This window comes from Dactylosporangium cerinum (assembly GCF_042653625.1).
In the GTDB taxonomy this organism is placed as follows: domain Bacteria; phylum Actinomycetota; class Actinomycetes; order Mycobacteriales; family Micromonosporaceae; genus Dactylosporangium; species Dactylosporangium cerinum.
The window spans coordinates 338,726-512,892 of record NZ_JBHSIU010000004.1 but is presented as its reverse complement, the minus strand read 5'-3'; the positions used below and the strand labels follow the sequence as shown (position 1 = coordinate 512,892).

Here is a 174,167-nt window from a genome sequence, read left to right as displayed (position 1 = left end):
CGGCCCGCCGCCGCCCGGCCTCGTCGTCGCCGCGCCCCGGGCCGGCTGAGCTGGCCGAGCTGGCTGAGCTGGCCGAGCTGTCCGGGCCGTCCTGGCCGCTGGTCGGGTGCTGCACTCCCGGTGCATCGACCGGGGCCGCGCCGGCCGACGCCGGCCAGGCGGGCCCGTCGACCGGCGTCCCGAGCCGGCCGGTCGGGAGGCCCGGCGCGTCGGACGGCGCCCCGGCCCGCGCCGGCCGGCCGGTCGGGGTGGCCGACGGTGGGTCGGTGTGCAGGGTCACCGCGGGTGGGGGCGTGGCGCGGTCACTGGCCGCCAGCTCCGCGCGGATCCGCTGCCACACGTGCTCCGGTGGCGGCGGCAGCTCGCGCAGCCGCTGCGTCTGCCGGCCCAGGCCGGCCACGCCGCGCAGCTCGTCCATCTCGGTGCGGCACTGCCCGCACGTGTCGAGGTGGCCGGTCTCGTGCTGGTCGAGGGTCCCCTCACCGAGCGCCAGAAGCACCAGCCGCTCGGGCTCCAAATGTGACACCGTCCACCTCCCATCGACTGCGTAGTCTCGCCATCCCGCGCCGCAGGTGACTCTTCACCGTGCCGAGGGGCAGGCCCGTCACCGCCGCGATCTGCGGATGGGTCAGGTCGTCGTAGAACGCCAGCTCCAGCACCCGCCGCTGCTCGCCGGGCAGCTGGGCCATCTCGTCGGCGACGACGAGCCGGTCGACCACCCGGTCCGGTGGCGCCTCGACCTCGCCCACGGGGGCGAGCCGCCGCACCGAGTCGGCGATCCGGTCGTCGCGGGCCGTGGCGCGGATCTGGTCGACGACCTTGCGCCGGGCGATCCCGAGCAGCCAGCCGAGCATCGACCCGCGGGCGGGGTCGAAGCCCTCCCGGCCGAGCCAGGCCGCGACGAAGGTGGCCTGGGTGACGTCCTCGGCGTCGGTCGTGCTCGCCAGGCCCCGGGCGGCGAGGTGGAACACGGCCGGCCCGTAGCGCTCGTACGCCTGCCGCAGCGCACGCTCGTCACCGGCCCGGAACAGGCTCGTGAAGCCGTCGTCGCCGTCGGTGGTGTCATCGACGCTCGCCGAGCTCACCGTGGTTGCCGCCATCGCACAGGCACGTCCTGAAGCTATCGCATCTCAAGGGGGGACTTCCGCATACGTGTTCGGCGCGGACGGGTCCGCTGGATGCACTTCGTGGCCATTTCCACTCGCCGCATCCGGCCCGCCGGCGGGCCGCGAAACCCTGGCCGTCACTCCATCCAGACAAGGAGCACCCCAGATGCGCATTCGCAGGACGCTCGCCGGGCTCGCCGTCGTGGCCGCCGCCACGGTCGGCGCCGGTGCCCTGGCCACGGCCCCCGCGCACGCGGCCGGGCCCTCGAAGGTCTCGGTCGTGCACGGCATCCCCGGCCAGCCCGTCGACGTCTACGTCAACGGCGCCAAGACGCTGAACAACTTCCAGCCCTCCACCGTCGCCGGACCGCTGGACCTGCCGGCCGGCAAGTACGACATCGTGATCGTGAAGCCGGGTGACCCGGTGAGCAGCCCGATCATCAAGGTCGACCAGGCCGCGGTCCCGGCGGACGCGAACATCACGCTGGTCGCCCACCTGACGGCCGACGGGAAACCGACCCTCACCCCGTTCGTCAACGACGTGAGCAAGGTCGCCGCCGGCAAGGCCCGCCTGGTCGTCCGGCACACCGCGGCGGCGCCCGCGGTCGACGTGCGGGCCGGCGGACAGCCCGTGTTCAAGAACCTCACCAACCCGAACGAGGCGAAGGCCGACATCGCCGCGGGCACCGTCAGCGCCGACGTCGTCCTGGCCGGCACCACCACCGTGGCGATCCCCGCGGCAAGCCTGGCCCTCGCCGAGGGCACCTCGACCATCGTCTACGCGGTCGGCTCGGCCGAGGGCAAGACGCTGGGGGTCGTGGCACAGAAGATCGAAGGACTGCACTCGACGCCGGGTGGCGTGCCCAGTGGCACCGGAGGGCTGCTCGAGCAGCGCACTCCGTGGGGTTGGTACGCCCTGGCGACGGCCGCACTGATCGCCGCCGGCGGGGCCGGCGTGGTCCTCCGGCGCAGGGTCCGCGCCTGATGCACCGTCCGACCGGGGAAGGCGCGCTCCGCACCGGGGCGCGCCTGGCCCAGGCCGTACCGATGGCGGCCCTTCTGCTTCTTGCACTTGCGGGGTGCTCCGGTGAGCCGGCGCCGAGCGTCGGTGGTGCGGCCGCGTCGGCGCTTGCGAGCCCTGCCGCACCGGCGAGCGACGGGGTGCCGGTGCAGGCCGGGGCGTTGCCGAGCGGGTCCACCGCCATCGCGCCGGCGCGGCTGGAGATCGGCAGGCTGAAGCTGGCCGCACGGGTCGACGCGGTCGGCATCGACGCCGCGACGGGCGACTTCGCGGTCCCGCCGAGCATCGACAAGGTCGGTTGGTACCGGTTCGGCCCCGGACTGGAGGCGACCGCGGGCTCGATCGTGATCGCCGGGCATGTCGACAGTGCGGAGCAGGGCAAGGGGGCATTTTTCAGACTGCGCGAATTGGCGCCCGGGGATGTGCTGAATGTGACGGGCAGTGACGGTTCGCTGCGGGTGTTCACCGTCGTGGCCAGGGAGGTCTTCGCCAAAACCGCTGTTCCGCTGGAGCGGTACTTCGCCCGGGACGGCGCGGTGCGGCTGACGCTGATCACGTGCGGTGGCCCATTCGACGCACGCACCCGCCACTACCGTGACAACGTGGTGATCACCGCGCAACCGGCAGCGCGGTAAGGAGTGGGCGGCCGTTAGGCTTGGGCCCGATGTCGTACCTCGACCATGCCGCCACCACGCCGATGCTCCCGGAGGCGCTCGACGCCTTCGTCGCCGCGGCCCGTGCAGTCGGCAACGCCTCGTCGCTGCACGCTCCCGGCCGCCAGGCCCGCCGCCGGGTGGAGGAGTCGCGCGAGCAGATCGCCGACGCGCTCACCGCCCGACCGTCCGAGGTCATCTTCACCGGCGGTGGCACCGAGAGCGACAACCTCGCCACCAAGGGCATCTTCTGGGCCCGGCGGGCCGCCGACCCGCGGCGCAACCGGATCGTGGCCAGCTCCGTCGAGCACCACGCGGTGCTCGACGCGGTCACCTGGCTGGAGCGGCACGAGGGCGCGGCGGTGACGTGGCTGCCCGTCTCCTCCTCGGGCCGGGTCTCCGCCGCCGACTTCGCGGAGGCCGTGTCCGGAGACGATGTGGCGGTGGCCACCGTGATGTGGGCCAACAACGAGGTCGGCACCCTGCAACCGGTGTCCGAACTGGCGGCGCTCGCGGCCTCGGCGGGGGTGCCGTTCCACACCGACGCGGTGCAGGCCGTCGGGCAGATCCCGGTCGACTTCGCGGCCAGCGGCGCCGCCGCGCTCACCGTCAGCGGGCACAAGCTCGGCGGCCCGATCGGCGTCGGCGCCCTCCTGCTCGGCCGGGAGGTCGAGTGCACCCCGCTGCTGCACGGCGGCGGGCAGGAGCGCGACGTGCGGTCCGGCACCCTCGACGTGCCCGGCATCGTGGCCCTCGCCGTGGCGGTCGAGCTGTCGGTCAAGACCCAGCGCGAGACCGCCGAGCGGATCGGCCTGCTGCGCGACGACCTGGTCGCCCGGGTCCGCGCCGCGGTGCCCGGCGCGATCCTCAACGGCGATCCCACGGACCGGCTGCCCGGCAACGCGCACTTCTCGTTCCCCGGCTGCGAGGGTGACGCGCTGCTGCTCCTGCTCGACGCCCAGGGCATCGCCTGCTCGACCGGTTCGGCCTGCTCGGCGGGGGTGGCGCAGCCCTCGCACGTCCTGATCGCGATGGGTGCCGGTGAGGCCGAGGCGCGCTCGTCGCTGCGCTTCACGCTCGGGCACACGTCGACCGTCTCCGATGTCGACGCGCTCGTGGCGGCGCTGCCCGGTGCCGTGGAGCGGGCGCGGAGGGCGGGCGCGGTCAAATCGCGTTGACGCTTGGCTAGGCTTCTGGTGTGAGAGTGCTGGCGGCGATGTCCGGAGGGGTCGACTCGGCGGTCGCGGCCGCCCGGGCGGCCGAGGCCGGTCATGACGTGACCGGGGTCCACCTCGCCCTGGCCCGCAACCCGCAGACGTATCGCAGTGGCGCCCGGGGCTGCTGCACCCTGGAGGACGCCCGCGACGCGCGGCGCGCCGCCGACGTGATCGGCATCCCGTTCTACGTGTGGGACATGGCCGAGCAGTTCCACGAGTCGGTGGTCGACGACTTCGTCGCCGAGTACGCGGCCGGCCGCACGCCGAACCCGTGCCTGCGCTGCAACGAGAAGATCAAGTTCGAGGCGGTGCTGGACCGCGCCGTCGCCCTCGGCTTCGACGCCGTCGTCACCGGCCACCACGCCCGGCTCGGCGCCGACGGGCTGCTGCGCCGCAGCGTCGACTACGGCAAGGACCAGTCCTACGTCCTGGCGGTCCTGACCGCCGCGCAGCTGTCCCGGGCGATGTTCCCGCTGGGCGACTCGACCAAGGCCCTGGTTCGCGCGGAGGCCGCGGAGCGCGGGCTGGCGGTGGCGGACAAGCCGGACAGTCACGACATCTGCTTCATCGCCGACGGCGACACCCGCAAGTTCCTGGCCGACCGGCTGGGCTCCCAGCCCGGCGACATCGTCGAGGCGACCACGGGGGCGGTCATCGGGCAGCATGCGGGGGCATATGCCTACACCGTGGGCCAGCGACGAGGCCTGGACCTGCGGATCTCGGCGCCGGACCGCAACCCTCGCTACGTGCTGTCGATCACTCCTTCGACGAACACGGTGACGGTCGGGCCTTCCTCGGCGCTGGAGGTGTCCACGGTCGTCGGGACGCGGCCTATCTGGCATTTTTCGGACTTTTCGGTCGAGTGTTCCGTCCAACTGCGGGCCCACGGCTCCGTGTTTCCGGCGTCGGTGTCGTTCGATGGCTCGTCGCTCGTTGCCTCGCTGGCCTCGCCGGCGCGCGGGGTCGCCACCGGGCAGGCCATGGTCTGCTATCAGCCCTCACCTGACGGGGACATCGTGCTCGGTTCAGCCACAATTTCGGAAACTTCATGACATTTCCCTGGCCGGCGGGGTCCGCCACCGGGATCGGGTCCATGCCCGGCACCGACATCGCCGAAGCGCAGCGGATCGTGCTCGGCGAGCTGCCCGACCTGCCGCACCTGCCGGAGCTGCCGGCCCGCGGACCCGGCGCCGACATGATCGGCCGGGGTGGCGCGCTGCTGACCGAGCTGCCCGTCGAGCTGTATGCGGGCCGCTGGCGCGTCGCCTCCCGCCCCGGCCACGACCTGCGGGTCGCGCTCGACTACCTGGAGCGCGACCTCGACACGATGACGGCGCAGGCGTCGGAGTTCGGCGGCCTGTTCAAGATCCAGGTGCCGGGGCCGTGGACCCTCGCCGCGTCGCTGCAGCTGCCGATCGGCGGGGCCGTTCTGCGCGATCCGGGGGCAACCCGCGATCTTGCCGCTTCGCTGGCCGATGGGGTGGCATTGCACGTCGCGTCGGTGCGGGCGCGGCTGCCGCAGGCGACGATCCTGCTCCAGATCGACGAGCCGTCGCTGCCCGCGGTGCTGGCGGGGCGGGTGCCGTCGGAGAGTGGGTACGCCACCCTGCGTTCCGTGGATCCTTCGTTGGCCCGCTCTTCGCTGGCGTCGGTGATCTCGGCGGCTGATGTGCCGGTGGTGGTGCACTGCTGCGCCGCTGACGTGCCGCTTTCGCTGCTGCGCACCGCCGGGGCCGCGGCGGTGGCGCTGGATCTGTCGCTCATTTCGGACCTGGACGCCTTGGGCGAGTTCCTCGATGAGGGTGCGGGCCTGTTCGCCGGCGTGTCCGGGCCTGCTCCGGCGGACGCCGTGCGGGGTCTGTGGCGCAAGCTGGGGTTCCCGCTCAGCTCGCTGCCGGTCCAGGTGGTCGTCACGCCGCCGTGCGGCATCTCGGTGCCGCCGATCCCTGTTCTGCGTGCCGTGCGCGATGCCGGGCGGCGGCTCACGGACCATCTGTAGCGATTTTTTGTCGTACCCGGGCGGTAAGTTCGTGGCATGAACGACGCAGGGACCGAGCCCACCCTCGAAGCGCGTGAGCGGCACGCCGAGCTGTCCCGCGAGCTGGACGAGCATCAGTATCGGTATTACATCCTGCAGTCGCCCGCCGTCGACGACTCGGTCTACGACCGGCTGATGCGCGAGCTGGAGGCGATCGAGGCCGAGTTCCCGGCCCTCGTCACCCCGGACTCGCCGAGCCAGCGCGTGGGCGGCACGTTCTCCACCGACTTCGCCGCCGTCCAGCACGCCGAGCGCATGCAGAGCCTCGACAACGCCCTCGACGAGCCCGAGCTCGACGCCTGGGTCCAGCGCACCGAGCGCGACGCCGGCAGCCAGCCGCGCTACCTGTGCGAGCTGAAGATCGACGGTCTCGCCATCAACCTCACCTATGAGCACGGCCACCTGGTGCGCGCGGCCACCCGCGGCGACGGCCGCACCGGCGAGGACGTCACGCTCAACGTGCGCACCATCGCCGACATCCCGAACCGCCTCGCCGGCACCGACGTGCCGGACCTGCTCGAGGTCCGCGGCGAGGTGTTCTTCACCCTCGCGGGCTTCGCCGAGGTCAACGCCGCCCAGGTCGCCGCCGGCGAAAGCCCGTTCGCCAACCCGCGCAACGCGGCCAGCGGCAGCCTGCGCCAGAAGGACCCGCGGGTCACCGCGTCCCGACCGATGCGCATGCTCGTGCACGGCTTCGGCGCCCGCGAGGGGTTCAACCCCGCGAGCCAGTCCGAGGCCTATGAGCTGATGCACGCCTGGGGGCTGCCGACCTCGCCCCGCTGGAAGGTCTTCGACGACATCGCCGGCGTGCGCTCCTACATCGCCGACTACGGCAAGCGCCGCCACACCATCGAGCACGAGATCGACGGCGTGGTCGTCAAGGTCGACCAGATGTCCATCCAGCGCCGCCTCGGCTCCACCAGCAAGGCACCCCGCTGGGCGATCGCCTTCAAATACCCGCCCGAGGAGGCGATGACCAAGCTCATCGGCATCGAGGTCAACGTGGGCCGCACCGGCCGCGTCACCCCGTTCGCCGTGATGGAGCCGGTCTTCGTCGGCGGCGTCAGCGTCGCGAACGCCACCCTCCACAACGCGCACGAGGTGGTTCGCAAGGGCGTCCTCATCGGCGACACCGTCGTCATCCGCCGCGCCGGCGACGTCATCCCCGAGGTGCTCGGCCCGGTCGCGGACCGCCGCGACGGCACCGAGGTCGCCTTCGTCATGCCGACGCACTGCCCGTCCTGCGGCACGCTGCTCGCCCCGGAGAAGGAGAGCGACAAGGACATCCGCTGCCCCAATGCCCGCGCCTGCCCGGCCCAACTCCGCGAGCGGCTGTTCGCCCTCGCCAGCCGCAACGCTCTGGACATCGAGGCCCTCGGCTGGAAGTCCGCCGCCGCCCTGCTCGAGTCCGTCATCGTCAACGAGGCCGACCTCTTCGACATCGACGCCGACAAGCTCGCCAAGGCCCCCTTCTTCGTCAACAAGGACGGCTCGCTCAGCAGCACCGCCCACCAGCTGCTCGCCAACCTCCAGGAGGTCAAGGAGCGCCCCCTCTGGCGGGTCATCGTCGCCCTCTCCATCCGCCACGTCGGGCCGACCGCTGCTCAGGCCCTGGCCAACTCCATCGGCTCGATGGCCACCATCTCCACCGCCACCCCCGAGGAGCTCGCCGCCGTCGAGGGCGTCGGCCCCACCATCGCCCGCGCCGCCCACGACTGGTTCACCGTCGACTGGCACCGCGAGATCGTCGAGCGCTGGACCGCCGCCGGCGTCCGCATGGTCGAGGACCAGATCGCCTCCGGCCCCCGCCTCCTCGACGGCATCACCGTCGTGGTCACCGGCTCCCTCGACCGCTTCTCCCGCGACGAGGCCACCGAGGCCGTCACCTCCCGCGGCGGCAAGGTCTCCGGCTCCGTGTCGAAGAAGACCCACTTCGTGGTCGTCGGCGAGTCCCCGGGCTCCAAGGCCGACAAGGCCGCCACCCTGAAGGTCCCGATCCTCGACGAGGCCGCCTTCGAGGTGCTGCTCACCGAGGGACCGGACGCGGCCCGTGCCGTCGCCCAACCCACAGACGAGCCGACCGACCAGCCGACCGCCCCGGCCTCCGACGCCGAGCTGCCCGCGTAGCCGTTTCCTGGTTGGCGGGGTCGTCAGGGTCTCGGGGGTCGCGGGGGTTGTCTGTGCCGGGGTGGCTTGCCCGGTTCCGATGGGTGATGCCGTTTGCTTCGGACCGGCTTGTGCGGTGCTGCCTGCTTCGAGGTGCTGTTCGCCGTTGGGTGGGCGTGGTCTGTGCTCCTGCGCGATCTACCGACGATCCGTGCGCGGAGCTCCTTCCTGGTCGGCGGGGTTGTCAGGCCTGGTGGAGGGTTGCGGGCCTGGGGAGTCGCGGTTGCCCTTGGGTCGCGTTCGCTGGCGTGACAAGCCGAATGATTTCAGGGGGGCAGGGAGCCTGTTGCGTTTGGCGGAAAACCGTATCGTCGACGGTCGCCGCGACCCTCGATGGCCGCCGATCGGCCCGCACAGCCGTGTTTCTCTCAGCACGGAACGTGAGCCGGCCATTTCGCAACGGGCTCCAGATGCCCGGAGATCGTTCGGCCTGTCGCGCCAGCGCACGCTTGACAAGACCTTCACGGATCGAAGGACCTGTCTGGTCGCCCGCACGACCAAAGCCGTCCTTCGATCACGCCCGGTCGCGTCCGCTCGCGTGGTGTCCGACGCGCCGGGCTGTGGCCAGTTCACGAGCGAGCCGCCGCGCACTGGTGTGGCGCGGTGCACGGCTGGCCTGCGGAGTTGACGTTCCCGGGCTGCCGGCCGAGCGGCGTAGCGGAAGCAGATCGAGATCTTGAGGCCCCGCCACACGGTTCGGAGTCCGCCGGAGCGGCGTTTCATCCTCTTTGTCTGACCTGTTCCAACGCCAGCGCCGCCAGGTCGATCATCAGGAAGATCCGCTGGTGCGACCGTCGTGGCGAGCGGTAGGAGGGCGCACGCCTTTCGTAAAGGAAAGGTTGCGCTAAGTGACTGAAGTGGTGTGACGGAACGTCCTGGAATCGCTACGGAGATGGCGGGCGGGGAGATCAGATTCGCCCGGTCGGACGAATGGCGGGCGTTTTGTGCATCGATTCAGCATCCTTTCCGGTTTCGGCGCCGGTTCAGGGTGCAGGCTCGCAGAGCGTCACGACGGAGTGGTCGGCGGCACCCGAAGCGGGGGAGTGGATGGAGCAGAGCGCGCTGCGCAACGTCGCGCCGCCTCGGCACGCTCGTCGGTTCTTCGCGTACGTGGCGGTGGTGGTCGCAGCCGGGGCGGTGCTGCTGGCCGTGCACCTGCCCGGTGGGTTCCCGCAGAGCCTGCCTGCGGCGTTCTGGGTGCTCGCCGGATGCGCCGTGATCGCCGACACCAGGCCGTTCGTGCAGGTGGGCCGGGATGACGTGCTGCTTGCGTTCCCGTCGGTGTGCTTCACGTTCGCGATCCAGCTGGCGTTCGGGTTCGCGCCGGCGGTGCTGGTGCAACTGGCGGCGGTGGCGATCGCCGCTGGTTGGCTGCGGCACACGGCATGGCGGGCCGGGTTCAACGCCGCGCAGTACCTCGTCTCGTTCGCGGTGGCGGACCTGATCGTCAGGCGGTCGCATCACGTCGGCTGGATTCTGGTGGCGGCGGTGGCCTGGTTCGTGGTCAACAACCTGCTCGTCTCGACCGCGGTGTGGCTGCGGTTCGGGAAGGGGTGGCGGGCCCGGTTCGCGCGGGCGGTCAGGGTGGACGCGCTGGCCACCGGCGCGCTGCTGCTGTCGGCGCCGGGGCTGGTCGCGGCGGCCCGGGTCGACGTGCTGCTGATCCCGTTGGCGTTGGTGACGTTGTACGCCGTGCGCCGGATGACCGTGCTCTCCGCCGAGCGGGCGCTGGAGGCGCGCCGGGATCCGTTGACGGGCCTGGCCAACCGGAAGGGGCTCGAGCTGGCCGTCGCCAACCGGCTGCAGGAGCACGCCGAGCGGGCGGCGAACCAGGAGGCCACCCGGCGGCTGGCGCTGCTGCTGCTGGACCTCGACGGGTTCAAGCAGGTCAACGACTCGCTCGGGCACCGGGTCGGCGACCGGCTGCTGGTCGAGGTGGCGCGGCGGCTCACGGACCGGGCCGACGCGGAGGTCGGGCGGCTCGGCGGCGACGAGTTCGCGATCGTCGTGCCGCACCTGCGGGACGTCGAGGAGGCCAGGGCGCCCGCGGAGCGGATCATGGATGTGTTGCGGGAGCCGGTGCTGCTGGACGGGCTGCCGATCGACGTGGGCGGGTCGGTGGGTGTCGCGGTGTACCCGGAGCACGGCACCGACTTCGAGGAGCTGATGCAGCACGCCGACGTCGCCATGTACGACGCGAAGGGCCGCGGCGACAACCTCGCGGTGTACGCGCCCGAGGCGGACCACAACTCCCCGGAGCGGCTGAGCCTGCTGGCCGACCTGCGCAGGGCGCTGGAGAGTCCCGACGACACGGGCATCGCGCTGTACTATCAGCCGCAGGTGGAACTGGCGACCGGTGAGGTCGTCGGGCTGGAGGCCCTGCTGCGGTGGCAGCACCCGGAGCGCGGCCTCGTCGACCCCGAGGAGCTCATCAAGGTCGCCGAGCACAGCTCGGTGATGCGGCTGCTGACGTTCCGGGTGATCGACGACGCGATCGACCAGCTGGCGGCGTGGACAGCGGCAGCGAACGGTGCGGCGGCGGCGCGGGTCCGGGTCGCGGTCAACGTGAGCGTCCGGGACCTGCACACGGGCGAGATCGCCGACCGGATCGCGGCGAAGCTGCGGCAGACGGGGATCGAGCCGGACCGGCTGGAGCTGGAGATCACGGAGAGCGCACTGATGGCCGATCCGCGGCGAGTGCTCGCCACCCTCGCGCGGTTGGATCGGCTCGGGATCGCGATCGCGCTGGACGACTTCGGCACCGGGTACTCCTCGATGCTGCACCTGCGCCGGCTGCCGCTCAAAGAGGTGAAGATCGACCGGTCGTTCGTGCTGGGGGTGGCCACGGACCCCGACGACGCCGCGATCGTGCGGTCCATGATCGACCTGGCGCGGGCGCTCGGGCTGCGGATCGTGGCCGAGGGCGTCGAGGACGAGCGCACCTGGCGGATGCTGGTCGAGGCGGGTTGTGACCTGGCCCAGGGCTGGTATTTCGCCCGGCCGATGCCGCCGGAGCGCCTCCTCGACTGGCTGACCCGGCACCGCCGCTCAACGGTCGCGCACAGCAACTGAGCTCGCCGCGCACAGCGAGTGACGCCGTGCACGGCGGCTGACGGGGACGAAATAGACTGCGTCGAGCCGACTGTTGAAGGAGCATTGCGCCCATGGCCACCATTTCCCGCGAAGAGGTGGCGCATCTCGCGCGCCTCGCGCGGCTTGCAGTCACCGATGACGAGCTCGACACCTTCGCCGGGCAACTCGACGTGATCCTGCAGGCCGTTGCCCAGGTGGGCGAGGTCGCCGCGGTTGACGTGCCGCCGACGTCGCACTCCGTTCCGCTGACCAACGTGTTCCGCGACGACGTCGTCGTGCCGGGGCTGACGCGCGACGAGGCGCTCTCCGGTGCACCCGACGCCGAGGAAAACCGCTTCCGCGTCCCGCGGATCCTGGACGAGGAGGCCTGAGCCATGACTGACGTCACCAAGCTGACCGCGGCCGAGCTCGCCCGCAAGCTCGCTGCGAAGGAGCTCTCCGCGGTCGAGGTCGCCACCGCCCACCTGGACCGCATCGACGCGGTCGAGGGCAAGGTCCACGCGTTCCTGCACGTCGACCGTGACGGCGCCTTGAAGGCGGCCAAGGACGTCGATGACGCCCGCGCCAAGGGTGAAACCAAAGGCCCGCTCGCCGGGGTGCCGATCGCGGTCAAGGACGTGATCACCACCAAGGGGGTGCCGACCACCGCGGGGTCGAAGATCCTGGAGGGCTGGCGGCCGCCCTACGACGCGACGATCATGACGCGGATGCGCGAGGCCGGGCTGGTCATGCTCGGCAAGACCAACATGGACGAGTTCGCGATGGGATCGTCCACCGAGTACTCGGCCTACGGCCCCACGTACAACCCGTGGGACACCACCCGCATCCCCGGCGGCTCGGGCGGTGGCTCGGCCGCGGCCGTCGCCGCCTACGAGGCGCCGCTGGCCATCGGCACCGACACCGGCGGCTCGATCCGCCAGCCGGCCGCGGTCACCGGCACCGTCGGCGCGAAGCCGACCTACGGCGGCACGTCGCGCTACGGCCTCGTGGCGTTCTCGTCCTCGCTGGACACCCCGGGACCGTGCGCGCGGACCGTCGAGGACGCGGCGCTGCTGCACGCGATCATCGGCGGCCACGACCCGCGGGACTCGACGTCGATCCCGCAGCCGGTGCCCGACGTCGTCGCCGCGGCCCGGCTGGGCGCGACCGGTGACCTCAGCGGGGTCAGGCTCGGTCTGGTCAAGGAGTTCGCCGGCGACGGCGCCGAGCCGGGCGTCGCCGCCGCCTACCGCGAGTCGGTCGACGCGCTGGTCAAGCTGGGCGCCGAGGTCGTCGAGGTGTCGTGCCCGAGCTTCAAGTTCGCGCTGCCGGCCTACTACCTGATCGCGCCGAGCGAGTGCTCGTCCAACCTGGCCCGCTTCGACGGGGTCCGGTTCGGGCTGCGCAGCGGCGACGACGGCAAGCACAGCCTCGAAGAGGTCATGCAGCTCACCCGTGAGGAGGGGTTCGGCGCGGAAGTTAAGCGCCGGATCATCCTGGGCACCTACGCGCTGTCCGCCGGCTACTACGACGCCTACTACGGGCAGGCGCAGAAGGTGCGGACGCTGATCAGCCGCGACTTCGCGCAGGCCTTCGAGAAGGCGGACGTCCTGGTCGCGCCGACCACGCCGTTCGTGGCGTTCCCGCTCGGGTCGCGCACGTCGGACCCGTACCAGATGTATCTCGCGGACCTGTACACGATCCCGTCGAACCTCTACGGCGGGCCCGCGATCTCGGTGCCGGCCGGACTGTCCGAGGGGCTGCCGGTGGGGCTGCAGATCATGGCACCGACGATGGCCGACGACCGGATGTACCGGGTCGCCGCCGCCCTCGAGTCGGCGCTGCCGCCGTTGACCCCGCCCGCGCTGTGAACGCCGAAGGGGCGGCCCTCAACGGGCCGCCCCTTCGAAAGCGTCAGCCGCGGCTGCCCTGCCGCCACGAGAACGGGCCGGGCAGGTCGACACGGTTCTTCTTGCTCCGCGAGTTCCACGACCAGGGGCCCAGCTTGAAGCTCCAGGAAGAGAACCCTTCCTGGGTGAAGTGGAAAATGAACGGGCCGAACTTCTTGCTCTTCCGAAACTGCACCGGCATGGCGTTCTCCTCTCCAGGTGAACTGTTGATACCCAATGCCGGGCGTGGATACACCAGAGGCTGAAAGTAGGCGTTAGATGAGCACCGTGACCCAGCTGTCGTATGACGAGGCGGTGGCCCGCTTCGAGCCGGTCATCGGCCTGGAGACGCACGTCGAGCTCGGCACCAACACCAAGATGTTCTGCGGCTGCCCGACCGAGTTCGGCGCCGAGCCCAACACCCAGGTCTGCCCGGTCTGCCTCGGCCTGCCCGGCGCGCTGCCGGTCGCCAACCGCGCCGCGATCGAGGCGACGATCCGGATCGGGCTCGCGCTCAACTGCTCGATCGCGCCGTGGGGCCGCTTCGCCCGCAAGAACTACTTCTACCCGGACATGCCGAAGAACTTCCAGATCAGCCAGTACGACGAGCCGCTGTGCGTCGACGGGTACCTCGACGTCGACGTCGACGGCGAGCTCGTCCGCATCGGCATCGAGCGGGTGCACCTGGAGGAGGACACGGGCAAGTCGCTGCACGTCGGCGGCTCCACCGGCCGCATCCACGGCGCCACCGAGTCCCTGGTGGACTACAACCGGGCCGGCATCCCGCTCGTCGAGATCGTGACCAAGCCCGTGCCGGGCACCGGAGCCCGAGCCCCGCAGATCGCGAAGGCCTATGTCACGGAGCTGCGCGACGTCATCCGGTCGTTGGGGGTGTCGGATGTGCGGATGGAGCAGGGCTCGATGCGCTGCGACGTCAACACGTCCCTGAACCGGCCCGGCGCGGAGTGGGGCACGCGGACCGAGACGAAGAACGTCAACTCGCTGCGCAGCGTCGAGCGGGCCGTCCGCTCCGAGATCATCCGGCAGTCCGGGGTCCTGGAGAGCGGCGGCACGATCACCCAGGAGACGCGGCACTTCCACGAGACCACCGGCGACACCACGTCGGGGCGCAGCAAGGAGACCGCGACCGACTACCGGTACTTCCCGGAGCCGGACCTCGTGCCGCTCGCCCCGGCGGCGGAGTGGATCGCCGAGCTCAAGGCCGCCCTGCCCGAGCTGCCCCGGGTCCGCCGGCAGCGCCAGCAGGCCGAGTGGGGCTTCTCGGACCTCGACATGCAGTCCGTACTGAACGCCGGAGCCTGGGAGTTGATCGAGGCGACAGTCGCCGCCGGTACCAACGCCGCAGCCGCCCGCAAATGGTGGCTGGGGGAGCTGGCCCGGCACGCGAACGAGACGGACACCGAGCTCGACGCGCTCGGCGTCAGCCCGCAGGCGGTCGCCGAGCTGCAGGGCCTCGTGGACGCCGGCAAGATCAACGACAAGCTGGCCCGGGTCGTGCTCGAGGGCGTCATCGCCGGCGAGGGCACGCCCGCCGAGGTCGTCACCGCGCGCGGCCTGGAGGTCGTGTCGGACGAGGGCGCGCTGACCAAGGCGGTCGACGAGGCGATCGCGGCCAACCCCGACATCGCGGCGAAGGTGCGCGACGGCAAGGTCGCCGCGGCGGGTGCGCTGGTCGGCGCGGTCATGAAGGCCACCGGCGGCAAGGCCGACGCGAAGACGGTCCGCGAGCTCGTCATCGCCCGCTTGTCGTAACCGAGGGGCTCAACGACGACGACGGCGTCGGCACCGCGGAGATCGACGGTGCCGGCGCCGCCTTCGTGTCCGGGGCCACGATGTGCCGCTGCAGCGACACCTCGGTCAGGCCGGTCCCGCCGACCTGGATGTCGTCGTACGCGGTGAGGTGCCGGTCCTCGTCGAAGTACAGGATCGACAGCGCGAGCGGCAGCGGCTTGGCGCTCTCCAGGCCGCGCAGCCCGGCGCCGCCCGTCGAACCCTCGACCATCAGCAGCGTGCGCTCCGGCTGCGTGGCGATCGGCGACGCGGCGTCCGACGGCAGCACGATCGGGATGTTCGGGTCGAGCCGGGTGATCGAGCGGGCGTGCCGGTGCCCGGCCAGCACGAGGGGGCAGATCCCGGCCAAGGGCTGCGCGGCGACGGGGTCGTGCACCATGGCGACGTCGACCGGTTTCGGGCTGGACAGGATCTTCTGGGCGAGCCGCTCGCCGGACGCGACGACGGCGGCGTGCTGCTCGGCGTCGGTGGCGTCGGTCGACTTGTCCGGGGTGAACCGCGGGTCGCCGATCCCGGCGAACGTCAGCCCCTTGACCGTGGTGATCGAGTTGTCGAGCACGGTCGCGTTGGGCTGCTTCGCGACGGCGGCGGCCGTCACCGCCGAGTCGTGGTTGCCACGGACGTAGAGGTACGGCACCCGCAGTTTGCTGATCTCCCCGACGTAGGAGGACTCGGGCTCGCTGCCCCAGTCGTTGATGTCGCCGGTGTCCACGACGACGTCGACGCTGAACTGGTCCGCGACGGTCCGCACCACGCCCCACGCCGCCGGGTTCAGGTGCATGTCGGAGATGTGCAGCACCTTCGTGGCGCTGGTGTTCGGCTCGTACACGGGCAGCGCGGAGATCGTGCCGTACAACTTGGAAACGTTGAGCACGATCTTCTGCAGCTGTGCCCGGTACTCCTCGTAGCGGTCCGTGATCCGGCGGGCGTCGCCGATGATCGCGGGCGCGTTGACCAGCAGGCCGCGGTAGGTCGGCTCCTGGATCGCCGCGGGCTTGAACGTCAGCGCGGTCGCGCCGCCGACCGAGGCGAGCACCGCGACGACCACCAGGCCGGCGATCGCCGTCTCGCGCCGGGCCCGGAACGCCAGCCCGACGAGGATCATCGCGCCGAGCAGGCCGGAGCCGGCGGTCTGCATTGCCAGCCGGCGCACGCCCAGGTTGAGCTGGTCGACCGCGTCGTGGCTGACCTGCTCCAGGTTGCCGCTGTCGGCGACGACGGCCCGGGTCCGGGCCTCGTCCAGGGACTCGAGGCGGATCTGCAGGTGGGCCGGTCCGTCGTGGCTGTCCAGTTCGAGCGAGCCCAGCGGCGGGATCTCCACCGAGGTGTCACCGTGCAGCGACGGCGTCAGCGACAGCTGCGCCTGGAACGGGCCGATGTCCTGGGTCGTGTGCCCGCCGAGCTGGACACCGATGAGCATGCCGATGATCGCGACGACACCCAGCAGGACGCCGCGCAGCACGCGCCTGGTGCGGCGCCAGCGCGCGCTGGGGGCCGGGCGGAACGGATGGTGCCGCCGCTCGGCGGCCATCACGATCGCCCGGCGCTGCATCCGGCGCGCGGCCACGGCGGCCCGCCGGCGGAAGGGCGAGTTCAACTCTTGCCGGCTCCGCCCACGTTGCTGATCACGATCCGCAGCAGTTTGTCATCCTCGGGCTTCGGTGTCCCGCGGCCGTCCTTGTTGGACGTGGAGACCCAGATGCTGTTGTCGGGCGCGGCCACCGCTGCCCGCAGCCGGCCGTGCGCGTCCTTCAGCAGCGGGCTCGGTGCCCCGAGGATGCCGCCCTGGTCAGTGAGCTGCATCACGTACAGCCTGGCGCCCTTGAGACACGACGTGATGAGGAACCCGTCGACGTACGCCAGGCCGGAGCACGACGCCTCGGACGTCTTCCACACCTGGATCGGGTCGACGAACTTCGCGTCGCCGCCCTTGCCCTCGTAGGTCGGCCAGCCGTAGTTCTTGCCCGCCTGGATCACGTTGATCTCGTCCCATTCGCCCGAACCGAACTCCACGGCGTACATCCGCTGGTTCTTGTCCCAGGCGAACCCTTGCACGTTGCGATGTCCGTAGCTGTACACCGCCGTTCCGAACGGGTTACCGGGGGCCGGCTTGCCGTCGGGCTGGACGCGCAGGATCTTGCCGCCGAGGCTGTTGAGGTCCGGCGCGTTCTCCGGCTTGGCCGCGTCGCCGGTCGACACGTACAGCATGCCGTCCGGACCGAAGTGGATCTGGCCGCCGTTGTGGATCGACGACTTCGGGATGCCGGTCAGGATCGGGGTCGGCGGCGAGCCGAGCGTGAGCTTCGCGACGCGGTTGTCGTCCTTGGCGGTGTAGTAGATGAAGACCGTCTGATCGGTGTCGTATGTCGGCGACACCGCGATGCCCATCAGGCCGCCCTCGCCGCCCGGCACGACCTCGTTGATCGTCTGCACGGTGGTGACCGCCCGGCCGTCGGAGGTGGACTCCTTGCCGACCTTCAGGATCTTCTTGCTGTCGCGCTCGGTGACCAGCGCGGAGCCGTCCGGCAGGAACGCGATGCCCCACGGCACGGTGAGGCCCTTGACCAGCACGCTGGTGGCGACCTGGGTCTGGCCGTCGTCCTCCGCGCTGCCCGAGGTCGACGCGCTCGGATACGGCGACATCTTCGGCGGCGAGCCCAGTTCGTCCGGGGGCGGCGGGCCGAACGAGCAGCCTGCGAGGGCCAGCATTGCCGCGGCGGCCGCCGTCAGGCTCTTTGCGTACGTCCGGGCGTTCACCCGGCCAAGACTAGCGTTGCCCGACATCATCTTCCTTTCAACCTTTGCGAGCGGGGTGGCGTCTGCCCGGGTGACGGACATTCATCTTTGAAGGAGCCACACGGCGGGCGGGGAGTTCCAGGAATTCGTCGAGGTGCGGTACGGCGACCTCCTGCGCACGGCGTACCTGCTGACCGGCAGCCAGCACGCCGCCGAGGACCTGCCGCAGGGCAGCCTGCTGCGGGTCATGCGGCACTGGAACCGGGTCGACGAGCCGGCGGTCCCGGGGTGGTTCGACGAATAGCTACTGTGCTCCGGTGAAGGTTTGCATCCCGCACGAGGCCGGACTGCCGCTGCTCGGACCGCTGCCCGCTGATGTCTCCGTCTCCGTGGACACCGCGCCCGTCGACGTCGACTTCTGGGTGCCGCCGTTCCTCGCCCCGCCGGACGTGGTCGAGCTGGCCGGGGCGATGCCTCACCTGAAGGTCGTGCAGCTCATGAGCGCCGGCGCCGACCGGTGGGCCGGCCGGCTGCGCGACGGCGTCCAGCTGTGCGACGCCCGCGGCGTGCACGACTCCTCCACGTCGGAGTGGGTCCTCACCGCGATCCTGTCCTACCTGCGGGACTTCCCGTACTTCGTGCGCACGGGACGGCAGTGGGCGTATCGGCAGACCGACGAGCTCGCCGGCAAGCGGGTGCTGATCGTCGGTGCCGGCTCGATCGGCGCCGCGGTCGAGGCCAGGCTCGCGCCCTTCGAGGTGTCCGTCACATCCGTGGCCCGCCGGGCCCGCGACGGCGTGCACGGCGTGGACGAGCTGCCGTCGCTGCTGCCGTCCGCGGACGTGGTGGTCGTGCTGGTGCCGCTCACCCCGGCGACGACCGGTCTCGTCTCGGCGGAGTTCCTGGCCGCGATGCCGGACGGGGCGCTGCTGGTGAACGCCGCCCGGGGACCCGTCGTGGACACCGACGCGGTGCTGGCCGAGACGGCATCCGGCAGGATCGGCTATGCGACAGATGTCACCGAGCCCGAGCCGCTGCCGGCGTCCCATCCACTATGGGATCTGCCGAACGTGCTGATCACTCCGCATGTCGCGGGTTCGGTACGAGGGCTGTTCCGCCGCGCCTATGAGTTGGCTGGTGCCCAGGTGCGCCGCTTCGCGGCGGGGGAGCCGCTGATCAACGTGGTGGTCGACGGCTACTGATCCGGGCTCGTCAGCGCCGTCATGCGTTCGACTGATCCCGGGCCTGTCAGCGCCGTCATGCGTTCGACTGATCCGGGCCCGTCAGCGCCGTGATGCGTTCGACGTCGGCCGGTCGGACCGCGTCGAGCTTGACGAAGTGACCGTTGGCCAGGCGGGCCTGGACCGTGCCGTCCTGGCTGACCAGGCCGTCGACCGCGGCCCACGGCACGCGCCGGCTGCCGAGCAGGGCCCGCACCGTGAAACCGGCCGCGTCGACGTCGGTGCCGGCCCGCCACGCCCACACCGCGATCGCGATCGGCACCAGGAGGACAGGCAGGAACCAGAGGCCGCCGGCCAGCAGCGGGATCGCGCCGATGGTGGCGATGCCGGCCGCCACGGCGAGCGACGCGCTGCGCCGGAACCTCACGGTGGGGCGCGTGGTACGGGTGGTCACCGGACAAGTCTCGCACCTTTCGTGGAACTGCTTCTTGTCGGTGGGTCGGGGCATACTGACGCGGTGGGGGATCACGATGGGGGCGGACGCCTCTCGCTCGGCGCGGCGCCCGGGGTTACGCTCGGTGCCGTGTTCGACGTGATCGCGACAAGTCGGCGTGCCGGTGATCGCGGCTGCTTGGAGGCCCGGACTTGACCGGCAACTCGTGGAACTCCGGCATCAAGAGCAGCCGACGGGTCGGCGTGCGCCCGACCGGCGTGCTCGCGGGAGCTCTCATCGTCGCCGCCGCCCTGCTCGCCCTGGCCGTCGCCGGCTGGGGTGTCAAGGAGCTCAGCCCCCTCTGGGGCGCCGCGGCGATCCTGTCGCTCGTCGGTGTGCTCGTGCTCACACTGCGTGGCTTCCCGATCTTCGCCATCCTCGCCACCGTCGCCGGCGCTGTCGTCTGGGGTGCCGCCACCCGCACCTGGCTCCCCGACGGCTGGACGGACTTCGCCGGCCTGCTCAAGTTCATCGGTGTCAATCTCGGCTTCGACGTGCCGCTCATCGGCGCGTTCCTGTCCGCGCTGATGCTCGACGCCCGCCGACTGTCCCGCGCCGCCATCGAGGAGGCCGTCAGCGGCCGGCGCTGGTGGGGCAAGCCCGACGATCACCTGCCCCGGCTCAAGGAGCTCGAGGCGCTGCCCTCGGCCCGCTTCTTCGCCCTCGGCGAGGGTGGCTGCACCCATCTCGTCGTCGCCGGGCGACGCGTCGCCCTGTTCCTGCCGACCGTCTGGCCGCACGGCGAGTTCTCCATGGACGTCTCCGGTCAGGTCCTGCGTGGCGGCCGCCTCTTCGTCCCCGGCTCCGAGGACGTCGACGGCCTCGCCGCCGAGGTGCACACCTGGCGCGAGCAGCTCGGCAAGGTCGGCGGCTCGGTCCGCGGCTATCTCGTCGTCGCCCCCTCCCGCGGCGACGTCAGCGAGGACCTCGTCATCTCCGTCGCCCCCGGCGAGCACCTCCACCTCGTGCACGCGCACGAGATGGTCGAGGCCGCGGGCCGCTGGCTCGCCGCCGAGCCCTACCGGGTCGAGCTCTCCGTCATGGAGCGCCTGCTCGTGATCGCCTCGGGCAACAAGCTGCCCGAGCCGTCGCCCCTGGCCCGCTCCTTCGCCCGCACTGGTGCGTTCCCCACCATCGGCGCCTCCCCGACCGCCGCCGACGCGGCCTTCGCGGCGGCGGCCGGCACCGACGGCCCCGCCGGTGCCGAGCCCGGCTCGCTCCGCGACCGCCTCACCCGCGGCCGCTTCGCCCGCTCCACCGGCGGCACCGACGCGTCCCGCGCCGAGGGCCGCCCCCTGGAGGACCGCTCAGTGGACCGTTCCGAAGACCGCTACGGCGACCGCTCCGAGGGACGCTGGGACGACGACCTCTCCGCGGGCCGCGGTGACTTCGACGACGACGGTTCGGTCCGCGACCGGTTCGGGCGCAACCGGCGCACCCCTGACCCGGTCGAGCCCGCCAACGACTCGTGGGAGTCCCGGGCCACCCGTGAGCTGGTCGGCTCCTGGGACAGCGAGTCGGCCAACAAGCTGGCGGCCTGGGCCGCCGACTCGGACCCCGACCCCACCGCAACCACCGACCGCCCCTCCTCCCGGGACGACCGGCTGACGCTGGAGGACTTCGGCAGCCAATCCGCCACCGGCTCCGCTCCGGACGCCTGGGACGACGACCGCTCCGACGACCGCTCCGACGACCGCTCCGACGACCGCTCCGAGGCCGGTTCACGGCGCCCGTGGTCGTCGGGCCGCGACGAGGAGTCCTCCCGGGTCGGCCGGCGCCGCGCCGACCCCGACGACGGCCCCGCCACGGACTGGCGTGCCGAGCCGTTCGCGGCTCCGTCCGGCGGTCACCCGCCGGTGTCCCCGCCGCCTGCGTGGCCGTCCCCTTCCTCGTCTTCGTCCTCGTTCGCGGGTTCGCCGTCGGGCTTGTCGGATTCGGGCCCCGCGCCGGAGTCGCCGCCGGACCGGTTCGCGTCCCTTATGTCGGAGTTCGACCGTCTCGCCAGCGACCCGGACCAGTTCCGGTTCGCCCTGGACGGCCCGGAGGCCTTCAACCCGGCCCCCAGTGATCCGCCGGCTTCGTCCGACCGCTTGCCCGGCTCCGCCCCCGGCCGCTCCACCTCGGGTTGGACGTCGGACCCGGGCAGCAGGTCGTCGGACCGCGAGCCGTCCTTCGGGGCGGGCAGTTCACCGGCCCGCGCCGGGGCATCAGGATCGGACGGCGCGCCGTCCGATCGGGACGCCGCCCCGGATCGCGACAGGGCCGGCCGGGCGCCGGCCGACCCAGGGCGCTTCGGCACCGGCGCGGGGGAGCGCCCCGCGCGCCGCCCGGCTGAGCGCCCCGCCTGGACCGGCAGCCTGTTCGACGGCGACAAGCCCGAGCTCGTGGCCGAACCCCTCGAGCTGCGCCGCTCCTGGGAGGCCGACCCGACCGCCCGCAACCTCCGCCGCCGCGATCGCCAGCAGCTCGGACCTTCCGGCCAGCCCTCCGCGGACACCCCGGTCTCCGGCGCGCCCACGTCCGGCGTCCCGACGTCCTCGATCCCCACCTCGGGCAGCCCGACCTCAGGCGGTCCCCGCCTCGACGCCGCTACCTCCTCCGGGTCCTGGTCCGGCTCTTCCACGGCGTCGTCCCTCAACGGCCCGTCGGCCGCCTGGCCGGTGTCGGCCGAGCCCAGCTTCGGCGGCCCCGCGACCGGCTCCCCGTTGGGAGCGGATGCGGAGCCCGCTGCGAGCCGGTCGAGGTTCGAGCCGGAGCCGCCGGCCCACCCGGCGACCTCATGGGACCCGCCGGCAGCCGATCCGTCGCGCACCGACCCGCCGCCGTCGACGTCCTCGTGGTCGCCGCGGTCGGACCGGTCGTGGTCCGGCGCGCCGTGGTCGGATCCGTCACCGGCCGACGAGCCCTCGCCGACGTCCTCGTGGTCAAGTCCCGCACGATCGGAGCAGACCCGGTCAGCGCCGTCGCCGGCCGAAGCGCCGTCCACGGTCTCCTCATGGTCGGCGCAATCCCGTGCCGATTCCTCGTGGCCGGCCCAGGCCGACGCTGACCAGCCCCGCACCGAGTCCTCGTGGTCGGACCGTTCCCGGTCGGGTGGCCCCCAGGCGGAGCCGTCGCCAACCGAAGCGCCGCCTCCGGTGTCCTCGTGGTCGGCCACCCCGCTCGTGGATCCGTCCCGCCTCGATCAGCCCGGCGCGGAGTCTTCGTGGTCGGATCGGTCCCGGTCGGAGTCGTTGCCGGTGGACCCGCCGCCTGCGGTGCGGTCGTGGTCCGCCACCCCGCGCCTGAGCCAGTCCCGCACGGACCTGCCCCGCGCTGAGCCGTCGTGGTCGGATCGGTCCCGCGAGGACCGGTCCCACGAGGACCGGTCCCACGAGGACCGGTCCCACGAGGACCGGTCCCGCGAGGACCAGTTCGACGCGGGTCAGTCGCGTGCGGGGTCTTCGTGGTCGGATCGGACGGGGTCGGACACGTCACGGCTGGACGGGGCGGAGGCTGGGCGGGCCGACGGGCGGCGTGGAGCTGAATCCGAGGCGCGACCGGCGGCCTGGGGTGCGGCGCCCGCCGATGACGGCCCCGCATGGTGGGACGCCGAGGCGGCGCAGAGCGCTCGCGCCACGGTTGACGAGGCGCCGGCGGAGGAGCCGGCGGGCGGCAAGCGTTCCCGGTGGGGGCGGTCCAAGGCGGGCAAGGGACGGAAGGGCGAGCCGGCCGAGGCAGCACCGTCCCCGCCCGGCCGCCCCGCCGCGGCAGACGTCGACGACTGGGCCTCCGAGGTGGCCACGGGACCGGGCCGGGACAGCGGGCGTCGGTCAGAGCCTTCGGAGCGATCGGACACCTCCGCCCGGCCGGGCGCATCCGAACGTGCCGGCACGTCCGGCCGCCCCACGTGGGCGACCGACCCCACGTCCGGATACGAGAGCGACCCGAGCGGCGAGTTCACCTCGGACAGCCGGTCCCGCATCTCGTCCCGCACTCCGGCGGGCGGTGGTGGCGGCGGTGGCGGCGAGCAGGAGCGGGCCGGCTCCGCAGTGCCCGGGCAGCGGCAACGGGCCCGCGACATGATGTTCGACGACGACGTGGCGCCGCTGGAGCTCAACCTCGACGAGGAGCCCAAGAACCCGGACCAGCGCTCCCGCCGCTTCCTGCGCCGCAAGTAGCACCCGGCGCCAACCCGTCCGCCCGGACACCGCAGGAAGGACCGGACCGACACGCCCGGTCCTCCGGGCTCCCGTTCGGCGGCGCCAACGTGCAGAAGTCGCCTGTCGACTGTTGCCCGGTTTCGTGCTTTTCGCGAGCTTCTTCTGCCGGTCGTGTCCGGCCTGCTGGTGATCGAAGGACGGTTCTGGTCGTGTGGATGGCCAGTTTCGTCCGTTGATCGTGGCGGCAGGATCGAACTGGGTCGGGTCGGTGGTTGGTGCGTGCCAGTGGCGGGGTCGGCGGGATCGGGTGCGCTGGCGCGCCTCGGGTGGTCGCGCTGCGTCGTCAGGGCGACGTGCCGAGTCGCCTCTCCAGGTGCCCGGGATCCTTCGGGTCCGTGGGAATCCAGCAACAACCCCGCGGGCCCGGCGCCCGATCCGGCACCGCCGAGGTCTGGATCAGCTTCGTCGCCTGCTTGCTTCTGCGCCGGGAGCGGATCTCCCCGGTGATCGAAGTCGCTAGCCGGCTGTCCGCACAACCCGTGCACGACTGCGATCACCACCACGCGGTGCTGGTGCGCGTCGCGGGGCCGGCGTCCACACACCCGGCGCCCCGCGCGGCGGCTCGCTGGTGCTCGAAGGACGGATCTGGTCAGGTTCGCGGCCGGATCCGTCCTTCGAGCAGGAGGGGTCAGTGCCAGCCGGGCATGGGGTACGCGGACAGCAGCTCGCGGACCTCGGCGGCGATCGTGTCCAGGGCCTGGTCGTCGTCCTTCACGGCGGCGTCGACGGCACGGGAGATCCAGTCGGCGACCTGGGGCATCTGCGCCTCGGTGAGGCCGCGGGTGGTGAGGGCGGGGGTGCCGATGCGCACGCCGGACGGGTCGAAGGGCTTGCGGGTGTCATACGGGACGGTGTTGTAGTTCGTCTCGATGCCGGCGCGGTCGAGGGCGCGGGCGGCGGGCTTGCCGCCGATGTTCTTGCCGGTGAGGTCGAGCAGGATGAGGTGGTTGTCGGTGCCGCCGGAGACCAGGTCGAAGCCGCGCTCCAGCAACGAGGACGCCAGCGCGCGGGCGTTGGCCACGATCTGGTGGGCGTAGACGCTGAAGGACGGCTGTGCGGCCTCCCGCAGCGCGACGGCGATGCCCGCGGTGGTGTGGTTGTGCGGGCCGCCCTGCAGGCCGGGGAACACGGCCTTGTCGATGGCCTTCGAGAAGTCAGAGGAGCAGAGCAGCATCGCGCCGCGCGGGCCGCGGAGCGTCTTGTGGGTGGTGGTCGTGATGACCGGGGCGTGGCCGACCGGGGAGGGGTGCGCACCGCCCGCGACGAGGCCGGCGATGTGCGCGATGTCCGCCACGAGCACCGCGTCCACCTCGCGGGCGATCTCGGCGAAGCGCGGGAAGTCGATGGTGCGGGGCAGGGCCGTGCCGCCGCAGAAGATGAGCTTCGGGCGCTCGCGGAGGGCGATGTCGCGGACCTCGTCGAAGTCGACGAGGCCGTCGGACCTGCCGACGGTGTACTGCACGGGCCGGAACCAGGCGCCGGTGGCCGACACGGGCCAGCCGTGGGTGAGGTGGCCGCCCATGGGGAGGGCCATGCCCATGACGGTGTCGCCGGGGGCGGCCAGGGCCATGTAGACGGCGAGGTTCGCGGGGGAGCCGGAGTACGGCTGCACGTTGGCGTGCTCGACGCCGAAGACCGACTTGGCGCGGGCGATCGCCAGCTCCTCGATCGGGTCGATGAAGCGCTGGCCCTCGTAGTAACGCTTGCCCGGGTAGCCCTCGGAGTACTTGTTGGTGAGGACGGTGCCGGTGGCCTCGAGGACGGCCTGGGAGACGTAGTTCTCCGAGGCGATCATCCGCAGCGTGTCGTGCTGGCGGGAGGCCTCGCGCTGGATGAGGTCCGCGAGGTCCGGGTCGGACGAGGTGATGGAGGGCAGGGCAGGCACATGCATGGGTGCTCCCAAGGCAAAGCCGACCGCGGCACCCAGGCGCGCGGTGCCAGCGATGCAGGAAGCTCCCCGGTGGTCGGTTCCACCTTGATGCGCCAGTCGCGGGTTCAACAGCGATGCTAGCCCACCAGCTCATGGAAAACCCGGGCCACTTCGGTTGAAGTGGCCCGGGTGATACATCACGGCACCTTGCGGTAGGCGCCGTCGCTGGCCGCGGTGGCCATCGAGGCGTACGCACGCAGCGCGGCCGAGACCGGCCGGGTGCGGTCCAGCGGCGTGTACGGCCGCTCGCGCTTCTCCTGGGCGACGCGGCGCGCGGTCAGCACGTCCTCGTCGACCACGAGGTCGATCGAGCGGTGCGGGATGTCGATCTCGATCCGGTCGCCGTCCTCGACGAGGGCGATCAGCCCGCCGCCGGCCGCCTCCGGGGAGATGTGTCCGATGGACAGGCCGGAGGTGCCGCCGGAGAACCGGCCGTCGGTGATGAGCGCGCAGGCCCGGCCGAGGCCACGGCCCTTCAGGAACGACGTCGGGTAGAGCATCTCCTGCATGCCCGGCCCGCCCTTCGGTCCTTCGTACCGGATGACCACCACGTCACCGGCGACGACCTGCTTGGCGAGGATGCCGTCGACGGCGGACTCCTGCGACTCGAAGACCCGGGCCGTGCCGTGGAAGACGAGGTTCTCGTCCGGCACGCCGGCGGTCTTCACGACGCAGCCGTCGGGGGCGATGTTGCCGAAGAGGATCGCCAGGCCGCCGTCGGCCGTGTACGCGTGCTCCTTGGAACGGATGCAGCCCTCGGCCGCGTCGGTGTCCAGGGTCGCCCAGCGGTTGGACGTGGAGAACGGCTCCACGGTGCGGACCCCGCCCGGCGCGGCGTGGAACAGCTCGAGCGCCGTCTCGCTGGCAGCACCCGAGCGGATGTCCCAGGACGCGAGCCAGCTGGACAGATCCGGAGAATGCACGCTGCGCACGCCGGTGTTCAGGAGACCCGCGCGGTTGAGCTCGCCCAGGATCGCGGGGATGCCGCCGGCCCGGTGGACGTCCTCCATGTGGTACTTCGGGCTGTTCGGCGCGACCTTCGACAGGCACGGCACCTTGCGGGAGATACCGTCGATGTCGGAGACGCTGAACTCGACCTCGGCCTCGCGGGCGGCGGCCAGCAGGTGCAGGACGGTGTTGGTCGAGCCGCCCATGGCCACGTCGAGGGCGACCGCGTTCTCGAACGCCTCCCGGGTGGCGATCGCGCGCGGCAGCACCGAGGCGTCATCACCCTCGTAGTACTGCTTGCACAGCTCGACGATCAGCGAGCCGGCCCGCTCGAACAGGGCCTTGCGGGCGCTGTGCGTGGCGAGGGTGGAGCCGTTGCCGGGCAGGGCCAGGCCGATCGCCTCGGTGAGGCAGTTCATCGAGTTGGCGGTGAACATGCCGGAGCACGAGCCGCAGGTCGGGCAGGCGGAGCGCTCGATCTCGCCGAGCTGCTCGTCGGTGACGGCCTCGTTGGCGGAGGCGATCATCGCGTCGATGAGGTCGAGCTTGGCGTGCACGACGCCCTCGATCGCGATGGTCTTGCCGGCTTCCATAGGGCCGCCGGAGACGAAGACGGTGGGGATGTTGAGGCGGAGGGCAGCGAGCAGCATGCCGGGCGTGATCTTGTCGCAGTTGGAGATGCACACGAGGGCGTCGGCGCAGTGCGCCTGCACCATGTACTCGACGGCGTCGGCGATGAGCTCGCGGCTGGGCAGCGAGTACAGCATCCCGCCGTGCCCCATCGCGATGCCGTCGTCGACGGCGATGGTGTTGAACTCCTTGGCGACCCCACCGGCCTCGGCGACCGCGTCGGCGACGATGATCCCGAGGTTGCGCAGGTGGACATGGCCCGGCACGAACTGCGTGAAACTGTTGGCGATGGCGACGATTGGCTTACCGAAATCTGCGTCGGTCATGCCGGTGGCGCGCCAGAGGGCGCGTGCGCCGGCCATGTTGCGACCAGAAGTGGAGGTTTTGGACCGCAGCTCGGGCATACTTGTGAGTCTGACACGTTCCAGATCGTGGGACCGGTTGACTCGGGGCGTGAGATGCGCGAGAGTGGGCACATGTCGTCGAGGTCGCTGCGAGTACTTATCATCTAGCGCGCCGACGCCTGCCGTCAGCGCGCTAGCCCCTCGTGCATCGCACGGAGGGGTTTTTTCATGTCCGAGCGAGTCTGAACCGTGACCTGGACACCTTCGAGCGAAAGTGCGAAATGCGATGACGAGACCCACGCCTGAAGTCCTCGCCCACCGAGCGCACCCGACCGCACCCGCGACGGGGTCGACGCCGGCCGACAAGACCGACAAGTCGGAGAAGGCCGTAGACAAGAAGCCGGAGCTTCTGACCGGTGCCCAGGTGCTGGTGCGTTCGCTCGAGGAGCTCGGCGCGGACGTCGTCTTCGGCATCCCCGGCGGCGCGATCCTGCCCGCGTACGACCCGCTGTTCGACTCCGAGCGCGTCCGGCACATCCTGGTCCGCCACGAGCAGGGGGCCGGCCACGCCGCCACCGGCTACGCGCAGGCCACCGGCAAGGTCGGCGTCTGCATGGCCACGTCGGGGCCGGGTGCGACCAACCTGGTCACGCCGATCGCCGACGCGTACATGGACTCCGTCGCCATGGTCGCGATCACCGGTCAGGTCGCGTCGGCCTCGATCGGCACCGACGCGTTCCAGGAAGCCGACATCGCCGGCATCACGCTGCCGATCACCAAGCACAACTACCTGGTGAAGTCGGGTGAGGAGCTGCCGCGGGTCCTCGCCGAGGCGTTCCACCTCGCCTCGACCGGCCGGCCCGGCCCGGTCCTCGTCGACATCCCCAAGGACGTGCTGCAGAAGCAGACGACGTTCAAGTGGCCGCCGACGCTGGACCTGCCCGGCTACCACCCGACGCTGCACCCGCACGGCAAGCAGATCCGTGAGGCGGCCCGCCTCATCGCCGCCTCGAAGCGCCCCGTGCTGTACGTCGGCGGCGGCGTCATCAAGGCCCAGGCCTCCGAGGTGCTGCGCAAGCTGGCCGAGCTGACCGGCGCGCCCGTCGTCACGACGCTGATGGCCCGCGGCGCGTTCCCCGACTCGCACCCGCAGCACATGGGCATGCCCGGCATGCACGGCACGGTCGGTGCCGTCTACGCGCTGCAGAAGTCGGACCTGCTGATCACCCTCGGCGCCCGCTTCGACGACCGGGTCACCGGCGATCTGAGCACGTTCGCGCCGAACGCCCAGATCATCCACGCCGACATCGACCCGGCCGAGATCGGCAAGAACAGGGTCGCGGACGTGCCGATCGTCGGCGACGCCAAGCACGTCATCGAGGAGCTGATCGGCGCCGTCACCACCGAGTACGCGGCCGGCCACAAGGCCTCGATCACCGACTGGTGGGCCACCCTCGACGACATCCGCGGCCGGTACCCCCTCGGCTACGAGGAGCCGTCCGACGGCACCCTGGCGCCCCAGTACGTGATCGAGCGCATCGGCAAACTCGTCGGTCCCGACGCGATCTACACCGCTGGGGTCGGCCAGCACCAGATGTGGGCGGCGCAGTTCGTCCAGTACGAGCACCCTGCCACCTGGCTCAACTCCGGCGGTCTCGGCACCATGGGCTACGCGGTCCCGGCCGCGATGGGCGCCAAGGTCGGCCGGCCCGACAAGGTGGTCTGGGCGATCGACGGCGACGGCTGCTTCCAGATGACCAACCAGGAGCTCGCCACCTGCGCGCTGGAGGGCATCCCGATCAAGGTCGCCGTCATCAACAACGGCAACCTCGGCATGGTCCGGCAGTGGCAGACGCTGTTCTACGACCAGCGGTACTCCAACACCGAGCTGGGCACCCACAAGCACCGCATCCCGGACTTCGTGAAGCTCGCCGACGCGCTGGGCTGCGTCGGCCTGCGGTGCGAGACCAAGCAGGACGTCGACGCCACGATCGAGGCCGCCATGAAGGTCACCGACCAGCCCGTCGTCATCGACTTCGTGGTCGGCAAGGACGCCATGGTGTGGCCGATGGTCGCCGCCGGCACCAGCAACGACGAGATCATGTTCGCCCGCGGGGTCGCGCCCAAGTTCGATAAGGACGACGTCTGAGATGACCACCCACACCCTGTCAGTCCTGGTGGAGAACAAGCCGGGCATCCTCGCGAGGGTCGCCGGCCTGTTCGCCCGCCGTGGCTTCAACATCGACTCCCTCGCGGTCGGTGAGACCGAGCACCCCGAGGTCTCCCGGATGACGATCGTGGTCAACGCCGAGGACAGCCCGCTCGAACAGGTCACCAAGCAGCTCAACAAGCTGGTGCAGGTGCTGAAGATCGTCGAGCTCGACAGCACCGCCAGCGTCCAGCGTGAGCTGCTGCTGGTGAAGGTGCGCGCCGAGCGGCCGGTCCGCTCGCAGGTCCTGGAGACGGTGAACCTGTTCCGGGCCCGCGTGGTCGACGTCTCGCCGGACGCCCTCACGATCGAGGCCACCGGAACGTCGGAAAAACTGGACGCGTTGCTCCGGGACCTGGAGCCGTTCGGTATCAAGGAAATGGTCCAGTCCGGCGTCGTGGCCATCGGCCGTGGCTCCCGCTCCATCACCACGGGCCCGGCGCTTCGCGCCGCGTCCTGACTTAAAAACCCGAAAGGAAAGACAATGTCCGCCGAGGTGTTCTACGACGACGACGCCGACCTGTCGTTGATCCAGGGCCGCAAGGTTGCGGTCCTCGGTTACGGCAGCCAGGGCCACGCCCACGCGCTGTCCCTGCGTGACTCCGGTGTCGACGTCCGCGTCGGCCTGCCGGAGGGTTCCAAGAGCCGCGCGAAGGCCGAGGAGCAGGGCCTGCGGGTCCTCTCGCCGGCCGAGGCCTCCGCCGAGGCGGACGTCATCATGATCCTGGCGCCCGACACCGCGCAGCGCAGCCTCTACACCGAGTCGGTCGAGCCGCACCTCACCGCCGGCAAGGCGCTGTTCTTCGGTCACGGCCTCAACATCCGGTACGGGTTCATCACGCCCCCGGCCGACGTCGACGTCGCCATGGTCGCCCCGAAGGGCCCGGGCCACCTGGTCCGCCGCCAGTTCGTGGACGGCAAGGGCGTGCCGTGTCTGGTCGCGGTCGAGCAGGACGCGACCGGTAACGCGTTCGCCCTCGCCCTCGCGTACGCCGCGGGCATCGGCGGCACCCGCGCCGGCGTGATCAAGACCACGTTCAAGGAAGAGACCGAGACCGACCTGTTCGGCGAGCAGGCGGTCCTCTGCGGCGGCGCCTCCGCGCTCGTGCAGACCGGCTTCGAGGTGCTCACCGAGGCGGGCTACGCCCCGGAGATCGCCTACTTCGAGTGCCTCCACGAGCTCAAGCTCATCGTGGATCTCATGTACGAGGGCGGCATCGCCCGGATGCGCTACAGCGTGTCCGACACGGCCGAGTACGGCGACTACTCCCGTGGCCCGCGCGTCGTCGACGCCCGGACCAAGGAGGAGATGAAGCGGATCCTCGCCGAGATCCAGTCCGGCGAGTTCGCCCGCGAGTGGATCGCCGAGGACGACGCCGGCCGCCCCAACTTCACTAAGCTCCGCGAGCAGGGTGCCGCGCACCCGATCGAGGAGACCGGCCAGAAGCTGCGCTCGATGATGAGCTGGGTCGACCGGCCCATCACCGAGACGGCCTGACTTTTCGCGGAAGGGGGGCTCCACGGAGCCCCCCTTTTGCTTATCGGGCCGCGTTCGCGTGGATCGCGTCCCGGATGAACTGCGCCAGGCCCGGGTGGTCCGTGTCGTAGTTCGCGGTGAACCGCGGGTCGTCGACGTACATGTCGCCGAGGCCGCGGTGGATCTCGCTCGAGCAGTCGTAGAACCACCGGCTGATGTGCTCCCGGTGCGCCTCGGCGAGGTCCATCGCCCGCTCACCCTGGGCCGGCTCGCCGTCGACGAACGCCCGCGTGAACGCCGCCGTGTTCTCGGCCGCCTCCGCCTTGATGCGTTCCCAGTCGCGCGGCGTGTACTTCGCGGTCCGCTCGGCGGACTGCCGGTACGCCTCGGTCTGCCCCCACCGCTGCTCGGCCTCGGCCGCATACGGGTTCTCCATGGCTCCTCCTCAGTCGTTCCTGCTTCGGTGGAACCAGCCTCCGGTCTCCAGCCACGGGAGAGTCAAGACGGCCCCGGCGTGGAGCTCCACGCCGGGGCCGTCCCGGTTCCCTGACCGCTGCGATCAGGAGCGTGCGTAGGGCGAGTAGCCCTTGTACTCATCAGCCTTGTGGTCATCGGCCTGATAGCTGTCGGCCTTGTACTCGTCCGAGGCGTAGGCGTCGTGCTGCGCCGGCTGGTCGTACGCCTCGTCGATGTTGTGCTCGATGCCGTCGATCTTCTCGCCGATCAGCTCGATCACGTGGTGCACCTGCGCCTGGACGTCCGCGTACTGGTCGCCGTGCTCCTCGCCCTGGTAGGCGTCGTGACCCTCGTAGGTCGCGTGGTCGGCGCCGCCGTCGTAGTACTCGCTCATCGTGGTGTCTCCTATGCCGTCGGTGGGAGGGGCGTGGTGATGCCAGCCGACACGGACGGGCGGGCCCCAAGGGTTCAGAAAGGGCCAGGTCGGGTGTCTGACAGCCGGTCACTCGAACGGGCTGCTGTGATCGCGCTCACGTCCGAGCGGGGACGGGCGGTCGCGGCGGCGGGCCTACCATCGGCGGAAGAGGCCGTCCGCCCGGCCCCGTCGCCGACCTGCGCCTGGCGTGCAGTGCCGCGCGCCGCGCATCGACGCCAGCCGAAGCCCGAGAGCCGAGGACCGTATGACCCTCCCTCCTGACCGCCCGGTGGTGCTGATCGCCGAGGAGCTCGCTCCTTCCGCCCTGGAAGTTCTCGCCGACGACTACGAGGTCCGCCACATCGACGGCACGGATCGTCCGGCACTGCTCGAATCGCTTGCCGACGCCAGCGCGATCATCGTGCGCAGCGCCACCCAGGTCGACGCCGAAGCGGTCGCGGCCGCGCCCCGGCTGAAGGTCGTCGCCCGTGCCGGCGTCGGCCTCGACAACGTCGACGTCTCCGCCGCGACCGCTCGCGGCGTCATGGTCGTCAACGCACCGACGTCCAACATCGTCTCCGCCGCCGAGCAGGCCGTCGCGCTGCTGCTCGCCGTCGCCCGCAACACCGCCGCGGCCTCGGCCGCGTTGAAGGCGGGGGAGTGGAAGCGGTCCAAGTACACCGGCGTCGAGCTGTCCGGCAAGGTCATCGGCGTGGTCGGTCTGGGCCGCATCGGGGTGCTGTTCGCACAGCGGATGGCGGCGTTCGGGGTCCGGCTCGTCGCATACGACCCCTACATCCAACCGGCCAGGGCGGCCGCGCTCGGCGTGCGCCTGCTGGGCCTGGACGAGCTGCTGCGCGAGAGCGACTTCATCTCGATCCACCTGCCGAAGACCCCCGAGACCGTCGGCCTGATCGGCGCCCGCGAGCTGGGCATCGTCAAGCCGGGCGTGCGGATCATCAACGCGGCCCGGGGCGGTCTCGTCGACGAGCAGGCCCTCGCCGACGCGATCGCCGACGGGCGGGTCGCCGGCGCCGGCATCGACGTGTTCAGCAAGGAGCCGTGCGTCGCATCGCCGCTGTTCGCGTTCGACAACGTGGTCGCGACCCCGCACCTGGGCGCGTCGACGGTCGAGGCGCAGGACAAGGCCGGCCTGGCCGTCGCCCGCAGCGTGAAGCTGGCCCTCGACGGCGAGTTCGTCCCGGACGCGGTCAACGTCCAGGTCGGTGGCGTCGTCGCCGAGGAGGTGCGGCCGCTGCTGCCCCTGGCCGAGAAGCTCGGCCGGGTCTTCACCGCCGTCGCGGGCGGCATCGCCTCGGCCGTCACGGTCGAGGTGCACGGCGAGGTCGCCACCCACGATGTGTCCGTGCTCAAGCTCGCCGCGACGAAAGGCCTGTTCAGCAGCGTCGTTGCAGAGCAGGTCACCTATGTGAACGCACCGCATCTGGCGGCCGATCGGGGGGTCGAGGTCGCCCTCGCGGTGTTCACCGAATCGGCCGATCAGACCAACCTGGTGACCGTGCGCGGTGCGCTGCCCGACGGCAGGGTAGCCTCCGTGTCCGGCACGTATGTCGCGGGACCGCGAGAGGCCCTGAAGCTGACGGAGATCGACGGCTTCAGCCTCGAGCTCGCCGCGGACGGCGTGCTGCTGTTCTTCCGATATGCCGACCGCCCCGGCGTGGTCGGACTGGTGGGGTCGATACTGGGCACTGCGGGGGTCAACATCGCGGCGATGCAGGTCGCCCGGCGGGAAGCCGGCGGCGAGGCGCTGATGACGCTGACCGTCGACACGTCCGTGCATGCGGACCTGCTCAACGAGGCCCAGCAGGCCATCGGCGCCACCGCGGCGAGCACGGTCGACCTGTCGGGCGAGTAAGACGTTCCTCCTAGGGGGCGGGGAGAGTGGCGGCTCTCCCTGCCCCCGTCTTATTTCCAGAGCGTGGAACTCGGCCTTTCCAGTGACTGGGATGAGCGTCCACTCAGTAGGACGAGCGCGTACCGTGGGCTGGTCCGACGAAAGGGGCACAGTGGTGGCGAAGATCGCGGTCGTGGCCGGGGACGGTATCGGGACCGAAGTGGTGGCCCAGGCACTCAAGGTGCTGCGGGTCATCCTTCCGGACGTCGAGACGACCGACTACGACCTGGGCGCCGCCCGCTACCACCGCACCGGCGAGGTGCTGCCCGACAGCGTGCTCGAGGAGCTGCGCGGCCACGACGCGATCCTGCTCGGCGCCGTCGGTGACCCGAGCGTCCCGCCGGGCGTGCTCGAGCGGGGCCTGCTGCTGAAGCTGCGGTTCGACTTCGACCAGTACGTGAACCTCCGCCCGTCGCGGCTGTGGCCCGGCACGACCAGCCCCCTCGCCGGCGTCAAGCCGGGCGAGATCGACCTCGTCGTCGTCCGCGAGGGCACCGAGGGTCTCTACGTCGGCGCCGGCGGCAACCTGCACCCCGGCACGCCCGCCGAGGTCGCGACCGAGGAGAGCCTCAACACCCGCCACGGCGTCGAGCGGGTCATCCGCGACGCGTTCGCCCGGGCCGCGAAGCGCGAGCGGCGCAAGGTGACCCTGGTCCACAAGACCAACGTGCTCACCCACGCCGGTGGCCTGTGGGCCCGCACGTTCAACGCGGTCAAGGCCGAGTTCCCGGACATCGAGACCGAATACCAGCACGTCGACGCCGCGGCCATGTTCCTCGTGAGCAACCCGCAGCGCTACGACGTCGTGGTCACCGACAACCTCTTCGGCGACATCCTCACCGACATCGCGGCCGCGGTCACCGGCGGCATCGGCCTGGCGGCCAGCGGCTCGATCAACCCCGAGCGGGCCTTCCCGTCCATGTTCGAGCCGGTGCACGGCTCGGCCCCGGACATCGCCGGCAAGGGCATCGCCGACCCGTCCGCCGCGGTGCTGTCCACCGCGCTGCTGCTGGACCACCTCGGCCACCCCGAGGCGGCGGCGAAGGTCACCTCCGCCGTGGGCGCCGAGGTAGCCGCCCGCACGCCGGGCTCGGCGCTGTCGACGGAGGCGATCGGCGACCGGCTCGCCGAAGCCGTCGCCTGAGTGCGCTTGAACGACCGTTCGGGGTAAGTTGCAGACACGACCCGCAACTGGAGGCACGCCATGAACGGCGGTGAAACGCTCGACTTCGAGGTCCGGCCCAATCCGGCCCCGGTCAGCGCCGCGGAGCGGTCCGCGCAGCTCGCCAACCCCGGCTTCGGACGGATCTTCACCGACCACATGGTCACCGTCCGCTACGCCGAGGGCAAGGGCTGGTATGACGCCCGCGTCGAGGCCCGCGCGCCGATCCCGATGGACCCGGCGACCGCCGTCCTGCACTACGCCCAGGAGATCTTCGAGGGCCTGAAGGCCTACCGCGCGGCCGACGGTGGCGTCACCCTGTTCCGCCCCGACGCCAACGCCGCCCGCTTCCGGCAGTCCGCGGCCCGCATGGCCATGGCACCGGTGCCGGAGCAGCTGTTCCTCGACGCGCTCAGCGAGCTCATCCGGATCGACCGCGACTGGGTCCCGTCCGACCCCGAGGGCAGCCTCTACCTGCGCCCGTTCCAGTACGCCAGCGAGGTCTTCCTCGGCGTCAAACCCTCCTCGGAGTACCTCTTCCTGATCATCGCCTCCCCGGTCGGCAGCTACTTCAAGGGCGGCGTCAAACCGGTCAGCGTCTGGGTCTCCCGCGACTACACCCGCGCCGCCCCCGGCGGCACCGGCGCCGCGAAGTGCGGCGGCAACTACGCCGCCAGCCTCGTCGCCCAGGCCGAGGCCATCGAGCACGGCTGCGACCAGGTCGTCTTCCTCGACGCCGTCGAGCAGCGCTACGTCGACGAGCTCGGCGGCATGAACGTGTTCTTCGCCTTCGACGACGGCACCCTGCTCACCCCGCCGCTGACCGGCACGATCCTGCCCGGCATCACCCGCGAGTCGGTCCTGCGCCTCGCCGCCGACCAGGGCCTCACGGTCCGCGAGGAGCTGTATTCCTACGAGCAGTGGCAGGCCGACGCCCGCAGCGGCCGGCTCCGCGAGGCCTTCGCCTGCGGCACCGCCGCGGTGATCACCCCGATCGGCGTGGTCCGCGACCGCTCCGGCGAGTTCACCATCGGCGACGGCACCGCCGGCAAGGTCACCATGGACCTCCGCGAGCGCCTCGTCGGCATCCAGCGGGGCACGTCCCCCGACCCGCACGGCTGGGTCCACCGCGTCCTGTAGATCGTCGTTGCGGGCTCCGGTCCGCCGGGGGCGCGGTCCGTTGCTCCCGTCAGCCACCGGTCGGCCGTGAACGGCCTCCCTGCCAGGTCCGCGGACAGTTGCGCAGCCGCGACCTGCCGGCCGCGACAAGCCCACGGCCGTGGCCGGCCGCGACAAGCCCACGGCCGTGGCCGGCCGCGACAAGTACTGCGGCGCTGGTTCGCACCGTTCGTCATGGCTCGTCGTGCGCCGCTTCCAGAAGCGGTCGGGATCACGGCTGACTGACCCGGGTCGTTCCAACGGCCAGGGCTGTCCTTTGATCGCGGAGGCAGGCGTGCGGCGGGCGGGAATCCGGCGGCGGCCTCGGCCCTGGCGGGTGCGATTGATCGAAGGGCGCGAGCGCCCCAGGGCGTCAGGGCCCCAGGGCGTCAGCGCCCCAGGGCGTCAGCGCCCCAGGGCGTCAGGGCCCCAGGGCGTCAGGCGGACCAGCGGCCGAGGTTCGAGGTGCGGCCGTAGCTGGGGCGGACGCCGCGCGGGGTCGGGCGTTCATACGCCAGTAGCAAGGCTTCCTCGGCAAGCTGCGCGTCCGGGCACGGCCAGAACGCCTTGCACTCGCAGAAGTTGTCGGTGCGGGGCTTGTGCGCGTCGTGCAGGGCGCGGGCGACCCGCCACAGCATCGGATCAGCGCAGCCGAACGGTGGCTCCAGCGGCGGCTCACCCCCCGCGTCGGCGTCGGATCCGGGCGGAACACCGTCGTCGATCATCGTCCGTTTGCCCCCAGGATCCCGAGTCCCACCCGCCGCGGCCCGCGCTCGACGGCTGCTGCCGGAAACGGTAACCGCCGATCCCACCCTCGCGCAGACACGCTGTGCGCAACTTGCACGACCGAGCGACACCGGCACCGGCTGTCACCCGTCTGAGCAGCGAGAACGCCCGATGAACCAGGCGAAACCCCACCCGAACAGACAAATGGAATCATCCGAAAAGGCGGGAGAGATGCGTACGGGTGCCGGAGCCGCCACTCCGACACCCGTACAAGAGGAAAGCTCCTAGACGGAAGCTGCCTCTGCATCGAGGGTCACGGCCAACGCGTGAACTACCGCGGCGACGCGTAGACCCTCGTCGACCACTTCGCGGGACACCCCTGCACCACGAAGTGATCTTTCGTGCGATTCCAGGCACACCCCGCACCCGGTGATCGCGGATACTGCTGTGGACCACAGCTCGACGTCGACGGTGCCGACGCCGGGCCAGGTGGTCACCTGGCGGCGCAGCCGCGCCGGCAGGTGGTTGTACGCCTCGTCACCGATGAGGTGCTTGGCGCGGAAATAAACGTTGTGGATCGCCATGCGGGAGGCAACCGCCTTGGCTGCTTCAACAGCTTCGGGCTTCAGGTGATTCCCGGCCTCGGTGAGGATCGAACGGAACACGAAGGCGCTGCGTGTGGTCATCGCGCAGGAGAGCGCGGTGCCCCACAGCTGCTGCTCGGTGAGCAACGTGCCGGCGAGCGCGGCGTCGAGGTTGAGCTCGACGTCCTTTGCATACGACGGCAGCGCGGCCTTCAGTGCCTCGATCGACATCAGACCGAAGACCCGCCCAGCCGGAGCGGTGAATGGATCTCACCAACGGTGAGCACGGGGACCTCCTGGTTGCTTTCGCCTGACTGGTTCCAACCTTGACGGACGTGCGTTACAGGTACGTGACGAACAGGGTGAATCGTGAAGCAGATCACCCGGTTTCTCAGAATTCGGAATCACATGCCACAGGCGACACGGGCATGGCAAGCTACCCAACGTGACTCGGCTCATTATTGGCCCCTAGCGCGACCAGCATCCCCTAGCTGGCCGCGCAGACCTCTCGCATTCGCGAGGGGTCTTTTTGTTGGCCCAGGCCCGCCGGCCGGAAGCAGTCAGAAGCCACAAAAATCCCAAAGCCAGGAGAAGACCATGCAGGTGTACGACACCACGCTGCGCGACGGGGCCCAGCGAGAGGCGATCAGCTACTCAGTCGTCGACAAGCTGGCGGTGGCCCGGCTGCTCGACGAGTTCGGCGTCGGCTTCATCGAGGGCGGCTGGCCGGGTGCGATGCCGAAGGACACCGAGTTCTTCCGAAGGGCGCGCACCGAGCTGGACCTGAAACACGCGGTGTTCGTCGCGTTCGGCGCGACCCGCAAGGCCGGCGTGCGCGTGCAGGACGACCAGCAGGTCCGGGCGCTGCTCGACGCGGAGACCCCGGCCGTGACCCTGGTCGCCAAGTCGGACCTGCGGCACGTGGAGCGGGCGCTGCGCACCACGGCCGAGGAGAACCTGGCGATGGTCCACGACACCGTGGCCTACCTGGTGTCCGAGGGTCGACGGGTGTTCCTGGACCTGGAGCACTTCTTCGACGGATACGCGTTCGACCCGGACTACACCGCGAAGGTCGCCGCGACCGCGCTCGCCGCCGGCGCGGAGAAGGCCGTCATGTGCGACACCAACGGCGGCATGCTGCCGTCCCTGATCACCAGGACGATCGGCGAGGTCAAGGGCAGACTCGCGGTCGTGCTCGGCGTCACCGAGGACGAGGCCGTGGCCCGGCTCGGCATCCACTGCCAGAACGACACCTCCTGCGCGGTGGCCAACACGGTCGCCGCCGTCGAGGCGGGCGTCCCGCACTTCCAGTGCACCGCGAACGGTTACGGCGAGCGGCCCGGCAACGCCGACCTCTTCGCCGTCGTCGCGAACCTCCAGCTGAAGCTCGGTATGCCGGTCCTACCGGACGGGTGCATCGAGCAGATGGTGCGCGTCTCGCACGCCATCGCAGAGATCGCCAACATCGCACCCGACACCCACCAGGCCTATGTCGGGTCGTCAGCGTTCGCTCACAAGGCGGGCCTGCACGCGAGCGCGATCAAAGTGGATCCCGTGCTCTACAACCACATCGACCCTGTCGTCGTGGGCAATGACATGCGGATCCTGGTCACCGAGATGGCCGGCCGGGCCAGCATCGAGCTCAAGGCACGCGAGCTCGGTGTCGACCTGGCCGGCCATCCGGAGGCGCTGTCGCGGGTCACCACCCGGGTCAAGGAACTGGAGGCGCGGGGCTGGTCGTTCGAGGCCGCCGACGCGTCGTTCGAGCTGCTCGCCCGCGCCGAGCTGAGGGCCGAGCAGCAGGACGGCGCGCTGCCGAAGCCGTTCACGCTCGAGTCGTACCGCGTCCTCGTCGAGCACCGGGAGGACGGCGCGGTGGTGTCCGAGGCGACGGTCAAGGTCCGGGTCAAGGGCGAACGGATCATCGCCACGGCGGAGGGCAACGGCCCGGTCAACGCGCTCGACGAGGCGCTGCGGGTGGCGTTGACGAAGCACTACCCGGAGCTGTCGCGCTTCGAGCTGGCCGACTACAAGGTCCGCATCCTCGAAGGCAGCCACGGCACGGGTGCCGTCACGCGCGTGCTGGTGGAGACCCGGTCGACGGGGGAGGACTGGACCACGGTCGGCGTCCACGAGAACGTGGTGGAGGCGAGCTGGACCGCGCTCGTCGACGCGCTCAGCTACGGCCTGTCCCGCCAGGTCCGGGTGTAGCCGACGCTGAACGGTGGGGCCGCGAGGCCCCACCGTTCACGCTACGGGCACTTGTTCTGCCGGAAGGCGGCCAGCGACGTCGCGTCCGGCTCGAACCTCCACTGGCCCTTCTGGTACTTGATGGTGTTGGCGCCGCTCGCCGCGCTGCCGCTGGCCGGCGTCCGGGTCCACTTGACGGTCGCGGTCGAGTCGTCGACCGGTGTCACCCCCGTCACGACGTAGTCGCCCTGCAACGCGGTGCAGGTCGAGACCAGGTCGACGTAGGCGTCCTTGGCGATGGCGGACTGCGCGGTGTCGGTCCAGAGCTCCCAGGCCCCGGCCCAGTCGCCGTCGGACAGGTTGTCGAACACCTGCTCCGCCGTGACCTGCGCGGTCTGCGTGTCCTGCGGTTGCGCGGTCACCTCGACCGTCGGCCGGTCAGCGGACGGTGACTCGCCGGCGTCGTCCTTCTTGTCCGAGCACCCGGCCAGGACGCCTGCGAGCACAACCGGCGCGATGACGGCGAGCGCGATGCCGCGGAAGGTTCGTGTCACCCATCTGCTCCAACGTGGTTCTGTCGGGGCGTTCCGCCCGATCCGTACGTGAAGGTACTCCCGGCCAACGAACCGCGTACAGGCGGAGGTACGCGTGAGTGATCTTTCGGTCGGTATTCGGCATGATCGGACAGGTCAGCCGTCGGCCTTCGGGAGCACCAACTCCGCGAACACGGCCTTGTGGTCTGTCCCCGCGATGCGGTGGACCACGACGTTGCGCACGCCGACGCGCTCATCGGTCAGCACGTGGTCGAGCGTCACGCCTGGGATGAACCACCGATCGTCGTAGGGCCACGACGTGTCGAGCCCGGCGCCGGCGACGTCCGCGGCGTCGTGGTAGCCCTTGGCGAGCACCTGGCGGAACGCCTCGTGGTCGAGGGTCGCGTTGAAGTCGCCGATGAGCAGACTGACCGCTCCGTCCGGGGTCGCCGCCGGCTGGGCCGCGAGATCCGCGACCCAGCAGGAGTCGCGCCCCCGGTCCGACGGGGCACACGGGTGCACCGACTCGACGTTCACGTCCAGGGCACCCGGGACCCGTACCGCGGCCCGCGCCTGACCGAAGTCGGAGGGGAACCGCCGGTAGCCCTGGTCGGTGAGCGGGAACCGGCTGTAGACGGCCGATCCGCTCACCCCGGGACGCGGGTACGCCACCACGTTGGGCAGCGTCTCGTCGAGCCCGGCCCGGCGCAGGGCGGTCCGGCCCTCGTCGGTGTACTCCTGCACCGCGAGCAGGTCGACGGCGCCGGAGCGCACGAGGTCCACGATCCGGTCGGGGTCGGCGCGGCCCATGAGCATGTTGACGCTCATCACCCGCAGCGTCGGCCCGGCCGGTACCCCGGCGTCGGGGTCGGAGATCCAGCGCGGCAGGACGCACGCGGCGAACGCGACGGTCACCACCGCCGCCGCGACCGCCGGCCAGATCCGTTTCGTCAGCACCGCGAGCACCAGCGGCGCCAGGGAGACCAGCGCGACGTACGGCGTGAAGGCGATCAGCTGGACGGTCGGAAAGCCGCTCTCCAGGCCGAACACCCGCGCCGCCGCCCACATCGCGAACGGCACGATGAGCAGCCACAGCAGGACGGTCAGCCACCGGCGCCGCCCGGGCGTCGCGGCAGACGGCGCGAGCGGCAGGGTTTCCTCGGTGCTGACCATCCCGCCAGGGTAGGGGAGCGGCGCCAGCCGACCCCGCCCCTGCTGTGAATCTTCACAGAACCCGCTCAGTCGGCCCTGGGGAGCACCAGCTCGGCGAACACGGCCCGGTGGTCGGTCCCCGTGATGCGGTGGATCACGACCTTGCGCACCCCGACGCGCGCATCGGCGAGGACGTGGTCGAGCGTCACGCCCGGGAAGTACCACCGGTTGTCGTAGGGCCACGACGTGGACAGCCCGGCCCCGGCGACATCGGCGGCGTCGTGGTACCCCTTCGCCACCACCTGGCGGAACGCCTCGTGGTCGAGGGTCGCGTTGAAGTCGCCCATGAGCAGGTTGACCGGCCCGCCCGGGGTCGCCGCCGGCTGCGCCGCGAGGTCGGCCAGCCAGCAGGCATCCGACGCACGGCCCATCGGGGCGCACGGGTGCGCCGACTCGACGCGCACCGCCGGAGCGCCGGGCACCCGCACGGCGGCGTGCGCCTGCACGAAGCCACCGGCGAGCTGCCGGTATCCCTGGTCGGCGAGCGGGAAGCGGCTGTAGACGGCCGAGCCGCCCGCGTCGTCCCGCGGATAGGTGGCCGAGTTGGGCAGGGTCTCCTCCAGCCCGGCCGCGCGCAGCGCGGTGCGCCCCTCGTCGGTGTACTCCTGCACGGCGAGCACGTCGACGGCGCCGTCGCGGACCAGGCGCACGATGTGGCCGGGGTCGGCCTGGCCGTAGAGCATGTTGACGCTCATCACCCGCAGTGTCGGCCCGGCCGGGACCCCGGCGTCGGGGTCGGGGATCCAGCGCGGCAGGACGCACGCGGCGAACGCGATCGCCACCACCGCCGCCGCGACCGCCGGCCAGATCCGTTTCGTCAGCAGCGCGAGCGCCAGCGGCACCAACGAAGCCAGCGCGACATACGGGGTGAAGGCGATGAGCTGGATGGTCGGGTAGCCGCTCTCCAGGCCGAACACCCGCGCCGCCGACCACCCCGCGAACGGCGCGATGAACAGCCACAGCAGCACCGTCAGCCACCGCCGCGGCCGGGACACCACGAGCGGCAGAGTCTCCTCGGTGCTGACCATCCCGCCAAGGGTAGGGGACCGGGGCCGGCCGGCCCGCCCCGTGCTGTGAATCTTCACAGAACCCTGCGGCGCACCACTAAGCTGCGCAATCGTGCACCCGGTCATCGCGAGGTTCGGTCCGGTGGCGATCCTGACCCACGACGTGTGCGTCGCGCTCGGCATCGGGGTCGCCGCCCTGGTGTTCCTGTGGGAGGTCCGCCGCCGCCGGGCGCAGGACGACCGGCTCTGGTACGTGCTGGCCGGCGCCCTCGTCGGCGGCGCCCTCTTCGCCCGGCTGGGCACCTGGGCGCAGCACCTCGACCCGCGGGACAACGCGACGCTGCTGGAGCAGTGGGCGTACGGCAACCGAAGCATCCTGTCCGGCCTCGTCGGCGCCTACGTGGGCGCGATCGTGGCGAAGAAGGTGTCCGGCTACCCGTGGCGGACCGGCGACCTCTTCGCGCCCGCGGTCGCCGCCGGGATGGCGATCGGCCGGCTCGGCTGCCTCCTCGCCGAACCGCCCGGCACCCCGACGGACCTGCCGTGGGGCGTCACGCTGAACGCGGCGCAGGCCGAGGCGATGCACACCGTCGCCGGCGTGCCGCTGCATCCGTCCTTCGGCTACGAGATCCTGTTCCACGTGCTCGCGTTCGGGGCGCTGCTGGCGCTCCGCAAGAAGATCACCGCGCCGGGCGCGCTGTTCAAAATCTATCTTGCCGCTTACGCCGCGTTCCGTTTCGTGGTGGAGTTCGTGCGGGGCAACGAGGTGGTGTGGCACGGGCTGACCCGGCCGCAGCTGTTCCTCCTCGCGTGCCTGCCGCTCATCGTGGCGGGCCTGGTGCGTGATCTGGTGAGACGGAAGGAAGCAGTGGCCGCATGACGATGCCACCCAACTCGGGCTGGACCGTGCCGTCCCCGCCGCCCCCGAACGGGGAGGAGCGCCCGATCCGCGGCCGCAAGGTCGCCGCCGGCCTGGGCATCGCCGCCGGCGCCCAGGTCCTCGCGATCGGCATCGGCGTGCTGGTGACGATCGCGCTCGCCTCCACGGACAACAGCGAGAACGCGCTGCTGGGCGTCTACCTTGAGCTGCTGCTGCAACTGGTGCTGTTCGTCGCCTGCCTGGTGATCGGCATCGTCTGGATCGCCCGCCGGGACCGGGGTCTCGGCCTCGGCATCCTCATCGGCTGGGCGGTCAGCGTCATCGTCTTCCCGGTCGCCGGGATCGGTGTCTGCATCGCGATCGTCAACGCCAACACGGGGTCATTTTGAGCAACGGCATGCAGTTGAGAGGCGACCGGATCCACCGGTACGTCAACGCCTTCTGCCCGCACTGCCACGACGAGCAGCCGGACCGTCCACTGGAGACGGTGCAGCGGCTGTCGGGCTGGCTCGCCGAACGCGACGGCCGGATCTGGCTGGAACGCGGCTGCCCCGCGCACGGCCTCGTCCGCACGCTCTACGACGAGTCGCCGGAGATCCTGCGGTACCTGGAGCAGTGGACCGCCCCGACGAAGACCCACGTGCCGGACCTCGCCGGAAACTTCGCGCCCGTGCCGTCGGCGTACCTGGCCGGCCTGCCGGAGATGCAGACCCAGCACACCTGCATCCTGCTCGCCGACCTCACCGACAGCTGCAACCTGCGCTGCCCCACGTGCTTCACCGACTCGTCCCCGGCTCTTACGGACCTCGTTGCGCTTACCGATGTCCTCGCGAGCATCGACACCAAGCTGTCCCGCGAGAACGGCCGCATCGACGTGCTCATGCTGTCCGGCGGCGAGCCCACCCTGTATCCGCACCTGCCGGAACTGCTGCGGGAGGTTTCCGCCCGCAACGTGGTGCGCGTCCTGGTCAACTCCAACGGGGTGAAGATCGCCCGCGACGACGCGCTGCTGGACCTGCTGACCGAGCACCGCGAGCGGGTCGAGGTCTACCTGCAGTACGACGGCGTCACCGAACGCGCCGCCCGCCACCACCGCGGCGCCGACCTGCGCCGCCTCAAGGACCAGGCGATCGACCGCCTCTCCTCCCGCGGCATCTTCACCACCCTCACGATGACCTGCGCCCTCGGCGTCAACGACGACGAGATCGGCGCCGTCGTGAAGCGGGCCCTCGACACCCCGTACGTCGGCGGCGTGTCGCTGCAACCGCAGTTCGGCTCGGGCCGTTCGGGTGCGATCGACCCGCTGAACCGGCTGACCCACACCGGCGTCCTGGCCCGCCTCGGCCCGCAGACCGCCGACCAGGTCACCTGGCGCGACCTGACCGCGCTGCCCTGCTCGCACCCGCACTGCTGCTCCGTGGGGTACCTGCTGCGCGACGACGCCGGCGAGTGGCAGTCGATGACCAAACTCATCGGCCACGACCGCCTGCTCACGTTCCTGGACCTCGAACCCGACCTGGTCGCCAACCGCATCGCCGACGTGCAGTTGCCCCTCGCCCTGCGGACCGCCGTCAAGGACTCCCTGCTCGGCCTGCTGTCGGAGCAGTCGTCGCTGTCGCACCCCGACGTCGGCTCACTGTGGCGCGACATCTGCGAGAACTGCGACCTGGGCATCTCGACCCTGACCACGCTGGTCTCCTCGTCCCTGCCCGGCGGCCGCAACCGGCTGCGCAAGATGCTCGGCGAACGCGTCAAACGCATCACGGTCAAGCCGTTCATGGACATGGCCACGATGATCGAGGAACGCCTCCTGCAGTGCTGCGTCCACGTCGCCACCGTCTCCTCCGAGTCGGCCCACCAGTGCGCCCCCTTCTGCGCCGTCCAGGCCTGGCCTGCGCTGTCCGCCCAACGCCTCCCCAGAGCGCTGCCGTGACATCCACCCCGCAGCCGTACGACCCGCTGCGCCTGTGCGTGTATGCGACGATCGCCGCCCTCGCGTGGCTGCTGGGCCCGGTCGCGCTGCTGGGCTTCGCCGTGCTGGGCTTCGCCGGCTACGTGCGGGCCCGCCGGCAGGGCCTGACCCACTCCAAGTGCGTCCTGCGCGACACCCGCCTCGTCCTGACCTACCTGGGCGCCCTCGCCCTGGCCGCGGTGGCGGGCATCACCTGGAACGTCTACACCTGGCTCACCTGAGCCCGTTGCCCGCGCGACCGGTTGGTCCGGCGACGGTCAGGGCGTCACGGTCGAAGTGAGGGCGGTGTCGCAGACGGCGATCAGGGCGGCGCGCAGTGGGGCGGCGCGGTCGGACAGGTCGCGTTGGCGGCGGGTGTACTCGGCGCGGCCGTCGGCGGTCTCGATCTGGACGGGTGGGTAGCCGAGGGCGGCCAGGTCGTACGGGCTGGCCTGCATGTCGAGGGTGCGGATGGCGACGGCCAGCTCGAAGCAGTCGGCGATCAGCTCGCTCGGAGTGAGCGGGCTCAGCTTGTAGGACCACTTGTAGAGATCCATGTTGGCGTGCAGGCAGCCGGGTTGCTCGTTGGCCGTCTGGGTCTCGCGGGTCGGTTGCAGCAGGTTCAGCGAGCGGGCCGGAGCGGTGTAGAAGCGGAAGGCGTCGAAGTGGCTGCAGCGGATGCGGCTCGCCTCGACGACCGCGTCGGTGCCGGTCGGGCCGAGGCGCAGCGGCCAGGCGTTGTGCCGCAGCTCGTCCTGGGTCTGCCGGTAGACCATCGCCCACTCGTGCAGGCCGAAGCAGCGCAGGTGCGGCGGGCGGGCGGCGGTTGCCGCGAGGAGATCGCGGACCCAGGTGACAGTCGATGGGCGCTTGTGCGGGTCGCCGCCCGGGCGCCACTGCCGCAGCTGTGCGGGGCGGAACGAGTAGTACGTGAACAGGAAGTCGAGCACCGGGTGTTTCTCGCCGCGGCGGCGGCGCTGCAGGTGCGGCACGATCCACTCGTCGACCCGTGCCTCGTGCGCAGCCCGGCGGGCCTGCCACGATGACTGGTCTGTGAGCATCCGCCAAGTTTAGGTTGTACCGTCTCACGCATGCGCAAGCTCGGTGCAGTGCTCGTGGCCGCCACAGCCTGCTCGCTGGCACTTGCCGGCTGTGGCGGGGAGTCGCCCGAAGCGGCCAGGCCAGGGGCGTCGGGCGCCACGGGAACGGTGTCGCAGCCGTCGACGGCGCTGGTGCTGGGGGCGCCGGCGAGCGTGAAGGTCACCGCCGGTGCCGGGCTGAACGCCGCGCCGTTCGACGTGGCGCGGAGCGTGACGCTGCCGGCGGGGTGGACCGCGGCGGTGCACGCGCGGGTCGACAAGGCCCGGTTCATGACGTTCACGCCGAGCGGCGACCTGCTGGTGTCGCAGCCGAGCCAGGGCCGGATCCGGGTGGTGCGGGCCGGGAAGGTGACCGAGTTCGCGTCCGGGCTCAACCGGCCGCACGACCTGGTGTTCGCCGAGGCCGGCGGGGCCACCTGGCTGTTCGTGGCGGAGGCCGACAAGGTCGTGCGCTACCCGTACAAGTCCGGTGATCTCAAGGCACACGACGGGCAGGTCGTCGTGGACGGGTTGCCGGACACCAGCACGCCGGAGCTGCGGGGCAACTACGCGCACGTGCTGAAGAACATCGCGGTGAAGGACGGCAAGCTCTACCTGTCGATCGCCTCCACCTGCAACGCCTGCGTCGAGGACACGGTGAGCGAGCCGCGGCGCGCGGCGATCTACACGTACGACGCGGCCGGGAAGAACGCGGGCAAGCACCTGCTGGCGACCGGGATCCGCAACGCGGAGGGGCTGGCGTTCCGGCCGGGCAGCGACGAGCTGTGGGTCGTGGTGAACAACCGCGACAACACCCTCGTCCCCGACGACCGCGACGTCGACGGCGACGGCAAGTCCGACAAGGGCAAGAAGATGAGCCAGTTCGTCGACCAGTACCCGGTGGAGGAGCTCATCAAGGTGCGCGACGGCGGCTTCTACGGCTGGCCGTTCTGCAACCCGGACAGCGACAACGGCACGCACAACCTCGGCTTCCACCGCGACTACGAGCTCAACCGCGACGGGAGCAGGGCCGACTGTGCCAAGGCGGACCCGATCGACCTCGGCCTGCCGGCGCACACCGCGCCGCTGGGGCTGACGTTCTCCCCGGCGCTCGGCGGGGCGATCATCCCGATGCACGGCTCGTGGAACAGCACCAAGCCCGTCGGCTACAAGGTGGTGTTCGTGCCGTGGACGGCGAACGGGCCGGGCGACCCGGTGGACCTGCTGTCCGGGCTCGTCGACGTGAAGGCCGCCAAGCCGTGGCTGCGGCCGGTCGACGCGGCGCTGGACGCTGACGGCTCGATCCTCGTCAGCGACGACTACGGCGGCTCCATCATCCGGCTGACGCCGCCGAAATAGGCGCCGGGCGACCGTCCGCGAGCAGGAACCTGATGTCAACCGGTCCATTGTGGACCGTCACGGCGCCGGAGGCGTCGACGGTCACGTCCAGCTCGCCCCCGGCCACCTTCAGCCCCCGCACCCGGAACGCCCCCACCGGCGACGGCGCGATCGGGTCGAACGTGATCCGCCCGGCGGGCACGTCGACGTCCAGCCCCAGCAGCGCGGTGAGCAGCGCCGGCCCCACCGCCGCCGCCCACGCCTGCGGCCGGCACGCCGCCGGGTACGGCGTCGCGTCGTCGTCGCCGCCGTACAGCTCCGGCAGCCGGAAGTCGAACCGCTCGGCCGCCGCCAGCAGCGCCCCGACGAGCGAGGCGGCCTCCTCCCGGTGCCCGTCGCGGGCCAGCCCCAGCAGGGCGATCACGGTGTCGTGCGGCCACACGGACCCGGCGTGATACGAGCCCGCGTCGTAACCGGCCGACGTGACCGCGAGGGTCCGCAGCCCGAACGGCGACCGCAGCGCCGCGAGGAGATGGCCCGCCACCGAGGCGCTCTCGGCCGCGGACAGCAGGCCGGTGCCGAGCAGGTGCCCCATGTTGGACGCCACGCCGTCTACCCGTTCTCCGTCGCCGGTCACCGCGACCGCCGGATAGCCGCCGGGGCACCAGAACGCGGCCCGGAACCGCTCGGCCAGATCCGCGGCCCAGTCCCGCCACCGCTGCCCGCCGGCCCGGCCGAACGCGTCCAGCAGGTCGGCACCGCGCACGGCGGCCTCGTAGGCGTACCCCTGGACCTCGCACAACGCCAAGGTCCCGGTGGCGATGCGGCCGTCGGCGAACTGGACCCCGTCGCCGGAGTCCTTCCAGCCCTGGTTGGTCAGGCCCGTGCCGGTCGAGCGGTAGGCGACGAATCCCTCGTGCCCGGCCAGCCACTCCAGCGCAGCCTCCACATTGGGCAGCAGCGCCTCCACGGCGTCCGGGCGCATGCCCCAGCGGTACGCGTCCGCGAGGGTGCACACGAACAGGGCGGTCGCGTCGACCGTGCCGTAGTAGACCGGCGGCAGGCGGTGCGCGGCGTCGGGCGGCCTCAGCTCGTGCAGGATGCGGCCGGGTTCCTCCTCGGTGTCGCCGTGGTGCGCGGTGCCCTGCCGCGCGCCGAGCGCCCGCACCGTGCCGGCGGCGACGTCGACCCCGAGCGGCAGCCCCAGCCGCGCCGACCACAACGCGTCGCGGCCGAAGAGGGTGAGGTACCAGGGGCTGCCGGCGCAGTAGTACACGTCGGCGCCGTCGGTGCGCCGCAGCGCGTCGAGGTCCTGGACACCGGTGCGCACCAGCACGTCGAGCCGCGGGTCGGCCGCAGCCACCCGAAGCGTGCTGAACCGCTTGGCGCGTTGGATGGTTGCGACGTCGGTACGGGTGAAGCGCAGCTCCACGGAGAACCGCTCGCCGGGCTCGAGCGTCACCGCCCAGCGCAACGGCCCGTCGGGCGGCGGGGTGACGTCGAGCCGGACCGCCATGCCGTCCGCGGACCGCGCCCACCAGGTGCCGCCGTCAGCGGGCTCGAAGTCCACTGTGGATCCGGGGTTGCCGTCGCGGATCGCGCCGGTGGTGGCGAAGTCCGTCGCCGCCGTTATCGCCAGCACCGCGCTGCGGGGCTCGCCGGCGTCGTTGGACAGCGTGACGGTCTCGGTGCCGCCGAGCGGTTCGGCCAGCCGGCTGCGGGTGTCCTGTACCCCTGCGAACACCGCCGAAGCGGCACCCGTGCGCTGGGCGGTCATCGCCGGCGCCGCGCCGTCGATCGTGACCTCCAGGTGGGCCACGGCCCGCCGGTCCTCGACGTAGAGCCCGTCCGCCTTCCCTGTCATCCGGCCGTCCGGACCTGACAGCCAGGTCGCGGGCGCGGCCACGCAGGTGACGCGGTCGTGGAGTTGGTGCTGTGCCATGCCGTCCGACGGTACAAGGGCTAGTGCTGTGACCACGAACGTTCACCGGGTTGGTGGTGTTGTGGTTCCTCGCCGCGGGGTGCGGTCGAGCGACTCCCCACCGGGTTGCTGCTGGTGGTGGGGCGGGCCTCAGCCGGCCAACTGACCCCTACCGCCGCCGGTGCCGCACCGGCCGCCACCGCTGCTGCTGGTGGTGGTCGGTGTGGTGGGGGTCGGCGTGGGTCACGCCGGGACAGTCCGGCACCGGGGAGGTGCCGTCCCGCTCGACGGTGCGTGAGCGTCCGCGGCAGCACAACGGCTGTCGTGACACTGGAACCACCACCCGCCTCCGTGGCCGGTGTCCGGCCGGGGGTGCGGGTGGCGATGGTGGCGGCCGCGAACAGGTCACGGTGCCCGGTGAGCTGACAGTGCCGGCAGGTCATCGTCCTGCCGGCCGGTTTGCTGATCCTCTTGCGGCAGGTGGGGCAGGTGGAGGAGGTGGAGGAGGTGCCGCGTTCGTCGACGAGGTGCACGACAATCCCGGCGAGTTCGGCCTTGCCCCGCAACATGCTGATGGCGCGGCCGATCTGCCACTGCCGCAGCCGCAGGTTGTGCCGGCGCCCAGCCGGCCGGTCCAGGACGCCGCGGGGGTCGCCGACGGTCAACGTCCCGACCCTGTGCTGCACGGCCCAGCCGATGACGGTCTTCGCCGCCTCATGCTGCGCCTGCCGGACCCGCCGCCGATGCCGGCCCTCCACCAGCCGCGCCCGGCGCCGCGCCTGCCGCCACCGCCTCGACCCGCGCTGGCCGGGTTTCGGGGCACGGCCCGCGGTCGCCCGCCTGCGGTGTTTGGTGTCGGCGAGGTGCATGCGATGTTCGGCGCGGACCGCCCGGCCGGACACGAGCAGGCCGTGCCCGTCGGGGCCGGCGACCGCGTAGGGGTGGATCACACCGAGGTCGACCCCGGCCACCCGCCCCGGATCCGGCGCCGCACCGTGCGGGTAGGCGGTGACGGGGACCTCGGCGGTCACCTCGACCCACAACCGGCCACCCTCAGCCAGGAGCGTCACCGAACGGACCTGCTCCATCGGGTACGGCACCTCCCGGTCCAGGCGCAGCCACAACGCCGGGCAACCAGCGGCGGTCGGTAGTCGCACCCTGCGCCGGTCCAGGGTGAACGTGCCGTGGTAGTAGCGCACCGGCAACAGCCCACGCCGACGCCGCGGGAACCGAGCAGTCACGTCGCCGGCGTTGCGGCGTTTCGCCGCGGTGAACCATGCGTCGGAGTACCGGCGCAGCACCGACCTGGCCCCGGTCGTGTCGAGTTCGCCGAACGTGCCCGGCCCGGCCGCCGACAACTCCCGGCACAACGCCTGATACGCGACCACCGGCGGCGCGTCGTGCCGCCACCGCCAGTGATTGACCTCCAGCACGCACGCCCAGACATCACCCGCCGACCGCAACAGGCCGTAACACCGGTTGCGTTGCGCTCGGGTCAGGCGCAACCCGACCCGGGCGGTGCGGTGCACCACCCGGACCGCGTCAGAATCCCGGCGCCGAGGCATACCGACACCCAAGCACAGGGGTACGACAAAACCCGGCCAACGTTCATTGACCAAGCACTAGCGTTAACGTCGTGAGTGACGTGCCCCCCGCGTCCGCCCAGCCGCCCGGCTGGCTGCGCCGCACCGAGGCCGAGCAGCGCTGGCCGGCCGCCCTGGCGATCGCCGTCGCCGTCGGCATCCACCTGCTCCTGCCCGCCGACCTGGCGCCCCGGCCGCGCTGGCTGCTGCCCGGCCTGGAGGCGGCCCTGCTGCTCAGCGTGGTCGTGGTCAACCCGTTGCGGATCAACCGGGAGACGCGGATCCTGCGCCCACTGAGCATCGGCCTGGCCGCGCTGCTCGGGGTGGCGACCGCGCTGTCCGCGATCCGGCTCGTGCGCGCCCTCTTCGGTGAGGGTCACATCGCCTCGCACCTGCTGCTGTGGGGCGCCGCGATCTGGCTGACGAACGTCATCGTGTTCGCCCTGTGGTTCTGGGAGGGCGACCGGGGCGGCCCGGCGTCCCGTGCCGACGGGCTGCGCCCCCATCCCGACTTCCTCTTCCCCCAGATGAGCTCGCCGGAGCTCGCCCCGCGGGACTGGGAGCCGGGGTTCTTCGACTACTTCTACCTCTCGTTCACCAACGCCACCGCCTTCAGCCCCACCGACACCCTGCCGATGTCCACCTGGGCCAAGCTCGGCATGCTCGCCGAGTCCGCCGTCTCCCTCGTCACCGTCCTGCTCGTGGTGGCCCGCGCCGTCAACGTGATCGGCTGAAACCTGTGCGGTGGCTCAGGTCTTCTTAGGCTCGCCACAGCAACGGTTGGCTACCTTCCCGCTGCGACCATTGGATGCAGCGGGAGGAACGTCATGATCGAGGCTGTCGGCCTCACCAAACGGTACGGCGACCGCGTCGCCGTGGACCAGCTCTCCTTCACGGTCCGCCCAGGACAGGTGACGGGCTTCCTCGGCCCGAACGGCGCCGGGAAGTCCACCACGATGCGGATGATCCTCGGCCTGGACGCCCCCACCAGCGGCCGCGTCACGGTCAACGGCCGTCCCTTCGCCCGCCTCGACAACCCGATGCTCGCGGTCGGGGCGCTGCTGGACGCGAAGGCGATCCACGGCGGCCGCAGCGCGTACCACCACCTGCTGTGCCTCGCGCAGACCAACAACCTGCCCCGCCGCCGGGTCGACGAGGTGCTCGACGTCGTCGGCCTCACCGCGGTCGCCCGCAAGCGGTCGAAGGGTTTCTCGCTCGGCATGGGGCAGCGCCTCGGCATCGCCACGGCCCTGCTCGGCGACCCGCAGATCCTCATGTTCGACGAGCCGGTCAACGGCCTCGACCCCGAGGGCATCCTGTGGATCCGCAACCTGATGAAGTCCCTCGCCGCCGAGGGCCGCACGGTCTTCGTCTCCAGCCACCTCATGTCCGAGATGGAGCACACCGCCGACCACCTGCTCGTCATCGGCCGCGGCAAGATGATCGCCGACTGCACGGTGCAGGAGTTCATCCAGAGCAACTCCGTGCTGGCCACCCGGGTCCGCACCCCTGATGCCCCAGCGCTGGCGTCGCTGGTCCGTTCCGCAGGCGGCACGGTCACCTCCGAGCCCGACGGCTCCCTGCTGGTGACCGAGCTGCCCATGCACCGCGTCGGCGACCTCGCGTTCGACAACGGCCTCCGGCTGCACGAGCTCGCCCCGCTGCAGGCATCGCTGGAGCAGGCGTTCATGGAACTCACCAAGGACAGCGTCGAATACCACGGCTCTCTGGGGGCACAATGACCACGCTCACCGCCACCCGCCGCGCCGGCTTCGACGGCCTGCTGCGCTCCGAGTGGACGAAACTGCGGACCGTCCGCTCCACCACCTGGTCCCTGGCCGCCATGGCGGCGATCTCCGTCGGCCTGATGTCCTTCATCGCCTGGGTCATCATGCGCCAGTGGGACCAGTTCGCCCCCGACGAGCAGGCCATGATGGCCGCCGAACCCCTCCAGATCATCATCGACCAGCCGGTCTTCATCTCCCAGCTCATCGTCGCGGTCCTCGGCGTCATGGTCGTCTCCGCCGAGTACACGACCGGCATGATCCGCTCCACCCTCCAGGCCCAGCCCCGCCGCCTGCCGGTCCTGGGCGCGAAGGTCGTGGTCTTCGCGGTCCTGATGTTCGTCGTGGGCGAGCTGCTGAGCTTCGCCGCCTTCTTCGCCGGCCGCTGGGTCATGTCCGACCACATCACGGTCAACCTCGGCGACCCCGGCATCGCCCGCTCCGTCTTCGGCGCCGGCCTGTTCCTCACCGTCCTGGGCCTGTTCTCCCTGGCCTTCGGCGCGATCGTCCGCCACACCGCGGGCGCCATCACCGGCGTCCTGGGCCTGATCCTCATCGTCTCCAACCTGACGGTCCTCCTCCCCGGCAACTGGGGCGACCACGTCCACGCCTGGATGCCCACCAACGCCGGCCAGCTCGTCTTCAAGCCGTCGCTGCCGCCGGACTCCCTCCTGACCCAATGGCAGGGCCTGGCCGTCTTCACCGGCTGGACGGCCGTGCTCCTGGTCGTGGCCGCCTACCTGTTCCGCACCCGCGACGCCTGACCCCTCCGCCCAAGCCCGCGTGACCAAGCCGGCGCCCTGACGGCAAGTTTGGTCGCGCAGCCCGACAACACTGCCGGCCACCGCGCTGACGGCAGTGTTGTCGGGCTGGTCGAAGCTTTGTCAGGCCGCGCAGCGACTCCCGCGAGCAGGCCCCGGCGCCGATGCGAAGCGCGGCGCGGCGCGCGTGCCGATGTGAAGCGAGGCATGGGGGTGCGGGGTGGGAACCCCCCGCTGGGGAGCGGCGGCGAAGCCGCTGCGCGAAGATCAGTCGGCCTGCTCCAGAGGGAAGTCATCGGCGAAGGCAGCGTCGACGGCTGCCGCCGGCATGCAGTCGTGCTCATGGGCCCAAGTGCCTGCAGCGTGCAGCACGGGATCGGGTCCGTCGTCAGTGACGAAGGTGAAGTCGACGCGTTGAGGCAGGGTGCGCAGCCCGCACTGTCCCTCGATCGGCTTGAGCTGTTCCCACTGGCAGTCTGCGGCGGCCAGGCTGTCGGCCACCTGAGCGAAGGTCAGTCGTGCGGGCAGGGTGGTGACCTCGCCGGGCTGTGCCTGGCTCGGCAGCTCGACTGTCCCTCGCCAGGTCTGGATCGTCACTGAACTGATGATCCGGCAGCGGCATACGACGAACTCAACGTCACCGTAGGAGTACAGGTGCGGCCACCGGTGGTGTTTGTCGATCCGCCCGATGTCCCATGGCATGCCGTAGGCGGCGGCGACCTCCCGTAGGCGGGCGCCGGGATGAAGAAGGCCGACCCGGCCAGTTGAGCCGAACGCCGCCAGGACGTCGAGCGCCTCCATGTCCTCAACCTCCCCGCGGTAACCGTCTTCACGGCTCAGCAAGCCACCCAACCAACCGGCATGGATCACGCCAAGCATCTCGCGTGACGGGACATTCCCCTAGACGTGGCTCGACGACGAGACCCATCAACCGCCCGCCAGGTTTGAAGCACGAAGCTCGTACGTGGCGCCACGGCCATCGCCGACGCCATCCAACAGTCCCGCCACCCCACCCACGGCTGAGCAAGTCCGCCCACCCTCGCCATCCAGGCCAACGGCACGCTCCCCGGCCGGCCGCCGATCGCGGCGCGCAGCGCCGTCCTGCCGATGCGAAGCGAGCAGTGCGAGCGAAGCGAAGCATGGGGGGTGCGGGGTGGGAACCCCCCGCTGGGGAGCGGCGGCGAAGCCGCTGCGCGAAGAACGCGGAAGTCCACCAACGGGAACAGGCTCAACCTGTGAACAGGTTGAGCCCATTGGACTGTAGCCCCGACCGGATTCGAACCGGCGCTACCGCCTTGAGAGGGCGGCGTCCTGGGCCGCTAGACGACGGGGCCCCAGGTCTTGCTCTGTCTTGCGGTGGAACAATACAGCACCGCGATCTTGCTGCGGTGCTGGGGTACCAGGACTCGAACCTAGACTAACTGAACCAGAATCAGTTGGGCTGCCAATTACCCCATACCCCATCGGCGCTGTTAGCGCCGGTTGGAAACTTTACCGGAGCGAACGCACCAGGCCAAATCGGTTGTCGCAAACACGCCTATTCCAAGGTCAGGACCCTGTTGCTGAGCGCGCCGACGCCCTCGATCGTGACGGTGACCTCGTCGCCGGGGTTGAGCTTGGAGACGCCGGCGGGGGTGCCGGTGAGGATGACGTCGCCGGGGAGGAGGGTCATGACGTGTGAGACATACGACACGAGCGTGGGGACGTCGAACACCATGTCCTTGGTGCGGCCGAGCTGGCGGACCTCGTCGTTGACCTCGCAGCGGACCTCGACGTCGCTGACGTCCAGGCCGGTGACGATCCAGGGGCCGATGGGGCAGAACGAGTCGAAGCTCTTGCCCCGGGTGAACTGGACGTCCTTGCGCTGCAGGTCACGGGCGGTGACGTCGTTGGCGGCGGTGTAGCCGAAGATGGCCGTGGCGGCGCCGGCCCGGTCGACGCGGCGGGCACCGGTGACGCCGATCACGACGGCGAGCTCGGCCTCGTGCTCGACCTGCTGCGACTGCGGGGGGATCCGGATCGCGTCGTTGGGGCCGATGATCGACGTGGACGGCTTGAGAAAGAGCAGGGGCTCCTTCGGCACGTCGTTGCCGAGTTCGGCGGCGTGGTCGGCGTAGTTGCGCCCGACGCACACCACCTTGCTGGGCAGCATCGGGGAGAGCAGCCGCACGTCGGCGACGGCCCAGCGCTGGCCGGTGAACCGCAGCTCCCCGAACGGGTGACCGTCGATCTCGGCGACGGTGAGTCCGGTGAGTCCGGCCGAGGGCTCGCCCTCGACGACTCCGAACGACATCCCACTGCTGTGGGCGAAACGAGCGATACGCACGCCTGGAATCTACTCCGCCGCCAGGTGCCGCTCCACGAACGCGTTGCCGAACTTGCGGTCCGGGTCGAGCCGGTCACGCAACGCGAGGAAGTCGGTGAGCCGCTCGGGCCGCGCGGCGTGGTGGAACACCTTGCCCCAGTGCGGCCGCGCCGCCAGTGGCGCCAGCGCCTCCTCGAGCGCGGCGACGACCGGCGAGACCCGTTCAACATCCCGGATCCAGGTGAAGTGCAGGGCCACGCTGTCCCGCCGGTACATCGGACTCAGCCACAACTCGTCCGCCGCAACGACCCTGATCTCGGAGATCTGCAACACGGGCGTCACGAGGTGCCGCAGCCTCTCGACCGCGGCGAACGCCTCCACCGCGTCGTCGCGCGCCACGAAGAACTCGGTCTGCAGCTCCTCGCCGCTGCTCGGGGTGAACTCCAGCTTGAAGTGCGGCAGCCGCCGGTGCCACGGCCCGGGCACTCCGCCCTGCTCGGTGCAGCTCTCCGGGGACATCGCCGCGATCGGGTGCATCGTCCGTCGCGCCGGCGCCGCCCCGAACCCGTCGGGCTCCTCACCGTCGGCGAGCTTGAGCCACAACTGGTCGACGGTGTCCCCGGCCCAGCCGGTGAACAGGCTGACCGAGTAGCCGGCGGTCGCGATGTCCTCCCACCGCGCGTCCAGGACGCTCCTCGGCAGGTGCTCGAAGACGAACTGGCGGATGGCGTAGGCCGGCAGCACGTCCAACGTCACACCCACCACGACCCCGAGCGCGCCGAGCGACACGACCGCGCCGGGGAAGTCGGCGTCCCCGCGGGCCAGCCGGACCAGGTCCCCGCCCGCGGTCACGAGCTCGACCCCGGCGACGGCCGTCGCAAGGTTGCCCAGTGCCGCGCCGGATCCGTGGGTGCCGGTGGCAACCGCCCCCGCGATCGAGATGTGCGGCAACGACCCGAGGTTGTGCAACGCATACCCCTGGGCGTCCAGGAATGCCGCCAGCTCCCCGTATCGCACCCCGCCGGCCACGGTGACTGTCCCCGCCGCCGCGTCGATCCGCGGCTCCACCGGCAACCCGGCGACGCTGACGAGATCCGCGGGCGTGACGGAGATGTCGTTGAACGAGTGCCCGGATCCGAGGACCCGCACCCGCTCCGCCCCGGCCACCACCTCCCGGACCTGGTCCACGGTGGACGGTCGGTGCACCCGGGCCGCGTCGAACGCGATGTTTCCCGCCCAGTTGGTGAGGGTCATGCGACCGAGTCTATGCACGCCACACCGTTCGTGGCGGCGAGCCGACGCCGGTATCACCGAACGCATCCGTTCGGCTACTGGCCTCCCGGGGCCGGCTTGACCAGACTTCGCCGGGTGACGTATCCGCCGCTCAATCAGCCGAACCCGCGCTCCGGCCGGGGCTGGTTCATCGTGCTCGGCGCCGTGGTCCTCGGCGTCTTCATCTTCTGCGGCATCGTCGTGGCAGCGGCCGGAAGCAAACAGCCGGACGACACCCGCGACGTGTCCCGCACCGGCGCGCTCGCGATCCCGCAAACGCCGGTGCCGGCCACCGAAACGGCGAACGCGACACCGACGAGCGAGCCGCCGGCAACGGCACCGCCCGCCACGACCGCACCGGCGACGACGGCACCGGCGACCCAGCCGCCGACCACCAAGGCGCCGACCACCAAAGCCCCGACCACCAAACCCCCGACGAAACAGCCGACCACGAAGCCGGCCGGCAACTGCAACCCGAACTACTCCCCGTGCGTGCCGAACGACCCGGTCGACGTGGACTGCAAGGGCGGCAGCGGCAACGGCCCGTCATACGTGCAGGGCCCGGTCACGGTCATCGGCACCGACGTCTACGGCCTCGACACCGACCACGACGGGATCGGTTGCGAGTAGCGGGTTCAGACCTTCCCGAGGTACCCGAGCATCTGCTGGATCTCGGCGGTGCGGGAGTCGGTGATGCGCCGGGCGAGGTCCAGGGCGCCGGGGTTGACCCCGGAGCCGGTCTCCATGCGGGCGATCTCGACCGCGTTGTGCTGGTGGGCGACGAGCATGTTGAGGAACCGCTGCTCGAACTCGGCACCGTCGTAGGTCGCGAGGGCGGCGAGGTCGTCGGCGTTCGTGCCGTGGGCGCCGCCGTGGCCCTCGTGGGCGTCCGCGGCCGCGGTGGGTGGGCGGTTCCAGGACTGCAGCCAGACCTGCATGGTCTTGGTCTCGTCGGCCTCGGTGACGTCGATGGCCGCGGCGAGGGTGCGCACGTCCTCGCGGACGGCCTTGGTGCGGGCCAGGCGGACCATCTCCAGGGCCTGGCCGTGGTGGGCGACCATCATCTGGGCGAACATGACGTCGGTGTCGTTGAAGACGGCCGAGGTCGCCGCGGGGGCCGGCTGCGCCGGGGCGGCGGCGCAGCCGGCGAGGAGCGCCGCCGCGATGAGCGACAGCAAGGCAGAGACGCGCAACCGCACTCGGAACCCCTCTGGGAAGTGGGTGCCCGGCGGACCGGGCACCCGGGACGTCAGACGCGCAGCCAGAGCGCCGGGACGTTGGGCGGTTCCCAACCGGCGATGGCGGTGTGAGCCTGGCGGCACTGGTACGTGGCGCCGCCGTACGTGACCCGGTCACCGACCTTGTACGCGGTGCCCGCCTGCCACGTGCCGCCGGCCGGAGGCGTGGTGGTCGTGGGCGTCGGGGTCGGCGTGGGGTTGGTGGTGGGCGTCGGGGTGGGCTGGGTCGGGGTCGGCGTCGGGTTGCCGCCGCCACCGACCTGCAGGTCGACGCAGGAGTAGAAGGCGTTGCCGGTGTCGGCGACGTTCCACCGGGCCAGGACCAGGATCCGGCCGGTGCGCCCGCCGAGGCTCACCGTGTGGGAGACGGTCGCGCCGGGCTGCCGGCCGCCGTCGTCGATGACCGCGATGCGGGTGCTGCCGACGAAGTACTCCCACGTGCTGGTGGCGTGCCGGGCCGTGAGCACCCAGTTGAACGTGACGGAGTTGCCGACCGACGTCGCCGGCCAGCCCTTGTTCGGGTCGTCGAGCTGGGCGAACCGGCTGTTGCCGCCGCTGCAGCTCATGAGGCCCTTGGGACCTTCGACGCTCTGTGGCTCGTAGACGATCTCGCCGCAGTTGGCGACCCGCCCCTGGGCGCACATCGCCTGACGGCTCGCGGGAGAGGAGATGTAGCCGTGCGCTGCCGCCGGCTGGGCCGAGACGAGCAGTGATGTTGCGATGGCGGCGAGCGCCAGAGGTACCAGCGCGACCGTTCTTCGCATCGATCGCTCCCTTCGTGCAGTGGGGGTGATGCTCGCCAATGTAAAGGAAGGATTGTTAACAGTAAATAACCTTTATGGAACTCGGTCGATAGAGCGCTCTCACTTAAGGTAGGTTCCAGCCGCCTTTAACCCAGGACATCCAGCAGGCTGCGCACGACCGGGTTCAGGTGCCGCGGCGCCCAGGCGAGCCCGATGTCGACCGTCGGCGGCACCCCGGTGAACCGGCGCAGCAGCACCCCGGGCACCCGCAGCGCCCTCGCCCGGCCCTCCGGCACCGCCGCGATCACGCCACCGGCCGCCACCGCCCGCAGCAGCTGCTCGTCGTCGGGCTCGTGCCGGACGAGCGTGAAGCCGCCGCCGGGCCAGACCTGCGCGACGATCCGGTCGTACATGCCGGGACCGTTGTCCCGCGGCCACATCACCGCCGGTTCGCCGCGCAGCAGCTCCCGCGGCACCCGCCGGCGCGCCGCCAGGGGATGCCCGGCGGGCAGGGCGAGCAGCAGCTCCTCGGTGCCGACCAGCCGCCACCGGATCCCCTCGTCGTCGACCGGTGGCCGCACGAACGCCGCGTCGTAGCGCCCGGCGAGCAGCCCGGCCACGTTGGGCGCGGTCCAGCCGGTCTCCGGCACCACTTCGACCAGGGGGTGCGCGGCGCGGAACCGCTCGACCAGGTCGTCGACCGCGCCGCCGCGGGCCGATCGGGTGTACGCCAGCCGCAGCCGCCCGCCCTGCCCCCGCACCGCCGCCGCGATCCGCTGCTCGGCGCCGGCCACCTGGGCGAGCAGCGCCGCCGCCTCCGCCGCCACCACCGTCCCGACCGGGGTGAGGACGCAGCCGCCGCGTCCCCGCTCGACCAGCCGCGCGCCGACCTCCCGCTCGAGGGCCTTCACCTGCTGGCTGAGCGCCGGCTGGGCGATGCGCAGCCGGGCCGCGGCCCGGGTGAAGTGCAGCTCCTCGGCGAGGACAGCGAAGTAGCGCAACCGCCGCAGTTCCATAAGCCAGGCTTATCATGGCCCCGCCAACCGGTCTTGGACACCGCCGGCCGGTCCTGGTTCCGTAGGCCTATGAGCAGGAAGATCGCCGTTCTCGGCGCGGGCATCAGCGGACTCGCCTGCGCCGTGCGTCTGCAGGAACATGGGCACGCGGTGACGGTCGTGACCGCGGACGAGCCGGCCGGCACCGTGTCCCGGCTCGCCGCCGCGGTCTGGTACCCCACCCGCACCGCCGCTGACCCGCGCGTGCTGACCTGGGCCCACCGCACCTACGACGAGCTGTCCGCGCAGGCGGCCGCGGGCGTGCCCGGAGTGGTCCCGCGGCCGACCCGCATGATCCTGCGCGGGCCGCACGCCACGCCATGGTGGGCCGCCGCGGTCCCGGACTTCACCGCGGCGCCCGGCGAATGGCGGTTCACTGTGCCGTCCGTCGAGATGGAGGTGTACCTCCAGTGGCTGCTGGACCGGTTCGAGGCCGCAGGCGGCCGGGTGGTCCGGCACAAGGTCGGGCGACTGTCCGACGTGCCCCGGGTGGCCGGCGGCGCGGACGTCGTGGTCAACGCGAGCGGCCTCGCGGCGCGGGACCTCGCCGCGGACCCCGCCGTGCACCCGGCCCGCGGCCAGATCGTCGGCGTCGCCAACCCGGGGCTCGTCACCTCGGTGCGTGACGAAGAGCACCCTGCCGGAATGACATACGTCCACCCCCGCAGCCGCGACGTGGTGCTCGGCGGCACGTTCCAGCCCGGCGTCTGGGACACCACGGTCGATCCGGCCACCACCGCGGCGATCCTCGCCCGCTGCCTGGAGCTGGTCCCGGAGCTGGCCGGGGCCGCTGTGCTGTGGCAGGCGGCCGGGCTACGCCCGGCCCGGCACGGCGGCGCCCGGGTCGAGCTCGACCCCGTCGAACTGCCCGGCGGCGCGCGCGTCGTGCACGACTACGGCCACGGCGGCGCCGGGGTCACCCTCGCCTGGGGCTGCGCCGACGAGGTCGTCACCCTCATCAGTGGCGCGGCAGGCGCATGATCGAAGCATGATTCGCTTCATCCTGAACGTGCTGTGGCTGATTTTTGGTGGCGGCTTCCTGCTGTTCATCGGCTACGCCGTCGCCGCAGCGATCTGTTTCGTGCTGATCATCACGATCCCGTTCGCGGTGGCGTCGTGGCGGCTGGCCATCTATTCCCTGTGGCCGTTCGGCCGCACGCTGCAGGCCAAGCCCGACGCCGGCGTGGCGACCGGGGTGGCCAACGTCCTGTGGCTCGTGCTCGCCGGGTGGTGGCTGGCGCTGAGCCACATCACCGCCGGCATCGCGCTGTGCATCACGATCATCGGGATCCCGTTCGGCATCGCCAACTTCAAGCTCGTCCCGGCCGCGCTCTGGCCGCTGGGCCGCGAGGTGGTCGACCTGTAAGGCCGCGGTGACCCCGGCCTGCGCGGCGCCGCGCAGGCCGGGGGAACGCGTCAACCGACCAGGATCCTCGCCATCACCACGGTGTCGGCGCCGTCGCGGCCGACGGTGACGCCGACAGCGCCAGTCGCCCCGCTGCCGCCCGGTTCGCCGCCGATGTAGATCGCGGTGGTGGCCCCGGGGACGCCGCCGGAGGTCGCGGCGCGGAAACGCGGGTCGTCGGCGAGCTTGCCGCTGCCAGCCTTGTAGGCCTTCGTCCGCAGGATCACGTGCTCCCCACTCACCTCGCAGACGGTCCCGCCGGCCTTCAGCAGCTCGGCCAGGTCGGCCTGCAGCTGCTTGGCCGCGGCGGCGTCGGCGAGCCGGAGGTCGAGCTGCAGCCCCACGTCCGGTCCATCGCCCGTCGCGGTCTGCGCGCCGGTTCCCGGCGGGCCGGCGACGGTGAACGACACCGACGTCGCGGTGGAGACGGCCTTCGTCAGGGCCTCCGTGCTCTTCTGCATCCCGACGAAGTTGCCGCCGCCGGTGAGCAGCTCGGGGTGCTCCCGGACGTACTTCTCGACCGCCGCAGGGTCGGACGGGTCCACGCCGGGCGGCAGGGTCAGCCCGGTGTCGGGGTCGGCGCCCGGCGGCAGTTCGTCCGGATCGAACCCGCCCTCGCCGGCGGCGAAGCCGAACATCGCCATCGGGAACAGGAACGTGGACAGCAGGCTGCCGGCGCCGCCGAAGAACGAGGAGGTGTCGCCGAACGGCCCGCCGGCGACGCCGGCCGCGGTGACACCGGCCGGAAGGGCACCGAGGAGCGCGAGGGCGTCGGTGCCGCCCGCCGCGCCGGTCAGCGGCAGGCCGCCGCCGGACACCCGGGCGCGGACCTCGAAACCGTCGTCACCGGCCTGGACGCCGGCGACGAGAATGCCCTTGACCGTCGGCGGGAGGGCCGGCGCGATGTCGAACGCCTCCCCCTCGTCGAAGTCCTCCTCGTCGATCGCCGCTTCCAGGAACGACTGCTGCAGCTCGGTCACGCGGGCCAGGTCGGCCCACGCCAGGCCGGGCTGGTCCGCGGGGAGCTTGGCGACGGCCGAGGTGAACGCGGGCGCCTTCGACAGCGGGGCCTTCTTCGCGGCGTCCGCCGCTGAGGTGGCGAGCCGCTGGAGATCCTTGCCGCCGAACGCGAGCAGGGCCCGCCCGTCGCCGGCGACGAAGCCGAGCTTGTCCGTGCCGACCTTCTGCTGCGCCGCGGCGAGTGCCGTGCGGGCCTTGCCGTCGTCGCGCGAGGACAGGACGACGAGCACAACGGGCGTGGCGGTGCCCTCCGGTCCGGCCCACACGGCGACGCCGGCCCGGTCGTCGAACCAGGAGGCGACGTCGTTGTAGCCGATCGGCGCGCCGGCGTCGGCGAGGATGTCGCGCTTCGCGTCGTCGAACGACTTGGGCGCGCCGCCACCGGCCTTGCGCAGCAGGGCCTCGACCTTGATCCGCTGGCCGATGCCGGGGGAGAGGTCGATGCGGGCGAACGCGGCGACCGAAGCCGGCACGAGCTCCTCCGGCAGCGTGCCGACCGGGCCGTTCCACAGCCGGGCCAGGGCGAACGCGCCACCGCCGAGCAGGACCACCAGGACGACCGCGGCGGAGGTCAGCGCGAGGACGACCGGCCGGCGGGTCCGCGGCGGCGGCGACTCGATCACGTCTGCGTGCACGTCGACCGGCGTCACACCGGCCAGGAACGCCGGCAGGTCTCCATAAGCGGAGACCGGAGCCGGGCTTTCCACGAATGCCAGGGGCGCAGGGTCGCCGGTTGGAGCGGGATGCGGTAACGGTGCCGGGTCGTCCGGCTGCTCGGCGTCGGCGGGCGGTGCCGCGGCCTCCGGAGCCGGTTCGGCGGTGCCTGAGCCGTCCGGCGGCTCGGTGTGTTCGGACATGGTGATGCCCCTCCCCGTGTGATGTCGGCCGCATCGTAACGGGACACCACGCCCGCGCGGGGCCCTCCGGACGGTCCGGAGAACCCCGCGACAGGTCAGAACTGGCCGGCGATGCCCAGCACTGCGGCGACGAGCAGGAGCATGCCGAGCACCATGCTCAGGCAGCCGCCCCGGCCACCGCCGGCCGGCGCCGGTTCGGCCGGAACGGTCGGTGCCGTGGGCGGGGTGGGCCGCTGCGGGCCGTCCGGGCTGGGGGAGCCGGGTGCGCCGGTCGGCTTGTCGGGGGCACCCGAGGGTGCCTGACCGACGCCGGACGCCTCACCCTCGGGGGTCTCGGGTGCCTCGGAGATGCCTGCGTCGATCGGTTCCGGAGCGGCAGGGGTGGATTCAGGCACTGGCGTTCCTCCAGTCAAGCGTGCTCGATGAGCGGCACGCTACAGGCCGGAGAGGCGTTGTCCAGCCCGGACCACGGCCATCGCGTGACGGTCGCCGGGGCGCCGCCCGAGCCGCTCGATCGGGCCCGAGACACTGATCGCCGCGATGACCCGGCCGGTGCGGTCGCGGATCGGGGCGGAGACGCTGGCCACGCCCGCCTCGCGCTCGGCCACGCTCTGCGCCCAGCCGCGGCGGCGGACCTCGGCGAGGGTGCGGCCGGTGAACTTGCACCGGGGCAGGAGCGGCATCACCGCCTCCGGCGGCTCCCACGCGAGCAGCACCTGTGCGGCGGAGCCGGCGGTCATCGGCAGCACCGACCCGATCGGCACCGTGTCGCGCAGCCCGCTGGCGCGCTCGGCGGCGGCCACGCAGAGCCGCTCGTCGGCGCGGCGGAGATAGAGCTGCGCGCTTTCGCCGGTCGCGTCGCGCAGTGCGGTGAGCATCGGCTCGGCCGCGGTCAGAAGAACGTCGGGTGCCGCGTTGGCGAGTTCGCCCAGACGCGGGCCCGGCCGCCAGCGTCCTTGCGCGTCCCGAACGAGCAATCGGTGGATTTCCAGGGCCTGTGCGAGCCGGTGCGCCGTTGCCCGGGGAAGCTTGGTCCGGTCCACCAGTTCGGCCAGGCTGGCGCCGTCGACACAGGCGGCCAGGATGACCACCGCCTTGTCGAGCACGCCAACACCGCTCATACTGTGTCCCACAGACCGAAACATACCTCCCAAACTTTAGGATGTCCAGATGGTGGGAGAAGCACGACCGCGGACGCTCGCAGAGAAGGTGTGGAACGCGCACGTCGTCCGTTCCGCCGACGGCGAGCCGGATCTGCTGTACATCGACCTGCACCTGGTCCACGAGGTCACCAGCCCGCAGGCGTTCGACGGCCTGCGTCTGAGCGGCCGCACGGTGCGCCGTCCCGAGCTGACGATCGCGACCGAGGACCACAACACGCCGACCGACAACCTGCTGACGATCAGCGACCCCGTGTCCCGCACCCAGATCGAGACGCTGCGGCGCAACTGCGACGAGTTCGGCGTGCGCCGCCACTCGCTCGGCGACTCGCAGCAGGGCGTGGTCCACGTGATGGGACCGCAGCTGGGCCTGACCCAGCCGGGTATGACGATCGTGTGCGGCGACTCGCACACCTCCACGCACGGCGCGTTCGGCGCGCTCGCGTTCGGCATCGGCACCAGCGAGGTCGAGCACGTCCTGGCGACCCAGACGCTGCCCCAGCCGCCGCTGAAGACGATGGCGGTCAACGTCGTCGGCGACCTCGCCCCGGGCGTCACGGCCAAGGACCTGGTGCTGGCGCTCATCACCCAGGTCGGCACCGGCGGCGGGCGCGGCCACGTGGTGGAGTACCGCGGCCCCGCCATCGAGCAGATGTCGATGGAGGGCCGGATGACGGTCTCCAACATGTCGATCGAGTGGGGCGCCAAGGCCGGCATGATCGCGCCGGACGAGACCACGTTCGCGTATGTCGAGGGCCGCGAGTACGCGCCGAAGGGCGAGGCCTGGGACCGCGCGAAGGAGTACTGGACCTCGCTGCGCACCGACGAGGGCGCGAAGTTCGACACCGAGGTCACCCTCGACATCACCCACCTCACCCCGTTCGTCACCTGGGGCACCAACCCGGGCCAGGGTGCGCCGCTGGGCGCGAGCGTGCCGGACCCGGCCGACTTCGCCGAGGACGCCGACCGCGTCGCGGCGCAGAAGGCGCTCGAATACATGGCGCTGACGCCGGGCACGCCGCTGCGCGACGTCGCGGTGGACGTGGTCTTCCTCGGCTCGTGCACGAACGGCCGGCTCGAGGACCTGCGGGCCGCGGCCGAGGTGCTGCGCGGGCGCAAGGTCGCCGAGTCGGTGCGCATGCTCGTCGTGCCCGGATCCGCGTCGGTGCGCGCCGCGGCGGAGGAGGAGGGCCTCAACGAGGTCTTCACCGCCGCCGGTGCCGAGTGGCGCTTCGCGGGCTGCTCGATGTGTCTGGGCATGAACCCGGACACGCTGAAGCCGGGCGAGCGCTCCGCCTCGACGTCCAACCGCAACTTCGAGGGCCGGCAGGGCCGTGGTGGCCGCACCCACCTGGTGTCGCCGCAGGTCGCCGCAGCCACCGCCGTCGTCGGCCGCCTCGCGGCCCCCGCGGACCTGAACTAGTCGAAGCCCGAAGCGAAGACAGGCAGAATCTGACATGGAGAAGTTCACCGTCCACACCGGCACGGCCGTCCCGCTGCGCCGGTCCAACGTGGACACCGACCAGATCATCCCCGCCGTATATCTGAAGCGCGTCACCCGCACCGGGTTCGAGGACGGGTTGTTCAACGCGTGGCGTTCGGATCCCGCATTCGTGCTCAACAATCCCGCCTACACCGGCGCCTCGGTCCTCGTCGCCGGACCCGACTTCGGCACCGGATCGTCGCGCGAGCACGCCGTGTGGGCGTTGCAGAACTACGGCTTCAAGGCGGTCGTCGCGCCGCGTTTCGGCGACATCTTCCGGGGAAACGCGCTCAAGGCCGGGCTCCTGCCCATCGAGTTGGACCTGAAAGTGGTCGAGGAACTCTGGGCCGCGATCGAAGCGGATCCGCAGTTGTCGGTAACGGTCGATCTGCAGGATCGCCAGTTGCGTGCGGGGGGCCACGAATGGGCCTTCCCGATCGACGATTTCAGCCGTTGGCGCCTGCTGGAGGGCCTGGACGACATCGGCCTGACACTGCGCCACGAGGAGTCCATCACGGCCTTCGAACAAGGCCGTCCGGAGTGGACACCCGTCGTTCACTAGGCCCTAGCTGGACGTCTCGATGAGCCTCCGGCCGGATCCGTTGCTCCACAACGATTTCTTTTCCGTCATATGTTTGTATCCTGTGTGCGTTGGGATACCTTGCCCACAGGGACTTCATTTCTGGTACGGGAGGAAACAACGTGAACAAGGCCGAGCTCATCGAGGCGCTCAGCGCTCGCCTGGGCGACAAGAAGTCGGCAAACGCGGCGCTGGACGCGGTGCTGGCCGAGATCCAGGCTGCCGTGACCAAGGGCGACAAGGTCGCCATCACCGGTTTCGGTGTCTTCGAGAAGCGCGTCCGTGGTGCGAGAACCGCGCGCAACCCGCGCACCGGTGAGGCCGTCAAGGTGAAGAAGACGTCGGTGCCCGCGTTCCGGGCCGGCGCCAGCTTCCGCGAGATGGTCGCCGCCGGCAAGGTGCCGAAGGTCGCGCCGGCCAAGAAGGCCGCCGCCACCAAGACCGCCGCCGCGAAGGCCACGACCGCCAAGGCCACGACCGCCAAGGCCGCTCCGGCCAAGGCCGCCACGAAGACCGCTGCCGCCAAGGCCACGACGGCGAAGGCCGCTCCGGCCAAGGCCGCCACCAAGGCGACCGCCACCAAGGCAGCCGCGAAGGCCGCTCCGGCGAAGGCCGCCGCCACCAAGGCCGCCCCCGCCAAGAAGGCCACCACGAAGGCCACGAAGGCCGCCGTGTCGACGACCGCGCGCAAGACCACCACGGCGTCGACCACCACGGCCGCCGCCAAGAAGGCGCCCGCCAAGAAGGCCGCCACCGCCAAGTGACCCGGCCGCAACGCCGGTGAGGCAACGTGAGGGCGGCGCCGCGAATCATTCGCGGCGCCGCCCCTTTCGTTGCCTCAGACCGTCAGCGGGCGCAGCGGATCCCAGGCGAGGATCCGGTCACCGCTGAAGGTGAGGATCCACCCGCTGCCCTTGCGGGTGTGGAAGTCCACATTGGTGCGGCCGGTCAATGCCGTCAGCAGCGCCGGCATCAGCTTGCCCTGGCTGCACACGACGCTCACGCCGCCACGCGCCGCCACGCCCCGCAGGGCCCCGGCCGCCGCCCCGGGTGACTGCCCCTCGTCGAACGCGGCGTCCAGGTCGAACGGCAGGCCCAGCGGCTCCACCGTCTGCGTGCAGCGCAAGGGGGTGGCCGACACCACCCGATCCGGCCGCAGGAGCCGCAGGAGGCCGCTCAGCGCCTCCGCGTCGCGTGCTCCGGTCGGGTCCAGCGGCCGGGCCGCGTCCGGTCCGGTCCATTCCTTGCGCTTGCCGGCCTTCGCGTGACGCACCAGCGCCACCACCGCGGTCACCGGCGGCAGGTCCAGGAACGCCTTCACCACGCCCCGGTCGTGGGCGTAGCTCAGCAGCGCCGGGGCGTGCCCGGCCGGCACCCAGCGCGCCTCCTCGATCTCGTCGTCGGCCGGCCGGTCCTGCCACACCAGGGCCCGCATCGACCAGAACTCGACGGTCTTCTCCACGCCCGGCGCGCCGGTCAGGTACCGGATCGAGGGCAGCCGCGCCTGCGGGACGCCGTGCACGAGGGTCTCCTCGTGCACCTCGCGCACCGCGGCCGCCAGCTCGTGCTCGCCGGGGTCGACCTTGCCCTTGGGCAGGGACCAGTCGTCATACCGGGGCCGGTGCACCAGCACGATCTCCACGCCGTCCCGCGCCGGGCGCCACACCACCCCGCCCGCCGCGCGGACGACCGTGCTCACTTCAACCATGCTGTGGTGTTCTCCTCGCAGACCGCGGCCCACACCGCCGGGAACGCGGCCCGCGCCCGGGTGACCGCCGCCCGCTCCCGCTCGAACAGTCTGCCCGCGGTGACGGCGAGCCGGTGGTCGCCACGGTCGAGGAATCTCGCGACGAACAACCACGTGTCTGCGGCGGTCGCGGCGTCCTGGTGCTCGCCGAGGACCTTCTGCACCTTCGCGATCCGCTTGGCGAGCAGCGCCGCCTCGGGGCCGGGGACCCAGGAGAACGCGTAGCGGGCCCGCTTGGCCAGCTTCCGCACCTCGTGCCAGTCGTCGTCGGGCAGGAGCGGGGTCAGCGCGTCCGCGTCGGCCACGAGCCGCCGCCACGGCTTGCGCGCCAGGCCCGGCAGCACCCGGCTCGCCGGGGCGGTGTGCCGGCCGGCCAGCCGGGGCGGCCGCACCAGCGCCTCCAGGAGCGGGACGTACCGCCCGGAGCGCAACGCCTCGTCCAGCGCCGACAGCGCCGTTTCCTGCCGGCCGGCGAGCGCGGCGTCGATGCGGGCCACGGCGTCGGGATCCACCGGCGCCAGGGGATCGGCCGCGGCGGTGACGTGCAGCCGGGTCCGCAGCACCTCGATGTCCCTGGCCCCGCCGAGCGCGCCGGCCAGCCGGCCCAGCTCGGCCCGCAGCGGCCGGCTCCAGGCCGGGTCGAGCAGCGCCTGGAACGTCTGCAGGTCGCTGCGCAGCCGCCGGGTGCCGACCCGCATCTGGTGCACCGGGGTGTCGCCGTTGGGCATCGTCTCGCGCAGCCGCGCGAACGCGTCGTGCCGCAGGATCCGTGCCACGCCGGACCGCAGCGCACCGGCGATCACCGCGCCGGCGCTGTCGTCGTCAGCCCGGTCGTCAGCCCGGTCGGGGACGGCGGTGGCCGGGTCGGGCACGGCACCGGCAGCAACCAGTCGCTCGGCGATGCGGGCGAGGTCTCCGGGGGTGCCGTCGATCAGCGACACCTCGACGCTGCGGGGGCGTCGGCCGGTCCCGCGCGCGGACAGCACGCGGGCCTCCGCCAGCACACCACCCGAAGCGGAAAGCACGTGGACGGCGGCGCGGACCGTCCGCACCGCGGCCAGGCCGGCCCCGCGGCGGAACGCGGTCACGGCGTCCAGCAGGTCCGGCGGGACGACCCCGGCGCCGGCGGCCGGCCGGCGCAGCCCGCCCCCGCGGCCCGGCAGCAGCAGCGTCCACGTGCCGTCGGGGTGCTGGTGCAGCGACACCCCGGCGTGCGCGAGCGCCGCGTCCGGGGTGTCGTGGAAGGTCGCGTCCACGGTGACGGTGCTGCCCGGCCCGGCGAGATCCGGCAGCGTGAAACCGTCGCGGACGTGGAACCGGACGTAGGAGCTCACGTGCTCGGCTCCGCCCGGTCGACCATCCGGCGCAGCAGCGCCTCCTGCGGGTTCTTGCCCGGCCGGCGGTGCCAGGTGCCGTCGCCGGACAGCTCGAACGCGCCGGTCTCGTCGCTCATCATCAGCTTCAGCATCCGGTCGAGCTCGCCGGCCGCGGCCGGGTCGGTGACCTTGACCAGGGCCTCGACCCGGCGGTCGAGGTTGCGGTGCATGAGGTCCGCCGAGCCGATCCAGTACTCCGCGGCGGCGTCCCGGCCGAACCGGAACACCCTGGAGTGCTCCAGGAACCGTCCCAGCACCGAGCGGACCCGGATGTTGTCCGACAGGTCCGGCACGCCGGGGCGCAGCGCGCAGATGCCGCGCACGATCAGGTCGACGCTCACCCCGGCCTGGCCGGCCCGGTAGAGCGAGTCGATGATCTCCTCGTCGACCAGCGAATTGACCTTCAGCTGGATCAGGCCGCGCCCGCCGAGGGTGATCTCGTGGTCGATCCGGTCGATGATGCCGCGGCGCACCCCGTGCGGCGCGACCAGCAGGCGCCGGTAGGAGGTCTGCCGGCTGTAGCCGGTGAGCACGTTGAACAGGTCGGTGAGGTCCGCGCCGACCTCCGGGTCCGCGGTCAGCAGGCCGTAGTCCTCATACAGCCTGGCTGTCTTCGGGTGGTAGTTGCCGGTGCCCACGTGGCAGTACCGCCGGATGTGGTTGCCCTCCTGGCGCACGACCAGCGCGGTCTTCGTGTGGGTCTTGAGCCCGACGAGCCCGTAGACGACGTGGCAGCCGGCCCGCTCCAGCGTCCTGGCCCAGCCGATGTTGGCCTTCTCGTCGAACCGCGCCTTCACCTCGACCAGCACCACGACCTGCTTGCCGGCCTCGGCCGCGTCGACCAGGGCGTCCACGATCGGCGAGTCGCCGCTGGTCCGGTACAGCGTCAGCTTGATCGCCAGCACGTTGGGGTCGGCGGCGGCCTGCTCCACGAACCGCTGCACGCTGGTGGAGAACGAGTGATACGGGTGATGCACCAGGATGTCGTGGTCCCGCAGCCGGGCGAAGACGCTGCGCGGGGTCTCGCCCTCGGCGAAGTGCGGGTGGGTCGCCGGCACGAACGGCTTGTCCTTCAGCGCCGGCCGGTCCACCCCGTTGTAGATCTCCCACAGCGCGGTCAGGTCCAGCAGGCCCGGCACCCGCAGCACGTCGTGGGAGTCCATGTCCAGCTCGCGGACCAGCAGTTCGAGCACGTGGTCGGAGATCGAGGCGGCGACCTCCAGCCGCACCGGCGGGCCGAAGCGGCGCCGGGCCAGCTCCCGCTCCAGGGCCTGCAGCAGGTCCTCGTCGCGGTCCTCGTCCAGCTCGACCTCGGCGTTGCGGGTCACCCGGAACAGGTGGTGCTCGACCACCTGCATGCCGGAGAACAGCTGCCCGAGGTGCGCCGCGATCAGCTCCTCCACCGGCAGGAACCGCACCGTGCGCACACCGTCCCGGGTGGTGCGGTCCAGCGCGTAGAAGCGCGGCACGTTGTTGGGCACCTTGATCCGGGCGAACAGCTCCGGGCCGCCGTCGCGCTCACGGACCACGACCGCCAGGTTGAGCGACAGGCCGGAGATGTAGGGGAACGGGTGCGCCGGGTCGACCGCGAGGGGGGTCAGCACCGGGAAGATCTGCTCGCGGAACGCGGTGCGCATCCGCTCGCGCTCGGCCGGGTCGAGCTCGCTCCAGCGCACGATGTGGATGTGCTCCTCGGCCATCGCCGGGGCGATCTCCTCGGCGAACACCCGCGACTGGCGCGCGACGAGCGCGGTGGTGCGCTCGGCGATCTGCTCCAGCTGCTCCGTCGGCGGCAGGAACCCGGGGCGGCGCACCGGGATGCCGGTCTGCAGCCGCCGCTTCAGGCCCGCGACGCGGACCATGTAGAACTCGTCGAGGTTGCTGGCGAAGATGGCGAGGAACTTGGCCCGCTCCAGCAGCGGCGTGGCGGGGTCCTCGGCGAGGGTCAGGACCCGTGCGTTGAAGTCGAGCCACGACAGCTCACGGTTGAGATACCGGTCCTCAGGCAGCGGTTTTTCGCTGGGTACGACCAGCGCATCGTGCTCCGCGGACGGCTCGTCGGGGGTCTTCTGGCTGGGGACCACCGTGGTCTGCTCCGCCACCGTCTCGCTCATGGTGACCTCCTCGGGCTCGGCCTGGCTCGCCTGGGCGTCTTCACCGGTTGCAGGTGCCGCGGCCTTCGTCGCCCGCCGGACCCGTGGCGTCGCGCCCGCTGCCGGGGCCGCCCGTCGCGGTGCCGCCTTGCGCGGGGCGGCCTTGGGGGGCGCGCTCTGCGGGTCGGGGCGTTGTGCGGCGTTGCGAGGGCGGCTGCGACCGGTAGGCGTTTCGTCCACCGGATCATCATGGCCCGTTTGTGCCGGTCTGAACATGAACTTCCCGCTGCTTGGCGGCTACGGGAGGGTCGGCAGTGTGACCTTGATGACGCCCCCGGCGGCATCATGATCGATGCGGACCCGCTGCCCCAGCCGGAGGTGCCGCAGGCCGGACGCGTCGAACGCGGCGGCCGGGAACTGCAGCTGGGCACCGTCGTCCAGCAGCACCGTCCCGGTGCGGGTGTCCTCGTCGAACGTCGCCACGGTCCCCTGCATCAGTCCACGCTACCGCGCGTCGATGCCCAGCCGTGTTTCGCGTGACTGCGTCCGTGCGACATGTCTGTTACGCGCGGGCGCACAGGACTACGCGCGGGTGCACAGGACCTCGCCGGTGTGGGGGCCGAGGCCGAGGTCGGCGGCGGCGTCGAGGTCCGCGGCGGTGTCCACGTCGCGGCGCAGGCTCGGCCAGTCGCCGTCCAGCCGGACCGCCCCGGAGCGCAGGTGGGCGGCCGCGGACCCGGGCCCGAAGTGCGGGTCGAGGGCCACCCCGGCGGGGCTGGCGAGCAGGACGGTGCCGCTGCCCTCCAGGTCGGGCACGAACGCGCGGCGGCCGAGGCGGGCCGCCTCGGCCAGGACGACGGCCAGGTCGGCGGGGCGCATCGCCGGCAGGTCGGCGGTCAGCGCGACCACCGGCGCGCCGGCCGCGGCCCGGGCGCCGAAGGTGAGAGCAGCGTTCAGGCCGGCCGCCGGGGTGTCGGGCAGCCAGGTGGCGCCGGCGGCCGTGACGGCGGCCCGCACCAGCGGGTCGTCACAGACCGCGACGACCCGGGCGACCGCTGGGCAGGCGAGCGCCGCCGCGACCGTGTCACGGGCCATGGCCAGCACCAACCCCGGGTGCGACGGCCGCGGGACGGCGCCGCGCAGCCGGGTCTTCGCCGCACCGAGCGGCTTGACCGGCACCACGGCCACCCAGGTGCTGAGCATGACCCATCCTGACACGGCGCCCGTGACGTCACAGCGCCCGGCAGTGGCATGATTCGCAGCAGAACCGTGAGGGGAGGGTGAGATGACGCGCCGGAGGCTCGGCTTTTGGCGGCGTTTCGCCGTCGCGACCGTGAAGCCCGCGATGCAGGCGCTGACCCGCCGCACGTGGACGGGTATGGAACACATCCCAGCCGAGGGTGGGGTGATCATCGTGGTCAACCACATCTCCCACGCCGACCCGCTCGCCGTCGCCCACTACATCTACGACGCGGGCCGCTGGCCGTCGTTCCTGGCCAAGGCCAGCCTGTTCAGCGTGCCGGTGCTCGGCTCGCTGCTGCGCGCGGTGCACCAGATCCCGGTCCGCCGCGGCACCACCGACGCGGTGCGGGCCCTGGAGGCGGCCCGGGTCGGTGTCCGCGACGGCGAGGCCGTGGTCATCTACCCGGAGGGCACCACCACCCGGGAGCCCGATCTGTGGCCGATGCGCGGCAAGACCGGCGCCGCGCGCCTCTGGCTCGACACCCGCGCGCCGATGATCCCGATCGTCATGTGGGGCCCCGAGCGGATCTACGATCCGCGCACCAGCAAGCTGCGGCTGCTGCCGCGCGCCGACGTGACGGTCGTCGCGGGCGACCCGATCGACCTGTCCGCCTGGGACGACGCGCAGCCGACCGCCCAGACGCTCAACGAGATCACCGACCACATCATGCTGCACCTCCGCGACATGCTCGTGGAGATCCGAGGCGGGACCCCGCCACCGTTGTGGACACCGCGCAAGTCGCTCGCATGATGACGACGGAGGGCAGATGAGCATTCGACGCGCCGCCGTGCTCGGGGCCGGTTCGTGGGGCACGGTCTTCGCGAAGCTGCTCGCCGACGCGGGCACGCCCGAGGTCACCGTGTGGGCCCGCCGCCCCGACGTGGCCGAGGCGATCCGCGAGCGGCACGTGAACCCGGACTATCTGCCCAACACGTGGCTGCCGCCGGCGGTGACCGCGACCGGTGACGCCGCCGAGGCGATCGACGGTGCCGACCTGGTCGTGCTCGCCGTGCCGTCGCAGACGCTGCGCGACAACCTGGGCGCCTGGGCCGGCACGATCGGCTCCGACGCGACGCTCGTCAGCCTGATGAAGGGCATCGAGCTGGGCACGCTCAAGCGGATGAGCGAGGTGATCGTGGACTCCGCCGGCGTCGAGCCCGACCGCATCGCCGTCGTCACCGGCCCCAACCTCGCCCCGGAGATCGCCGCGGAGCAGCCCGCCGCGACCGTCGTGGCCTGCACCGACATCCGCCGGGCCGAGCTGGTCCAGCGGGCGATCAGCACGCGCTACCTGCGGCCGTACACCAACGACGACGTCATCGGATGCGAGCTCGGCGGCGCGGTCAAGAACGCGATCGCCCTCGCCTACGGGATGGCCTCGGCGCTCGGGTTCGGCGACAACACGCGGGCGACGCTGATCACCCGCGGCCTCGCGGAGACCACCCGCCTCGGCGGGGCGCTCGGCGCCAACCTGATGACGTTCGCCGGGCTGGCCGGCCTCGGCGACCTCGTCGCGACCTGCTCCTCACCGCTGTCGCGCAACCGCACGTTCGGCGAGCACCTCGGCCGCGGCGAGACCCTGGAGCAGGCCCAGGCCGCGACCAGACAGACCGCCGAAGGGGTCAAGAGCTGCCTGTCGATCCGCGACCTGGCCCACAGCGTCGGCGTGGAGATGCCGATCACCGAGCAGGTCGAGCTCGTCTGCCACGAGGGCGTCGACCCGCTCAAGGCCCTGGCCGCGCTGATGGCCCGCGAGACGAAGCCCGAGCGGCCCGGCGTGCCGTCGACGGGGGAGCATCAGTAGGGTTTTCGGCATGACTGGTGACGGCACGCGGGTCGTGCACGCCGGCGTGCCTTCGGCTGTGCCGGGCCGCTCGTTCCTGCCCGGTCCGGCCTTCGGCGCGCCGTACCATCTCGATCCGGTCCTCGGCCCGCAGCCCGGCGTCGATGGCTACGGCCGCACCGACAACCCGACGTGGCGCGCGCTGGAGTCGGCGATCGGCGAGCTCGAGGGCGGCGAGTGTGTGACGTTCGCCTCCGGCATGGCCGCCGTCAGCGCCGTGCTGCTCAGCGTCCTGCGGCCCGGCGACACCGTCGTCGTCCCCGGCGACGGCTACTACAAGACCAGGGCGTTCGCGTCCTCGCACCTGGCCGAGCGCGGCGTCACGGTGCTCGAGGTGCCGACCGCCGGGCCCTACCCGGCGCTGGAGACCGTCCGGCTGCTGCTGATCGAGACCCCCGCCAACCCCGGCCTCGACGTGTGCGACATCGCCGACCTGGCCGCGCGCGTGCACGCCGGCGGCGGCCTCGTCGCGGTCGACAACACCACCGCGACCCCGCTCGGGCAGCGCCCCCTCGACCTGGGCGCCGACATCTCCGTCGCCTCCGGCACCAAGGCCCTGACCGGCCACTCCGACATCCTGCTCGGCTACGCGTGCACCCGCGACCCGGAGCTCGCCGCGTCCCTCACCGGGTGGCGCGGCGCCACCGGCGCGGTGGCCGGCCCGTTCGAGGCCTGGCTCGCACACCGCTCGATCGGCACCCTCGACCTGCGCCTGGCCCGGCAGAGCACCAACGCCGCCGCCGTCGCGGCGCTGCTCGCGGCGCACCCGGCGGTCACCACCGTGCGCTGGCCCGGCCGGCCCGAGGACCCGGCGTATGCGGTGGCGTCCCGGCAGATGCGTCGCATCCCCGGCGTGGTGACGTTCACGCTCGCCGACAAGGCGGCCGTCGACCGGTTCCTGGAGGCCGCCTCGCTGGTGTTCGCGGCCACGTCCTTCGGCGGCCTGCACACCTCCGCCGACCGGCGGGCCCAGTGGGGCGACGACACCCCCGACGGCCTGATCCGGTTCTCGTGCGGCATCGAGGACACCGACGACCTGGTCGCCGACGTGCGACGGGCACTCGACGCGGTCATCGCCTGACGCAGCGTGGGATGCTGACCAGCTGACAGCGCCCGGTTGACCGGGCGGTTAGGGTCGGCGCGTGGAAACGCCAGAGAAGACCCGGGTCGCCGTCGTGTTCGGCGGCGGCAGCACCGAGCACGCCGTGTCCAGCGTCGGCGCCGCTGACCTCCTCGACGCCCTCGACGGCGACGAGTTCGAGATCGTGCCGATCGGGGTGACCCAGGAGGGTCGCTGGGTGCTCAGCGCTGCCGCACAGTCCGGCGGGCCGTCCACGGAGCTCGTCCCGGCCGGCGCCGCGGTCACGGTCGTCGACGCCGGCGACGGGGTCGCCCGCCTCGGCGGCATCGACGTGGTCTTCCCCGTCCTGCAGGGCGCCTTCGGCGACGAGGGCACCATCCAGGGGCTGCTGGAGATGGCCGACCTGCCGTATGTCGGGTCGGGCGTCCTCGCCTCGTCCGTCGCCGTGGACCAGGACTTCTCCCGCAAACTCGCCGCCGCCGCCGGCCTGCCCGTGGCGGCCTACGTCGTGCTCAGGGGCACTTCGGACCTCGTCGAGGCCGACCGGGCGCGGCTCGGCCTGCCCGTGGTGGTCCGCCCCGCTCGCGGCGGCGGTGCCGGGACCGAGGTCACCGACTGGGCGGCGCTGCCGGACGCGGTCGCCGCGGCCCGCGCCGTCGACGCGAAGGTCGTCGTCGCCGCCGCACCCGCCGGCCGGAAGATCACCGTCGGGGTCCTGGACACCGGCGCCGGCGACCGGCCCGAGGCCAGCGTGGCCGGCGAGGTCCTCGGCGACCGGGTCGTCGCGCCCGCCGAGCTCGACCACGCCGTCGAGCGCCGGGTCCGCGACCTGGCCGTCGAGGCGTTCGTCACGCTCGACTGCGCCGGACTGGCCGTGGTCGAGTGCACGGTCACCCCCGACGACCAGGTCTTCTTCGACCGGATCGACACGATGCCCGGCTTCGACCCCGGCGCGCCGTTCCCCGTGGTGTGGCAGGCGAGCGGCGTGGCGTACCAGACGCTGATCTCGAGACTGGTCAAGGCCGCCGTGCGGCGAGGGACCGGACTGCACTAGCCGCTGTGCAGCTGCCCGCGCAACGCGCCGTCGGGGTAGGCCGACGAGTGCACGTTGACGTAGTAGCGGTCCGGGTCGTCGCGGAGGCGCCGGGCGAGCTTGCCGCTGAGCTGCGTGCACGTGGCGACCGACCCGGACCAGGTCGGCGCCGTCAGCGCCACGCTGACCGGCCCGTTCCTACCCGGCCGGGCGGCGTGGATGTGCGCGGCGTCGATGTCGCCGTCCACGTTGCGGACGCGGATCACGTAGCAGAGCCGGTTGTCGCGGTGCAGCTGGAGCAGGGCGATGCCGGTGGCGTCCGGGTCGCCCTTGCCCTTGGGGACTTCCTGCTTCCCGGTCAGGTGCGCACCCAGGGACAGCGTCCGGGGCGCTGGCGCGGCGGTTGCCGGGGTGGCGAACGTCGTGGCGCCGATGACCAGGGCCGCCGTGGCGGCCAGCACTGTGCGCATGGATCTTCTCCTCGTTCGGTCCTACTGCACCTCGTTCGGGTGCCTTACCGAGGGGAGATCGGTGTTCAGCAGTGGGTGGTGCCCGGATCGGTGTACGGCACGGTCGCGACGATCGGTGCCGAGAGGTTGACCAGCCATGCGCCGTCGGCCTTCGCCGGCACCACGACCCGCAGCGGGATCTGGCGGTCCACCGTCGTCCAGACGGTCTCGTCGCCCCGCTCCTCCGGATACCAACATACGTCCGACAGGCCCAGCAGCTGGGCGTCTTGCGGAATCGCCCGCTTACCGACGGTGCCGCAGGACAGCACGATCGCCGGGTCGCCGAACGCCGCGTTCTGCTCGGGGCCGGCGCTGACGGGGCGCCGGTGCAGCCCGCCGAGCGACTCGGGCAGGCGCGCCACCAGCGCGCGGCAGGTCGCCGCCGTGGCCTCGTCCATCGCTGCCGCGTCGGTGCGCACGGTGCCGGTCGCGGCCGCCGTGGGGAAGCCTCCGAGCAGCCAGAACGCCAGGACCCCCACCACCAGTGCGACGGGGACCGCGGCGATGGTGGCGATCCTGGCGGGGCTGGTCGCCGTCATTTATAAGTGCACCACCGAGCAGGTCAGGGTGCGGGTGATGCCGGGCACCAGCTGCACGTTGCTGACGATCAACTTGCCCAGCTCGTCGACGCTACGCGCCTCGGTGAGCACCACCACGTCATACGGCCCGGTGACCGCGTCCACCCGGACAACTCCGGTGAGCTCCTGGATGGCGGTCGCCACATCGCGTGCCTTGCCCACCTCTGTTTGGATCAGGATGTATGCCTGTACCACGACACGACTCCTTCCTGCGCCGCGCGAGCGCTGATCAGCGCTGAACCTACCGCACCATGGGAGGCAGCGAACCAGCAGCCGTGCGTGATCGTGTCACAACACGCTGCGTCATCCGCAACATCGCGCATTCGGTGTTCATGTTTTTGTTGAAATTGGAGGACGGGTGACCGTTGCAACCGCCGGGGAGTTCGGGCTCATCTCACGGGTGACGGCCCGGCTCGGGGCGGCGTCGCCCCTGGTCCTGCTGGGACCCGGCGACGACGCGGCCCTGGTCGCGGCGCCTGACGGCCGGGTCGTGGCCAGCACCGACGTGCTCGTGGACGGCCGGCACTTCCGCCGCGACTGGTCCACCGCCCGCGACATCGGCCACCGGGCCGCCGCCGCCAACCTCGCCGACATCGCCGCCATGGGCGCCCGCCCGACGGCGCTGCTCGTCGCGCTCTGTACCCCCGCCAACCTTGAGATCACCTGGGCGGAGGAACTTGCGGACGGTCTTGCGGCGGAGGCGGGCAAGGTCGGCGCGATCGTCGTCGGCGGCGACATGTCCGCCAGCCCCACACTGACCATCGCGGTGACCGCCCTGGGCAACCTGGAGGGACGGGCGCCGCTGGTCCGCACCGGGGCCCGCCCGGGTGATGTGGTGGCCGTCTGCGGGCGGCTCGGGTACGCGGCGGCCGGGTACACCATCCTGTCGCGCGGCTTCCGCTCGCCGAAACTGCTGGTGGAGGCCCATCGCCGGCCTCAGGTGCCCTATGCCGCGGGACCATCCGGCGCGCGGCTCGGTGCCACCTCCATGATCGACGTTTCGGACGGGCTGCTCGCCGACCTGGGTCACATCGCGACCGCCAGCGGCGTCGGGATCGACCTGCACCGGTCCGCATTCGTGGTGCCCGAGCAGATGCGGGACGCGGCGACGGCGCTGGGCGTCGACCCGTACGGCTGGATCCTCGCCGGCGGCGACGACCACGCGCTGGCGGCCACCTTCCCGCCCTCGATCGAACTGCCGGACGACTGGCGGGTCGTCGGGGAGGTCCTGCCCGCCAGCCTGCCCGCCGGTGACGGGGTGACCGTGGACGGTCGCCGGTACACCGGCGGAGCCCCCGGGTGGGACCACTTCCGGTAACGAGCGATCGGCTCGATACCCTTTACGGGTGACCGAGCTCGACATCCGACTGACCCGCTACGGCTCGCGGGTCGCCACCGAACTGATCAGCGCCACGCTCGCCGACCTGAGCAAGCGCTACGGCGGGGACGGGGACACCACCCCGATCCAGCCCGGGGAGTTCGACCCGCCGCTGGGCGGCTTCTTCGTCGCGTACGTCGACCATGCGCCGGCGGGGTGCTGCGGCTGGCGGACCTTCGCCGAGGACGAGACCACGGCGGAGCTGAAGCGGCTCTACGTCGATCCCGCGTTCCGTGGGCTGGGGGTGGCGCAGCAGCTGCTCACGGCGGTGGAGGGGGCGGCGCGGGAGGCTGGGCGGGAGCGGATCTGGCTGGAGACGGGGACGGCGCAGCCGGAGGCGATCGCGCTGTACCAGAAGGCCGGTTACTCGTTGATCCCTGACTTCGGTCACTACAAGGGGTATCCGAGCGTGCGGTCGTTCGGCCGGGAGCTGTAGGGGCTGGTTCTTCCCCGGGGCGCGCTGCGGCTGGTTCTTCCCCGGGGCGCGCTGCGGCTGGTTGTTCCCCGGGGAGCGTGCTGCGACCGGTTGTTCACTGGGCGCTCTGCGGCTGGCTGGTTCGCGGGGGGACACTCTGCGACCGGTTGTTCACAGGGCGCTGCGGCTTGTTTAACTGATGCGTTAGATGCCGAGAAGCCCCGCGACGGTGCGTCGCGGGGCTTTCTCGATGCTGGGTCGTGCTGTGTTGCGCTTTGCTGCAGGCGATCAGCCGCGAACGACCTTGCCGGCCTTGAGGCAGGAGGTGCATGCCTGCACCTTCCGCGTGGTGCCGCCACCGGCAGGGGTGCGCACCGTCTGAATGTTGGGGTTCCAACGGCGGTTGGTCCGCCGGTGCGAGTGGGACACGTTGTGGCCGAAGCCCGGTCCCTTGCCGCAGACGTCGCACACGCTAGCCACGGGGATCTCCTGGGATTGATTGCGTCTCGGGCTGGACCCCTCCACCGGACTGGCCGGCGGCGGATTCCAGGTGTCACCGGCCAGCGAACCGGCGGGCAACCCCGCAAGGTTACCTGATGGGACCCGTCTGCTCCCAATCGGCCCTTGTCGCGCTCCTGCGGCCTCCTCGCGCGGTGGCGCGCGAGGAAAATGTCGGTGGTCGCCGATAGGCTCTGGCGCGTGCCAGAGAGTGGGGACGGTGCCGTCGTTCGCCGGTGGTGTGCCGCCGGTCTCGACGCGCTGCGTCGGCACCGGTCAGAGATCGACGCCCTCAACGTCTATCCCGTGCCCGACGGCGACACCGGGACCAACCTGGCGTTGACGATGTCGGCCGCGGTCGCCGCCGTCGACGCCGCGCCGGACACCGTGGGCGCCGCGGAGCTGCTGGCGGTCGCCGCGAGGGGCGCGCTGCTCGGTGCCCGGGGCAATTCGGGCATCATCCTGGCGCAGCTGCTCAAGGGGCTGGCCTCGTCGCTGGCATCGGCGCCGGTCGTGGGCGGGTCGGAGCTTGCGGCGGCGCTGGACAGCGCGGCCCGGTCGGCCTATGCGGCGGTGGCCGCCCCCGTGGAGGGCACCGTGCTGTCGGTCGCCACCGCCGCAGCCCGTGCCGCAGCCTCCGCAGCCGCTGCCCCTGTCTCGTCCTCCTCGGCCGATGCTTCCGTGCTTTCCTCTGCAGTCCGGGCCGCCTCCGCCGCCGCCTCTGTCTCGTCCTCCTCGGCCGATGCTCCCGTGCTTTCCGCTGCGGCCGATGCCTCTGTCTCGTCCGCCGTGGCGGACGCTTCCGCCTTTTCCTCATCGGCAGATGCCCCCTCCGCTGCTTCTCCCGCGGCCGCCGCTCCCGCGGACGGTTCCGCCGCGTTGTCTTCAGCCGGCGGCTCCGCCTCCTCCTCAACAGGCGCCTCTTCCTCTCCCGGCCGTGCTTCCTCGGCCGCCGGTGGTTCGTCGGCCGGAGGTGGGCTGGGCATTGGAGGCGGGTCGGCGGGTGTCGTGGCGGTGGCGCGGGCGGCGGCCGAGGGTGCCCGGGTCGCGCTCGCCCGCACGCCGGAGCAGCTGCCTGCGCTGGCGCGGGCGGGGGTCGTCGACGCCGGCGGGCGTGGTCTGGTCGTGCTGCTGGAGGCGTTCGTGACGTCGCTGACCGGGGAGGCGCCACCGGCGGCCGGGCCCGCGCACGTCGGTGCCGTCGCCGCGCCCGGTGGGGTCATGGATCGCGAGGCGGGGTCGGTTGAGTTCGGCTATGAGGTGCAGTTCCTGCTCGACGCTCCGGCGGCGGCGATCGGTCCGCTGCGGGAGGCGCTCGGGGCGCTCGGCGACTCGCTCGTCGTCGTCGGCGACGACCCGACCTGGCACGTCCACGTGCACGTCAACGACGTCGGTGCGGCGATCGAGGCAGGCATCGCGGCCGGGCGGCCCAGCAGGATCGCCGTGACGAGGTTCGCCGAGCAGATCGCGGAGCAGCGCTCGGCACGGACGCCCGACCCGGAACAGACCTCGCCCGACCTGTTCGGTGGCGGGTCGCCGATCCCGGTCGAGGTCGCCGGCTCGGGCGTCGTGGTCGTGTGCAGCGGCCGGGGGATGAGCGAGCTGCTCGCCGCCGAGGGCGCCACGGTGCTGACAGGCACGCCGTCGACGGGCGAGGTGCTGGCCGCGATCCAGGCGACAGGTGCGTCCCGGGTGGTGGTCCTGCCCAACGACGCCAACGTCCTGGCCGTCGCCAACACGGCCGCCGCGGAGGCCCGGGCGGCCGGGATCCGGGCCGGTGTCGTGCCGACGCGATCGCCGGTGCAGGCCCTCGCCGCAATGGCCGTGCGGGACACGGGCCGGCGGTTCGAGGACGACGTGATCGCGATGGCGGAGGCGGCGGCCCGGTGCCGCTCGGCCGAGCTGACCGTCGCGGCCCGCGAGGCGCTCACCGTCGCCGGGCGATGCCAGCGGGGTGACGTGCTGGCGATCGTCGACGGGGAGGTCAACCTGATCGGGCAGGATCTGGAGCAGACCGCCTGCCTGCTGCTGGACCGGATGTTGCTGGCCGGCGGGGAGCTGGTGACCCTCATCGCGGGGCAGGGCGCGCCCGCGGGCCTGGGGGAGACGCTGCGCGGGCACGTCGCTGCGGCGTGGCCGTTCGTCGAAGTCCAGTGCTACGAGGGAGGCCAGCCGCACTATCCGCTGCTGGTCGGGGTGGAGTGAGCCGGTGACCGAGATCGACCTGACCACGCCGCTGCAGAAGGTGATCGGCAACGGCGCGAAGCTGCTCGCCGACAGCCTCAACCTGCACACCGTCGGTGACCTGGTCTACCACTTCCCCCGCCGCTACGAGGAGCGGGGCGAGCACACCGACATCCGATCCCTGGAGATGGACACCGAGGTCACGGTGTTCGGGCAGGTCAAGCGGGTCTCGTCGCGGACGTTCATGCAGCAGCGGGGCAAGACGGCGGGCAAGCGCGGCTCGCTGCTCGAGGTGGTCGTCGGCGACGACAGCGGCGGCGAGCTGAGCGTCACCTTCTTCAACCAGGCGTGGCGGGAGTCGCAGCTGCGTCCCGGCCGGTGGGGCCTGTTCTCCGGCAAGGTCGGCCGGTTCCAGAGCAAGCTGCAGCTCAACCAGCCCGACTACGTCCTGCTCGACGGCGCTGAGGGAGAGGAGAGCGTCGAGGAGTTCGCCGGTGCGATCATCCCCGTCTACCCGGCGACCGCGAAGGTCCCGACGTGGCGGATCGCCGCCGCCGTGCGCACCGTCCTGGACGTCCTGCCACCGACGCCCGATCCGGTGCCGGCATCCGTTCGTGCCAAGCAGAAGCTGTCCGCGCTCGACAAGGCCCTGCGCGAGATCCACCGACCCGAGTCCCGTGAGTCCCTGTTCTTCGCGAAGCGCCGGCTGAAATGGGACGAGGCGTTCGCGCTCCAGCTGACCCTGGTGCAGCGCAAGCACCGCGCCGCTGACTGGCCCGCCCGGGCCCGGCCGCTGCGCGACGACGGGCTGCTGGCGAGCTTCGACGCCGGGCTGCCGTATGAGCTGACCCGGGGCCAGCGCGACGTCGGCGACGAGATCGCGGCCGATCTGGCCCGGCCACATCCGATGCACCGCCTCCTGCAAGGCGAGGTCGGCTCGGGCAAGACCGTGTGCGCTCTGCGGGCCATGCTGCAGGTGGTCGACGCCGGTGGGCAGGCCGCGATGCTCGCCCCGACCGAGGTCCTCGCCGCCCAGCACCACCGCAACGTGATCGACCTGCTCGGCGGCATGGCCCGGGCCGGCGAGCTCGACGGCGCGCCCGACGCGACCCGGGTGGCGCTGCTGACCGGCTCGCTGGGCGCCGCGGCCAAGCGCAAGGTCCTCGAGGAGATCGGCTCGGGCGCCGCCGGCATCATCGTCGGCACCCACGCCCTGCTGTATGAGGGCGTCGCGTTCAAGGACCTGGGCCTCATCGTCGTCGACGAGCAGCACCGCTTCGGCGTCGAGCAGCGCGACGCGCTGCGCGCCAAGGCCGACCAGCCGCCGCACGTGCTCGTCATGACCGCGACCCCGATCCCCCGGACGGTCGCGATGACGGTCTTCGGCGACCTGGAGACGTCGGTGCTCAGCCAGCTGCCCAACGGGCGCTCACCGATCGCGTCCCACGTCGTGCCCGCCACGGACAAGCCCGCGTTCCTCGACCGGGCCTGGCGCCGCATCCGCGAGGAGGTCGCCGCCGGCCATCAAGTCTACATCGTCTGCCCCCGCATCGGCGACGCCAAGTCCGACGGCGAGGACCTGCCCGCCGGCGACGACGAGCGCCGCGCCCCACTCGCCGTCCTCGACGTCGCGCCCCAGCTGGAGGAGGGCCCGCTGCACGGGCTGCGGATCGGCATCCTGCACGGCCGGCTGCCCGCCGACGAGAAGGACGCGGTCATGCGCACGTTCTCCGCCGGCAACCTCGACGTCCTGATCGCCACCACCGTCATCGAGGTCGGCGTCGACGTGCCCAACTCCACGATGATGGTGATCCTCGACGCGGACCGCTTCGGCGTCTCGCAACTGCACCAGCTCCGCGGCCGCGTCGGCCGGGGCAGCGCACCGGGCCTGTGCCTGCTCGTCACCGAATCCGGCGAGGGCACCGCCGCCAGGACCCGCCTCGACGCGGTCGCCTCGACCACCGACGGCTTCAAGCTCGCCGAGCTCGACCTCGAGCAACGCCGCGAGGGCGACGTCCTCGGCGCCACCCAGTCCGGCCGCCGCTCCCACCTGAAGCTGCTGTCCCTGCTCCGCGACGCCGATCTGATCGGCGACGCCCGCGCCGAGGCGATCGAGCTGCTGGAGGACGACCGCGAGCTGACCCGGCACCCGGGCCTCGCCGCCACCGTGTCCCAGCTCGTCGACGAGGAACGCGCCGAATACCTCGAGAAGGGCTGACCACCGAACCCCGCGTGCTGCGAGGCGCTGCGTGCTGCGAGGCGCTGCGTGCCGCGAGGCGCTGCGTGCCGCGAGGCGCTGCGGAACCTCCGTGGTCTGCGAAGCGCTGCGTGGCTGCGAAGCACCGCGTGACTGCGAAGCGCTGCGTGACTGCGAAGCGCTGCGTGCGGCGAAGCGCCGTGGGCTAACGGTCGCGCCGGTGGTCACGCTGCTTCGCGTGGGCGATGGGCGATGCCAAATTTTGTGGCTTTTGCGCGGTTGGCAGAGCGCGATCTGCCTGCGATGCCATGGGATGGACGGGGGTTGATCGCACGATGTCGACTGCGGCTGGCCGGGCGGTCCGGTTTGTTGCTTTCGATCCGCCTCGTTGATCATGGACAGTTGATCGAAGTCGTTCCGTGGCTACCCCGACGGCCAGTCCGCGGCTTTGATCATGAGCAGTGTGGCGCGGGCCGGTCGGAGGGCGATCGGACCGTGGCAGCTACCGCATGTTTGGCGGCGAAGCGGGCACGAGCGCGGCGTTCCCCGGACGGTCGGCGAGCTTTTCGTCGGTGGGCGACCGGGGTGGTCGGGTGCGTGATCTTGCGAACGTGACGAAGGACGGACCCGGTCGTGGGGGTGACCGGATCCGTCCTTCGCTCTTTGGAGCTGGATGGCGAGTGCGGGACTCAGGCGGCGTGGCGACCGCGGCGGGGGCGGCGGCTGAGCAGGAGCAGGCCGCCACCGAAGGCGATCATGAACAGGGCGGCGCCGCCGAGGACGGTGGCGTTCGCGCCGGTGACCGGGAGGCTGGCCGAGGTGGTGGGGGAGACGTCGATCGTGGTGGGGACGACGACGGTGCCGTTGCCGTTGCCATCGCCGGGGGTGATCTCGGTGACCGTCTCGACCGGGTTGTTCGTCCATGACGCCGAGGCGGAGGGCGAAACCGGGGTCGACGGCGACGACGAGGCGGAAGCAGAGGGCGACGCCGGCGCGGCAGGCGCAGACGAGGAAGCAGACGCAGACGGGGAAGCGGACTCAAAGGGGGAAGCGGACTCAGCGGGGGAAGCGGACTCGGAAGGCGAAGCAGACGCCGAAGGCGAGTCGGAAGCCGACGGCGAGTCGGATGCCGAAGGCGAGTCGGAAGCCGACGGCGAGTCGGATGCCGACGGAGATGCGGAAGCCGACGGCGAGTCGGAAGCCGACGGCGAGTCGGATGCCGACGGAGATGCGGAAGCCGACGGCGAGTCGGATGCCGAAGGCGAGTCGGAAGCCGACGGCGAGTCGGATGCCGACGGAGATGCGGAAGCCGACGGGGAGACGGACGCGGACGGGGAGGCCGACGGCGAGCCGCTGTCGCACGACGACGACTCGGTCCAGGCGCCCGTCACGGTCTTGAACGTGTTGTCCTGCACCGTGACCTGCTTGGTGGTGACCGGAACGTCGACCGCCCCGCCCGGCTCGACCCGGACGATGCGGCCGGCGACGGAGAACACAGCGTCGACGTTCGCCCCGGTGGCGTTGGTGAGGTGGGCGGTCAGGGTGCCGTCGCAGGCGCTGGTGAAGGTGGCCGCGGGGCGCGGGGCGCAGGTGGTGGTGCCGCCGTTGTGCCAGGCTCGCACGCCCGCCGAGCGGCTGCCGGGAGCGGCCGTCTCGCCGACCTTGGTGGCGCCGTAGCGGGGGCCGCCGTCGACGATGGGGTTGATCACGCCGGTGCCGAAGATCGTGTCGACCTGGGTGTAGCAGGCGGGGACGTCGACACGCAGCGTGACCGATGGCTTCGAGGTCGTGACGCTGGCGGTGTGGGTGGCGTAGACGAACTGGGGGTTGCCGAAGGACTTCGCGGGGGCGGTGTACGACACCAGCGTGAACGCCTGCTGCTCGCCGTCGCACAGTGCCGCGGTCGAGGTGATCGTCGCGGTGCCGGCCGGGCCGTCGAAGGTGTGCCGGTAGGTCGCGGCCGATGCGGTCACGCAGTTCTGGGAGGTGGTGGCCGACGCGTACGCGGTGCCGATGAAGGCGCCGCCGAACAGCATCGTGCTACCGAGAATGAGCAGGGTCTTCCGCAATACGTGCCCCCAAAGGCGTCTCGGCTGGGGGCGGTCTCACCACTGACTCCCCGGGCCGCAAAGCGGTGACCGATTGATGCTCGGCCCGGTTCAACGTCTCCCCATTTTCTGGGTAATCGTGACGTTTTGTCGCGACTGCAATCAGCGTAAAACCAACTACGGAGCGGGAAAAGCCCTGCTCAGACGCCAGCCACTCTCCGTAGCCAGACACGCAGAGTAGTCATGCCTGAATGAAAGCCAGTACAACATGAAAAATCGGAAATGTCCGAAGCTGGAGTGGTGCAGGTCACTCGCTGGGCATGCCTAGGCTGGGGACGTGACACGCATCGTGGCCGGCACCCTGGGCGGCCGGCGCCTCACGGTCCCCGCGGGCCAGGGCACCCGACCAACCTCCGACCGGGTCCGGGAGGCCCTGTTCAGCAGCCTGGAGGCCATGGTCGACCTGGACGGATCCCGGTTCGCCGACCTGTACGCCGGCTCGGGCGCGGTCGGATTCGAGGCCTGCTCGCGGGGGGCGGCGCACGTCCTGCTCGCCGAGTCCGACGCGAAGGCCGCCAGGATCGTCCGGGCCAACATCGCCACGCTCGGTGTCGGCGGCACCGTCAAACTGGTCGCGGACAAGGTCGAGCGGCTCCTCCAGCAGGAGCCGGAGGAACGGTTCGACGTGGTGTTCGTCGACCCGCCGTATGCGATGACCGACGAGCGGGTCGGCGCGGTCCTGGAGGCCCTCACCGCCCGGTGGCTCGCCGGCGGCGCGGTCGTCGTGGTCGAGCGCAGCAGCCGCGGCGCCCCGATGCGCTGGCCCGAGGGCCTCGTCCAGCGCGCGGAGCGGCGCTACGGCGAGACGACGCTGTGGTATGCCGAACGCGACGAGGGCGTGTGACGCTGTTGGCAGAAACCTCTTTGGTACGGTCCCCGCTCATGAGGCTTGGGCTGGTGCAATGAGGCGCGCGGTGTGTCCGGGTTCGTTCGATCCGGTGACCAACGGACACCTGGACATCGTGGGACGCGCGTCGAAGATGTTCGATGAAGTCGTCGTCGCGGTGCTGATCAACACGAGCAAGGCCGGGCTGTTCACGGTCGAGGAGCGGCAGGAGATGCTCGCGGAGGTGACGGCGCCGTACGCCAACGTGCGGGTCGACGCCTTCCAGGGCCTGCTGGTCGACTTCTGCCGGGCCAACGACATCGGCGCGATCGTCAAGGGCGTCCGGGTCGCCGGCGACTTCGACTACGAGCTGCAGATGGCGCAGATGAACTACGGGCTCAGCGCGATCGAGACGCTCTTCATGCCGACCAACCCGAAGTACTCCTTCGTCTCGTCGAGCCTCATCAAAGAGGTCGCCAAATGGGGCGGCGACGTTTCGCCGCATGTGCCCGACCTTGTGGCAAACCTGCTGCGAGAAAGGCTCGTAAAACCCTGAAACTGAGGGCTTTCAGTGTGGCGATGGAGCGGCATCATGGTTTGGGCCGCATGATGGTGGACGTTGTTTGCCGTGGGGACAGGGAGTGACCGCAAGTGGATCCGCTCGAGAGCATCGACCAGATCATCGCGCTGGTCGAGGGTGCACGGTCGGCGCCGATGTCGCGGAGCAACTTCGTGGCCGACCGCGCCGAGATGATCAACCTGCTCGACCAGCTGCGCGCCGACCTGCCGGGTGAGCTACGGCGGGCCACGGCGCTGCTCGACGAGCGGGACAAGATCGTCGACGCGGGGCGCCGCGAGGCCGAGCGGATCATCACGGAGGCCGAGTCGGAGCACAACCGGCTCGTGTCGATCAACGAGATCGTCGTGTCCGCCGAGCACGAGGCGTCGCGCATGATCAACGAGGCGCGGGCCGAGACCCAGCGGCTCCGTGACGAGGTCGACGACTACGTGGACACGGCCCTGGCAAACTTCGAGCAGTTCCTCACCCGCTCCCTCGCCTCGATCGAGCGAGGCCGCGACAAGATGCACGCACTGCGCGAGATAGGCTCGTTCACACCGTCCGGCGACGACGACCGGCCGCTGCCTTTCTGACGAACGCAGGGGCGATTCGACGGGAGATCTGCCGCTCGGGTAGCCTTGTCCGTCGGCCCTGCCTGGCCGGAGTCTGAAGATGCCACATCAATCGCACCCGCAACTGGATCCCCGCAAGCCGCTGGTCCTCGAGACGAGAGACCTGCCCCGGCGACCGGGCGCTCTGCATGCGGTGTCGCGCCAAGTGCCGGCACCCAAGGACCTCGGTCTGGAGCTGATCGGCGTGCCTGTCGGCGCCGAGCTCGACCTCCAGCTGCGGATGGAGTCGGTGTCAGAAGGCGTTCTCGTCTCCGGCACCGTCACCGGCCCGCTGGTGGGCGAGTGCGGACGCTGCCTGCGCCCGATCAGTGCCACGTTGGACGTCCCGATCCAAGAGTTCTATGCCTATGAGCACAGCACGACGGACGAGACGACCGACGAGGACGAGGTCGGAAGGCTGCAGGGCGACCTGATCGACCTGGAGCCGGCACTGCGGGACGCGGTGGTGCTCTCCCTGGCCGCCAACCCCGTGTGCCGTGAAGACTGCCCAGGGCTGTGCCCCGACTGCGGGGTGCCGCTGGATGAGCTGCCCGCGGGTCACAACCACGAGCAGGTCGACCCGCGCTGGGCCGCCCTGACCCAGATCAAGCACTCAGAGGAGTAAGACCCGTGGCCGTTCCGAAGCGGAAGATGTCGCGCAGCAACACCCGGTCGCGCCGGAGCCAGTGGAAAGCCGTCGCGGTGCAGACGCAGCCGTGCCCGCAGTGCCGCTCTCCGAAGCTGTCCCACGCTGCCTGCTCGGTCTGCGGCACGTACAACGGCCGTCAGGTCATCGAGGTCTGATTTCCGGATCCGGATGACGCGATCCGACAGGTCGCCGCACGGCGGGCAGCCCCCGTCCGGCACCGCGCGGATCGCCGTCGACCTCCTCGGCGGGGACAGTGCTCCCGCCGTCGTGGTTGACGGCGCTCTGCGCGCGTGCAGCGCCGACCCAGACCTGCATCTCCTCCTCGTAGGGCCGCGTGAGACGGCCGACGAGGTCCTCGGCGCGCTCGCGGTCCACGACCGCGAGCGCGTCGGTGTCAGCGTGGTCGACCGCACCGTCGGCATGGGCGACTCGCCGTTGCGCCACGTCCGGCGGGAGTCCACCGTCCGGGCCGCCGCCGAGGCGGTCTACGGCGGTCGCGCCGACGCGATGGTCTCCGCGGGCTCCAGCGGCGCCGCAGTCGCCGCCTCCGCCCACGTCCTCGGCCGCCTCCCCGGGGTGCGCCGGCCGGGTCTCGCCGCGCACGTGCCCACCGCGCACGGCCCGGTGCTGCTGCTCGACGTCGGCGTGACGATCGACGGCACCATGCTGGAGCTGGTGCAGCACGCGGTGCTCGGCGCCGCGTACGCCGCCACCGCGCTCGGCGTGGCCGAACCCCGCGTCGGCCTGCTGTCCATCGGCAGCGAACCGGGCAAGGGCGACCGGCTCCGGCGGGCCGTCGCGGTCGCCCTGCACGACACCGTCCTGCCCGCCGGTGGGCGCTACATCGGTCTGGTGGAAGGCCACGACGTCCCGCTCGGCGGCCCGGCCGACGTGATCGTCACCGACGGCTTCACTGGCAACATCCTGCTCAAGGGCCTCGAAGGCGCCACCGCCAGGCAGCGGAAGGCGGAGCAGGGGGCGGCCCTGCTCGGGGTCAGCGGCACCGTCGTGGTCTGCCACGGCTCCGCCGACGGTCCCGACATCGCCTCCGGCATCGCCCTCGCCGCCCGCCTGCACCGCGAGGGGGTCATCCCCGCAGTGGCCGGGCTCGCCGACGATCTGCTGACCGAACTCTCCTCGGCCGGCGGCCTCACCATCCGTGACGCAATAGGGGAGCGCTCGTGACGAACCCGACCCCGCTCGGGGCCGCCTTCGAGGTGGACCTCGAGCCCGACATGCTCCGGCGGGCGTTGACCCACCGGTCCTTCGCCTACGAGAACGGCGGCCTGCCCACCAACGAGCGGCTCGAGTTCCTCGGCGACGCGGTGCTCGGGGTGGTGATCACCACCGCGCTGTTCAACAACCACCCCGACCTCGCCGAGGGGCAGCTGGCGAAGCTGCGCGCGAGCGTGGTCAACATGCGCGCCCTCGCCGACGTCGCCCGGCGGCTCGGTCCGGAGGGCATCGGCCCGTACCTGCTGCTCGGCAAGGGCGAGGAGGCGACCGGCGGCCGCAACAAGGCCAGCATCCTCGCCGACACCCTCGAGGCGCTCATCGGCGCGATCTACCTCCAGTACGGGCTGGACACCGCCGCGACGGTGATCCACAAGCTGTTCGACGAGCTGATGGCCGAGGCCGCCCTGCGCGGCGCCGGGCTCGACTGGAAGACCAGCCTGCAGGAGCTCACCGCCGGACGTGGTCTCGGTGTCCCCGAGTACCGCATCGACGAGGAGGGCCCCGACCACGCCAAGCGCTTCACCGCCTGGGTGATCGTCGCCAAGCGGCGCTACGGCGGTTCGCAGGGCGGCAGCAAGAAGGAGGCCGAGCAGCGCGCCGCCGAGGCGGCCTGGCGGGAGCTGTCCGCGCGGCCGGCGGAGAAGGGCGACGATGGCCACGGTGACTGAGGTCGCCCGGCGCCGGGGCACCCAGATCGTGTGGGCCCTCCCGCTGGCCGTCTACGCGCTGAGCCGCCTGCTGCAGCTGGCGTTCGTCTGGTGGATGGCCGACAACGGCGAGGTCCGTAGCCGCCTGCTCGCCTGGGACGGCGGCCACTTCGTCCGCCTCGCCGAGGAGGGCTACCCGGCCGGGTACAGCTACACCACCGAGGGCGCGCTGACCGGCAACGGCCTGGCGTTCTTCCCCGGGTACCCGATGCTCGTGCGGATCGTGCACCTCGTCACCGGCCTGGAGGTCGGCACGGCGGCGATCACCGTGGCGTGGATCGCCGGGGCGTTCGCCGCAATCCTGGTGTGCGCGCTCGGCACCCGCCTGTACGACCAGCGGGTCGGCCTGGCGCTCACCGCCCTGTTCTGCACCCAGCCGATGTCGATGGCGCTGTCGATGGCGTATTCGGAGGCGCTGTTCGTCGCGATGGTCGCCGGCATGCTGCTCTTCGCGCACCGCGGCGACTGGCTCCTCGCCGGGCTGTTCGGCCTGGGGGCCGCGCTGTCCCGGCCGACCGGCGCCGCCGCCGCGATCGGCCTCGCGGTCGCGGCTGGGATGGCGGTGCACCGCAGCCGCCGCGCCGCCCGCGAGCAGGATTCCGACGAGCCCGTCATCGAAGAGACGCGACGTCGTTCCAGCCGCTTCAAGGCCGACGCCCCCACCGTGCGGGACGCCCCCGCCTGGCAGCCGATCACCGCCGCCGCCGTCGCGCTCGCCGGCGTCCCCGGCTACCTGCTGTGGGTCGGCCTGCGCGTCGGCGACCTCGGCGCCTGGTTCGACATCCAGACCGCCGGCTGGGGCACCACGTTCGATTACGGCAAGTCCACGTTCGAGTTCGTCCGCAACGCGCTGCGCACCGGCGACGGCTGGATCCAGGTGAGCATCGCCTGGATGGTCATCGGCGTCGTCGTGCTGGCCGCCATCGCGGTGGCGCAGCGGGTGTGGCCGCCGCTGCTGGTGTACGGCCTGATCGCCCTCGTCCTGGTCCTCGGCCAGGGCGGCTACTACCACTCCAAGCCGCGGCTGCTGGTCCCGGTGCTGCTGATCCTCGTCCCGCCGGCGGTCGCACTCGGACGGGCGAAGCCCCGCACGGCGGCGCTAGTGTTGTCGGGCTGTGCGGCGTTCGGGCTGTGGTACGGCTCGTACCTGATCACCGTCTGGCATTACGCGATCTGACCCCCTTTGGAGACCGATGCCTGAGCTTCCCGAGGTCGAGACCGTCCGCCGCGGACTCGACAAATGGGTCTCCGGCCGGCGCATCACGACCGTCGAGGTGCTGCACCCGCGGGCGATCCGCCGCCACCTGCCCGGCGCCGTCCACTTCGCCGACGTCCTCGCCGGCCGGCTCGTCGGTGCCGTCCAGCGCCGCGGCAAGTACCTGTGGCTCCCGCTCGACGACGAGGACGCCCTCGTCGGTCACCTCGGGATGTCCGGCCAGCTGCTCATGCAGCCGGTCGAGGCGCCCGCGGAGATCCACCTGCGGGTCCGGTTCAGCTTCGACGACGACGGCCCGGAGCTGCGGTTCGTCGACCAGCGCACGTTCGGGGGGCTGGCGGTGTCCAGCGGCGGCGCGGTCCTGCCCGCCGAGCTGGCGCACATCGCGCTCGACCCGGTCGACCCGTCGTTCTCCGACGACGCGTTCGTGGAGCACCTGCGCCGCCGCCGGACCGACGTCAAGCGGGCGCTGCTCGACCAGACCCTGATCTCCGGGGTCGGCAACATCTACGCCGACGAGGCCCTGTGGCGGGCGAAGCTGCACGGTGCCCGGCAGACCGACCAGCTGTCCCGCCCGGTGGTGCGGCGGCTGCTCGGGCACGTCCGTGACGTGCTCAACGAGGCGATCGGGCAGGGCGGCACCAGCTTCGACGCGCTCTACGTCAACGTCAACGGCGAGAGCGGCTACTTCGACCGCTCGCTCAACGCCTACGGGCGCGAGGGCGAGCCTTGTGGGCGCTGCGGCAGTCCGATCCGCCGTGAGGCGTTCATGAACCGGTCGTCCTACTCCTGCCCGCGCTGCCAGCCGCGGCCGCGGATCCCGGCAGCCCGGAGCCCGCGTTGATCAACCGGTGCGGCCGGGGCCGGCGCGGCGTCGGCGTCGGCGGGTTCAGCTCGGCGAGGCCCGGCACCTGACCGCACCAGGCGGGCAGGTCGGCGTAGGGGTCGGGGGCGCCGAGGTCGGTCACGATGCCGAAGCCCGCGCCCCGCGAGACCTGCAACCGGGCCGCCTCGTCGAGCTCCCACGGCGGCACGGCGTGCACGAGGTGCCCGTCGCCGGGGAGCGCGCCCGCGCCGTTCCAGCGGCGGTAGTCCCGCCAGCTGCCGTCGAAGACGCAGATCGGCAGTCCCAGGTCACGGTAGGTCTGGTCGGGCGGCCCGCCCGGATTGAGCACGACGTCCGGCAGGTCGGCCCGCTGCGCGAGGCGGGCCGCGATGGCGACCGGGCCGATCGAGTGCGGGCTGACCGGCACCTTGTCGAGGAAGATGCCCTGGACGGGATAGCCGGCCCACCGGTACACATCGGCGCGGATCCGCTCGACCGGCCTGGTGGACAGGTCGACGTCGACATAGCCGAGCAGCCGCACGCCGGCGGCGGCCAGCCGGCTCAGGGCGGCCGTATACGCCGGGTCGCGCCCGCTGCCGGGACCTCCCGCGACGTCGACGACGACGGTGAACGCGGCACCGTGTCCCGCGACGATCTCCCATGCGTGTGGCCGGGCGAGAGGATGCGCCCGCAGTGGCAGGAGCGTCGGAACCCGGTCCACGACCGGACTAACGATGCTGGGCCCCCTCAAGCACGGCCGGTGTCCACGGTCCAGTAGGGCGTTTTGCCGCGCATCGCGGCCCCGACACCGATCGACTTCGTGGCACAGTCCAGCAGGATCTCGCGGTCGTTGTCGTCGCGCAGCCAGCTCTTGACGACGTCGCCGGCGTCGCCGCCCTTGGCCACCAGCTCGTCCGAGAAGCCGCTGTAGCCGGCCTTGCTGACCCGGTCCTGGGGGGAGCTGCCGTCGCTGCCCTCGCTCCGGCTGAAGTCGCGGGCCGCCATGTCGGCGCTGTGCGCCCTGGCCGCGGTCCGCAGCTGCGGGTGCATCCGCAGCGGCTCGCACTTGGCCTTGCGGCGCTCGCCGTTGACCAGCTGGACGACCCGGTCCTCGTAGCCGCTGTTGAAACTGGCGTTGACGGTGGGGCTGGCCTTGCCGGTGGTGACCGCGGTGCTCGGTGCGGGGGCGCTGGAGGCCGCCCCGGTGGCCTCCTCCGAGCCGCCGGCGGCGGGGGCCGGCTGAGCGGCCGCGGCGGCTGCCGAGGGCTCACCGCCGCCGTCGGAGAGCGCGGGAACGACCACCGCGCCGATGCCGAAGAGGATCAGGATCGCCGTGACGATCGCGGCGACGCCCGTGGGGCCGCCGAGCCGGGCGATCAAGCCAGGCGTCATCGCGGGTCTCCTCGGGTCAGAATTTTCTTCGACACGACGCTACTTTGCAGTGGCGCTTGCGGGCAACCGGTGGCACACTGCCACGATCGGCTACGGGGGTGTGATCACACACCCGGGTGAGTGAGAACACCCTGGCCAGGACGTTTGGCATGCCGGTCGGCTTGACTAAGTCGCCGCCCGGGCTGAACATAGAGGGGTCGCCAGTCGCGCCCAATTATGCCCTAGTGCTTCGGTCGCGGGTGCTGGGCGCGCGTTTGCCGGAATCCGACCGGCTGCGCTTATCAAGGAGACGATATGGCTAAGGCCCTCTTCGGCCACGTGGGCGGCGCGCCCGATCGGCGCCTCGTAGACGAGGTCACCCAACTGCGTGCCAAGGTTCGGGCGCTCGAGTTCGAGGTCGTCCGGCTGCGCGCCGAGAATGACCGGCTCGCTGCGGCGGCTGCCGAGACGGATCACCTGATCCGGCTCGCCGAGCCGGCGATGGCCTGACCCTAGGCCCTCGCCCGAAAGAAGAACGCCGGCGGATCCGGCGCTCTCCACTGGAACCTACGCAGAACTGAATAGCAAACCCGCGCGCCGACATCCTCTGGGTCTCGGCGCGCAGTCATGTCCGTGGGTTGTATCGCGATCACGTGCGGTCAGCGCATTCGGAAAGCGCCATGCAGTCGAGTAACGACGCAGCGTCGACAATGGTTGCGAATGGTTCCTGTGATGCGGTTCAAGAGGCACGGAAACGCGCATTATGGTGTGCGGCGCTGCCGCATTGGGTATCCTGCCGGGCGGTAGTCTGCCCTGGTACCGCACCTACTTCGACCCGTGGAGATCCGTGCATCTCAAGAGCCTGACGGTCAAGGGCTTCAAGTCCTTCGCGTCCGCGACCACGCTGCGACTCGAGCCGGGCATCACGTGCGTCGTCGGGCCCAACGGCTCGGGCAAGTCCAACGTGGTCGACGCGATCTCCTGGGTGCTGGGCGAGCAGGGCGCCAAGGCGCTGCGCGGCGGCAAGATGGAGGACGTCATCTTCGCCGGGACCTCCGGCCGGGCCCCGCTGGGTCGCGCCGAGGTCACCCTCACGATCGACAACACCGACGGTGCACTGCCGATCGACTACACCGAGGTGTCGATCACCCGCCGGATGTTCCGCTCCGGCGAGAGCGAATACGAGATCAACGGCAACCAGTGCCGCCTGCTCGACATCCAGGAGCTGCTGTCGGACTCCGGCATCGGCCGCGAGATGCACGTGATCGTCGGCCAGGGCCGGCTCGACGGGGTGCTGCACGCCCGGCCGGAGGACCGCCGCTCGTTCATCGAGGAGGCCGCCGGCGTCCTGAAGCACCGCAAGCGCAAAGAGAAGGCGATCCGCAAGCTCGACGCGATGGCCGCCAACCTCAACCGCCTCGGTGACCTCACCACCGAGCTGCGCCGTCAGCTCAAGCCGCTCGGCCGGCAGGCAGAGGTCGCGCGCCGGGCCGCCGGCATCCAGGCCGACCTGCGCGACGCCCGCCTGCGGCTGCTCGCCGACGACCTCGCCACGCTGCGCACCACCCTCGACAAGGAGATCGCCGACGAGACCGCGCTGCGGGCCCGCCGCGAGGAGGTCGAGGCCGAGGTCGAGTCGATCAACGAGCGGCTGGCGATGCTGGACGCCGAACACGCCGCCGACGCGCCGGTGCTCGCCGAGGCGCAGGACACCTGGTTCCAGCTCTCCACGCTGCAGGAGCGCTACCGCTCGCTGCATCAGCTGGCCGCCGAGCGGCACCGCAACCTGTCGGCCGCCCCGGTTGACGAGCGCCCCGGTCGCGACCCCGAGCAGCTGACCGCCGAGGCGGAGAAGGTCCGGGAGCAGGAGGACGAGCTGCGCGCTGCCCTGGAGGCCAGCCAGGAGCGGCTCGCCGAGGCCGTCGACCGGCGCCAGGACATGGAGCGGCGCCTGGCGTTCGCGGAGAAGGCGATCGTCGCCGCGCACAAGGCCATCGCCGACCGGCGGGAGGGCCTGGCCAAGCTCACCGGCCAGGTCGAGTCCGCCCGCAGCCGCGCGACCGCCGCCGCCGACGAGATCGAGCGACTGTCGGTCCAGCTCGCCGAGGCCGAGACCCGCTCCGAGCACGCCGCCGCTCTCTACGAGGAGGCGAGCGCCGGCGCGACCGTGGCCGACCACACCAACGCCGACCTGGAGATCCGCCACCAGGAGGCGACCCGCGAGCTCGACGCGATCAACAACGAGGTCAAGCAGCACAGCGACGCCGAGCGCGCGGCCGAGAAGGACGCCGCCCAGTGGAAGGCCCGCGAGGAGGCCCTGGCCACCGGGCTGCGCCGCAAGGACGGCGCCGGCACGCTGCTCGCCCGCGCGGACCGGATCCCGGGCGTGCTCGGCAGCGTCGCGGCGCTGCTGTCGGTGCAGGCCGGGCATGAGGCGGCCCTCGCCGCCGCGCTCGGCGCCCTCGCCGACGCGGTCGCGGTCGCCAACATCGACGGCGCCACGGCGTCGGTGGAGATGCTCAAGCAGGACGACGCCGGCCGGGCCGCGCTGCTGATCGCGTCCGCGCCGACGCACACCGCTCCGCCGGTCGAGCGGGTGCCGCTGCCGCCCGGCGCCGCCTGGGCCCTCGACCTGGTCCGTGCCCCCGACGAGCTGCGCCCCGCACTGGAGAAGGCGATCGGTGACGTCGTCTTCGCCCCGGACCTCACCGTCGCGAAGCGGATCGTGTCCTACGCGCCCAACCTGCGCGCCGTCACGCCCGAGGGCGACGTCCTCGGCGCCTACGCGGCCGCCGGTGGGTCGGGCAAGCAGCACAGCTACATCGAGGTCCAGGCCGCCGTCGAGGAGGCCCGCCAGCAGAAGGTCGACGCCGAGCACCGCGTCGCCGAGGCCCGTGAGCTGCTCGCGCTCGCCCGGCACGCGGCGACCGGCGCCAAGGAGCAGGTCGCCGAGGCCGCCGCGGCGAAGAAGGAGGCCGACAGCGTCCGCAACGCCGCCGCCCGCCGCCTCGCCGAGTTCGGCGCCGCCGCCAAGTCCGCGAAGGCCGAGGTCGAGCGGCACGCCGCGGCGCGGGCCAAGGCGGAGGCCGCCCGCGAGTCCGGCGTGACCAGCCTCGCCGAGCTGGAGGAGCGCCTCGCCCTCGCCGAGGAGATCCCGATCGACGAGGACCCCTCGACGATGGAGCGCGACGACCTCGCCGGCGAGGTGCCCGTCGCCCGTCAGCAGGAGATGGAGGTCCGGCTCGCGGTCCGCACCGCCGAGGAGCGCGTGGGTGCCCTTGCCGGCCGGGCCGACGCCCTGCTGCGCCAGGCGGCCGCCGAACGGTCCGCCCGGGAGCGGGCCGCCGCGCGCAAGGCCACCCGCGCCCGGGGCGCCAAGGTCGCCGAGACGGTCGCCGCCGCCGCGCAGCTCGCACTGGACAACCTCGCCGACTCGATCGCCGAGGCGCAGGAGACCCGGGACGCGCTCGCCGAGACCCGCGCCGAGCGGGAGTCGACGCTGATCGAGGTCCGGGGCCGGGCCAAGCAGTTCACCGGCGAGCTGGACCGCCTCACCAACGCCGTGCACCGCGACGAGGTCGCGCGGGCCGAGCAGCGGATGCGCATCGAGCAGCTGGAGGCGCGCTCGGCCGAGGAGTTCGGCCTGGACGCCGACACCCTCGTCGCCGAGTACGGCCCCGACCTGGACGTGCCGCCCACCGCGCCGGAGGTGGCCGCCGCCGAGGCCGAGGGCCGGGCGGCGCCCGAGCCGGTGCCGTTCGACCGGGCCACGCAGGAGAAGCGCGCCGCGAAGGCCGAGCGCGAGCTCAACCTCCTCGGCAAGGTCAACCCCCTGGCCCTGGAGGAGTTCGCGGCGATGGAGGAGCGCTTCAAGTTCCTCTCCGACCAGCTCGAGGACCTCAAGGCCACCCGCCGTGACCTGCTCACCGTCGTCAAGGACGTCGACGACCGGATCCTCGAGGTCTTCACCAGTGCCTATCACGACACGGCGCGGGAGTTCGAGCAGGTCTTCGCGGTGCTGTTCCCCGGCGGCGAGGGCCGCCTGGTCCTCACCGACCCCGACGACATGCTCACCACCGGCATCGAGGTCGAGGCCCGCCCGCCCGGCAAGAAGATCAAGCGGCTGTCGCTGCTGTCCGGCGGCGAGCGGTCCCTGACCGCGGTCGCCCTGCTGTGCGCGATCTTCCGGGCCCGCCCCTCGCCCTTCTACATCATGGACGAGGTCGAGGCCGCCCTCGACGACGTCAACCTCGGCCGCCTGATCACCCTCTTCGAGCAGCTCCGCGAGAAGAGCCAGCTGATCATCATCACGCACCAGAAGCGCACGATGGAGGTCGCCGATGCCCTGTACGGCGTCACCATGCGCCAGGGCGTGACCGAGGTCATCTCCCAGCGCCTCCGCACGGAAGAAGCCGCATGATCCAGCGCCCTACCGCCCTGCTGATCGACTTCGACGGGGTGCTGCGCCGGCACGACCCGGCCGTCGCCGCGGCGATCGAGACCCGGCACGGCCTGGAGCCCGGCGCGATCCTTGCCGCCGGCCTCGAGTGGGACCGGCAGCTGCCGGCGATCACCGGGGAGATCACGCGCGAGGAGTGGCTGTCCTCCATCGCCGAGGCCCTGGGCGTCGACGAGTCCGTCGTCCTGGAATGGGACCAGGACAAGGGCGAGATCGTGCCCGAGGTGCTGCAGTTCGTGAAGGACGTCCGGAAGGCCGGGATGAAGGTCGGCCTGGCCACCAACGCGATGGACGACCTGCCGGTCGTCCTCGCGCGGCACGGGCTCACCAAGCAGTTCGACGCGGTCGCCAACTCCTCGGAGATCAGCGTGCACAAGCCGGCCCCCGGCTACTTCCGGGCGGCCTGCGCGCTGATCGGCGCGCACCCGAAGCAGTGCCTCTTCATCGACGACGCCGACCGCAACATCCGCGCGGCGCGAGCGGCAGGCCTCTCGGCCTACCGCTACACGCCCGGCGACGATTTCACCTACGCCCGTAAGGCGCTGGCGATCTAGAGCGCCGCCTCGATCGCCTTGACGACCTCGTCCGACTTGGGGGTCGCCCGGGGCGAGAACCGCGCCGCGACCGTGCCGTCGGAGGCGATCAGGAACTTCTCGAAGTTCCACCGGATGTCGCCGGTGTGACCCTCGGCGTCCGGGACCTCGACCAGCTGCTGGTAGAGCGGGTGCCGGCCGTCGCCGTTGACCTCGACCTTCTCCGTCATGGGGAAGGTCACGCCGTAGGTGGTGCTGCAGAACTCGGCGATCTCCTCGGTGGTGCCCGGCTCCTGGCCGCCGAACTGGTTGCACGGCACGCCGAGCACGGTGAAGCCGCGGTCCGCGTACTCCTTCTGCAGCGCCTCGAGCTCGGCGTACTGCGGGGTCAGCCCGCACTTCGAGGCCACGTTGACGACCAGCACGGGGTGGCCGCGGAACTGGCCGAGGTCCAAGGGATCGCCCTGCAGGCCGGCGATCTTGACGTCGTAAAAGCTCATGCCCCTGATCGTATGCCGACCTTGACTTCGGAGGTTCGTTCGGTACATTAACAAAGACCGATTCCGGTGAGCCCACCCTCACTCACCGCGGTCCTGCCTTCATCCTCGCCGGACGGCGCCGGCGGACCTGCCCTGCCAAAAAAGGGCACGCCCGCGACCGCCGTACCCCGAGGAGGGCCCAGCCATCATGGCCGTTGTCACCGTGCGCAATCCCGGCACCGGGGAAGTGTTGGGGGAGGTGCCGGCGACCGACGCGGCACAGGTCGCCGCGACCGTCGAGCGCGCCCAGCAAGGTCAGCGTGCGATGGCCGCCACCCCCGCGCACGAGCGCGCCGACCTGCTCCGCCGCGTCGCCGACCGGATCGAGGCCGAGCGGGAGGACCTGGCCCGGCTCCTCGCCGCCGAGAACGGCAAGCCGATCCAGCAGACCCGCGGCGAGGTCGAGGCCGCGATCCGCATCTTCCGTGGCTACGCGGGGGAGGCGACCCGGCTCTTCGGCCGGCAGATCCCCCTGGACGCCGTGCCGGGGCTGGAGCAGCACCTGGCGGTCACCGTGCGCGAGCCGCTCGGGGTCGTCGCCGCGCTCGTGCCGTTCAACTACCCGGTCGAGCTGTACGCCCACAAGGCCGCCGCCGCCCTCGCCGCCGGCAACGCGGTCGTCGTGCAACCCCCGTCCCGCTGCCCTCTCGCCATGACCAGGATCGCGGCAATGGTGCAGGATGCCGCTCCGGCATACGCGCACCAGGTCGTGGTCGGCGGCCCGCAGACCAGCCAGCAGCTCGCCGAGCTGCCCGGGATCGCCGCCGTCACCCTGACCGGCAGCACCGCCGCCGGCCGCGAGATCGCCCGCCGCGCCGCCGGCACCCTGAAGAAGGTGTTCCTGGAGCTCGGCGGCAACGACGCGCTCATCGTCTGCGCCGACGCCGACGTCGAGGAGGCCGCCCGCGCCGTGGTCCTCGGCCGGCTCGCCCGCGGCAACGGCCAGATCTGCTGCGCGGTGAAGCGGGTCTACGTCCAGTCCCCGGTGCACGACGCGTTCGTGGACGCGCTCGTCGCGCAGACCGCCAAGCTGACGGTCGGCGACCAGCTCCTCGAATCCACCGACGTCGGCCCGCTCATCGCCGAGGAGGCCGCCGGCCGGGTGCTCGACGCCGTCCGGACGCTCGTCGCCGACGGTGCCCGGCTGGTCGCCGGCGGGATCCGCAGCCGGGCCTTCCTGGACCCGACGGTCCTCGTCGACGTGCCCGCCGACAGCCCCGCCTTCGCCGAGGAGATCTTCGGGCCGGTGGCGCCGGTCGCCCGCTTCGACGACCCGGACGAGGCCGTCCGGCTCGCCAACGCCTCACCGTACGGGCTGCACGCCGCCGTCTTCACCCGCGACATCTCCCGCGCGCTGAGCATCGCCCGGCGCCTGGACGTCGGCGGCGTCGTGATCAACGGCTCGACCGCGCTGCGGGCGGAGAACCTGCCGTTCGGCGGCACCAAGGACACCGGCGGCTACCGGGAGGGCATCCACGACACCGTCCTGGACTTCACCCGGCAGAAGACCGTCGTCGTCATGGACGCCTTCCGATGACGCTGCGGCTGCACGAGGTCCACAAGTCCTACGGCGGCGTCGAGGTCCTGCACGGCGTGACGCTGGACGGCGCACCCGGCGAGGTCCTCGCGATCGTGGGCGCCAACGGTGCCGGCAAGTCCACCCTGATCAAGATCCTTTCGGGTGCGGTGCCGATGAGCTCCGGCGCGCTGACGTGGGACGGCGTCGAACTGGCCGTCACTTCGCCGCACGACGCCCACGCGCACGGCATCCGGACCGTCCATCAGGAGCTCTCCCTCGTGCCGGAGCTGACCGTCACGGAGAACCTGCTGATGGGCAACTTCCCGCGGCGGTTCGGCCTGATCGACTGGCCCGCCGCGCACCGCCGGGCCGGGCAGCTGCTGCAGGAGGCCGGGTTCGGCGTGATCGACCCGCGGACCCCGGCCGGCCGGCTGACCGTGGCCCGCCAGCAGATGGTCGAGATCGCGAAGGCCCTCGTGAGCGAGCCCCGCGTCCTGGTCCTCGACGAACCCTCCGCGGTCCTCGCCGGCGCCGACCTCGACGCGCTGTTCGCGCTGATCCGGCGCCTGCAGTCGCGCGGGGTCCTGGTGGTGTACGTGTCGCACCGCCTCGCCGAGGTCCTCGAACTCGCCACCCGGATCGTCGTGGTCAAGGACGGCCGCGTCGTCGCGACGACCACGCCGGACGCGACCGACGAGGGCTCGCTCATCCGGCTCATGGCGGGCCGGACCCTCGACCGCATCTACCCCGAGCGGCGGCCCGCCCCGGGCGGGCCGCTGCTGACCGTCGCCGGGCTCGGCCGGACGGGGGAGTTCGACGGCGTGTCGTTCACGCTGCGGGCCGGGGAGATCGTCGGGCTGTTCGGCCTGGTCGGATCGGGTCGCACCGAACTCGCCGCGTGCGTCTTCGGCGCAGCCAGGCCGACCGCCGGCGCGGCGTTCCGCAGTCCCGGGGAGGCGATCCGCGCCGGCGTGGCGATGGTCACCGAGGACCGGGCCGGCAGCGGCCTCGTCCTCGGCATGACCGTGCGGGACAACATCGGGCTCACCACCTGGCGCTCCACCGCCCGCGGGCCGCTCATCGACCGCCGGCGACAGCGGACCGACGCGGCCGCCATGATCCGGGATCTGGCCATCGCACCCCAGGGCTGCGCGACCATGCCGGTCGTGCACCTGAGCGGCGGAAACCAGCAGAAGGTCGTGCTGGCGAAGTGGCTGCTCACGGGTCCGCGGGTGCTGATCCTCGACGAACCCACCCGGGGCGTGGACATGGCGACCCGGGTCGACATCTACCGCATGATCGACGGCCTGGCCCGCGACGGCCTCGCCGTGCTGCTCATCTCCTCCGACCTGACCGAGGTGCTCGGCGCCACCGACCGGGTCCTCGTCATGCGCCAGGGCCGGCTCACCGGCGAACTGCCGTCGGAGGGCACCACCGAGGAACAGGTCCTGGAAAGGGCGATCGCAGCATGACAACCTTGGCAGTCCGCGTCCGCGGCCGGGACGTCACGGTCGAGGCGGCGTTCACGCTGCTTATCGCCGCGCTCATCGTCGTGGCCGCCACCACGTCCGAGAGCTTTCTCACCACCACCAACCTCACCAACCTGCTCAAACAGATGGTGACCACCGGGTTGCTCGCCTTCGGCATGCTCGTGGTCATCCTCACCGGCGGCATCGACCTGTCCGTGGGCTCGGTCGTCGCGTTCAGCGGGATCGTGACCGCGGGGCTCGTCGCGGACCTGCCGATCCCCCTGGCGATGCTGGTCGGCGTCGCGAGCGGGATCGCGTTCGGCGCGGTCAACGGCGTCCTCGTGGCCCGGTTCGAGCTCGCGCCGTTCGTCGTCACCCTCGCGGCGCTCACCACGATCCGCGGGCTCGCGTTCGTCTACTCGGAGGTGCCGATCGCACCGACCGACCCCGGCTTCCTCACGCTGGGCTCGGCCATGGTCGGCCCCATCCCCCTGATCACGCTGATCATGCTGGCCGTCTTCGGCATCGGCGGTGCCTTCCTGGCCCGGACGCCACCCGGGCGCTCGATCATCGCCATCGGCGGCAACGCCGAGACGGTCCGCCTGGCGGGCATCGACGTGCGTCGGCACATCGTGCTCGCCTACACCATCAGCGGTCTCTGTGCCGGACTCGCCGGAATCATCCTCACCAGCAGAGTCGGCATTGCACAACCCAGCGTCGGGGTCGCTTTCGAGCTCGACGCGATCGCGGCCTGCGTCATCGGCGGCGCGAGCCTGTCCGGCGGCCGGGGTTCGGCGAAGGGTGCCTTCGGCGGGGTGCTCGTCCTGGTCCTGATCAACAACCTGCTCAACCTGTACGGCGTGCAGTCGTTCTGGCAGCAGGTGCTCAAGGGACTGATCATCATCGCGGTCATCCTCGTGCAGCGCACGCGGCGGCCGCGTTCTGACTCCGTGAAGGGACGCGCATGAGAAGAGCCTTATCCCTGCTGCTGGTGGCGGCGCTCGGCCTGGCGGGCTGCAGCGAGGAAAAAGCCGGCAAGAAGGACAGCTACACGATCGGGGTCGCGAACTTCCTGCTCAGCGGACCGTACTTCAGCGGCATGGACGCCGCCATCGCCGCGCAGGCCAAGACCAAGGGCAACGTGAAGATCGTCAGCACCGACGCCGGGGGCGACGCCGCCAAGCTCGCCGCCAACGTCGAGGACCTGCTCAGCAAGAACGTCGACGCGATCATCATCTCCGGCGGCCCGCTCGAGTCGGCGCCGGCCGCCCTGAACGCGATCAAGGCGGCGAAGAAGCCCGTCGTGCTGGTCGACCGGAAGTTCGCCACCGGCGAGTACACCAGCTGGATCGGGCCCGACAACGAGGCCATCGGCAAGCAGGACGGCGAGTTCCTCGCGGCCAAGGTCAAGGGCAAGGTCGCGATCATCAAGGGCGGCCCGGCCGACAACTCGATCGGTCTGGCCCGCACCAACGGGTTGAAGTCGGTGCTCAGTACCAAGTCCGACATCACCCTGGTCGAGGCCCCCGACTTCGGCAACTGGGGCTCCGACGGCGGGCTCACGGTCATGGAGGGTCTGCTCGCCAAGCACCCCGACCTTGTCGCCGTCTTCTGCGAGAACGACGCCATGTGCCTCGGCGCGCAGCGGGCGATCGCCTCGGCCGGCAAGACGAACCAGATCGTCCTGGCCGGCGTCGACGGCCAGGCCGAGGCGCTCAAGGCCATCCTCGACGGCACCAACTACGTCGTCACCGGCCTCAACAGTCCGAACGTGATCGGCAAGCTCGCCCTGGACCGCACCGTCGACGTGCTCGGCGGCGCCAAGGTCGAGAAGGACACCGTCGTGCCGTCGCCGCAGATCACCAAGGACAACGCGTCCCAATACCTCTAGGAGCCTGTTGTGAGACGACTGCTCACCGGGGTCTTGGTCGCCGGGTCACTGATCGCGATCCCGGCCGCCCCCGCCGCCGCCGCGCCGACCTGGCGCCTGCTGTACTCCGAGAACTTCGCCCAGCCCATCAACACCGGCAACGCGCCGTGGGTCCGGGAGACCTACGCCAACCCGTTCGACACGATCACCGACGACGCCGGGCAGTGGTACCGCAACGACTACGGCCCGGCCTGGACCACCCAGTTCAACTCCTTCGACACCTACCGCAAGGAGTTCACGGTCGGCCAGAACGGCTGGCTCACCGCCTCCCTGTCCGCCCGCGACTTCAACAAGGACGGCGTGCTGGAGGCGCCGCCGTCGATCACCACCGCCACCGTCGGCGGGGCCAGCGCCGCAGTCCTCAACGTCCCCGAGAGCACCGGCGGCGCGATCTTCCGGCCGACGCAGGCGCTGCCCGACCAGTACCGCATCGAATACAAGCTCAAGACGATCGACTTCGGCGGCAAGCGCAACGGCACCATCAACTACGGCGGCCGGGTCAACGGCTACAGCACCGCCGGATGCAAGACCCAGCACCCGTGGGGCGAGGGCTCCAACAGTCCCGGCTGGAGCGGCAACGCGGCCGTGCCCTACTGCGAGTGGCAGGACGTGCGGGCCGGGCCGTACGGGTACAACGGCTTCCACTTCCTGTCCATCGTGGACTTCGCGAACCCGGCGCCCCGCAACAACCACTTCTGGCACTACCACCGCAAGGTGCTGATGGACTCCTTCTCCCAGCACCCCGACCGGGTCGGCTCGGGCACCGGCGGCCGGGTCTGCAACGCGGCCAACAACACCTACTACAACTACCGCGACGGCAACTTCAACACCGTCAACATGTGGATCTCCGGGATGCCGAACTGGAACCCCGGCGCGGGCGGCCTGCCCGGCAACTCCCAGTGGTTCATGACCAGCTGCTCCGGCGGCGCGGCCGAGAACCAGCTCTCCAGCGCCGGCGAGCTGCAGCCGGAGCTGATGCCGAACGAGTACTACACGTTCGCCATCGAACGCGACGCGACCGGCTACACCCTCGAGGCGAGCGGCAACTTCGCCCGCTCCGGCCAGCGCACGCTGCGCTTCCACCGCGACTTCGTGGTCAACAACGTGCCGATCTGGCACTACAACACCACCGCCGCCGGATACAACGGACAGTTCAACGGCAACCTGGTCCAGAACGACGACTTCGGCAGCACCACCTGGCCCAACCAGTGGCCATCGGGGTCCGCCTATCCCGACTCGTTCGTGATCGGTGACCTCTACACCAACGTCTACGAGGGCTCCGCCAGCCTCACCGACATCAAGCTGTTCGTGCCGGAGACGACGCCGCCGGTCACGAACCTGGCGCTGAACAAGCCGGCCACCGCGTCGTCGCAGTGCGCCGCGGCCGAGGCACCCGCCAAGGCCGTCAACGGCAGCTGGACGGGCGGCCTCTCCGACAAGTGGTGCGCCCTGGGCGCCAACAAGTGGCTGCGCGTCGATCTGGGCTCGAACCAGCAGGTCGGCCGGGTCGTCCTGCGCCACTCGGGCGCCGGCGGCGAGAAGACCAGCTGGAACACGAAGGACTTCGACCTGCAGACCAGCCTGGACGGCAACACCTGGACGACGGTCGCCCAGGTGAGGAACAACACGGCGAGCACGACCACGCACACGTTCACCCCGGTGACCGCCCGACATCTCCGCCTGAACGTGATCACCCCGACGAACGACTCGGATACCGCCGCCCGCATCTTCGAACTGGAGGCCTATTCGAGCTGACCCCATTGTTGACCTTGGACACTTTCGTCGCGCCCTGGCATGACAAAAGTGTCCAAGGTCAACGTTTCCTGCTCCGGTCCGTCGAGCGCGAGGTCCGCCGCTCCCGTCAGCCACCGGTCAGGCCTTGGCGGCCTTCCCTGCCACCTCCGCGGACAGTTGCGCAGCCGCGACCTGACGGTCGCGACAAGCCCGCGGCCGTGGACGGCCGCGACCGTACCTGTACCCGGGTGATGTGTTTGCAGGGCATGACGGCAACCGTAGGTTTGCCACATGGCGGAGCAGCTGGCAGTCGGCGCGGTCGTGCGGCGGGGCAAGGACGTCCTGCTGGTCAGCGAGACCCTCGACGGCGACCTCGTCTGGGCGTTGCCCGGCGGAGCGGTAGGGCCCGGCGAGCCGCTGCTGGCGAAGGTGGCGCAGGAGGCCGGCTTCACGGCGGTGACGGCCGAGCGGCTGCTGTGGATCGCCCGGTACACCGCCGGCGGCGCCGGCTACGAGATGTTCGGCTTCGAGGTGACCGGGGTCGGGCCGCACGACGGGTCGGGGGAGTGGGTGCCGCTCGCGGCGGCGGTGGAGCGGCTGGGGCGGATGTGGTTCGCGCCCATCCGGGAGCCCGCTGTGGGGTATCTCACCGGACGGGCGCGGGTGGCGACGGTGTGGACGTGGGCGGCGCTGGAGCGGGAACCGGTGACCGTGCCCCCGGTGGGAGGGGTCAGGTCAGCTTGAGCGAGGCCACCTCGCCGAGGGTCTTGTCGGGCCGGGTGCCCTCGACCGTGACGTGCGCGGAGCGGCCGTCGAGCAGGAGCACCCCGACGGCGTTGCCGAAGTAGGGGTCGGCGGTCTTGGCCCAGCGCACCGGCGGCGGGGGCAGGCCGACGGAGCGGGCCAGGGAGCGCATCAGCTTCGCGGCGGGCGGGTTCCAGCCGAACTTCATCGCGGGGCGGATGTACCTCGGCATGTCGTTGTGCACCGGGGAGCAGGTCAGCTGGTGGACCGGGCTGACCACGTCGGGTCCGAGCACGGCGCGGGCAGCGTAGGAGTGGTGCACGTCGCCGGAGAGCACACTGATCGACGCCGGTGGCGGTGAGACGCCGCCCTGGCCGGCGCCGACCTGGCTGAGCAGGGCGGTGAGGGCGTCGAACGAGCGCTTGAACGCGGCCCAGTGCTCCAGGTCGACGGCCTGGCGGAGCTTCTCGCCGATCTTGGAGACCCAGTTGCGGGGCGACTCGGCCAGCCGCTCGGTGGCGGCCTCCAGGTGGTGGATGGCCGGGGGCAGCAGCCACGGCAGCGAGGAGCCGATCAGCAGGTGGTCGTAGTCGCCGGGGATCTGCTCGGTGAACCAGGTCCACTCCGACTCCGCCAGCATCGCCCGGTGGCCGCGGGCCAGGACGCGGGCGGCGCGGTTGTCGACGACGACGAGGCGGGTGCGGTCGATGTCGATGGTGTAGCTCCACCGGTACGACGTGGGCTCGTGGTCGGCGCGGGTGCCGAACGCGTCGAGCACCTCGGTGGCATCGCCGCCGGCCGAAAGGACGGCTGCATACACCGGGTCGTCGGCCAGTGCGCTCGGGGCGATGTTGCCGAGGTGCTGGTAGACCCAGTAGGAGGACAGGCCGGCCCGGATGCGCTCCTCCCACCACGACAGCGCGGCCATGGACGTGCGCCAGCGGTCGGAGGTGTTCCAGTCGTCGATGATCTCGTGGTCGTCGAAGATCATCACGCTGGGCACGGTGGACAGCAGCCAGCGGATCTCCGGGTCGCCCCAGGAGTCGAGGTAGAGCTTGGTGTACTCGTGGAAGTCCACGACCTGCTTCTCCGGCGCGTCGGCGCGGCGCTTCCGCCGGCCGAGCCACTTCTGGATCTTCTCGGGCGTCTCGTCGGCGTACACCTGGTCACCGAGCAGCACGAGCAGGTCGGGCCACTCCGTGGGCGCGTCGGCGTTGATCGACTCGATCAGCCGGCCCGCATAGGCGTCCAGCGCGTCCGGCGGGAACCGGGTCACGCTCAGCGGACTCGACTCGCGGCAGGAGCCGAAGATCAGCCGGACCGGCGCGTCGTCCGGCCTCGTGCGGATCGCCGAGGGTGGGGAGGTGTCCCCCGGCAGCGGCCAGACCGTGGTGCCGTCGATGCTCAGGGTGTAGGGCGTCACGGCGCCCCGGGGCAGCCCGGACACCATGACCAGGGCGTAATGGTGCCCGTGGACGGTGAAGGTCCGGGCGGAACCGCTCGCGGGGGCGGCGTCGACCGCGACCGTCGCCGGATGGGACGTCTCGACCCAGATCGTTGCCCGGTCGCCTTCGACGCGGCGCAGGACGGGCCCCAGGACCAGCGGGCCGTGATCCTCGTCGAGGCTGCGGGGCGAGTCGTCCTCCGGCATGTCGCGGACCTCCAGTGCCTGCGGGGGTGCACTGAAGATGATCCTGTGTGGGCGGACCTGGCGCCACTTCGGGCCCCGGACCGCGTCGTCTGGGAGGATTCCTGCCATGGAGTCGTACATCGTCTTCGGCCTGGTGCTGCTCGTCGTGGTGATCGGGGCGACCCTCGCGCTGGTAGCGCCCCGTTTCCGCAAGCCACCGACCCTTCCACCGGCGCAGAAGCCGACCGCTCCGCCGGTGAAGCAGGTGCCACCGGCACCGACCAAGCAGGCGCCACCGGCACCGACCAAGCAGGCGCCGCCCGTACCGACGAAACCGCCGAAGAAGCAGGTGCCGCCGGTTGTCGAGGCGCCACCACCGGTGGTGGAGGCCCCGCCGCCCGTCGTCGAGGCGCCACCGGTTGTCGAGGCGCCGCCGGCGCTCGAGACCCCCGAGCCGACCGCCGGGCGCCTGGTGCGGCTGCGGGCCCGGCTGTCGCGCTCGCAGAACGTGTTCGGCAAGGGGCTGCTCACGCTGCTGTCGCGTGACAAGCTCGACGACGACACCTGGGACGAGATCGAGGAGACCCTCATCGGCGCCGACGTCGGGGTCGCCGCGACCACCGAGATCGTCGGCAAGCTCCGTGAGCGGGCCCGCGTGCACGGCACCGCGACCGCCTCCGAGCTGCGCGGCATGCTCGCCGACGAGCTCGTCGCCGCGCTCGCCCCGGAGATGGACCGCAGCCTGGCCGCGACCCAGCGCGACGGCCGGCCGGCGGTCCTGCTGGTCGTCGGCGTCAACGGCGCGGGGAAGACGACCACCTGCGGCAAGATCGCGCGGGTGCTGGTCGCCGACGGCCACACCGTGGTGATGGGCGCCGCCGACACCTTCCGGGCGGCGGCCACCGAGCAGCTCGCCACCTGGGGCAGCCGGGTGGGCGCCGAGGTGGTCCGTGGCCCCGAGGGCGCGGATCCGGCGTCGGTGGCGTTCGACGCGGTCAAACGGGGTATCGAAGCCGGTGTGGACACCGTGCTGATCGACACCGCCGGGCGGCTGCAGAACAAGGTCGGCCTGATGGATGAGCTGGGCAAGGTCAAGCGGGTGGTGGAGAAGCACGGGCCGGTCGACGAGACGTTGCTGATCCTCGACGCCACCACCGGCCAGAACGGCCTGGAGCAGGCGCGGGTCTTCACCGAGGTGGTCGACGTCACGGGGGTGGTGCTCACGAAGCTCGACGGCACCGCCAAGGGTGGGATCGTCATCGCCGTCCAGCGGAAACTGGGCATCCCGGTGAAGCTCGTCGGCCTCGGCGAGGGCCCGGACGATCTGGCGCCCTTCGATGCCCGGCAGTTCGTCGACGCACTCGTTGGCACGGACGCGTAACCTCGGACGCTAGCAAGGCATGCGAAACTCGACCGGGACGTGAAGGACTACACGTGACGCAGCAGGAGATCCCCCTCCACGGCGGAAACACGTCCGTCGTGGTGCGCTCGGGAGACACCGTGCGCCGCAACGCCGGCCCCTGGACGCCGGCGGTGCATGCGCTGCTGCGGCACCTGGAGTATGTCGGGTTCACCGGCGCGCCGCGGGCGTTCGGCATCGACGAGCGGGGCCGTGAGGTCCTGTCCTACCTGGAGGGCGAGTCGGGTGGCTATCCGCTCGCCCCGCACTGGGTGACCGACGAGGCGATGGTCACCGTGGCGACGATGCTGCGGATGTTCCACGACGCGCAGGCCGGGTTCCGTCCGCCGCCCAACGCGGTGTGGCGCTCCTTCGGCCCGCCACCGCCGGACACCGAGGTGATCTGTCACCACGACGCGGCGCCGCACAACGTCATCTGGCGGCCCGACGGGACGTTGTCGCTGATCGACTTCGACCTCGCCTCGCCGGGCGCCAGGATCTACGACGTCGCGTATGCGGCCTGGACCTGGGTGCCGCTCTTCTCCGACCGGGACTCCTACACGCTGGGCTGGAAGCGGCCGAACCGCCCACGCCGGCTGCGCATGTTCGCTGACGCGTACGGGCTGACCCCTCGTGACCGGCACCGCCTCGTGCGTGTCATCCGGAAACGGATCGTCGATCACATCGAGGGCATTCGTCGGATGGCGGCCGCCGGGGACCCGGCCTTCGTGCGCATCGTGCACAAGGGGCACCTGCGCCGTCCGGTCCGTGACCTGCGGCTCATCGACTACGAACGGCACACGCTCGAATATGCCCTTCGATAGGGCTTGTCCAGCGTGTGAAGGTTTCTTCACACGCTGGAAACATGACGTGACGCCTTAGAAACCGCTCAGCGCCGGTGCGCGAAACGTGGGCCCTGGAAGCTCTCGCGCAACCGGCTGACAGGGCAGCGCTGCCTCGAGGTCGGGAGGGAGGATCTCGACTACTAGGAGGCCAGCGTGCCTGAAGCGACCATCGATACCGGTAATACCGCCTGGTTGCTGGTTTCGACAGCGCTCGTGCTGCTCATGACGCCGGGTCTGGCACTGTTCTACGGTGGCCTGAACCGTTCCAAGGGCGTCCTCAACATGATGATGATGAGCTTCTCGACGATCGGGCTCGTCAGCATCCTCTGGCTGTTCTACGGTTTCTCGGCGTCGTTCGGCACCGACACCGCGGGTGGCTTCATCGGTAACCTCGGTGACTACCTCGGTTCGAAGACCTACACGGACCTGTTCTGGGGTGCCACCGACGACAACCCGAGCGGCATCGGCATCCCGACCTACGTGTTCATGGTGTTCCAGATGACGTTCGCCGTCATCACGGTCGCCCTGATCAGCGGCGCGATCGCCGACCGGGCCAAGTTCGCCGGCTGGCTGCTCTTCGCGTTCGGCTGGGCCACGCTGGTCTACTTCCCGGTCGCCCACAACGTGTGGGGCGGCGGCTGGATCTTCCAGAAGCTTCACCCGCTCGACTTCGCCGGTGGCACCGCGGTCCACATCAACGCCGGTGCGGCAGCACTCGGTGTGGCACTGGTCCTCGGCAAGCGCATCGGCTGGCCGCGGGAGAGCATGAAGCCGCACAACGTGCCGTTCGTCGCCCTCGGCGCCGGTCTGCTGTGGTTCGGCTGGTTCGGTTTCAACGCCGGTTCCGAGCTCACCGTCGACGGTGTGACCGGTCTTGCGTTCGTCAACACCCAGGTCGCCACCGCCGCGGCCGTGCTCGGCTGGGTCATCGTCGAGTGGATTCGTGACCGCAAGCCGACCCTGGTCGGTGCCTCGTCCGGTGCCATCGCCGGTCTGGTCGCGATCACCCCCGCCTGTGGCTTCATCGACTCGTGGGCCGCCGTCCTGCTCGGCCTCGCGGCCGGTATCCTCTGCGCCCTCGCGGTCAGCCTCAAGTACCGCTTCGGCTTCGATGACTCGCTCGACGTCGTGGGTGTCCACTTCGTCGGTGGCTGGCTCGGCTCCCTGGCCCTGGGCTTCTTCGCCAACTCGGACCTCAACTCGGCGATCACCGACGTTGTCGGCGCCAAGGACGGTCTGTTCTTCGGTGGTGGCGCGGCCCAGCTGGGTGCGCAGGCCGGTGCGAGCGCTATCGTGACGGTCTACTCGTTCGCGGTCGCCTTCGTCCTCGCCTTCATCATCGAGAAGACGGTCGGCTTCCGGGTCACCGCCGAGGCCGAGGTGGAGGGCATCGACATCGCGGAGCACGCCGAGAGTGGCTACGACCTGAACAACCCGGGCAGTGGCAGCGGCGCGGCCGGCGCCTTCGCTCTGGCCGGGATCGGTAAGGGTGCATCAGAGGCACCGGCGGCACAAGCCCCGGCGTCTGAATCAGTTGCCGGTTAGCGTCGAGGGATGACGGAGGGAATGGGCATGAAGCTGGTGACCGCGGTCATCAAGCCGTACCAGCTCGACGCGGTGAAAGAGGCCCTGCACGCACTTGGTGTGGCCGGCCTGACCGTGAGCGAGGTTCAGGGATACGGACGTCAGAAGGGCCACACCGAGGTCTACCGCGGTGCGGAGTACACGGTGGAGTTCGTCCCGAAGATCCGCGTCGAGATCGTCACCGACGAGCTGGACTTCGAGAAGGTCGTGGACGCCATCGTCACCGCCGCCCGCACCGGCAAGATCGGTGACGGCAAGGTGTGGGTCACCTCGGTCGACGAGGTCATCCGGGTCCGCACCGGCGAGCGCGGCCTCGACGCGCTCTGAGGACTGAACACACCTGAATACTGATCACATGACACAACCGTCGGCGCCCGTTCCGGTCCTTTCCACCGGGGCGGGCGCCGCCGCGCGGGCCGCGCGCTCCGCGGCGCTGGACGCCTGGCTCGCCGCTGTCTACGACTCGGTGGGCGGTTCTTCAACGGGGTTCGCCCTGGTTGCGGTGGGTGGGCTCGGACGGCGCGAGTGCGCCCCGCGCAGCGACCTTGACCTGGTGTTGCTGCATGTCCCGGAGCACTCGGCCGCTGCCGACGAGCTCGGCACCCGGATCTGGTATCAGATCTGGGACGCCAAGTTCGCCCTCGACCACTCGACCCGGACCCCCGAGCAGGCCCTCACGCTGGCCCGGGAGGACCTGAAGGTCGCCCTCGGGCTGCTCGACGCGCGGCTGGTCGCCGGCGACGCCGCCCTGCTGGCCCGCCTGCACACCGACGCGGTCGCGCAGTGGCGGCGCGAGGCCCGCCACCTGCTGCCCTCGCTGCGGGCGCTGACCCAGGCCCGCTGGGACTCCCACGGGGAGCTGGCGTTCCTGCTCGAGGGCGACGTCAAGGAGTCCCGCGGCGGGCTGCGCGACGTGGGCGTGCTGCGTGGCATCGGCTTCGCCGGCGTCGCCGACGGCCCCCGCCCGCCGGTCCGCGGCGCCTACCGCAATCTGCTCGACGTCCGCGACGCGCTGCACGCGGTGCGTGGCCGCCGGGTCGACCGGCTCCTGGCCCAGGACCGCGACGAGGTCGCCGAGCTGCTCGACCTCGGCGACCGCGACGAGGTGCTGCGGCGCATCGCCGAGGCGGCCCGCACCATCGCCTATGCCAGCGACGACGCCTGGCGTGCGGTGGAGCGCTGGTCGTCGCCCGGCACGCGCGGCCACGCGGAGCGCCGGCCGCTCGCCCGGGACGTCGTCGAGCAGCACGGCGAGGTGGTCCTGGCGCGGGCCGCGGTGACCCCGCGGCCCGATCCGACGCTGCCGCTGCGGGTCGCCGCCGCCGCGGCCCGGGCCGAGCTGCCGATCGCGCACGCGACCCTGGAGTGGCTCGGCGGGTTCGCCGCGCCGATGCCCCAGCCGTGGCCGGCGCCCGCCCGGGACGCCCTGCTCACGCTGCTGGGCAGCGGCCCCTCGATGATCTCGATCTGGGAGGCCTGCGACCGGTACGGCCTGGTGGTGAACTGGCTGCCCGAATGGGCCCGGGTCCGCAGCCTGCCGCAGCACAGCCCGGTGCACCTGTTCACCGTCGACCGGCACCTGGTCGAGACGGCCCGGCACGCGGCGAAGCTGTCCCGCGACGTCGACCGCCCGGACCTGCTGGTGCTCTGCGGGCTGCTGCATGACGTCGGCAAGGGCCTGGCCGGCGACCACAGCACCGTCGGCGCGCCGATCGCGGCCGACATCGCGTCCCGGCTCGGCCTGCCGCCCGGCGACGTCGAGCAGGTCGAGAAGGTCGTCCGGCTGCACCTGCTGCTGCCGGACACCGCGACCCGCCGCGACCTCAGCGACCCGCAGACCATCGCCGGGGTGGCCGCCGCCGTCGGTGACGCCTCGACCCTCGCCGTGCTGCACGCGCTCGCCCGGGCCGACGCCGCCGCGACCGGCCCCGGCGCCTGGTCGGACTGGAAGGGCCGGCTCATCGCCGACCTGGTCAGGCATGTCGAGCGGGCCCTGGACACGGGCGTGGTGGCCCCACCGCCCTCGCCGGCCGCGGCGCTGCCGTCACCGTCGAAACTGCCGGCGGTGACGATCGAGACCGACACGGTGTCGGTGACGGCACACGACCGGCGTGGGCTGCTCGCCGCGGTGGCCGGCTGCCTGTCGCTGCACCGCCTCGACGTGGTCACCGCCGACACGATCAGCGCCGGCGGCCTGGCCAGGATGGTCTGCGCGGTCCAGCCCCGGTATGGCGGCGAGCTCGACAAGGAGGCGATCGCCAGCGACCTGCGCCGCGCCGTGCTCGGCGAACTGCCCGTCGCCGAGCGGCTCGCCGCCCGGGAGCGCTCCGCCAGGCACCGCAACGCCGTGCCGCCGCGGGTGGTGTGGCAGCCACCGGCCGCCGCGACCGCCGCCACCGTCCTGGAGCTGCGCGCCTCCGACACGCCCGGCCTGCTCTTCCGGGTGGCCCGGGCCCTGGAGGACGTCGGCGCCGACGTGCGTTCGGCGCGCATCTCGACCCTGGGCGGCGAGGTCGTCGACGCCTTCTACCTGGCCGGTGAGCTGTCCGCCGACGACAAGGCGCGGGTGCAGGACGCCGTGCTACAGGCGGCAACCCCCGTGTAGCGTCGGTTACCCTTTGCAGCAGCGCCTACCTCGAGGACGGATTCGTCGTGTTTGACACCCTGAGTGACCGGCTCTCCGGCATCTTCTCGAAGCTGAAGAGCAAGGGCAGGCTCACCGACGCTGACGTCGACGCCACCGCGCGGGAGATCCGCCTCGCGCTGCTCGAGGCGGACGTCGCGCTGCCGGTGGTGAAGGACTTCATCGCCCGGCTCAAGGAGCGCGCCCGCGGCGCCGAGGTGTCCAAGGCCCTCAACCCGGCCCAGCAGGTCATCAAGATCGTGCATGAGGAGCTGGTCGCGACGCTCGGCGGCGAGGCCCGCCGGCTGCAGTTCGCCAAGACCGCGCCGACCGTGATCATGCTGGCCGGCCTCCAGGGCTCCGGCAAGACCACCCTGGCGGGCAAGCTCGCCCGCTGGCTCAAGGCCCAGGGGCACCAGCCGCTGCTCGTCGCCTGTGACCTCCAGCGCCCCAACGCCGTCAACCAGCTGCAGGTCCTCGGTGGCCGGGCCGGCGTGGAGGTCTACGCCCCGCAGCCCGGCAACGGCGTCGGCGACCCGGTCAGCGTCGCCCGCGAGTCGATCGAGCACGCCCGGCGGCAGATGCGCGACATCGTGATCGTCGACACCGCCGGCCGCCTCGGCATCGACGCCGAGATGATGCAGCAGGCCGCCGACATCCGCGACGCGGTCGACCCCGACGAGGTCATCTTCGTCATCGACGCGATGGTCGGCCAGGACGCCGTCACCACCGCGACGGCGTTCCGCGACGGCGTCGGCATCACCGGCGTGGTCCTGTCCAAGCTCGACGGCGACGCCCGCGGTGGTGCCGCGCTCTCCGTCCGCCACGTCACCGGCCAGCCGATCATGTTCGCGTCGACCGGTGAGAAGCTCGAGGACTTCGACGTCTTCCACCCCGACCGGATGGCCTCGCGCATCCTCGGCATGGGTGACGTGCTCACCCTGATCGAGCAGGCCGAGCTGGCGTTCGAGGACGACCAGAAGGAGCGGATGGCCGCCAAGCTCATGGGCGGCGAGTCGTTCACCCTCGAGGACTTCCTCGAGCAGCTGCAGGCGGTGCGGCGGATGGGTCCGATCGCCAACGTCCTGGCGATGATGCCCGGCATGGGCCAGATGAAGGACCAGCTGGCCGAGATCGACGACAAGCACTTCGACAAGGTCACCGCGATCATCCGCTCGATGACCCCGGGGGAGCGCACCAACCCCAAGATCCTCAACGCGTCCCGCCGGGTCCGCATCGCCAACGGCTCCGGCGTCACCGTCACCGACGTCAACCAGCTGCTCAACCGCTTCGCCGACGCGCAGAAGATGATGAAGCAGATGGGCGGCATGATGGGCCTGCCCGGCGGCCGCCGCAAGGCCACCAAGTCGCCGAAGAACAAGCGCAAGGACGCCAAGGGTGGCAAGGGCGGCGGCGCCCGGCAGCCGCGGCTCGGCGGCGGGATGCCGCAGCTGCCGCCCGGCTTCGACCCGGCGGCCATGGACCCCAACGCGGCGGGCCTGCCGGCCGGCTTCAAGCTGCCGAAGCTCGACTTCTCGAAGCTGCAGAAGCGTGACAAGGACTCCTGAGGCACTGCATGTCCGGGGCGTGCTGCTCCCGGACGACACGACGACCGACCTCTGGCTGGTCGGGGACCGGGTGACCCTGGCGCCGGTGCCGGGCGCCGTGACGATCGCCGACGGCGGATATGTCCTGCCCGGGCTGGTCGACGCGCACTGCCACCTGGGCATCGCGCCCGGCGGTCACCCGTCCGCCGGCGTCGAGGCCGCGCGTGAGCTGGCCCTGATCGACCGGGCCGCGGGCGTCCTGGCGATCCGCGACGCAGGCTCGCCGATCCCCTATCCGATGCTCGACGACGACCCGGAGATTCCCCGGCTGGCCAGGGCCGGCCGGCACGTCGCCCCGCCCAAGCGCTACCTGCGCGACATCGGCGTCGAGGTGGGCGCCGCCTCCCTCGCCGAGGAGGTCACCCGGCAGGCCGGGCTCGGCAACGGCTGGGTGAAGCTCGTCGGCGACTGGATCGACCGGGGCGTGGGCGACCTCGCCCCCGCCTGGGATCTCGAGTCGATGGCCGGCGCCGTCGCCGCCGCGCACGCCGTGGGCGCCCGGGTGGCGGTCCACACCTTCGCCGAGGAGTCCGTGGCCGCGCTGGTCCGGGCCGGCGTCGACTCGGTCGAGCACGGCACCGGGCTGGCAGGCGACGACATCGACCTGATGGCCCGCCAGCGCACCGCGCTCGTCCCGACGATGATCAACATCGCCACGTTCGGCGGGATCGCGGCTTCCGCCGAGGAGAAGTTCCCCGGGTATGCCCGGCACATGCTTGCGCTGCGCGACCGGTTCCCGTCGGTGGTGCGCGCCGCGCACGAGGCCGGCGTGCCGATCTACGTCGGCAGCGACGCCGGCGGCGGCATCGCGCACGGCCTCGCCGCGCAGGAGATGCTGCTGCTGCACCGCGAGGCCGGCATGCCTGCGCTGGACGTGCTGCGGGCCGGCTCGTGGGGCGCCCGGGAGTGGCTGGGCTTCCCCGGGCTGGTCGAGGGTGGCCTCGCCGACCTGGTCGTCTATGACGGCGACCCGCGGCTCGACCTGACCCAGTTGCTGCACCCGCGGCGGATCGTCCTCAAGGGCCGGGTCGTGGGGTGACGCTGAGCTTCGGACGGGCGGTCCTGCACCGGCACTTCGCCCGTGACACCCTGGTGTGGGCGCCCGTCGCCCGGGTCGTGGCCGACGACGAGCTCGGCCTGCGGCTCTGGATGGCGACCGGCAGCCCCCTCATCCGCGAGGTCACCGTCGACGGGCGGGGCCCCCGTGAGATGCCGTTCGCGGAGTGGGTACAGACGCCGAAAAAGATCATTCAGGACGTCTACCGCGGGCCGAGCACGCTGAAGTTCAACCCGCGGGGCGCGGCGTATTCGGTGTGGTGGCTGTTCGACCCGGCCGGGCGCTTCCGGGCGTGGTACGTCAACCTGGAGGAGCCGTCGGTCACCTGGGACGACGGTGCCGTGGCCGGCGTCGACCTGACCGACCAGGACCTGGACATCTGGGTCTGGCCGGACCGGCGCTGGGACTGGAAGGACGAGGACGAGCTCACCGAGCGCCTCGCCTTCCCCGAGCACTACTGGGTGGACGACGAAGCGGCCGTGTGGGAGCAGGGCCGGCGGGTCGTGCCGGCGATCGAGGCCGGCGCGTGGCCGTTCGACGGCACCTGGACCGATTTCCGGCCGCCGGCCGACTGGAGCGTCCCGCCACCCGTCACGGAGGGCTGGGACCGACCGAGGGAGCGCGGTTGAGCGTCAGGTTTGTGCCCGGACAGGTCGTCATGCACCGCAACGTGCGACTGGGCCGGCTCGGCTGGGTGCGCCCGGCCAGGGTGGTCTCCGACGACGAGCGCGGGCTGCTGCTGTGGATCGCGCGGGGCACGCCGGTCGTCAACGAGGTCTCCGGCGACGGGTTCGGGATGCGCACGATGCCGTTCGCGGAGTTCGTGACCCGGGGCACGACGCTGAAGCACGGCACCTGGGACGGGCCCGGCGTGCTCAAGCTGCACCGGCCCGGCGACCCGTCGCACTCGGTCTGGTGGTTCCACAACGACGAGGGGCGCTTCGCCAGCTGGTACGTCAACCTGGAGCGGCCCGCGATCCGGTGGAGCGACGAGGGCGGCGCCGCCGGCCTCGATGTCACCGACTGGGATCTCGACATCGTGGTGGCGCCGGACCGGTCGTGGCGCTGGAAGGACGAGGAGGAGTTCCTGGAGCGCCTCGCCCTGCCGGAGCATTACTGGGTGCCCGACGAGGCCTTCGTGCGGGCCGAGGGCGAGCGGGTCGTGAAGGAGATCGAGGCGGGCGTGTTCCCGTTCGACGGCACCTGGACGGATTTCACGCCACCCGCCGACTGGACACTGCCTTCGCTTTCGCCGGGCTGGGACCGGCCACCCGCCCCTCGGTTTTTGCGGTGAGTAGCGGGTCTGGCACAATGGACGGCTGGTATCAGGTTTCGCGTCGAGCCCTCTAACCCGGCGTCGGGTCCTTTCCATCAGAGCAGAGCCGAAGGCGCCAATCCCCACGGTGTCCGGACGTTCGCTCGGCTTCCACACAGATCCAGGAGCGAGCAAACAAAGTGGCCGTCAAGATCCGGCTCCTGCGGATGGGCAAGATCCGCAACCCGCAGTACCGCATCGTCGTCGCCGACTCGCGCACCAAGCGTGACGGTCGGGCGATCGAGTTCGTCGGGCTCTACCACCCGAAGGAGGAGCCCTCGCGCATCGAGGTCAACTCCGAGCGCGTGCAGCACTGGCTCTCGGTCGGCGCGCAGCCGAGCGACGCCGTGCGGGCGATCCTTTCCAAGACCGGTGACTGGCAGCAGTTCAAGGGCCTGCCCGCACCGGCCGAGCCGCTGAAGGTCAAGGCCGTCGCGCCCGACCGCCGGGCCACCTACGAGGCCGAGGCGCAGGCCGCCGCCGGTCTCGCCGAGGCACCGAAGGCGAAGAAGGCCGAGCCGAAGAAGAAGGCCGAGGCTGCGGCCGAGGCCCCGGCCGCGCAGGCTGAGGAGCAGACCGGTGCCGGCGCCGGCGCGGAGGCCTGACGTGCTGCGCCCCGCGTTGGAGCACCTGGTCAAGGGCATCGTCGACAATCCTGACGATGTCCGCGTCCGCATGGTCGACTCCCGCCGCGGTCAGCGCCTCGAGGTCCGCGTCAACCCGGAGGATCTCGGCACGGTGATCGGTCGCGGTGGTCGCACCGCGAAGGCTCTGCGCCAGGTGATCACGTCGATCGGTGGTCGCGGCGTCCGCGTCGAGATCGTCGACGCGTACTGATCCATGCTCCTCGTCGTCGGTCAGATATTTCGTGCGCACGGCGTCCACGGCGAGGTCGTGGTCGACATCCGCACCGATGATCCGGCAGATCGTTTCGCCGTCGGGTCGGTCCTGGTGACCGACTCGACGGCGGTCCGGCATCTGCAGAACGTGCCCGCCACGGCGTGGCGGCCGCCGGCGAGCGTCACGGTCGAGTCGGTCCGCCCCCACCAGGGCAAGCTGCTCATCGTGTTCGACGGCATCTACGACCGCAACCTCGCCGAGGCCATGCGCGGCGTGCTGCTCTGCGTCGACAGCGCCACCATCCCGGCCCCGACGGACCCCGACGAGTGGAACGATCACGACCTCGTCGGCCTCGCCATCGTCGACACGGCGGGGGAGAAGCTCGGCGAGCTACTGCGCGTCGACCACGCGCCCGCGCACGACCTGCTGGTCGTCCGGCTCACCGACGGCCGCACCGGCCTGGTGCCGTTCGTCCGTGAGATCGTCCCCGAGGTCGACGTGCCCGGCGGGCGGATCGTCGTCACGCCGCCGGAAGGCCTGTTCGACCTATGAAGGTCGACGTCGTCACGATCTTCCCGGACTATCTCGCCCCGCTGGACCTGTCGCTGATCGGCAAGGCCCGCGGCACCGGGATCCTCGAGCTCGCGGTGCACGACCTGCGCCGCTGGACCCACGACGTGCACCGCACCGTGGACGACACGCCCTACGGGGGTGGTCCCGGCATGGTGATGCGCCCCGAGCCGTGGGGTGCCGCGTTGGATTCGCTGGCCACCCCCGACACGCATCTGATCGTGCCGTCGCCCGCGGGTGCGCCGTTCACCCAAGCTCAGGCTCGTGCGCTTTCGGGCGATTCGCACCTTTTGTTCGCCTGCGGGCGGTATGAGGGAATCGACCAGCGGGTGATCGACCACGCGGCCACCCGGATGCGGGTCAGCGAGGTCTCGCTCGGTGACTACGTCCTCTTCGGTGGCGAGGTCGCGGTGCTGGTCGTCCTCGAAGCGGTCACCCGCCTGCTGCCCGGGGTGCTGGGCAACGCCGACTCGCTGGTCGAGGAGTCGCACGCGGCGGGCGTGCTCGAGGCGCCGATGTACACCAAGCCGCCGACGTGGCGCGGGCTCGACGTGCCGGACGTGCTGCGCTCCGGCGACCACGGCAAGATCGCCCGCTGGCGGCGGGAGGAGGGACTGCGGCGCACTGCTCAGCGGCGTCCCGACCTCCTCGAGGGGGCCGGATTTCAGGTTCCGGGCGTCGATGTGGCAAAGTAGTGGGGTTGCTGCGGGCTGACGCCTGCGCACCTCATGATCATCTTTACGTTCGCGCGCCACTGATTCGGGCGTGCCTTGAGTGACGAGGAACTGCCGCGATGAACACGCTGGACGCGCTCGACGCAATGTCGCAGCGGACCGATATCCCGAGCTTCCGTGCCGGTGACACCATCAAGGTGCACGCACGGGTCGTCGAGGGCAACCGGTCCCGGGTCCAGGTCTTCCAGGGCGTCGTGATCCGTCGCCAGGGTGACGGCCTGCGGGAGACCTTCTCGGTCCGGAAGGTGAGCTTCGGCGTCGGCGTCGAGCGCACCTACCCGGTCAACAGCCCCGCCGTCGACCGCATCGAGGTTGTCACCCGCGGTGACGTGCGCCGGGCCAAGCTCTACTACCTGCGCGACCTCCGGGGCAAGAAGGCCAAGATCAAGGAGAAGCGCGACACCAGGGTCGGCTGAGCCGCACCTTTGATCGACTTCCTTCGAGGAGGGCCCGGGATCGGGTCCTCCTCGAAGTCGTTCACCCTGAAGACTCGCTTTCCGGTCAACCGGGGCTGGGCTCCCCAATTTGGTCTTGTGCCTCTAGGCTGACGCCGATGGCAAGCGACTATGGCCGCGATGGTTACGACGATCGCGGCGATGACTTACACCCACGCCGCCGCCCCCTCGATCAGGAGGGCGGGGAGCGTGGGCAGCCCGGTTTCGGCGGAAACACCTATCCGGACCACGACTACTGGGGGCAGCCGAGCGAGGGTGCCCAGCAGTCGACCTTCGACGCCTGGGGGCGTGGCGACGCCCGTGCGGCGCACCGTGGGGGCCCGTCCGACGGGCGCGACCCTTCCGACGGGCGTGGTTCCTCCTCCGATGGGCGTGGCCCGTCCGATGGGCGTGGGCCGTCCGATGGGCGTGGGTCCTCCGATGGGCGTGGTTCCTCCGAGGGGCGTGGCTCCGCTGAGGAGCGCGGCGATTGGAACCGGCCGAGCCGGTCGTGGGAGGACCCCTACGGTGACCGCGGCCGGGGCCGCTGGGACCGCGACGAGCCGCCGGTGGTGCGCGACCGTGCCTTCGACGACCGGGGCTATGACGAGCGCGGCTACGACGCCAGGGGTTACGACGAGCGTGGCTACGACACGCGCGGCTACAACAACCGTGGCTATGACGACCGGGGCTACGACGACCGGGGCTATGACGCCCAGGGATACGACGACCGCGGTTACGACGACCGGGGCTACGACGACCGGGGCCGCTACGACGACCGCCGCTCCGGCCCCCAGGGCGCGTCGCGCGGCTACGACCGTGGCCGGGGCGCCTCGACCAGGACGCGCGGCGGCTACGACGACGACAGCTCCGCCACCTCGTGGCGCAGCAAGGTCCGCAAGAAGCGCAAGAACATGCCCCTGTGGCAGGAACTGCCGCTGCTGCTGATCGTGGCGTTCTGCCTGGCGGTGCTCATCCGCACGTTCCTCGTGCAGGCGTTCTTCATCCCGTCGGGCTCGATGGAGGAGACCCTCCTCGTCGGCGACAGGGTGCTGGTCAACAAGGTGCTGTATGACATCCGCGAGCCCATGCGCGGTGAGGTCGTCGTGTTCGAGGGCCCGGCCAACTGGGCGCCGGAGAACCAGGTCGACAAGGACGCCGGCTTCTTCGCCGAGCTCGGCCGCACCGTCGGCGACCTCGTCGGCTTCAGCCAGCCCGGCGAGAAGGACTTCATCAAGCGGGTCATCGGGCTGCCCGGCGACACCGTCTCCTGCTGTGACGTGCAGGGCCGGGTCTTCGTCAACGGCTACCCGCTGGACGAGTCGGCGTATGTCTACGAGGACTCGCCCCTGGATGCCACCCCCAACCCCAAGCAGTGCACGGCCCGCCGGTTCGGGCCGATCAAGGTCGAGCCAGGGCAGATGTTCGTGATGGGCGACCATCGCGGCGTGTCGCAGGACTCCCGGTGTCAGGGCCAGGTGCCGATCGACAATGTCATCGGGCGGGCCTTCGTCATCCTGTGGCCGAGCGGGCGGTGGGGTTGGCTACCGGTGCCCGACACATTTAAGAACGTGCCGAAGAGCGCGTCCGGACCGGCGGGTCCGAGAGTGACGAAAGCGCCTGAATTACCTTTGGTGCCCGATATGGTGCTTGCCCCACTCGCGGTTTCTCTCACGGTTTCGACCCGTTCGGCGCGTCAGGAGCGGTTGAGGCGTCGGCGTTGGTGACGAACACGTACCCTTCAGGGCGTGATTGACGAGCAGACCAAGCGCCCCAACACGTTTTGGCGCGAGTTGCCAGTGCTTCTGGGCGTGGCGATCATCGTCGCTGTCGTGGTGCGGGCCTTCGTCCTGCAGACGTTCTACATTCCGTCCGAGTCGATGGAGAACACCCTCCTCATCCGCGACCGTGTGCTCGTCAACAAGCTCGTCTACGACTTCCGGTCCCCGCACCGGGGCGAGGTCATCGTCTTCGAGGCGCCCGACTCATGGCGGAACGACCCGTCCGAGGAGGACTTCATCAAGCGGGTCATCGCCACCGGCGGCGACCACGTGGTCTGCTGCGACGACAAGCAGCGCATCACGGTCAACGGCAAGGCCCTCGACGAGACCTACATCTACGCCGACGAGAGCGGGCTGCAGGACCTCCCCAGCGAGGAGCAGTTCGACGTCACGGTGCCGGCCGGGCGGCTGTGGGTGATGGGCGACCACCGGTCGAGATCCGGCGACTCGCGATACAACTTCCTGCGCCACAACAAAGATCCCATGCAGGCGACCATCTCCGAGGACGCCGTGGTCGGCCGGGCTTTCGTGGTGTTCTGGCCGTTCTCCAGAGCGAAATGGCTCAGTGTCCCGGACACCTTCGACAAGGTGCCGGCGCCGACCGCGAAGTAGGACGTCGTAGTCTCGTCGTATGACGCCCGACGGGGGACACATCGACCGCCGGGCCGCGCGGGTGCTCCTGCTGGACCCCGCCGGCCGGGTGCTGATGCTGCACGGCTGGGACCCGGCGCGCCCGTCGCACACCTACTGGTTCACCGTCGGCGGCGGCGTGGAGCCGGGGGAGTCCCTGCTCGACGCCGCGGTGCGCGAGACCTTCGAGGAGACCGGGCTGCGGTTCGACCCTTTGGAGCTGGAGGGTCCGGTCCGCACCGACACGGTGTCGTTCCCGTTCGACGGCGCGTGGTATGCGCAGGAGCAGTCGTTCTTCGTGGCGCGGGCCGACGGCACCACCGTCGACCTGTCCCGGCTCAACGAGGTCGAGCAGGGCTGCATCGACGAGGCCCGGTGGTGGTCCGCGGCCGACCTCGACGCGACCGACGAGCGCTTCTATCCGCCGGACCTGCCGTCACTGCTGCACTCGCTGGCGCCGTCAGTGTCGCCGTCGCCGTCGCCGTCGCCGTCGCCGGCGCGGGAGGTGGCGTGATGCTGGCGCCCCCGCGCACCGTTGTGCACCGCGCCGCCGGGCTGTGGGCCCTGGAGCGGGCGCTGCAGCGGCGTGGCTTCGACCGGGTCGGCGGCGCCGACGAGGCCGGCCGGGGCGCCTGCGCCGGGCCGCTCGTGGTCGCCGCGGTCATCCTCCCGCAGGGCCGGCGCGGCGAGATCGACGACCTCAACGACTCGAAGCTGCTCACCGCCGCGGCCCGCGACCGGATCTACGACGAGGTCGTCGCCCGCGCCACCGCGTGGTCGGTGGTCGTCATCCCTCCGGGTGAGATCGACCGACGGGGGCTGCACGTGTGCAACCTCGCCGGCATGCGCCGCGCCTTCGCCGGCCTGGCCGAGCGGCCCGACTACGCCCTCACCGACGGGTTCCGGGTCGACGGCCTCGGCGCGCCCGGCCTCGCCGTGTGGAAGGGTGACCAGGTCGCGGCCTGTGTCGCGGCGGCGAGCGTGGTGGCGAAGGTCACCCGGGACCGGATCATGAAGACGTTGCACACGACGTACCCCGAATACGGCTTCGACGAGCACAAAGGGTATTGCACGCCGGTGCACCAGGCCGCGCTCGTGGCGTATGGCCCGTGCGCCGAGCACCGTTTCTCCTACGCGAACGTGGCGGCGGTGGGGCAGCGGAGGCAAAGGCGCGGTAACGTCGGCGTGGCGCCCGGCGAGGCCGCGAGGGTGCCGGCGCAAGTGGGCGACAATGTGGCTATGGAAGGCGGACCGCGATGAGCGCCGAAGATCTCGAGAAGTACGAAACCGAGATGGAGCTCCAGCTCTACCGGGAGTATCGCGACATCGTCCGCCAGTTCTCCTACGTGGTGGAGACCGAGCGCCGGTTCTACCTGGCCAACCAGGTCGACCTGCACGTGCGCAACTCCGACGGCGAGGTCTACTTCGAGGTCGAGATGCACGACGCCTGGGTCTGGGACATGTATCGCCCGGCCCGGTTCGTGAAGAACGTCCGGGTGATGACGTTCAAGGACGTCAACGTCGAGGAGCTCGAGAAGCCCGACATCTCGCTGCCCGACAACGGCTTCGGCGGCTGACCTCAGCGTTCGCCGGTCCGGCGCCGGGCTACCGGCGCCGGGTCGGCTGCGTCGCCTTCGTGTAGAGGTAGTACCCACCGGCGATCACGATCAGGCCCAGGATCAGGTAGAACGTCAGGCCGAACACGAGTTTGATCAGCCACCAGGCAATCATCCCGATCACGATGATCCCGATGGTGGCCAGCACGACCCGCACGCCGTTCATCCGCCGATCTTCGCACAGTCGTCCACAAGGCCCGCGTTGTCCACAGGTTCGCGGGTGGGCGGTGGCCGGTGCCGGGCGGGATGGCGAGACTTTGCCGCATGCCGATGCGGATGTTCGCTCTTGTCCTGGTGGCGCTGTCGTTCTCGCTGCCCTCCATGCCACGCCACCTCGGGCCCGTTCGCTCCGGGTTTCAATGGCCGTTGGACCCGCCGGTGACCGTCACGCGCCGGTTCGAGCCGCCGCCCGATCCGTTCAAGGCCGGGCATCGCGGCGCCGACCTGCTCGGCACGGCCGGCGCGGAGGTGCGCAGCGCCGGCGCCGGCGTGGTCGCGTTCGCCGGCCTGGTCGCCGGGCGGCCCGTGGTGAGCGTGTCGCATCCGGGTGGCCTGCGCACCACCTACGAGCCCGTGGACGCCGTCGTGAGGGCGGGGACCGTGGTGGTGGCCGGGACGCCGCTCGGTGCCCTGCGGGCGGGTCACGCCGGCTGCCCGGCGGCCGCCTGTCTGCACTGGGGGTTGCGCGCCGGCGACGTGTACCTGGACCCGCTGAGCCTGCTGCACCGGGGCCGGGTCCGGCTGCTGCCGGTCAGCGGCCCAGGAGTTTCGGCAGGCCCTCGACGAGGCGCTGGAAGTCCTCCTCGCGGTTGTAGACCTGCGCCGACAGCCGCAGGTAGCCCTGACCGCGCCAGGAGTTGAGGGCGACCTCGGTGGTGAGTTCGTCGGAGATCCGGCGGCGCAGCGCGACGACCGCCGCCGGGTCGCCCGCCGTGCCCGGCGGCAACGGCACCAGGGCCATCGGCAGGCCCGTGCTCGCCGGGACGGCGACGTCCAGGGCGGCGGCGACGAGGGCCTGGCCGTGTTCGGCGAGGGCGACGTTGTGCCGGCGGACGGCGTCGACGCCGAGGGACCGCAGGACGAACAGGCCCACGGGCGCGGCGAGCCACGGCGTGTAGTCGCGCGCGCCGACCCATTCCAGGTTGTCGGGGAAGCCGGCGAGCTGGCTCCACGACACCGCCAGCGGCCGGATCCGCTCCCGCCAGCGGGCCGCCACCGTCAGCAGGGCCGTGCCCCGGGGCGCGTAGGCCCACTTGTGGAAGTTGCCGACCCAGAAGTCCGCGCCGGCGCCGGCCACCGGATCCGGCAGGATGCCGGGCGCGTGCGCCGCGTCGATCAGGATCGCGACCCGCTCGCCGGCCCGGCCGCGGACCGCCTCGACGATCCGGCGGACCGGCAGCACCCGCGCGGTCGGCGAGGTGATCTGGTCGACGATCACCAGCCGGGTCCGGCCGGTCACCGCGTCCAGGACCGCCCCGACCGCGTCGTCGTCCTGGGCGGTGAGGGGCAGGCGGGCGACGCGCCGGCTCGCGCCGGTGCGCCGGCAGAGCTCGTCCACGGCGAGGTCCACCGCACCGTACCCATGGTCGGTGGTGACGACCTCGTCGCCGGTGCCGAGGTCGAGCCCGGCCAGGACGATGGCGACGCCCGTCGTGGCGTTCTCCACGAGGGCCGTGCCGTCCGGGTCGGCGCCGATGAACGCGGCCAGGTGCCGGCGCACGTGCGCGACCCGCTCCTCCAGCCCAACGCTGAAGAACCTCGGCGGGTTGGCCTCCATCTCGTCGCGCAGCCGCTGCTGGGCCCGCTGCACCGGGATCGGCGCCAGACCGAACGAGCCGTGGTTGAGCTGCGCGACCGCTGCGTCGTTGGAGAACAGCAGCCGCGCGCCGGGAATCGGCTCAGGAGCGGACACATCCACGATCTTAATGTCCTGCCGGGCTCCGTCCGGGCGGGTTTGCCGTCAGGCGCGTGGGTGAGCCTGGTCGTAGGCGCTGCGGAGCCGCTCGATCGAGACGTGCGTGTAGATCTGCGTGCTCGCGAGGGAGGCGTGTCCCAGCAGTTCCTGGACCGAGCGCAGGTCGGCGCCGCCTTCGAGGAGATGGGTGGCGGCGGAGTGGCGCAGGTCGTGCGGGGAGGTGTGCGGCAGGCCGGCCGCCCTGGCGTGGCCGTCGACGAGGCGGCGGGCGGCGGTGGGCTGCAGGCGGCCGCCCCGGGCGCCGAGGAGCAGGGCCACGCCGCTGGCGCGGGTTGCGAGGGCCGGGCGGCCGTGCCGCAGCCATTCGGTGAGCGCCTGTTCGGCGGGCAGGCCGTAGGGCACGGCGCGTTCCTTGTCGCCCTTGCCGATGACGCGCACGACGCGGCGCATCCGGTCGACGTCGCCGACGTCGAGGCCGCACAGCTCGCTGACGCGGATGCCGGTGGCGTAGAGCAGCTCCAGGACCAGCCGGTCGCGCAGGCCGACGGCGTCGTCGCGGCCGGCCGGCGCGGTCACGAGGCTCTCCGCCTGGTCGGCGCGCAGCACGGTCGGCAGGTCACGGTGCGCCTTCGGGCTGGCGAGGCGCTGCCCGGGGTCGGCGGCGAGCAGGCCCTCGCGGTGCCCCCAGGCGGTGAACGTCCTGGCCGCCGCGGCGTGCCTGGCCAGGCTGGTCCGGGCCGCGCCGGCGGCGCGCCGGCGGGCGAGCCAGCCGCGGAGCACGGCGAGAGTCAGGTCGCCGGGGGTGTTCGTGCCGGCGCGGGCGGCGTGGTCGAGCAGGGACACAACATCGCCGACGTAGGCGCGGACGGTGTGCTCGGAGCGGTTGCGCTCTGCGGCAAGGTGCCTGGCGAAGTCGTCGACCGCGGCGCGCATGGCGTCGGGCAGGCCCTCGTGGAGGGCGCTGGTCGCCTTCTTCGCCGCCGGTTTCGTCGTTTCCGGCTTCGCTGCCGGCTTCTTCATTTCCGGCGGAGCTGGTCTTCGAGGAACCGTTCGATCAGGCCGCGGACCACCGCCGCCATCGTGAACCCGTGCTCGGCGCACCAGGCGCGCAGCTCGGCGTGGCGCTCCGCGGGCAGGCGGAACGTGACGAGCTGGCTCTCCTCGCCGGCCGGAAGGGCGCCGCCGAGGGCGCTGTGCGCGCCGCTCAGCACGCCGGCCCGCAGCTCCACGGCGGCGGCGAGCAGGTTGCCGCCGGTGGCCTGGTGGGGCGCGCCGCGGTCGAGGAGCCAGGCGGTGATCTCCTGGCGGGTGGTGGCGGGGAGCGTCTCGAGCAGCTCCACGAGCTTGTCGGCGGGAGCGGTCATGTCCTACACGATAGCGCCCGCTATCTCGCTGGCGGCATCGATGGGCCACATTTCGACGACCCGTACCCCCTGGATCTCTTCCAGCAGGCTGGGCAGGGAGCGGTCGATCACCACGCCGGGGACGCTGACCGTGAACTCGTCCGTCGCGACCGTGCCGTCCCGGCTCAGCACCCGCATCTGCCGGATGTCCACGCCGAGCCGGCCCAGCAGCGTGGTGACCTGACCCAGGGAGCCGGGGCGGTCGGGCAGTTCCACGATCACGTGACGTAGCGACATGGGCCAAGCCTGACGACGCAGCGTTTCCATGCAGTTACGACGCCACGTCGGCGGCCTTTCGGGCTGATTGTTGACTGCGTCCGTGGAATCGTTGACGATGTCAACTATGACTATCGCGGCGGTACGGGAGTTCAACCGCTACTACACGAACCTGATCGGGGTCCTGCGGGCCGGCCTGCACGACTCGGCGTATTCCTTGGCCGAGGTGCGGGTCCTGTACGAGCTGGCGGTCGACCGGGCACACGACACCGCGGAGCTGCGGCGGCTGCTGGACATCGACGCGGGGTACCTGAGCCGGATCCTGGGGCGGCTGGAGGCCGACGGGCTCGTCGCGCGGTCACGCTCCGCCGCCGACGCGCGCCGACGCCGGATCGAGCTGACGCCGGCCGGGCGGGCGGCGTTCGAGGCGCTGGACGCGCGCTCCGAGGAGCAGATCGGCGGGCTGCTCGCGGCCGTCGGCGAGGTCGACCGGCGGCGCCTGGTCGGTGCGATGGACACGATCCGGTCGGTGTTCGAGGGTGTCCTGCCGGCCCGGACCGTCGTGCTGCGCGGGCTGTTGCCCGGCGACCTCGGCTGGGTCGTGCAGCGCCACGGGGCGCTCTATGCCGCGGAGTACGGCCTCGACGCCACCTTCGAGGCGCTGGTCGCCCGGATCGTGGCCGACTTCGCTGCCTCGCACGACCCGCGGACCGAGGCCGGCTGGATCGCCGAGGTCGACGGCACGCCGGTCGGCTCGATCTTCTGCGTGCGCGCCGGCGACGGAGTGGCCAAGCTCCGGCTGCTGTTCGTGGAGCCGTCGGCGCGCGGGATGGGCGTCGGCAACGCTCTGGTGGAGGAGTGTGTGCGCTTCGCGCGGCGGGCCGGATACCGGGAGATGGTGTTGTACACCCAGGACGTGCTGACCGCCGCGCGGCGCATCTACCAGCGGGCCGGGTTCGTGCTCGACAGCGCCACGCCGGCGTCGGTGTACGGCGTGGAGGTCGTCGAGGAGCAGTGGCGGCTTCGGCTGGTCTGACCTGGTCCTTCGCCGTCTGCTCCTGGTGCTTTCGTGGCCTGCTCCTGGTGCTTTCGTCGTCCGTTCCTGGCGCCTTCGTCGTCTGCTCCCGGTGCTTTCATTGTCTGCTCCCGGTGCTCTTCGTTGTCGGTTCGTTGTCCACAAGCGGTCCGTTGTCCACAGGTTCGCCGCGCGCGCCCGCCCGCGTTCCGTGACCCGCGGCAGGCTTCCCCACATGACGAACACCAACCAGATCGTGGGCCGCTATGGCGAGCGCCTGGCCGGCCGGCACCTCCTCGCGCGCGGCCTGGTCCTGCTCGACCGCAACTGGCGTTGCCCGTCCGGCGAGCTCGACATCGTCGCCCGGGACGGCCCGGTGCTGGTGTTCGTGGAGGTGAAGACCCGCCGCAGCGGCAGGTTCGGGGTGCCGGCCGAGGCGGTCGGCGCGGACAAGGCCCGCCGCCTGCGCCGGCTCGCCGCGCAGTGGCTGGCCGCACACGCCGCCGGCGACCGCCGGGAGATCCGCTTCGACGTGGTGAGCGTCCTGCTCGGCGGCACCACCGTCGGCGTCGAGCACCTGCGCGGGGCGTTCTGATGGGCTACGCGAAGATCCGCTCGGTGGCGCTGCAGGGCGTTGTCGGGCAGGTGATCGTCGTCGAGGCCGACGTCGCCCCCGGGCTGCCGAGCCTCGTGGTGTCCGGGCTGCCCGACGCCGCGCTCACCGAGGCCCGGGACCGCATCCGGGCCGCCGTGCACAACTCCGGGGCCACCTGGCCGCAACAGCGCATCACGGTCAACCTGCTGCCGGCGCACGTGCGCAAGCACGGCTCCGGGTTCGACACCGCCATGGCCCTCGCGGTCCTCGCGGCGGGCGCCAATCTGCCGACCAGCCTGCTCGTCGACGCCGTGGTCCTCGGCGAGCTCGGCCTGGACGGCACCCTCCGGCCGGTGCGCGGAGTGCTGCCCGCCGTGCTCGCGGCGAGCCGGGCCGGCGCCGGTCTCGTCGTCGTCCCGCCGGGCAACCTCGAGGAGGCGCGCCTGGTGCCCGACGTCCGCGTCCGCGCCGCCGACTGCCTCGGCCGGATCATCGGCTTCGTGCACGGCACCGAGTCCCTGCTCGACCCGCCACCCGCGCCACCGGCGGCGCAGCGGGCACCGGCCGACCTCGCCGACGTCCTCGGCCAGGAGCGTGGCCGCCGGGCCGTCGAGCTCGCCGCGGCCGGGCGGCACCACCTGGCGATGTTCGGGCCGCCCGGCGCCGGCAAGACGATGCTCGCGCAACGACTGCCCGGCATCCTGCCCGAGCTCACCGAGGAGGAGTCCATCGAGGTGACGGCGCTGCACTCGGTCGCGGGCGCGCTGCCGCCGGGCGGTGGACTGATCCGCCGGGCGCCGCTGCAGGCACCACACCACACCGCCTCGATCGCCGCGCTGGTCGGCGGCGGCTCCGGCATCGCCAAACCCGGCGCGATCAGCCTCGCCCACCAGGGCGTGCTGTTCCTCGACGAGTGCGCCGAGTTCGCCGCCAGCGCGCTCAACGCGCTCCGCGAGCCGCTGGAGCACGGCGAGGTCCGGCTGCGTCGGGTCCACGGCGAGACCGTCTACCCCGCCAACGCCCAGCTGGTCCTCGCCGCCAACCCGTGCCCGTGCGCCAGGCCCGGCGGCGACGCGATGTGCCAGTGCCCGCCGGGGGCGCGCATCCGGTACCGGTCGCGGCTCTCCGGTCCGCTGCTGGACCGGGTCGACCTGCAGGTCGACGTCGTCGCCGTGCGCTCGGCGGCACTCTTCGACACCGAGCCGGCCGAGTCCTCGGCGACCGTCGCGGCCAGGGTCGTGCGGGCCAGGCAGGCCGCGGCGCACCGGTGGGCACCGCACGCCCGGTCCAACGGGGACGTCCCGGCGACCGTGCTGCGCGGCCGGCGGTTCCGGCTGCCGCGCACCGTGCTGCAGCCGCTCGCCACCGCGATGGACCGCGGCCAGCTGTCCGCGCGCGGCCTGGACCGCACGACCAGGGTCGCGTGGACCGTGGCGGACCTCGACGGCCGTGACGTCCCCGTCCTCGACGACGTCTACGAGGCACTCGAGATGCGATCCAGGAGCGGGCGATGAGCGCCGACGACCGGGCGGCCCGCCTGGCGCTGGCCCACCTGGTCGAGCCGGGCAGCCGGGAGCTCGGGCTGCTGACACGCCGGGTCGGCGCGCCCGAGGCGCTGCTCATGGCGGTGCACGGCGGGGTCAGCGAGTCCCTGGCGGGCGCCGTCCGGGCCCGTCTGGACGCCGCCGGCCTGGGCCCGCACACCGGCTCCGCCGACACCTGGGCGGAGCGGATCGCAACCACCCTGGCGGACGCGATGACCGAGCGGGCCGGCGAGCTCGGCGCGCGGATCGTCACCGCCGCCGACGACGAGTGGCCCCTCGCGCTCGACGACCTCACCCGGATCAGCCAGGAGGGCGCCGACGTGCTCCGCCGCGACACCGATCCGCCGCTGTGCCTGTGGCTGCGTGGCCCGGTCCGGCTCGAGGAGACCATGGAGCGCTCGGTGTCGGTGGTCGGGGCCCGCGCCGTGACCAGCTATGGGCAGTTCGTCGCATCGGAGTTCGCGTTCGGGCTGGCGGAGCGGGGATGGACGGTGGTGTCCGGCGGCGCGCTCGGCGTCGACGTCACCGCGCACCGGGGCGCCCTCGCCGCGGGCGGCGTCACCTGCGCCGTGCTCGCCTGCGGCATCGACCAGGTGTATCCGGTGTCCAACTCGGCCGTGTTCGAGAGGATCGCCGAGGAAGGGCTCCTGCTGACCGAGTGGCCACCGGGCACCCGGCCGCACAAGACCCGGTTCCTGACGCGCAACCGGGTCATCGCGGCAGCGACCCGTGGCACCGTCATGGTCGAGGCGGGTTCCCGCAGCGGCGCCCGCAACACCCTGGGTTATGCCCGGCGGCTGCAGCGCTCGCCCATGGTCGTGCCCGGCCCGGTCACCTCGGCGATGTCGGTCGGCTGCCACGTGGAGCTGCGCACCCCCGGCACGGTGCTGGTCACCCGGGTCGAGGAGATCGTCGAGGAGATCGGCCGCGTCGGCGAACTCGCCGAGCCGATCCACGGCGACGCGCGCCCGGAGGACGCCCTCGACGCAACCCAGTCCCGCGTCCTCGACGCCGTGGCACCGCGAGCGGTCCGCTCGGCGGAGGAGATCGCGGCGATTGCGGGCGTGGCGGGCCGCGACGCCCGGCGGAGCCTGCCGGTGCTGGAGCAGCACGGGTTCGTCGTGCGCACCACCGGCGGCTACCGACTCGCCTCCCGGAGCCGCCCCTGACGCCGATCGAGAGCCCGATCGTCCTGCCGCCCGGCGCCTGGGACAGTCACTGGCTCACGCTCGGAGCTGGCTTGGCTTGGCCTGGCTGGGCTTGGCTTGGGCTGGGCTGGGCTGGGCTTGGCTTGGCCTGGCTGGGCTTGGCTTGGCCTGGCTGGGCTTGGCTTGGGCTGGGCTGGGCTGGGCTGGGCTGGGCTGGGCTTGGCTTGGCCTGGCTGGGCTTGGCTTGGGCTGGGCTTGGCTTGGGCTTGGCTTGGGCTGGGCTTGGCTTGGCTTGGGCTGGGCCTGGGCTGGGCTGGGCCTGGGCTGGGCCTGGGCTGGGCGGGATGGGCCAGCCGGGGTAGGCAGGCCGGGCCAGCCGGGGTGGGCGGGATGGGCGGGGTCGGGTTGGTGTCAGAGGCGGCGCAGTCGGGTGATGGCCTCCTCGATCACCTCGTCGCGCTTGCAGAAGGCGAAGCGCACGATGTGCCGACCGGCGGACGCGTCGTCATAGAAGACCTGGGTGGGCACCGCGACCACGCCGCAACGCTCCGGCAGGGCCAGGCAGAAGTCGACGCCGTCGGTGCCGCCCAGCGGGGTGATGTCGGCGGTGACGAAGTACGTGCCCTCCGAGCGCAGGACGGCGAAACCGGCCGCGGTCAGCCCCTCGCACAGGCGGTCGCGCTTGCGCTGCAGGCCGTCGCGGAACTGCTCGTAGTAGGACGGCGGGGAGTCCAGGGCGACGGCGACCGCCGGCTGGAGGGGGCCCGCGTTGACGAAGGTGAGGAACTGTTTGACCCGCAGGGCGGCGGAGACCAGGTCGCGGGGGCCGCAGATCCAGCCGATCTTCCAGCCGGTGCAGGAGAAGGTCTTGCCGGCAGAGGAGATCTGCAGCGTCCGGGCGCGCATGCCCGGCAGGGACGCGATCGGCACGTGGGGCGCGTCGGCGTCGGTGAAGACCAGGTGCTCGTAGACCTCGTCGGTGACCGCGACCGCGTCGAACTCCTCGCAGAGGGCGGCGATCTGCTGCAGCTCGTCGGGGGTGAAGACCTTGCCGGTCGGGTTGTGGGGGGAGTTGAGCAGGACGAGCCGGGTCCGGGGGCCGAAGGCGGCGCGCAGCTCGGCGGGGTCGAAGCCGTAGCCGCCGTCGTGTGCGCGCAGGGTCACCGGCCGGCGGACCGCGCCGGCGAGCGCGATCGAGGCGGCGTAGGAGTCGTAGTAGGGCTCGAAGCAGACGACCTCGTCGCCGGCCTCGCACAGGGCCAGGATGCTGGCCGCGATCGCCTCGGTGGCGCCGGCCGTGACGATGATCTCGCCGTCCGGGTCGTAGTCCAGCCCCCAGAAGGCCTTCTGGTGCGCGGATACGGCGGCGCGCAGCTCAGGGACACCGGGGCCCGGCGGGTACTGGTTGCGACCCGCGTGGATCGCCGCGGCGGCCGCGTCGAGCATGGCGGCGGGGCCGTCGGTGTCCGGGAAGCCCTGACCGAGGTTGACGGCGCCGGTCCGGGCCGCGAGGGCGGACATCTCCGCGAAGATGGTCGTGCCGAAGGGGCGCATCCGGGCGACGAGTTGATCTCGCGTGGCGTCAGTCACCCACCGAGTATGCGACGCCGGTCACTGTCGTGTTCTCCCAGGACCGTGGAGTGGTGGGGATCATCCGGAGCGTCTACCGTGACGGACCGTGGATGGACGCCGGAACTTCTCCCCGGACCCGGATGCGGAACCCCGCTGGTATCCGGACGACCGTGGATACGACGAGCGCGGCCGTGACGACCGCCGGGACGAGCGCCTCGATGACCGTCGCGACGACCGCCGTGACGACCGGTCGCGCGACGACCGCGCCTACGGGGACGATCGTGGTTACACGCCGACGCGGTACGCCGACGACCGTGAGTACGACGACGGCTACCGGATTCCGGAGCCGCGTGGCGCCGCCCGCGGCTACGGCGACCCCCTGCCCTACGGGGACAGCCCGAGCGGGCAGTTCAGCGCACCGCTCCCGGCCGGGCCCGAGAGCGTCGACGCCGAGTCGGTCTCCCGGTCGCGGCGGTCCGAGGCGATCGACCGCAGCGCCCTGCAGCGGCCGGTCTCCGGTGGCGCCCCGAGCGCGCCGGCGGCCCAGCTGCCACCGCCTCAGGTGACGGTGCCGACGGGGCCGCCGGCGCAGGCGGGCTTCGGCCAGCAGAACGCGTTCGCCGCGCCGACCACGCTGACCGCCGCGGTGCCGCCACCGCCGGCGGCCGCTGAGCCGGGCGGCGCCGTGTACCGCTCGAAGCGTCCCGGCCTGGCCGTCGTGCTGGTGCTGCTCACCGTCGTGTTCGAGGTGCCGGTGCTGCGCCTGTTCCTGACCGCGATGACCGCCGACAAGATCGAGGCGGCGGGCACCCTCGCGAGCATCTTCATGATCCTGGGCCTGCCGATGTTCGCCCTGGGGCTGTACGGCCTGATCGGCGGCGCCGCGGCCTCCGCGCCCGGGGTGCGGGCCTGGTCCCGGACGCCGCTGGCGTACCTGCCGGTCGCGGTGCTGCTGTTCATCGCCGCCGCGCTGTCGACCTGACCGCCTGACGGGCGGCCTGACCGCCTGACGGGTGGTGACCACCGGCCGGGGAGCGGCTCGCACACGAAAGAGCCGCCCCCGGCCGCCGCCCGCACACGAAAGAGCCGCCCCCGGCCGCCGCCCGCACCGCGGGACCGGACCGGACCAGCAGCTGCGGCGCGGCAGCCGAGGCGATTTGTCCGAAAGCTCAGCGCTGGAGCACCCTTGCAGGCGAGGGTCGGCGACCCGCCGGACGTGCCCCGAAAAGCGGCATCCGGGGGCGGATTCGTGGGTCGGCGGCGACTGCGCGTACACTTCCGAACGGCGACCGTGCACGCACGGTCGACCTCGCGCGCCCTCCCGCAGCCCGCCGCTTTCTCGCGCCGGGCGAGAGAAATGGGCGGCGGCCGCCCTGGTCCCGATCTACAGCCTCGTGCTGACTCGGGTGAGACGGCCGACGACCGGGCGCCAGGACGGCGGACCGACCGGGCCGCCGTGTCAACCAGGATCGAAAGGATCCCGCGAACATGGCTGTAACCATGCGCCAGCTGCTGGAAAGCGGCGTGCACTTCGGGCACCAGACCCGCCGTTGGAACCCGAAGATGAAGCGCTTCATCTTCACGGAGCGCAACGGCATCTACATCATCGACCTGCGCCAGACCCTCGATTACATCGAGAAGGCTGCCGACTACATCCGCAACACCGTCGCCGAGGGTGGCGCGGTGCTGTTCGTCGGCACGAAGAAGCAGGCGCAGGAGGCGATCGCCGAGCAGGCGACGCGTGTCGGTCAGCCGTATGTCAACCACCGCTGGCTGGGTGGCATGCTGACCAACTTCCAGACCGTCTACAAGCGGCTGCAGCGGATGAAGGAGCTCGAGTCCCTCGACCTCACGGGCACCGCGCAGGGCTACACCAAGAAGGAGACCCTGCAGCTGTCGCGCGAGCAGATCAAGCTGAGCCGCACGCTCGGTGGTCTGCGCGACATGCAGAAGCTTCCTTCGGCGATCTGGGTGATCGACACCAAGAAGGAGCACATCGCGGTTGACGAGGCCCGCAAGCTGGGCATCCCGGTCATCGCGGTGCTCGACACCAACTGCGACCCCGACGAGGTCGACTTCCCGATCCCGGGCAACGACGACGCCATCCGCTCCGCCGCGCTGCTGACCCGCGTGGTCGCGGACGCGGTCGCGGACGGTCTCATCGCCCGGTCGGGCCGTTCCACCCGTGCCGACCAGAAGCCCGAGCCGGGCGTCGTGGCCGGCGACGAGCCGCTCGCTGAGTGGGAGCGTGAGCTGCTCGAGGGTGCCAAGCCCGACGACGCAGCTCCCGCCGCTGCCGAACCCACCCAGGCCTGACAGAGCGAACTCAAGCGAGAGAGAGTCATGTCCAACTTCACCGCCGCGGACGTCAAGCGACTCCGCGATCTGACCGGCTCCGGCATGATGGACTGCAAGAAGGCGCTCGAGGAGTCCGAGGGCGACTTCGACAAGGCCGTTGAGCTGCTGCGTATCAAGGGTGCCAAGGACGTTGGCAAGCGTGCCGGCCGCACCACCGCCAACGGCCTCGTCGCGCACGTCGGCTCGGGTCTCGTCGAGATCAACTGTGAGACCGACTTCGTCGCCAAGAACGAGGCGTTCGTCGAGCTGGGCCAGAAGCTGGCCAAGCACATCGACGAGACGAAGCCGGCCGACGTCGAGACGCTGCTGGGCTCGAAGCTCGGCGACAGCACGGTGGCCGAGCTGATCCAGACCGAGTCGGCGCGTATCGGCGAGAAGCTCGTCATCAACCGCCTCGCGGTGCTGGGTTCGCCGGTCGCGATCTACATGCACCGCAAGAGCCCTGACCTGCCGCCGCAGGTCGGCGTGGCGGTCGAGTTCAGCGGCAAGGACGACGAGGCCGCTGTCGCCGACGCGCGTGGCGTCGCGATGCAGATCGCGGCCATGCGGCCGAAGTACCTGAGCCGCGACGCCGTCCCGGCGGACGTGGTCGAGTCGGAGCGCCGCATCGCCGAGCAGACCGCTCGCGAGGAGGGTAAGCCGGAAGGCGCCCTGCCGAAGATCATCGAGGGCCGGGTCAACGGCTTCTTCAAGGACTTCGTCCTCGTCGAGCAGCCGTCGGTCAGCGACAACAAGAAGACCGTCAAGCAGGTGCTGGCAGAAGCCGGCATCGAGGTGACACGGTTCGTCCACTTCGAGGTCGGCCAGGCCTGACAGTAGGGCGCGGAGGGGGTCACGGAATCCACACTGGATGCCGGGACCCCCTCGTCATATGCCCAGGCGCGAGGCAGATCCCCAAGTGCGAGACAGATCCCCGGGCGCGCGACAGATCCCAGAGCGGCAGAACGGACATGGAGAGGTTGCCCAGATGACGCACACCGCTGTGGAAGTGGCAAGGCAGGCACTGACGCCGGCCCCGATCGGGGTGCGGCGGGTCGTGCTGAAGCTCTCCGGCGAGGTGTTCGGCGGCGGCGCGGTCGGTGTCGACCCGACCGTGGTGCGGCACATGGCCACCCAGATCGCGACCGTGGTCCGCCGTGGCGTCCAGGTGGCCGTGGTCGTCGGCGGCGGCAACTTCTTCCGCGGCGCGGAGCTGTCCCGGGCGGGCATGGACCGCTCGCGGGCCGACTACATGGGGATGCTCGGCACCGTCATGAACTGCCTCGCGCTGCAGGACTTCCTGGAGAAGGAAGGCATCGACACGCGGGTGCAGAGCGCGATCAGCATGGCGCAGGTCGCGGAGCCGTACATCCCGCGCCGCGCGATCCGGCACCTGGAGAAGGGCCGGGTCGTGATCTTCGGCGCCGGCGCCGGCATGCCGTACTTCTCGACCGACACCGTCGCCGTGCAGCGCGCGCTGGAGATCCACGCCCACACGGTCCTGATGAGCAAGAACGGGGTCGACGGCGTGTACACGGCCGACCCACGCACCGACCCGACCGCGCTCAAGCTCGACAGCCTGACGTTCGCCGAGGCCCTGCTGCAGGGCCTGCGAGTGGTCGACCAGACCGCGTTCAGCCTCTGCCAGGAAAACGCGCTGCCGATGCTCGTGTTCGGCGCCGAGGGGGAGGACAGCGTGGCTCGCGCGTTGAGTGGTGAGAGGATCGGCACGCTCATCACCGCCGAGCCCATCCCGGATCGAGGAGGAAAGACCACGTGATCGAAGAAGCTCTCTTCGAGGCCGAAGAGAAGATGGAGCGCGCGATCGAGCACGCCAAGGAGGAGTTCGCGGTCATCCGGACCGGCCGAGCGACCCCGGCGATGTTCGGCAAGGTGATGGTCGACTACTACGGCACGCCCACTCCGCTGCCGCAGATGTCGTCGATCGCCATCCCGGAGCCGCGTATGGCGATCATCAAGCCGTACGACGCGAGTGTGATCGGTGCGATGGAGCGGGCGATCCGCGACTCGGACCTGGGCGTCAACCCGAACAACGAGGGCACCCAGATCCGGATCAACCTGCCGCAGATGACCGAGGAACGCCGCCGCGAGTTCATCAAGGTGGCGCGGCACAAGGCCGAGGACGCCCGGGTCGCCGTGCGCAACGTGCGCCGCAAGGCGAAAGAGGAGCTCGACCGCATCGTCAAGGACGGCGAGGCGGGTGAGGACGACGGGCGCCGCGGTGAGAAGGAGCTCGACGACCTGACGCACCGGTTCGTCGCCCAGATCGACGAGCTGCTCAAGCACAAGGAATCAGAGCTCCTCGAGGTCTGATGACGGCCCCCGGTACCCCTTCGACCAGGGCGCGGCACGCTGATGCCGCGCCCGAGGCGTCTATGCCAAAAGAACAAGAGCCGGCGCCGGAAGCGCCTGAGCCGGCAGAAGAAGCATCAGAGCCGGCAGAACAGGCGAAGCCGAAACGCCGGGCCGGGCGCAACCTGCCGGCCGCCATCGGCGTCGGTGTCGCGCTCGGCGGCGCGGTCATCGGTTCACTCTTCGTGTGGATCCCGGCGTTTCTCGCCCTGGTCGTGGCTGCCGTCGTCGTCGGCATCTGGGAGATGGTCCGGGCCGTCAGCGTGCACAAGGCCCGGCCGCCGCTGGTGCCGCTGCTGATCGGCGGCCCATGCATGGTGGTGCTCGCCTGGTTCGGCGGCGCCGACCTGCTGCCCGTCGGTCTGCTCGCGACGCTGCTGGTCGTGTTCGTGTGGCGGTTCGCCGGCGGCGCCCGGGACTACCAGCGCGACGTCACCGCCGGCGCGCTGATCGCGGTCTACGTGCCGTTCCTCGGCGCGTTCGCGGCGCTGCTCGCCCATCCCGGCAAGGACGTGTCCGACGGCGCCGTGCGCGTCCTCGTGACGATCCTGGCCGTAGTGCTGTCCGATACGGGCGGATATGTGACAGGTGTCTTCCTCGGCAGGCACCCGATGGCACCCTCCGTCAGCCCGGCGAAGTCCTGGGAGGGCGCCGCCGGGTCGGTCGTGTGGACGGGCGCCGGCAGCGCACTGGCGCTGTCACTGCTGCTGGACGACGCCGTCTGGTGGCACGGTGCCGTCTTCGGTGTCGCGGTCTCGATCGCGAGCGTGCTGGGCGACCTGGGTGAGTCGCTGATCAAGCGCGACCTGGGCGTCAAGGACATGAGCAACCTGCTGCCCGGTCACGGCGGGCTGATGGACCGGCTCGACTCGATCCTGCTGGCCCTGCCGACCGCCTACGCCGTCCTGGCGTTCCTGGTGCCCCCGTCCTAGTGCCCTTGGCCAGCGGTACCGAAGATCACGCGACTCGGCATGGGACACTTGAAGACGTCATGACACAGCTCCCCGTTTTGAACCTCGCATCCACCGCGACCGGCACGACGAGTGACGGCCGCCGTGCCACCATGCCACCACGGCACCTGGCCGACCTCGATCTCGCCGGGCGCCGGGCCGCGGTCGCCGAGCTGGGGGAGCAGGCGTTCCGCGCGGGCCAGATCTCGGCGCACTACTTCGGCCGGCTGGTCCGCGACCCCGACGGCATGACGGACCTCCCCGCCAAGAGCCGGGACGCGATCGCGGCGGCACTGCTGCCGAGGCTGCTGCACCCGGTGCACGAGAAGGCCACCGACGACGGAGCGACCCGCAAGACATTGTGGCGCCTTCACGACGGTGCTCTCGTTGAGAGCGTCCTCATGGGATATCCAGACCGGGTGACGGTGTGCGTGTCGAGCCAGGCGGGCTGTGGAATGGCGTGCCCGTTCTGCGCCACCGGCCAGGCCGGCCTGACCCGCAACCTGTCCACCGCGGAGATCGTCGACCAGGTCGTCTGGTTCGCCGGGATGGCCGCCCGCGGGGTGCTGCCCGGCAGCCCGGACCGGCTCTCGCGGGTCGTCTTCATGGGGATGGGCGAGCCCCTCGCCAACTACAACCGGGTCGTCGCGGCGGTCCGCCGGCTCACCGACCCCGCCCCGGAAGGGCTCGGACTCTCCCAGCGGCACATCACGGTGTCCACCGTCGGGCTGGTCCCCGCGATGCGGCGGTTGACGCAGGAGGGGCTGTCGGTGACGCTTGCGCTGTCGCTGCACGCACCCGATGATGATCTGCGCGACACGCTCGTGCCGGTCAACCAACGTTGGAAGGTCGCCGAAGTGCTTGATGCCGCGTGGGAGTATGCGGCTCGCACCGGTCGGCGCGTGTCCATTGAGTACGCAATGATCCGGGATGTGAACGACCACCCGTGGCGGGCTGATTTGCTCGGTCGGCTCTTGTCCGGCCGCCTCGCGCATGTCAATCTCATCCCGCTCAATCCGACACCGGGCAGTAAGTGGGACGCTAGTCCTAAGCCCGTGGAGCGAGAGTTCGTCCGGCGCCTCCGGGCCGCCGGTGTCGCGACCACGGTGCGTGACACCCGTGGCCGGGAGATCGACGGGGCCTGCGGGCAGCTTGCCGCCTCAAACGGTGGCAAAGTGGGAGAGCGTGAAACAGGCTTGCTAGCACGGCGAGCGAACGAGGAGACACAGTGAGTCAGGGTCAGCGGTTCCGGCGCCGTGCGCTGCGGCGGGGATACAAGGTCGACGAGGTCGACTCGTTCCTCGACCGGGTTGAGGCCACCCTCTCCGGTGACCCCATGGGCGCGCCGGTCAGTGCGCAGGAGGTCCACGACGTGGTCTTCCGTGTGCGTTTCGGCGGCTACGACGAGTGGCAGGTCGACCTGCACCTCGACCGGGTCGAGCGCCAGCTGGCCGAGCTGGAGGAGCGGGGCGGCGGCGGTGGCTTCGGCCGCGCCCTCGACTCCCGCAGCGGCGAGCTGCGCATGGCTCCCGAGCGGATGCCTGAGCGCATGCAGCCCGAGCGGATGGGCCCCCCGCCGATGGAGCGGATGCAGCCGGAGCGCATGGGCCCCCCGCCGATGGAGCGGATGCAGCCGGAGCGCATGGGCCCCCCGCCGATGGAGCGGATGCAGCCCGAGCGCATGGGCCCCCCGCCGATGGCGCCGCCCCCGCTGCCGCCGCGACCCACTCCCGCGCCCGCCGGCCCGCCGCCCCGCGACCAGAACTACGGCCGCTACGACGAGCCGACGTATGGCGGTGCCTTCGACGACGACCGTGGCTACGAGGCGCCGCGCCAGCCGCGCGCCGACATGACGGCCGAGATCCGCATGGACCCCCGCGACCGCCCCGAGCCGGCCACCTACGGCGGCGCGCCGGACCGGGACCCGTATGGCGGCGGCCCCGACCGCGACCGCGACCCCTATGGCGACTCCTACGGCGGCCCGCCCCAGGCGGCCCCCGTGCAGCACCAGTCGACCGAGGTGGCCCGCATCGACCAGCTTCGCCGCACGTTCCAGCTGCGCCGCTTCGGCAGCGGCTACGACCGCGCGCAGGTCGACCGGCTGTTCGAGGGCGTGATGGCGTCGCTGTCCGGTCGTGGTGGCCCGCTCACCGACGGTGACCTGGACCCTTCGCACTTCAACCTCGTGCCCGGCGGCTACTTCGAGGCCGAGGTCGACGCCGCGCTCAAGGAAGTCCGCGACATCGTGATTCGTCGCCGCTGACCCGGGGACGAAGAAGAGGCGCACCGGTCTTCCGGTGCGCCTTTTCCAGGTGTACGACCAGCGCAAACCGCTCTGGCAAGCGCTACCGCAGGTCGTCGGGTCAGCGCAGGCCGTTGCGGCGCAGCACCCAGTCGCCGACCAGCGCCAGCACCAGTACACCGGCGCACACGATCAACCAGATGTCCTCGACCCGACCCTGGTGGTTGCCGACCAGCATGCCCAGGATCAACAGCACGGTCACGGCCGCACCGAAGCGGGCCGCCCGCGGGTGTCCCGGCTTGAGCTGATCGGGGGAGGTCACGGGCTCGTGCTCGGCCACGACGCGTCCTTTCGCTGCAGGTGTGCTTCGCGACAAAGTCTGGCATGCGGCACCCGGCCCGACGGTTGCGGGTCGGTCGGGTAGCGTCGGGACCGCAGTTTTCTCATGGTTTATAGGAGGAACGCGGTGCGGATCACCGGGACCGGGCACGCCAGCCTGCGCATCGACACCGAGGCCGGCAGCATCCTGTGCGACCCGTGGGTCAACCCGGCGTATTTCGCGTCCTGGTTCCCGTTCCCCGACAACTCCCTGCTCGACTGGGAGGCGCTCGGCGACTGCGACTACCTGTACGTGTCCCACCTGCACCGGGACCACTTCGACGCCGAGCACCTCAAGCGGTTCGTGTCGAAGAAGGCCACCGTGCTGCTGCCGGAGTTCCCCACCTCGGAGATGCGCGACGAGCTCGAGGCGCTGGGCTTCACCAGGTTCCTGGAGACGAAGAGCGACCAGGTGCACGAGCTCGACGGCGGCCTGAAGATCATGATCCAGGCGCTGACCTCGCCGACCGACGGCCCGATCGGTGACTCCTCGCTGTGGGTCGAATACGACGGCGTGCGCATCCTCAACCAGAACGACGCCCGGCCGACCGACCTCACCACCTACACGGCGCTCGGCCACGTGCACGCCCACCTGCTGCAGTTCTCCGGCGCCATCTGGTATCCGATGGTCTACGACCTGCCGCAGGCGGCGAAGACCGCGTTCGGCAAGCAGAAGCGCGACCGGCAGTTCGACCGGACCTTCCGCTACATCGACGACCTCAAGGCCTCGCACGTGGTGCCCATCGCCGGCCCGCCGTGCTTCCTCGACGACGACCTGTGGCAGTTCAACGACATCTTCGGTGACGAGGGCAACATCTTCCCGGACCAGTGGGTGTTCCAGCAGGAGTACGCCAAGCACGGCGGCACCAACTCCACGGTCCTGCTGCCTGGCTCGGTGATGACCGTGGGTGTTGATCGGATCGACACGGTGCACCCGACCGACGTCGAGGAGTTCTTCGCGCACAAGCGCGAGCACCTGGAGGAGATGCGGGAGCGGAAGCGCCCCGTGATCGAGGCCGCCAAGGCGTCCTGGCGGCACCCCGAGGTCGACGTGCTCAAGCAGATGAAGGAGCGCATCGAGCCGCTGCTGGACGAGTCCGTCTACCTGGCCAAGGGCGTCGGTGGCCCGGTCCGCTTCGACCTCGTCGGCTACGACGGCGTCTCCGTCGAGTCGATCGTCGTGGACTTCCCGGGCAAGCAGGTCCGCCAGTATGCCGACGAGAAGGTCCGCTACCGGTTCCGCACCGAGCGCGCCCTCATCGAGCACCTCCTCTTCATCGAGGAGGTCGACTGGGTCAACTCCCTGTTCCTGTCCTGCCGCTTCACCGCCACCCGCATCGGCCAGTACAACGAGTTCGTCTACTCGTTCTTCAAGTGCCTGTCCGAGGAGCGGCTGCAGTACGCGGAGGGCTGGTTCGCCGAACAGAAGCCCGACGCCGAGGACATCAAGCTGGGCGACTGGATCGTGCAGCGCCGCTGCCCGCACCTCAAGGCCGACCTGACCCGCTTCGGCATCGTCGACGGCAAGACCCTCACCTGCCAGCTGCACGGCTGGAAGTTCGACCTGCCCAGCGGCCGCTGCCTCACCAGCGTGGGGCACGAACTGCGCTCCCGCCCGGCGGGCACGTCCACGGAAGTGTCGTAGGTCGGCGGTAGCCTCTGCTCGTGTTGGAGAAGGTTCGCAAGCTGCTCGCCAAGGCCGAGGACCCCGCGTGCACCCGCGAGGAGGCCGAGGCCCTCACCGCCAAGGCCGCCGAGCTCATCGGCAAATACGGCATCGACCAGGCCCTGCTCGCCGCCGCCGAAGGGCAGCGCCCGCAGACCGTCGGCAACCGCCTGGTCGAGCTGCACCCGCCGTATCTGCGCGAGAAGGCCCACCTCCTGCACGTCGTCGCCACGTCGCTGCGCTGCCGCTCGGTGCGCCTGCAGCACCGCACCCGCGACGGACTGCGCATCTCCATGCACCTGTTCGGCTTCGAGTCCGACGTCGCCGGTGTCGAGCTGCTGTTCGCGTCCCTGCTGGTCCAGGCCGCCCGCGGGGTTCTCGTCGAGCCCGTCCCGCCGGGTGAGCAGGTCGCCGCTTGGCGCCGGTCCTGGCTCATCGGCTTCAGCTCGGCGGTTGCGCACCGGTTCGCCGAGGCCGACCGGCGCAACCGGGCCGCCGCTCCCGACCAGCCGGGCGTGGCCCTCGTGCTGGCCGACCGGGGTCGGGCGGTGGATGTGGCGGTGGATGAGCAGTATCCGGATCTGCGCATGGCCCGCCCTCGGCGGTTGACCGGCGGGGGCTTCGACGCGGGCAACGCCGCCGGGCAGCGCGCCGACCTGGGCAGCCCGCGCGTCCCGACCGCCGCCCGTCAGTCGCTGCCTGGCTGATCTGCCTGTCAGTCGCTGCCTGGCTGACCTGCGCGTGATCGCGGGGTCGGGTTGCGGTTCGCGCGTTCCTGTCTTCATGACCTTCAAATATTCGCCCAACGTTGCGGGGACTTGATGGCACCGCCCGGCCTTCGGCCGTGCGACAGGGTTGCGTGGCCCCGGTCCGTGCCGTCTTGCGGTGATGCCAAGCCAGGTCCGAACTCACATGGTCCAGGTCCGTCGAGGTCATCATTCGGTGCTACAACACCGCCTGCAGCCAAAGAACGAAAACCATCGATCACTGGACTGGGTGGTACCAGCGCTCCGGAACGGAAATCTTGAACTACCCGGTGGATTACCCCCCGTGGGGCAACAGTGATCCACCGGGTAGCGAGGATGCACCGGGTTGTTCTGCGGTCCGGAGCGGCAGTCTTGATCCACCAGGTAGTTCGAACGTCGGGTCCGGCGTGGGCGGGGCGGGGAGATTGCGGCTGTTGTGACCGGCGACGGTGTGGGACCACCGAATGATGACCTCGACGGCGCTGGATCGTGTGAGTGCGGGCCTGGCTTGGGATCACCGCAAGACGGCTATCAGGGTGACCACGCCACTCTGTCGCACGGACGCGCCAGCGGCCGGGCGGTGCCATCAAGTCCCCGCAACGTTTGGGCGAATATTTGAAGGTCATGCTGACCGGAAACCGCGGACCGCAATCAGCGGGGGGAGTTGAGCTGGTCGTGGGCGACGGCCCGGGGGTCGGTGTCCGGTTCGCGGTCGAGTTGCTCGTCGACGGGGACCCACTTGTCGGCCACGACCGGCTCGGGGACGCCGACCCGCAGCGCCTCCAGCTGGGCGCCGAAGGCGATGCCGAGGAACAGGGCGACACCCGTCAGGTTGGCCCACAGCAGCAGGGCCATGATGCCGGTGAGGGCGCCGTACGTGGCGCCGAAGGCGTCGCTGCTGCTGACGTAGACGGCGAGGAGCGCGCTGATCAGCCACCAGAGGGCGGTGGACAGGGCGGCGCCGAAGAGGAGCCAGGAGAAGGCCGGCTGGCGGCGGCGCGGGGCGAAGCGGAAGATCGCCGCCACCGCGGTGACGACCAGGACGACGCTGACGGGCCAGCGCAGGACCTGCCAGACGGCGTCGACCGGGCCGCCCCAGGGGTAGTGGGCGCGGACGGAGCGGCCGAGGTCGCCGCCGGCCACGAGCATGAGGAAGCCGGCGAGGGCGGGGATGCCGGCGCTGAGGGCGAGCAGGACGGCGCGGCCGTACTTGGTGTGGAACGGGCGGTCGCGTTCGACGCCGTAGATGCGGTTGGCGCCGCGTTCGATCTGGGCCATCGCGGTGGTGAGGGCGAGCATGCCGGTGAGGAGGCCGGCGGTCAGGGCGAACTCGCCGATGTCCTCGGTGCGCTCGGAGTCGGCCAGCAGGTCGTGCACGAGGTCGTCGCTGGCGCCGGGGGTGAGGGCGAGGACCGTGTCGGCGACGACCTGGCCGCCCTCGGCGACGCCCAGATCGCTGACGAGGCCGGTGAGCGCGATGAGGAACGGCACGATCGCGAGGCACAGCTGCAGGCCGAGGGCGCGGGCGTGGCTGAAGCCGTCGCCGTACCGGAAGCGCAGGAACGCGTCGCGCAGCAGGCACCAGCCGCCGTGGCGGCGCAGGGCGTGCCAGGCGTCGTCGGCGGAGAGGTCGTCGCGGGCCATCAGGCGCGTTTCGGGAACCTGCCGGGTGCTGCTCACAGCGCTTGAATTCCCGTCGCGGGGAGAGCGAAAACCCGCCTACCATCGACTCGCACGGTGATGAAGCGGACGCATCGGCGCCTGACAAGCGCTCGGTGGTGCGTGCGTGGAGCCGGATGCGTCGAGGTCGCGGCGAGCTCGCGACGAAGGTGTGGTGGCACCGCGATCGGCCCCATCGCCCACACCTCCGGGGAGCGGAGTCCCTCGGGAGGTGTCATGCATCGCATTCTGTCCAACCAGCTGCCACAGCACGTCGGCGAGACCGTCACGGTCGCCGGCTGGGTCCATCGACGGCGGGTCCTTGCCAACGTCACGTTCGTGATCGTCCGCGACCGCGGCGGGCTGCTGCAGACAGTGACCAGGGAGCCGGAGCCGCCGGGCGAGGAGCAGGTCGTCGAGGTCACCGGCAAGGTGGTCGCCAACAGCGCGGCGCCCGGTGGGGTGGAGCTGGTCGAGCCGGTGTTCACCGTGCTCGGGCCGGCCGAGCCGCCGCCGGTGGAGCTGTTCCGGCCCGAGCTCAAGGCGTCGCTGCCGGTGCTGCTCGACCACGCCGCGGTGACGCTGCGGCACCCGGCGCGGCGGAAGCTGTTCGCGGCGTCGGCGGCGGTGGTCGGGGCGTTCCGGGCGGCGCTGGACGGGCAGGGGTTCACCGAGGTGTTCACGCCCAAGATCGTGGGCTCGGCGACGGAGAGCGGCGCCAACGTGTTCCAGCTGGACTACTTCCAGCAGAAGGCCTACCTGGCGCAGTCGCCGCAGTTCTACAAGCAGACGATGGTCGGCGTCTTCGAGCGGGTGTACGAGGTCGGCCCCGTGTTCCGCGCCGAGCCGCACGACACCTCCCGCCACCTGGCGACCTACACGTCCCTTGACGCTGAGCTCGGATTCATCGAAAGCCACCGCGACGTCATGGCCGTGCTCACGGAGGTCATCCGGGCGATGGTCGGAGCCGTCCAAGAGCGCGGGTACGGCGTGAGCATGCCGGTGGACGTACCGATGCTGCATTTTGCGGAGGCGCTGCGGATCGCCGGCGCGCACGAGGACGAGCCGGACCTTGCCCCGGAACACGAGCGCGCGCTGGGGGAGTGGGCCCTGGAAGAACACGGGTCGGACTTCGTGTTCGTGGAGGGGTACCCGATGCGCAAGCGGCCCTTCTACACGCATCCGCAGCCCGGCGAGCCGCGCTGGTCCAACTCGTTCGACCTGTTGTTCCGCGGGCTCGAGCTGGTCACCGGCGGGCAGCGGCTGCACCGGCACGCCGACTACCTGGCCGCGCTCGCCCGGGAGGGCCAGGACCCGGCGCCGCTGCGGACCTACCTGGAGGCGTTCCAGCATGGCATGCCGCCACACGGCGGATTTGCGATCGGGCTGGAGCGTTTCATGGCGCGGGTGACGGGTGCGGCGAACGTCCGCGAGACCACGTTGTTCCCGCGTGACCTGCACCGCGTGGCGCCGTAATTCGATTGCCCGGCGACAAGTGATGATCTATAATTGGTACATGCGTACTAACGGGGACGGCATCTGGGATTCACCGCGATGACGGTCGGTCGCGGGGGCGCGCCACAGCGTGCCCCCGCGACATCGGCAACCCGGCCGGGAACCCGGAAGTACGCACGCGCCTGAGACAATGGACGGGTGACCTCCCGCGAGATCGTGCTGCTCGGCTCGACCGGGTCGATCGGCACGCAAGCGATCGACATCGTCCGGCGCAACCCCGACAAGTTCCGCGTGGTCGCCATCGGCGCCGGCGGCGGCAACGTCCGCCTGCTCGCCGAGCAGGCGCTCGAGCTCGGCGTCGACGCGGTCGGGGTGGCCAAGGCCACCGCCGCGCAGGACCTGCAGCTCGCGTTCTACAGCGAGGCGACCCGCCGCGGCTGGGCCACCGGCGACTTCCGCCTGCCGAAGATCCTGGCCGGGCCCGACGCGATGACCGAGCTGGCGCAGTGGCCGTGCGACACCGTGCTCAACGGGGTCGTCGGCTCGCTCGGGCTGGCCCCGACGCTCGCCGCGCTGCGCGCCGGCCGGACCCTGGCCCTGGCGAACAAGGAGTCCCTGGTCGCCGGTGGTCCCCTGGTGCGGGCCGTCGCCCGCCCCGGTCAGATCGTCCCGGTCGACTCGGAGCACTCCGCCCTCGCCCAGGGCCTGCGGGGCGGCACCGCCAAGGAGGTCCGGCGCCTGATCCTGACCGCGTCCGGCGGTGCGTTCCGCGGGCGGACCCGCGAGCAGCTCGTCGGGGTCACCCCGAAGGAGGCCCTCGCCCACCCGACCTGGGACATGGGCCCGGTCGTGACGATCAACAGCGCGACGCTCGTCAACAAGGGCCTCGAGGTGATCGAGACGCACGAGCTGTTCGGGGTGGCGTATCGCGACATCCACGTCATGGTGCACCCGCAGTCGGTGATCCACTCGCTGGTCGAGTTCCACGACGGTTCGACGCTCGCCCAGTGCAGCCCGCCCGACATGCGCCTGCCGATCGCGCTGGCCCTCGGCTGGCCCGACCGGGTCGCCGACGCCGCGCCCGGGGTCGACTGGACCACGGCGCACACCTGGGAGCTGCGCCCGCTCGACGAGGAGGCGTTCCCGGCGGTGGCCCTGGCGAAGGCGGCCGGGGAGGCGGGCCGATGCCGGCCGGCGATCTACAACGCCGCCAACGAGGAATGTGTGGCCGCGTTCACAGCGGGTGACCTTCCTTTCCTCGGCATTGTCGAGACGTTGGAGCAGACCCTTACGGATGCACCTGACTTTGCCGAACCAGGTACCGTCGATGACGTGCTCGCCGCCGAATCCTGGGCGCGGGCCTATGCGCGCGAACGGATCGCGGGCGGGAAAGGGGCCTGATGGCGTTCACGGTTGGGATCGTCCTCTTCGCGGTGGGGATCCTGTTCGCGGTGTGTCTGCACGAGGCGGGACACATGCTGACCGCCAAGTGGTTCGGCATGCGGGTGACCAAGTACTTCGCCGGGTTCGGGCCGACGATCTGGTCGTTCAAGCGCGGCGAGACCGAGTATGGCGTCAAGGCGCTCCCGTTCGGCGGGTTCGTCAAGATCGTGGGGATGACGCCCCAGGAGGACGAGATCGACCCGACCACCGGCAAGTCCGGTGCGGACGACCCGCGGGCGATGTGGCGCTTCCCGGTGTGGAAGCGGACGATCGTGATGAGCGCGGGCTCGATCACCCACTTCGCGATCACCCTGATCACGCTCTGGGTGCTGTTCTCCTTCGTGGGCATCCCCGACCCCGGGACCAAGAACGACGAGCTGCCGGTCCGGGTCGGCCCGGTCGCCAAGTGCATCTCCAAGACCTGGGAATACGACGCCAAGACGAAGGCGCCGAAGGCCTGCGACCCGGCCGTGGACCCGAAGAGCCCGGCGGTGCAGCTCGACCTGAAGCCCGGCGACATGATCACCTCCATCGGCGGCGTCGCCACCCCCAACTCGGGGACCCTACGTGAGCAGCTCAAGAAGGTCACCAACACGTCGGTCCCGGTGACCTGGACCCGCGACGGCAAGGCGCTCAGCGGCACCGCCTTCATCCCCGAGGCGCAGCGGATCAAGTCCGACGTCGTGAAGACCGCCGACAAGATCACCGCGGACGACCTGGAGCAGGGCGGCCTGCTGGGCATCAGCATCGCCCCGCGGACCTCGGACATCCCGAAGGTCTCCTACGGCCCCGTCGAGGGGATCGACAAGACGTTCACCCTCACCGGGACGCTGATCGAGCGGACGTTCGCCTCGTTCAAGGACATCCCGGAGAAGGTGCCCAACCTGTTCAACGCGATCCGCGGCGAGGAGCGCGACCCGGAGACGCCGGTCAGCGTCGTCGGTGCCAGCCGGATCGGTGGCGAGCTGTTCGAGCTCGGCGACTGGGCCTCGCTGCTGCTGCTGTTCGCGAGCCTCAACCTGTTCTTCGGCATCTTCAACCTCTTCCCGTTGCTGCCGATGGACGGCGGGCACATCGCGATCGCCTGGTTCGAGCGGGTCCGGTCCTGGGCCGCCGCCAAGCTGGGCAAACCCGACCCGGGTCGGGTGGACTACTACAAGCTGGCGCCCCTCACGCTCGGCGTGATAGGCATCCTCGGCGTCTTCGTCCTGCTGACGGTGACCGCCGACTTCGTGAATCCCATCAGCCTCAAATAGGACCCTGAAACAGGTGGCGCACTCCATGACCGCTGTCAGCCTCGGCCTGCCTTCCATCCCCCCGCCGGCGCTCGCCCCGCGCCGGAAGTCCCGCCAGATCATGGTCGGCTCGGTGCCGGTCGGTGGCGGGGCGCCGGTGTCCGTGCAGTCGATGGCGACCACGCTCACCGCCGACGTCAACAGCACGCTCCAGCAGATCGCCGAGCTCACCGCGTCGGGCTGCCAGATCGTGCGGGTCGCCGTGCCCAGCCAGGACGACGTCGAGGCGCTGCCGGCGATCGCGAAGAAGTCGCAGATCCCGGTCATCGCCGACATCCACTTCCAGCCGAAGTACGTGTTCGCGGCGATCGACGCCGGCTGCGCGGCGGTCCGGGTCAACCCGGGCAACATCCGCCAGTTCGACGACAAGGTCAAGGAGATCGCCAAGGCGGCCTCGGCGGCGGGCATCCCGATCCGCATCGGCGTCAACGCCGGCTCGCTGGACAAGCGCCTGCTGGAAAAGCACGGCAAGGCGACGGCCGAGGCCCTGGTCGAGTCGGCGCTGTGGGAGTGCTCGCTGTTCGAGGAGCACGACTTCCGCGACATCAAGATCTCGGTCAAGCACAACGACCCGGTCGTCATGATCCGGGCGTACCGGCAGCTGGCCGAGCAGTGCGACTATCCGCTGCACCTCGGCGTGACCGAGGCCGGCCCCACGTTCCAGGGCACGATCAAGTCGTCCGTCGCGTTCGGCGCGCTGCTCGCCGAGGGCATCGGCGACACGATCCGGGTCTCGCTGTCGGCCCCGCCGGTCGAGGAGATCAAGGTCGGCAACGCCATCCTCGAGGCCCTCGGCCTGCGCGAGCGCGGCCTCGAAATCGTGAGCTGCCCGTCGTGCGGGCGCGCCCAGGTCGACGTCTACACCCTCGCCGAGCAGGTCACCGCCGCGCTCGACGGCTTCCCGGCGCCGCTGCGGGTCGCGGTCATGGGCTGCGTCGTCAACGGCCCCGGCGAGGCCCGCGAGGCGGACCTCGGCGTGGCGTCCGGCAACGGCAAGGGCCAGATCTTCGTCAAGGGCAAGGTCATCAAGACCGTGCCCGAGGGGCAGATCGTGGAGACCCTGGTCGAGGAGGCCCTGCGCCTGGCCGAGGAGATGGGTGTCGACCTGCCGGAGGAGCTGCGCGGCCTCGGGCCGTCGGTGACGGTGCACTGAGCCCCGACACACAGACGACTGCCATGGGTATGTGCGGCCGTCGCCGGGAGGATCTGGCAGGCTTGTACGCATGCTGACGGTGGCGGCGAGGCTCCTCGGCGACGCCGAACGCGGTTCGGTCGAGCGCCTGCTCGACGGCGACCCGTTCGGCGGCGCGCAGGTGGCCGAGCGGATCTCGATGGCCGGGCTGGCCTGGTGGCGTCAGGACGCCCGGATCTTCGGTTATGGTTCGCGCCGTCACCTGGAGTCGCTGTGCTGGCTCGGGGCGAACCTGATCCCCGTCAACGCCTCCGCCGCGGCGGTCTCGGCGTTCGCCGACATGGTCGCCGGCGAGCCGCGCGGGTGCTCATCGATCGTCGGTTCCGCCGACGCGGTCCTCGGCCTGTGGAGCCGGCTGGCACCGTCGTGGGGGCCGTCGCGGGACGTGCGCCCGAATCAGCCGCTGATGGCGACGTCCTCGCCGGCGCCCGTGCCCGCCGACCCCGGGGTGCGACTCGTGCGGCCCGACGAGATCGACCTGCTGTTCCCGGCGGCGGTGGCCATGTACACCGAGGAGGTCGGCGTCTCACCCACCGCCGACGGGGGCGAGCGCTCCTACCGGGACCGGGTCGGTGAGCTGGTCCGGGCCCGCCGGGCATACGCCCGCGTGATCAACGGGCAGGTCGTGTTCAAGGCGGAGCTGGCCGTGGTCACCAAGCACACCGCGCAGATCCAGGGTGTCTGGACGGCGCCGGAGTGGCGCGGCCGGGGGCTGGCCCGGGGCGGGATCGCCGCGATCGTGCGCGACGCGCTGCGGCGAGTGGCACCATCGGTCAGCCTGTATGTCAACGACTACAACACGCCTGCTCGCAGCGTGTACGAGCGGTGCGGGTTCCAGCAGGTGGGCACCTTCGCCACGGTGCTGTTCTAAACCGCGGTTTCCCGACAAATCGCCCCCCATGTGCAGGATGAGTGGCTGCGGGCCCTCTTCGCCTGCGGTGCCGGCTGTGCGGTGTTCGGGATGACCTACCTGCTGACCAGGAACATCGTCGCCGCGACGGTGCCCGGCCTGTCGACCGCCGTCGGGTTCGCCGGTTTCAACCTCGGCCGCCGCGACACCCGCGCGCTCGACGGCCTCGACAAGGCCACGATCACCCGCCGCGCCACCGTCGCCGCGTCCGGCCGGGCCGCGTGGCGCGGACAGGTCGAGGGCGTCACGGTCGCGCTGGCGGTGCTGATCGTCGTGCACCTGCCGACCCGCGGGTTCATGGTGGACTGGCTGCTGCCGCTCGCGCCGGCCCTCGCCGCCGGCCTGGCCCGCCAGGGCGGGCTGCTCAGCGCCCGCCTGACGCACGAGTCGGCGAAGGCGTCGACCCTGCGGCCGGTCCTCAACCGCAACCCGCTCGCCGAAGGCGCCCGGCATTGAACCGGCATTGAAACCGAGCCGGCCGCTCAGACGGCGTGGGCGGGCTGGCGGCGCAGGGAGCACAGCACCCAGGCGGTGTGCGAGCCCGCCTCGGCGGTGTAGAAGATCACCTTCTGGCCGGCGTCGGCGATGTCGAGGACCTCGCAGGTGAAGACCAGCTCGCCGTGGACGGGGTGGTCGAAGCGTTTCGAGGTGCTGCGGCGCACGCACACCTGGTGCTCGTCCCACCGGCGGGTGAAGTCGGGGCTCGCGGCGCGCAGCCGGGCGATCAGCGACCGGATGCCCTCGTCGGCGGGGTAGCGCACCGACGCGGCGCGCAGGTCGGCGACGCACTCGTCGGCGAAGGTGTCGGCCGCCGGGTCGGCCGGCGCGGGGCCGGTGAACAGGTTCCAGATCATGTTGCGGGACTCGGGCATGACGACCGCCGGGTCACCCATCAGGGCGACCGCCATCGGGTTCCAGGCGAGGAGCTCGTACTTCGCGTCGATCACGAACGCCGGGGTGTCGTCGAGGCGGTCCAGCAGGTGCCGGATGCCGGGCGACACGTGCGGGGAAGGGCCGGCCGGCGGACCGGGTTGCTCGCCGGCCAGGTGGAAGAGGTACGTGCGCTCGTCGTCGTGCAGGCGCAGCGCCCGGCTCAGCGCCCCGAGGACCTGCCGGGACGGGCGCGGGCCGCGGGCCTGCTCGAGCCGCGCGTAGTAGTCGACCGAGATGCCGGCGAGCCGGGCGACCTCCTCGCGGCGCAGGCCGGGCGTGCGCCGCCGGGTTCCGCCGTCGAGGCCGGCGTCGGCGGGGGAGACCCCGGCCCGGCGGCTCTTCAGGAAGTCGGCGAGCTGTTCCCGGTCCATGGCCTCCATGCTGCCGGAACCCGCCGCCCGCAACCAGGGACCGGCGATCCGCTGTTCGGCACGGCTCTGCCGCGCGCGGCGGAAGGCGGGCAGCGTGGCCGGTATGAGCGAACCACGGGTGGCCCTCGTCACGGGCGCGAACAAAGGCATCGGCTTCGAGATCGCGAAGCTGCTCGGTGCCCGACACGGCATGAAGGTCCTGATCGGTGCGCGGGACGCGGTGCGCGGCAAGGAGGCCGCGGCGGCGCTCGGCGGCTTCGCCACGGCGGTCGTCCTGGACGTCACCGACGAGGAGAGCGTCGCCGCGCTCGCTGCACTGGAGCGGCTCGACGTGCTGGTCAACAACGCGGGCGTGCTGCTGGAGCGGGGCGCGCCACCGAGCGGGACACCCGTCGACCTGCTGCGGCAGACGTTCGAGACCAATGTGTACGGGGTCGTCGCCGTCACCAACGCGGCCCTTCCGGCGCTGCGCCGCTCGGATGCCGGGCGGATCGTCAACATGGGCAGCGGGCTGGGGTCACTCGCGTTCACCACGGAGCCGGAGCACATGTACGCGCAGCACCCGCTGCTGGCGTACAACGCGTCCAAGAGCGCGCTGAACGCGGTCACGGTCTCGTTCGCCAACGAGCTGCGCGGCACCGCGATCAAGGTGAACGCCGCCGATCCCGGGTACTGCGCGACCGACATGAACGGGCACGCCGGGCCGAGGACCCCGGTGCAGGGCGCGACCGCGGCGGTGCGCCTCGCCACGCTGCCGGCCGACGGCCCGACCGGCGGCTTCTTCGACGAGGACGGCCCCGTGCCCTGGTGAGCTACCGCCCGGTGCCGAAGTGCGCCAGGAACGCCGTGGCGGCCGCCGACCGGGGGCCGGCCCGGCGCCAGGCGAGGCCGAGCCGCCCGCTGAGCTCCGGTTTCGTGATCCGGAGGGGGTGCAGGCCGGCGTGGCCCCGCGCGATCGACGCCGGCAGGATCGCCACGCCCAGCCCGCGGGCCGCGAGCTGGGCCACCACCTGCGGCGTGCCCGCCTCGAACGCGACCGTGGGCGCGAACCCGGCCGCCGCGCACGCCGACTCGAGGATGCCGCGGATGCCGGTGCCGGACCGCAGGCAGATCAGCGGCCGGTCGCGCAGGTCGGCGATCCGGACGGTCGAGCGCCGGGCCCAGGCGTGACCCGGGGCGACGGCGGCGTCGACGGCCTCGTCGGTCAGGACGCGCAGGTCGAGGTCGGGCGGTGGGGTGTCGTACGCGATGATCGCCGCGTCCAGGCGCCCCTCCCGCAGCCCGTCGACGAGGCGGTCGGTGGTGTCCTCGGCCAGGGTGATCTCGACGCCCGGGTGCTCGGCGTGGAAGTCGGCGAGGACCGTGGCCAGGTCGACGTCGTGCGAGGTCACGGTCCCGATCGCGACCCGGCCGCGGGTCAGCCCGGCCAGCTCGGCGGCGGTGCGCCGGGCACCCTCGACGGCGGCGAGCGCGGCCCGCGCGTAGGGCAGCACCGCCGCGCCGGCCGGGGTCAGCCGGACCTCCCGGCCGGAGCGGTCCAGCAGGTCCTGCCCGAGCTCCCGCTCCAGCTTCCTGACCTGCGCGCTCACGCCCGGCTGCGCGATCCGCAGCCGGGCCGCGGCGCGGGTGAAGCTCGCCTCCTCGGCGACGGCGACGAGGTACGCCAGCTGGTGCAGCTCCATAAGCGTTGATTCTAGAAGTCAGCAGAAGCCGCTCTTGGTGTTATGCAGGCCCACGGGGCACGGTGGAGCCATGACGACGACAGCGAAGACCCCCGAGGACCTGACCCGCCTGTTCGTGGAGCGGGCCAACGCCGGCGACGCCGTGGGGCTCGCCGCGCTGTACGAGCAGGACGCGGTCCTGGCCTACCCGCCGGGCGAGACGACCGTCGGCCGCGCCGCGATCCAGGCGGTCTGCGAGGCGATGATCAAGCACGTGCCGCACTTCGAGCTGGAGCCGCTCACGCCGACGATCGTCAACGGCGACCTGGCGCTGACCGGCACCCGGTCCGCCGACGGGAAGGGCGGCCGGGTCCAGGTCGTGCGCCGCCAGCCCGACGGCAGCTGGCTGCGCGTGATCGACCGGCCCGAGCAGCACTGATCAGGCGCGCACCCGCAGCATCTTGGGGTCGTAGAGGGGCTCGGCGCGCACCACGGCCGGGGACCAGCGGTCGAAGACGGACACCTCGACCTGGGCGCCGATCGGGGTCGACGCCGGCAGGTACGCGTAGGCGATGGACGCGCCGACCCGGTATCCGAACCCGCCGGACGTGACCCGGCCGCACGGCACGCCGTCGACGCGGACGGGTTCGCCGCCGAGGCAGACGGTGGCCGGGTCGTCCAGCACCAGGCAGCGGAGCGTTCGCGACGACGCGCCGAGGGCATCCCGGCCGATGAAGTCCTTGGAGAGATCCACGAACGGGCCGAGGCCGGCCGAGATCGGGTCGGTGTCGGTGGTGAGGTCGGAGCCCCAGACGCGGTACCCCTTCTCCAGCCGCATCGCGTCGATCGCCCGGTAGCCACCGGGGCGCAGGCCGAGCGGCGCGCCCGCCTCCATCAGCAGGTCCCACAGGGTCAGCGTGTACTCGGCCGGGGCGTACAACTCCCAGCCGAGCTCCCCGACGAACGTGACCCGCTGCGCCAGGACGGGCACCGGGCCGACCGTGATGCGCCGGGCCCGCATGAACGGGAAGTCCGCGTTGGCCAGCGAGGTGTCGGTGAGCGGCTGGAGGATGTCACGGGCGGCCGGGCCCCACAGGCACAGGCAGCCGTGCGCGGAGGTGACGTCGTCGACGGTCACGTCGGGGCCGGCGTGCCGGCGGATCCAGGCCGCGTCCCGCACGCCGCTGGCGGTGCTGGTGACGATCCGGAAATGCGTCTCGCCGAGCCGGGTCACGGTCAGGTCCGCCTCGACCCCGCCGCGGGTGTTGAGCATGGCGGTGTAGGTGAGGGTGCCCGCGGCCCGGTCGACGTCGTTGGCGCACAGCCGCTGCAGCAACGACAGCGCGCCGGGGCCGCGCACGTCCAGCTTCGCGAACGACGACTGGTCGAACAGGCCGGCGGCGGTGGCGGTGGCGGCGACCTCGGCGGCGATGGCGGGCGACCAGTGCCGCCCGGCCCAGCCGCGCGGTGCCGTGGCGTCGGCGCCGGCCGGAGCGTTGACGCCGAACCAGTTCGCCCGCTCCCAGCCGGCCTTCTCACCGAGCGCGGCGTCCAGTTCGGACAGTCGCGGCCAGACGGGTGAGCGGCGCAGCGGACGACCGGCGGTCCACTCCTGCCCCGGATACACGATGTCGTAGTAGCGGGAGTAGCCGTCCAGGGCCTTGGTCGCGGCCCAGCGGCGGCTCGCGGCGTGCGCGCCGAAGCGGCGGATGTCCATCGTGGACATGTCCCACTCCGGGCTGCCGTCGACGATCCACTCGGCGATCACCTTGCCGACGCCGCCGGCCGCGGCGAGCCCGTGGACGCAGAACCCGGCGGCGACCCAGAACCCGGCGACCGCGGTCTCACCGAGCAGGAACTCCCCGTCCGGGGTGAACGCCTCCGGCCCGTGCACGACCCGGTCCATGCCGAGCGTCCGCAGCGCCGGGACGCGGTGCCGGGCGTTGCCCCACGACTCGGCGAACTTGTCCAGGTCGGGCTCGAACACCGTGCGCGGCACCGACAGCGGGTCCGGGTCGTCCCACAGCGAGGGGTCCCGGACGTACCCGCCGACCAGCAGCGATCCGGAGGGCTCCGGTGCGCCGCGGAAGTAGACGATCCGGTCCGGGTCGCGCACGGTGGGGATGTCCACTGTGGAGGCGAGGCCCGGCAGCGCTTCGGTGACGACGTACTGGTGCTTGATCGGCACGATCGGGATGTCGACGCCGGCGAGCCGCCCGACCTGCCCCGCGGCCGCGCCGGCGGCGTCGACGACAACCTCGGTGGCGATCCGCCCGGCCGTGGTGTCGACGGCGGCGACCCGGCCGGCGACCGTCTCCACCCCGGTGACCCGGACGCCGGTGACGATGCGCACCCCGAGCGCGGTGGCGCCGGCGGCGAGCGCGGCGGCCAGCTGCGCGGGCTCCAGCCAGCCGTCGCCGGGCAGCCAGCCGGCGGCCAGGACGTCCTCGACGTTCAGCAGTGGCAGCCGGTCCTTCGTCTCGCCCGGGCTCAGCAGGTCGAGCTCCAGGCCGTACGTGGTGGCGGAGCTGACCTGCCGCCGCAGCTCCTCGACCCGCTCCGGGGTCGTCGCCAGGCGCAGGCCGCCGACGCCGCGCCAGCCCGGGTCCAGGCCGGTGAGGGTGCGCAGCTCCGCGTACAGGCCGGACGAGTACATGATCATCCGGGTCTGGCTGACGGTGGAGCGCAGCTGTCCGACGAAGCCCGCGGAGTGCCAGGTCGTGCCCTCGGTCAGGTCGTGCTGCTCGAGCAGCACGACGTCGGTCCAGCCGAGCCGGGCCAGGTGGTAGGCGACGCTGCAGCCGGCCACGCCGCCGCCGATGACGACGGCGCGGGAAGCCTCGGGGAGGTCGGACATTGCATGATTGTGATCCCACATGCCGGTCCTGTAAAAGGTCTGAAGCAATACCGGTAAACGCGAAGATCCCTCTTGACGACCGGCTGTGGCAGGCGTTAACTGTGCCCCACTATGACGTCGATCACTACGGGCCAGAGGGTGTAAAAGGTCTGTAACCGGCGTGGACCGCGCGGCGAAGGGGCCGGGTGCCATGACTGCGGTGCCGTCCATCGCGGACCTGCTCGAGCGGGTCCCGTCGTGGGTGGGCCGCGCGGTCGAATGGCAGCGGCTGCAGGGCGGGCTGTCCCATCACATCTACCGGGTCGACGTCGACCGCGTGCCCTACGTCCTGCGGGTCCTCGAGCCGGCGGTGTCCGCCGCGGGCCTCGGCATCCCGCCGGAGCAGGAGATCGCCAACACCGTCCTCGCCGCCCGGACCGTCGGCGCGCAGGTCTACGAGGTGCTGCCGGACGTGCCGGCGGTCGTCATCGAGTTCCTTCCCGGCCGGACCCTCGGCGCCGCCGAGGTGTGCCGGCCCGAGATCATCCCGTCCATCGCGACCGCCTGCCGCCGGCTGCACGCGGGCCCGGCGTTCGGCAACGACTTCGACATCTTCGCCAAGCGTGCCGAACTGCTCGACGTCTGTGCGCGGCACGACCTGCCGCTGCCGGACGGCTACCTCGACCGCTCGTCCACAGTGGACGCCATCGCCGAAGCGCTGCTGAAGACCAGGCTGCCGAGCGTGCCGTGCCACAACGACCTGCTCGCCGAGAACTTCATCGCCACCGGCGACGGGGTGCGGATCATCGACTACCAACTGTCCGGCAACAACGACCCCGCATTCGAGCTCGGCGACATCGCCGCGGAGGCCGACTACGACCCGGATCTGGTCGGTCTGCTGGCGGCGGAGTACTTCGCCGACACCGACGAGGCCCTCCGCTCGAGGGTCCGGCTGTATCAAGTCGCGTCCAACGTCACCTGGACGCTGTGGTTCACCGTCCACCATGGACTCCTAGCGGGTCCGGAAGGCGCCTTCGACTATGCGGCGGAGGCGGCCGACAAGTGGGGTCAGGCCCAGGAGGCACTGGACGACCCCGGGCTCGGCAGGCTCCTGGCGGCGGCCAGCGCAACGTTCCCCCACCCCTAACACGCAGGGAGGTGCCCATGGCATCACCGACCGTCGACGCCGACGAACAACGGCTCGCCGAGCTGGGCTACAAGCAGGAGCTGCGCCGTAAGTGGAGCGGCTTCTCCAACTTCGCCATCTCCTTCTCCATCATCTCCATCCTGGCCGGCTGTTTCACCACGTTCGGCCAGGCGTGGATGAACGGCGGTCCGGTCGCCATCTCCTGGGGCTGGCCGCTCATCTCGGTCTTCATCCTGATCATCGGCCTCTGCATGTCGGAGCTGGTGTCGGCGTACCCGACCGCGGGCGGCATCTACTGGTGGGCCGCGAAGATGGGCAAGCCGATCCACGGCTGGTTCACCGGCTGGCTGAACCTGGTCGGCCTGATCGCGGTCACCGCGTCGGTCGACTACGGCTGCGCGACGTTCCTGAGCCTGGTGCTCGACGCGTACACCTCATGGGACAGCACGAACCTGTACCTGACGTTCGTGCTCTTCGTGGTGATCCTCGCGCTGCACGCCGCGATCAACATCTTCGGCCACAACATCATCGACGTGCTGCAGAACGTCTCGGTGTGGTGGCACGTGTTCGGCGCGGCCGCGGTCGTGCTGATCCTGGTCTTCGTGCCGGAGAAGCACCAGAGCCTCGAGTTCGTCTTCACCGAGCGGTTCAACAACTCCGGCTACTCCGACGCGCTGTACTGGTTCCTGGTGCTGCCGTTCGGCTTCCTGCTCACCCAGTACACGATCACCGGCTTCGACGCGTGCGCCCACGTGTCGGAGGAGACGATGGGCGCGTCCACGGCCGCCGCGAAGGGCCTGTGGCAGTCCATCTTCTACTCGGCGATCGGTGGCTGGATCCTGCTGCTGTCGTTCCTGTTCGCGGCCAACGACGTCGAGGCGATCACCGCGGCCTACGGGTTCTCCGGCGCGGTCTTCGAGACGTCGCTGAGTTCCGGCTTCTTCAAGGCGGTCATCCTCATCTCCACCATCGGGCAGTTCTTCTGCGGCATGAGCTGCGTGACGAGCATGTCCCGGATGACCTATGCGTTCAGCCGGGACCGCGCCGTGCCGGGCTGGCAGCTGTGGTCCAAGGTGGACCGCAACGGCACCCCGGTCAACGCGATCCTCGGCGCCTCGGTGGCCGGGCTCGTGCTGACGCTCCCCGCGCTGTACAAGAGCTCGGCCGGCGTGCCCACCGCCTTCTACGCGGTGGTCTCGGTCGCGGTCATCGGCCTCTACCTGGCCTTCCTGATCCCGATCTACCTGCGCCTCAAGATGGGCGACCGGTTCGTGCCCGGGCCGTGGACGCTCGGCAGCAAGTACAAGTTGCTGGGCTGGATCGCGGTCATCGAGATCGCGGTCATCTCGGTCTACTTCATCCTGCCCTTCGTGCCCAGCGGCATCCCGGGCAACAAGGAGTTCGCCTGGACGTCGGTGAACTACGCGCCGCTGGCGATCCTGATCGTCATCGGCGGCGCCGCGCTGTGGTGGACGCTGTCGGCGAAGCACTGGTTCAAGGGCCCGATCCGCACGATCGACCAGGCGGTCGCGGAGGACACTGCCGCGGTCAAGGAGTAGGGAATGATGTGGTCCGGGTGGCGCGCGAACGCCACCCGGACCGCGAGGCGAGGAGGGCGGATGCCGGTGGCCACTGAGCCCCTGTCGGGTGTGCCGATGTGGCGACCGGTGCGAGGCGGCAACGCCTTCGAGATCACCGTGGCGCGGCTGGCCCAGGCGATCCGGCTGGGTCTGGTGCCGGTCGGCGAGCGCCTGCCACCGGAGCGGGAGCTGGCGGAGCGCCTCCAGGTGAGCCGGGTGACGCTGCGCGAGGCCATCGCCGCGCTGCGGGAGGCCGGGTTCCTCGAGTCGCGGCGGGGCCGCTCGGGCGGCACGTTCGTGGTCCGCTCGACGGGCGACTCGCACGCCGACGCCGCCGAGCAGGACGCCGCCGCCCTTGCCCGCGAGATGGGCGACACGCTGCACGACGCGCTGGACTTCCGGCGGGTCCTCGAGCCGGGCGCCGCCGCGCTCGCCGCGACCCGGGCCCTGTCCGCGGCCGACCGGGCACACCTGGTCGCCTGCCTGGCCGCGGCCCGCACCCGGGACCCGCGGACCCGGCGGGTCAACGACTCCCGGCTGCACCTGGCGATCGCCTCGGCGAGCGGCTCCACCTCGGTGGCCGCCTCGATCGCCGACGTGCAGCTGCGCCTGGACCGGCTCCTTGCGGCGATCCCGGTGCTGCGCCGCAACCTGGACCACTCCGACGCCCAGCACGAGCGGGTCGTCGAGGCGATCCTGGCCGGCGATCCGGTGGTGGCCCGCACCGAGATGGAAGAGCACTGCGACGCGACCGCGGCCCTGTTGCGCGGCCTGCTGGGTTGAGCTTATGGTTTCTTTCTAGACCTTTAGGGGTGGGACGATGCTGACGATCGAGCAGCTGCGCGTCGCCGTGGACGAGGGCCAGATCGACACCGTCGTCGTGGCGGTCACCGACATGCAGGGCCGCCTGCAGGGCAAGCGGTTCTACGCCCCGCACTTCCTGGCCGAGGTCGTCGCGCACGGCACCGAGGGCTGCAACTACCTGCTCGCCGTCGACGTCGACATGAACACCGTCGACGGCTATGCGATGTCGTCCTGGGCATCCGGCTACGGCGACTTCGCGATGATCCCCGACTTCAGCACCCTGCGCCGCATCCCGTGGCAGCCCGGCACCGCGCTCGTCCTGGCGGATCTGCGCTGGCTGGACGGCGAGTCACCCGTCGCCGCGTCGCCCCGGCAGATCCTGCAGGCGCAGCTGGCCGGGCTGGCCGAGGCCGGGTACACCGCCTACACGGGCACCGAGCTGGAGTTCGTGGCGTACCGCGACAGCTACGAGGAGGCCTACGCCAAGGGGTACCGCGGCCTCACCCCGGCCAACGTCTTCAACGCCGACTACTCACTGCTGCAGACCGCCCGGATCGAGCCGCTGCTGCGCCGCATCCGCAACGACATGGCCGGCGCCGGCCTGGTCCCGGAGAGCGCGAAGGGCGAGTGCAACCTCGGCCAGCACGAGATCGCGTTCCGCTACGACGAGGCGCTGCGCAACGCGGACGGGCACGTGCTGTACAAGAACGGCGCCAAGGAGATCGCGTCGCTCGAAGGCGTGTCGATCACGTTCATGGCCAAGCCCAACGCGCGCGAGGGCAACTCCTGCCACATCCACTTCTCCCTGCGGGCCGGCGGGCAGCGGGTCGACGAGAAGATCTTCCACCACGCCATGGCCGGGCTGCTCGCCACCATGCGCGAGTTCACCCTCATGTACGCGCCGAACATCAACTCATACAAGCGCTACCAGGCCGGCTCGTTCGCGCCGACCGCCGTGCGCTGGGGCAACGACAACCGCACCTGCGCCCTGCGGGTCGTCGGCCACGGCGCGTCGCTGCGGGTCGAGAACCGGGTCCCCGGCGCCGACGTCAACCCGTACCTGGCGATCGCCGCGATGACTGCCGGCGCGCTGCACGGTATCCGCAACGAACTGCCCCTCGAGGACATCTACACCGGCAACGCGTATCAGGACGACACCGCGCCGCGGGTGCCCTCGACCCTGCGCGAGGCGCTCACCCTCTGGGAGGCCAGCGACCTGGCCCGCGCCGCGTTCGGGGAGGACGTCGTCGCCCATTACGCCAACAACGCCCGGGTCGAGCTGGCAGCCTTCGAAGCGGCGGTCACCGACTGGGAACTCCAGCGCGGCTTCGAAAGGCTGTAACCCATATGCATGACGTCATTTCGCCGGTGACCGAGGAAGTGGTCGCCACGGTGCCCTCCACCAGTGTGGAGGAGACCGACGCCGCGATCGCGCGGGCGCACCAGGCGTTCCAGACGTGGCGCACCGTGGCTCCGGGCGACCGGGCCCGGCTGCTGCGCCGCTTCGCGACGCTCGTCGACGAGCACAACGAGGAGCTCGCCCAACTGGAGGTCCGCAACTCCGGGCACACCATCGGCAACGCCCGGTGGGAGGCCGGCAACGTCCGCGACGTGCTCAACTACTACGCCGGCGCGCCCGAACGGCTCAGCGGGCGGCAGATCCCCGTCGCCGGCGGCCTGGACGTCACGTTCTACGAGCCGCTCGGCGTGGTCGGCATCATCGTGCCCTGGAACTTCCCGATGCCGATCGCCGGCTGGGGCTTCGCCCCGGCCCTCGCGGCCGGCAACACCGTGGTCCTCAAGCCCGCCGAGCTCACCCCGCTGACCGCCATCCGGCTGGGTGAGCTGGCCCTGGAGGCCGGGCTGCCCGAGGGCGTGTTCACGGTGCTGCCGGGCAAGGGCTCCGTCGTCGGCGAACGGTTCGTCACCCACCCGCTCGTGCGCAAGGTCTGCTTCACCGGCTCCACCGACGTCGGCAAGCGCATCATGGCCGGCTGCGCCCAGCAGGTGAAACGGGTGACCCTCGAGCTCGGCGGCAAGAGCGCCAACATCGTCTTCGCCGACGCCGACCTGGCCAAGGCCGCCGCCGGCGCCCCCGGCGCGGTCTTCGACAACGCCGGCCAGGACTGCTGCGCCCGGTCCCGTCTGCTGATCCAGTCGTCCGTCTACGACGAGTTCATGGGCCTGCTGGAGCAGTCGGTGCAGGCGTTCCGCTGCGAGGACCCCGCGTTGGAGACCGCGCAGATGGGCCCGCTGATCTCCGCGGGTCAGCTGGCCTCGGTCAAGTCGTATGTGGACAAGGCGGTCATCGAGGGCACCGCCCCCGACGGCCCCGGCTACTGGATGGCCCCGACCGTGCTGGTCGCCGAGTCCGCCCAGGACCGGCACTGGCGCGAGGAGATCTTCGGCCCGGTGCTGTCGGTGCTGCGCTTCGAGGACGAGGCCGACGCGATCCGCCTCGCCAACGACACCGAATACGGCCTGTCCGGCTCCATCTGGACCGGCGACCTCGGCCGCGGCATCCGCGTCGCGCGGGGCGTCGAGGCCGGCAACCTCAGCGTCAACTCCCACTCCTCGGTGCGGTACTGGACGCCCTTCGGCGGCGTGAAGCAGTCCGGCCTCGGCCGTGAGCTCGGCCCGGACGCGGTCGCCGCGTTCAGCGAAGTCAAGAACGTCTTCTTCAGCACGGAGGTCTAAGTGCAGGCTCGTCTCCAGGACCGGGTCGCGGTCATCACCGGCGCCGGCAGCGGCATCGGACTCGCCACGGCGCGCAGGTTCGCGTCCGAGGGCGCGAAGGTCGTCGTCGTCGACCTGAACGCCGACGCGGGCAAGGCCGCCGCCGAGGAGGTGGGCGGCGAGTTCGTGGCCGCCGACGTGTCCGACGAGGAGGCCGTCAAGGCGCTCTTCGACGGCGTCGCCGAGCGGTACGGCCGGCTCGACATCGCCTTCAACAACGCCGGCATCTCCCCGCCCGACGACGACTCGATCCTCGACACCGGGCTCGAAGCCTGGGAGCGGGTCCTCAAGGTCAACACGACCAGCGTGTACTTCTGCTGCAAGTACGCCATCCCGCACATGCGCGCCCGGGGCAAGGGCTCGATCATCAACACCGCCAGCTTCGTCGCGCTGCTGGGCGCCGCCACCTCGCAGATCGCCTACACGGCGAGCAAGGGCGCGGTGCTGTCCATGACCCGCGAGCTCGGCGTCCAGTTCGCCCGGGAAGGCATCCGGGTCAACGCCCTGTGCCCCGGGCCGATCGCCACCCCGCTGCTCATGGAGCTCTTCGCCAAGGACCCCGAGCGGGCCGCGCGCCGGCTCGTGCACGTGCCGATGGGCCGCTTCGGCGAGCCCGAGGAGATCGCCGGCGCGGTCGCGTTCCTCGCCAGCGACGACGCGTCCTTCATCACCGCCTCCACGTTCCTCGTCGACGGCGGCATCACCGGCGCGTACGTGACGCCGCTGTGACTCCTGTGCGCCTTCCGGTCATCGGGATCACCGCCTACGTGGAGCCCGCCCGCTGGGGCGTGTGGGACACGCGGGCGGTGCTCGTCCCCGAGGGATACGTGCGGATGGTGCGGGAAGCCGGCGCCCGGCCGGTCGTCCTGCCGCCGTTTCCCGACGGTGGCGCCGACCTCGTCCGCCGCCTCGACGGGCTCGTCCTGGCCGGCGGCGCCGACATCGAGCCGGTGCACTACGGCGCGCCGGCGCACCCACTGACGAAGACGCGGCCGGACCGCGACAGCGGCGAGCTGTCCGTCCTCGCCGCCGCGCTCGACGCCGACCTGCCGGTGCTCGGCGTGTGCCGGGGCATGGAACTGCTTGCCGTCGCCTGCGGCGGCAAGCTCGTGCAGCACCTGCCCGACCTGCTGGGCAACGAGCGGCACCAGCCGAGCCCGGGCGTCTACGGCGCGCACCCGGCCCGCTTCGCGCCCGGCTCCCGGGCCGAGGCGATCTTCGGGGCGACGGCGGAGGTCAACTCGTATCACCACCAGGCCGTCGACGACCCCGGCTCGCTGACCGTCACCGGCTGGGCCGACGACGGCGTCATCGAGGCCGTCGAGGACCCGGCCCGCCGCTTCGTCCTCGGCGTGCAGTGGCATCCGGAGGAGGCGCTCGACGTCAGGCCCTTCGCGGCGCTCGTCCAGGCAACGGTTTGAGTGGGAGCGGAGCGAGCATGGGGTGTGGGGTGGCGCAGCCCCCCACGGAACCGCTTGCGAAGCTGGCGGAGCTGGAAACTGGGTAGGTTGAAGCCATGCGCGTCGGGTTCGGACTGCCGGTGTCAGGGTCATGGGCCACCCCCTCGCTGCTCGCGGAGGTGGCGGTCGAGGCGGAGCGGCTCGGCTACGACTCGCTGTGGACCTTCCAGCGGCTCCTGGCCGGCGACGCCGCCGCCGTCTACGAAAGCGTCCTGGACCCGGTCGTCGCGCTGACCTTCGCCGCCGCCCGCACCAGCCGGATCCGCCTCGGCGTCGCCGTGATCAACGCGCCGTTCGTGTCGCCGGTGGTGCTCGCCAAGCAGGTCGCGACCCTCGACGTGCTCAGCGGCGGCCGGGTCGACCTCGGCCTCGGCGCCGGCTGGTCCCCGGACGAGTTCACCGCCACCGGCGCTTCGCCCGAGCGGCGGGGCGCCCGGATCCGTGAGTACGTCGCCGTGCTGCGGGCGCTGTGGTCCGGTCCGGCGGCGTTCGACGGCGAGTTCTACACCGTGCCGCCGAGCCGGATGGAACCCCGCCCGGTCCAGCGGCCCGGTGTGCCGATCCTCCTCGGCGGGGCCGTCCCGGCCGCGATCCGCCGGGCCGGTGAGATCGGCGACGGGTGGGTCAGCCGCTCTGCCACCGATCTGTCCGACATTTCGTCGGATGTCGCGTTGGTACGGGAGGGCGCCGCGTCCTCCGGTCGCGCTTCGCCCCGGATCGTCTGCCGGGGTGTGCTGAAGGTCACCGACCGCGAGCTCGACGCCGACGGGCGGGCGCCGCTGTCCGGCACCTACGAGCAGATCCGCGAAGGTGCCGCCTGGCTCGACACACAGGGCGTCACCGAGGTCTTCTACGACCTCAACTGGGATTCGTTGATCACGCTGGAGCCGGCGGCGGCGCGGGATCGGGCGCTGGAGATCCTGCACAACCTCGCACCCGTGGGATTAGGTTGATGACATGTCGCGACCGGTGATCGGACTGACCACCTACGCCGAGGAGACCCGCTTCGGGCTCAACGACACCTTCTCGGCCGTGCTCCCGCTGTCCTACGTGCACGCGGTGCACGCCTCCGGCGGCCGGGCGGTCCTGGTGACCCCCGACGACCCCGACATCGACGTCCTGGACGGGCTCGACGGGATCATGTTCACCGGCGGCTCCGACGTGAACCCCGACCTGTACGGCGAGCCGCCCCACGCCACCACGAAGGTCAAGCCCGAGCGCGACACCGCCGAGCTGCTGCTCATGCGCGCCGCCCTCGCCCTCGACCTGCCGCTGCTCGGCATCTGCCGGGGCATGCAGCTGATGTGCGTCGCCTACGGTGGCCGCCTCCACCAGCACCTGCCCGACGTCCTCGGCCACAACGACCACCGCCCGGTCAGCGGTCCGAAGTTCGGCGAGCACCCGGTCGTCCTCACCGGCGGCACCCTCGCGGCGAAGATCCTCGGCGACGCGGTCATGGTCAACTCGTTCCACCACCAGGGCTGTGCGGACCCGGGCGCCCTGGTCCCGACCGGCTGGTGCCCCGACGACAACCTCATCGAGGTGGTCGAGGACCCGTCGAAGTCCTTCGCCCTCGGCGTCCAGTGGCACCCCGAGGACACCACCGACTTCAGGGTGTTCGCCGCCTTCATCGAAGCCGCCCGCGCCCGCCGCAATCCAGTAGCCATACGGCCCTAATCTGCGCTACGCTCGCCTTATGAGGGTGATGGACTGCATGCTCATCGAAATTCCCGAAGTAGATCCGACGGATGGTCTCTACACGGTTGACGATGTCCTGCGCCTGGCTCCCACGCGGAAATACCGCTTCGAGGTGCACGGGGGAGTGTTGCGCGTGATGCCGCCACCGGCGTGGAGACACCAGAAGATCGCATCGAGACTCGAACGCTTCTTTGAGGATTCCGGCCGCGTGACGTGTCAGGGCAATGGCGTCAAGTTCGATAACCACAACTTCCGCATCCCCGATGTGCTCGTGCTGAAGCGTGGCGCGGTAGTGGACGAGGACAGCTCGGTCCATGCGCCCGACCTGTTCGAGATCTTGGTCGAAGTGGTCTCGCCGGGCACGGTCGACGAAGATCGTCTGGTCAAGTCGAAGCTCTACGCCTCGGCGGACATTCCGGAATATTGGCTGGTAGAACGACGCCCGGACGGCTACGTCGTGCTCATCGGCCATCGTGAGAGCGATGTTGCCTACTCATGGGACAGCGAGATCGCGCTTGAGGAGTTACTCGCCGGTGGTGGCGGACTCGGCTGAGGTGCGGTGGTCGATGCGCAGGTCGGGGGTCGGCTCGCGGTAGTGCTCGCGGTCGTCGGAGTCCTGCAGGAGGGCCTCGGCCTGGGCCTTCGGGTCGTCGCTGCCGGCGGCCAGCTCCTCGGGCAGCAGTTCCCCGGCACGGCTGTTGACGCGGTCGTCGTCGATCATGCACCGGGGTTACCCAGACCATGGCGAGTTGATGCGCGTTAGGCTTTTCGGCATGACGGTCCGCGCTCAGCTTGTCCCCGGCACGCAAACACCATGGCGTCAGGTTCCGGCCTCGATCGCACGACCCGAGTATGTGGGGAAGCGTGCACCGAGCAAGCACCGTGGCTCGGACGTGCAGACCCCGGAGATCATCGAGCGGATGCGGCTCGCGAGCCGGCTCGCGGCGCAGGCGACCGAGCTGGCCGGTGAGCACGCCAAGCCGGGGGTGACGACCGACGAGATCGACCGGGTCGTGCACGAGTTCCTGTGCGACCACGGGGCGTATCCGTCGACGCTGGGCTACAAGGGGTTCCCGAAGTCGTGCTGCACGTCGCTCAACGAGGTGATCTGCCACGGCATCCCCGACTCGACAGTGATCGAGGACGGCGACATCCTCAACGTCGACGTGACCGCGTTCATCGGCGGGGTGCACGGTGACACCAACCAGACGTTCTGCATCGGCAACGTTGCGGAGGAGGACCGGCTGCTGGTCGAGCGGACCCGTGAGGCGATGATGCGCGGCATCCGCGCCGTCGCGCCCGGGCGCCCGCTCAACGCGATCGGCCGGGTCATCGAGGCCTACGCGAAACGCTTCAACTACGGCGTGGTGCGCGACTTCACCGGCCACGGCATCAACGAGGTGTTCCACACCGGCCTCTACGTGCCGCACTACGACAACCCGCGGCTCACCACGGTCATGGAGCCCGGCATGACGTTCACGATCGAGCCGATGATCACGCACGGCACGCACGACTACGACATCTGGAAGGACGGCTGGACGGTCGTCACCAAGGACCGCAAGTGGACCGCCCAGTTCGAGCACACGATCGTGGTGACCGAGGACGGCTTCGAGATCCTGACGTTGGCGTGACCGGCCCGGAACTCAGCCCTCAGGTCGGGCACCATGAGCTCAGCCCTCAGGTCACGCGACCTCCGCTCCTCTCCGGCCGCGCGACCGCCCCGGAGCGCAGCGGAGGGCCGGACACCATGAGCTCAGGTCATCCGGCGGCGGAGGACGCGCATCATCATGCGGACGTGTCCGGCGGGTGGTTGCGGGCCGCGGTGTTCGGGGCCATGGACGGGCTCGTCACCAACATCGCGCTGATCGCCGGGGTCGGCGGCGGCGGGATCGCGCCGCGCACGATCGTGCTCACCGGCACGGCCGGGCTGGTCGCCGGGGCGATCTCGATGGGGCTGGGGGAGTTCACCAGCGTCCGGGCGCAGAACGAGCAGATCGCCGCGGAGGTCGCGAAGGAGCGGCGGGAGCTGACGAAGTTCCCGGAGGCGGAGGCGCAGGAGCTCGCCCGGATCTGGGAGCGGCGCGGGTTGCCGCCCGAGCTGGCCCTGGAGGTCGCCTCCACGCTGGGGCGGGACATCGACGAGGCGGTCCGGGTGCACGCGCAGGAGGAGCTCGGCGTCGACCCGGACGACGCGCCCAGTCCCTGGGTCGCGGCCGGGTCGTCGTTCGCGTGCTTCTCGGTCGGGGCGCTGGTGCCCCTGCTGCCCTACCTGCTGGGCGGCACGAGCCTGTGGCCGGCGCTGGCCGCGGGCGGGGTGGGGCTGTTCGTTGCGGGGGCGCTGATCTCCCGGTACACCCGCCGGCGCTGGTGGGTCTCCGGGGTCCGGCAACTGCTGCTCGGGGCGGCGGCGGCCGGAGCGACGTATCTGATCGGGCGACTGATCGGCGTGTGAGTGAGTGTGAGTGACCTGATCCGTCCGGGAAGGTGATGGTCTTCCCGGACGGCAGGGCTCACGAGACGGGTGTCATTAACGACGCGGCTGCATCGTCGGACCGGCCCAAGCGGTGCGGCGCATGTCGGTCTCCTCTCGTTTGGACGCTCGTGGCGTGATGCAACGATCGTCGCGGAGCGGACACGTCCACGGGGTCCTGCGCCCTTGCGATGGCACGCTTTCGGGAGTACTGGAGGTTTCAGATCCCGCGCAGCCGAAATATCCGGATTTCTCGCCCCGCGGCCCGTTCCTGGTACGTGCTGTACGCGGGCCAGCTGGCGATCAGCACTTCGAGCAGCCGGGCGCGTTCGTCGTCCCGTACCAACGCCGCGGTTGCTTGTAGCTCTTGGTTCTTCCAGGTGATCGCGCAGCGGGGGTCGGCGAGGAGATTGCTGGTCCACGCCGGGTGGTGCGCCTGGCCCCAGTTGGAGCCGATCACGATGAAGTCGCCGCCGTCGCGGACGAACAGCAGCGGCTGGGAGCGGGGCTGCCCGGACCTGCGGCCGGTGGTGGTGAGCAGCAGGGTGTTGACGCCGGCTGCGTTGATCGGCACGATCCGGCCCTTCGACCGGCGCTGCAGCCACCGGTCGAGGCGCACGACGCGCCGGGCCGCGGCGGCGAACCACGGCCGGTGGCCGAGCCGCTTGAGGATCCTGCCGAACATCTAGGCCTTCCCGGGGAACGCGCTGGTGAGCGGGGTCGTGCCGGCGACCTGCCGGAGCCCGGCACCGCGGGCGGCGCAGTCGACGAGCGCGTCGAGGGCGAGCTTGCGCACCTCGCCGGCGGTCGGCGCGAGCGCGAGGCGCCACTGCGCGGCGGTGCGGTCCTCGACCAGCGCGAGCAGCTTCAGGGCCGAGGCGCGGTCGGTGACCGGGAACGGCAGCGCATACGCGGGTGCCGCCGGCGGCGGGGTCACCCCGGCCCCGGACAACCGGACCACCAGGGCGTCCCGGCGGCTGCGGTGGGCGGCGTCGGCGGAGCGGGCCAGGCCGATGGTCCCGGAGTCGAGCTTGGCGCCGGCGACGCCGTAGGCGTAGATCGCGGCGTGCTCGGCCTGCAACGCGGCGATCAGCCGTTCGTCCGCGGGGGTGGTCATGCCGGCACCTCGGCGTGGGTGGCACCGCGGACGTGAGTGGCACCGCGGCGGCTGGCGGGGGTCGTCATGTCAGCACCTCGAGGTGGGCGGCGCGGCAGGCGGCGATCGAGCCGAGCAGGGCGGCGCGGTAGGACGGGGCGGACAGGCAGGCGCCGGTCGCGTCCTCCTGGCCGGTCTTCTCCAGGCCGGCGAGCTCCTTCACCGCGGCCGTCTGGTCCTGGACGACCGGGCCGGCGGACGCGCTCGCCGCCGGCATGGGGCCGTTCTCGTCGAGGCCCACCTCCCGGGCGAGCGCGACGACGTGCGCGGCGTGATTGTCCTTGAGCGGGCCGAGCCGGTCCTGCAGCGCGGGGAACGCGGTGAGCACCTCGGCGTAGCGGTCCCGCAGCGCGACGGTGCGGGCGAGCAGCGGCAGCAGCACATCCGGCGCGGGATGCCAGGTGGCCGCGGAGCGCTTCGGAATGTCGCAGGCGGTGAGGGTCGTCAACGCCGCGGCGGCGCCGGCGAGGACGGCTCTACGGGAGGAC

Annotated in this window: 169 protein-coding genes, 2 tRNA genes, 1 pseudogene and 1 riboswitch (1 of these 173 cut by a window edge); of the genes and pseudogenes, 114 read left to right on the top strand and 58 right to left on the bottom strand. The window is 71.5% G+C overall.

The window, feature by feature from the left end; all coding sequences use genetic code 11:
- A pseudogene (locus ACFPIJ_RS03310) lies at window positions 1-526 on the bottom strand (hypothetical protein); the annotation flags it as partial.
- Window positions 480-1,100, bottom strand: coding sequence for an RNA polymerase sigma factor (locus ACFPIJ_RS03305; protein ID WP_203846351.1), 621 nt, complete (start codon window positions 1,098-1,100; stop codon window positions 480-482). The gene ACFPIJ_RS03305 and the pseudogene ACFPIJ_RS03310, both read right to left, overlap by 47 nt.
- A gap of 172 nt (window positions 1,101-1,272) precedes the next feature.
- On the opposite strand from ACFPIJ_RS03305, the gene ACFPIJ_RS03300 reads away from it, so the two are divergent.
- From ACFPIJ_RS03300 to gatA, 9 genes are all read left to right on the top strand, one after another.
- Complete coding sequence (locus tag ACFPIJ_RS03300) at window positions 1,273-2,091, top strand: DUF4397 domain-containing protein (protein WP_380113047.1); 819 nt, start codon at window positions 1,273-1,275, stop codon at window positions 2,089-2,091.
- Window positions 2,091-2,762 carry a class F sortase gene (locus ACFPIJ_RS03295; RefSeq protein ID WP_380113046.1) on the top strand — a complete coding sequence of 224 codons (672 nt, stop codon included), beginning with the start codon at window positions 2,091-2,093 and terminating at the stop codon, window positions 2,760-2,762. The genes ACFPIJ_RS03300 and ACFPIJ_RS03295 overlap by 1 nt, the downstream gene beginning before the upstream one ends.
- 29 nt (window positions 2,763-2,791) lie before the next feature.
- Window positions 2,792-3,958 (top strand): cysteine desulfurase family protein, encoded by a 1,167-nt coding sequence (locus tag ACFPIJ_RS03290; protein WP_380113045.1) that lies wholly within the window; start codon window positions 2,792-2,794, stop codon window positions 3,956-3,958.
- A gap of 20 nt (window positions 3,959-3,978) precedes the next feature.
- Entirely contained in the window at window positions 3,979-5,049 is a 1,071-nt protein-coding gene (gene mnmA, locus ACFPIJ_RS03285) for a tRNA 2-thiouridine(34) synthase MnmA (RefSeq protein WP_380113044.1), read from the top strand.
- Window positions 5,046-5,996: a uroporphyrinogen decarboxylase/cobalamine-independent methonine synthase family protein gene (locus tag ACFPIJ_RS03280; RefSeq protein ID WP_380113043.1), complete on the top strand. Its 951-nt coding sequence runs from the start codon at window positions 5,046-5,048 to the stop codon at window positions 5,994-5,996. The genes mnmA and ACFPIJ_RS03280 overlap by 4 nt, the downstream gene beginning before the upstream one ends.
- A 36-nt stretch (window positions 5,997-6,032) precedes the next feature.
- The gene (ligA, locus tag ACFPIJ_RS03275) at window positions 6,033-8,162 is read left to right on the top strand and encodes an NAD-dependent DNA ligase LigA (RefSeq protein WP_380113042.1); all 2,130 of its coding nucleotides are present in this window, start codon (window positions 6,033-6,035) and stop codon (window positions 8,160-8,162) included.
- Between the two features lie 1,086 nt (window positions 8,163-9,248).
- A complete protein-coding gene (locus tag ACFPIJ_RS03270) occupies window positions 9,249-11,273 on the top strand; it encodes a putative bifunctional diguanylate cyclase/phosphodiesterase (protein WP_380113041.1) in 2,025 nt (674 codons plus the stop codon).
- 92 nt (window positions 11,274-11,365) lie between these two features.
- Complete coding sequence (gene gatC, locus ACFPIJ_RS03265) at window positions 11,366-11,665, top strand: Asp-tRNA(Asn)/Glu-tRNA(Gln) amidotransferase subunit GatC (protein ID WP_380113040.1); 300 nt, start codon at window positions 11,366-11,368, stop codon at window positions 11,663-11,665.
- A gap of 3 nt (window positions 11,666-11,668) precedes the next feature.
- Complete coding sequence (gatA, locus tag ACFPIJ_RS03260) at window positions 11,669-13,144, top strand: Asp-tRNA(Asn)/Glu-tRNA(Gln) amidotransferase subunit GatA (RefSeq protein ID WP_380113039.1); 1,476 nt, start codon at window positions 11,669-11,671, stop codon at window positions 13,142-13,144.
- A gap of 43 nt (window positions 13,145-13,187) precedes the next feature.
- Here gatA and ACFPIJ_RS03255 read toward each other — a convergent pair whose 3' ends face one another.
- Window positions 13,188-13,364, bottom strand: a complete 177-nt coding sequence (locus ACFPIJ_RS03255) for a DUF4236 domain-containing protein (protein WP_327005912.1) — start codon at window positions 13,362-13,364, stop codon at window positions 13,188-13,190.
- 77 nt (window positions 13,365-13,441) lie between these two features.
- Between ACFPIJ_RS03255 and gatB the strand changes: the two genes are divergently transcribed.
- Entirely contained in the window at window positions 13,442-14,935 is a 1,494-nt protein-coding gene (gene gatB / locus ACFPIJ_RS03250; protein WP_380113038.1) for an Asp-tRNA(Asn)/Glu-tRNA(Gln) amidotransferase subunit GatB, read from the top strand.
- On the opposite strand, the gene ACFPIJ_RS03245 is transcribed toward gatB, so the two are convergent.
- Both ACFPIJ_RS03245 and ACFPIJ_RS03240 read right to left on the bottom strand, forming a co-directional pair.
- On the bottom strand, window positions 14,916-16,505 hold the full coding sequence (locus tag ACFPIJ_RS03245; RefSeq protein WP_380113078.1) for a metallophosphoesterase family protein: 1,590 nt from the start codon (window positions 16,503-16,505) through the stop codon (window positions 14,916-14,918). The genes gatB and ACFPIJ_RS03245 overlap by 20 nt on opposite strands.
- 62 nt (window positions 16,506-16,567) lie before the next feature.
- Complete coding sequence (locus ACFPIJ_RS03240) at window positions 16,568-17,758, bottom strand: PQQ-dependent sugar dehydrogenase (RefSeq protein WP_380113037.1); 1,191 nt, start codon at window positions 17,756-17,758, stop codon at window positions 16,568-16,570.
- A 106-nt stretch (window positions 17,759-17,864) separates the two neighbouring features.
- Between ACFPIJ_RS03240 and ACFPIJ_RS03235 the strand changes: the two genes are divergently transcribed.
- Entirely contained in the window at window positions 17,865-18,014 is a 150-nt protein-coding gene (locus ACFPIJ_RS03235) for a sigma factor (protein WP_380113036.1), read from the top strand.
- A gap of 13 nt (window positions 18,015-18,027) precedes the next feature.
- Window positions 18,028-18,912: a 2-hydroxyacid dehydrogenase gene (locus ACFPIJ_RS03230; RefSeq protein WP_380113035.1), complete on the top strand. Its 885-nt coding sequence runs from the start codon at window positions 18,028-18,030 to the stop codon at window positions 18,910-18,912.
- A 55-nt stretch (window positions 18,913-18,967) separates the two neighbouring features.
- Here ACFPIJ_RS03230 and ACFPIJ_RS03225 read toward each other — a convergent pair whose 3' ends face one another.
- Window positions 18,968-19,345: a PH domain-containing protein gene (locus tag ACFPIJ_RS03225; protein ID WP_380113034.1), complete on the bottom strand. Its 378-nt coding sequence runs from the start codon at window positions 19,343-19,345 to the stop codon at window positions 18,968-18,970.
- Between the two features lie 191 nt (window positions 19,346-19,536).
- Between ACFPIJ_RS03225 and ACFPIJ_RS03220 the strand changes: the two genes are divergently transcribed.
- Window positions 19,537-23,544: a hypothetical protein gene (locus ACFPIJ_RS03220; protein ID WP_380113033.1), complete on the top strand. Its 4,008-nt coding sequence runs from the start codon at window positions 19,537-19,539 to the stop codon at window positions 23,542-23,544.
- Window positions 23,545-24,214: 670 nt separating this feature from the next.
- On the opposite strand, the gene ACFPIJ_RS03215 is transcribed toward ACFPIJ_RS03220, so the two are convergent.
- Both ACFPIJ_RS03215 and ilvD read right to left on the bottom strand, forming a co-directional pair.
- Complete coding sequence (locus ACFPIJ_RS03215; protein ID WP_380113032.1) at window positions 24,215-25,477, bottom strand: serine hydroxymethyltransferase; 1,263 nt, start codon at window positions 25,475-25,477, stop codon at window positions 24,215-24,217.
- 23 nt (window positions 25,478-25,500) lie between these two features.
- Window positions 25,501-25,587: riboswitch (ZMP/ZTP riboswitch) on the bottom strand.
- Between the two features lie 66 nt (window positions 25,588-25,653).
- A complete protein-coding gene (gene ilvD, locus ACFPIJ_RS03210; protein ID WP_380113031.1) occupies window positions 25,654-27,498 on the bottom strand; it encodes a dihydroxy-acid dehydratase in 1,845 nt (614 codons plus the stop codon).
- Between the two features lie 226 nt (window positions 27,499-27,724).
- Between ilvD and ACFPIJ_RS03205 the strand changes: the two genes are divergently transcribed.
- Genes ACFPIJ_RS03205 through ilvC form a run of 3 tightly spaced genes read left to right on the top strand, consistent with a single transcriptional unit; the run spans window position 27,725 to window position 31,145 of the window.
- Window positions 27,725-29,587, top strand: coding sequence for an acetolactate synthase large subunit (locus ACFPIJ_RS03205; protein ID WP_380113030.1), 1,863 nt, complete (start codon window positions 27,725-27,727; stop codon window positions 29,585-29,587).
- A 1-nt stretch (window position 29,588) separates the two neighbouring features.
- A complete protein-coding gene (ilvN, locus tag ACFPIJ_RS03200) occupies window positions 29,589-30,107 on the top strand; it encodes an acetolactate synthase small subunit (protein ID WP_203846314.1) in 519 nt (172 codons plus the stop codon).
- A 24-nt stretch (window positions 30,108-30,131) separates the two neighbouring features.
- The gene (gene ilvC / locus ACFPIJ_RS03195) at window positions 30,132-31,145 is read left to right on the top strand and encodes a ketol-acid reductoisomerase (protein ID WP_380113029.1); all 1,014 of its coding nucleotides are present in this window, start codon (window positions 30,132-30,134) and stop codon (window positions 31,143-31,145) included.
- A 40-nt stretch (window positions 31,146-31,185) separates the two neighbouring features.
- Here the strand turns inward: ilvC and ACFPIJ_RS03190 are convergent, their stop codons facing one another.
- Window positions 31,186-31,560 (bottom strand): TipAS antibiotic-recognition domain-containing protein, encoded by a 375-nt coding sequence (locus tag ACFPIJ_RS03190; protein ID WP_203846312.1) that lies wholly within the window; start codon window positions 31,558-31,560, stop codon window positions 31,186-31,188.
- A 123-nt stretch (window positions 31,561-31,683) separates the two neighbouring features.
- Entirely contained in the window at window positions 31,684-31,974 is a 291-nt protein-coding gene (locus ACFPIJ_RS03185; RefSeq protein WP_380113028.1) for a hypothetical protein, read from the bottom strand.
- A gap of 286 nt (window positions 31,975-32,260) precedes the next feature.
- Between ACFPIJ_RS03185 and serA the strand changes: the two genes are divergently transcribed.
- The 3 genes from serA (at window position 32,261) to ACFPIJ_RS03170 (ending at window position 36,212) form a co-directional block, all read left to right on the top strand.
- Window positions 32,261-33,871, top strand: a complete 1,611-nt coding sequence (gene serA, locus ACFPIJ_RS03180; RefSeq protein ID WP_380113027.1) for a phosphoglycerate dehydrogenase — start codon at window positions 32,261-32,263, stop codon at window positions 33,869-33,871.
- Between the two features lie 154 nt (window positions 33,872-34,025).
- A complete protein-coding gene (locus ACFPIJ_RS03175) occupies window positions 34,026-35,054 on the top strand; it encodes a 3-isopropylmalate dehydrogenase (RefSeq protein ID WP_380113026.1) in 1,029 nt (342 codons plus the stop codon).
- Between the two features lie 60 nt (window positions 35,055-35,114).
- Window positions 35,115-36,212 (top strand): branched-chain amino acid aminotransferase, encoded by a 1,098-nt coding sequence (locus tag ACFPIJ_RS03170; RefSeq protein ID WP_380113025.1) that lies wholly within the window; start codon window positions 35,115-35,117, stop codon window positions 36,210-36,212.
- Window positions 36,213-36,667: 455 nt separating this feature from the next.
- On the opposite strand, the gene ACFPIJ_RS03165 is transcribed toward ACFPIJ_RS03170, so the two are convergent.
- Window positions 36,668-36,955, bottom strand: a complete 288-nt coding sequence (locus ACFPIJ_RS03165; protein ID WP_380113024.1) for a hypothetical protein — start codon at window positions 36,953-36,955, stop codon at window positions 36,668-36,670.
- 285 nt (window positions 36,956-37,240) lie between these two features.
- Complete coding sequence (gene ahpD, locus ACFPIJ_RS03160; protein WP_380113023.1) at window positions 37,241-37,771, bottom strand: alkylhydroperoxidase, AhpD family; 531 nt, start codon at window positions 37,769-37,771, stop codon at window positions 37,241-37,243.
- Window positions 37,772-38,137: 366 nt separating this feature from the next.
- Between ahpD and cimA the strand changes: the two genes are divergently transcribed.
- Window positions 38,138-39,751, top strand: coding sequence for a citramalate synthase (gene cimA / locus ACFPIJ_RS03155; protein ID WP_380113022.1), 1,614 nt, complete (start codon window positions 38,138-38,140; stop codon window positions 39,749-39,751).
- A gap of 41 nt (window positions 39,752-39,792) precedes the next feature.
- Here the strand turns inward: cimA and ACFPIJ_RS03150 are convergent, their stop codons facing one another.
- The 3 genes from ACFPIJ_RS03150 to ACFPIJ_RS03140 all read right to left on the bottom strand — a co-directional run bounded on the left by ACFPIJ_RS03150 (window position 39,793) and on the right by ACFPIJ_RS03140 (window position 42,503).
- Entirely contained in the window at window positions 39,793-40,284 is a 492-nt protein-coding gene (locus tag ACFPIJ_RS03150) for a hypothetical protein (RefSeq protein ID WP_380113021.1), read from the bottom strand.
- A 135-nt stretch (window positions 40,285-40,419) separates the two neighbouring features.
- A complete protein-coding gene (locus ACFPIJ_RS03145) occupies window positions 40,420-41,436 on the bottom strand; it encodes an endonuclease/exonuclease/phosphatase family protein (RefSeq protein ID WP_380113020.1) in 1,017 nt (338 codons plus the stop codon).
- 65 nt (window positions 41,437-41,501) lie between these two features.
- Window positions 41,502-42,503 carry an endonuclease/exonuclease/phosphatase family protein gene (locus tag ACFPIJ_RS03140; RefSeq protein WP_380113019.1) on the bottom strand — a complete coding sequence of 334 codons (1,002 nt, stop codon included), beginning with the start codon at window positions 42,501-42,503 and terminating at the stop codon, window positions 41,502-41,504.
- A gap of 91 nt (window positions 42,504-42,594) precedes the next feature.
- On the opposite strand from ACFPIJ_RS03140, the gene ACFPIJ_RS03135 reads away from it, so the two are divergent.
- The 4 genes from ACFPIJ_RS03135 to ACFPIJ_RS03120 are packed head-to-tail and all read left to right on the top strand — an operon-like array spanning window position 42,595 to window position 45,555.
- Window positions 42,595-43,362 carry a prolipoprotein diacylglyceryl transferase gene (locus tag ACFPIJ_RS03135; protein ID WP_380113018.1) on the top strand — a complete coding sequence of 256 codons (768 nt, stop codon included), beginning with the start codon at window positions 42,595-42,597 and terminating at the stop codon, window positions 43,360-43,362.
- Window positions 43,359-43,751 (top strand): hypothetical protein, encoded by a 393-nt coding sequence (locus ACFPIJ_RS03130; protein WP_380113017.1) that lies wholly within the window; start codon window positions 43,359-43,361, stop codon window positions 43,749-43,751. Before ACFPIJ_RS03135 ends, ACFPIJ_RS03130 begins: the two co-directional genes overlap by 4 nt.
- Before the next feature lie 8 nt (window positions 43,752-43,759).
- Complete coding sequence (locus tag ACFPIJ_RS03125) at window positions 43,760-45,295, top strand: radical SAM protein (RefSeq protein ID WP_380113016.1); 1,536 nt, start codon at window positions 43,760-43,762, stop codon at window positions 45,293-45,295.
- Window positions 45,292-45,555 carry a hypothetical protein gene (locus ACFPIJ_RS03120; RefSeq protein WP_203846298.1) on the top strand — a complete coding sequence of 88 codons (264 nt, stop codon included), beginning with the start codon at window positions 45,292-45,294 and terminating at the stop codon, window positions 45,553-45,555. Before ACFPIJ_RS03125 ends, ACFPIJ_RS03120 begins: the two co-directional genes overlap by 4 nt.
- A 36-nt stretch (window positions 45,556-45,591) precedes the next feature.
- On the opposite strand, the gene ACFPIJ_RS03115 is transcribed toward ACFPIJ_RS03120, so the two are convergent.
- On the bottom strand, window positions 45,592-46,374 hold the full coding sequence (locus ACFPIJ_RS03115) for a 3-methyladenine DNA glycosylase (RefSeq protein WP_380113015.1): 783 nt from the start codon (window positions 46,372-46,374) through the stop codon (window positions 45,592-45,594).
- 30 nt (window positions 46,375-46,404) lie between these two features.
- On the opposite strand from ACFPIJ_RS03115, the gene ACFPIJ_RS03110 reads away from it, so the two are divergent.
- Window positions 46,405-47,751 carry a PQQ-dependent sugar dehydrogenase gene (locus ACFPIJ_RS03110; protein ID WP_380113014.1) on the top strand — a complete coding sequence of 449 codons (1,347 nt, stop codon included), beginning with the start codon at window positions 46,405-46,407 and terminating at the stop codon, window positions 47,749-47,751.
- Here ACFPIJ_RS03110 and ACFPIJ_RS03105 read toward each other — a convergent pair.
- Both ACFPIJ_RS03105 and ACFPIJ_RS03100 read right to left on the bottom strand, forming a co-directional pair.
- Window positions 47,726-49,672, bottom strand: a complete 1,947-nt coding sequence (locus ACFPIJ_RS03105) for a glycogen debranching N-terminal domain-containing protein (protein ID WP_380113013.1) — start codon at window positions 49,670-49,672, stop codon at window positions 47,726-47,728. The genes ACFPIJ_RS03110 and ACFPIJ_RS03105 overlap by 26 nt on opposite strands.
- Window positions 49,673-49,692: 20 nt before the next feature.
- On the bottom strand, window positions 49,693-51,216 hold the full coding sequence (locus tag ACFPIJ_RS03100; RefSeq protein ID WP_380113012.1) for an RNA-guided endonuclease TnpB family protein: 1,524 nt from the start codon (window positions 51,214-51,216) through the stop codon (window positions 49,693-49,695).
- A gap of 71 nt (window positions 51,217-51,287) precedes the next feature.
- Between ACFPIJ_RS03100 and ACFPIJ_RS03095 the strand changes: the two genes are divergently transcribed.
- The 3 genes from ACFPIJ_RS03095 to ACFPIJ_RS03085 all read left to right on the top strand — a co-directional run bounded on the left by ACFPIJ_RS03095 (window position 51,288) and on the right by ACFPIJ_RS03085 (window position 53,782).
- The gene (locus ACFPIJ_RS03095; protein ID WP_380113011.1) at window positions 51,288-51,968 is read left to right on the top strand and encodes a hypothetical protein; all 681 of its coding nucleotides are present in this window, start codon (window positions 51,288-51,290) and stop codon (window positions 51,966-51,968) included.
- Window positions 51,969-52,061: 93 nt separating this feature from the next.
- Window positions 52,062-52,976, top strand: a complete 915-nt coding sequence (locus tag ACFPIJ_RS03090) for an ABC transporter ATP-binding protein (RefSeq protein ID WP_380113010.1) — start codon at window positions 52,062-52,064, stop codon at window positions 52,974-52,976.
- Window positions 52,973-53,782: an ABC transporter permease gene (locus ACFPIJ_RS03085; RefSeq protein WP_380113009.1), complete on the top strand. Its 810-nt coding sequence runs from the start codon at window positions 52,973-52,975 to the stop codon at window positions 53,780-53,782. Before ACFPIJ_RS03090 ends, ACFPIJ_RS03085 begins: the two co-directional genes overlap by 4 nt.
- Before the next feature lie 264 nt (window positions 53,783-54,046).
- Here the strand turns inward: ACFPIJ_RS03085 and ACFPIJ_RS03080 are convergent, their stop codons facing one another.
- From ACFPIJ_RS03080 to ACFPIJ_RS03060, 5 genes are all read right to left on the bottom strand, one after another.
- Window positions 54,047-54,649 carry a hypothetical protein gene (locus tag ACFPIJ_RS03080; RefSeq protein WP_380113008.1) on the bottom strand — a complete coding sequence of 201 codons (603 nt, stop codon included), beginning with the start codon at window positions 54,647-54,649 and terminating at the stop codon, window positions 54,047-54,049.
- 391 nt (window positions 54,650-55,040) lie between these two features.
- Window positions 55,041-55,113, bottom strand: a tRNA-Glu gene (locus tag ACFPIJ_RS03075).
- A 57-nt stretch (window positions 55,114-55,170) separates the two neighbouring features.
- Window positions 55,171-55,242 (bottom strand) — tRNA-Gln (locus ACFPIJ_RS03070).
- A 74-nt stretch (window positions 55,243-55,316) separates the two neighbouring features.
- Window positions 55,317-56,105 carry a fumarylacetoacetate hydrolase family protein gene (locus tag ACFPIJ_RS03065; RefSeq protein ID WP_380113006.1) on the bottom strand — a complete coding sequence of 263 codons (789 nt, stop codon included), beginning with the start codon at window positions 56,103-56,105 and terminating at the stop codon, window positions 55,317-55,319.
- Between the two features lie 9 nt (window positions 56,106-56,114).
- Window positions 56,115-57,338, bottom strand: coding sequence for an FAD-binding protein (locus ACFPIJ_RS03060; RefSeq protein ID WP_380113005.1), 1,224 nt, complete (start codon window positions 57,336-57,338; stop codon window positions 56,115-56,117).
- Window positions 57,339-57,452: 114 nt separating this feature from the next.
- On the opposite strand from ACFPIJ_RS03060, the gene ACFPIJ_RS03055 reads away from it, so the two are divergent.
- Entirely contained in the window at window positions 57,453-57,986 is a 534-nt protein-coding gene (locus ACFPIJ_RS03055) for a hypothetical protein (RefSeq protein ID WP_380113003.1), read from the top strand.
- Window positions 57,987-57,991: 5 nt separating this feature from the next.
- Here the strand turns inward: ACFPIJ_RS03055 and ACFPIJ_RS03050 are convergent, their stop codons facing one another.
- The 3 genes from ACFPIJ_RS03050 to ACFPIJ_RS03040 all read right to left on the bottom strand — a co-directional run bounded on the left by ACFPIJ_RS03050 (window position 57,992) and on the right by ACFPIJ_RS03040 (window position 60,353).
- Window positions 57,992-58,549, bottom strand: a complete 558-nt coding sequence (locus ACFPIJ_RS03050; RefSeq protein WP_380113001.1) for a DUF305 domain-containing protein — start codon at window positions 58,547-58,549, stop codon at window positions 57,992-57,994.
- A gap of 56 nt (window positions 58,550-58,605) precedes the next feature.
- The gene (locus ACFPIJ_RS03045; protein ID WP_380113000.1) at window positions 58,606-59,358 is read right to left on the bottom strand and encodes a lytic polysaccharide monooxygenase; all 753 of its coding nucleotides are present in this window, start codon (window positions 59,356-59,358) and stop codon (window positions 58,606-58,608) included.
- 125 nt (window positions 59,359-59,483) lie between these two features.
- Entirely contained in the window at window positions 59,484-60,353 is an 870-nt protein-coding gene (locus ACFPIJ_RS03040) for a LysR family transcriptional regulator (protein WP_380112999.1), read from the bottom strand.
- Window positions 60,354-60,422: 69 nt separating this feature from the next.
- On the opposite strand from ACFPIJ_RS03040, the gene ACFPIJ_RS03035 reads away from it, so the two are divergent.
- Together ACFPIJ_RS03035 and ACFPIJ_RS03030 are read left to right on the top strand one after the other, a co-directional pair.
- Entirely contained in the window at window positions 60,423-61,373 is a 951-nt protein-coding gene (locus tag ACFPIJ_RS03035) for an FAD-dependent oxidoreductase (RefSeq protein WP_380112998.1), read from the top strand.
- 7 nt (window positions 61,374-61,380) lie between these two features.
- Window positions 61,381-61,758, top strand: coding sequence for a YccF domain-containing protein (locus ACFPIJ_RS03030; RefSeq protein WP_380112997.1), 378 nt, complete (start codon window positions 61,381-61,383; stop codon window positions 61,756-61,758).
- Between the two features lie 50 nt (window positions 61,759-61,808).
- Here the strand turns inward: ACFPIJ_RS03030 and ACFPIJ_RS03025 are convergent, their stop codons facing one another.
- From ACFPIJ_RS03025 to ACFPIJ_RS03015, 3 genes are all read right to left on the bottom strand, one after another.
- Window positions 61,809-63,674 (bottom strand): hypothetical protein, encoded by a 1,866-nt coding sequence (locus ACFPIJ_RS03025; protein ID WP_380112995.1) that lies wholly within the window; start codon window positions 63,672-63,674, stop codon window positions 61,809-61,811.
- A gap of 95 nt (window positions 63,675-63,769) precedes the next feature.
- Entirely contained in the window at window positions 63,770-64,069 is a 300-nt protein-coding gene (locus ACFPIJ_RS03020) for a hypothetical protein (protein ID WP_380112994.1), read from the bottom strand.
- Between the two features lie 39 nt (window positions 64,070-64,108).
- The gene (locus ACFPIJ_RS03015; RefSeq protein WP_033357786.1) at window positions 64,109-64,795 is read right to left on the bottom strand and encodes an IclR family transcriptional regulator; all 687 of its coding nucleotides are present in this window, start codon (window positions 64,793-64,795) and stop codon (window positions 64,109-64,111) included.
- A gap of 49 nt (window positions 64,796-64,844) precedes the next feature.
- Between ACFPIJ_RS03015 and leuC the strand changes: the two genes are divergently transcribed.
- The 3 genes from leuC to ACFPIJ_RS03000 all read left to right on the top strand — a co-directional run bounded on the left by leuC (window position 64,845) and on the right by ACFPIJ_RS03000 (window position 67,661).
- The gene (gene leuC / locus ACFPIJ_RS03010; protein ID WP_380112993.1) at window positions 64,845-66,257 is read left to right on the top strand and encodes a 3-isopropylmalate dehydratase large subunit; all 1,413 of its coding nucleotides are present in this window, start codon (window positions 64,845-64,847) and stop codon (window positions 66,255-66,257) included.
- 34 nt (window positions 66,258-66,291) lie between these two features.
- Window positions 66,292-66,879, top strand: coding sequence for a 3-isopropylmalate dehydratase small subunit (gene leuD / locus ACFPIJ_RS03005; protein WP_380112992.1), 588 nt, complete (start codon window positions 66,292-66,294; stop codon window positions 66,877-66,879).
- A 140-nt stretch (window positions 66,880-67,019) separates the two neighbouring features.
- Window positions 67,020-67,661 (top strand): HU family DNA-binding protein, encoded by a 642-nt coding sequence (locus tag ACFPIJ_RS03000; protein ID WP_380112991.1) that lies wholly within the window; start codon window positions 67,020-67,022, stop codon window positions 67,659-67,661.
- 74 nt (window positions 67,662-67,735) lie between these two features.
- On the opposite strand, the gene ACFPIJ_RS02995 is transcribed toward ACFPIJ_RS03000, so the two are convergent.
- From ACFPIJ_RS02995 to cofC, 5 genes are all read right to left on the bottom strand, one after another.
- Entirely contained in the window at window positions 67,736-68,605 is an 870-nt protein-coding gene (locus ACFPIJ_RS02995; RefSeq protein WP_380112990.1) for an NUDIX hydrolase, read from the bottom strand.
- Window positions 68,593-69,978, bottom strand: coding sequence for a CYTH and CHAD domain-containing protein (locus ACFPIJ_RS02990; RefSeq protein ID WP_380112989.1), 1,386 nt, complete (start codon window positions 69,976-69,978; stop codon window positions 68,593-68,595). Before ACFPIJ_RS02990 ends, ACFPIJ_RS02995 begins: the two co-directional genes overlap by 13 nt.
- Window positions 69,975-72,353: an RNA degradosome polyphosphate kinase gene (locus tag ACFPIJ_RS02985; protein ID WP_380112987.1), complete on the bottom strand. Its 2,379-nt coding sequence runs from the start codon at window positions 72,351-72,353 to the stop codon at window positions 69,975-69,977. The genes ACFPIJ_RS02990 and ACFPIJ_RS02985 overlap by 4 nt, the downstream gene beginning before the upstream one ends.
- A gap of 57 nt (window positions 72,354-72,410) precedes the next feature.
- Window positions 72,411-72,608, bottom strand: coding sequence for a cold-shock protein (locus ACFPIJ_RS02980; protein WP_380112986.1), 198 nt, complete (start codon window positions 72,606-72,608; stop codon window positions 72,411-72,413).
- Between the two features lie 87 nt (window positions 72,609-72,695).
- Window positions 72,696-73,316 (bottom strand): 2-phospho-L-lactate guanylyltransferase, encoded by a 621-nt coding sequence (cofC, locus tag ACFPIJ_RS02975; RefSeq protein ID WP_380112985.1) that lies wholly within the window; start codon window positions 73,314-73,316, stop codon window positions 72,696-72,698.
- An 82-nt stretch (window positions 73,317-73,398) separates the two neighbouring features.
- Here cofC and ACFPIJ_RS02970 point away from each other — a divergent pair, with 82 nt between their 5' ends.
- The 4 genes from ACFPIJ_RS02970 to ACFPIJ_RS02955 all read left to right on the top strand — a co-directional run bounded on the left by ACFPIJ_RS02970 (window position 73,399) and on the right by ACFPIJ_RS02955 (window position 77,334).
- Complete coding sequence (locus ACFPIJ_RS02970; RefSeq protein ID WP_380112984.1) at window positions 73,399-74,106, top strand: lysophospholipid acyltransferase family protein; 708 nt, start codon at window positions 73,399-73,401, stop codon at window positions 74,104-74,106.
- Window positions 74,107-74,122: 16 nt separating this feature from the next.
- Window positions 74,123-75,160, top strand: a complete 1,038-nt coding sequence (locus ACFPIJ_RS02965; RefSeq protein WP_203846272.1) for an NAD(P)H-dependent glycerol-3-phosphate dehydrogenase — start codon at window positions 74,123-74,125, stop codon at window positions 75,158-75,160.
- 10 nt (window positions 75,161-75,170) lie between these two features.
- On the top strand, window positions 75,171-76,280 hold the full coding sequence (locus tag ACFPIJ_RS02960; RefSeq protein WP_380112983.1) for a cystathionine gamma-lyase: 1,110 nt from the start codon (window positions 75,171-75,173) through the stop codon (window positions 76,278-76,280).
- Window positions 76,281-76,341: 61 nt separating this feature from the next.
- The gene (locus ACFPIJ_RS02955) at window positions 76,342-77,334 is read left to right on the top strand and encodes a D-alanine--D-alanine ligase (RefSeq protein WP_380112982.1); all 993 of its coding nucleotides are present in this window, start codon (window positions 76,342-76,344) and stop codon (window positions 77,332-77,334) included.
- Here the strand turns inward: ACFPIJ_RS02955 and ACFPIJ_RS02950 are convergent.
- From ACFPIJ_RS02950 to ACFPIJ_RS02940, 3 genes are all read right to left on the bottom strand, one after another.
- Complete coding sequence (locus ACFPIJ_RS02950; protein ID WP_380112981.1) at window positions 77,331-77,783, bottom strand: CHRD domain-containing protein; 453 nt, start codon at window positions 77,781-77,783, stop codon at window positions 77,331-77,333. The genes ACFPIJ_RS02955 and ACFPIJ_RS02950 overlap by 4 nt on opposite strands.
- A gap of 65 nt (window positions 77,784-77,848) precedes the next feature.
- Entirely contained in the window at window positions 77,849-78,361 is a 513-nt protein-coding gene (locus ACFPIJ_RS02945) for a DUF3515 domain-containing protein (RefSeq protein ID WP_380112979.1), read from the bottom strand.
- Window positions 78,362-78,595: an Lrp/AsnC ligand binding domain-containing protein gene (locus ACFPIJ_RS02940; RefSeq protein WP_203846267.1), complete on the bottom strand. Its 234-nt coding sequence runs from the start codon at window positions 78,593-78,595 to the stop codon at window positions 78,362-78,364.
- A gap of 163 nt (window positions 78,596-78,758) precedes the next feature.
- Between ACFPIJ_RS02940 and ACFPIJ_RS02935 the strand changes: the two genes are divergently transcribed.
- Both ACFPIJ_RS02935 and ACFPIJ_RS02930 read left to right on the top strand, forming a co-directional pair.
- Window positions 78,759-79,718 (top strand): thiamine-phosphate kinase, encoded by a 960-nt coding sequence (locus tag ACFPIJ_RS02935; RefSeq protein WP_380112978.1) that lies wholly within the window; start codon window positions 78,759-78,761, stop codon window positions 79,716-79,718.
- Between the two features lie 28 nt (window positions 79,719-79,746).
- Window positions 79,747-80,214, top strand: a complete 468-nt coding sequence (locus ACFPIJ_RS02930) for a GNAT family N-acetyltransferase (RefSeq protein WP_380112977.1) — start codon at window positions 79,747-79,749, stop codon at window positions 80,212-80,214.
- A 267-nt stretch (window positions 80,215-80,481) separates the two neighbouring features.
- Here the strand turns inward: ACFPIJ_RS02930 and rpmB are convergent, their stop codons facing one another.
- On the bottom strand, window positions 80,482-80,673 hold the full coding sequence (gene rpmB, locus ACFPIJ_RS02925) for a 50S ribosomal protein L28 (protein ID WP_033357799.1): 192 nt from the start codon (window positions 80,671-80,673) through the stop codon (window positions 80,482-80,484).
- A gap of 219 nt (window positions 80,674-80,892) precedes the next feature.
- Here rpmB and ACFPIJ_RS02920 point away from each other — a divergent pair, with 219 nt between their 5' ends.
- Complete coding sequence (locus ACFPIJ_RS02920) at window positions 80,893-82,896, top strand: DAK2 domain-containing protein (RefSeq protein WP_380112976.1); 2,004 nt, start codon at window positions 80,893-80,895, stop codon at window positions 82,894-82,896.
- Window positions 82,897-82,900: 4 nt separating this feature from the next.
- Entirely contained in the window at window positions 82,901-85,093 is a 2,193-nt protein-coding gene (gene recG, locus ACFPIJ_RS02915; RefSeq protein WP_380112975.1) for an ATP-dependent DNA helicase RecG, read from the top strand.
- A 668-nt stretch (window positions 85,094-85,761) separates the two neighbouring features.
- Here recG and ACFPIJ_RS02910 read toward each other — a convergent pair.
- Window positions 85,762-87,141 (bottom strand): hypothetical protein, encoded by a 1,380-nt coding sequence (locus ACFPIJ_RS02910; protein ID WP_380112974.1) that lies wholly within the window; start codon window positions 87,139-87,141, stop codon window positions 85,762-85,764.
- A 316-nt stretch (window positions 87,142-87,457) separates the two neighbouring features.
- Here ACFPIJ_RS02910 and rsmD point away from each other — a divergent pair, with 316 nt between their 5' ends.
- From rsmD to mutM, 9 genes are all read left to right on the top strand, one after another.
- On the top strand, window positions 87,458-88,024 hold the full coding sequence (gene rsmD, locus ACFPIJ_RS02905) for a 16S rRNA (guanine(966)-N(2))-methyltransferase RsmD (protein ID WP_380112973.1): 567 nt from the start codon (window positions 87,458-87,460) through the stop codon (window positions 88,022-88,024).
- Between the two features lie 58 nt (window positions 88,025-88,082).
- Entirely contained in the window at window positions 88,083-88,562 is a 480-nt protein-coding gene (coaD, locus tag ACFPIJ_RS02900) for a pantetheine-phosphate adenylyltransferase (protein WP_380112972.1), read from the top strand.
- Window positions 88,563-88,657: 95 nt separating this feature from the next.
- Window positions 88,658-89,158, top strand: a complete 501-nt coding sequence (locus tag ACFPIJ_RS02895; RefSeq protein ID WP_203846260.1) for an ATP synthase subunit B family protein — start codon at window positions 88,658-88,660, stop codon at window positions 89,156-89,158.
- A gap of 79 nt (window positions 89,159-89,237) precedes the next feature.
- Window positions 89,238-89,801: a YceD family protein gene (locus tag ACFPIJ_RS02890; RefSeq protein WP_380112971.1), complete on the top strand. Its 564-nt coding sequence runs from the start codon at window positions 89,238-89,240 to the stop codon at window positions 89,799-89,801.
- A 5-nt stretch (window positions 89,802-89,806) separates the two neighbouring features.
- Window positions 89,807-89,980, top strand: coding sequence for a 50S ribosomal protein L32 (rpmF, locus tag ACFPIJ_RS02885; protein WP_327005838.1), 174 nt, complete (start codon window positions 89,807-89,809; stop codon window positions 89,978-89,980).
- Between the two features lie 13 nt (window positions 89,981-89,993).
- Window positions 89,994-91,010, top strand: a complete 1,017-nt coding sequence (locus ACFPIJ_RS02880) for a phosphate acyltransferase PlsX (protein ID WP_380112970.1) — start codon at window positions 89,994-89,996, stop codon at window positions 91,008-91,010.
- 50 nt (window positions 91,011-91,060) lie between these two features.
- Entirely contained in the window at window positions 91,061-91,729 is a 669-nt protein-coding gene (rnc, locus tag ACFPIJ_RS02875; protein WP_380113077.1) for a ribonuclease III, read from the top strand.
- Window positions 91,722-92,945: a mannosyltransferase family protein gene (locus tag ACFPIJ_RS02870; protein WP_380112969.1), complete on the top strand. Its 1,224-nt coding sequence runs from the start codon at window positions 91,722-91,724 to the stop codon at window positions 92,943-92,945. Before rnc ends, ACFPIJ_RS02870 begins: the two co-directional genes overlap by 8 nt.
- A gap of 16 nt (window positions 92,946-92,961) precedes the next feature.
- Window positions 92,962-93,828, top strand: coding sequence for a bifunctional DNA-formamidopyrimidine glycosylase/DNA-(apurinic or apyrimidinic site) lyase (gene mutM / locus ACFPIJ_RS02865; protein ID WP_380112968.1), 867 nt, complete (start codon window positions 92,962-92,964; stop codon window positions 93,826-93,828).
- Here the strand turns inward: mutM and ACFPIJ_RS02860 are convergent.
- Entirely contained in the window at window positions 93,752-94,531 is a 780-nt protein-coding gene (locus ACFPIJ_RS02860) for a spherulation-specific family 4 protein (protein ID WP_380112967.1), read from the bottom strand. The genes mutM and ACFPIJ_RS02860 overlap by 77 nt on opposite strands.
- Window positions 94,532-94,557: 26 nt before the next feature.
- Entirely contained in the window at window positions 94,558-95,202 is a 645-nt protein-coding gene (locus ACFPIJ_RS02855) for a CAP domain-containing protein (RefSeq protein WP_380112966.1), read from the bottom strand.
- A 294-nt stretch (window positions 95,203-95,496) separates the two neighbouring features.
- On the opposite strand from ACFPIJ_RS02855, the gene ACFPIJ_RS02850 reads away from it, so the two are divergent.
- The 3 genes from ACFPIJ_RS02850 to ACFPIJ_RS02840 all read left to right on the top strand — a co-directional run bounded on the left by ACFPIJ_RS02850 (window position 95,497) and on the right by ACFPIJ_RS02840 (window position 100,194).
- Complete coding sequence (locus ACFPIJ_RS02850; RefSeq protein WP_203846253.1) at window positions 95,497-95,691, top strand: hypothetical protein; 195 nt, start codon at window positions 95,497-95,499, stop codon at window positions 95,689-95,691.
- Window positions 95,692-96,028: 337 nt separating this feature from the next.
- Window positions 96,029-99,601: a chromosome segregation protein SMC gene (gene smc, locus ACFPIJ_RS02845; protein ID WP_380112965.1), complete on the top strand. Its 3,573-nt coding sequence runs from the start codon at window positions 96,029-96,031 to the stop codon at window positions 99,599-99,601.
- Window positions 99,598-100,194: an HAD-IA family hydrolase gene (locus ACFPIJ_RS02840; RefSeq protein WP_380112964.1), complete on the top strand. Its 597-nt coding sequence runs from the start codon at window positions 99,598-99,600 to the stop codon at window positions 100,192-100,194. Before smc ends, ACFPIJ_RS02840 begins: the two co-directional genes overlap by 4 nt.
- Here ACFPIJ_RS02840 and ACFPIJ_RS02835 read toward each other — a convergent pair.
- On the bottom strand, window positions 100,191-100,673 hold the full coding sequence (locus ACFPIJ_RS02835) for a glutathione peroxidase (RefSeq protein WP_380112963.1): 483 nt from the start codon (window positions 100,671-100,673) through the stop codon (window positions 100,191-100,193). The two genes, ACFPIJ_RS02840 and ACFPIJ_RS02835, sit on opposite strands and share 4 nt — an antisense overlap.
- A 187-nt stretch (window positions 100,674-100,860) precedes the next feature.
- Here ACFPIJ_RS02835 and ACFPIJ_RS02830 point away from each other — a divergent pair, with 187 nt between their 5' ends.
- From ACFPIJ_RS02830 to ACFPIJ_RS02805, 6 genes are all read left to right on the top strand, one after another.
- Window positions 100,861-102,249 (top strand): aldehyde dehydrogenase family protein, encoded by a 1,389-nt coding sequence (locus ACFPIJ_RS02830; protein WP_380112962.1) that lies wholly within the window; start codon window positions 100,861-100,863, stop codon window positions 102,247-102,249.
- Window positions 102,246-103,703 (top strand): sugar ABC transporter ATP-binding protein, encoded by a 1,458-nt coding sequence (locus ACFPIJ_RS02825; RefSeq protein WP_380112961.1) that lies wholly within the window; start codon window positions 102,246-102,248, stop codon window positions 103,701-103,703. Before ACFPIJ_RS02830 ends, ACFPIJ_RS02825 begins: the two co-directional genes overlap by 4 nt.
- Window positions 103,700-104,668 (top strand): ABC transporter permease, encoded by a 969-nt coding sequence (locus ACFPIJ_RS02820; protein WP_380112959.1) that lies wholly within the window; start codon window positions 103,700-103,702, stop codon window positions 104,666-104,668. Before ACFPIJ_RS02825 ends, ACFPIJ_RS02820 begins: the two co-directional genes overlap by 4 nt.
- The gene (locus ACFPIJ_RS02815) at window positions 104,665-105,591 is read left to right on the top strand and encodes a substrate-binding domain-containing protein (protein WP_380112958.1); all 927 of its coding nucleotides are present in this window, start codon (window positions 104,665-104,667) and stop codon (window positions 105,589-105,591) included. The genes ACFPIJ_RS02820 and ACFPIJ_RS02815 overlap by 4 nt, the downstream gene beginning before the upstream one ends.
- 9 nt (window positions 105,592-105,600) lie before the next feature.
- On the top strand, window positions 105,601-107,385 hold the full coding sequence (locus ACFPIJ_RS02810; RefSeq protein WP_380112957.1) for a discoidin domain-containing protein: 1,785 nt from the start codon (window positions 105,601-105,603) through the stop codon (window positions 107,383-107,385).
- A 270-nt stretch (window positions 107,386-107,655) separates the two neighbouring features.
- Complete coding sequence (locus ACFPIJ_RS02805) at window positions 107,656-108,108, top strand: NUDIX hydrolase (protein ID WP_380112956.1); 453 nt, start codon at window positions 107,656-107,658, stop codon at window positions 108,106-108,108.
- Here ACFPIJ_RS02805 and ACFPIJ_RS02800 read toward each other — a convergent pair.
- On the bottom strand, window positions 108,095-109,759 hold the full coding sequence (locus tag ACFPIJ_RS02800; RefSeq protein ID WP_380113076.1) for an alkaline phosphatase D family protein: 1,665 nt from the start codon (window positions 109,757-109,759) through the stop codon (window positions 108,095-108,097). The genes ACFPIJ_RS02805 and ACFPIJ_RS02800 overlap by 14 nt on opposite strands.
- A gap of 106 nt (window positions 109,760-109,865) precedes the next feature.
- Here ACFPIJ_RS02800 and ftsY point away from each other — a divergent pair, with 106 nt between their 5' ends.
- From ftsY to ACFPIJ_RS02705, 19 genes are all read left to right on the top strand, one after another.
- Window positions 109,866-111,119 (top strand): signal recognition particle-docking protein FtsY, encoded by a 1,254-nt coding sequence (gene ftsY / locus ACFPIJ_RS02795; RefSeq protein WP_380112955.1) that lies wholly within the window; start codon window positions 109,866-109,868, stop codon window positions 111,117-111,119.
- A 53-nt stretch (window positions 111,120-111,172) separates the two neighbouring features.
- Window positions 111,173-111,961, top strand: coding sequence for a phosphotransferase enzyme family protein (locus tag ACFPIJ_RS02790; protein WP_033357818.1), 789 nt, complete (start codon window positions 111,173-111,175; stop codon window positions 111,959-111,961).
- 174 nt (window positions 111,962-112,135) lie between these two features.
- Complete coding sequence (locus ACFPIJ_RS02785; protein ID WP_380112954.1) at window positions 112,136-113,527, top strand: ammonium transporter; 1,392 nt, start codon at window positions 112,136-112,138, stop codon at window positions 113,525-113,527.
- A gap of 27 nt (window positions 113,528-113,554) precedes the next feature.
- The gene (locus ACFPIJ_RS02780; protein WP_033358035.1) at window positions 113,555-113,893 is read left to right on the top strand and encodes a P-II family nitrogen regulator; all 339 of its coding nucleotides are present in this window, start codon (window positions 113,555-113,557) and stop codon (window positions 113,891-113,893) included.
- Between the two features lie 28 nt (window positions 113,894-113,921).
- Window positions 113,922-116,171, top strand: coding sequence for a [protein-PII] uridylyltransferase (locus ACFPIJ_RS02775; protein WP_380112953.1), 2,250 nt, complete (start codon window positions 113,922-113,924; stop codon window positions 116,169-116,171).
- Between the two features lie 47 nt (window positions 116,172-116,218).
- The gene (ffh, locus tag ACFPIJ_RS02770; protein ID WP_380112952.1) at window positions 116,219-117,757 is read left to right on the top strand and encodes a signal recognition particle protein; all 1,539 of its coding nucleotides are present in this window, start codon (window positions 116,219-116,221) and stop codon (window positions 117,755-117,757) included.
- Entirely contained in the window at window positions 117,741-118,835 is a 1,095-nt protein-coding gene (locus ACFPIJ_RS02765; protein WP_380112951.1) for an amidohydrolase family protein, read from the top strand. The genes ffh and ACFPIJ_RS02765 overlap by 17 nt, the downstream gene beginning before the upstream one ends.
- The gene (locus ACFPIJ_RS02760) at window positions 118,832-119,482 is read left to right on the top strand and encodes a ribonuclease FAU-1 family protein (protein WP_380112950.1); all 651 of its coding nucleotides are present in this window, start codon (window positions 118,832-118,834) and stop codon (window positions 119,480-119,482) included. Before ACFPIJ_RS02765 ends, ACFPIJ_RS02760 begins: the two co-directional genes overlap by 4 nt.
- A 29-nt stretch (window positions 119,483-119,511) precedes the next feature.
- The gene (locus tag ACFPIJ_RS02755; protein WP_380113075.1) at window positions 119,512-120,147 is read left to right on the top strand and encodes a ribonuclease FAU-1 family protein; all 636 of its coding nucleotides are present in this window, start codon (window positions 119,512-119,514) and stop codon (window positions 120,145-120,147) included.
- A gap of 161 nt (window positions 120,148-120,308) precedes the next feature.
- A complete protein-coding gene (gene rpsP, locus ACFPIJ_RS02750; protein ID WP_380112949.1) occupies window positions 120,309-120,773 on the top strand; it encodes a 30S ribosomal protein S16 in 465 nt (154 codons plus the stop codon).
- The gene (locus ACFPIJ_RS02745; RefSeq protein WP_033357826.1) at window positions 120,748-121,005 is read left to right on the top strand and encodes an RNA-binding protein; all 258 of its coding nucleotides are present in this window, start codon (window positions 120,748-120,750) and stop codon (window positions 121,003-121,005) included. Before rpsP ends, ACFPIJ_RS02745 begins: the two co-directional genes overlap by 26 nt.
- Before the next feature lie 3 nt (window positions 121,006-121,008).
- Window positions 121,009-121,560 (top strand): ribosome maturation factor RimM, encoded by a 552-nt coding sequence (gene rimM, locus ACFPIJ_RS02740; protein WP_380112948.1) that lies wholly within the window; start codon window positions 121,009-121,011, stop codon window positions 121,558-121,560.
- Window positions 121,557-122,273: a tRNA (guanosine(37)-N1)-methyltransferase TrmD gene (trmD, locus tag ACFPIJ_RS02735; RefSeq protein ID WP_380112947.1), complete on the top strand. Its 717-nt coding sequence runs from the start codon at window positions 121,557-121,559 to the stop codon at window positions 122,271-122,273. The genes rimM and trmD overlap by 4 nt, the downstream gene beginning before the upstream one ends.
- A 98-nt stretch (window positions 122,274-122,371) precedes the next feature.
- Window positions 122,372-122,728 (top strand): 50S ribosomal protein L19, encoded by a 357-nt coding sequence (gene rplS / locus ACFPIJ_RS02730; protein ID WP_203846236.1) that lies wholly within the window; start codon window positions 122,372-122,374, stop codon window positions 122,726-122,728.
- A gap of 932 nt (window positions 122,729-123,660) precedes the next feature.
- Window positions 123,661-124,473 (top strand): signal peptidase I, encoded by an 813-nt coding sequence (gene lepB / locus ACFPIJ_RS02725; protein WP_380113074.1) that lies wholly within the window; start codon window positions 123,661-123,663, stop codon window positions 124,471-124,473.
- 21 nt (window positions 124,474-124,494) lie between these two features.
- Window positions 124,495-125,139: a signal peptidase I gene (lepB, locus tag ACFPIJ_RS02720; RefSeq protein WP_380112946.1), complete on the top strand. Its 645-nt coding sequence runs from the start codon at window positions 124,495-124,497 to the stop codon at window positions 125,137-125,139.
- A gap of 19 nt (window positions 125,140-125,158) precedes the next feature.
- Window positions 125,159-125,671, top strand: a complete 513-nt coding sequence (locus tag ACFPIJ_RS02715; protein WP_380112945.1) for an NUDIX hydrolase — start codon at window positions 125,159-125,161, stop codon at window positions 125,669-125,671.
- On the top strand, window positions 125,671-126,417 hold the full coding sequence (locus ACFPIJ_RS02710; protein WP_380112944.1) for a ribonuclease HII: 747 nt from the start codon (window positions 125,671-125,673) through the stop codon (window positions 126,415-126,417). Before ACFPIJ_RS02715 ends, ACFPIJ_RS02710 begins: the two co-directional genes overlap by 1 nt.
- Window positions 126,414-126,734, top strand: coding sequence for a DUF2469 domain-containing protein (locus ACFPIJ_RS02705; RefSeq protein WP_033357832.1), 321 nt, complete (start codon window positions 126,414-126,416; stop codon window positions 126,732-126,734). The genes ACFPIJ_RS02710 and ACFPIJ_RS02705 overlap by 4 nt, the downstream gene beginning before the upstream one ends.
- A gap of 28 nt (window positions 126,735-126,762) precedes the next feature.
- Here ACFPIJ_RS02705 and ACFPIJ_RS02700 read toward each other — a convergent pair whose 3' ends face one another.
- The gene (locus ACFPIJ_RS02700; RefSeq protein ID WP_380112943.1) at window positions 126,763-126,939 is read right to left on the bottom strand and encodes a hypothetical protein; all 177 of its coding nucleotides are present in this window, start codon (window positions 126,937-126,939) and stop codon (window positions 126,763-126,765) included.
- A gap of 155 nt (window positions 126,940-127,094) precedes the next feature.
- Here ACFPIJ_RS02700 and ACFPIJ_RS02695 point away from each other — a divergent pair, with 155 nt between their 5' ends.
- Window positions 127,095-127,634: a murein hydrolase activator EnvC family protein gene (locus ACFPIJ_RS02695; RefSeq protein WP_380113073.1), complete on the top strand. Its 540-nt coding sequence runs from the start codon at window positions 127,095-127,097 to the stop codon at window positions 127,632-127,634.
- Here ACFPIJ_RS02695 and ACFPIJ_RS02690 read toward each other — a convergent pair.
- The 4 genes from ACFPIJ_RS02690 to ACFPIJ_RS02675 are packed head-to-tail and all read right to left on the bottom strand — an operon-like array spanning window position 127,525 to window position 130,328.
- Window positions 127,525-128,685: an aminotransferase class V-fold PLP-dependent enzyme gene (locus tag ACFPIJ_RS02690; protein WP_380112942.1), complete on the bottom strand. Its 1,161-nt coding sequence runs from the start codon at window positions 128,683-128,685 to the stop codon at window positions 127,525-127,527. The genes ACFPIJ_RS02695 and ACFPIJ_RS02690 overlap by 110 nt on opposite strands.
- A 48-nt stretch (window positions 128,686-128,733) precedes the next feature.
- Window positions 128,734-129,708, bottom strand: coding sequence for a tyrosine recombinase XerC (locus ACFPIJ_RS02685; protein WP_380112941.1), 975 nt, complete (start codon window positions 129,706-129,708; stop codon window positions 128,734-128,736).
- On the bottom strand, window positions 129,705-130,052 hold the full coding sequence (locus ACFPIJ_RS02680) for a hypothetical protein (protein WP_203846229.1): 348 nt from the start codon (window positions 130,050-130,052) through the stop codon (window positions 129,705-129,707). Before ACFPIJ_RS02680 ends, ACFPIJ_RS02685 begins: the two co-directional genes overlap by 4 nt.
- Before the next feature lie 3 nt (window positions 130,053-130,055).
- Window positions 130,056-130,328, bottom strand: a complete 273-nt coding sequence (locus ACFPIJ_RS02675; protein WP_203846324.1) for an ACT domain-containing protein — start codon at window positions 130,326-130,328, stop codon at window positions 130,056-130,058.
- A 106-nt stretch (window positions 130,329-130,434) separates the two neighbouring features.
- On the opposite strand from ACFPIJ_RS02675, the gene ACFPIJ_RS02670 reads away from it, so the two are divergent.
- From ACFPIJ_RS02670 to dprA, 4 genes are all read left to right on the top strand, one after another.
- Entirely contained in the window at window positions 130,435-131,343 is a 909-nt protein-coding gene (locus ACFPIJ_RS02670) for a bifunctional helix-turn-helix transcriptional regulator/GNAT family N-acetyltransferase (RefSeq protein ID WP_380112940.1), read from the top strand.
- Window positions 131,344-131,557: 214 nt separating this feature from the next.
- On the top strand, window positions 131,558-131,917 hold the full coding sequence (locus ACFPIJ_RS02665; protein WP_380112939.1) for a YraN family protein: 360 nt from the start codon (window positions 131,558-131,560) through the stop codon (window positions 131,915-131,917).
- Entirely contained in the window at window positions 131,917-133,431 is a 1,515-nt protein-coding gene (locus ACFPIJ_RS02660) for a YifB family Mg chelatase-like AAA ATPase (RefSeq protein WP_380112938.1), read from the top strand. Before ACFPIJ_RS02665 ends, ACFPIJ_RS02660 begins: the two co-directional genes overlap by 1 nt.
- A complete protein-coding gene (gene dprA, locus ACFPIJ_RS02655) occupies window positions 133,428-134,630 on the top strand; it encodes a DNA-processing protein DprA (protein WP_380112937.1) in 1,203 nt (400 codons plus the stop codon). The genes ACFPIJ_RS02660 and dprA overlap by 4 nt, the downstream gene beginning before the upstream one ends.
- A gap of 390 nt (window positions 134,631-135,020) precedes the next feature.
- Here dprA and ACFPIJ_RS02650 read toward each other — a convergent pair whose 3' ends face one another.
- Window positions 135,021-136,199, bottom strand: a complete 1,179-nt coding sequence (locus tag ACFPIJ_RS02650; RefSeq protein WP_380112936.1) for a pyridoxal phosphate-dependent aminotransferase — start codon at window positions 136,197-136,199, stop codon at window positions 135,021-135,023.
- Between the two features lie 88 nt (window positions 136,200-136,287).
- Here ACFPIJ_RS02650 and ACFPIJ_RS02645 point away from each other — a divergent pair, with 88 nt between their 5' ends.
- From ACFPIJ_RS02645 to ACFPIJ_RS02610, 8 genes are all read left to right on the top strand, one after another.
- On the top strand, window positions 136,288-137,163 hold the full coding sequence (locus ACFPIJ_RS02645) for a hypothetical protein (RefSeq protein ID WP_380112935.1): 876 nt from the start codon (window positions 136,288-136,290) through the stop codon (window positions 137,161-137,163).
- A 506-nt stretch (window positions 137,164-137,669) separates the two neighbouring features.
- Window positions 137,670-138,497, top strand: a complete 828-nt coding sequence (gene rpsB, locus ACFPIJ_RS02640) for a 30S ribosomal protein S2 (protein WP_380112934.1) — start codon at window positions 137,670-137,672, stop codon at window positions 138,495-138,497.
- 27 nt (window positions 138,498-138,524) lie between these two features.
- The gene (gene tsf / locus ACFPIJ_RS02635) at window positions 138,525-139,352 is read left to right on the top strand and encodes a translation elongation factor Ts (RefSeq protein WP_380112933.1); all 828 of its coding nucleotides are present in this window, start codon (window positions 138,525-138,527) and stop codon (window positions 139,350-139,352) included.
- A 154-nt stretch (window positions 139,353-139,506) separates the two neighbouring features.
- Window positions 139,507-140,298, top strand: coding sequence for a UMP kinase (gene pyrH, locus ACFPIJ_RS02630; RefSeq protein WP_380112932.1), 792 nt, complete (start codon window positions 139,507-139,509; stop codon window positions 140,296-140,298).
- Window positions 140,295-140,852 carry a ribosome recycling factor gene (gene frr, locus ACFPIJ_RS02625; protein ID WP_380112931.1) on the top strand — a complete coding sequence of 186 codons (558 nt, stop codon included), beginning with the start codon at window positions 140,295-140,297 and terminating at the stop codon, window positions 140,850-140,852. Before pyrH ends, frr begins: the two co-directional genes overlap by 4 nt.
- Window positions 140,853-140,914: 62 nt before the next feature.
- Window positions 140,915-141,823: a phosphatidate cytidylyltransferase gene (locus tag ACFPIJ_RS02620; protein ID WP_380112930.1), complete on the top strand. Its 909-nt coding sequence runs from the start codon at window positions 140,915-140,917 to the stop codon at window positions 141,821-141,823.
- A gap of 59 nt (window positions 141,824-141,882) precedes the next feature.
- Entirely contained in the window at window positions 141,883-143,073 is a 1,191-nt protein-coding gene (gene rlmN / locus ACFPIJ_RS02615; protein ID WP_380113072.1) for a dual-specificity RNA methyltransferase RlmN, read from the top strand.
- Window positions 143,070-144,104 (top strand): DivIVA domain-containing protein, encoded by a 1,035-nt coding sequence (locus ACFPIJ_RS02610; protein WP_380112929.1) that lies wholly within the window; start codon window positions 143,070-143,072, stop codon window positions 144,102-144,104. The genes rlmN and ACFPIJ_RS02610 overlap by 4 nt, the downstream gene beginning before the upstream one ends.
- A gap of 100 nt (window positions 144,105-144,204) precedes the next feature.
- On the opposite strand, the gene ACFPIJ_RS02605 is transcribed toward ACFPIJ_RS02610, so the two are convergent.
- Window positions 144,205-144,423 (bottom strand): DUF2631 domain-containing protein, encoded by a 219-nt coding sequence (locus tag ACFPIJ_RS02605; RefSeq protein WP_380112928.1) that lies wholly within the window; start codon window positions 144,421-144,423, stop codon window positions 144,205-144,207.
- Between the two features lie 132 nt (window positions 144,424-144,555).
- Between ACFPIJ_RS02605 and ACFPIJ_RS02600 the strand changes: the two genes are divergently transcribed.
- Both ACFPIJ_RS02600 and ACFPIJ_RS02595 read left to right on the top strand, forming a co-directional pair.
- Complete coding sequence (locus tag ACFPIJ_RS02600; protein WP_380113071.1) at window positions 144,556-146,106, top strand: Rieske 2Fe-2S domain-containing protein; 1,551 nt, start codon at window positions 144,556-144,558, stop codon at window positions 146,104-146,106.
- Window positions 146,107-146,126: 20 nt separating this feature from the next.
- Window positions 146,127-146,834, top strand: coding sequence for a DUF2786 domain-containing protein (locus ACFPIJ_RS02595; RefSeq protein ID WP_380112927.1), 708 nt, complete (start codon window positions 146,127-146,129; stop codon window positions 146,832-146,834).
- Window positions 146,835-147,524: 690 nt separating this feature from the next.
- On the opposite strand, the gene ACFPIJ_RS02590 is transcribed toward ACFPIJ_RS02595, so the two are convergent.
- A complete protein-coding gene (locus ACFPIJ_RS02590) occupies window positions 147,525-148,553 on the bottom strand; it encodes a YihY/virulence factor BrkB family protein (protein WP_380112926.1) in 1,029 nt (342 codons plus the stop codon).
- Between the two features lie 216 nt (window positions 148,554-148,769).
- On the opposite strand from ACFPIJ_RS02590, the gene aspS reads away from it, so the two are divergent.
- From aspS to ACFPIJ_RS02560, 6 genes are all read left to right on the top strand, one after another.
- The gene (aspS, locus tag ACFPIJ_RS02585; RefSeq protein WP_380112925.1) at window positions 148,770-150,008 is read left to right on the top strand and encodes an aspartate--tRNA(Asn) ligase; all 1,239 of its coding nucleotides are present in this window, start codon (window positions 148,770-148,772) and stop codon (window positions 150,006-150,008) included.
- Between the two features lie 195 nt (window positions 150,009-150,203).
- A complete protein-coding gene (gene dxr, locus ACFPIJ_RS02580) occupies window positions 150,204-151,388 on the top strand; it encodes a 1-deoxy-D-xylulose-5-phosphate reductoisomerase (protein ID WP_380113069.1) in 1,185 nt (394 codons plus the stop codon).
- Window positions 151,388-152,686, top strand: a complete 1,299-nt coding sequence (locus ACFPIJ_RS02575; RefSeq protein WP_380112924.1) for a M50 family metallopeptidase — start codon at window positions 151,388-151,390, stop codon at window positions 152,684-152,686. The genes dxr and ACFPIJ_RS02575 overlap by 1 nt, the downstream gene beginning before the upstream one ends.
- Before the next feature lie 25 nt (window positions 152,687-152,711).
- On the top strand, window positions 152,712-153,878 hold the full coding sequence (gene ispG / locus ACFPIJ_RS02570) for a flavodoxin-dependent (E)-4-hydroxy-3-methylbut-2-enyl-diphosphate synthase (RefSeq protein ID WP_380112923.1): 1,167 nt from the start codon (window positions 152,712-152,714) through the stop codon (window positions 153,876-153,878).
- A gap of 70 nt (window positions 153,879-153,948) precedes the next feature.
- Window positions 153,949-154,788 (top strand): GNAT family N-acetyltransferase, encoded by an 840-nt coding sequence (locus tag ACFPIJ_RS02565; RefSeq protein ID WP_380112922.1) that lies wholly within the window; start codon window positions 153,949-153,951, stop codon window positions 154,786-154,788.
- A 30-nt stretch (window positions 154,789-154,818) separates the two neighbouring features.
- A complete protein-coding gene (locus ACFPIJ_RS02560) occupies window positions 154,819-155,283 on the top strand; it encodes a hypothetical protein (RefSeq protein ID WP_380112921.1) in 465 nt (154 codons plus the stop codon).
- A gap of 26 nt (window positions 155,284-155,309) precedes the next feature.
- Here ACFPIJ_RS02560 and ACFPIJ_RS02555 read toward each other — a convergent pair whose 3' ends face one another.
- On the bottom strand, window positions 155,310-156,131 hold the full coding sequence (locus tag ACFPIJ_RS02555; protein ID WP_380112920.1) for a helix-turn-helix transcriptional regulator: 822 nt from the start codon (window positions 156,129-156,131) through the stop codon (window positions 155,310-155,312).
- Window positions 156,132-156,234: 103 nt separating this feature from the next.
- On the opposite strand from ACFPIJ_RS02555, the gene ACFPIJ_RS02550 reads away from it, so the two are divergent.
- Window positions 156,235-156,942 (top strand): SDR family oxidoreductase, encoded by a 708-nt coding sequence (locus ACFPIJ_RS02550; protein ID WP_380112919.1) that lies wholly within the window; start codon window positions 156,235-156,237, stop codon window positions 156,940-156,942.
- Window position 156,943: 1 nt separating this feature from the next.
- Here ACFPIJ_RS02550 and ACFPIJ_RS02545 read toward each other — a convergent pair whose 3' ends face one another.
- Window positions 156,944-157,813 (bottom strand): LysR substrate-binding domain-containing protein, encoded by an 870-nt coding sequence (locus ACFPIJ_RS02545; RefSeq protein WP_380112918.1) that lies wholly within the window; start codon window positions 157,811-157,813, stop codon window positions 156,944-156,946.
- Between the two features lie 70 nt (window positions 157,814-157,883).
- On the opposite strand from ACFPIJ_RS02545, the gene ACFPIJ_RS02540 reads away from it, so the two are divergent.
- Window positions 157,884-158,231, top strand: coding sequence for a YybH family protein (locus ACFPIJ_RS02540; RefSeq protein WP_380112917.1), 348 nt, complete (start codon window positions 157,884-157,886; stop codon window positions 158,229-158,231).
- On the opposite strand, the gene ACFPIJ_RS02535 is transcribed toward ACFPIJ_RS02540, so the two are convergent.
- Window positions 158,232-160,649 carry a GcvT family protein gene (locus tag ACFPIJ_RS02535; RefSeq protein WP_380112916.1) on the bottom strand — a complete coding sequence of 806 codons (2,418 nt, stop codon included), beginning with the start codon at window positions 160,647-160,649 and terminating at the stop codon, window positions 158,232-158,234. It abuts the gene before it with no gap.
- Window positions 160,650-160,839: 190 nt separating this feature from the next.
- On the opposite strand from ACFPIJ_RS02535, the gene ACFPIJ_RS02530 reads away from it, so the two are divergent.
- The 10 genes from ACFPIJ_RS02530 to ACFPIJ_RS02485 all read left to right on the top strand — a co-directional run bounded on the left by ACFPIJ_RS02530 (window position 160,840) and on the right by ACFPIJ_RS02485 (window position 170,606).
- Window positions 160,840-161,775, top strand: a complete 936-nt coding sequence (locus ACFPIJ_RS02530; protein ID WP_380112915.1) for a phosphotransferase — start codon at window positions 160,840-160,842, stop codon at window positions 161,773-161,775.
- Window positions 161,776-161,792: 17 nt separating this feature from the next.
- Window positions 161,793-163,334, top strand: coding sequence for an amino acid permease (locus ACFPIJ_RS02525; protein ID WP_380112914.1), 1,542 nt, complete (start codon window positions 161,793-161,795; stop codon window positions 163,332-163,334).
- Window positions 163,335-163,394: 60 nt separating this feature from the next.
- Window positions 163,395-164,138 carry a FadR/GntR family transcriptional regulator gene (locus ACFPIJ_RS02520; RefSeq protein ID WP_380112913.1) on the top strand — a complete coding sequence of 248 codons (744 nt, stop codon included), beginning with the start codon at window positions 163,395-163,397 and terminating at the stop codon, window positions 164,136-164,138.
- A gap of 37 nt (window positions 164,139-164,175) precedes the next feature.
- Window positions 164,176-165,501: a glutamine synthetase family protein gene (locus ACFPIJ_RS02515; protein WP_380112912.1), complete on the top strand. Its 1,326-nt coding sequence runs from the start codon at window positions 164,176-164,178 to the stop codon at window positions 165,499-165,501.
- A 5-nt stretch (window positions 165,502-165,506) separates the two neighbouring features.
- On the top strand, window positions 165,507-166,856 hold the full coding sequence (locus tag ACFPIJ_RS02510) for an aldehyde dehydrogenase family protein (RefSeq protein WP_380112911.1): 1,350 nt from the start codon (window positions 165,507-165,509) through the stop codon (window positions 166,854-166,856).
- Window positions 166,857-167,624: a 3-oxoacyl-ACP reductase gene (locus ACFPIJ_RS02505; protein WP_203846195.1), complete on the top strand. Its 768-nt coding sequence runs from the start codon at window positions 166,857-166,859 to the stop codon at window positions 167,622-167,624.
- A gap of 5 nt (window positions 167,625-167,629) precedes the next feature.
- Window positions 167,630-168,316 carry a gamma-glutamyl-gamma-aminobutyrate hydrolase family protein gene (locus ACFPIJ_RS02500; protein ID WP_380113068.1) on the top strand — a complete coding sequence of 229 codons (687 nt, stop codon included), beginning with the start codon at window positions 167,630-167,632 and terminating at the stop codon, window positions 168,314-168,316.
- Between the two features lie 95 nt (window positions 168,317-168,411).
- Window positions 168,412-169,308: a TIGR03619 family F420-dependent LLM class oxidoreductase gene (locus ACFPIJ_RS02495; RefSeq protein WP_380112910.1), complete on the top strand. Its 897-nt coding sequence runs from the start codon at window positions 168,412-168,414 to the stop codon at window positions 169,306-169,308.
- A gap of 4 nt (window positions 169,309-169,312) precedes the next feature.
- Window positions 169,313-170,032, top strand: coding sequence for a gamma-glutamyl-gamma-aminobutyrate hydrolase family protein (locus ACFPIJ_RS02490; protein ID WP_380112909.1), 720 nt, complete (start codon window positions 169,313-169,315; stop codon window positions 170,030-170,032).
- 19 nt (window positions 170,033-170,051) lie between these two features.
- Complete coding sequence (locus ACFPIJ_RS02485) at window positions 170,052-170,606, top strand: Uma2 family endonuclease (protein WP_380112908.1); 555 nt, start codon at window positions 170,052-170,054, stop codon at window positions 170,604-170,606.
- On the opposite strand, the gene ACFPIJ_RS02480 is transcribed toward ACFPIJ_RS02485, so the two are convergent.
- Window positions 170,577-170,774 carry a hypothetical protein gene (locus ACFPIJ_RS02480; RefSeq protein ID WP_380112907.1) on the bottom strand — a complete coding sequence of 66 codons (198 nt, stop codon included), beginning with the start codon at window positions 170,772-170,774 and terminating at the stop codon, window positions 170,577-170,579. The genes ACFPIJ_RS02485 and ACFPIJ_RS02480 overlap by 30 nt on opposite strands.
- Window positions 170,775-170,826: 52 nt before the next feature.
- Here ACFPIJ_RS02480 and map point away from each other — a divergent pair, with 52 nt between their 5' ends.
- Window positions 170,827-171,684: a type I methionyl aminopeptidase gene (gene map, locus ACFPIJ_RS02475; protein ID WP_380112906.1), complete on the top strand. Its 858-nt coding sequence runs from the start codon at window positions 170,827-170,829 to the stop codon at window positions 171,682-171,684.
- Window positions 171,685-171,800: 116 nt separating this feature from the next.
- Entirely contained in the window at window positions 171,801-172,505 is a 705-nt protein-coding gene (locus ACFPIJ_RS02470; protein WP_380112905.1) for a VIT1/CCC1 transporter family protein, read from the top strand.
- Between the two features lie 238 nt (window positions 172,506-172,743).
- Here the strand turns inward: ACFPIJ_RS02470 and ACFPIJ_RS02465 are convergent, their stop codons facing one another.
- The 3 genes from ACFPIJ_RS02465 to ACFPIJ_RS02455 all read right to left on the bottom strand — a co-directional run.
- Entirely contained in the window at window positions 172,744-173,208 is a 465-nt protein-coding gene (locus tag ACFPIJ_RS02465; RefSeq protein WP_380112904.1) for a nitroreductase/quinone reductase family protein, read from the bottom strand.
- A complete protein-coding gene (locus ACFPIJ_RS02460; protein WP_380112903.1) occupies window positions 173,209-173,640 on the bottom strand; it encodes a ferritin-like domain-containing protein in 432 nt (143 codons plus the stop codon). It abuts the gene before it with no gap.
- 64 nt (window positions 173,641-173,704) lie between these two features.
- Window positions 173,705-174,167, bottom strand: partial view of a hypothetical protein gene (locus ACFPIJ_RS02455; protein WP_380112902.1) — the 3' portion only. Its footprint extends 2 nt past the window's final position; only the last 463 of its 465 coding nucleotides appear in the window; only part of the start codon is in view: it crosses the right edge, with 1 base visible at window position 174,167; the stop codon is at window positions 173,705-173,707.

Bases quoted from the DNA above. Each gene is read 5' to 3' on its own strand.
- ACFPIJ_RS02555 (WP_380112920.1), bottom strand. From the start codon at position 156,131: ATGGACCGGGAACAGCTCGCCGACTTCCTGAAGAGCCGCCGGGCCGGG.
- ahpD (WP_380113023.1), bottom strand. From the start codon at position 37,771: ATGTCGATCGAGGCACTGAAGGCCGCGCTGCCGTCGTATGCAAAGGAC.
- ACFPIJ_RS03025 (WP_380112995.1), bottom strand. From the start codon at position 63,674: ATGTCCGAACACACCGAGCCGCCGGACGGCTCAGGCACCGCCGAACCG.
- ACFPIJ_RS02880 (WP_380112970.1), top strand. From the start codon at position 89,994: ATGACGCGATCCGACAGGTCGCCGCACGGCGGGCAGCCCCCGTCCGGC.
- ACFPIJ_RS02700 (WP_380112943.1), bottom strand. From the start codon at position 126,939: ATGAACGGCGTGCGGGTCGTGCTGGCCACCATCGGGATCATCGTGATC.
- ACFPIJ_RS02850 (WP_203846253.1), top strand. From the start codon at position 95,497: ATGGCTAAGGCCCTCTTCGGCCACGTGGGCGGCGCGCCCGATCGGCGC.
- gatA (WP_380113039.1), top strand. From the start codon at position 11,669: ATGACTGACGTCACCAAGCTGACCGCGGCCGAGCTCGCCCGCAAGCTC.
- ACFPIJ_RS02695 (WP_380113073.1), top strand. From the start codon at position 127,095: ATGCCACGCCACCTCGGGCCCGTTCGCTCCGGGTTTCAATGGCCGTTG.
- ACFPIJ_RS03035 (WP_380112998.1), top strand. From the start codon at position 60,423: ATGAGCAGGAAGATCGCCGTTCTCGGCGCGGGCATCAGCGGACTCGCC.
- map (WP_380112906.1), top strand. From the start codon at position 170,827: ATGACGGTCCGCGCTCAGCTTGTCCCCGGCACGCAAACACCATGGCGT.
- ACFPIJ_RS03170 (WP_380113025.1), top strand. From the start codon at position 35,115: ATGAACGGCGGTGAAACGCTCGACTTCGAGGTCCGGCCCAATCCGGCC.
- ACFPIJ_RS02950 (WP_380112981.1), bottom strand. From the start codon at position 77,783: ATGCGCACAGTGCTGGCCGCCACGGCGGCCCTGGTCATCGGCGCCACG.
- ACFPIJ_RS02965 (WP_203846272.1), top strand. From the start codon at position 74,123: ATGAGCATTCGACGCGCCGCCGTGCTCGGGGCCGGTTCGTGGGGCACG.
- ACFPIJ_RS02680 (WP_203846229.1), bottom strand. From the start codon at position 130,052: ATGACCGCTCCCGCCGACAAGCTCGTGGAGCTGCTCGAGACGCTCCCC.
- ACFPIJ_RS02830 (WP_380112962.1), top strand. From the start codon at position 100,861: ATGGCCGTTGTCACCGTGCGCAATCCCGGCACCGGGGAAGTGTTGGGG.
- ACFPIJ_RS03145 (WP_380113020.1), bottom strand. From the start codon at position 41,436: ATGGTCAGCACCGAGGAAACCCTGCCGCTCGCGCCGTCTGCCGCGACG.
- ACFPIJ_RS03305 (WP_203846351.1), bottom strand. From the start codon at position 1,100: ATGGCGGCAACCACGGTGAGCTCGGCGAGCGTCGATGACACCACCGAC.
- ACFPIJ_RS03215 (WP_380113032.1), bottom strand. From the start codon at position 25,477: ATGCATGTGCCTGCCCTGCCCTCCATCACCTCGTCCGACCCGGACCTC.
- ACFPIJ_RS03030 (WP_380112997.1), top strand. From the start codon at position 61,381: ATGATTCGCTTCATCCTGAACGTGCTGTGGCTGATTTTTGGTGGCGGC.
- ACFPIJ_RS03245 (WP_380113078.1), bottom strand. From the start codon at position 16,505: ATGGCCGCCGAGCGGCGGCACCATCCGTTCCGCCCGGCCCCCAGCGCG.
- ACFPIJ_RS03295 (WP_380113046.1), top strand. From the start codon at position 2,091: ATGCACCGTCCGACCGGGGAAGGCGCGCTCCGCACCGGGGCGCGCCTG.
- ACFPIJ_RS02835 (WP_380112963.1), bottom strand. From the start codon at position 100,673: ATGAGCTTTTACGACGTCAAGATCGCCGGCCTGCAGGGCGATCCCTTG.
- ACFPIJ_RS03205 (WP_380113030.1), top strand. From the start codon at position 27,725: ATGACGAGACCCACGCCTGAAGTCCTCGCCCACCGAGCGCACCCGACC.
- ACFPIJ_RS03115 (WP_380113015.1), bottom strand. From the start codon at position 46,374: ATGCTCACAGACCAGTCATCGTGGCAGGCCCGCCGGGCTGCGCACGAG.
- ftsY (WP_380112955.1), top strand. From the start codon at position 109,866: ATGGAGTCGTACATCGTCTTCGGCCTGGTGCTGCTCGTCGTGGTGATC.
- gatC (WP_380113040.1), top strand. From the start codon at position 11,366: ATGGCCACCATTTCCCGCGAAGAGGTGGCGCATCTCGCGCGCCTCGCG.
- ACFPIJ_RS02665 (WP_380112939.1), top strand. From the start codon at position 131,558: ATGACGAACACCAACCAGATCGTGGGCCGCTATGGCGAGCGCCTGGCC.
- rlmN (WP_380113072.1), top strand. From the start codon at position 141,883: ATGACACAGCTCCCCGTTTTGAACCTCGCATCCACCGCGACCGGCACG.
- ACFPIJ_RS02660 (WP_380112938.1), top strand. From the start codon at position 131,917: ATGGGCTACGCGAAGATCCGCTCGGTGGCGCTGCAGGGCGTTGTCGGG.
- ACFPIJ_RS02520 (WP_380112913.1), top strand. From the start codon at position 163,395: ATGCCGGTGGCCACTGAGCCCCTGTCGGGTGTGCCGATGTGGCGACCG.
- ACFPIJ_RS02825 (WP_380112961.1), top strand. From the start codon at position 102,246: ATGACGCTGCGGCTGCACGAGGTCCACAAGTCCTACGGCGGCGTCGAG.
- ACFPIJ_RS03280 (WP_380113043.1), top strand. From the start codon at position 5,046: ATGACATTTCCCTGGCCGGCGGGGTCCGCCACCGGGATCGGGTCCATG.
- ACFPIJ_RS02890 (WP_380112971.1), top strand. From the start codon at position 89,238: ATGCCACATCAATCGCACCCGCAACTGGATCCCCGCAAGCCGCTGGTC.
- rplS (WP_203846236.1), top strand. From the start codon at position 122,372: ATGAACACGCTGGACGCGCTCGACGCAATGTCGCAGCGGACCGATATC.
- ACFPIJ_RS03110 (WP_380113014.1), top strand. From the start codon at position 46,405: ATGCGCAAGCTCGGTGCAGTGCTCGTGGCCGCCACAGCCTGCTCGCTG.
- ACFPIJ_RS03190 (WP_203846312.1), bottom strand. From the start codon at position 31,560: ATGGAGAACCCGTATGCGGCCGAGGCCGAGCAGCGGTGGGGGCAGACC.
- ACFPIJ_RS02495 (WP_380112910.1), top strand. From the start codon at position 168,412: ATGCGCGTCGGGTTCGGACTGCCGGTGTCAGGGTCATGGGCCACCCCC.
- ACFPIJ_RS03290 (WP_380113045.1), top strand. From the start codon at position 2,792: ATGTCGTACCTCGACCATGCCGCCACCACGCCGATGCTCCCGGAGGCG.
- ACFPIJ_RS02550 (WP_380112919.1), top strand. From the start codon at position 156,235: ATGAGCGAACCACGGGTGGCCCTCGTCACGGGCGCGAACAAAGGCATC.
- trmD (WP_380112947.1), top strand. From the start codon at position 121,557: ATGAAGGTCGACGTCGTCACGATCTTCCCGGACTATCTCGCCCCGCTG.
- cimA (WP_380113022.1), top strand. From the start codon at position 38,138: ATGCAGGTGTACGACACCACGCTGCGCGACGGGGCCCAGCGAGAGGCG.
- ACFPIJ_RS02535 (WP_380112916.1), bottom strand. From the start codon at position 160,649: ATGTCCGACCTCCCCGAGGCTTCCCGCGCCGTCGTCATCGGCGGCGGC.
- gatB (WP_380113038.1), top strand. From the start codon at position 13,442: ATGAGCACCGTGACCCAGCTGTCGTATGACGAGGCGGTGGCCCGCTTC.
- leuC (WP_380112993.1), top strand. From the start codon at position 64,845: ATGGTGGGAGAAGCACGACCGCGGACGCTCGCAGAGAAGGTGTGGAAC.
- ACFPIJ_RS02530 (WP_380112915.1), top strand. From the start codon at position 160,840: ATGACTGCGGTGCCGTCCATCGCGGACCTGCTCGAGCGGGTCCCGTCG.
- ACFPIJ_RS03240 (WP_380113037.1), bottom strand. From the start codon at position 17,758: ATGTCGGGCAACGCTAGTCTTGGCCGGGTGAACGCCCGGACGTACGCA.
- ACFPIJ_RS03185 (WP_380113028.1), bottom strand. From the start codon at position 31,974: ATGAGCGAGTACTACGACGGCGGCGCCGACCACGCGACCTACGAGGGT.
- ACFPIJ_RS03270 (WP_380113041.1), top strand. From the start codon at position 9,249: ATGGAGCAGAGCGCGCTGCGCAACGTCGCGCCGCCTCGGCACGCTCGT.
- ACFPIJ_RS02510 (WP_380112911.1), top strand. From the start codon at position 165,507: ATGCATGACGTCATTTCGCCGGTGACCGAGGAAGTGGTCGCCACGGTG.
- ACFPIJ_RS02565 (WP_380112922.1), top strand. From the start codon at position 153,949: ATGCTGACGGTGGCGGCGAGGCTCCTCGGCGACGCCGAACGCGGTTCG.
- ACFPIJ_RS03165 (WP_380113024.1), bottom strand. From the start codon at position 36,955: ATGATCGACGACGGTGTTCCGCCCGGATCCGACGCCGACGCGGGGGGT.
- ACFPIJ_RS02670 (WP_380112940.1), top strand. From the start codon at position 130,435: ATGACTATCGCGGCGGTACGGGAGTTCAACCGCTACTACACGAACCTG.
- ACFPIJ_RS03045 (WP_380113000.1), bottom strand. From the start codon at position 59,358: ATGCGAAGAACGGTCGCGCTGGTACCTCTGGCGCTCGCCGCCATCGCA.
- ACFPIJ_RS02540 (WP_380112917.1), top strand. From the start codon at position 157,884: ATGACGACGACAGCGAAGACCCCCGAGGACCTGACCCGCCTGTTCGTG.
- ACFPIJ_RS02980 (WP_380112986.1), bottom strand. From the start codon at position 72,608: ATGCAGGGGACCGTGGCGACGTTCGACGAGGACACCCGCACCGGGACG.
- pyrH (WP_380112932.1), top strand. From the start codon at position 139,507: ATGACGCACACCGCTGTGGAAGTGGCAAGGCAGGCACTGACGCCGGCC.
- ilvN (WP_203846314.1), top strand. From the start codon at position 29,589: ATGACCACCCACACCCTGTCAGTCCTGGTGGAGAACAAGCCGGGCATC.
- ACFPIJ_RS03040 (WP_380112999.1), bottom strand. From the start codon at position 60,353: ATGGAACTGCGGCGGTTGCGCTACTTCGCTGTCCTCGCCGAGGAGCTG.
- ACFPIJ_RS02470 (WP_380112905.1), top strand. From the start codon at position 171,801: ATGAGCTCAGGTCATCCGGCGGCGGAGGACGCGCATCATCATGCGGAC.
- ACFPIJ_RS03090 (WP_380113010.1), top strand. From the start codon at position 52,062: ATGATCGAGGCTGTCGGCCTCACCAAACGGTACGGCGACCGCGTCGCC.
- ACFPIJ_RS02855 (WP_380112966.1), bottom strand. From the start codon at position 95,202: ATGACGCCTGGCTTGATCGCCCGGCTCGGCGGCCCCACGGGCGTCGCC.
- ACFPIJ_RS02485 (WP_380112908.1), top strand. From the start codon at position 170,052: ATGAGGGTGATGGACTGCATGCTCATCGAAATTCCCGAAGTAGATCCG.
- ACFPIJ_RS02715 (WP_380112945.1), top strand. From the start codon at position 125,159: ATGACGCCCGACGGGGGACACATCGACCGCCGGGCCGCGCGGGTGCTC.
- cofC (WP_380112985.1), bottom strand. From the start codon at position 73,316: ATGCTCAGCACCTGGGTGGCCGTGGTGCCGGTCAAGCCGCTCGGTGCG.
- ACFPIJ_RS02575 (WP_380112924.1), top strand. From the start codon at position 151,388: ATGGCGTTCACGGTTGGGATCGTCCTCTTCGCGGTGGGGATCCTGTTC.
- ACFPIJ_RS02970 (WP_380112984.1), top strand. From the start codon at position 73,399: ATGACGCGCCGGAGGCTCGGCTTTTGGCGGCGTTTCGCCGTCGCGACC.
- ilvC (WP_380113029.1), top strand. From the start codon at position 30,132: ATGTCCGCCGAGGTGTTCTACGACGACGACGCCGACCTGTCGTTGATC.
- ACFPIJ_RS02525 (WP_380112914.1), top strand. From the start codon at position 161,793: ATGGCATCACCGACCGTCGACGCCGACGAACAACGGCTCGCCGAGCTG.
- ACFPIJ_RS02820 (WP_380112959.1), top strand. From the start codon at position 103,700: ATGACAACCTTGGCAGTCCGCGTCCGCGGCCGGGACGTCACGGTCGAG.
- ACFPIJ_RS02775 (WP_380112953.1), top strand. From the start codon at position 113,922: ATGACACAACCGTCGGCGCCCGTTCCGGTCCTTTCCACCGGGGCGGGC.
- ACFPIJ_RS03105 (WP_380113013.1), bottom strand. From the start codon at position 49,672: ATGGCACAGCACCAACTCCACGACCGCGTCACCTGCGTGGCCGCGCCC.
- rnc (WP_380113077.1), top strand. From the start codon at position 91,061: ATGCTCCGGCGGGCGTTGACCCACCGGTCCTTCGCCTACGAGAACGGC.
- ACFPIJ_RS02490 (WP_380112909.1), top strand. From the start codon at position 169,313: ATGTCGCGACCGGTGATCGGACTGACCACCTACGCCGAGGAGACCCGC.
- ACFPIJ_RS02620 (WP_380112930.1), top strand. From the start codon at position 140,915: ATGCCAAAAGAACAAGAGCCGGCGCCGGAAGCGCCTGAGCCGGCAGAA.
- leuD (WP_380112992.1), top strand. From the start codon at position 66,292: ATGGAGAAGTTCACCGTCCACACCGGCACGGCCGTCCCGCTGCGCCGG.
- ispG (WP_380112923.1), top strand. From the start codon at position 152,712: ATGACCGCTGTCAGCCTCGGCCTGCCTTCCATCCCCCCGCCGGCGCTC.
- tsf (WP_380112933.1), top strand. From the start codon at position 138,525: ATGTCCAACTTCACCGCCGCGGACGTCAAGCGACTCCGCGATCTGACC.
- ACFPIJ_RS02815 (WP_380112958.1), top strand. From the start codon at position 104,665: ATGAGAAGAGCCTTATCCCTGCTGCTGGTGGCGGCGCTCGGCCTGGCG.
- ACFPIJ_RS02960 (WP_380112983.1), top strand. From the start codon at position 75,171: ATGACTGGTGACGGCACGCGGGTCGTGCACGCCGGCGTGCCTTCGGCT.
- coaD (WP_380112972.1), top strand. From the start codon at position 88,083: ATGAGGCGCGCGGTGTGTCCGGGTTCGTTCGATCCGGTGACCAACGGA.
- rpsB (WP_380112934.1), top strand. From the start codon at position 137,670: ATGGCTGTAACCATGCGCCAGCTGCTGGAAAGCGGCGTGCACTTCGGG.
- ACFPIJ_RS02755 (WP_380113075.1), top strand. From the start codon at position 119,512: ATGCACCGCAACGTGCGACTGGGCCGGCTCGGCTGGGTGCGCCCGGCC.
- ACFPIJ_RS02545 (WP_380112918.1), bottom strand. From the start codon at position 157,813: ATGGAGCTGCACCAGCTGGCGTACCTCGTCGCCGTCGCCGAGGAGGCG.
- lepB (WP_380113074.1), top strand. From the start codon at position 123,661: ATGCCCCTGTGGCAGGAACTGCCGCTGCTGCTGATCGTGGCGTTCTGC.
- ACFPIJ_RS02800 (WP_380113076.1), bottom strand. From the start codon at position 109,759: ATGCCGGAGGACGACTCGCCCCGCAGCCTCGACGAGGATCACGGCCCG.
- ACFPIJ_RS02460 (WP_380112903.1), bottom strand. From the start codon at position 173,640: ATGACCACCCCCGCGGACGAACGGCTGATCGCCGCGTTGCAGGCCGAG.
- ACFPIJ_RS02480 (WP_380112907.1), bottom strand. From the start codon at position 170,774: ATGATCGACGACGACCGCGTCAACAGCCGTGCCGGGGAACTGCTGCCC.
- mutM (WP_380112968.1), top strand. From the start codon at position 92,962: ATGCCTGAGCTTCCCGAGGTCGAGACCGTCCGCCGCGGACTCGACAAA.
- aspS (WP_380112925.1), top strand. From the start codon at position 148,770: ATGCATCGCATTCTGTCCAACCAGCTGCCACAGCACGTCGGCGAGACC.
- ACFPIJ_RS02805 (WP_380112956.1), top strand. From the start codon at position 107,656: ATGGCGGAGCAGCTGGCAGTCGGCGCGGTCGTGCGGCGGGGCAAGGAC.
- ACFPIJ_RS02705 (WP_033357832.1), top strand. From the start codon at position 126,414: ATGAGCGCCGAAGATCTCGAGAAGTACGAAACCGAGATGGAGCTCCAG.
- ACFPIJ_RS03300 (WP_380113047.1), top strand. From the start codon at position 1,273: ATGCGCATTCGCAGGACGCTCGCCGGGCTCGCCGTCGTGGCCGCCGCC.
- ACFPIJ_RS03060 (WP_380113005.1), bottom strand. From the start codon at position 57,338: ATGACCCTCACCAACTGGGCGGGAAACATCGCGTTCGACGCGGCCCGG.
- ACFPIJ_RS02675 (WP_203846324.1), bottom strand. From the start codon at position 130,328: ATGTCGCTACGTCACGTGATCGTGGAACTGCCCGACCGCCCCGGCTCC.
- ACFPIJ_RS03130 (WP_380113017.1), top strand. From the start codon at position 43,359: ATGACGATGCCACCCAACTCGGGCTGGACCGTGCCGTCCCCGCCGCCC.
- ACFPIJ_RS03085 (WP_380113009.1), top strand. From the start codon at position 52,973: ATGACCACGCTCACCGCCACCCGCCGCGCCGGCTTCGACGGCCTGCTG.
- ACFPIJ_RS03015 (WP_033357786.1), bottom strand. From the start codon at position 64,795: ATGAGCGGTGTTGGCGTGCTCGACAAGGCGGTGGTCATCCTGGCCGCC.
- ACFPIJ_RS03125 (WP_380113016.1), top strand. From the start codon at position 43,760: ATGCAGTTGAGAGGCGACCGGATCCACCGGTACGTCAACGCCTTCTGC.
- dprA (WP_380112937.1), top strand. From the start codon at position 133,428: ATGAGCGCCGACGACCGGGCGGCCCGCCTGGCGCTGGCCCACCTGGTC.
- ACFPIJ_RS02710 (WP_380112944.1), top strand. From the start codon at position 125,671: ATGCTGGCGCCCCCGCGCACCGTTGTGCACCGCGCCGCCGGGCTGTGG.
- ACFPIJ_RS02685 (WP_380112941.1), bottom strand. From the start codon at position 129,708: ATGAAGAAGCCGGCAGCGAAGCCGGAAACGACGAAACCGGCGGCGAAG.
- ligA (WP_380113042.1), top strand. From the start codon at position 6,033: ATGAACGACGCAGGGACCGAGCCCACCCTCGAAGCGCGTGAGCGGCAC.
- ACFPIJ_RS03140 (WP_380113019.1), bottom strand. From the start codon at position 42,503: ATGGTCAGCACCGAGGAGACTCTGCCGCTCGTGGTGTCCCGGCCGCGG.
- ACFPIJ_RS03255 (WP_327005912.1), bottom strand. From the start codon at position 13,364: ATGCCGGTGCAGTTTCGGAAGAGCAAGAAGTTCGGCCCGTTCATTTTC.
- ACFPIJ_RS03100 (WP_380113012.1), bottom strand. From the start codon at position 51,216: ATGCCTCGGCGCCGGGATTCTGACGCGGTCCGGGTGGTGCACCGCACC.
- ACFPIJ_RS02840 (WP_380112964.1), top strand. From the start codon at position 99,598: ATGATCCAGCGCCCTACCGCCCTGCTGATCGACTTCGACGGGGTGCTG.
- ilvD (WP_380113031.1), bottom strand. From the start codon at position 27,498: ATGCCCGAGCTGCGGTCCAAAACCTCCACTTCTGGTCGCAACATGGCC.
- rimM (WP_380112948.1), top strand. From the start codon at position 121,009: ATGCTCCTCGTCGTCGGTCAGATATTTCGTGCGCACGGCGTCCACGGC.
- ACFPIJ_RS02465 (WP_380112904.1), bottom strand. From the start codon at position 173,208: ATGTTCGGCAGGATCCTCAAGCGGCTCGGCCACCGGCCGTGGTTCGCC.
- ACFPIJ_RS02780 (WP_033358035.1), top strand. From the start codon at position 113,555: ATGAAGCTGGTGACCGCGGTCATCAAGCCGTACCAGCTCGACGCGGTG.
- ACFPIJ_RS02515 (WP_380112912.1), top strand. From the start codon at position 164,176: ATGCTGACGATCGAGCAGCTGCGCGTCGCCGTGGACGAGGGCCAGATC.
- serA (WP_380113027.1), top strand. From the start codon at position 32,261: ATGACCCTCCCTCCTGACCGCCCGGTGGTGCTGATCGCCGAGGAGCTC.
- ACFPIJ_RS02945 (WP_380112979.1), bottom strand. From the start codon at position 78,361: ATGACGGCGACCAGCCCCGCCAGGATCGCCACCATCGCCGCGGTCCCC.
- ACFPIJ_RS02995 (WP_380112990.1), bottom strand. From the start codon at position 68,605: ATGGTTGAAGTGAGCACGGTCGTCCGCGCGGCGGGCGGGGTGGTGTGG.